This window comes from Aquabacter sp. DMC10 (assembly GCF_056314145.1).
On the sequence record NZ_JBQUYX010000005.1, the window covers coordinates 1 to 227,354 of the forward strand.

Annotated in this window: 206 protein-coding genes, 5 tRNA genes and 1 pseudogene (1 of these 212 running past the window's edge); 126 read left to right on the top strand and 86 right to left on the bottom strand. The window is 67.1% G+C overall.

Features of this window, described 5'->3' with window-relative positions:
• Positions 1–214 precede the first annotated feature (214 nt).
• On the bottom strand, positions 215–676 hold the full coding sequence (locus tag ACT54L_RS14550; RefSeq protein ID WP_476086357.1) for a DUF488 domain-containing protein: 462 nt from the start codon (positions 674–676) through the stop codon (positions 215–217).
• A gap of 243 nt (positions 677–919) precedes the next feature.
• Here ACT54L_RS14550 and ACT54L_RS14555 point away from each other — a divergent pair, with 243 nt between their 5' ends.
• The 5 genes from ACT54L_RS14555 to ACT54L_RS14575 all read left to right on the top strand — a co-directional run bounded on the left by ACT54L_RS14555 (position 920) and on the right by ACT54L_RS14575 (position 4,964).
• A complete protein-coding gene (locus ACT54L_RS14555) occupies positions 920–1,630 on the top strand; it encodes a glutathione S-transferase N-terminal domain-containing protein (RefSeq protein WP_476086358.1) in 711 nt (236 codons plus the stop codon).
• A gap of 100 nt (positions 1,631–1,730) precedes the next feature.
• The gene (locus ACT54L_RS14560) at positions 1,731–3,740 is read left to right on the top strand and encodes a tetratricopeptide repeat protein (RefSeq protein WP_476086359.1); all 2,010 of its coding nucleotides are present in this window, start codon (positions 1,731–1,733) and stop codon (positions 3,738–3,740) included.
• Positions 3,737–4,150 carry a DUF6165 family protein gene (locus ACT54L_RS14565; RefSeq protein ID WP_476086360.1) on the top strand — a complete coding sequence of 138 codons (414 nt, stop codon included), beginning with the start codon at positions 3,737–3,739 and terminating at the stop codon, positions 4,148–4,150. The genes ACT54L_RS14560 and ACT54L_RS14565 overlap by 4 nt, the downstream gene beginning before the upstream one ends.
• Before the next feature lie 65 nt (positions 4,151–4,215).
• A tRNA-Ser gene (locus ACT54L_RS14570) sits at positions 4,216–4,307 on the top strand.
• 99 nt (positions 4,308–4,406) lie between these two features.
• Positions 4,407–4,964 carry a dihydrofolate reductase family protein gene (locus ACT54L_RS14575; protein ID WP_476086361.1) on the top strand — a complete coding sequence of 186 codons (558 nt, stop codon included), beginning with the start codon at positions 4,407–4,409 and terminating at the stop codon, positions 4,962–4,964.
• 163 nt (positions 4,965–5,127) lie between these two features.
• Here the strand turns inward: ACT54L_RS14575 and ACT54L_RS14580 are convergent, their stop codons facing one another.
• The gene (locus tag ACT54L_RS14580; RefSeq protein WP_476086362.1) at positions 5,128–5,532 is read right to left on the bottom strand and encodes a hypothetical protein; all 405 of its coding nucleotides are present in this window, start codon (positions 5,530–5,532) and stop codon (positions 5,128–5,130) included.
• Here ACT54L_RS14580 and ACT54L_RS14585 point away from each other — a divergent pair.
• Positions 5,531–5,746, top strand: a complete 216-nt coding sequence (locus ACT54L_RS14585; protein ID WP_476086686.1) for a helix-turn-helix domain-containing protein — start codon at positions 5,531–5,533, stop codon at positions 5,744–5,746. The two genes, ACT54L_RS14580 and ACT54L_RS14585, sit on opposite strands and share 2 nt — an antisense overlap.
• 224 nt (positions 5,747–5,970) lie before the next feature.
• Here the strand turns inward: ACT54L_RS14585 and ACT54L_RS14590 are convergent, their stop codons facing one another.
• The 3 genes from ACT54L_RS14590 to ACT54L_RS14600 are packed head-to-tail and all read right to left on the bottom strand — an operon-like array spanning position 5,971 to position 9,192.
• On the bottom strand, positions 5,971–6,867 hold the full coding sequence (locus ACT54L_RS14590; RefSeq protein ID WP_476086363.1) for an efflux RND transporter periplasmic adaptor subunit: 897 nt from the start codon (positions 6,865–6,867) through the stop codon (positions 5,971–5,973).
• Positions 6,864–7,079, bottom strand: a complete 216-nt coding sequence (locus tag ACT54L_RS14595) for a DUF1656 domain-containing protein (RefSeq protein WP_476086364.1) — start codon at positions 7,077–7,079, stop codon at positions 6,864–6,866. Before ACT54L_RS14595 ends, ACT54L_RS14590 begins: the two co-directional genes overlap by 4 nt.
• A complete protein-coding gene (locus tag ACT54L_RS14600) occupies positions 7,069–9,192 on the bottom strand; it encodes an FUSC family protein (RefSeq protein ID WP_476086365.1) in 2,124 nt (707 codons plus the stop codon). Before ACT54L_RS14600 ends, ACT54L_RS14595 begins: the two co-directional genes overlap by 11 nt.
• Before the next feature lie 83 nt (positions 9,193–9,275).
• Between ACT54L_RS14600 and ACT54L_RS14605 the strand changes: the two genes are divergently transcribed.
• Positions 9,276–10,073 carry an AraC family transcriptional regulator gene (locus ACT54L_RS14605; protein WP_476086366.1) on the top strand — a complete coding sequence of 266 codons (798 nt, stop codon included), beginning with the start codon at positions 9,276–9,278 and terminating at the stop codon, positions 10,071–10,073.
• Positions 10,074–10,155: 82 nt separating this feature from the next.
• On the opposite strand, the gene ACT54L_RS14610 is transcribed toward ACT54L_RS14605, so the two are convergent.
• The gene (locus ACT54L_RS14610) at positions 10,156–11,064 is read right to left on the bottom strand and encodes a LysR family transcriptional regulator (RefSeq protein WP_476086367.1); all 909 of its coding nucleotides are present in this window, start codon (positions 11,062–11,064) and stop codon (positions 10,156–10,158) included.
• A 98-nt stretch (positions 11,065–11,162) separates the two neighbouring features.
• Between ACT54L_RS14610 and ACT54L_RS14615 the strand changes: the two genes are divergently transcribed.
• From ACT54L_RS14615 to ACT54L_RS14630, 4 genes are all read left to right on the top strand, one after another.
• On the top strand, positions 11,163–12,032 hold the full coding sequence (locus ACT54L_RS14615) for an amidohydrolase family protein (RefSeq protein WP_476086368.1): 870 nt from the start codon (positions 11,163–11,165) through the stop codon (positions 12,030–12,032).
• Positions 12,033–12,049: 17 nt separating this feature from the next.
• Entirely contained in the window at positions 12,050–13,033 is a 984-nt protein-coding gene (locus ACT54L_RS14620; RefSeq protein WP_476086369.1) for a Bug family tripartite tricarboxylate transporter substrate binding protein, read from the top strand.
• A gap of 8 nt (positions 13,034–13,041) precedes the next feature.
• The gene (locus ACT54L_RS14625; RefSeq protein ID WP_476086370.1) at positions 13,042–13,620 is read left to right on the top strand and encodes a cupin domain-containing protein; all 579 of its coding nucleotides are present in this window, start codon (positions 13,042–13,044) and stop codon (positions 13,618–13,620) included.
• Positions 13,621–14,162: 542 nt separating this feature from the next.
• The gene (locus tag ACT54L_RS14630) at positions 14,163–15,701 is read left to right on the top strand and encodes a FadR/GntR family transcriptional regulator (RefSeq protein WP_476086371.1); all 1,539 of its coding nucleotides are present in this window, start codon (positions 14,163–14,165) and stop codon (positions 15,699–15,701) included.
• A 37-nt stretch (positions 15,702–15,738) separates the two neighbouring features.
• Here the strand turns inward: ACT54L_RS14630 and ACT54L_RS14635 are convergent, their stop codons facing one another.
• From ACT54L_RS14635 to ACT54L_RS14650, 4 genes are read right to left on the bottom strand one after another with little or no spacing between them, the layout of a single operon-like run.
• Complete coding sequence (locus ACT54L_RS14635) at positions 15,739–16,545, bottom strand: enoyl-CoA hydratase/isomerase family protein (protein WP_476086372.1); 807 nt, start codon at positions 16,543–16,545, stop codon at positions 15,739–15,741.
• Positions 16,546–16,576: 31 nt separating this feature from the next.
• On the bottom strand, positions 16,577–17,641 hold the full coding sequence (locus ACT54L_RS14640; RefSeq protein ID WP_476086373.1) for an acyl-CoA dehydrogenase family protein: 1,065 nt from the start codon (positions 17,639–17,641) through the stop codon (positions 16,577–16,579).
• Between the two features lie 5 nt (positions 17,642–17,646).
• Positions 17,647–18,825, bottom strand: coding sequence for an acyl-CoA dehydrogenase family protein (locus ACT54L_RS14645; protein ID WP_476086374.1), 1,179 nt, complete (start codon positions 18,823–18,825; stop codon positions 17,647–17,649).
• A gap of 8 nt (positions 18,826–18,833) precedes the next feature.
• Positions 18,834–19,820, bottom strand: coding sequence for a quinone oxidoreductase family protein (locus ACT54L_RS14650; protein ID WP_476086375.1), 987 nt, complete (start codon positions 19,818–19,820; stop codon positions 18,834–18,836).
• Between the two features lie 198 nt (positions 19,821–20,018).
• Here ACT54L_RS14650 and ACT54L_RS14655 point away from each other — a divergent pair, with 198 nt between their 5' ends.
• The gene (locus ACT54L_RS14655) at positions 20,019–21,623 is read left to right on the top strand and encodes a class I adenylate-forming enzyme family protein (protein WP_476086376.1); all 1,605 of its coding nucleotides are present in this window, start codon (positions 20,019–20,021) and stop codon (positions 21,621–21,623) included.
• A 106-nt stretch (positions 21,624–21,729) separates the two neighbouring features.
• Here the strand turns inward: ACT54L_RS14655 and ACT54L_RS14660 are convergent, their stop codons facing one another.
• Together ACT54L_RS14660 and ACT54L_RS14665 are read right to left on the bottom strand one after the other, a co-directional pair.
• Positions 21,730–22,644, bottom strand: coding sequence for an alpha/beta fold hydrolase (locus ACT54L_RS14660; protein WP_476086377.1), 915 nt, complete (start codon positions 22,642–22,644; stop codon positions 21,730–21,732).
• A 4-nt stretch (positions 22,645–22,648) separates the two neighbouring features.
• Positions 22,649–22,861, bottom strand: a complete 213-nt coding sequence (locus tag ACT54L_RS14665; RefSeq protein ID WP_476086378.1) for a tautomerase family protein — start codon at positions 22,859–22,861, stop codon at positions 22,649–22,651.
• Between the two features lie 286 nt (positions 22,862–23,147).
• Here ACT54L_RS14665 and ACT54L_RS14670 point away from each other — a divergent pair, with 286 nt between their 5' ends.
• The 9 genes from ACT54L_RS14670 to ACT54L_RS14710 all read left to right on the top strand — a co-directional run bounded on the left by ACT54L_RS14670 (position 23,148) and on the right by ACT54L_RS14710 (position 31,571).
• On the top strand, positions 23,148–24,440 hold the full coding sequence (locus tag ACT54L_RS14670; protein WP_476086379.1) for an ABC transporter substrate-binding protein: 1,293 nt from the start codon (positions 23,148–23,150) through the stop codon (positions 24,438–24,440).
• 84 nt (positions 24,441–24,524) lie between these two features.
• Positions 24,525–25,409 carry a branched-chain amino acid ABC transporter permease gene (locus tag ACT54L_RS14675; RefSeq protein WP_476086380.1) on the top strand — a complete coding sequence of 295 codons (885 nt, stop codon included), beginning with the start codon at positions 24,525–24,527 and terminating at the stop codon, positions 25,407–25,409.
• The gene (locus tag ACT54L_RS14680; protein WP_476086381.1) at positions 25,406–26,443 is read left to right on the top strand and encodes a branched-chain amino acid ABC transporter permease; all 1,038 of its coding nucleotides are present in this window, start codon (positions 25,406–25,408) and stop codon (positions 26,441–26,443) included. Before ACT54L_RS14675 ends, ACT54L_RS14680 begins: the two co-directional genes overlap by 4 nt.
• Positions 26,440–27,177, top strand: a complete 738-nt coding sequence (locus tag ACT54L_RS14685; RefSeq protein ID WP_476086382.1) for an ABC transporter ATP-binding protein — start codon at positions 26,440–26,442, stop codon at positions 27,175–27,177. Before ACT54L_RS14680 ends, ACT54L_RS14685 begins: the two co-directional genes overlap by 4 nt.
• Positions 27,158–27,874, top strand: coding sequence for an ABC transporter ATP-binding protein (locus ACT54L_RS14690; RefSeq protein WP_476086383.1), 717 nt, complete (start codon positions 27,158–27,160; stop codon positions 27,872–27,874). The genes ACT54L_RS14685 and ACT54L_RS14690 overlap by 20 nt, the downstream gene beginning before the upstream one ends.
• A gap of 14 nt (positions 27,875–27,888) precedes the next feature.
• Entirely contained in the window at positions 27,889–28,620 is a 732-nt protein-coding gene (locus ACT54L_RS14695; RefSeq protein WP_476086384.1) for an SDR family NAD(P)-dependent oxidoreductase, read from the top strand.
• Positions 28,621–28,643: 23 nt separating this feature from the next.
• Positions 28,644–29,480, top strand: a complete 837-nt coding sequence (locus ACT54L_RS14700; RefSeq protein ID WP_476086385.1) for a transketolase — start codon at positions 28,644–28,646, stop codon at positions 29,478–29,480.
• Positions 29,473–30,471: a transketolase family protein gene (locus tag ACT54L_RS14705; RefSeq protein WP_476086386.1), complete on the top strand. Its 999-nt coding sequence runs from the start codon at positions 29,473–29,475 to the stop codon at positions 30,469–30,471. Before ACT54L_RS14700 ends, ACT54L_RS14705 begins: the two co-directional genes overlap by 8 nt.
• The gene (locus ACT54L_RS14710; RefSeq protein ID WP_476086387.1) at positions 30,468–31,571 is read left to right on the top strand and encodes a glycerol dehydrogenase; all 1,104 of its coding nucleotides are present in this window, start codon (positions 30,468–30,470) and stop codon (positions 31,569–31,571) included. Before ACT54L_RS14705 ends, ACT54L_RS14710 begins: the two co-directional genes overlap by 4 nt.
• Before the next feature lie 126 nt (positions 31,572–31,697).
• Here the strand turns inward: ACT54L_RS14710 and ACT54L_RS14715 are convergent, their stop codons facing one another.
• From ACT54L_RS14715 to ACT54L_RS14760, 10 genes are all read right to left on the bottom strand, one after another.
• Positions 31,698–33,191, bottom strand: coding sequence for a class I adenylate-forming enzyme family protein (locus ACT54L_RS14715; protein WP_476086388.1), 1,494 nt, complete (start codon positions 33,189–33,191; stop codon positions 31,698–31,700).
• A 12-nt stretch (positions 33,192–33,203) separates the two neighbouring features.
• The gene (locus ACT54L_RS14720) at positions 33,204–33,986 is read right to left on the bottom strand and encodes an enoyl-CoA hydratase/isomerase family protein (RefSeq protein WP_476086389.1); all 783 of its coding nucleotides are present in this window, start codon (positions 33,984–33,986) and stop codon (positions 33,204–33,206) included.
• Positions 33,973–34,620: a TetR-type transcription factor C-terminal domain-containing protein gene (locus tag ACT54L_RS14725; RefSeq protein ID WP_476086390.1), complete on the bottom strand. Its 648-nt coding sequence runs from the start codon at positions 34,618–34,620 to the stop codon at positions 33,973–33,975. The genes ACT54L_RS14720 and ACT54L_RS14725 overlap by 14 nt, the downstream gene beginning before the upstream one ends.
• Positions 34,621–34,650: 30 nt before the next feature.
• Positions 34,651–35,445 carry an enoyl-CoA hydratase-related protein gene (locus tag ACT54L_RS14730; RefSeq protein ID WP_476086391.1) on the bottom strand — a complete coding sequence of 265 codons (795 nt, stop codon included), beginning with the start codon at positions 35,443–35,445 and terminating at the stop codon, positions 34,651–34,653.
• Positions 35,446–35,449: 4 nt separating this feature from the next.
• On the bottom strand, positions 35,450–36,799 hold the full coding sequence (locus ACT54L_RS14735) for an MFS transporter (RefSeq protein WP_476086392.1): 1,350 nt from the start codon (positions 36,797–36,799) through the stop codon (positions 35,450–35,452).
• Between the two features lie 710 nt (positions 36,800–37,509).
• Positions 37,510–38,673 (bottom strand): FUSC family protein, encoded by a 1,164-nt coding sequence (locus tag ACT54L_RS14740; RefSeq protein ID WP_476086393.1) that lies wholly within the window; start codon positions 38,671–38,673, stop codon positions 37,510–37,512.
• On the bottom strand, positions 38,670–39,155 hold the full coding sequence (locus ACT54L_RS14745; RefSeq protein WP_476086394.1) for a MarR family winged helix-turn-helix transcriptional regulator: 486 nt from the start codon (positions 39,153–39,155) through the stop codon (positions 38,670–38,672). The genes ACT54L_RS14740 and ACT54L_RS14745 overlap by 4 nt, the downstream gene beginning before the upstream one ends.
• 77 nt (positions 39,156–39,232) lie before the next feature.
• Positions 39,233–40,585 (bottom strand): LLM class flavin-dependent oxidoreductase, encoded by a 1,353-nt coding sequence (locus tag ACT54L_RS14750; protein WP_476086395.1) that lies wholly within the window; start codon positions 40,583–40,585, stop codon positions 39,233–39,235.
• A gap of 299 nt (positions 40,586–40,884) precedes the next feature.
• Positions 40,885–41,937 (bottom strand): Ldh family oxidoreductase, encoded by a 1,053-nt coding sequence (locus ACT54L_RS14755; protein WP_476086687.1) that lies wholly within the window; start codon positions 41,935–41,937, stop codon positions 40,885–40,887.
• 131 nt (positions 41,938–42,068) lie between these two features.
• On the bottom strand, positions 42,069–42,824 hold the full coding sequence (locus ACT54L_RS14760; RefSeq protein ID WP_476086396.1) for a TrmB family transcriptional regulator: 756 nt from the start codon (positions 42,822–42,824) through the stop codon (positions 42,069–42,071).
• A 255-nt stretch (positions 42,825–43,079) separates the two neighbouring features.
• Here ACT54L_RS14760 and ACT54L_RS14765 point away from each other — a divergent pair, with 255 nt between their 5' ends.
• The 6 genes from ACT54L_RS14765 (at position 43,080) to ACT54L_RS14790 (ending at position 48,480) form a co-directional block, all read left to right on the top strand.
• The gene (locus ACT54L_RS14765; protein WP_476086397.1) at positions 43,080–43,925 is read left to right on the top strand and encodes an ABC transporter permease; all 846 of its coding nucleotides are present in this window, start codon (positions 43,080–43,082) and stop codon (positions 43,923–43,925) included.
• Between the two features lie 10 nt (positions 43,926–43,935).
• Positions 43,936–44,775, top strand: coding sequence for an ABC transporter ATP-binding protein (locus tag ACT54L_RS14770; protein ID WP_476086398.1), 840 nt, complete (start codon positions 43,936–43,938; stop codon positions 44,773–44,775).
• A gap of 3 nt (positions 44,776–44,778) precedes the next feature.
• Positions 44,779–45,834 (top strand): ABC transporter substrate-binding protein, encoded by a 1,056-nt coding sequence (locus ACT54L_RS14775; RefSeq protein WP_476086399.1) that lies wholly within the window; start codon positions 44,779–44,781, stop codon positions 45,832–45,834.
• 89 nt (positions 45,835–45,923) lie between these two features.
• A complete protein-coding gene (locus ACT54L_RS14780) occupies positions 45,924–46,691 on the top strand; it encodes a flavin reductase family protein (RefSeq protein ID WP_476086400.1) in 768 nt (255 codons plus the stop codon).
• A 5-nt stretch (positions 46,692–46,696) separates the two neighbouring features.
• Entirely contained in the window at positions 46,697–47,641 is a 945-nt protein-coding gene (locus ACT54L_RS14785) for a carbon-nitrogen hydrolase family protein (RefSeq protein WP_476086401.1), read from the top strand.
• A gap of 326 nt (positions 47,642–47,967) precedes the next feature.
• Positions 47,968–48,480, top strand: coding sequence for a ferritin-like domain-containing protein (locus ACT54L_RS14790; protein WP_476086402.1), 513 nt, complete (start codon positions 47,968–47,970; stop codon positions 48,478–48,480).
• A gap of 103 nt (positions 48,481–48,583) precedes the next feature.
• Here the strand turns inward: ACT54L_RS14790 and ACT54L_RS14795 are convergent, their stop codons facing one another.
• The gene (locus ACT54L_RS14795; protein WP_476086403.1) at positions 48,584–49,564 is read right to left on the bottom strand and encodes a helix-turn-helix domain-containing protein; all 981 of its coding nucleotides are present in this window, start codon (positions 49,562–49,564) and stop codon (positions 48,584–48,586) included.
• Positions 49,565–49,817: 253 nt separating this feature from the next.
• On the opposite strand from ACT54L_RS14795, the gene ACT54L_RS14800 reads away from it, so the two are divergent.
• Positions 49,818–52,706, top strand: a complete 2,889-nt coding sequence (locus ACT54L_RS14800) for an ATP-binding protein (protein ID WP_476086404.1) — start codon at positions 49,818–49,820, stop codon at positions 52,704–52,706.
• A gap of 9 nt (positions 52,707–52,715) precedes the next feature.
• Here ACT54L_RS14800 and ACT54L_RS14805 read toward each other — a convergent pair whose 3' ends face one another.
• The 5 genes from ACT54L_RS14805 to ACT54L_RS14825 form a co-directional block, all read right to left on the bottom strand.
• Positions 52,716–54,317: an MFS transporter gene (locus ACT54L_RS14805; protein ID WP_476086405.1), complete on the bottom strand. Its 1,602-nt coding sequence runs from the start codon at positions 54,315–54,317 to the stop codon at positions 52,716–52,718.
• A 23-nt stretch (positions 54,318–54,340) separates the two neighbouring features.
• Positions 54,341–56,206 (bottom strand): amidohydrolase, encoded by a 1,866-nt coding sequence (locus ACT54L_RS14810; RefSeq protein ID WP_476086406.1) that lies wholly within the window; start codon positions 56,204–56,206, stop codon positions 54,341–54,343.
• Positions 56,207–56,239: 33 nt separating this feature from the next.
• Positions 56,240–56,527, bottom strand: coding sequence for a XapX domain-containing protein (locus ACT54L_RS14815; protein WP_476086407.1), 288 nt, complete (start codon positions 56,525–56,527; stop codon positions 56,240–56,242).
• Between the two features lie 59 nt (positions 56,528–56,586).
• The gene (locus ACT54L_RS14820; RefSeq protein WP_476086408.1) at positions 56,587–57,417 is read right to left on the bottom strand and encodes an alpha/beta fold hydrolase; all 831 of its coding nucleotides are present in this window, start codon (positions 57,415–57,417) and stop codon (positions 56,587–56,589) included.
• A gap of 129 nt (positions 57,418–57,546) precedes the next feature.
• Entirely contained in the window at positions 57,547–58,200 is a 654-nt protein-coding gene (locus ACT54L_RS14825) for a hydrolase (RefSeq protein ID WP_476086409.1), read from the bottom strand.
• 406 nt (positions 58,201–58,606) lie between these two features.
• Between ACT54L_RS14825 and msuE the strand changes: the two genes are divergently transcribed.
• Genes msuE through ACT54L_RS14855 form a run of 6 tightly spaced genes read left to right on the top strand, consistent with a single transcriptional unit; the run spans position 58,607 to position 63,991 of the window.
• On the top strand, positions 58,607–59,206 hold the full coding sequence (msuE, locus tag ACT54L_RS14830; RefSeq protein ID WP_476086410.1) for an FMN reductase: 600 nt from the start codon (positions 58,607–58,609) through the stop codon (positions 59,204–59,206).
• Positions 59,207–59,225: 19 nt separating this feature from the next.
• Positions 59,226–60,188 (top strand): aliphatic sulfonate ABC transporter substrate-binding protein, encoded by a 963-nt coding sequence (locus tag ACT54L_RS14835; RefSeq protein ID WP_476086411.1) that lies wholly within the window; start codon positions 59,226–59,228, stop codon positions 60,186–60,188.
• Positions 60,189–60,209: 21 nt separating this feature from the next.
• Positions 60,210–61,166, top strand: a complete 957-nt coding sequence (locus ACT54L_RS14840; RefSeq protein WP_476086412.1) for a sulfonate ABC transporter substrate-binding protein — start codon at positions 60,210–60,212, stop codon at positions 61,164–61,166.
• A 29-nt stretch (positions 61,167–61,195) separates the two neighbouring features.
• Positions 61,196–62,347, top strand: coding sequence for an FMNH2-dependent alkanesulfonate monooxygenase (gene ssuD / locus ACT54L_RS14845; protein ID WP_476086413.1), 1,152 nt, complete (start codon positions 61,196–61,198; stop codon positions 62,345–62,347).
• Positions 62,344–63,123, top strand: coding sequence for an aliphatic sulfonate ABC transporter permease SsuC (gene ssuC, locus ACT54L_RS14850; RefSeq protein ID WP_476086414.1), 780 nt, complete (start codon positions 62,344–62,346; stop codon positions 63,121–63,123). Before ssuD ends, ssuC begins: the two co-directional genes overlap by 4 nt.
• A gap of 10 nt (positions 63,124–63,133) precedes the next feature.
• On the top strand, positions 63,134–63,991 hold the full coding sequence (locus ACT54L_RS14855) for an ATP-binding cassette domain-containing protein (RefSeq protein ID WP_476086415.1): 858 nt from the start codon (positions 63,134–63,136) through the stop codon (positions 63,989–63,991).
• Between the two features lie 7 nt (positions 63,992–63,998).
• Here ACT54L_RS14855 and ACT54L_RS14860 read toward each other — a convergent pair whose 3' ends face one another.
• The 7 genes from ACT54L_RS14860 to ACT54L_RS14890 all read right to left on the bottom strand — a co-directional run bounded on the left by ACT54L_RS14860 (position 63,999) and on the right by ACT54L_RS14890 (position 70,703).
• Positions 63,999–65,159, bottom strand: coding sequence for an iron-containing alcohol dehydrogenase (locus ACT54L_RS14860; protein WP_476086416.1), 1,161 nt, complete (start codon positions 65,157–65,159; stop codon positions 63,999–64,001).
• 17 nt (positions 65,160–65,176) lie between these two features.
• Positions 65,177–66,646, bottom strand: coding sequence for an aldehyde dehydrogenase (locus ACT54L_RS14865; RefSeq protein ID WP_476086688.1), 1,470 nt, complete (start codon positions 66,644–66,646; stop codon positions 65,177–65,179).
• Positions 66,647–66,651: 5 nt separating this feature from the next.
• The gene (locus ACT54L_RS14870) at positions 66,652–67,539 is read right to left on the bottom strand and encodes an alpha/beta fold hydrolase (protein ID WP_476086417.1); all 888 of its coding nucleotides are present in this window, start codon (positions 67,537–67,539) and stop codon (positions 66,652–66,654) included.
• Positions 67,532–68,116 (bottom strand): amino acid synthesis family protein, encoded by a 585-nt coding sequence (locus tag ACT54L_RS14875; RefSeq protein ID WP_476086418.1) that lies wholly within the window; start codon positions 68,114–68,116, stop codon positions 67,532–67,534. Before ACT54L_RS14875 ends, ACT54L_RS14870 begins: the two co-directional genes overlap by 8 nt.
• 97 nt (positions 68,117–68,213) lie before the next feature.
• Complete coding sequence (locus ACT54L_RS14880; RefSeq protein ID WP_476086689.1) at positions 68,214–68,942, bottom strand: amino acid ABC transporter ATP-binding protein; 729 nt, start codon at positions 68,940–68,942, stop codon at positions 68,214–68,216.
• 34 nt (positions 68,943–68,976) lie between these two features.
• The gene (locus tag ACT54L_RS14885; RefSeq protein WP_476086419.1) at positions 68,977–69,699 is read right to left on the bottom strand and encodes an amino acid ABC transporter permease; all 723 of its coding nucleotides are present in this window, start codon (positions 69,697–69,699) and stop codon (positions 68,977–68,979) included.
• 134 nt (positions 69,700–69,833) lie between these two features.
• Entirely contained in the window at positions 69,834–70,703 is an 870-nt protein-coding gene (locus ACT54L_RS14890; protein WP_476086420.1) for a transporter substrate-binding domain-containing protein, read from the bottom strand.
• Positions 70,704–70,877: 174 nt separating this feature from the next.
• On the opposite strand from ACT54L_RS14890, the gene ACT54L_RS14895 reads away from it, so the two are divergent.
• The gene (locus tag ACT54L_RS14895) at positions 70,878–71,567 is read left to right on the top strand and encodes a GntR family transcriptional regulator (protein ID WP_476086421.1); all 690 of its coding nucleotides are present in this window, start codon (positions 70,878–70,880) and stop codon (positions 71,565–71,567) included.
• A gap of 194 nt (positions 71,568–71,761) precedes the next feature.
• Here ACT54L_RS14895 and glnA read toward each other — a convergent pair whose 3' ends face one another.
• Together glnA and ACT54L_RS14905 are read right to left on the bottom strand one after the other, a co-directional pair.
• A complete protein-coding gene (gene glnA, locus ACT54L_RS14900) occupies positions 71,762–73,171 on the bottom strand; it encodes a type I glutamate--ammonia ligase (protein WP_476086422.1) in 1,410 nt (469 codons plus the stop codon).
• Between the two features lie 47 nt (positions 73,172–73,218).
• A complete protein-coding gene (locus tag ACT54L_RS14905) occupies positions 73,219–73,557 on the bottom strand; it encodes a P-II family nitrogen regulator (protein WP_209100254.1) in 339 nt (112 codons plus the stop codon).
• Between the two features lie 243 nt (positions 73,558–73,800).
• Between ACT54L_RS14905 and ACT54L_RS14910 the strand changes: the two genes are divergently transcribed.
• Positions 73,801–75,279, top strand: a complete 1,479-nt coding sequence (locus tag ACT54L_RS14910; RefSeq protein ID WP_476086423.1) for an NAD(P)H-hydrate dehydratase — start codon at positions 73,801–73,803, stop codon at positions 75,277–75,279.
• A gap of 110 nt (positions 75,280–75,389) precedes the next feature.
• Here ACT54L_RS14910 and ACT54L_RS14915 read toward each other — a convergent pair whose 3' ends face one another.
• Entirely contained in the window at positions 75,390–76,568 is a 1,179-nt protein-coding gene (locus ACT54L_RS14915) for a multicopper oxidase family protein (protein ID WP_476086424.1), read from the bottom strand.
• Between the two features lie 429 nt (positions 76,569–76,997).
• Here ACT54L_RS14915 and ACT54L_RS14920 point away from each other — a divergent pair.
• The 6 genes from ACT54L_RS14920 to ACT54L_RS14945 all read left to right on the top strand — a co-directional run bounded on the left by ACT54L_RS14920 (position 76,998) and on the right by ACT54L_RS14945 (position 84,345).
• Positions 76,998–77,082, top strand: a tRNA-Leu gene (locus ACT54L_RS14920).
• Positions 77,083–77,176: 94 nt separating this feature from the next.
• A complete protein-coding gene (gene tig, locus ACT54L_RS14925) occupies positions 77,177–78,526 on the top strand; it encodes a trigger factor (RefSeq protein ID WP_476086425.1) in 1,350 nt (449 codons plus the stop codon).
• Positions 78,527–78,599: 73 nt separating this feature from the next.
• Positions 78,600–79,232, top strand: coding sequence for an ATP-dependent Clp protease proteolytic subunit (locus ACT54L_RS14930; protein ID WP_476086426.1), 633 nt, complete (start codon positions 78,600–78,602; stop codon positions 79,230–79,232).
• A 529-nt stretch (positions 79,233–79,761) separates the two neighbouring features.
• Positions 79,762–81,030: an ATP-dependent Clp protease ATP-binding subunit ClpX gene (clpX, locus tag ACT54L_RS14935; RefSeq protein ID WP_209100264.1), complete on the top strand. Its 1,269-nt coding sequence runs from the start codon at positions 79,762–79,764 to the stop codon at positions 81,028–81,030.
• 297 nt (positions 81,031–81,327) lie between these two features.
• Positions 81,328–83,745: an endopeptidase La gene (lon, locus tag ACT54L_RS14940; protein WP_476086427.1), complete on the top strand. Its 2,418-nt coding sequence runs from the start codon at positions 81,328–81,330 to the stop codon at positions 83,743–83,745.
• Between the two features lie 321 nt (positions 83,746–84,066).
• Positions 84,067–84,345 carry an HU family DNA-binding protein gene (locus tag ACT54L_RS14945; protein WP_209100268.1) on the top strand — a complete coding sequence of 93 codons (279 nt, stop codon included), beginning with the start codon at positions 84,067–84,069 and terminating at the stop codon, positions 84,343–84,345.
• A gap of 419 nt (positions 84,346–84,764) precedes the next feature.
• On the opposite strand, the gene ACT54L_RS14950 is transcribed toward ACT54L_RS14945, so the two are convergent.
• A complete protein-coding gene (locus ACT54L_RS14950) occupies positions 84,765–86,156 on the bottom strand; it encodes a GntP family permease (protein ID WP_476086428.1) in 1,392 nt (463 codons plus the stop codon).
• 238 nt (positions 86,157–86,394) lie between these two features.
• Between ACT54L_RS14950 and ACT54L_RS14955 the strand changes: the two genes are divergently transcribed.
• The 3 genes from ACT54L_RS14955 (at position 86,395) to ACT54L_RS14965 (ending at position 90,478) form a co-directional block, all read left to right on the top strand.
• A complete protein-coding gene (locus tag ACT54L_RS14955; protein WP_476086429.1) occupies positions 86,395–88,332 on the top strand; it encodes a hypothetical protein in 1,938 nt (645 codons plus the stop codon).
• Between the two features lie 13 nt (positions 88,333–88,345).
• Positions 88,346–89,923 (top strand): PEP/pyruvate-binding domain-containing protein, encoded by a 1,578-nt coding sequence (locus ACT54L_RS14960; RefSeq protein WP_476086430.1) that lies wholly within the window; start codon positions 88,346–88,348, stop codon positions 89,921–89,923.
• Between the two features lie 156 nt (positions 89,924–90,079).
• Complete coding sequence (locus ACT54L_RS14965) at positions 90,080–90,478, top strand: DUF930 domain-containing protein (RefSeq protein ID WP_476086431.1); 399 nt, start codon at positions 90,080–90,082, stop codon at positions 90,476–90,478.
• 9 nt (positions 90,479–90,487) lie between these two features.
• Here the strand turns inward: ACT54L_RS14965 and phaC are convergent, their stop codons facing one another.
• On the bottom strand, positions 90,488–92,293 hold the full coding sequence (phaC, locus tag ACT54L_RS14970) for a class I poly(R)-hydroxyalkanoic acid synthase (RefSeq protein WP_476086432.1): 1,806 nt from the start codon (positions 92,291–92,293) through the stop codon (positions 90,488–90,490).
• A gap of 167 nt (positions 92,294–92,460) precedes the next feature.
• Between phaC and ACT54L_RS14975 the strand changes: the two genes are divergently transcribed.
• The 6 genes from ACT54L_RS14975 (at position 92,461) to recJ (ending at position 99,813) form a co-directional block, all read left to right on the top strand.
• The gene (locus tag ACT54L_RS14975) at positions 92,461–92,781 is read left to right on the top strand and encodes a hypothetical protein (protein WP_476086433.1); all 321 of its coding nucleotides are present in this window, start codon (positions 92,461–92,463) and stop codon (positions 92,779–92,781) included.
• Positions 92,782–92,847: 66 nt separating this feature from the next.
• Positions 92,848–93,879, top strand: coding sequence for a lipopolysaccharide heptosyltransferase II (waaF, locus tag ACT54L_RS14980; protein ID WP_476086434.1), 1,032 nt, complete (start codon positions 92,848–92,850; stop codon positions 93,877–93,879).
• Between the two features lie 58 nt (positions 93,880–93,937).
• A complete protein-coding gene (locus tag ACT54L_RS14985) occupies positions 93,938–95,155 on the top strand; it encodes an LL-diaminopimelate aminotransferase (protein ID WP_476086435.1) in 1,218 nt (405 codons plus the stop codon).
• 239 nt (positions 95,156–95,394) lie between these two features.
• Positions 95,395–96,690 carry a homoserine dehydrogenase gene (locus tag ACT54L_RS14990; protein WP_476086436.1) on the top strand — a complete coding sequence of 432 codons (1,296 nt, stop codon included), beginning with the start codon at positions 95,395–95,397 and terminating at the stop codon, positions 96,688–96,690.
• 3 nt (positions 96,691–96,693) lie between these two features.
• Positions 96,694–97,695, top strand: a complete 1,002-nt coding sequence (gene glpX, locus ACT54L_RS14995; RefSeq protein ID WP_476086437.1) for a class II fructose-bisphosphatase — start codon at positions 96,694–96,696, stop codon at positions 97,693–97,695.
• A gap of 324 nt (positions 97,696–98,019) precedes the next feature.
• The gene (recJ, locus tag ACT54L_RS15000) at positions 98,020–99,813 is read left to right on the top strand and encodes a single-stranded-DNA-specific exonuclease RecJ (RefSeq protein WP_476086438.1); all 1,794 of its coding nucleotides are present in this window, start codon (positions 98,020–98,022) and stop codon (positions 99,811–99,813) included.
• A 6-nt stretch (positions 99,814–99,819) separates the two neighbouring features.
• Here recJ and ACT54L_RS15005 read toward each other — a convergent pair whose 3' ends face one another.
• On the bottom strand, positions 99,820–101,124 hold the full coding sequence (locus ACT54L_RS15005; RefSeq protein ID WP_476086439.1) for a DNA polymerase IV: 1,305 nt from the start codon (positions 101,122–101,124) through the stop codon (positions 99,820–99,822).
• Complete coding sequence (locus tag ACT54L_RS15010; RefSeq protein WP_476086440.1) at positions 101,121–101,456, bottom strand: DUF3572 domain-containing protein; 336 nt, start codon at positions 101,454–101,456, stop codon at positions 101,121–101,123. Before ACT54L_RS15010 ends, ACT54L_RS15005 begins: the two co-directional genes overlap by 4 nt.
• A gap of 96 nt (positions 101,457–101,552) precedes the next feature.
• On the opposite strand from ACT54L_RS15010, the gene ACT54L_RS15015 reads away from it, so the two are divergent.
• From ACT54L_RS15015 to ACT54L_RS15050, 8 genes are all read left to right on the top strand, one after another.
• A complete protein-coding gene (locus ACT54L_RS15015) occupies positions 101,553–101,921 on the top strand; it encodes a response regulator (protein ID WP_209100294.1) in 369 nt (122 codons plus the stop codon).
• A gap of 277 nt (positions 101,922–102,198) precedes the next feature.
• Positions 102,199–103,212 carry a beta-N-acetylhexosaminidase gene (gene nagZ, locus ACT54L_RS15020; protein WP_476086441.1) on the top strand — a complete coding sequence of 338 codons (1,014 nt, stop codon included), beginning with the start codon at positions 102,199–102,201 and terminating at the stop codon, positions 103,210–103,212.
• Positions 103,213–103,216: 4 nt separating this feature from the next.
• Positions 103,217–104,029: a segregation and condensation protein A gene (locus ACT54L_RS15025; protein ID WP_476086442.1), complete on the top strand. Its 813-nt coding sequence runs from the start codon at positions 103,217–103,219 to the stop codon at positions 104,027–104,029.
• Entirely contained in the window at positions 104,026–104,754 is a 729-nt protein-coding gene (scpB, locus tag ACT54L_RS15030; protein ID WP_476086443.1) for an SMC-Scp complex subunit ScpB, read from the top strand. The genes ACT54L_RS15025 and scpB overlap by 4 nt, the downstream gene beginning before the upstream one ends.
• A gap of 60 nt (positions 104,755–104,814) precedes the next feature.
• Positions 104,815–106,677, top strand: coding sequence for a DNA helicase RecQ (gene recQ / locus ACT54L_RS15035; protein WP_476086444.1), 1,863 nt, complete (start codon positions 104,815–104,817; stop codon positions 106,675–106,677).
• 160 nt (positions 106,678–106,837) lie between these two features.
• Entirely contained in the window at positions 106,838–107,125 is a 288-nt protein-coding gene (gene gatC / locus ACT54L_RS15040; RefSeq protein ID WP_274773701.1) for an Asp-tRNA(Asn)/Glu-tRNA(Gln) amidotransferase subunit GatC, read from the top strand.
• On the top strand, positions 107,122–108,606 hold the full coding sequence (gene gatA, locus ACT54L_RS15045) for an Asp-tRNA(Asn)/Glu-tRNA(Gln) amidotransferase subunit GatA (RefSeq protein ID WP_476086445.1): 1,485 nt from the start codon (positions 107,122–107,124) through the stop codon (positions 108,604–108,606). Before gatC ends, gatA begins: the two co-directional genes overlap by 4 nt.
• Positions 108,603–108,914: a chorismate mutase gene (locus tag ACT54L_RS15050; RefSeq protein WP_476086446.1), complete on the top strand. Its 312-nt coding sequence runs from the start codon at positions 108,603–108,605 to the stop codon at positions 108,912–108,914. The genes gatA and ACT54L_RS15050 overlap by 4 nt, the downstream gene beginning before the upstream one ends.
• 13 nt (positions 108,915–108,927) lie before the next feature.
• On the opposite strand, the gene ACT54L_RS15055 is transcribed toward ACT54L_RS15050, so the two are convergent.
• A complete protein-coding gene (locus ACT54L_RS15055) occupies positions 108,928–109,953 on the bottom strand; it encodes a glycosyltransferase family 2 protein (protein WP_476086447.1) in 1,026 nt (341 codons plus the stop codon).
• Positions 109,954–110,104: 151 nt separating this feature from the next.
• Here ACT54L_RS15055 and gatB point away from each other — a divergent pair, with 151 nt between their 5' ends.
• Both gatB and ACT54L_RS15065 read left to right on the top strand, forming a co-directional pair.
• On the top strand, positions 110,105–111,601 hold the full coding sequence (gene gatB / locus ACT54L_RS15060) for an Asp-tRNA(Asn)/Glu-tRNA(Gln) amidotransferase subunit GatB (protein WP_476086448.1): 1,497 nt from the start codon (positions 110,105–110,107) through the stop codon (positions 111,599–111,601).
• A gap of 42 nt (positions 111,602–111,643) precedes the next feature.
• Positions 111,644–112,102, top strand: a complete 459-nt coding sequence (locus ACT54L_RS15065) for a hypothetical protein (protein ID WP_476086449.1) — start codon at positions 111,644–111,646, stop codon at positions 112,100–112,102.
• Between the two features lie 206 nt (positions 112,103–112,308).
• Here ACT54L_RS15065 and ACT54L_RS15070 read toward each other — a convergent pair whose 3' ends face one another.
• Both ACT54L_RS15070 and lipB read right to left on the bottom strand, forming a co-directional pair.
• Positions 112,309–112,905 (bottom strand): hypothetical protein, encoded by a 597-nt coding sequence (locus ACT54L_RS15070; protein WP_476086450.1) that lies wholly within the window; start codon positions 112,903–112,905, stop codon positions 112,309–112,311.
• A gap of 86 nt (positions 112,906–112,991) precedes the next feature.
• Positions 112,992–113,711 (bottom strand): lipoyl(octanoyl) transferase LipB, encoded by a 720-nt coding sequence (gene lipB, locus ACT54L_RS15075; protein ID WP_476086451.1) that lies wholly within the window; start codon positions 113,709–113,711, stop codon positions 112,992–112,994.
• A 168-nt stretch (positions 113,712–113,879) separates the two neighbouring features.
• On the opposite strand from lipB, the gene ACT54L_RS15080 reads away from it, so the two are divergent.
• A tRNA-Leu gene (locus ACT54L_RS15080) sits at positions 113,880–113,964 on the top strand.
• A 139-nt stretch (positions 113,965–114,103) separates the two neighbouring features.
• Here the strand turns inward: ACT54L_RS15080 and ACT54L_RS15085 are convergent.
• On the bottom strand, positions 114,104–115,228 hold the full coding sequence (locus tag ACT54L_RS15085; RefSeq protein ID WP_476086452.1) for a polysaccharide deacetylase family protein: 1,125 nt from the start codon (positions 115,226–115,228) through the stop codon (positions 114,104–114,106).
• An 88-nt stretch (positions 115,229–115,316) separates the two neighbouring features.
• Positions 115,317–116,126 (bottom strand): polysaccharide deacetylase family protein, encoded by an 810-nt coding sequence (locus ACT54L_RS15090; RefSeq protein WP_476086453.1) that lies wholly within the window; start codon positions 116,124–116,126, stop codon positions 115,317–115,319.
• Between the two features lie 257 nt (positions 116,127–116,383).
• Here ACT54L_RS15090 and mgtE point away from each other — a divergent pair, with 257 nt between their 5' ends.
• From mgtE to ACT54L_RS15110, 4 genes are all read left to right on the top strand, one after another.
• A complete protein-coding gene (gene mgtE / locus ACT54L_RS15095) occupies positions 116,384–117,790 on the top strand; it encodes a magnesium transporter (RefSeq protein WP_476086454.1) in 1,407 nt (468 codons plus the stop codon).
• Between the two features lie 173 nt (positions 117,791–117,963).
• The gene (locus ACT54L_RS15100) at positions 117,964–120,102 is read left to right on the top strand and encodes a putative bifunctional diguanylate cyclase/phosphodiesterase (protein WP_476086455.1); all 2,139 of its coding nucleotides are present in this window, start codon (positions 117,964–117,966) and stop codon (positions 120,100–120,102) included.
• A gap of 136 nt (positions 120,103–120,238) precedes the next feature.
• Positions 120,239–121,411: an isovaleryl-CoA dehydrogenase gene (locus ACT54L_RS15105; protein ID WP_476086456.1), complete on the top strand. Its 1,173-nt coding sequence runs from the start codon at positions 120,239–120,241 to the stop codon at positions 121,409–121,411.
• A 139-nt stretch (positions 121,412–121,550) separates the two neighbouring features.
• Positions 121,551–122,357, top strand: a complete 807-nt coding sequence (locus ACT54L_RS15110) for a YdcF family protein (protein ID WP_476086457.1) — start codon at positions 121,551–121,553, stop codon at positions 122,355–122,357.
• A 10-nt stretch (positions 122,358–122,367) separates the two neighbouring features.
• Here ACT54L_RS15110 and ACT54L_RS15115 read toward each other — a convergent pair whose 3' ends face one another.
• The gene (locus ACT54L_RS15115) at positions 122,368–122,661 is read right to left on the bottom strand and encodes a DUF3253 domain-containing protein (protein WP_476086458.1); all 294 of its coding nucleotides are present in this window, start codon (positions 122,659–122,661) and stop codon (positions 122,368–122,370) included.
• Between the two features lie 308 nt (positions 122,662–122,969).
• Here ACT54L_RS15115 and ACT54L_RS15120 point away from each other — a divergent pair, with 308 nt between their 5' ends.
• The 3 genes from ACT54L_RS15120 to ACT54L_RS15130 all read left to right on the top strand — a co-directional run bounded on the left by ACT54L_RS15120 (position 122,970) and on the right by ACT54L_RS15130 (position 124,389).
• Positions 122,970–123,095, top strand: a complete 126-nt coding sequence (locus tag ACT54L_RS15120; protein ID WP_476086459.1) for a hypothetical protein — start codon at positions 122,970–122,972, stop codon at positions 123,093–123,095.
• A gap of 158 nt (positions 123,096–123,253) precedes the next feature.
• A complete protein-coding gene (locus tag ACT54L_RS15125; protein WP_476086460.1) occupies positions 123,254–123,952 on the top strand; it encodes a glutathione S-transferase family protein in 699 nt (232 codons plus the stop codon).
• Positions 123,949–124,389, top strand: coding sequence for a DUF1489 family protein (locus ACT54L_RS15130; protein WP_476086461.1), 441 nt, complete (start codon positions 123,949–123,951; stop codon positions 124,387–124,389). Before ACT54L_RS15125 ends, ACT54L_RS15130 begins: the two co-directional genes overlap by 4 nt.
• A 45-nt stretch (positions 124,390–124,434) precedes the next feature.
• Here the strand turns inward: ACT54L_RS15130 and sseA are convergent, their stop codons facing one another.
• From sseA to ACT54L_RS15145, 3 genes are all read right to left on the bottom strand, one after another.
• Complete coding sequence (sseA, locus tag ACT54L_RS15135) at positions 124,435–125,265, bottom strand: 3-mercaptopyruvate sulfurtransferase (RefSeq protein WP_476086462.1); 831 nt, start codon at positions 125,263–125,265, stop codon at positions 124,435–124,437.
• A gap of 36 nt (positions 125,266–125,301) precedes the next feature.
• Entirely contained in the window at positions 125,302–126,333 is a 1,032-nt protein-coding gene (locus ACT54L_RS15140) for a cysteine synthase A (RefSeq protein WP_476086463.1), read from the bottom strand.
• Positions 126,334–126,503: 170 nt separating this feature from the next.
• Positions 126,504–127,952: a cryptochrome/photolyase family protein gene (locus ACT54L_RS15145; protein ID WP_476086464.1), complete on the bottom strand. Its 1,449-nt coding sequence runs from the start codon at positions 127,950–127,952 to the stop codon at positions 126,504–126,506.
• 151 nt (positions 127,953–128,103) lie between these two features.
• On the opposite strand from ACT54L_RS15145, the gene ACT54L_RS15150 reads away from it, so the two are divergent.
• The 4 genes from ACT54L_RS15150 (at position 128,104) to ACT54L_RS15165 (ending at position 132,558) form a co-directional block, all read left to right on the top strand.
• The gene (locus ACT54L_RS15150) at positions 128,104–129,033 is read left to right on the top strand and encodes a glutaminase (RefSeq protein ID WP_476086465.1); all 930 of its coding nucleotides are present in this window, start codon (positions 128,104–128,106) and stop codon (positions 129,031–129,033) included.
• A 99-nt stretch (positions 129,034–129,132) separates the two neighbouring features.
• Positions 129,133–130,545 (top strand): threonine synthase, encoded by a 1,413-nt coding sequence (thrC, locus tag ACT54L_RS15155; protein ID WP_476086466.1) that lies wholly within the window; start codon positions 129,133–129,135, stop codon positions 130,543–130,545.
• Positions 130,542–131,804: a M16 family metallopeptidase gene (locus tag ACT54L_RS15160; RefSeq protein WP_476086467.1), complete on the top strand. Its 1,263-nt coding sequence runs from the start codon at positions 130,542–130,544 to the stop codon at positions 131,802–131,804. Before thrC ends, ACT54L_RS15160 begins: the two co-directional genes overlap by 4 nt.
• Before the next feature lie 118 nt (positions 131,805–131,922).
• Positions 131,923–132,558, top strand: coding sequence for a GNAT family N-acetyltransferase (locus ACT54L_RS15165; protein ID WP_476086468.1), 636 nt, complete (start codon positions 131,923–131,925; stop codon positions 132,556–132,558).
• A 167-nt stretch (positions 132,559–132,725) separates the two neighbouring features.
• Here ACT54L_RS15165 and ACT54L_RS15170 read toward each other — a convergent pair whose 3' ends face one another.
• From ACT54L_RS15170 to ACT54L_RS15195, 6 genes are all read right to left on the bottom strand, one after another.
• Positions 132,726–134,642 (bottom strand): AsmA family protein, encoded by a 1,917-nt coding sequence (locus tag ACT54L_RS15170; RefSeq protein ID WP_476086469.1) that lies wholly within the window; start codon positions 134,640–134,642, stop codon positions 132,726–132,728.
• 147 nt (positions 134,643–134,789) lie between these two features.
• Positions 134,790–136,496, bottom strand: a complete 1,707-nt coding sequence (locus ACT54L_RS15175) for an ABC transporter permease (protein ID WP_476086690.1) — start codon at positions 136,494–136,496, stop codon at positions 134,790–134,792.
• A 20-nt stretch (positions 136,497–136,516) separates the two neighbouring features.
• Positions 136,517–137,548 (bottom strand): Fe(3+) ABC transporter substrate-binding protein, encoded by a 1,032-nt coding sequence (locus ACT54L_RS15180; protein ID WP_476086470.1) that lies wholly within the window; start codon positions 137,546–137,548, stop codon positions 136,517–136,519.
• 359 nt (positions 137,549–137,907) lie between these two features.
• Complete coding sequence (gene bfr, locus ACT54L_RS15185) at positions 137,908–138,390, bottom strand: bacterioferritin (RefSeq protein ID WP_476086471.1); 483 nt, start codon at positions 138,388–138,390, stop codon at positions 137,908–137,910.
• 113 nt (positions 138,391–138,503) lie between these two features.
• Positions 138,504–138,740, bottom strand: coding sequence for a (2Fe-2S)-binding protein (locus tag ACT54L_RS15190; protein ID WP_476086472.1), 237 nt, complete (start codon positions 138,738–138,740; stop codon positions 138,504–138,506).
• A 283-nt stretch (positions 138,741–139,023) separates the two neighbouring features.
• The gene (locus ACT54L_RS15195; protein WP_476086473.1) at positions 139,024–141,477 is read right to left on the bottom strand and encodes a PAS domain-containing sensor histidine kinase; all 2,454 of its coding nucleotides are present in this window, start codon (positions 141,475–141,477) and stop codon (positions 139,024–139,026) included.
• Between the two features lie 228 nt (positions 141,478–141,705).
• On the opposite strand from ACT54L_RS15195, the gene ACT54L_RS15200 reads away from it, so the two are divergent.
• From ACT54L_RS15200 to ACT54L_RS15235, 8 genes are all read left to right on the top strand, one after another.
• On the top strand, positions 141,706–142,251 hold the full coding sequence (locus tag ACT54L_RS15200; protein ID WP_476086474.1) for a phasin family protein: 546 nt from the start codon (positions 141,706–141,708) through the stop codon (positions 142,249–142,251).
• Between the two features lie 199 nt (positions 142,252–142,450).
• A complete protein-coding gene (locus tag ACT54L_RS15205) occupies positions 142,451–142,906 on the top strand; it encodes a phasin (protein WP_476086475.1) in 456 nt (151 codons plus the stop codon).
• A 314-nt stretch (positions 142,907–143,220) separates the two neighbouring features.
• Positions 143,221–144,243 (top strand): lipopolysaccharide heptosyltransferase II, encoded by a 1,023-nt coding sequence (waaF, locus tag ACT54L_RS15210; protein ID WP_476086476.1) that lies wholly within the window; start codon positions 143,221–143,223, stop codon positions 144,241–144,243.
• A gap of 5 nt (positions 144,244–144,248) precedes the next feature.
• On the top strand, positions 144,249–145,307 hold the full coding sequence (gene waaC / locus ACT54L_RS15215; protein WP_476086477.1) for a lipopolysaccharide heptosyltransferase I: 1,059 nt from the start codon (positions 144,249–144,251) through the stop codon (positions 145,305–145,307).
• A gap of 45 nt (positions 145,308–145,352) precedes the next feature.
• A complete protein-coding gene (gene rfaD, locus ACT54L_RS15220) occupies positions 145,353–146,354 on the top strand; it encodes an ADP-glyceromanno-heptose 6-epimerase (protein ID WP_476086478.1) in 1,002 nt (333 codons plus the stop codon).
• Between the two features lie 27 nt (positions 146,355–146,381).
• A complete protein-coding gene (rfaE1, locus tag ACT54L_RS15225) occupies positions 146,382–147,821 on the top strand; it encodes a D-glycero-beta-D-manno-heptose-7-phosphate kinase (protein WP_476086479.1) in 1,440 nt (479 codons plus the stop codon).
• A 148-nt stretch (positions 147,822–147,969) separates the two neighbouring features.
• Entirely contained in the window at positions 147,970–148,509 is a 540-nt protein-coding gene (cobU, locus tag ACT54L_RS15230) for a bifunctional adenosylcobinamide kinase/adenosylcobinamide-phosphate guanylyltransferase (RefSeq protein ID WP_476086480.1), read from the top strand.
• 174 nt (positions 148,510–148,683) lie between these two features.
• Complete coding sequence (locus ACT54L_RS15235) at positions 148,684–150,033, top strand: UDP-glucose dehydrogenase family protein (protein ID WP_476086481.1); 1,350 nt, start codon at positions 148,684–148,686, stop codon at positions 150,031–150,033.
• A gap of 745 nt (positions 150,034–150,778) precedes the next feature.
• Here ACT54L_RS15235 and ACT54L_RS15240 read toward each other — a convergent pair.
• Entirely contained in the window at positions 150,779–151,582 is an 804-nt protein-coding gene (locus tag ACT54L_RS15240) for an MBL fold metallo-hydrolase (protein WP_476086482.1), read from the bottom strand.
• Positions 151,583–151,909: 327 nt separating this feature from the next.
• Positions 151,910–151,987 (bottom strand) — tRNA-Pro (locus ACT54L_RS15245).
• Between the two features lie 174 nt (positions 151,988–152,161).
• Here ACT54L_RS15245 and ACT54L_RS15250 point away from each other — a divergent pair.
• On the top strand, positions 152,162–153,820 hold the full coding sequence (locus tag ACT54L_RS15250; protein ID WP_476086483.1) for a Na/Pi cotransporter family protein: 1,659 nt from the start codon (positions 152,162–152,164) through the stop codon (positions 153,818–153,820).
• 242 nt (positions 153,821–154,062) lie between these two features.
• Complete coding sequence (locus ACT54L_RS15255; RefSeq protein ID WP_476086484.1) at positions 154,063–154,497, top strand: septal ring lytic transglycosylase RlpA family protein; 435 nt, start codon at positions 154,063–154,065, stop codon at positions 154,495–154,497.
• A gap of 1,448 nt (positions 154,498–155,945) precedes the next feature.
• Here the strand turns inward: ACT54L_RS15255 and ACT54L_RS15260 are convergent.
• From ACT54L_RS15260 to ACT54L_RS15285, 6 genes and pseudogenes are all read right to left on the bottom strand, one after another.
• A pseudogene (locus tag ACT54L_RS15260) lies at positions 155,946–156,216 on the bottom strand (MerR family transcriptional regulator); the annotation flags it as partial.
• A gap of 17 nt (positions 156,217–156,233) precedes the next feature.
• Positions 156,234–156,551 carry an integration host factor subunit alpha gene (locus tag ACT54L_RS15265; RefSeq protein ID WP_476086485.1) on the bottom strand — a complete coding sequence of 106 codons (318 nt, stop codon included), beginning with the start codon at positions 156,549–156,551 and terminating at the stop codon, positions 156,234–156,236.
• Positions 156,552–156,647: 96 nt separating this feature from the next.
• A complete protein-coding gene (locus ACT54L_RS15270) occupies positions 156,648–157,622 on the bottom strand; it encodes a beta-ketoacyl-ACP synthase III (protein ID WP_476086486.1) in 975 nt (324 codons plus the stop codon).
• Positions 157,619–158,692, bottom strand: coding sequence for a phosphate acyltransferase PlsX (gene plsX, locus ACT54L_RS15275; protein ID WP_476086487.1), 1,074 nt, complete (start codon positions 158,690–158,692; stop codon positions 157,619–157,621). Before plsX ends, ACT54L_RS15270 begins: the two co-directional genes overlap by 4 nt.
• A gap of 124 nt (positions 158,693–158,816) precedes the next feature.
• Complete coding sequence (locus ACT54L_RS15280; protein WP_476086488.1) at positions 158,817–159,341, bottom strand: YceD family protein; 525 nt, start codon at positions 159,339–159,341, stop codon at positions 158,817–158,819.
• Entirely contained in the window at positions 159,334–159,882 is a 549-nt protein-coding gene (locus ACT54L_RS15285; RefSeq protein WP_476086489.1) for a ubiquinol-cytochrome C chaperone family protein, read from the bottom strand. Before ACT54L_RS15285 ends, ACT54L_RS15280 begins: the two co-directional genes overlap by 8 nt.
• A gap of 253 nt (positions 159,883–160,135) precedes the next feature.
• Here ACT54L_RS15285 and ACT54L_RS15290 point away from each other — a divergent pair, with 253 nt between their 5' ends.
• Positions 160,136–160,672: an outer membrane protein assembly factor BamE gene (locus tag ACT54L_RS15290; RefSeq protein WP_476086490.1), complete on the top strand. Its 537-nt coding sequence runs from the start codon at positions 160,136–160,138 to the stop codon at positions 160,670–160,672.
• A gap of 69 nt (positions 160,673–160,741) precedes the next feature.
• Here the strand turns inward: ACT54L_RS15290 and tpiA are convergent, their stop codons facing one another.
• Positions 160,742–161,506, bottom strand: coding sequence for a triose-phosphate isomerase (gene tpiA / locus ACT54L_RS15295; RefSeq protein WP_476086691.1), 765 nt, complete (start codon positions 161,504–161,506; stop codon positions 160,742–160,744).
• 160 nt (positions 161,507–161,666) lie between these two features.
• Between tpiA and ACT54L_RS15300 the strand changes: the two genes are divergently transcribed.
• The 12 genes from ACT54L_RS15300 to ACT54L_RS15355 all read left to right on the top strand — a co-directional run bounded on the left by ACT54L_RS15300 (position 161,667) and on the right by ACT54L_RS15355 (position 177,106).
• Positions 161,667–163,565 (top strand): SurA N-terminal domain-containing protein, encoded by a 1,899-nt coding sequence (locus tag ACT54L_RS15300; protein ID WP_476086491.1) that lies wholly within the window; start codon positions 161,667–161,669, stop codon positions 163,563–163,565.
• An 8-nt stretch (positions 163,566–163,573) separates the two neighbouring features.
• Positions 163,574–165,085: an anthranilate synthase component I gene (gene trpE / locus ACT54L_RS15305; protein ID WP_476086492.1), complete on the top strand. Its 1,512-nt coding sequence runs from the start codon at positions 163,574–163,576 to the stop codon at positions 165,083–165,085.
• A gap of 136 nt (positions 165,086–165,221) precedes the next feature.
• Positions 165,222–165,827: an anthranilate synthase component II gene (locus ACT54L_RS15310; protein ID WP_476086493.1), complete on the top strand. Its 606-nt coding sequence runs from the start codon at positions 165,222–165,224 to the stop codon at positions 165,825–165,827.
• 4 nt (positions 165,828–165,831) lie between these two features.
• On the top strand, positions 165,832–166,854 hold the full coding sequence (gene trpD, locus ACT54L_RS15315) for an anthranilate phosphoribosyltransferase (RefSeq protein ID WP_476086494.1): 1,023 nt from the start codon (positions 165,832–165,834) through the stop codon (positions 166,852–166,854).
• Complete coding sequence (trpC, locus tag ACT54L_RS15320) at positions 166,851–167,648, top strand: indole-3-glycerol phosphate synthase TrpC (protein ID WP_476086495.1); 798 nt, start codon at positions 166,851–166,853, stop codon at positions 167,646–167,648. The genes trpD and trpC overlap by 4 nt, the downstream gene beginning before the upstream one ends.
• A gap of 97 nt (positions 167,649–167,745) precedes the next feature.
• The gene (locus tag ACT54L_RS15325; RefSeq protein WP_476086496.1) at positions 167,746–168,177 is read left to right on the top strand and encodes a DUF2147 domain-containing protein; all 432 of its coding nucleotides are present in this window, start codon (positions 167,746–167,748) and stop codon (positions 168,175–168,177) included.
• Positions 168,178–168,334: 157 nt separating this feature from the next.
• On the top strand, positions 168,335–168,748 hold the full coding sequence (locus ACT54L_RS15330) for a DUF2147 domain-containing protein (RefSeq protein ID WP_476086497.1): 414 nt from the start codon (positions 168,335–168,337) through the stop codon (positions 168,746–168,748).
• Between the two features lie 10 nt (positions 168,749–168,758).
• Entirely contained in the window at positions 168,759–169,238 is a 480-nt protein-coding gene (gene moaC, locus ACT54L_RS15335) for a cyclic pyranopterin monophosphate synthase MoaC (protein WP_476086498.1), read from the top strand.
• A 22-nt stretch (positions 169,239–169,260) separates the two neighbouring features.
• Positions 169,261–170,472: a molybdopterin molybdotransferase MoeA gene (locus ACT54L_RS15340; RefSeq protein ID WP_476086499.1), complete on the top strand. Its 1,212-nt coding sequence runs from the start codon at positions 169,261–169,263 to the stop codon at positions 170,470–170,472.
• 301 nt (positions 170,473–170,773) lie between these two features.
• Positions 170,774–171,481, top strand: a complete 708-nt coding sequence (lexA, locus tag ACT54L_RS15345) for a transcriptional repressor LexA (protein ID WP_476086500.1) — start codon at positions 170,774–170,776, stop codon at positions 171,479–171,481.
• A gap of 194 nt (positions 171,482–171,675) precedes the next feature.
• A complete protein-coding gene (locus tag ACT54L_RS15350) occupies positions 171,676–174,618 on the top strand; it encodes a Hint domain-containing protein (RefSeq protein ID WP_476086501.1) in 2,943 nt (980 codons plus the stop codon).
• A 331-nt stretch (positions 174,619–174,949) separates the two neighbouring features.
• On the top strand, positions 174,950–177,106 hold the full coding sequence (locus ACT54L_RS15355) for a Hint domain-containing protein (RefSeq protein WP_476086502.1): 2,157 nt from the start codon (positions 174,950–174,952) through the stop codon (positions 177,104–177,106).
• Positions 177,107–177,250: 144 nt separating this feature from the next.
• On the opposite strand, the gene ACT54L_RS15360 is transcribed toward ACT54L_RS15355, so the two are convergent.
• Positions 177,251–179,536 (bottom strand): ComEC/Rec2 family competence protein, encoded by a 2,286-nt coding sequence (locus ACT54L_RS15360; RefSeq protein WP_476086503.1) that lies wholly within the window; start codon positions 179,534–179,536, stop codon positions 177,251–177,253.
• Between the two features lie 112 nt (positions 179,537–179,648).
• On the opposite strand from ACT54L_RS15360, the gene gltX reads away from it, so the two are divergent.
• From gltX to surE, 8 genes are all read left to right on the top strand, one after another.
• A complete protein-coding gene (gene gltX / locus ACT54L_RS15365; RefSeq protein ID WP_476086504.1) occupies positions 179,649–181,064 on the top strand; it encodes a glutamate--tRNA ligase in 1,416 nt (471 codons plus the stop codon).
• A 29-nt stretch (positions 181,065–181,093) separates the two neighbouring features.
• Positions 181,094–181,327 carry a sulfurtransferase TusA family protein gene (locus ACT54L_RS15370; protein ID WP_476086505.1) on the top strand — a complete coding sequence of 78 codons (234 nt, stop codon included), beginning with the start codon at positions 181,094–181,096 and terminating at the stop codon, positions 181,325–181,327.
• Positions 181,328–181,359: 32 nt separating this feature from the next.
• On the top strand, positions 181,360–182,433 hold the full coding sequence (locus ACT54L_RS15375) for an ABC transporter ATP-binding protein (protein WP_476086506.1): 1,074 nt from the start codon (positions 181,360–181,362) through the stop codon (positions 182,431–182,433).
• A gap of 70 nt (positions 182,434–182,503) precedes the next feature.
• The gene (locus ACT54L_RS15380) at positions 182,504–182,743 is read left to right on the top strand and encodes a twin-arginine translocase TatA/TatE family subunit (protein WP_476086507.1); all 240 of its coding nucleotides are present in this window, start codon (positions 182,504–182,506) and stop codon (positions 182,741–182,743) included.
• A 61-nt stretch (positions 182,744–182,804) separates the two neighbouring features.
• The gene (tatB, locus tag ACT54L_RS15385) at positions 182,805–183,494 is read left to right on the top strand and encodes a Sec-independent protein translocase protein TatB (protein WP_476086508.1); all 690 of its coding nucleotides are present in this window, start codon (positions 182,805–182,807) and stop codon (positions 183,492–183,494) included.
• On the top strand, positions 183,491–184,291 hold the full coding sequence (gene tatC, locus ACT54L_RS15390; RefSeq protein WP_476086509.1) for a twin-arginine translocase subunit TatC: 801 nt from the start codon (positions 183,491–183,493) through the stop codon (positions 184,289–184,291). The genes tatB and tatC overlap by 4 nt, the downstream gene beginning before the upstream one ends.
• A gap of 124 nt (positions 184,292–184,415) precedes the next feature.
• Positions 184,416–185,816 (top strand): serine--tRNA ligase, encoded by a 1,401-nt coding sequence (gene serS / locus ACT54L_RS15395; protein ID WP_476086510.1) that lies wholly within the window; start codon positions 184,416–184,418, stop codon positions 185,814–185,816.
• 39 nt (positions 185,817–185,855) lie between these two features.
• Complete coding sequence (gene surE, locus ACT54L_RS15400; protein ID WP_476086511.1) at positions 185,856–186,623, top strand: 5'/3'-nucleotidase SurE; 768 nt, start codon at positions 185,856–185,858, stop codon at positions 186,621–186,623.
• Positions 186,624–186,650: 27 nt separating this feature from the next.
• Here the strand turns inward: surE and ACT54L_RS15405 are convergent, their stop codons facing one another.
• Entirely contained in the window at positions 186,651–187,448 is a 798-nt protein-coding gene (locus tag ACT54L_RS15405; protein ID WP_476086512.1) for a gamma-glutamylcyclotransferase family protein, read from the bottom strand.
• A 320-nt stretch (positions 187,449–187,768) separates the two neighbouring features.
• Here ACT54L_RS15405 and ACT54L_RS15410 point away from each other — a divergent pair, with 320 nt between their 5' ends.
• The 6 genes from ACT54L_RS15410 to ACT54L_RS15435 all read left to right on the top strand — a co-directional run bounded on the left by ACT54L_RS15410 (position 187,769) and on the right by ACT54L_RS15435 (position 194,418).
• Positions 187,769–188,809, top strand: coding sequence for an HpcH/HpaI aldolase/citrate lyase family protein (locus tag ACT54L_RS15410; RefSeq protein ID WP_476086513.1), 1,041 nt, complete (start codon positions 187,769–187,771; stop codon positions 188,807–188,809).
• A gap of 159 nt (positions 188,810–188,968) precedes the next feature.
• Positions 188,969–189,292: a heat shock protein HspQ gene (gene hspQ, locus ACT54L_RS15415; protein WP_209105436.1), complete on the top strand. Its 324-nt coding sequence runs from the start codon at positions 188,969–188,971 to the stop codon at positions 189,290–189,292.
• A 227-nt stretch (positions 189,293–189,519) separates the two neighbouring features.
• On the top strand, positions 189,520–190,428 hold the full coding sequence (locus ACT54L_RS15420) for a LysR family transcriptional regulator (RefSeq protein WP_476086514.1): 909 nt from the start codon (positions 189,520–189,522) through the stop codon (positions 190,426–190,428).
• A 103-nt stretch (positions 190,429–190,531) separates the two neighbouring features.
• Positions 190,532–191,413 carry an NAD(P)-dependent oxidoreductase gene (locus tag ACT54L_RS15425; protein ID WP_476086515.1) on the top strand — a complete coding sequence of 294 codons (882 nt, stop codon included), beginning with the start codon at positions 190,532–190,534 and terminating at the stop codon, positions 191,411–191,413.
• Complete coding sequence (locus ACT54L_RS15430; protein ID WP_476086516.1) at positions 191,413–192,951, top strand: aldehyde dehydrogenase family protein; 1,539 nt, start codon at positions 191,413–191,415, stop codon at positions 192,949–192,951. The genes ACT54L_RS15425 and ACT54L_RS15430 overlap by 1 nt, the downstream gene beginning before the upstream one ends.
• A gap of 87 nt (positions 192,952–193,038) precedes the next feature.
• Positions 193,039–194,418 (top strand): DUF3100 domain-containing protein, encoded by a 1,380-nt coding sequence (locus ACT54L_RS15435; RefSeq protein WP_476086517.1) that lies wholly within the window; start codon positions 193,039–193,041, stop codon positions 194,416–194,418.
• Between the two features lie 144 nt (positions 194,419–194,562).
• Here the strand turns inward: ACT54L_RS15435 and ACT54L_RS15440 are convergent, their stop codons facing one another.
• From ACT54L_RS15440 to ACT54L_RS15455, 4 genes are all read right to left on the bottom strand, one after another.
• Positions 194,563–196,104 carry a tripartite tricarboxylate transporter permease gene (locus ACT54L_RS15440; RefSeq protein WP_476086518.1) on the bottom strand — a complete coding sequence of 514 codons (1,542 nt, stop codon included), beginning with the start codon at positions 196,102–196,104 and terminating at the stop codon, positions 194,563–194,565.
• 9 nt (positions 196,105–196,113) lie between these two features.
• Positions 196,114–196,659 (bottom strand): tripartite tricarboxylate transporter TctB family protein, encoded by a 546-nt coding sequence (locus ACT54L_RS15445; RefSeq protein WP_476086519.1) that lies wholly within the window; start codon positions 196,657–196,659, stop codon positions 196,114–196,116.
• A gap of 453 nt (positions 196,660–197,112) precedes the next feature.
• Positions 197,113–197,430 (bottom strand): AzlD domain-containing protein, encoded by a 318-nt coding sequence (locus ACT54L_RS15450; RefSeq protein ID WP_476086692.1) that lies wholly within the window; start codon positions 197,428–197,430, stop codon positions 197,113–197,115.
• 38 nt (positions 197,431–197,468) lie between these two features.
• On the bottom strand, positions 197,469–198,266 hold the full coding sequence (locus ACT54L_RS15455; protein ID WP_476086520.1) for an AzlC family ABC transporter permease: 798 nt from the start codon (positions 198,264–198,266) through the stop codon (positions 197,469–197,471).
• Between the two features lie 171 nt (positions 198,267–198,437).
• On the opposite strand from ACT54L_RS15455, the gene pabB reads away from it, so the two are divergent.
• Both pabB and ACT54L_RS15465 read left to right on the top strand, forming a co-directional pair.
• Positions 198,438–199,838: an aminodeoxychorismate synthase component I gene (gene pabB / locus ACT54L_RS15460; RefSeq protein WP_476086521.1), complete on the top strand. Its 1,401-nt coding sequence runs from the start codon at positions 198,438–198,440 to the stop codon at positions 199,836–199,838.
• A 3-nt stretch (positions 199,839–199,841) separates the two neighbouring features.
• Positions 199,842–200,627, top strand: coding sequence for an aminotransferase class IV (locus tag ACT54L_RS15465; protein ID WP_476086522.1), 786 nt, complete (start codon positions 199,842–199,844; stop codon positions 200,625–200,627).
• A 39-nt stretch (positions 200,628–200,666) separates the two neighbouring features.
• Here the strand turns inward: ACT54L_RS15465 and ACT54L_RS15470 are convergent, their stop codons facing one another.
• Complete coding sequence (locus tag ACT54L_RS15470) at positions 200,667–201,377, bottom strand: metal-dependent hydrolase (RefSeq protein ID WP_476086523.1); 711 nt, start codon at positions 201,375–201,377, stop codon at positions 200,667–200,669.
• Between the two features lie 110 nt (positions 201,378–201,487).
• On the opposite strand from ACT54L_RS15470, the gene ruvX reads away from it, so the two are divergent.
• The 5 genes from ruvX to ACT54L_RS15495 all read left to right on the top strand — a co-directional run bounded on the left by ruvX (position 201,488) and on the right by ACT54L_RS15495 (position 209,061).
• Positions 201,488–202,012, top strand: coding sequence for a Holliday junction resolvase RuvX (ruvX, locus tag ACT54L_RS15475; RefSeq protein ID WP_476086524.1), 525 nt, complete (start codon positions 201,488–201,490; stop codon positions 202,010–202,012).
• Positions 202,013–202,112: 100 nt separating this feature from the next.
• On the top strand, positions 202,113–203,204 hold the full coding sequence (locus ACT54L_RS15480; RefSeq protein WP_476086525.1) for an alpha-hydroxy acid oxidase: 1,092 nt from the start codon (positions 202,113–202,115) through the stop codon (positions 203,202–203,204).
• Positions 203,205–203,281: 77 nt separating this feature from the next.
• Positions 203,282–203,437 (top strand): hypothetical protein, encoded by a 156-nt coding sequence (locus ACT54L_RS15485; RefSeq protein WP_476086526.1) that lies wholly within the window; start codon positions 203,282–203,284, stop codon positions 203,435–203,437.
• Positions 203,438–203,907: 470 nt separating this feature from the next.
• Positions 203,908–206,241: a DUF3141 domain-containing protein gene (locus ACT54L_RS15490; RefSeq protein ID WP_476086527.1), complete on the top strand. Its 2,334-nt coding sequence runs from the start codon at positions 203,908–203,910 to the stop codon at positions 206,239–206,241.
• Between the two features lie 213 nt (positions 206,242–206,454).
• A complete protein-coding gene (locus tag ACT54L_RS15495) occupies positions 206,455–209,061 on the top strand; it encodes a plasma-membrane proton-efflux P-type ATPase (RefSeq protein ID WP_476086528.1) in 2,607 nt (868 codons plus the stop codon).
• Between the two features lie 46 nt (positions 209,062–209,107).
• Here the strand turns inward: ACT54L_RS15495 and ACT54L_RS15500 are convergent, their stop codons facing one another.
• The 5 genes from ACT54L_RS15500 to ACT54L_RS15520 form a co-directional block, all read right to left on the bottom strand.
• On the bottom strand, positions 209,108–209,797 hold the full coding sequence (locus ACT54L_RS15500; protein ID WP_476086529.1) for a molybdate ABC transporter substrate-binding protein: 690 nt from the start codon (positions 209,795–209,797) through the stop codon (positions 209,108–209,110).
• A 4-nt stretch (positions 209,798–209,801) separates the two neighbouring features.
• Positions 209,802–211,910 (bottom strand): xanthine dehydrogenase family protein molybdopterin-binding subunit, encoded by a 2,109-nt coding sequence (locus ACT54L_RS15505; RefSeq protein ID WP_476086530.1) that lies wholly within the window; start codon positions 211,908–211,910, stop codon positions 209,802–209,804.
• Complete coding sequence (locus ACT54L_RS15510; RefSeq protein WP_476086531.1) at positions 211,907–212,374, bottom strand: (2Fe-2S)-binding protein; 468 nt, start codon at positions 212,372–212,374, stop codon at positions 211,907–211,909. Before ACT54L_RS15510 ends, ACT54L_RS15505 begins: the two co-directional genes overlap by 4 nt.
• 5 nt (positions 212,375–212,379) lie before the next feature.
• Entirely contained in the window at positions 212,380–213,360 is a 981-nt protein-coding gene (locus tag ACT54L_RS15515) for a Bug family tripartite tricarboxylate transporter substrate binding protein (protein ID WP_476086532.1), read from the bottom strand.
• 99 nt (positions 213,361–213,459) lie between these two features.
• Positions 213,460–214,320, bottom strand: coding sequence for a fumarylacetoacetate hydrolase family protein (locus tag ACT54L_RS15520; RefSeq protein WP_476086533.1), 861 nt, complete (start codon positions 214,318–214,320; stop codon positions 213,460–213,462).
• 117 nt (positions 214,321–214,437) lie between these two features.
• Between ACT54L_RS15520 and ACT54L_RS15525 the strand changes: the two genes are divergently transcribed.
• Positions 214,438–215,145, top strand: coding sequence for a FadR/GntR family transcriptional regulator (locus tag ACT54L_RS15525; RefSeq protein WP_476086534.1), 708 nt, complete (start codon positions 214,438–214,440; stop codon positions 215,143–215,145).
• Between the two features lie 152 nt (positions 215,146–215,297).
• Complete coding sequence (locus ACT54L_RS15530; protein WP_476086535.1) at positions 215,298–215,822, top strand: carboxymuconolactone decarboxylase family protein; 525 nt, start codon at positions 215,298–215,300, stop codon at positions 215,820–215,822.
• A 12-nt stretch (positions 215,823–215,834) separates the two neighbouring features.
• On the opposite strand, the gene ACT54L_RS15535 is transcribed toward ACT54L_RS15530, so the two are convergent.
• Positions 215,835–217,160, bottom strand: a complete 1,326-nt coding sequence (locus tag ACT54L_RS15535) for a GGDEF domain-containing protein (RefSeq protein WP_476086536.1) — start codon at positions 217,158–217,160, stop codon at positions 215,835–215,837.
• Between the two features lie 159 nt (positions 217,161–217,319).
• Positions 217,320–217,396: transfer RNA gene (locus ACT54L_RS15540), tRNA-Asp, on the bottom strand.
• A 281-nt stretch (positions 217,397–217,677) separates the two neighbouring features.
• On the opposite strand from ACT54L_RS15540, the gene ACT54L_RS15545 reads away from it, so the two are divergent.
• From ACT54L_RS15545 to ACT54L_RS15575, 7 genes are all read left to right on the top strand, one after another.
• On the top strand, positions 217,678–218,007 hold the full coding sequence (locus ACT54L_RS15545; RefSeq protein ID WP_476086537.1) for a hypothetical protein: 330 nt from the start codon (positions 217,678–217,680) through the stop codon (positions 218,005–218,007).
• A gap of 69 nt (positions 218,008–218,076) precedes the next feature.
• Positions 218,077–218,664, top strand: a complete 588-nt coding sequence (locus ACT54L_RS15550; RefSeq protein WP_476086538.1) for a copper chaperone PCu(A)C — start codon at positions 218,077–218,079, stop codon at positions 218,662–218,664.
• A 4-nt stretch (positions 218,665–218,668) separates the two neighbouring features.
• Positions 218,669–219,307: an SCO family protein gene (locus tag ACT54L_RS15555; protein WP_476086539.1), complete on the top strand. Its 639-nt coding sequence runs from the start codon at positions 218,669–218,671 to the stop codon at positions 219,305–219,307.
• Positions 219,304–219,540, top strand: a complete 237-nt coding sequence (locus ACT54L_RS15560) for a hypothetical protein (protein WP_476086540.1) — start codon at positions 219,304–219,306, stop codon at positions 219,538–219,540. Before ACT54L_RS15555 ends, ACT54L_RS15560 begins: the two co-directional genes overlap by 4 nt.
• Before the next feature lie 88 nt (positions 219,541–219,628).
• Positions 219,629–219,814, top strand: coding sequence for a hemin uptake protein HemP (locus ACT54L_RS15565; protein WP_476086541.1), 186 nt, complete (start codon positions 219,629–219,631; stop codon positions 219,812–219,814).
• A 205-nt stretch (positions 219,815–220,019) separates the two neighbouring features.
• Positions 220,020–220,445 (top strand): DUF2946 family protein, encoded by a 426-nt coding sequence (locus ACT54L_RS15570; RefSeq protein ID WP_476086542.1) that lies wholly within the window; start codon positions 220,020–220,022, stop codon positions 220,443–220,445.
• 200 nt (positions 220,446–220,645) lie between these two features.
• Positions 220,646–222,913 (top strand): TonB-dependent receptor, encoded by a 2,268-nt coding sequence (locus ACT54L_RS15575; protein WP_476086543.1) that lies wholly within the window; start codon positions 220,646–220,648, stop codon positions 222,911–222,913.
• Between the two features lie 36 nt (positions 222,914–222,949).
• On the opposite strand, the gene ACT54L_RS15580 is transcribed toward ACT54L_RS15575, so the two are convergent.
• The 6 genes from ACT54L_RS15580 to cyoB form a co-directional block, all read right to left on the bottom strand.
• Positions 222,950–223,483 (bottom strand): response regulator transcription factor, encoded by a 534-nt coding sequence (locus ACT54L_RS15580; RefSeq protein WP_476086544.1) that lies wholly within the window; start codon positions 223,481–223,483, stop codon positions 222,950–222,952.
• Positions 223,473–224,756, bottom strand: a complete 1,284-nt coding sequence (locus ACT54L_RS15585) for an ATP-binding protein (RefSeq protein WP_476086545.1) — start codon at positions 224,754–224,756, stop codon at positions 223,473–223,475. The genes ACT54L_RS15580 and ACT54L_RS15585 overlap by 11 nt, the downstream gene beginning before the upstream one ends.
• Before the next feature lie 105 nt (positions 224,757–224,861).
• Positions 224,862–225,623: an SURF1 family protein gene (locus ACT54L_RS15590; RefSeq protein ID WP_476086546.1), complete on the bottom strand. Its 762-nt coding sequence runs from the start codon at positions 225,621–225,623 to the stop codon at positions 224,862–224,864.
• Positions 225,620–226,006: a cytochrome o ubiquinol oxidase subunit IV gene (cyoD, locus tag ACT54L_RS15595; protein WP_476086547.1), complete on the bottom strand. Its 387-nt coding sequence runs from the start codon at positions 226,004–226,006 to the stop codon at positions 225,620–225,622. The genes ACT54L_RS15590 and cyoD overlap by 4 nt, the downstream gene beginning before the upstream one ends.
• Complete coding sequence (gene cyoC / locus ACT54L_RS15600; protein WP_476086548.1) at positions 226,003–226,632, bottom strand: cytochrome o ubiquinol oxidase subunit III; 630 nt, start codon at positions 226,630–226,632, stop codon at positions 226,003–226,005. Before cyoC ends, cyoD begins: the two co-directional genes overlap by 4 nt.
• A protein-coding gene (cyoB, locus tag ACT54L_RS15605) for a cytochrome o ubiquinol oxidase subunit I (protein ID WP_476086549.1) crosses the window boundary here: on the bottom strand, positions 226,629–227,354 show its final stretch. It continues 1,284 nt past the right edge of the window; 726 of the gene's 2,010 nt are visible here — the last part of the coding sequence; its start codon lies off the right edge, out of view; it ends in the stop codon at positions 226,629–226,631. Before cyoB ends, cyoC begins: the two co-directional genes overlap by 4 nt.

The following is a 227,354-nucleotide window of genomic DNA, read 5'->3' on the forward strand; positions in this document are numbered from 1 at the left end:
ACCCAAACTCCTTCGGTTAGAAGGTTGAATCACGACAGGAATTCCAGATCAAGGGCTTGATTGGGTTTTAGCCCTAGAGCATTTCCGAGCGAAGTGGGAACCGGTTCGCGTGAAGGAAATGCGTGAAAACAAAGAGATAGAGCGTTTCAGTGTTTCCATGAAACTCTGAGACGCTCCAGTTCCTCCCCCGGCGAAGGGGGAGAACGCTGCCGGCTCAGAACGGATCGGCCACAAGATGGTCCACCGGCAGATCGAGACGCTCGCGGAGCCATTGAGCGAGCCGCAGCCGATGACAGCCCTCCACATGCCGCTCATAGCACAGCAGGCACAGCCTCCGGCGAGGCGTGAGCTCCGCCAGCTCCTGAAGGGCCGCCTGGGCGGCCGGGGTTTCAAGATGGCTGTCGTAGATGCGCATCAGGGCCGCGTGGTCGCCCGTGCGCGCGGCCAGTCGCCCCTCCTTGGGCGTCCCCAGTGCCTTGAGGTGAACATAGGAAATGCCGTGCGTGGCGATGCCCGCCGCCAGGGCGGACTTGGAAAATCCGGGTCGGCGGGAGGCTGCCACGGCGCGCACATCCACCACCAGATCGACGCCGGCGCGCAGGAGGGTGTCCTGGAATGCGGTGGGAGTCGTCTGCTCATAGCCGATGGTGAACAGGCCGGTCGAATTGAAAGCCATGGCATGCCCCTCCTCGTCGCCCTCACGATGCCACGGTCCGCCCGGGCATGCCTACAACCGCCGGCGGACCTTGAGGGTTCAAGGTCCATGGACCCCGGTGCGCCCCCGCAGGGTTGTGTCCGGGTCGGGCCTTCTTTGGCGGGTGCCGGACGGCCCTAATGCTGCCACCTTGCCGTTCAGCACCGGGGCGGCTAGGTCTATCCGCCTTCGTCGGCCCCGCGCCGTTGGAAGAGGAGGATGCGCATGTCTGCCGCCCAGGAGCCGATCGAGCTTTTTTACTGGCCGACCCCGAACGGATGGAAGATCTCCATCATGCTCGAGGAGTGCGGGCTTCCCTATGAGGTGAAGCTCGTCAACATCGGCAAGGGCGACCAGTTCAAGCCGGATTTCCTCGCCATCTCTCCCAACAACAAGATGCCCGCCATCGTCGATCCGCAGGGCCCCGATGGCGCGCCCATCTCGGTGTTCGAGTCGGGCGCCATCCTGCAATATCTCGGCCGCAAGACCGGGCTCTTCTATCCCCAGGATGAGCGCGGCCGCGTCGAGGTGGACCAGTGGCTGTTCTGGCAGATGGGCGGCCTTGGCCCCATGGCCGGCCAGGCGCACCATTTCCGCATCTATGCGCCGGAGAAGATCCCCTATGCCATCGACCGCTACACCAACGAGGTGCACCGGCTTTATGGGGTGATGAACACCCGCCTGGCGGACCGTGAATTCCTGGCGGGTGCCTATTCCATCGCCGACATCGCCTGCGTCGGCTGGGCCAAGCTCTGGGAGCGCCAGGGTCAGAAGATCGAGGAATTTCCTCATCTCAAGCGCTGGCTCGAGGCCGTGCTGGCCCGCCCCGCCGTGCAGCGGGGCCTCGCCGTCAATGCGGAGGAGCGCCAGAAGGTGGACCTCGCCAAGGACAAGGACGCCCAGCGCGTCCTGTTCGGCCAGCGCGCCCGCCCCTGATTGGAGGGGCGGCGGCCATCCCCGCCCTGACCTGGCAGCTGCGGCCCCGCACATGCGCGGCGTCGCGGCAGCCTGAGACTTTTCTGGAGATCTGTTCCTGATGCAGCCCGATCCGCGTCTCGTCCTGGCCCAGGCGGCCGCCCTTCACCGTTCCGGGCAAGTGGACGCGGCCATCGAAGGCTTCCGTCAGGCGGCGCGGCTTCAACCCTCCTGGCCCGATCCCCACCGCATGCTAGCCATGGCCCTGTTGCAGAGCGGGCGGGCGAAGGAAGCCGTGCAGAGCGCCCGGACCGTCAGCACGCTGACCCCCAATGATCCCCACGCCCACCTGCTGCTGGGCGTCGGCCTCATGACGGCGGGCCAGCCGGACAAGGCCGTGTCCGCCTTCGAGCGGGCGATCCGCATCGCCCCACGCCTCGGCGAAGCCCAGTTCCAGGCCGGCAACGCCCTGGCGGCCACCGGTCGCTTCAAGGACGCGGTCGCCCGCTACGACAAGGCGCTGGAGATCGACCCGCTGGGTGTCGAGGCGCTGGTGAATCGTGCCGTGGCCCTCGCCCGCCTGAAGCGCCGCGACGAGGCCCTGGCCGACCTCGACAAGCTCATCGGCCTCCAGCCCTGGGCCGCCATGCATCTGGTCAACAAGGCCGCGCTCTTGCTGGAAGGCGGAGATACCGCCGTGGCCGACGCCATCGCGACCGTCGAGCAGGCCATCCAGATCGCGCCCAAGGACCCCGACGCCTGGTCGCTGCTGGGGCAGGCCCGCCTTGCCGGCGGCGACATTCCCGGCGCGCGGGCAGCGCACGAGCAGGCCGTGGCCGCTGCTCCCGAGCGGCCCGACCTGCGCGTGCCCTTGGTCCAGGTGCTGCGCTACCAGGAGGATTTCGCCGCCGCCCGGACGCATGCGGACGCCGCCCTCAAGCTCGCGCCGCGCTTCGTGGGCGCGCTCTATGAGCGGGCCGAGGTTCTGCGGGCGCTGGACGAGCCCGCCGCCGCCCTCGCCGATATCGACGCCCTTCTGGCCCTCGAACCGCGCCATGCCCGGGCCCTGGTGGCCAAGGCCATCATCCTGCAGGACCTGAACCGCGCCGAGGATGCGCGCCTTGCGCTCGACAAGGCCGCGCGGCTCGCCCCCGAAGAGGCGGACGTGCGCCTGCAATTGGGTCAGGACGACCTTGCCCGTGGGCGCTGGGAAAAGGGCTGGATCGGCTATGAGGCCCGCGGTGCCATTCTGCCGCCCACCTATGCGCCGCTACCCTTCACCCGCTGGGACGGCAAGGAAACGCCGCAGCGCCTCGTTGTGCTGGTGGAACAGGGCTATGGCGACGCCATTCAGTTCGCCCGCCTGGTGCCCCTGCTGGCGGATCGGGGCATTGCGGTGCGCTTCCTCACCCGCGCCCCGCTGGTGGCCTTGTTCTCCACCCTGGACCCCCGCATTGCCGTGACCGCGAACCTGGAGGACCTGGACCTGACGGAACCGGGCCTGCGCTGGGTGCCGCTCGGTAGCTTGCCGCGCCTGCTCGCGCGCGATCCCGCCACCTGGCCCGCCGCGCCTTACCTGAAGGCGGAGGCGGAGCGCATCGGCCAGTGGCGGCACGTTCGGGAGGAGGGCGATTTCCTGGTGGGCATCACCTGGCAGGGCTCCACCCGCCGGGTGCTGGACATCGGCCGCTCGGCGCCGCTGGCCAAGTTCGCGCCCCTCGCCGACCTGGAGGGCGTGCGGCTCGTCGCCATCCAGCGCGGCGCCGGCTCGGAGCAACTCGACCAGGTGCCGTTCCGGGGCAAGGTGTTGAAGCTGGACGAGGATTTCGATGCCGACGGCGCCTTCCTGGACACCGCCGCCTTGCTGCAGAATCTGGACCTTGTGGTGACCACGGATACGTCCATGGCCCATCTGTGCGGCGCGCTCGCCGTTCCTGCTCTGGTGGCGCTGCGCGCCGTGCCGGACTGGCGCTGGGGGCGGGCAGGGGAGAAGAGCCTCTTCTATCCCTCCCTCGAACTGGTGCGGCAGAAGACCCCCGGCGATTGGGACGATGTGTTCGCCCGCATTGCTGAAGCGGTTCGGGCCCGTCGCGCGGCGCGCCGGGCTGCCGGGAATGGAGACGTGGCATGAGCGGGTCGTCCGGCGCGTCGTCCCAGACGCTGGAAATTCTCGCCCCCATTTCGGCGGGCGAACTGATCGACAAGATCACCATTCTGGAGATCAAGGCCGAGCGCATCTCCGATCCAGGCAAGCTGGCCAACGTCCGGCACGAACTGGCCGCGCTCGACGCCCTGCGCGTTCTCCACCGCCTGGAAGGCCTCGACGTGCTGACGGCGGATTTGCGCACCGTCAACGAGACGCTGTGGGAGGTCGAAGACGAGTTGCGCCTCCTGGAGGTGGCCCAGCGCTTCGATGATCGCTTCGTGGCCCTGGCGCGGGCCGTCTACCAGACCAATGACCGCCGGGCAGCGCTGAAGAAGGAGATCAACCTGCTGGTGGGCTCGACCATCGTCGAGGAAAAATCCTACGCCGGCACCTGATTTCCGGGGGAATGCGCCCGCCCCTCCTTGCCAATCGCGCCCGCGTTGGGCATAGGAGGCGCTATGGAGACGTGGCCGAGAGGCTGAAGGCACTCGTTTGCTAAATGAGCAGACCCCTAAAAGGGTCTCGAGGGTTCGAATCCCTCCGTCTCCGCCAATTACCCTTCCTAACCACTTGTCCTGACGGTCGAAACAGTGCGTCAGCCCTGCTGGCCTGCACGTGTCTGCGCGCTCCAAGCCTGCTAGGCTGGGCGCCATGGGACACTTGACCTTCAGCATCAACGTCACCCTGGATGGCTGCATCGACCATCGGGAAGGCATTGCCGACGAGGAGACGCATGCCTTCTTCACCCGCCTGATGGACGCGGCCGGGGCGATGCTGTGGGGGCGCGTCACCTACGAAATGATGGAGCACTACTGGCCCGCGGTCGCCTGCGGTCGCCTCGATGCGCCTCCCGCGATCCGGGCATGGGCGGTCAAGCTGGAGGCTAAGCCGAAATATGTGGTGTCGGCGACGCGAACAGACTTCCCCTGGACCCACAGCCATCACATTGCTGGCGACCTGCGCACGGGCGTGGAACGGCTGAAGGACGCAACGCCGGGCGGTGTGCTGCTGGGGAGTGGCAGGCTCGCGACAGCGCTGGACCGGCTGGATCTGATCGATGACTATATGTTCCTCGTCCATCCCAGGATCGTCGGCCACGGCCCGACGCTCCATCAGAGCGGGCTGCCCGGCACGCGACGGCTTGCGCTGATTTCAGCAACCCCGCTGCAGAACGGCGCGGTCGCCATGCACTATCGGCGAGCCGTCTGATATATCGGTTCCGGGCGGGTCATTCAGGCCGCGACGCGGTGCGTCGCGCCCACGGTGACGGCAACCGCCCCACCTTCCGGTCCCGCGTCCCACCGCAGCACCACGAGCCCGTGAGGTCCCACGCGGCACCGCGGGCTTAGAGCAAAACGGGCACCGAAATTCGTCACGCAATCGCGGGCCCGGCGCGTTCGGACAGCAACGCCTCGGCCATCTCGACGCCCTCTTGCCGCGAAGCGGCGAGGCGCATCGGATAGCCCCAGAACTTGGCGAAGGCCACGCCGAAAGGCTTGAATGCCAGGCGCTTGGCGGCATTCGGCTCAATCACGATCATGGCCAGAACGCGCATCCGCAGTTCGGCCTTGTGCTTCTTCATCCACAGCGCGGTGCGCCTCTTTTCTTCCTGGCTGTGCGCGTGATCTTCGGCCGGAGCGGAATCGGTCAAGATCACGAACGGCACGCCGCGCTTCAGATTGGCCTCCAGTGCCGCGAAGTCCTCGTCATGGTCATGGTTGGGGCCGTGGTCATAACTCATCCACACGAGGGGGAAGGTCGAGCTATCCAAAGGCATCTCTCGTCTCGGCCGCTGGCGCCGGCAGCTGCACGTGGTCCTCGCCTTGCGGCGTCTGAGTGCCGGCCAGACGGTTCAGGCCGTCGCGATGGATCTCGGCTATGAAAGCGCCAGCAGCTTCGTGACCATGTTCCGAAAGATGGTCGGCAAGCCGCCAAGCCGGTACCTGCTGGATCGCCGGAGGCCTATGGCTCGCCAAGACGGCGAGCCATAGAGCGGGGGGCGCTCCATCGGGACCGTGGCGCCGTCACCAAACTGCGCACGCCCAGACCTGTGGCAGCACGGCGAAGACCCTTTGCAGATGAAGTTAAAACACGCACGGTCGCCCCTGCGGCCCGATGGCCGCTCGGGCATGTCGAGGCACCACGCCAACAATGCGCACGCCGCGGCATCGTAGCTCTGGACCCAAGTCGGACAGGAGGCGGGTGGCCCCCTTATTCAAGGCCCCGCGCTTGTGGCTGCCTCCGCATTCGAGGCGAGGATTTCCACCGTCGCTGTCATTCCCGCCGCCAGTTCGACACCGGGAGGCACCTGGTTGATATGGATGCGAACCGGAATGCGCTGGGCCAGACGCACCCAGGAAAATGTGGCGGCCACATTGGGCAGGCCAAGATGACCGGGCGTGTCGTTGCTGTTCTCGATGCCGCGACCGAGACTTTCCACATGGCCAGACACCGGCGCATCAAAGCCCATCAGCTTGATCCGGGCCGGATCGCCAATGCGGATATGCCGGATCTTCGTCTCTTCAAAATAGCCGGTAATCCAAAAGCTCGCGGCGTCGAGGATCGCGACCTTAGTAACGCCCGCCGCTGCATAGTCGCCAGGCTGCAACCTTAAATTGGTGACGAATCCATCGACTGGCGAGCGTATGGTGGAGCGGTCGAGGTTCAGTTTGGCCAGATCGAGAGTTGCCAGGGCCGACTGATAGGCGGCGCTTGCAACCGCCGCTGCGCCACTGGATTGCTGCGCGGCCTCCTGTGAAACGACATTCTTCAATTGGCTGTGTCGCCACGCCGTTGCTTGCCGAACGATCATCTCCTGACGCTTGGCTTCGACATCGGCCTCCGCCAAAGCAACGGCCAGCCGAAGCCGCTCGGGATCGATCTCATAGAGAACGTCGCCCTGTTTCACATATTGATTGTCAATGACGGACACCGAACGGATCGTGCCGGATACTTCGGGTGCGGTCTGCACCACATCCACGCCGACGCGCCCATCGCGGGTCCAAGGCGTTCGCTCATAATGGCTCCAGGCTTTCACAGCAAAAAAGCCCGATCCGGCAACAACGCAGATGGTCAGGGCATAACGGCTGAGCAGGGATAGAGCAGGCTTCACGGCAATAGTCCCATCGATGGTGCGTAACGCACGAGCAGACCGTAGATCATGACGAATGTGGCGAGCTCTATCAGTGGCGGATACGCGAACAGGCGGTGAATGCCGACCGCGGAAAACAGGCGGATCACACCAACGCTGAGACCAAGCGCGATGACCGCGAGCACCACCAGACCAGGGATGAAGACGCCTCCAATGTTGAGATCAACGATCATGGGGTGCCTCTCTCCCGTCTGGCGTTCCACCGGAGCCGAGCGCGAACCGGAGATCGATGAGCAGGTCGATGATCCGCGAGCGGTTTTTCACCGCGCTACCGTCGATCGTCTTCATCCCTGTCTCGATCAGAGCTTGGAGGTCCATCTGGCCCACGGGCGCCCTTGATCCTTCGACACTGAAACAAGCGGCGATCGCGGACAGAAGTTCGCGAAGTCTGACGCCGGGCTCGCCTTTGATCTGGGGGATCGTCTTGCGAAGCTGTCCGGCCACATGACCAACGCGAAGATGTCGAAGCATATCGTCCAGGACATTCGCATCGGCTGTTCCGGCCTGCCGCAACCTTGGCAGCAGCAAGGCAAGTCGATCGACCATCAAGCCCATCCAGCGCGCCTCATGGGGCGCGCCGCCGAGGGCGCGCCGGGCAACATCCCGCCGGCTCAAGCGGCGCAACCGGCCGACTGCCGCAGCGGCTGGAACGGTTTGGAAGAAGGACATGCTGACCGCCCCGAAACCGACCGCCGCAAAGAGCGCAATCACGGTGTTGAGCGAGGCGGCGAAGTCGCCGGTGTAAGTGGTGCTCAGACCGGACAGGATCGGAACGGTGAGGGTGATGCCAAGCGCCATGAACGTCATCGGCGGGCGAGCCTGGAGCGAGCCGGCAAGCAGAAAAGCGGGCGCGAGCACGGCCACCAGAACGACGAAGTCCGTGACCTGCGGGAAAATGAGGAAGCTGTAGACGAAGCTGATGGCCGCCCCATAGAGGGAGCCGACCATATATTTGACCAGGAATGGCACCGGCGCATCGAAATTGCCGAACAAGGTGCAGCAGACGCCCAGGATCGAGACGGCGGTTCCACCTTCCGGCCAGGACGACCAGATCCAGAAGGCGCAGCCGGCGAGGATGCCCACCATGGCGCCCAGCGCCGCGCGGCCCGCCATCCAGGGGTCGCGGTGATAGACATAACCCTTCGCCCGCCTTGCTCCGTGAAGCGGTGCTGCATCTTGCAGTCGCCCGTTGGCCGCGATGCTCCGGCCTAGCCGGTCACAGTCGTGAAGCAAGCCGATCATCTCGGCCACGTGGCCCGCCAGATTTGCGGCAAGCCTGTCGCCGAGCGGCGCGGCGTCAACGCCGAGGCGCTTCTGGACGGATCGGGCGCGCGCGATCAGATGGGCTGTGGGAACCTCTCTTTCCTCCGCCACAACAGCTGCGATCCAGGCAACGGCGTCGCCAACCAGCTGGGTCAGTTCATCGGGCGCGGTGCCATCGCCCGTCCGGAGGGCATGGATCCGGTCTTCAATCTCTGGCGCGAGCAGCAGAAGGCGGACGAGCCGGTCATGAATCAGCTGCAGCGTCTCGCGTCGTGGCGTCACGGGGGCCGGATCGTAGGGCAGGTGCGTCGCCAGCCCCTGAAGCGCGAGCAGATCCTCTGCAAGTCGATAACGGTCGCGGCGGCTTTCTCCCGGCTTTGCCTTCAGCGCGTCGCCGGCCAATCGACGTGCGTCCAAAAGCGTTGCTGAGAGCATGCCGGTGAAACGGCCTGTCATGGGTTTCGGCAGCACGTAGCGATGGATCAGAGCCGCGCAGACAATCCCGATGGAAATCTCCTGAACCCGCACCGACGCCGTTTCGAAAACCGCACCCGGATCAAGCACGCTCGGGAAACCGATGAGGCTGGCGGTGTAACCCGCAAGAACGCATGCATAGGCTCTTGGTGTGCGGTCCAGCAGCGAGAGGAACATGCACAAGCCGATCCAAGCGGCGAGGACCAAGCTGCACAGAAGGGGATCGTTTACGAAATTCGGAACGATCGCGACTGTCGCGATCGCGCCCGCCAGGGTCCCGGCAAAGCGATAGACACCACGGCTGAGAGAGGCTCCGGCGGAGGTCTGCGAGACGATGTAGACGGTAACGATGGCCCAGAACGGCTTGGGGAGCCCGATCCGGAGCGCGATGTAATAGGCGAGCATCGCCGCAGCGAAGCTCTTCAAGGAAAAGAGCATTGCCTCCCCATCCGCCCTGATGGCGGCGGAACGGCCAACGCGCGCCACGGCCTGGAAGAGGGCCGCAGCGGCTTTGCCGAAGAGGAGGGCGAGGGGGCGCACGTTGTCCATGCCGCCGGTTGTGCGCGATTTGCCGAGGCAAGGAAATTAAGTATCCTGACAAAAAATCACTGAATTCGGCCAGCATTCTGCCCATGCCCCGATCTGCTGTCTCCGTCCTCGATCCCGACCTGACGACCCTACCGGCGGTCGCATACCACCTCGACTTCGCCGACCATGAGGCGGAAATCCCCTTGCATGTGCATCGCAAGGGCCAGTTGATCCTGGCCTTGCACGGCGCCGTCACATCTATCGTGGGCAAAGACATCTGGATCGTGCCCCCCAATTGCGGAGCCTGGATACCCGGCGGGGTGCCGCATAGCGCCCGGGCAACGGCCAATGCGCGGCTCAATTATCTGTTCGTGGAACCTGGCGCTGCAAACCTGCCCGAGAACAGTTGCACGCTCTCGGTTTCCCCGATGATCCGGGCGATGGTCGACCGGCTCGCGCGCGAGGCAACAGAATATCCTCCCGACAGCCATGCCGCTAGGATTGCGCGTGTGTTGCTGGACGAACTAGCGGACATGCCGCGAGAAGGGCTTAATCTACCCATCTCCAATAACATAAAGATCCGCGCAATCGCCGATGCCTTAATCGTCGACCCTGCAGACCGGAGCACCTTGGCCGACTGGGCGAAACGGGTCGCCATGAGTGAAAGATCTTTGGCGCGTCTGTTGATCCGAGAGACGGGACTGACCTTCGGACGCTGGCGACAGCAACTCCACCTGGTGGTCGCACTTCGTGAACTGGCCAGCGGCAAGACGGTGCAGACGGTTGCGGCCGAACTGGGTTACGAGTCGGTCAACGCGTTCATCACCATGTTCAAAAAGGCCCTCGGGAGCACGCCCGCTCAGTATTTCGCCACACGGCGCGCCTTGCCGCGGTCGACGTGAGGCCGGTTGATCGAGGCGCACGCGGATTGGTGGATGGCGGCACTGTTTGAAAACGCCACCATGCGGAAGCAACAGGGCCTGCCTAATCTGACGAGCTTTCTCGCAAATACGGTTTGAAAATCCCTCTTACAAAGTCGATGAAGACTTTGGCCCGCGGGACGGCGTGGCGATTGGGTGGATATATGACATACAAATCTTCACTGGGGACCGACGTCTGAGGAAGCAGCTCTTCGAGCTTTCCGGCCCGCAGTTCGGGCGCCACCAAGATCGAGTTGCATTGCGCAACCCCCAGCCCGCACAAGGCGGCCTCCCGCAAGGCCAGCCCGCTGCTGACGGTGAGGCCGCCGCGTGGGGTGTAGGCGATTTGCTCCCCGTTGTGCGCGAACGTCCAACTCCGGATCCGGCCGTCCACCAGCAGCGCGATGCAGGAGTGATCCTGCAGGTCTTTCAGGTCGCCGAGTGGGGCGTGGCTTGTCACATAGTGGGGGGTGGCGCACGTCACGCGGCGAGACCGGGCCAGGCGTCGGGCGACGCATCCACCATCCTTCGGCTTTCCGATGCGGATGGCCACATCCAGCCGGTTCTCCAGAAGATCGGGCGGGGTGTCGCTATAGTCCAGGCTCAACCGGAGCGACCTGTGGGCCGATAGAAACCGGTCGAGCTGAGGAATGACATAGATCTGCCCCATGGCGGCAGGCATCGAGACACGCAGCTGGCCGGACGCCTCCTGCCGCCGGCTCGCCAGTTGCTGCTCGATGTCATCCACGTCATCCAGCACCCGCTGGATCCTCTCAAGGCAAAGCGCCCCCTCATCCGTCAGGACGACACCGTGCGTGGTGCGGTGCAGGAGCTTGGCGCCCAGAGACTTCTCCAATTCGGAAATCCGCTTGGTGATGGCCGAGGGGACCGTGGACAGCTTTGCCGCCGCAGCCGTGAAGCTGCCCGTCTCTGCGACCAGAACCAGGGTCCTGAAGGCGGTAAGGCGATCCATAGCGCTGTTCCAAATTGGAAAAACCGTTCTGAGAAGACGGTGGTGGGATTCAACCAATCGAAATTTTAGCATGGGGAAACAAAGAAAGATGAGGAAACATGACCCGCCCCTGCCTGCCTCCGGACCCCGATACACGCGTCCCACGGTTCAAGGCGCCGCCGCTCTCCTGTGATGCGCACGCGCACATTTTCGGTAACTTCTCGACATTTCCCCTCTCGCCGAACCGTTCTTTCACCCCGCCCGAGGCTCCGGTGGAAAACCTGTTCGGGATGCTTGAGGTGCTCGGCATCGCCCGCGCCGTCATCGTGCATTCCAGCGCCTATGGAACGGATACCCGCGTGTCCGAAGCCGCGCTTGCGGCAGCTCCGGACCGGCTGCGAGGCGTGGCGGTCACCGGGCCGGACACGCCCTTCGCCGACCTGGAGCGCCTCGACGCGCTGGGCTTCAGCGGCAGCCGCCTGAGCACCGTGGTGAAGGGCACCGCGAGCTTCGACCACTTGGAGGCGATCGCAGCGCGCGTCCATCCGTTCGGCTGGCACATCGCGGTGCACGTCAATCGCTCGGACGAACTGGCGGACCTGGCGCCGCGCCTCCTGGCACTGCCCAACCCGATCGTGGTGGATCACGTGGCGCGGGTGAGGGGAGAGGAGGGCGTTCGCTGCCGGGGCTACCAGGCGCTTCTGGAACTGCTTCGGACGGACCGCTGCTGGGTGAAGCTGTCAGCGCTCCACCGGACATCGGCCGAGACCTATCCCTGGAGCGACATGAGGCCCCTGGTGGAGGGGCTGCTCGAGGCACGTCCCGATCGCGTGGTCTGGGGCACCGATTGGCCCCACGTGAACCAGTATGACGAAATGCAGAATGACGGCGATCTCTTGGACGCCTGCGCCGAATGGGTCGGCGATGACGATCTGATGCGGAAGATCTTGGTCGAAAATCCGAAAAAGCTTTACCGCTTCTCAGAATAACAAAAAGGAAATAGGAAATGCTCAACATGATCAGCCGCCTCCTGGCGGCGGCCATTTGCCTTGGCGCGGTCGCGTCGGGGGCTGTGGGCTCCAGCGCCGTCGCCGCGCCCTATCCCACGCGCCCCGTGACCATCGTGGTCGGCTTTTCCGCCGGCGGAAACGCGGATCTGGTGGCGCGCCTGATGGCCCAGCGCCTCAGCGAGGCCCTGGGCCAGCCCTTCATCGTCGAGAACAAGGGCGGCGCGGGCGGCCTGCTGGCCAGCGAGGCCGTGGCGAAGTCCGCGCCAGACGGCTACCGCCTGCTTCTGGTCACCGGCGCCTTCCCGGCCCAAGCGGCAGCGCTGCCCCACCTGCCGTTCGACCCGGTTCGGGACTTCACGCCCATCTCGGTGGTGGTGTCCTATCCCGCGGTCATCGTCGTTCCGGCGACCTCGCCCATCACCACCCTCAAGGACCTCATCGCATACGCGAAGTCCCATCCGGGACAGCTCAATTATCCCAGCCCCGGGTCCGGGTCCCTCTTCCACCTGGCGGTGGAGCTGTTCGCGGACAAGGCCGGCATCCAAATGACGCACATTCCCTTCAAGGGCGGCGGCCAGCAGGTCACCGAGCTGATCGCGGGGCGGCTGGACGTGATGTTCGACACGCTCTCGGTGGTGCAGAGCCAGATCAAGTCGGGCAAACTCCGGGCGCTCGCCGTGACCTCTCCCCAGCGCCTGCCGCAATTGCCGAACGTGCCCACGGTTGACGAGGTGGTGGGCGATTACGAGGTCTCCTCGTTTGTCGGCCTTGCCGGCCCCGCAAACCTGCCCCCGGACATCGTCAATCGCCTCAATACGGCGATCCATGAGGCGGTGAACACGCCGGACATCAGAGCCCGCTTCATCGAGCTTGGCGGAACGCCGCTCGGGGGCACGCCACAGCAGGCGGCCGAAACCATGAACGAGGCGCTCGGCGTCTGGCAGAAAATCGCGCGTTCCAAGAACATCAAGGCGGAATGAGAATGTCCATGTCGCAGAAGGTGCGCCGCGTGGTCACCGGCCACAATGAAGCCGGCGAGGCCGTGGTGCTGATGGATGGGCCCGCGCCCTTCCTGTACCAATCCGCACATCGTCCAGGGTTCTGGTCCAACGACATCTGGCGCACCACGCAAATGCCGGTGGTGATCGGGTCCCAGCCGGAAGAACCCACCCTCGGGCCCCGGCGCCAACTGCCGGGCGTCCGCGGCAGCGTCCTGCGCATCAATCATATCCCACCGGAAGGGGGGACGCTGACCTCCGACGACATCGCGGCTGAGTTTGCGCGGATGGGGAACAGCAGCGCCTCCACGCACGCGGTGTCCGGGCGGCATCCGATGATGCACCGGACCGAGACGCTGGACTATGCGATCATATTGTCCGGCGAGATCTATCTTGTGCTGGACAAGGTCGAAACGCTGCTCCGCGCTGGCGATGTGGTGGTCCAATGCGGCACCAACCATGCGTGGAGCAATCGCTCCTCCGCGCCCTGCATCCTCGCCTTCATCCTGCTGGACGGGGAATATGAGGAGAGTCTCGCCGAAAAGCTGGATGGGCCGGGCGCCACTTGACCTGTCCCGCGTGGGAAAGCGTTCTCCGGCGGCGCCTCAATCGGGCGGGGCCGGGGGCGCCCCCGACGCGCCCCGACACACAACCGCGGATGCAACATCTGCATGGGGTTCGTTCGCCCGCCGTCGGACCTGGCATGCCGCTCGTCAAGCAGCAGCGGGTGGCGGTGGCCGTGCCCTCCCCACTGCACCCACGGATCCAGGCCGACGCGCCGACGGCCGCGCGCGCCGTTGCGGGAAAAATCGTTTCAACCATCGGGCGCCCCGAGGCGGAGATCGCCCGGATAGTCGGGATTGCGCCAGCCTCTCCGCCATCCGGCAGTTCCGCGGCCTGAACATGAGCGCGCCGGCCCATGACGAGCGGGCGGCGCTTTGCCCCCCCAGTAGCGCCGGCTGACCTCAGCGCACCGCATTGCAGCGATATTGTGAAGCAATATCTTGCGGATGGCCCGCGTAGACCGATCAAAACACGCCTTGCCCCGATGGATATTAATCGCCTAATCTTTCCCGCAGCGGGCCGATACGAGCCCGGCGGGAGGGAAACAATGCCCAATCCAGCTTTGGATCTGAAGCTGTCGCTTCTCCGCGGCGAGACACCGAGCCCTCTGGATCTGGACAGCTTCGCCGGCGCCGATCGCATCCGTCTGCGAGCGCAGACGAAGTCCGCCTTCTCCGATCGCCTGGCTGTGCGGCTGCTGTCCCTGATGGCCTCCGGCCGGCTTCCACCCGGCGCCCGCCTGCCACCGGAGCGACAGATTGCGGAGACGGTGGCGGTCAGCCGCGTGTGCGTGCGCACCGCGCTGGAGCGGTTGAAAAACCATGGCTACCTCAGTTCCATCCAAGGCTCAGGCACCCGCGTGGCGGAATGCCGGGATGGCGGCAGCCTGGCCCTTTTGATCGGCGCGAACGCCACCAACCTGCGGGACCTTGTGGAGGTCTGCGGTCATCTTGAATCCTGGGCGCTCGTGCGTGCCATGCGCCGGGGGCCGAGCGAGGCCCGGCACAGGCTCGTTGCTCTGCTGACGCGGCCCACCTCCGTTCATTTCGCCCAGCGCGAGGCGGAGATTCGCTTCGCCCTTGCCGAGGCGACCCAGAGCGAAGTCTTCCTGTGGCTCATGCGGCATTTGTCGGGTGGACTCGAACGGGCACAGGCCAGCCCGTCGGCGGAGACCGAGCGGGCGCTGCAGCGGGCCTCGCTCCAATGGGCCGAAGCCCTGCAACAGGACGATGTGCCTGCGGCGCGGCGCGCCCTGGACCTGCGTTCGGCCCTTCTGTTGCAAGCCACCGTCCATGAGGGTGGCATCCTGAGGCCCGGCGCAGCCGACCTGCTGGAAGGCGATGCTCTACTCGCGGCCCTGGCCGTCACCCAGCCGGACCAGCTGAGCGCGCGCCTCGTGTCCCAGATCGGCGCGCTGATCTCGCAGGCCGACCTGGGCAATGGGGCCAAGCTGCCCAGTGAGCGGCAGCTTGCCGATCTGTTCGGGGTGAGCCGCATGTCCGTCCGCGAAGCCCTGGGTGCGCTCAAGGAGCAGGGTCTGGTGCGCGCCAGTGCCCGCTCAGGCACTCATGTCTCACAGGCGCCGTTCGCGGACATGCGGCAGGACCTTGGGGCCATCGTTCAGCGCAGCGAAGCCAATCTCATGGATGTCTGTGCCCTCCGGCACTATCTGGAAGCCTGGTCGGCCCGCCGGGCTGCGGCCTGCGCCCGGCCGGAGGACCTGGCGGACATGCGGCGCATCATTGGGGAAATGCGGCGGCCGATCCCCGTGCTGCGCCGGAAGATCGACCTGGACTTCCGCCTTCACCTGACCATCACCCGCGCCACCGGCAGCGCGGTGGCTCTCTATATTACGGAAGTGCTGCGTGAGGTCTATTCGTCTTACTTCGACTACACGCTCACCGAGATGTTCTCGCCCCAGCGCGACCATCTGCTGCTGGAACAGCACATGGCCATTGTCGACGCCATCACCGCCGCAGACCCCGAGCGCGCCGGCGCGGCCATGGAGGCGCACTGCCACATCTTCCGCAATCTCTATGGTGTCCTGAACAACGGCGACCCGCCGAAGGCGCAGGCCCTGCATTGAGGCGCGCGGCCGCAGGCTCCTGCGGCCGCGCCCGCGTCTACATGCCGGAAAAGCTCGGCTTGCGCTTGTCGCGGAAGGCGTTCACTGCTTCCTGGTGGTCCGCGGTGACGTTGGAGAGCGCCTCATAGGCAAGGCTCGCGTCCATCACCCCATGGACGATCCGCTTCAGCTCGATGTTGGTGGCCACTTTCGACCAGCGGATGGCCTTGGTGGCGCCTGCCAGGAGCTTGCCCACATAGGCGTCCACCGCCGCATCCAGGTCGGCCGGCGGCACGGCGTGGTTGATGAGGCCGATCTCGGCCGCGCGCGGCGCGGTCAGCAGGTCGCCGCTCATCAGGAATTCCTTGGCGCGGGCGTAGCCGATCAGCTGCGGCCAGATTGCGGCGCCGCCATCGCCCGCGACGAAGCCCACCGCCACATGGGGATCACCGATCTTCGCTTCGGCGGAAGCGAACACCACGTCGCACATCAGGGCCAGCGTCGCGCCAAGGCCGGTGGCGTGACCATTGACCTTGGCAATCAGCGGCTTTTCCAGATCGAGCATGGAAAAAACGACGCGCTTGGCCTCCCGCGCCGTCTGCTCGAATGTGTGCGGGTGGTTGATCATCTCCTGCATCCAATTGATGTCGCCCCCGGACGAGAAGGCTCGACCCGCCCCGGTGAAAACAACCACGTCGCTCTCGGCGTCACTGGCGATGTCGTAGAAGACCTCCGACAATTCTTCATGCATCACCTTGTCGGCGGCGTTGAGGAAGTCGGGCCGGTTCATGGTCAGCGTCAGCAGGCGGCCCTTGCGCTCGATCTTCAAGGTCTCGTAGCGCTCTTCCAGGGGAATCCGTTTCATGGGCGGTGTTCTTTCTTCAGGCTGGATAAAGTCAGGCTGCCGCGCCGTAGCGGGCGAGATGGTCATGGGTTGAACCGAACAGGGCGGCGTGGGTCTGGAGGCGCTTGTAGACATGGCCGATGCGGTATTCGCGCGTGACGCCGATCCCGCCACTGGCCTGGATGCAGCGGGCCGCCGCCGTCACGCCGTGGAGGCCGCAATAGGCCTTCAGGGCCGAGGTCGCCTGCCGGCGTTCGTCGGCGTCGCCGTCGAGCGCACCGACCGCCCAGTCGAGCAGCGCGCGCATTTGTGCGATCTCGCAGAAGCTGTCCGCCATCATGTGCTGGACCGCCTGGAACGAGGACAGTGGCGCGCCGAACTGCGTGCGCTGGCGCAGATAGTCCACGGTGAGGGAAAGCCCCGCATCGGCCGCGCCGAGCGCTTCAGCGGATGCCGCCACCGCCGCCGCATCCGCCAGCCAGGCGGACAGATGAAACGCCTGATCGCCCCGTGCCACCACGGCCGTGACGGGCACCGGCGTGTCGGCAAAGTGGAGGATGCCCGCCATGCGCCCATCCATCAGCTCGGTCTCGTCGCGCAGGGCGGTGTCCAAGGCTGGCAGGAGCAGCACCGCCGCGCCATTGGGCGAGGCCGTCCCCGCCGGCACGATCCAGTGCGTGGCCTGGTCGATGCCGAGCGCCAGGCGGCTACGGCCGGACAGGTGCGCGCCGGCGGCGTCCAGCCTCAGAGTGCCGTCGGGCACATAGGCAAAGCGGACTTTGCCCGCCTGGAGGCCGTCCGCCAACGGCTGTGCGGCTTCAGCGGGCAGGGCGGCGAGCACCGGTGCCGCCAGCAGCAGGCTGGCGGACAGCGGCGTCGTGTCGAGAACGCGGCCAGCCTCCTCCAGGATGACCATGCACTGCGCGGCATCCCCGCCGATCCCGCCCAGCGCCTCAGGCAGGGCGAGGGCAAACCAACCGAGACCCGCCATCGCCTGCCAATGGGCCGTGTCGTCGCCGTTCCGGTCTGGGGCCCAGGCGCGGGTCTGCTCCATAAATCGGCGGGCGCTGTCGCGCAGCAGGGCCTCTTCCTCGCGTGTTGATTGGGTCTTGCGCATGGCGGTCACATCCCCAGAACGGTTCGGGCAATGATGGTTTTCTGGATCTCGTTGGCGCCGGCATAGATCGTCACCACGCGGCGGAAGAGATGGCGCTCCGCCCATCCCGGCGCGTCTTCAGCGATGGGCCCCATCTCGCCGTGGTGCCGCCGGATGCCATCCTCTCCCAGCACGTCCATGGCCAACGCGCTGATGCGCTGCTGCAGTTCGGAGCCGATCACCTTGAGGATCGAAGCCTCCGGTCCCGGCTCGCGCCCGTTCGTCTGATCGGCGAGCACCCGCAGGACGGTGGCCTCCAGCGCCCGCAATTCCACGTCAAGGGTATCGAAGCGGCGGGCAAACACCGGGTCCGCCATCACCTGCTCGCCCGTCGGCCCGCGGATCTGGCGGGCCAACGCCTTCAGGCGGGTGAATTCCCGGCGCGAGCGGTGCACCTGCGCATTGTTGGTGCGCTCGTGACTGAGAAGAAACTTGGCGTAGGTCCACCCCTTGTCCGCCTCGCCGATGAGTGCGTCGTCCGGCACGAAAACGCCATCGAGGAACGTGGTGTTCACCGAATGCGCATCGTCGAGCGTGATCACCGGCTGGAGCGAAACCCCCTTGGCGCGCATGTCGACGATGAACAGGGACAGGCCCGCCTGGGGCTTTGCCTGCGCGTTGGTGCGTGCGAGGCAGATCATGTAGTCGGCAAAGTGCCCTTCGGTCGTCCAGGCCTTCGCGCCGTCGATGACATAGCCGCCATCCACCTTGCGGGCGGTGGTTTTCAGGCTGGCGAGGTCCGAGCCCGCATTGGGCTCGCTGTAGCCCTGGCACCAGAAGGCGGTGCCGGCGCGGATGCCGGGAAGGTAGGCGGCCTTCTGTGCCTCCGAGCCAAAGGTGTAGAGGGTGGGACCCACAAGATAGATGCCAAACACGCTCAGGGGCGGGGCATCGGCGTCGGCGCATTCGGCCTCGAACAGGTAGCGCTGGATGGGTGACCATCCCGGCCCACCATACGCCTGCGGCCAATGGTGTGCGGCCCATCCCCGTGCGTCCAGGATGGCATTCCACCGCGCCATGTCGGCGCGGGACAAGTGGAGGCCGGCGCGGGTCTTCCGGGCGAGGTCGTCCGGCAAGTTGTCCCGGATGAAGGCGCGCACCTCCTCCCGGAAGGCCTTTTCCTCTTCGGTGAAGAACGAATCCATGATGCCTCTCAAGGGATCAGCACGAGCGAGCCGGTGGTGGTGCCGGCCTCCAGGCGCCGGTGGGCCTCAGCCGCATCCGCCAGAGGCAGGCGCAGGCCGATGAAGGGGGTGAGGGCGCCGGAGGTCACCATGGCGAACAGCGCATCGGCGCCGGCCTGCAGGTCGGGGAGGGTCCGCAGATGGGCGAAGACGCCGGGCACCGCCACCGAGAGCGATCGCTGCGGGCCCAGGCGGGCCAATTCCACGGCGCCCAAGGGCTCGCCAACTTGTCCCAGATTGACCGCAAGCCCGAACGGCTTGAGGCAATCCAGGGATTTCAGGAGAATGTCGCCGCCCAGCCCCTCATAGACCACATCCACGCCCGCCCCGTCCGTGAGCCGGCGGGTCTCGGCGACAAAATCTTGCGTCTTGTAGAAGATCACGTCTGAGCAGCCGGCCTTCAGAGCAAGATCCGCCTTTTCCGGCGCGCCGACGGTGCCGATCACCCGCGCGCCCAAGGCCCGGGCCCATTGCACCAGGAGAAGGCCAAGGCCGCCGGCCGCTGCATGCACCAGCACCGTGTCGCCCGCCGAAACGGCGCGCACCCGGGTGAACAGCATGTGGGCGGTCATGCCCTGCAGCATCAAGGCGGCCGCGACCTCGAAGGAAATGGCGTCCGGCAATTTCACCAGGACCTTTTCCGGCATCACGCGGGCGCTGGCATAGGAGCCAACCGGCGGACCCGCATAGGCCACGCGATCCCCGACCTTGAGCCGGGCGACGGACGGGCCCACAGCCTCCACCACGCCCGCCGCCTCCACGCCAACAGCCCCCGGCAGGCGGGGAATGGGGAAGACGCCCTTGCGATGGTAGACATCGATGAAATTGATGCCCACCGCATGCTGGCGCACGAGAACCTCCCCTGGGCCGGGGGCGGGCAGGTCAACCTCCTGGAGAACGAGGGCGTCGGCGGCCCCATAGGCGGCAATACGGACCTCGTGGGCACGGATACTCACGCTTCTGCTTCCTTCTGGCTGAGCCGCGCCGGTTCTTCCGGCCGGCCTCAGGGAAAGGGAGAAGGCGCTGGCGAACAATGCACTCATTGGTCCGGCCGGAAGACCAAAGCGGGTTTTGACGGCGGCCCGGCGGCACGGCGAAATCGGGGGCGATCCGCGCCTCCTGACGGCGCAACAGCCTGCCCAGCGAGCATTCCCATGTCCCCTGACACCGCTTTTGAGCCCGCGCCGACGTGCACCGGCGCCCCCGCCGGCGTGCTGGACCTGACCGTGCCGGACCTGCTGCGCCGGCGCGCCCGGCAAGCACCCAACCGCATGGCACTCTCGGCCCATGCGGCGGCCGGCCATCGCGACCGGCTCACCTATGCCCAGCTGGTGCAGCGGATGGAGGCCATGGCGCGGGGCCTGGCGCGATGTGGCCTCGGGCGCGACGATCGCATCGCCGTCCTGCTGGGCAATGAGGCGGGACGGGAGTGCATCCTCACTGCGCTCGGGGCGCTGCGGCTCGGCGCTGCCGTCGTGCCGCTGAACACCCGTTATGCCGACGAAGAACTGGCCCATGCCCTGGCTTTGGTGGAGCCTGCAGCGGTGGTGACCCACGGCGCGGGTGCCGTCCGCGTCGCCCGCCTCTCACCGGGCATGCGCACCCTGGTGGTGGATGGGGCGGGGGGCGAGGCCGAGGCGGCCTGGCCGGAGCCGGAGCGCGAGCCGGACGGCGAAACCCCGGCCGATCCTGGCGACGGAAGCCGGCTCGCCTGCCTGCTTTTCACCTCGGGCACCACCGCCCGCGCCAAGGCGGTGATGCACGACCATCGCTCCATGATCGGCGCGGGCCTGTGTTGCAGCGCGGCCCTCGGACTTACCGCCGACGACCTTTATCAGGGGGGCTGGCCCTTCTTCACCTCGTCGGGCCTCAATCTGGGCTGCATGTCCAGCTGGGTGGCCGGCGGCGGCTTCGTGTTCGAGGAGCCCCTGGATAACGGGGGCCGTCTGCGTCTGGTGGCGCGCGAACGCTCCACCTTTCTCCATGGCGTTCCGTCGGTGATCCATTTCATGATCGAGGAATATGCGCGGGGGTCCTACGATGTTTCGAGCCTGCGCCGGGTGGGCTATGGCGGCGCGGCCATGCCGGCGGAAATCATCGGCCGGATTGCGTCGTCCTGGCCGGGGGTGGAACAGGTGCAGATCTACGGCATGACCGAGAGCGGTCCGGCCGGCACCCGGCTGGAACCGGCCGACATGTGGCGCAAGCACGGTTCCATCGGCACGGCCATGCCCCATTGCAAGATCGCCATCGTGGACGAGACGGGGGCCCCCATGCCAGCGGGAACCACGGGTGAAATCCTCATCCGCGGGCCGGGCGTCGGCAGGGGCTATTTCCGCAATCCCGAGGCAACGCAGGCCGCCTTTCGCGACGGCGGCATTCTCACCGGGGACATGGGCCACCTGGATGCCGAGGGTTTTCTCTATTTCACTGACCGCAAGAAGGACGTGATCAATCGAGGCGGGCTGAAGATCGCGTCGGTGGCGGTGGAACAGGTCCTCTATCGCTTTCCGGGGGTCTTGGAAGCGGCGGTGGTGGCCATTTCCCATCCCCATCTGGGGGAGGACGTCGCCGCCTGCCTGGTGCCACAGCCCGGCGCGCGGCTCGATCCCGAGGAGATCGGCCGCTTCTGCACAGACAAGATTGCGGACTATGAGCGCCCGCGACGCTGGCTCATTCTCGACGCCTTGCCCAAGAACCCCATGGGAAAGGTGCTGAAGACCGAATTGCGGCGCATGCTGGAGGTGCCAGAGGCATAGATCGCTTCAAAGGCTCAAAGACTCTTTGAAGCGATCTCACGCTTTCTTTGGCCTATTTCCTTCCGGTCAAGCGGGCCCCCAAACTCGGGAATGCGTCCGGTTGGCGTCAGCCGCCACGGGACTGCAGGTGCTGAAAGAAGGCCCGCACCTCGGCGGCGGCCCGGTCGGGGTCCTCGTAATGGACGAAATGGCCGAGGCCCTCGGCGACGTCGGCGTCGAGGTCCAGGAAATAGTCCGGCAGCTTGTCCATCCAGGCGGTCTTGAGCACCGGGTCGCGATCACCCCAGAAAATGCGGGTGGGCACAGATATGGGTGCCACTGGAGGTGCTTCGCCCTTCATCAGGGCCAGGCGCCCGGCACGCATGCTCAGGTACCAGTTGAAGCCCCCCTGCAGGTTTCCCGGCTTAAGGAAATTGTCCACCCAACGCTCCAGGACGGCGTCGAACGTGTGGGGATCCGCCGACCAGTGACGCAGGAAATGGGCGATATAGTCCCGGCACGCCGCCCGCGATGATCCCACCATCGCCGCTGCCCACGGCAGGCAATGAAAGCTGTGGTACCAGATCTCGCGGATATGGTCGGGGGCTGCCCAGCGTCGGCCGATGCCCGGATATGGACAATTGAAGAAGAACAGGCCGTTGACCCGGTCCGCATGGTTGCGTCCCATGGCCTGGGCAACAGAGGCCCCCACGTCGTGGGACACAAAGCCGACCGGCCCGGTCAGGTCGAGGGCGTCCAGCAGGGCCAGCAGATCGGCCGCGAGCAGATCGGCGCTCACCTGATCGTTGGGGCCGTCATCCGGCTTCTGCGTGTCGCCGAAGCCGCGCAGGTCGGGCGCGATGACATCGAACTCGGGGGCCAGCCGCGCCATCAGCGGCTCCCAAGCGCCGCAGAACTCGGGCCAGCCGTGCAGCAGCACCAGCGGGCGCCCGGCTCCGGCGCGCAGATAATGAATGTCGAGCCCTCCGGCCGTGATGCGGTTGGACGTGAGCTCGGGCGAGGGGAAGGGCAGGGGCGGCATCGGTTCAGCCGGTCTGTTGAGCACGTTGGGTCAAGACGGCAGCCACCGATGTTCCGGCGACGGCGAAATCGCCATTGGCTGTCTCCTGCACGATGATGCGGACCTGGTCCGGCCTGCAGTCCAGGGAACGGCACAGAGCGTCCGTCACCTCGCGGTACATGCTGTCCTTCTGGGCCTGGGTGCGACCTTCCAGAAGGACGACGTTGACGATGGGCATGGTTCACCTCCGTCGCCAACTTCACTTCCTCTGCAGCGCTGCGAACAAGGACCGTTCTGGTCTGGTGCCAAGACATCTTGTCTCTTGAAAGCGTGCATTTGCGCCGCGTGCGGCGCCGGCCGGCCCAAGTGGTCTTGTCTGTGACCCAGCCATTCTCTTGTTCCCCGCAGACCACATGAGATGGTGGTCGAAACACAAGCGATGCCTGCCGCGCCAACGGCCGGAACCGCTCCCAAGAAGACGCTCAAGAACACGCTGCGGAATTTCATCGTTCGGGAGGAACGCCATGACTTGCGAGGGACTTTCCCGCCCACCATCCTGTTCGCGCCGGGGCCTGCTGGCCCTTGCCGCCCTTCTGTTCAGCGCCGGCACCGCCCTGGCGCAGGCGCCCGCGCCGGCCACGGTCTCCATTGGCTGCGTGCTGCCGCTGTCCGGCGGCTCGGCCTCGGTCGGCAACCAGACCAAGGTCGGCACCCAGATCGCGGTGGACCAGATCAATCGCGCCGGCGGCATCAAGTCCATGGGTGGGGCGAAGCTGGCGGTGCTGTTCGGGGACAGCCAGTCCAAGGCCGACATCGGGGTGACCGAGACGGAGCGCCTGATTACCCGCGAGAACGTGGCGGCGCTGTGCGGTGCCTTCAATTCCGCCGTGACCTTCCCGGCCACAGAGGTGGCGGAGCGCTACAAAACGCCCTGGGTGGTGCTGGGCGCGGTGAAGGACGAAATCACCGAGCGGAATTTCAAATATGTCTTCCGCATCAACAACAAGGCCAATTACGACGCGCGCGAGCAGATCGACGCCATCGACCTGCTGTCGCAGGAGACCGGAAAGAAGCCGAAGACCATCGCCCTCATCTATGAAGGCTCCGACTGGGGCCGCTCCCACGCCGCCAACGTGAAGAAGTTCGCGGCTGAGCGTGGCTATAGCGTGGTGCTCGACGAGGCCGCCCCGCCCAACCAGGTGGACTTCTCCAACCAGTTGCTGAAGGTCCGGGCCAGCCGTCCAGACCTGCTCATCGTCGCCTTCTACACGCCCGATCACCTGATCCTGTCCCGCCAGTTGATGGAACAGCGGCTGGATATTCCCTATGGCGTCCATTCGGTGGGTGGGGGAACGGAGGATCCGGCCTTCTACAAGGCCATTCCCGCCCGCGCCGTGGACTATTACTTCGTCCAGGAAGACTTCCAGATCGACATTGTCGAAGCCACCAAGGATCCCGCCATCATCGAGGCGGACAAGCGGTCGCAGGAATTGCTGGGCTATGGCCTGACCGCCTATTCGGCCCAGGGCCTTGCCGCCATCTACGTCATCAAGGACGCCCTGGAGCGGGCCGGCAGTGCCGATCGCGACAAGCTGCGCGACGCGCTTGCCGCCACCGACATTACCTCAGGCCCCGCCCTGGCTGCCGGCTACCAGAGGATCCAGTTCGACGCGCAGGGGCAGAACACCTTCGCCCACGGCGTCATCTCGGAAAACCTGGGTGGCAAGCGCCGCACGGTCTGGCCCAAGGAGAACCGTCTCCCCGACACCAAGCCGGTGTGGCCCGTGCCGGAATGGTCCAAGCGCCCCAATTCCTGACCCTCTCGGCCCCGGCGGCGCAGCCCCAGTGCAACTGAAAGACGCTGCGCCGCCCCCTTTCCGTACCCGGAGCGTCTCACGTTCATGGATCCCCTCATCCTTTCCTTCGCCGTGGTCAACGGCCTGCTTCAGGGCGGCATCTACGGCGGCATCGCGCTGGGGCTCAGCCTCATCTTCGGTGTCCTGCGGGTGGTGAATTTCGCCCACGGGTCCTTCCTGATGCTGTCGCTGTACCTGTCCTTCTGGTGCTGGTCGCTGCTCGGGATGGATCCGTACCTGAGCGCTTTCATCACCGTGCCGAGCATATTCATGCTCGGCTATTTCGTGCAGCGTCTCATCATCTCTCCGCTGATCGTGCGGGAGCGGGCGCTTGTGGTGGAACCGCTGTCGGCCCTGCTGCTGACGTGCGGCGTGTTCCTGGTGGCGGACAATTTGGCGCTGATGGCGTTCGGACCCGACGTGCGGTCGGTGCAATTGTCCTATTACCTGCCCTCGCTCATGCTTGGCCCGATCCCGGTGGATACCCCGCGCCTGATCGCGGCCGCCTCCGCCATCGGGGTGGCGGTGGCAGTGTCGGCCTGGCTGCGCTACTCGCATCTGGGACGGGCCATCCGGGCCACCGCCCAGAACCGGGACGCAGCGGCCCTGTCCGGCATCGACGTGGCACAGGTCTATGCGGTCACCTTCGGCCTGGGCTGCGCCATCCTTGGCCTGTTTGGCGCACTGATCTCGCCCTTCATCCCGGTCAATCCGCAGATCGGCGTCGCCTTCGGCATCAAGAGCTTCATCGTCGTGGTGCTGGGCGGGATGGGGTCCCTGCCGGGATCCATCATCGGCGGTCTGCTGATCGGCGTCTTCGAGGCGGTCGCCTCGCAATTCGTGACGGCAACGTCCGCCGCCATCTTCTCCCTTGGCCTCTTCATTCTCGTCCTGCTGGTACGCCCGGCGGGCATCATGGGCAGAGCATGAGCGTCACCCCCCTTCCCCTCACCCGGACCCGATCCCCCATGGGCCTTCCGCGCAGTGGCATTGCCCTCGCCGTGCTGTTTGCCGCCGCAGCCCTCCTGCCGCTGGCAACCCGCGACAGCTTCCTCATCCATTCGGCCATCATGGTCCTGTTCTTCGCCTATATGGCAACGTCCTGGAACTTCCTGTGCGGCTATGTGGGGCAGCTGTCTCTGGGCCATGCCATGTTCAGTGGGGTCGGCGGCTATGTCTCCGTGCTCCTGTTCACCACCTTCGGGCTGTCGCCCTGGCTGGGCATGCTGGTCGGCGGCCTGGTGGCGGCGGGGCTCTCGGTGCTCATCGGCTATCCCACCTTCCGCCTGAAGGGGCCTTACTTCGCGCTGACCACCATCGCCTTTGCCGAGATTGTTCGCATCTGGGTCGAGAATACCGACACGTTCCTGGGCTTCCGCATCAAGGGGGCAGAGGGCCTTGTGGTCCCCGCCGTCGGTGGGGGCGACAGCTTCTGGGCGTTCCAATTCTCGGGCAAGGTGTCCTATTACTACATCATCCTGGCCATGCTTGTGGTCGCGATCCTCGCGACCGTCATCATGGAGCGCTCAAAGCTCGGCTATTGCCTGAAGGCCATCCGCGGCGACCGGGATGCGGCCGAGGCGCTGGGCATCTCGCCCACCCGCTATACCCTGGCCGCCTTTGCCATCAGCGCCTTCATGACAGCGCTTGGCGGCAGCTTCTATGCCCAGTTCTTCCGCTACATCAATCCCGAGCGGAACATGGGCTTGGAACTGTCCATCGACATGGCGCTCATGAGCATCATCGGCGGGCAGGGAACCCCATTCGGGCCGCTCCTCGGCGCCCTCCTGCTCATGCCCCTCGGCGAAGTGACCCGCAGCCACTTGGGCGGCCATTTCCTGGGTCTTCACCTCGTCATCTACGGCATCGTGCTGATGATTACAGTTCTGTACTTTCCGAAGGGGCTCATCGTTCCGCTCACCAACCTGGTGGACCGTCTGCTGCGCCGGGGGACCCGCCCATGAGCACCAGCCTGCTCTCGGTCCAAGGCATCTCAAAGCGCTTCGGTGGTCTTCAGGCGGTCAAGGACCTGTCCTTCCGGCTGGAGGAGGGCGAGATCCTCGGCCTCCTTGGCCCCAACGGCGCCGGCAAGACCACCGCCTTCAACATGATCGCCGGCTTCTTCCGGCCGGATGAAGGGCAGGTGCTGCTCGGTGGGCGCAACGTGGCGGGCCTCAAGCCCTGGGAAATCTGCAAGGCGGGCATCGGCCGCACCTTCCAGCTCTCCAAGCCCTTTGGTGACCTGAACGTGGTGGAGAACCTTATGGTCGGCGGCTTCTGCCGCTCGTCCGACCGCCGGCGCATCCGCGCCAAGGCCGAGGAGATCGCCGCTTTCCTCGGGCTCGAGGGCAAGGCGGAAACGGAGGCCCACAACCTCACGGCCTTCGACCGCCGCAAGCTGGAACTGGGGCGGGCGCTGTCGACGGAACCCCGCCTCCTGCTGATGGACGAGGTGGTGGCCGGCGCCACGCCCAGCGAGGCGGTGGAGATGGTCGCCCTGGTCCGGCGGGTGCGCGAGCGGGGGGTGAGCGTGCTCATCGTCGAGCATGTGATGAAAGTCATCATGTCTCTGTCCGACCGCGTCCTGGTGATGGATCGCGGCAGCCTCATTGCCGACGGACGCCCGCAGGAGGTGGTCACCTCCCCGGATGTGCTGAAGGCCTATTTCGGAGAACGCTATGTCGTCCCCGGCGCTTAAGGTCGCGGGCCTGCATTCGGGCTATGGCGATATCCGCGTGCTGCGGGGCGTGGACATCGAGCTCCCGCCGCGCACGGTGGTCGCGCTCATCGGCGCCAATGGCGCGGGCAAGACCACCCTCCTGCGCACCATTTCTGGCCTGGTTCCGGTCGCCGCCGGCAGCGTGGAAATCTGTGGCACGCCCATCACCGCCCTGCCGTCCCACCGGGTGGTGGAGGCCGGCTTCGTGCAGTCCCCGGAAGGCAAGCAATTGTTCGCCGGCATGAGCGTGATGGAGAACCTCCTTGTGGGCGCCCATGGCCGGCGCGCCTATGCCCGGCGTCACGAGACGCTCGAGGAGGTCTTCGACCTCTTCCCGATCCTGGCCGAACGGCGCAACCAGATTGCCTCCACCCTGTCGGGCGGGCAGCAGCAGATGGTGGCGGTGGGCCGGGCCCTGATGGCGCTGCCCCGCGTGCTGGCGCTGGACGAGCCCTCGCTCGGCCTGGCCCCGATCATGGTGGATCGGCTCTTTGAGAGCATCGCCCGCATCAAGGCGCGGGACCTCTCCATCCTCATCATCGAGCAGAACGTGTTCCAGGTGCTGGAGATGGCCGACTACGGCTATGTGCTGGAAAACGGTCAGATTTCCCTGTCCGGCACCGGTCCCGCCCTGCTCGCCGACGCGCATCTGCGCGCCACCTATCTCGGACTGTAAGCGAGGCGTTTTCCATGAATGTTCAAAACGGCCATCCGACCGGGGTGGCGGTGGTGACCGGCGGCGGATCGGGGCTTGGGCTCGCCTGTGCGCTGCGTCTCGCCCGCCAGGGCTTCCGCGTGCATGCCCTCGGCAAGGACCTGGAGGCGGATGAAGCCACGCTGGCCAGCGCCAGCGGCTACAGCTTCCTGGATTTCGACGTCACCGACGAGGCGGGCGTGCGGGCCTTCGCGGCCTCTCTCGCAGGCGTGGATGTACTGGTCAACGCCGCCGGCATCATCCTGCACGACAAAGCCGAATATGATCCCGCCGGGTTCCGGCGCGTGCTGGATGTGAATGTCAACGGCAGCCAGCTCATGGCCTGCGCGCTCCACCCCCAGCTGAAGGCCAGCGGGGGGTGCGTGGTGAACTTTGCGTCCATGTGGTCGATCTTCGGCTCGGGGCGCAATCCCGCCTATTCGGCCAGCAAGGGCGCCGTGCTCCAGCTGACCCGGTCCCTGGCCGTGGGCTGGGCCTCGGATGGGATCCGCGTCAATGCCGTGGCGCCCGGCTGGATCCGCACGCGCATGTCCGCGACCGCCATGAACGACCCGGCCCGCGCAGAACCCATCCTGCGGCGCATCCCGCTTGGCCATTGGGGAGATCCCGAGGACATCGCGGCCGCCGTCGGCTTCCTCGTCTCGCCGGAGGCTCGCTACATCACCGGCGCCATGCTGCCCGTGGACGGTGGCTACTCCATTTCGTGACCTCACCCGAAGCAGGGGCTGCCATGTCTACGCCCAATGAAACGCCATCCTTCGCTCATCTGCGGGAAAGGGCTCTGCAACTGCGCCGGAACATGCTGGTTCAGGCGAGCGGAAAAGGGCAGGGCTATCTCGGCCAGGGCCTGGGTCTCGCCGAGTTTTTCGCCGCCCTCTATTTCCACGAGATGAGATTCGATCCGCGCCATCCCCACGCGCCGGATCGGGACCGCTTCTACATGTCCACCGGGCATTATTCGATCGCCCTGTGGGCCGTGTTTGCGGAAATCGGCTGGGTCTCCCACGACATGTTGCCCACCTACGGCGCCGATGAGAGCCCGCTGGAGATGAGCACCATCGAAGGGCGGGTCCCAGGCGTGGAGATGACCGGCGGTTCGCTCGGGCACGGGCTCGGCATCGCGGTCGGCGCGGCGCTCGGTCTGCGGATCCAGAACAATCCCGCCCGCGTCTTCGTGGAGATCTCCGACGGCGAGCTGCAGGAAGGGTCCACCTGGGAGGCCGCCACAGCGGCCAATGCCTTCGGCCTCGATAACCTCGTCTGTTTCAACGACTGCAACGGCATCCAGGCGGACGGCACGATGGTGGTGCCGCTCGAACCGGTGGCTGACAAATGGCGTGCCTTCGGCTGGGACGTGCAGGAAGTGGACGGCAATGCGCTGGAGGAACTGGTCGGTGCCATGCATTGGGCGCGCGCCCGCAAGGGGCGCCCCAAGGTGATCGTCCTGCGGACCCGGCCCGGCCGGGGGATTGCGCGCCTGGAGGCGCGCGAGCAGGCCCATTTCATCCGGGTGGACGGCCATGAATGGGATGTGCTCAGGCACGAACTGGAGCTTGAAAATGCTTAAGGGCCGCACTTTGGGCATGGGGGAGTTGGAGACGGTGGAGAACCGTGCCTCCCAGCTCGCCCCCTTCGCCACGGGCTCCATCGCCGCGCAGGACGCCCATGGTGATGTGGTGATGCTGACCGCTGATCTCGGCAAGTACACCGACACCTATCCGTTCCGGGACCGCTTCCCGGACCGCTTCTACAATGTGGGAATGGCCGAGCAGGCGCTGGTGATGGTGGCCGCCGGCCTCGCTCGCACGGGTCTTTCCGCCTATTGCACCACCTATGGGGCTTTCGCGACCCGGCGCGCCCACGACTTCCTCGCCATTGCCTGCGCCCATGGCCGGGCGAACGTGAAGATGTTTGCCGGCAATCCCGGCCTGACCACCGGCTATGGTGGCACGCACCAGGCCATTGAGGACCTCGCGCTCATGCGTGCGGTGCCGGACATGACGGTGATCGATCCCTGCGACGCCACCGAGATGCAGCAGATCGCCCAGCAGGCCCGGGACATGGAGGGGACGGTCTATTGCCGCCTGCTGCGCGGCAATGTGCCTGTGGTGTTTGATCCGGCAACGCACCGCTTCGAGCTGGGCAAGGCCAAGCGCATCGGCACCGGCACCGACGTGGGGTTCATCTCCACCGGCTTTATGACCGAGCGGTGCATCGATGCCATGGCGGCCCTGGCGGCCCTGGGCATCAAGGCCTCCGTCCTCCATTGCGCCACCATCAAGCCGTTCGACGGCGAGGCGGTGGCCGCGTTCGCCGCCTCTGTCGATCGTCTGGTGACCGCGGAAAACCATATCCTGGTGGGGGGATTGGCATCGCTGGTGCTGGATACTCTCTATGCGGAAGGCGTGATGAAGCCGCTCATGAAGATCGGCATTCCCGATCGCTTCATCGAATGCGGCTCGATACCCTACCTCCAGACGCGCTACGGCCTCACCGCCGCGCGGGTCCGGGATCAGGTGGCGCACTGGCTCGGGCTTACAGCGGAGGCGGCAGAGTGAATATCCGCGATTTCAAAGCCTTCGGTGCGCCGAGCTTCTACGTCCAGGGGCCGGGCGCCCTCAGCACCCTCGGTCCGCTTGTGGCCACGGTCGGTACACGGGCGCTGCTGGTCTCGGATCGGCAGATGTCAGCGACGCTGGCGCCCCGTATCGCCCCGCTACTGGCGGCAGAAGGCATCGCCTTCGCCGCCACCGGCTTCGAGGGCGACGTCACCCATGCCAATGTGGATCGCATGGTGCAGGAGGGCGCCGCTCTCGCGCCTGACGTGGTCATTGCCGCCGGCGGGGGGAAGGGGATGGATGCGGGGAAGGCCGTGTGCCGCGCCCTGGGGGCCCGCCTCGTGAGCCTGCCCACCGCCGCCTCCAATGATGGTCCCACGAGCCGCAACTTCGTGTTCTACGACGAGAACCACAAGCTGTTGTCCGTGGAAAAGCTGGCGCGGAATCCCGATGTGGTGGTTGTGGACACGGACCTCATCATCAAGGCCCCGGCGGCCCTGCTCGTCTCCGGCATCGGCGATGCGCTGGTCAAGCGGTTCGAGGCGGAGCAGGTGGTGGGCGTTGATGGCCCCAACATGTTCGGTGGCCGGGCGACCCTGGCGTCCCTCAGCCTCGCCCGCCACTGCCACGAGGTCTTGCGGGCGGATGCCGTGGATGCCCTGGCAGCCGTGCGCGCCGGCCGTCCCGATGCGGCCTTTGAACGGGTGATCGAGGCCTGCTTCCTGCTCGCCGGCCTCGGTTTTGAGGGCTCTGGGCTCTCCATCGCCCATGCCATGACGCGCGGCCTCTCCGCCATCCCGTCGACCGCGTCCGCCTTGCACGGCTACCAGGTGGCCTATGCCCTTTTGGTACAGTTCATGCTGGAGCGGCGGTCGTCCGCCTTCATGGCGGAACAGTTCGCCTTCTACCGCACGGTCGGCCTGCCCATCAGCCTGCGGGACTTCGGGCTGACCTCTGCCTGCTCGGCGGACCTTGAGCTCGTAGCCCAGTTGAGTCACCGGGCCCCCCACACGCGCAATTTCGAGCGTGTCCTGCTGCCGGCCGACTTCGTCCAGGGCATGCAGGATCTGGAGGCGGCAACGGTCGGCATCGCCGCGTAACAGGTCCGGCGTCTCACCTGCCGCGCCCGTGGCAGCGCCGGGGGCTAGAAGCCTCGCGCTCCCGGCATCGTCGGGCGCTTCTGGATCGTCCGGCCATCCTTGAGAGACCCCTCCGAGGGTCTCTCCTCAGGCGGACTGCGTCCTCAGCCGAACCTTGTCGATCTTGCCGCTCGCGAGGAGCGGCATTTCGGGGAGCACGCGGACCTCTTGCGGCAGCTTGTATTTGGCAAGCCTCGCGCGGCAGTGCTCGATCACCTCGCCGGGGGTGAGGGCCTGGCCCTTCTTCAGGACCACATAGGCCCGGCCCACCTCGCCCCATTTGGCGTGGGGCATTGCGACCACCGCGGCCTGAGCGATGGCGCCGTGGCTGCACAGCGCCTGTTCCACCTCGGCGCAATAGACATTCTCCCCGCCGGAAATGTAGAAGTCCTTGGCGCGCCCCACCAAGTACAGATAGCCATCGGAGTCGCGATAGGCGATGTCGCCGGTGCCGAACCATTGGCCTGGAGCACGGGGCGCGGCGCCCCAATAGCCGGGGGTGATGGTCGGACCACGCACCTCGATCTCGCCCTGCACGCCCGCCTCGGTGACGGCCTGGCCGCCATTTGCCAGGCGCAGGTCCACGTGAAGCAGCGCCCGCCCGCAGGAGCCCAACCGCGAGAGGCTGGCAGCCTTGGAGAGGGCGGTCGCGGCGGTGGTGGTCTCCGTCATGCCCCAGACATTCTGAAGCGTGATGCCGCGCCGTCCATAGGTCTCCAGCAGCGACGGCGAGGTCGGGGCGCCGCCCACCGCGCAGACTTTCACATGGGGCAGTTCCAGATGCTCGAAGCCCGGCTGCTCGGACATCATGAGATAATTGGTGGGCACGCCCAGGACATGGGAGATGCCAAGCTCGGGATCGGCCAGGAGCGACACCGTCTGCTGCGCATCGAACGTGCGCATCACATAGACCGTGCCACCCCAATGGAACGCCACGTTGCCGTAGGCATTGAGCCCGCTGATGTGAAACATGGGCAGGAAGGTGAGGGTATTGGAACGGCTGTCGAAGTCGAAATGCACGCCCGCATGGATGCAATTGTGCAGCGCCATGCCATAGGTGATGCACGCGCCCTTTGGCACGCCGGAGGAGCCAGACGTATAGACGAGCGCCCAGGTCTCGCAGCTGTCGAGTATCGCCCGCTCGGCGGGCGGCCCCTCGTGCCGCCACGCCTCATAGCAGCTCGGGCCGCCATCGTTCAGGGTGAGAAGCGGGGCGCCGCCAGTGTCCAGCCCGGTGAGGTTTTTAGCGAACTCCACATGCGCCAGGATCACGGACGGAGAACAATCGGCCAGGAGCCGCTGCAGCTCGACCGGGGTGAGGCGCCAGTTCAAGGGCACATAGACGGCGCCGATGCGCTGACAGGCAAACTGAAGCTCAAAGAGATCGGTGGAATTGTAGCAGAGGGTGGCCACCCGATCCCGCGCCCGCGCGCCGTGCGCGCGCAGGAGCGCCGCCGCCCGGTCCACGCGCCCATGGACGTCGGCATAGGTGAAGCGGCGCTGCGAGAAGCAGTCGACCGCCGCGAGCTTCTCCGGCTGGCACATCGCGTGATGCGCGATCCAGTCGATGACCATATTCATGGCAAGTCCGATCTATTGGGTTTTGGCCGCGCGCCGGGCGACAAAGGCATCGATGCCCGCCTTCCCGTCGGGGCTCTCGAACAGCATCCGGTAGAGGTCCCGCTCGCGCCTCTTGGACGCGTCATAATTCCCGCGCAGGCACCCGCTCAGCACCTGCTTGGTGAGGGTGACGGCCGCCGGGCGGAACGCGGCGAGGCGTTCCGCGAGGGCGAGGGCCTCATCCTCAAGAGCTTCGGGCGCGTGGAACGCATGGATAAGGCCGAGGGCGTGGCAGCGCTCCGCATCCATAAGATCTCCGGTGATGCACATGGCGCGCGCCACCACGGGGCCAGCCAGATGCTCGATCAGGACGGTGCCGGCATTTCCGGGAAAAAAGCCCAGCTTGATCTCCGGGAAGCCCAGCTTCGCATCGCGCGCGGCGATCAACACATCCGCCGACAGGGCGATCAGCAAGCCGCCCCCGAGGGCATAGCCATGGATGGCGGCGATTACCGCCTGGGGGAGCGCCTGAATGCGCTCATAGACGGCGCAGCCGCTGGCCCATTGCCGGTCGATTTCATCGACGGTCATCCGTTGCAGCTCGGTGATGTCCGCTCCCGCGGCAAAAGACTTGCCGTTGCCGGAGATGATGACCGCCCGCACCTCCTGGGCCCGCTCCAGAATGGCGCAGGCGGCGTCCAGGTCCCGCAGCATCTGGCGGTTAAGCGCGTTATAGCGCTCGGGCCGGTTCAGGTGCAGGCGGGCGACGGGGCCGGCGCGGTCAAGCTGCAAGGTCTCGAAATCACCGGGCGGCATCGGCGGCCTTTCCCTGGATCATTTGAAGGCCCAGATCGGCCATGCACTCGACCACCTCGTCCTCGGACAGGCGGCCCTTCGGCTTGTACCAAAGGAACATCCAGGTCATGAGGCCGCCGATGCCCAGTGTGGCAAGGCTGGTGTCCTTCACCGAGAATTCGCCGGTCCGGACACCCTCCTGGATCACCTCGGTGACGATGGCATCGAATTCGGCCCGCAGGAGAGACTGGGCTTCCACGGACTCTTCCGGCAACTGCATCTCTTCGCGGAAATAGATGGCCAGCGACGCGCGGTTCTGAATCACGGACCGTGCGAAGTCGCGCAGGAACACCTGCATGCGTTGCGTGGGCGTCCCGCTGCGGGCCTTGAGGGCGCTGGCACACTCGAAGGCGCCGCACAGGCCGCGCCGGGCGACGGTGGCCAGAAGGTCGGCCTTGTTGCCGAAATGATTGTAGATGACGGGCTTATGGACACCCGCCAGTTGCGCGATGGCGTCCAGCGAGGTGCCCACATAGCCGTGCGACAGGAAGAGCGTGGTCGCCGCTTCGAGCACCCGGGCGCGCTTGAGGTCTTCGATCTCATCCTTGAGTGATCGCTGGGCCTGCCCAGCGATCGGATTGCTGTCATCGGTCATGTTACACGGGTCCTCTTGGAGCGGTCTGTCTCAGGCGATGGCGGCTTTCGGGGCCCGGCGCTCGAAGAAGGCGCTCGCGGCACGCTTGGCCTCCTCGCTTCGGCAGCATTCCGCATGGCGGTGGGCCTCCCGATCCAAGTGTTCGGCGAAGCTGAGATCGAACGTCTCCGCCAGATTGAGCTTGCCATAACGCAAGGACAGCGTCGTGCGGGACAGGAGGCGCCCCACGAGCGCGTCCACCGCGCCGGGAAGCTCGCCTGCCGGGTGAACCTCCCCCACCAGCCCGATGACCCGCGCCTGTTCGGCGTTGAGCGTCTTCGGATCGAGCATGAGCTGGCGCGCATGGGCCGGGCCGACGAGACGTGGCAGCAGCCAGGAAATGCCGAAATCGCCGGACACCCCCACATTCTGGAAGGCGGTGGCGAACTTGGCGTTCTCCGCTGCCAGCCGGAAATCGCAGGCACAGGCCACCGAAAGCCCGGCGCCGGCGCAGGCACCGTTGATGGCAGCGACGGTGATCTTATCGGTCGTATAGAGGAGTTCGCTGACACGCATGAAGCGCCGCAGGCGCGCCGTCTGCTGGTCCAGCGTGCCCGCTCCATTCACCGTCTCAAGCCCCGTGGAAATGTCGCCGCCGGAGCAGAAAGCCCGTCCGACACCGGTCACAACAATGACGCGGCAGTCAGGATCCCCCACGGCGGCCTCGGTCGCCGCCAGCAGGTCTTCCAGCAACTGGGCGTCCATGGCGTTCATCACGTCCGGCCGGTTCATCGCCAAGGTCGTGACGGCGCCCGCCACGGTCACGTTCACATAGGTCATGGGCATGGCGTCACTTCTCGAGTCTGGAAGACAGGGTCTGCTTGGGGATCACCAGCACCAGGACGCCCCCCAGCAACATCAGGGCCGCCAGCACATAGGTGCCGTTGTTGATGTCCCCAGTGAGGTCCTTGGCGAGGCTGGCGGCATAGGAACCGACAAAGCCGGAGGTGGAGCCGATGGACGTAATCAGCGCGATGCCGGCCGCCGCCGCGGTCCCGGAGAGGACAGAGGCCGGGAAGGTCCAGAACACCGGCGCATGGGCCATGACGCCGGCCGCCGACACCGACAGGAAGAAGAGCGCCACCGGGAGATGGTTCGCGGTGAGCGCGGCAAGGATGAAGCTCAGGCCCGCAATGAAGGAGGGGATGGCCGCATGCCAGCGCCGCTCATTCACCTTCCGGGAATGGACGGCATTGGCGATCATCGCCACGGCGGACACCAGCCACGGGATGGCGGACAGCAGGCCGATGTCGAACGCGCTCTTCACGCCGGCATTCTTGATGATGGTCGGCAGCCAAAAGGACAGTCCATAGATGCCGGTGCTGTAGCAGATCATGATGCCGGCCATCACCCAGACCCTGAAGTCTCCGATCACCGCCGAGAAATTGTGCCGCTTGTGGCGGTCATCGATCTGAAGATTGGAGAGGATCGTGGTCTTCTCGGCAGCGTTCAGCCACTTGGCGTCAGCCACGGAACTGTCCAGGTAGGTGAAGACGACCGTGCCCAGGATCACCGCCGGCAGACCTTCCAGCACCAGCATCCACTGCCAGCCGGCAAGGCCATTCACATTGTGGAAGTTGTCCATGAGGGCCCCCGAGATGGGACCGCCCACGATGAGGCTGATGGGAATGGCAACGATGAAGCCGGCCATCACCTTGGCCTGACGCTCTGCCGGGAACCAATAGCTGATGTAGAGCACGATGCCGGCAAAGAAGCCCGCCTCGCTTACCCCAAGCAGAAAGCGCAGGATGTAGAAGGTCATCTCCTTGCCGAGCCCGGTCCATGCGGCGATGGGGTCGACGAAGGCGATGGCAGCGGAAACGATGCCCCAGGTGACCATGATCCGGGAGATCCAGACCCGGGCTCCGATCTTGTGCAGGACGATGTTGCTGGGGATCTCGAAGGCCACATAGCCCACGAAAAAGATGCTCGCGCCGAAGGCGTAGACCGCATCGGAAAAACCGAGGTCCGCCAGCATCTGCAGCTTGGCGAATCCGATATTCACCCGATCAAGGTAAGCCACTGCATAGCATAGGAACAGCAACGGCACGAACCGCCATGTGATTTTCTTGTAAAGCGCTTCGTCATCGCCGCTCTCGTAGGCAAGAGTGGCGTGTTTATCCAATTGATTGATCGTCATCCTGTGTCCTCCCGGCATTTCTGTTTTTTGTATTTGTGTCGTCCCGCTAAATGCATGGCGCGTCGCAGCAACCGCGGCCCGCTCACGCGACCGCGTCCCCTCCGTCCGCCCTTGAAGGTGCCTCTGCTGAACGGCCGACGCAGGACTTTGATGCCCTTTCCGACGGCCGACGCAGGACTTTGATGCCCTTTCCGACGGCCGAAGATACTCGCTGGGAATTTATGATACCAATCAGTACTGACTGTCAATGCACGGAATTCCGCCCCCCACATCGGGTCGGGGGCTGGGTCAGTTGGCGGGGATCGGAAGGAGTCTTGAGGGGAGCGCCGGCCGCCTCAACAACCCGGATGTAGACACGTCACGAAACGCAACGTCTCGAGAGCGGAGCAGTTCGCCGATGTGCTCGGAGCGCCCGCAACCTTCGATCACCGCTTTCAAGACGGGCTGAAGGAGACCGTGGCTTTTAAGATGCTGGGCGCCATCATGCCCGCCCCCCTCGAACTTGATGCACCGAACGGGATTGCGGGCATTCTGCAGGATGAGTTCGGTATGGTGCGGAGCCTTGGTCCGCCCCGGCGGAGAAGGCGACTACGCACGAATTTACCTCACCAGGCGGGGCATATCACATGTTCAACGCCTGATTGAAAGTCCTGACCTGGGCCGGAAACGGGACCCCGGCACGCTGGAGGACCGTTCCCTCGCGCCCTCGTTCAGGAGGATGCCTGGCGGGGGCGCCCGGCGCGCGCGGCGTGGTGGTGGGCGAGGTGGAGCCTGTCGTCCAAGGTGGAACAGACCACGGCCAGGATGATGCCGATGCTGGCGCCCACCAGCGTGTCCAGCACCCGTTCCGGCGCCATGGCGCTGCCCGCCGCCCCCGGTGCGGCCAGGTAGCTCATCAGCAGGGCCATGGGCGTAACCAGGATCTGGCCGAGGGCATAATTGGCGCCGATGATGATTTCAGTGCTGATCTGCAACAGCACCAACAGCGCGATTACGGTCCAGACCGACGGCTCTGCCGCCAGAATGAGCCAGACCAGGCCCGCGCCGACCACCGTCCCCAGCATGCGTTGCAAGGCGCGGTTCATGCTGATGTGCAGGTGGGTGCCCTGCATCACGGCCACGGCGCCAAGAGCCGCCCAGGACGGATGGGCGGCACCGAGGGCATAGGCCGTCACCGCTGCAATGCCAGAGCCAAGGGCGATGCGCGCGGCGGCCACCAGGCGGTGATTGACTGGCCGAAGCGGCTCCACGGGAAACGGGGCCTCGGGCGTTGCGTGTTGGCGGAAGCCCTCGGTGGCGGTGCAGATGAGCCAGGCGAGCCCGCCCGCCAGCCCCGTGGCGGCGGCGCGCTCCAGGACCTCCTGCCAGGAGCCCACATGTCCCATGGCTGCGCCAGCCGCGAACACGAAGATGAGCGCCCCCGGCGGGCCATATTGCGCGGTGGTGGCGACGAAGAAGAAGAACCCGCATGCCAGCGCCAGGAGGCCAAGCTGAAGGGTGAACGGAGCGCCGAGGCATGCGGCCGACGACATGGCCGCCACCGCAAAGGTCAGCCAAAGCGCGCACATCAAGATCATGCGGCTGCGTCCCGCCGGCGGGGCGAAGCGGCCGAACAGGGCCGCCAACGTGCCAAGCGAAGCAAAGCCCACCAGATGCGGCCAGGGCGAGACGAGCGTGAGGGGAAGAGCGATCGCGGCCGCCAGGGAGGCCTGGACACCGGCCAGAGCGCCGTTGCGCAGCCAGGGCTGCGGCGCCAGGGCGAGGCTTTCGCGAACCTGATGCGGCTTCAGCAGATGTCGGGCGGCATCCACGCGCCGTGTGGCGTGAGGTGCTTCGGCGGCGGGGGAGGAGGGCACATGCTCGGAGCAGCTCACGATGCCACCTTTTCCGCCGGCTGTGCCTGGAGCGCCTGGAGACGCTGTTCGATGCGCGCGAAATGGTCGAGCATGCCCGAAATGTCGGTGTCCGACAGGTCTTCAAGCATGAGCGCTTCCGCCCGGATCAGTTCCCGACGGATCTCCGCCACCCGCACCGTCCCGGCCTCGGTGAGATAAACGAGGCGTGCCCGGCCGTCAGAGGCATCCACCCGCCGCTCGACAAGGCCTTGACGACAAAGGATGTCCAGCAGGCGCACCAGGCTCGACCCGTCAATCCCCACCAGAGCGGCCAATTCCTTCTGGGTGATGCCGCCGCCGGATTCCTGCAGATGGACGAGCGGGACCCAGGTGGCGTCGGACAAGCCCGCTTCAGCCAGATGGGCATCCAGCGCCCGCCGCCAGCGGCGGGCGAGAAGGGAGAAGCGCACGCCGAAGCGCGCGCGGGGTGAGGCAGCAGGTGAGCCGAGGGAGGATGTCATGGGGCATCCAAACCAGAAATTAATTTGCATTGCAATGCAAATTATATCGCCCAGCTTGGATGTGTCCCCAATACCCCTCAGGCGACGTGGCCGAGACGGCCCTCCGCTCCCTCGGATCGGATGCCGGCCGGGCGTTCCAGGCCATAATGCGCGCGCAGGGTCGTTCCTTCATAATCCTCTCGGAACAGCCCACGCTTGCGCAGGATCGGCACGACTTCGGCGGCGAAGACATCGAAGCCGCCGGTGTACCAGGGCGGCATCACGTTGAAGCCGTCGGCCGCGCCGGTCTCGAACCAGAGCTGAATGGCATCGGCCACCTGTTCCGGCGTCCCCACCTTCACCCAATGGCCGCGCGCGCCGGCGAGCCGCCGGATGAGCTGCCGCAAGGTGGGGCTCTCGCGCTCGATGATGTCCACCACCACCTTGAACCGGCTCGCGACGGAACTGTCGGGATCGATCAAATGGCGCGGAAACGGCGCGTCGAGATCATGCCCACGCAGATCCAGCCCGGTCATGGCCTTCAGCTGGGCCAGCGAGTAGGCAGGCTGGATCAAGGCGTCGAACTCGTCCGAAAGCCGCTGCGCCTCCTCTTCGGTCGAGCCGATGAAGGGGCTGATGCCGGGCAGGATGCGGATGGCCTGAGGCCCCCGCCCATGGGCCAAGGCGCGGGTCTTCACGTCGGAATAAAAGGCCCGGGCGCTCTCGACCGTCTGGTGCGCCGTGAAGATGGCTTCGGCATAACGGGCTGCAAACGCCCGTCCGTCGGTGGAGGAGCCGGCCTGCACATAGACCGGCCGCCCCTGCGGCGAGCGGGGAATGTTGAGCGGGCCGCGCACCGCGAAATGCGGGCCCTTGTGATCGATGGCGTGGATCTTCGTGGTATCGGCAAACACCCCGGATGCCTTGTCGATGACAAGGGCATCGTCCTCCCAGCTGTCCCAGAGGGCCGAGACCACATCCAGGAATTCTGTGGCCCGCGCATAGCGCTCGGCGTGGCTGGGATGGCCGTCCAGGCCGAAATTGGCCGCAGCGGCCGGGGCGGTGGTGGTGACGATGTTCCAGCCCGCGCGGCCATTGCTGATATGGTCGAGGGTGCCGAACAGGCGCGCCAGATTATAGGGCTCGTAATAGGTGGTGGACGCGGTCCCGATGAGGCCGATGCGCTTGGTCACCGCCGCGATGGCCGTCAGCCAGGTGATGGGCTCGAAGCGAAAGCGCGAGCCATAGCGCAGGTCATCGGACAAGGCCGGACCATCGGCGAAGAAGACAGCATCGAACTTGGCCGCTTCGGCCCGCTGGGCGAGGTCCTGGTAATAGGTGATGTCGAAAGCCCGTTGTGGGTCGGACTCCTTGTACCGCCAGCCGGCCTCATGATGCCCGCCCGGATAGAGGAAGAGATTGAGGGTGAGCTGGCGAGGCTGGTCGGTCATCACAAAGTCTCCGCGGTCTTCACGCCGCCCCGCCCGGGCTACTCTTGGCGGCCCGTCGGCGCCGGGGACACACCCTCTGCCTTCAGGGCTGGCTCGCCCTTCAGGCTTGGCATTGTCCCGCAACGGCGCGTGGCGTGTTCGGCGGCAACAGGAGAAACATGGCGCGCCAAAAACTATTTGTCTATCGAATTTATCGAATTAATATCTTGAGAGGGAGGGCGCACCACTGGTGCCGCCCGCCTGTGAAGCGAGAGAGGGCCAGTGAGCGCCAGTCATCTCGTTGCGATGCCACCCAGGACTTATTTAGGCAGGGCAATGCCATAGCGGGCTGAAATGGCCTTGAAGGCCGCCGCGGTCTGGGGGTCGATGGGAATACCGAGGTCGCTGCGTCGATCCGCCTCCCGCCACTCGCGATCCCCCGGCGCGAGCACCTCGCCGCCGTCACTGGCGCGGCTGGAGCGCAGGGTCGAGAGGTATCGAGTTATGCCCGCCGCATAGGCGTCGGCGTCCAGGAAGGCGTCGGGCTTCAGGGCGAGCACGAAGGCGCCCACGTTGCGCGGCGTGGCCATCTCCGGGCTCACCATGGGCGGAAGGTCGAAGCTCAGCCGGGCGCCGGACAGAAGCGAACTGAACAGCTCCACCAGTCCGGCAAGGCCCGCGCCCTTGAACCCGAAGACGCCGCCGAGCGGCGCCAGCATCTCCACCAGATGGGGATCCGTCGTGTTCTGGCCCTCCTCGTCGGAGGCCACGTCGGCCGGCAGAGGCAGATCGAGGCTGCGATAGAGCAGGACACGGTTGAACGGGATGGAACTGGTGGCCATGTCCAGGAGCCAGGGCCGAGCTCCGGGCACCGGCGCGGCTGCCGCGATGGGATTGGTGCCGTGGAAGCGCTCGGCGCCGTCATGAAGCCGCATGAGGGCGTCGGAATTGCAGAAGGCGAGGCCCACATAGCCCCGCTCCGCTGCGGCGAGGGCATAGGCCCCGGCCGCACCGAAGTGGGAGGAGTTGCGGATGGCCACCGCCCCGATGCCGAACCGGTCCGCCTTGCCGATGGCGTGGTCCATGGCGGCATAGGCGGCGCGGGCCCCGTGGGCGGCACCCGCATCCAGGGCCGCCACCGCGCCGCTGTCCCGCACAAATGCGAGGTTGGGCCGCCCCGACACCCGGCCACCCTCCAGAACCGCCACATAATGGGCCAAGAGGCGAATGCCGTGGCTGTCCACCCCCAGGCGAGACCCGTGCATCATGGCGCGGGTGGCGGCTTCGGCCGTTGCCTCGTCCGCCCCGGCCGCGCTTAAGGCCTGCAGGGCGAACGTGGCAAGCGCGGCCTCCGAAAGGCGGGCCGCGAACATGGGCTGGGGGGCGCTTTCCCGGGACGACATGGGAGGGCTCGCAGGTCATGCGGCCGCGCACCTTTTGCACGCGGCTTCTGTGCGCCAGCTAAAAGGCGGCCTCCTTCGCCGTCAACAAGGGGCCGGCCCGCTCACGGTAGAGCCGGGGAGGGGGTGCTCAGGCTCCACATGGCATCGAACATGGAGGCCTGGAAGGCGGCAAACTCGGCGCTGTCGATAATCATGCCGTAGCTTTCCCGCGCCGAAGAAATCAGCGCCACCTTGTGCCCATAGATGAAGCACGTCATCGCGAGGGTATGCTCGGCCGGGGCATAGCGCAGCTCGCGGCAGTGCTCCCGGCTGGAGGGCCAGATGGGCACGATGTCCCGCTCCGCCGAGCGGATCACATGCAGCCAGATGCCCCGGCGCGCGCGCTCGTTGAGATAGCGCTCCATCTCCTCCAGCCCCGGTTCGGCCATCAGCTCCTTCATGGATAAGGTGGCCCGCAGGACTTTGTGGCCGCTGTTCAGCGTGTCCCACAAGGTGGTGCGGATGCCCTCCGGACCGGGATGAAAGCGCACGTTCGGCTGGCCGCTCTCATGGTGATACATGGAGCGCAGCACCGGCATCACGTCCTCGATCATCTGGCGGCGCGCCTCGATGCGCTCCAGCAGCACGCCGGGATCCTGCGCCACCACGAAGCGCCTTTTGCCGTGGTCCACGAAGCGGATGAGGCCCTCGGCCTCCAGCTTGGCGAGGGCGTCATGGGCGGTGGTGCGGGCAAGGCCTGCCTTGGCGGCGACCTCCGTGACCGATGCGCCTCCAAGGCCAACGGCCGTGAGATAGAGCTTGTAGAGCGTCCCGGTGATGCCGATCCGGGCCAGCTTTTCTTCAATGTCGGTCGTCACGCCACATCCCCCAATGCGGGGAGAATGTCCGATCTTCCCCGCGCCGTCTATCGTCGGTTTTAGCCGATAGAAAAATATGGCGACGCCCAAATAGTGGGCGATAAATTGCTGCATTGCGTGAAAAAACGCCTCTGAATGCGCGATAACTGCTCAATTCAAAGCCTGAATCGAATTGACGGAATTTGCCGACAATAATAGCGTCTGGGTCACCCGGTCGCTGAGGTGCGCCGGGCCATCACGCAAAGGAGGTTGCCGATGGAAGCAGAAGCCAATGCGGGCGCACTGGCCGCCCAGCCTGCCGCGAGCAGGCCGGCGCGACGCTTCCCGCCCTTGTCCCGGCTCCTCGCCAACCGTTCGGTGCGCGCCGGGCTCGGCCTCGCTGCCTTCTTCGGCTTCTGGCAGGCGGTGTGCGGGCTGGGGCTGGTGGACGGCTTCCTTCTGCCCTCGCCGGTGGCCGTGGCGCAGGCCCTGTGGGAGATGGCGATGGATGGCTCGCTTTGGGTCCACCTGGCGGCCAGCCTCCAGCGCGTGGCGGTGGGCTTCTTCCTCGCCTGCATTGTCGGCCTCGCCCTTGGCCTCATCTGCGGCTGGTGGCGGCCGGTGTCGGACTTCGTGCGCCCGGTCATCGAGGCGCTCCGCCCCATCCCGCCGCTCGCCTGGATCCCCATCACCATTCTGTGGTTCGGCCTCGGCGACGCGGCGTCCTACTTCCTGGTGTTCCTGGGCGCCGTCTTCCCGGCCTTCGTCGCCACCTATACGGCGGTGCGCGGGCTCGACCGCAACCAGATGAATGCCGCCCTCTGCCTCGGCGCCAAGCCCTGGCAATTGTTCTGGGACGTGCTGATCCCCGCCTCGTTGCCCATCATCCTGCCGGGCCTTCGCATCGCGCTCGGCGTCGGCTGGATGTGCGTGGTCACCGCCGAGCTGATCGCCGCCCAGACGGGCCTTGGCTACCTGATCCAGCAGTCCCGCATGCTGTTCCAGATCAACAATGTGGTGGCCGGCATGGTCACGATTGGCCTCGTGGGCTTCGCCATGTCCGTCATTCTCGAACGGATCGAGCGGCGTGTGAACGCCTGGGCTCCCTCCGAGCGCAATTGAGGAGAACGCCATGGTCGCCCTCGCTCGCCTGCCCGCCGACGTCTCCTCCCTCGCACCTCAGCCCGCGCCGGCCGATATCCAGATCGACATCCGCAATGTGGGAAAGGTCTATGGCGGCACCGCCTCCGACCATGCGGTGGTCGCGCTTGACGGTGTAAACCTGCGCATCCGGCGCGGCGAATTCATCTCGCTGCTCGGCCCCTCCGGCTGCGGCAAGTCCACACTGCTTGGCATCATCGCCGGCTTCCAGTCGGCCAGCAGCGGGCAATTGCTCCAGGATGGCCGGCCCATCACCCGCCCCGGCCCCTCGCGCACGGTGGTGTTCCAGGACTATGCCCTGTTCGGCTGGATGACGGTGCAGCAGAACGTGGAATTCGGCCTGAAGGCCAAGGGCATGCCGAAGGCTCAGCGGGCCGAGATCGCCCGCGCCCTCATCGCCATGGTGCGGCTGAACGGCTTCGAGGACAAATATCCCCACCAGATGTCCGGTGGCATGAAGCAGCGCGCCGCCATCGCCCGGGCGCTGGCCCCCGATCCGGACATCCTGCTCATGGACGAGCCGTTCGGCGCGCTCGATGCCCAGACCCGCGTGCTGTTGCAGGAGGAGATCGCCCGCATCTCCTCCGAGGCCGGCAAGACGGTGATTTTCGTGACCCACGGCATCGATGAGGCGGTCTTCCTGGCCGACCGCGTGGTGGTGATGAGCCCGCGCCCGGGCCGGGTGCGCGAGGAGGTGCTGGTGCCGCTCCCGCGGCCGCGGACGGCCGAGATGCGGTCCGACCCATGGTTCGTCTCCACGGTCAATGACCTGTGGGAGACGCTCAAGCCGGAATGGCAGAAAGGGGAATAGACCGTGACCTCAGGAATTTCGCGCCGCCGCTTCGGCCAGCTCGCCGCTGGCCTTGCCGCCTCCCTCCCGCTGGCGATGCCCTCGGTTCTGCGCGCCCAGGAGGGCGATGTGGTCCGCATGTGCTGGTTCAACACGACCACCGTGTCGGCCCAGATCGCCCATGTCCTGATGCGCACGGACATTGCGGCCCGCAACGGCCTGAAGATGGAGATGATCCAGCTGGCCGCCTCTCCCGCCATCACCGAGGCCCTGGTCTCGGGTGCCGGCGATGTGGGCACGCTCTCGGACTTTGCCGCCGTGACCACCATGGCCATCGGCGCTCCGGTGACCACGGTTGCCTCGCAGGCCCGCTTCCGCTCGGCGGTGCTGGCCACCAAGAAGTCGGGCATCACGAGCCTTGCGGACCTCAAGGGCAAGCAGGTCTACGGCACCTTTGGCATCACCGCCTTCCAGAATGCCCAGGACGCGGTGCTCAAAGCCGGCCTCGTGCCCGGCAAGGACGTGACCTTCGTCAATGTGGGGCCGGCCGAACTGGCGGACGCGGTGGGTGCCCAGCGCATCGACGCCTTCTTCTCCTATGATCCGTTCGTCAGCTATTTCGAAAGCACCGGCGCCGCGCAGGTCATCTCGCAGAACGTGACGCCGGTCATCGTGCTCGCCGCCAACAACCGCTTCCTCCAGCAGAAGCCGGATGTGCTGAAGCGCCTGCTCATCGCCAATTCCGAGGCGCTGTTCTTCGCCGCACAGAACAATGACCTGGTGAATGGCTGGTTCCGCACCTTGGAGCCCGCCAAGAACATCCCCGAGCCGGTGCTTCAGAAGGCGTCCAGCTACGACCCGGCCTGGAGCGCCAAGTCCTTCTCCGACATCCGCGCCACCCTCTCGCCCGAGCAGATCGCGCAAATGGAGGCGCTGGCCAAGTGGGGCGTGGACGCCAAGCTCCTGCCCCGCCTGCCCGACGTGCCGAAATTCATCAACACCGCCATCGCAACGGCTGCGGACAAGGAAGCGGCGGCGCTGAATTTCGACGTCAAGAGCGTGAAGATCCTGCGCGCCTGACCGGCGCGCCATCCTCCCCCGACCAGCGGCGCGTTCCGGCGCGCCGCCCCAGCCGCGCCGCCGCCCGGCGGTCGCGCAGCAGGACCATCATGACCAGCATTCCGGCACATGCCGACGGGGCGCTTTTGGAGAGGCCCTCAGCCGTCCCAGAACCCGCCGGTGCGGCGTGGGGCCTCGCCCCCGAAACCGGCCCGCAGAGCGCCACCCGGCATTTCGATTTTTCCATCCTGCCGCCGGAGGCGCGCTATCGTTTGCTCGCCTCCACCATCATGCCCCGCCCCGTGGCCTGGGTGGTCACCTGCAGCGCGGATGGCGCGGTGAATGCCGCGCCCTATTCCTTCTTCAACCTGTTCGGTGCCGACCGGCCGGTGGTGGCGCTGGGCATCCTGGCTCGTCCGGGGCAGCCCAAGGATACGGCGGCCAACATTTCCGCAACCGGCGAATTCGTCGTGAACCTGGTGCCCTACGCGCTGGTGGAGGCCATGAACGCCACCTGCGTGGAAGCTCCGCCGGAGGTGGACGAGACGGTTCTGGCCGGCCTTGCCACGGTGCCGAGCCTCGCCATACGCCCGCCGCGGATCGCCGCCTCGCCCGTGGCGCTGGAATGCCGGCTGCTGCACATGCTGGAGACGGGGCCAGGGCAATGGCTGGCGGTGGGCGAGGTGCTCCATGCGCACTATGTCCAATCCGTCCTCACCGGCGATCCCGAGCGCCCCCGCGTGGATGCCGGCGCCCTCGATCTGGTGGGGCGCATGCACGGCCCCTCCGCCTATGCCCGCACGCGGGATCTCTTCGACCTGCCGCGTCCGCTCTGGCCCGTTCCGGGCGGCGAAAGCCAGGCACAACCCAAGGGATGAAGTCCATGTCCAAGGTCAAGGTCGCCGCGGTCCAGGCCGCAACCATTCCCTTTGACGGTCCCGCCGCCACCGCTCGCACGGTGGCGCTGATCGCCGAGGCCGCAGCCACCGGCGCCAAGATCGCCGTGTTCCCGGAAGCCTTCATCGGCGGCTATCCCAAGGGCCTCGACTTCGGCTGCAGCATCGGCCGCCGCACGGGGGAGGGGCGGGCGGACTTTGCCCGCTATGTGCGCGGCGCCATCACCGTGCCCGGTCCTGAGGTGGATCAGTTGGTGGCGGCTTGTGCCGCCCACGACATTCATGCGGTGGTCGGCGTAATGGAGCGGGATGGCGGCACGCTTTATTGCACGGCGCTCTATCTCGGCCCGCAGGGCCTTCTGGGCAAGCATCGCAAGGTGATGCCCACCGGCTCCGAGCGTCTGGTGTGGGGTTTTGGTGATGGCTCGACCCTCACCGTGGTGGACACCCCCTATGGCCGTATGGGCGGCGCCATCTGCTGGGAGCACTACATGCCCCTGATGCGCGCGGCCTATTATGCCAAGGGCGTCCAGATCTGGGCCGCGCCCACCGCGGATGACCGCGAGAGCTGGATCTCCACCATGCGCCATGTGGCCATGGAGGGCCGCTGCTTCGTCATCGGCGCCTGCCAGGTGATGCGCCGCTCCGACTTCCCGGACGATTATGCCAGCCGCATCGAGGCCGCGCCCGACGAATGGATGATGCATGGCCGCTCGATAATTGTCGGTCCCTTGGGCGAGATCCTCGCGGGGCCGCTTGTGGACGAGGAAGGCATCCTCACCGCCGAGATCGACCTCGACCACATTCTGGGCGCCAAGCTCGATTTCGATCCGGTCGGCCATTACGCCCGGCCCGACCTGTTCAGCCTCCATGTGGACGAGACGCCTCAGGTGCCCGTCGTCGCCCGCAACCACGCGCCCGCGACGGCCTGATCCGCATCTCCGCCCGGCGGAAACCTGCCGGGCGGAGATGCGCGGGGGGGAGAGGGGGCGACGCGCTCAGGGGGCGACGCGCTCCGAGTGCGCCCGAAAATACTATACCCTTTCAAGCATAGCCGTATCGGGAGTACGTGTATCTGAAAGGACTACAGCGCAGCTTTCCGGCGCCGCAATACTCCGTTCCGCGCATGAAGAAATACCCGAAAGGAATTCGAATAATACGAACCAAGGTGTGTCCTGGACGTTGATAAGTCGAGGCAGGAGGGTCAGGCACCCTTCGTGCCGGCGCTAAGACAAATGCCAGCGAACAGGAGCGACCCTTGGGAGACGATACCATCCGCGACATTTTCGCTGTCGGGCTGCGCAATGCGCATGCCGTCGAGACCGAAGCTTTGTCCATCATGAACCGCCAGCTGGATCGGCTGGAGAGCTACCCCGATCTGGCCGCTCGCTTGCGCACACATGTCTCGGAGACCGAGGTGCAGGCGCGCCGGCTTCAGGACATTCTGGAGGGGCTTGGAGAAAGCCAGTCCACGCTGAAGGACACAGCTGCCTCCTTCATGGGCAATATGGCGGCGCTCGGCCACACCATGGCCGACGACGAGATCCTGAAGAACGCCTTCGCGGATTTCGCCTTCGAGAATTATGAAATCGCGGCCTACCGCTCCCTCATCACCATCGCCGAGACCGGCGGCTTTGCGGCGGCGGTGCCGTTGCTGCAGCAGAGCCTTGCGGAAGAAGAGGAAATGGCGGCCTGGCTGGAGCAGCATCTGCCCGAGGTCACCCGCCAATATCTGGCTCTGGAAGCAGCCGGCCTAAAGGCCAACCGATAAAGCCCAAGCCCATGGCGCCCTCCCGCGCCATGGGCTCCTCCCAAGCTTTGGGGCCTGGGCGGTCAGGTTGAAATCCCATCGAGACGCGTGCTCGCTGGGCGCCCTACGCCACCTCGAGAATGCGAGCCTCCGACCCGGCAACCGCGTCCATCCCCTCCGGCGGCTCGCCGCTTTGCCTTTGCCAGAGGCGCGGCGAGAGGCCAACGAGGCGCGTGAAGGTGCGCGTGAAATGGCTCTGATCTGAAAACCCGCACAGACCCGCGATCTCCGCCAGCGGAAGATCCGTGCCCCGGATCAGGGACTTGGCGCGGGCCAACCGACGCCCGGTCAAGAAATGGTGCGGTCCCTCCCCCAGGGTCTGCCGAAACGCCCGAGTGAAGTGGCTACGCGAGAGGCGGCAGGCGCTCGCCAGGTCGGCGATGCTGATGCCCTCCGCAAGGCGCTCTTCGATCAACTCCCGCGCGCGGCGCTCCTGCCAGGGAGCAAGGCCGCCGGTGGCTGCATCGCGCTTGCGAATTCCCGCATAGCGATGGGCAAAGTGGGCGAGCAGTCCGAGGCTGATCTGGTCCGTCACCAGACGGTCGGTGGAGGCCGCATAAGGCGCGCAAGCGATCAGCAGATTGGTCAGGTGACTCATAACCGGATCAGACGATTCACGCTCCACCACCACCTGCTCGAACCGGGAATGGCCCTGGGCATCGGCAAAGCCATCGAGCATGGTGCGGGTCACATAGAGTTGCATTGCATCAATGGGACCTTGGACCGTTGTCTGCGCGGACTGCGTGAGGTCGAGGACAGTGACGGCCCCGGCGGGGCAGGGCCCCTCAAAGGCCCGACGGCCGGCTAGAGTGCGGGTGTAGAGCGCCAAGGGCCGTCTCAGGCATATAATGCTAAACCCGTCCTCGTGGGGCGTTGGCTTAAAGGGATCGCGATGGATGTGGGGGCACGTCACATGGGTGGCTGCAAGAACCAGACGTCCATCTCGCTCGCTCTCCCAGATGAGCCGGCTCAAAGGGAGGGCACATTTTTGCGCAAAGCGATCACCGTAAAACCGGGCGTCGGCAAAAGTGTTTTCTGCATTCATCCGCGAAAGCCCCGTCGTTCCGGTCCGCATTGGGCAAAAAGCTGTCAAAACCGAAGTGGCACCTCATGTTTTGGAAGAGTTTCATGGAGATGGTGGGAAGGTAAAAACAAACCCAACCACCCCTTCAACGATGTCTGTTCAGTCATGATGGACGCGGACCCGGCGCGGGCGGAATCAATTTTTGTCAATTGTGAACCGGCGTGCGACCATGTCCCGGCAGCCAAGCTTCGGCGGGCCTGATGCGGAGGCGCGCATGATCCATCAGGCAGGGAAACCATCGGCCGAGCGGCCGTCCGCCGACGCCCTCACATTCGGTCCGTTCGAGCTGAAGATGGGGCAGCGGCTCCTCTTGCGGGACGGCCAGCCGGTGGGTGTGGGTGATCGGGCCCTCGACCTTCTCATCGCACTGGCAGATGCGGATGGGGCGGTTCTCGACAAGCGCTACCTGATCGCCACGGTCTGGAACGGCATGGCGGTCAGCGAAGGCAATCTGCGCACCCAGATCGGGCTTTTGCGCAAATGGCTGGGCGAGACCCAGACCGGCCCCAGGTACATCGCCAATGTTGCCGGGCAGGGCTACAGCTTCGTCGCCCCCGTCAAGCGCATCGCTGCGCCACCACCTCGGCTGGGGACCCCGGCTGTCGCACTTTCCAAGCCACCGCCCGTCTCGGATCACGGCGTCTTCGGCCGCGCCGACGCGGTAAAGACGGTGCTGGAGGCGCTGCAGACCGAGCGGGTTGTCGCGCTGGTCGGCAGCGGAGGCATTGGCAAGACGACGGTGGCGAAGGCCGTGGTTCAATCCGCCGTCGCCGCATTTCCCGACGGTATAGCCTGGATCGACCTTGCCTATGTGGGCGACCCCTTGCTGGTGCCCCGCGCCATCGCTACGGCGCTCGGTTCCGGTGGCAATGCAGGCGATCCGGTCCCCTCCATTCTCATGAGTCTTCGGGACCGGCGTGCCCTGCTGGTTCTGGATTGCTGCGAGCGGGTGCTTGATGGGGCCGCGCGCATGGCCGAGCGCATCACCGAGGCCTTGCCCGGCATCACCATTCTGGCCACCAGCCGCGAGCGGTTGCGCACCCGGCGGGAATGCGTGGTGCGGCTTGCGCCCCTGCCGACACCGGCGGATGGCGCGGACCTCTCCCTGGACGCAGCCGCGGACTCTCCGGCGGTCCAGCTGTTCCTGGCCCGCGCCCATTCTGCGGGCGCTCCTCTGGTGCTTGGGCCCGACAATGCGCGGGTGATCGCCGATCTGTGCCGACGCCTTGACGGCATTCCGCTCGCGCTCGAACTGGCGGCCTCCCAGATGCTCGCCTTCTCCCCGGCTGATCTCCTCGCGCTGATCGACCATGGAGAGGAAGGATGGGGACTGGGACCGCGCACGGCCGAGCCGCGACACCTCACCATGCGGGCGACACTGGACTGGAGCCACGACCTCTTGGCGGAGGAGGACCGGACGGTGTTCCGCCGGCTCGCCATCTTCGAGGGCGGGGTCGCCTTGCCCGCCGCCATGGACATGGTGGCCTTCGCGGACCTGCCACGTGAAGCGGTGGCGCGCGCCCTGTCATCCCTGGTGGAGAAGTCCCTCGTTAGCCTCGAGACCGGCCGTGGCCATGCCCTCTATCGCATGGCCGACACGACCCGCCATTACGCGCTCCTGCAGTTGGCCGCGCATGATGAACACAGCATTGTGGCCGCCCGGCACGCCGCGGACCTGATGCGTCGCCTCGCCGGCGCGGGGATCGAGGGCGCGCCGGAGGAGGCGGCCGCCTGGTTCGGGCCGCAATATCCCAACCTCGACAATCTTCGCGCGGCCTTGCGCTGGACCCTTTCCGAAGAAGCGCACGCGCCCCTAGCGGTTGAACTGGCGCAGGCGGCCGCGCCCGTCTTCATGCAATTGTCCCTGCTCCAGGATTGCGAAGATTGGTGCACCCGCATTCAGCCGCTCGCCGCGCGAGGCGTCGGCCCGCAGGCCCGGCTCGCGGAGATGCGCCTGCTCGCCTATCAGGGCGCCGCCATGCTGGGCACGCGGGGGCCGGTGGACGCGAGCCTCCACGCTTTGATCCGGGCGCGGACGCTCGCAGAGGGGGCAAGCGCCGGGGGCTATCTCTTTCTCGTCTTGTCAGCCCTGTTCTGGTTCTGGATCTATCGCGGCGACATCAATCAGGCCATTGCCTGCGCGGAGCTGATGCGGTGGGGCGATCACGAGGCTCCCGACACCGGCGGGTGGCAAGTGGCAGACCAGTCCATCGCCATCGCCTCCACCTTGCATGGGGACCAGACACAGGCGGAGCGACATCTGAAAAAGGTGTTGTCCGCGGAAGCACGGCTCCGCTTGGGCCGCTACATGCGCATTGGCAGCTGCCCCGGCAGCTTCTCGAACGTCTTTCTCATGCAATGCTATTGGCTCCAGGGACGGTTCTCTGAGGCCCACGCGCTGTTCGACCTGAGCGCGCCGGAACTGCGGGCGCCGGAGCACGGCCTTTATTATTGCTGGGCCCTGAACGAGGTGATGATCCCGCTCCTCTGCTTCCAGGGACGCCTGGAGGAGGCGGCGGAGCAGGCTCGGGAACTCCAACGTGCGGCCGATCTGTTGGGCCTCTCCGCCCGGCGCAAGGCCGCCGCCTGCATCAGTCTGGCCATCGCCGTCCTCGGCGGCAGCGGTGACCCGCGCGCCTTCGCGCGCATGCTGGACGGCCTGCGCCAGGACCACTTGATGCTGCAGCTGCCCTGGTTCGAGACGGTGTTGGCGGAGGCCTTGGGCCGGAACGGGGATGCGGCGGATGGCATCCCACGGATCGATGCGGCCATCGCCGACTGCAATCGCACCGGCAACGGCTGGTGGTTGCCGGAGCTGCATCGCGTGCGCGGTCAGCTGTACCTCTGCCGTTCCGACCGCCAGCTGCGCCAGCAAGGCCTCCACGACCTGGATCGGGCCTACGGGCTGGCCGGGGGCCAGGGGGCCCTGGCCCTCCAGGCGTCCGCCTTGGGTGCCCTGGCGCAGGCACCGGAGACCCACGGGGAATTCCTCGCGCTCCGGCAGGAAGAACTGCTGCACCGCATCGCATGCATTCCCGCGGCGGATGACCGGCGTTGGCTCTCGGGGTGCATCCGCGTCGGCTCGGGTGGAACAGCGGCCTGAACCGCCGCCTCAGAGGCGCGCGCCGGACAAGGCGAGGAAATGGCGCACTTTTGGACCGCCCTCCGACCGGTCGAAGGCGCGGGCGGCCTCCTGCACATCCGCATCGGCGTGGGAGACCCGGCGATGCTGGCGCAGATGCTCGGCCCAGGATTCCACCAGGAACCATTCCACGATGGTTTCGGGATCGGCTGCATCCTCGGTGACACCCCAGGCATAGGCGCCATCGCGCCTGCGGGCGGCCGACAGGCGGTGCAGCGCGCGCAAGAAGGCGTGACGGTCTTCCGGCCGGATCCGGTATTCGATCAGGATGAGCACCGGCCCCCGGTCGTTCGCCACCGGCTCCGCCAGTGCGGGCTCGGGCCAGTGGAGCGAGGGGGTGAGGTCCGCTTCCCCTTTCGGCAGCGCGACCCGATGCAGGACGACGCCCACGATGGCCAGACCCACGGCGGCGAGGCCGAGCGCCACCTGCAGGCCCGTGACCTGCGCCACCAGACCCCAGCCCAGGCTGCCGCCGGCCATGGCGCCATTGAACACCGTAAGATAGATGGCCAGCGCCCGGCCACGCACCCAGTTGGGCAGGATGGCCTGCGCGGTGGCGTTCAACGTCGTCAGGGCGATAATCCATGCACCGCCCATCACCAGCAGAATGGGCACCGCCAGCCACTGGGGCGGCGCGAGTGCGAGGCTCGCGCTGGCGGCCGCCGTGAGGAGGGAGGCGGCCAGCACCAGCCCGTCCGCGCTGAGCCGATCGCGCAGGCGCGGCAGAACCAGCGCGCCGCCGATAGCGCCCGCCCCCACCGAGCCGAGCAGCAGGCCGTAGAAGGCCGCATCCCCCTTCAGCAATTCACGGGCAACCAGCGGCAGGAGGGCCCAGACGGCACTTGCGAAAGCGAAGAAGAAAAATGCCCGCAGCCGCACCACATGCAACTCGCGGCTTGAACGGGCATAGCGCAGGCCCGCCCGGAAGGCGCCGGTGAAGCGCTCATCCAGCGCGTCCTCGGCACTGGCCGGCCGACGCCACCAGCACAGGGCGAGAATGACGACTATGTAGCTGGCGACATCGACGCCATAGGTGGCGGCGGCGCCGAACACGGCCAGCAGAACGCCCCCTGCCGCCGGCCCGATGGCGCGGGCAATGTTGATGCCAAGGGAATTGAGCGCAACGGCGCTCTTCAATTCGCTTCGGGGCACCAGTTCGGGCACGATGGACTGCCAGCTGGGCGCGGTGAGCGCCGCCCCGACGCCGCCGAGGAAGGTCAGGGCAATCAGGGAAGATATGGTCATCAGTCCGGTGTAGGCCAGCACCAGCAGGGTTCCGCTGACGCAGGCGAGCCCGAACTGGATGGCAATCAGCAGGCGCCGGCGGTCCAGAATGTCGGACAGCACCCCGGCCGGCATGGCCAGGATGAAGACGGGGAGCAGGGCGGCCGCCTGCACGGCGGCGACCGCCGCGGGCGAGGCCGACATGTCCGTGACAAGCCATGCGCTCGCCACATCGCGCATGAAGCTGCCCACATTGCCGAGGACGGTGGCGATCCAAAGCACCGCAAAGACGCGGCGGCGCAGGGGTGCGAACGCACTCCCCGTCGGGGCTGGAGCCGGATCCGTCATGGGGCGCCCTCCTATCGGCTCGTTTAGACGGCCCAGCAAGCGCACCCGAGCGCGCCGAAAAAGCCCCTGAGGTCGCCCACCGGAAGCGATGATGTCCAGGCCCCGGCATGGGCGTGGCCGTGCACGCCGCAGGGGCTGGCGCAGCCGCAGGCGGCCGCGAAGCGATAGGCCCCCTCGCGCTTTTCAGGCCGGGCTTGATAGCCCCCGAAAGTGCGCACGGGAGACCAATCGGGCATGGCGGGGGGAAGGGGAGGGGCGAGCGGCCCGAAGTCGCCCGCGCCATGGACCGGAACCCCGCCGAGCAAAGTCAGGACGGAGGTGATGTCCTGGATGGCATCTTCCGGGACGCTGAAATAATCATCCGACAGCACCACCAGATCCGCCAGCTGGCCCACCTTCACCTGCCCCTTCTTGCCGGGCTCGCTGGAGAACCAGGTATTGGCCTCCGTCCAGAGGCGCAACGCCGCCTCGCGATCGAGCCGGTTGGACGGCGGGTAGAGGGCAAGGCCGCCCAACGTGCGCCCGGTCACCAGCCAGGAGAGCGACACCCAGGGATTGTAGGAGGCGACACGGGTGGCATCCGTGCCCGCGCCCACCGGCAGGCCCGCCTCCAGCATGCGGCGGATGGGCGGGGTGTGCTCCGCCGCGCGGGCGCCGTAGCGATCCACGAAATATTCGCCCTGATAGGCCATGCGGTGCTGCACGGCGATGCCGCCGCCCAGCGCCGCGATGCGGTCGATGTTGCGGTCGGTGATGGTTTCCGCGTGATCGAAGAACCAGTTGAGGCCCGCGAGGGGCACGTCGCGATTGACGGCCTCGAACACGTCCAGCGCCCGGGAGATGGTCTCGTCATAGGTCGCGTGCAGGCGGAAGGGCCAGCGGTTCTCGGCGAGCAGCCGCACCACCGGCTCCAACTCGCCTTCCATGGCAGCGGGCAGGTCCGGCCGCTCCACCTGGAAATCCTCGAAGTCGGCGGCCGAATAGACCAGCATCTCGCCCGCGCCGTTGTGGCGATAGACATCGTCGCCCTGGCCGGGCGTCACGGTCTTGGACCAGCCGGCAAAGTCCGCCAGTTCCGCCTTGGGCTTCTGGGTGAAGAGATTGTAGGCGATACGGACGGTGAGGTGACCCTCCCGGTGCAGTTCCTCGATGATAGCATAGTCATCGGGATAGTTTTGGAAGCCGCCCCCCGCATCGATCACCGACGTCACGCCCAGGCGGTTCACCTCGCGCATGAAATGGCGGGTGGAGTTCTTCTGATAATCGGGCGGCAGTTTCGGCCCGCGGGCGAGCGTCGCATAGAGAATGGTGGCGTTGGGCTTGGCGAGGAGCAGGCCGGTGGGATTGCCGGCGGCATCGCGCATGATCTCGCCGCCGGGCGGGTTGGGCGTGTCCTTCGTATAGCCCACCACCCGCAAGGCCGCGGCATTCAGGAGCGCCCGGTCATAAAGGTGAAGGATGAAGACCGGCGTGTCGGGCGCCACGGCGTTCAGTTCGTCGATGGTGGGAAGGCGCTTCTCGGCGAACTGATGCTCGGTGAACCCGCCCACCACGCGCACCCATTGGGGCGGTGGGGTCACTGCCACCTGGCGCTTGAGCATTTCCATGCCGTCGGCAAGCGAGCGCACCCCGTCCCACCGCAACTCCATATTATAGTTCAACCCGCCGCGAATGATGTGCATGTGGCTATCGATAAGGCCCGGAATGATCCGGCGGCCGCCCGCATCGATCACCTGCGTATGGGCATCGGCGAACCGCATGGCGTCTTGCGCCGGCCCGGCGAAGCGGATCCGGCCGTCGGAAACGGCCACGGCTTCCACCTCGGGATTTGTGCGGTCGAGGGTGGTGATCTTCCCGTTGATGAGAATGAGGTCGGCCGTGGCGCTCATGGACCATCCTTCCGCAGTGTCTTCGATCAGGGTTCAGGACGCCGGAGGCAATGGGCCGTCCGGCGCCTTGGCATCGGTGCGATCCGCGCGGCCCGGCAATTGGCCCAGCACGTGGCGGGAGCAATCCGCCAGACCGATGGCGGTGCGCAGGCTGTCACCGTTCAGCAGGTGTCGCGCGACCGGGATGATCTGCTCGCCCACCAATATGCCGAACAGGCCCAGGAGCGCCACGACAGGGGGCGCCGGGGACCGCACATGCAAAAGAGAATAGATCACCCCCACCAGCAAGCCGGCCCCGAGCGATGCAAGATAAAGCTTCATGGCGTCACGTCCCGCCAGAGCGCCGCCGAATGCCCCTGGGACGCCCGGCGGCCGCTGCGTCAGGCCTTGATGAAGGCCAGGAGGTCGGCGTTGATCACATCGGGATTGGTGGTGCACATGCCGTGGGGATAGCCCTCATACACCTTGAGCGTGCCGTGCTTGAGCAGCTTGGCCGAGAGAAGGGCGCTGTCGGCGATCGGAACGATCTGATCGTCGTCGCCATGCATCACCAGGGTGGGCACGTCGCAGGCCTTCAGGTCCTCGGTGAAGTCGGTCTCGGAGAAGGCCTTGATGCCGTCGTAATGGGCCTTGGCTCCGCCCATCATGCCCTGCCGCCACCAGTTCCAGATGGCGCCCTGGGACACCGTCGCGCCGGGCCGGTTGAAGCCGAAGAAGGGACCGGTGGGCACGTCCAGAAAGAACTGGGCGCGGTTCGCGGCAAGGGCGCTGCGAAAGCCGTCGAACACTTCCATGGGCAGGCCGCCGGGATTGGCTTCAGTCTTCAGCATGATCGGCGGCACCGCGCCGATCAGGACCAGCTTGGCCACCCGGCCCTGGCCATGTTTCACCGTGTAATGCAGCGCCTCGCCGCCGCCGGTGGAATGGCCGATGTGGACAGCATTGCGCAGGTCCAGAAGCTCGGTCACGGCAGCCGCGTCGGCGGCGTAATGGTCCATGTCGTGGCCGTCGCTGACCTGCGAGGAGCGGCCATGGCCGCGCCGGTCATGGGCCACCACACGGAAGCCGTGGTTCACGAAAAACATAACCTGCGCGTCCCAGTCATCCGCCGAGAGCGGCCAGCCATGGTGGAACATGATGGGCTGGGCGTCCTTGGGACCCCAGTCCTTGAAGAAGATGTCGACGCCGTCCTTTGTGGTCACGGTGGGCATGGGGAACTCCATCTTCAAGCAGGGAGGGAAAGGCGAGGGGGGAGCGTCCGGCCGTCGTCCATGCCGTGCGCGCCGGCGCATGGCCGAGGCAGAAAGGCGCAGACGCCGCCGGAACGCCCCTAAGAGGGGTCAGTGGCCTTCGGAAACGCCAAACATGGTCTTGGCGTAGATGATGCCGAGCCCGTAAGCGCCGCCATAAGTCTTGGCGATGCCGGTGGTCAGATCGTAAGTCTCTCCCCTCGCCCAATCGCGCTGCAGTTCCAGCAGGTATTGGAGAGAGGTCATGGGGCGGGCGCCGGCCTGGACCATGCGGTCCATGGCCCGGTCATGGGCCTCGTCCGACACGTCGCCGCAGGCATCGGCGATCACATAGACCTCGAAGCCCTGGTCGATGGCCGAGAGGGCCGGGCCAACGATGCAAACGCCGGTCCAAAGGCCCGACAGAACCACGCGGCCCCGGCCGATGCGATTGATCTCGGCGATGACGGCAGCATCCTCCCAGGTGTTCATGGAGGTGCGGTCGAGCAGGGCCTGTCCGGGGAAGGCCTCCGTGATTGCGGAGAACATGGGGCCGGAGAAGCTCTTCTCGGCAACCGTGGTCAGAATGGTCGGGACCTTGAAGCCGGCCGCGGCGCGGGCCACGAGCGCGGCGTTGTTGCGCAGGTTCACCGCGTCGATGGACTTGGTCGCGAACGACATCTGCGACTGGAAGTCGATCATGATGAGCAGATGGTTGTCGGGGGCGATCAAGGACTTGCCTGGCGTGGCGGTGGCGGTGGGCATGGGGTCCTCCGGCTGCGTCAATGACGCGCGGACCATGCCGGTGTTGCTGGCGCCGTTCTTGTCGCATTGCGCGACACTTTGCCCATTTGTGCCGCGATCTGCGGCGGATGGGCGAAGGAGCCAGGTCCCGCGCGGCGCCATCATATTCTTTTTGTCGATAGATTTAATCATCAAACCATTGACAGCGCACGGGCACGCTGCAATCGTCCGGGGAGAGGTGCTGGCCTAGTGACGGGCCGCCCGATGCTCATCGGAACGGAAGCGCAGCCAGATGACCAAGATCGCTCCGCAGCGGCGGGCCTGTAGGAAGGGCAGTGCAGCCCGGCGCTGACCGCCGCGCACTGCCCACCCCCTCAGCTTTCTCAGGTTTGCGATCAGCGCCGGTGCTCCCGGCGGAGGAGACTTCATGTCCATTTCGTTTGTTCAACCCGCTTCCAAGGGCAGCGAGCCCCTGCGGATCGTCGGTTTCTCCGGCAACACGCACCGTCCCTCCCGCACCCGCGCGCTGGTGGAAACGGTGGGCTCTGCCTTGGCAAACCTTCGGCCCCATCGGTTGGAGATCTATGACCTGGTGGATGCCGGCCCCGGGCTCGGCGCATCTCGCCGCGCGGATCTGCCGCCGGAAGCGCGCGCCATCATCGAGGCGATCGAGCAGGCGGACGCGCTCATCATCGGCTCCCCGGTCTACAAGGGTTCCTATGCGGGCCTGTTCAAGCATGTGATCGACTTCGTCGAGCCGGCGGCCCTGGCGGGCAAGCCCGTGGTCATCACCGCCACCGGCGGGGGACACCGCCATGCCCTGGTGGTCGAGCATCAGCTGCGGCCCCTGTTCGCCTTCTTCGCCGCGCTCACGCTGCCCACGGCCATCTATGCCGGCGAGCGGGATTTCTCCGACGGCGCCCTGGCCGACCCCGACCTCAAGGCGCGGGTGCTCCAGGCCGCCCAGGAACTGGAAGCAGCGTTGGAACGCCCTGCGCGCGCGACCGTCGCCCGCCGCGTGGCATGAGCGGAAAGGAGACGCAGCCATGATGAACAAGCGGACATTCCTGAAAGGCGCGCTTGGCGCCTCGGCCCTCACGCTCGCCGCCCCGCGCGCATTCTCGCAGTCGACGGCGGTGCCGCGGGAATTCAATGTGGGCTACCAGAAATCCAGCGGCATCCTGGTGGCCGCCCGCCGGCAGCAGGTGCTGGAAACCCGGCTGAAGGCGCTGGGTGTCGAAAATGTGCGCTGGGTGGAATTCCAGTTCGGCCCGCCCCTCCTGGAAGCCCTGGGCGCTGGTTCCGTGGACATCGGCACCGTAGGCGACACGCCGCCCATTTTCGCCCAGGCGGCCGGGGCCAACCTGCTCTATGTGGCCGCCGCCCCGGCCACCCAGAACGCGCTGCTGGTGCCCAAGGGCTCCCCCTTGCAGTCCGTGGCGGAGTTGAAGGGCAAGAAGGTCGCCATCGCGAAAGGCTCGTCGGCGCAGAACTTCACCGTGCAGGCACTGAAGCGCTTCGGCCTGTCCTTCTCGGACATCACCCCGGTCTATCTTACCCCGGCCGATGCGGTGGCCGCCTTCTCGTCCGGCCGGGTCGATGGCTGGACCGTGTGGGACCCCTATTACGCCATTGCCGAGGTGCGCCACGGCGCCCGCCCGCTCATCAGCACGCCCGACGGGCTGGAGAGCCACACCTTCTACCTGGCCAACCGCACCACGGCCACCCGCTCTCCCCAGGTGCTTAAGGCGGTCCTTGAGGAATTGCGCAAGGTGACCGCCTGGGCCGCCTCGAACCGGGATGCCCTCGCCGAGCTGACCGCCGAAGTCACCGGCGTGGAGCTGCCCGTGCAGAAGATCGCCACCAGCCGCTATCCCATCGAACTGAATCCCATCTCCCCGAAGATCGTGCGCCAGCAGCAGGACATCGCCGACACCTTCTTCGACCTGAACCTGATCCCCAAGCGGATCGATGTGGCCGACATCGTCTGGCCTGCCGCCCGCTCCTGACCTTTAGACCGAGGTTCTCCCATGCTTGGCTTGTCTCGTCTCGCGGCCATCGCCGCCCTCGCCCTTGGCGCCCTGACCCTCCAGCCCGCCGCCGCGGAGGAGGCACCCCCCAAGGAATTCCGCATCGGGTTCCAGAAGGCCGGCCTTCCCGTCATCACGCGCCAGCAGCAGCTCATCGAAAAGGCGCTGGCCCCGCAGGGCATTGCCGTACGCTGGGTCGAGTTTCCCTCTGGCCCGCCACTGCTTGAGGCGCTGAATGCCGGAGCCGTGGATGTGGGCTGGACGGGGGATGCGCCCCCCATTTTCGCGCAGGCCGCAGGCGCCAACCTGGTCTATGTGGCGGCCCTGCCGTCCAACGGAGCCGGCGAGGGCATCCTCGTGCCGGCGGACTCGCCCATCACCTCCGTGGCGGAGCTGAAAGGCAAAAAGGTCGGCGTCACCAAGGGATCGAGTGCGCACAACCTCCTGGTGGCCGCGCTGGAGCGGGCGGGGGTGCCCTTCTCCGACATCACGCCCGTCTATCTCAGCCCGGCGGACGCCGCCGCCGCCTTCTCAAGCGGCAAGATCGACGCCTGGTCCATCTGGGACCCGTTCTTCGCCATTGCCGAGCTGCGCCATTCTCCCCGGGTGCTCACGACCACCAAGGACGAGCTGAAGGTCAACACCTACTTCCTTGCCAACAAGACCTTCGCCAATGCCCACCCGAGCATTGTCCTCAAGGCGGAGGAGGCCCTGAAGCAGAGTGCGGCCTGGGCGGATGCCAATCGCCAGGACGTGGCCAAGGTGCTCTCCGAAGTGACCGGCGTCGACATTGCCGCCCAGACCCGCGCCGCGGCCCGCGCGGAATTCGGCATCTTTCCTCTTTCCGAGGCGGTGATCGCCGGCCAGCAGCAGACCGCCGATCGTTTCTACAAGCTCGGCCTGATCCCGCGCGCCATTGTCGTGAAGGACGCCGTCTGGGTCCGCCCCCAAAGCTGATCCCGCACATTCGCACCCTGGAGGCTGACATGGCCTGCGATCCCATCAATTTCTTCTGGTTCATTCCCACCCATGGCGATGGCTCCTATCTGGGGTCCGAAGCCCAGCAGCGGCCGCCGGAATTCGGCTATTTCAAGCAGGTGGCTCAGGCCGTTGACCGGCTTGGGTATCAAGGCGTGCTGCTGCCCACCGGTCAGGCCTGCGAGGACAGCTGGATCACCGCCGCCGGCCTTGCCACGGTGACGGAGCGGCTGCGCTTCCTGGTCGCGCTGAGGCCGGGCGTGACCACGCCTGCCTTCGCCGCCCGCCAGACGGCAGCTCTCGATCGCCTCAGCAATGGCCGGCTCCTGCTCAACGTGGTGGTGGGCGGCAACCCGACGGAGCTCGCCGGCGACGGCCTCTTCCTGTCCCACGACGAGCGCTATGCCCAGGCTTCCGAGTTCCTGAAGATCTGGGAGCGCCTCGTGTCCGGCGAGACGGTCAATTTCGAGGGCGCCTATTATCGCATCGAGGGAGGGCGTCTGGACTTCGCCCCGGTGCAGCGGCCGCGCCCGCCGCTGTATTTCGGCGGCTCTTCCGAGGCGGGGCAGGATCTGGCCGTGGATCTTACCGATCTCTATCTCACCTGGGGCGAGCCTCCCGCCCAAGTGCGGGAGAAGATCGCCCAGGTGCGGGCGAAGGCGGCCGCGCGTGGTCGCTCGGTCCGCTTCGGCATCCGCCTCCACTTCATCGTGCGCGAGACCGAGGACGAGGCGTGGGCGGCGGCGGACCGGCTCATCAGCCGCATCTGCGATGACCAGATCACCCGCGCCCAGGCGCGCTTCGAGAAGGAAATGGACTCGGTCGGCCAGCGCCGCATGAGCGCCCTTCACGGCGGGCGGCGGGATCGCCTGGTGGTGTCGCCCAATCTTTGGGCGGGCATCGGCCTTGTCCGCACCGGCGCGGGGACGGCGCTGGTGGGCACGCCGGAACAAGTGGCCGAACGGCTGCTGGAATACCAGGACCTGGGCATCGATACGGTGATCGGCTCCGGCTATCCCCACCTGGAAGAGGCTTACCGCGTGGCCGAGCTCCTGTTCCCGGCCCTGAGCCTTGGCCAAAATGGCACGTTCAACCGGCAAGTTGCCAATGAATTTGCTGTTGGCGCCCATGGCGGCTCGCGCCTGAAGGTGGCCTCGTGAGCGCGGCCCTGAAACGGGCGGCGCGGGACGGCATCGGCTGGCTCCTGCCGCTTCTGCTCCTCGCCGGCTGGGAGGCGGCGGCGCGGCTCGGCGAGATCCCTGCCAATGTGCTCCCGGCTCCGTCCAATGTGGCTGCTGCGCTTTGGAAGATGGTCCGCACGGGTGAGATCTTCGGCCACATCTATGTGTCAGCCTGGCGGGCGCTGGTCGGTTTCGCCATTGGCGGGTCCATCGGCTTTGTCCTTGGGCTCGGCAACGGCCTCTCGGACCTCAGCCGGCGGCTGTCCGACACCACGCTCCAGATGGTGCGCAACATCCCCCATCTCGCGCTCATCCCGCTGGTAATCCTGTGGTTCGGGATTGACGAGGAAGCCAAGCTGTTCCTGGTCGCGCTCGGTGTATTCTTTCCCATCTACATCAATACCTTGCACGGCATCCGCACGGTCGACCCCCAGCTCATAGAGATGGGCCGCACCTATGGCATGTCCAATGCGGAGCTGTTCTGGCGGGTCATCCTGCCGGGTGCACTGCCCTCGATTTTCGTGGGACTGCGCTATGCGCTTGGCATCATGTGGCTGACGCTGATCGTTGCGGAGACCATCTCGGCGACCTCAGGCCTTGGCTACATGGCCATGCAGGCCAGGGAATTCCTGCTGATCGACGTGGTCGTGCTCTCCATCCTCATCTACGCGCTCTTGGGCAAGCTGGCGGACAGCGCCGCCCGCCTGTTGGAGCGGACTTTCCTGCAATGGCATCCCGCGTTCCAGCCCCAATGAGGAGACCTGCATGACCATCGCCCTGCGCGGCGCCGGTGCCGCCTCCGACACCACGGTCCGCTTCGACGACGCACCGGCCCTTGCCAGCCCGGCCCTGGTGCAGCGCGGGGTCCTGGAACCGCCAGCCAGTGCCCAGCGGACCGGTGTCGCCTTCACCCTTGAGGGGGTGCGCAAATCCTTTGGGCAGAAGGAGGTTCTCCACGGGATCGACCTTTACGTCCCAGCCGGCCAGTTCGTGGCGGTGATCGGCAAAAGCGGCTGCGGCAAGAGCACGCTGCTGCGCCTCCTGACCGGCCTTGATGCTCCAACCTCCGGCCGCCTCGCCATTGCCGGCGGGCACGAACGGTCGGACATCGTGCGGGTGATGTTCCAGGAACCTCGCCTGCTGCCCTGGGCGCGGGTGGAGGCCAACGTGGCGGTTGGCCTGTCCCATATCCGCGACCGACGCAAGAAGCGCGAGGCGGCACTTCGGCTTCTGGCAGAGGTCGGCCTGTCCGATCGGGCAGGGGAATGGCCCGCGGTGCTCTCCGGTGGGCAGCGCCAGCGGGTGGCGCTCGCCCGGGCGCTCGCCAGCCGGCCCCGCATCCTGGCCTTCGACGAACCCCTGGGCGCGCTTGATGCGCTCACCCGCATCGAGATGCAGCGGCTGCTGGAGCGGATCTGGCTCCAGCAGGGCTTCACGGCGGTGCTGGTCACGCACGACGTCTCAGAGGCGGTGGCCCTGGCCGACCGGGTGGTTCTGATCGAAGACGGTCGCATCGCCCTCGACCTCGCCGTCCCCTTGGAGCGACCGCGCCGCAAGGGCAGCCCCGAGCTGGCGCAGTTGGAAGGCCAGATCCTGGAACGCCTGCTGGGCGGGGCCGCCTGAGAGCCTCTCATTCCCAGGCGGATTCGTAGAGGGCAATGGTCTGCTCCATGCTCGGCACCCTCGGGTTGTTGCCGGGGGTACCAGAGGCAAGAGCCTGGCGGGCCATTTCGGGAATCAAGGCCCGGTAACGGGTTTCGTCGATCCCAAAGGCCTTTGGTGTCGGGACTTTCAAGCGGTCATTGAGGCCGCGGAAGCCTTCCACCAGGAGACGGCAGGCCTCCTCATCCTCGGTTCCCGAGGCTGCCCAGCCCAGGGCCCGGGCGGCGGCAGCGTAAGCATCGGGGGCGGCGGAGAGGGAGAAGTCCGTGACCAGCGGCAGCAGCATGGCGTTGGACAGGCCATGGGGCACATGGAAGAGGGCGCCGATGGGCCGGCTGAGGCCATGGATGAGGGCGGTGGATGTGTTGGACACCGCAAGCCCCGCGTGGGTTGCGCCTAACATCATGGCTTCACGGGCTTTTCTGTCGCCGGGCGTGGTCGCCGCAATCTCCAGGTTCGCGCCGATCAGCTTCAGCGCCGAGAGGGCAAGGGCGTCCGCATGGGGATTGCGGTTGCGGTTGATGAGGGCTTCCAGGGCGTGGGTGAGGGCATCGAGGCCGGTGTCCACGGTCACCCGGAAGGGGCAGGTGAGGGTCAGTTCATAGTCGACAATGGCAGCAGCCGGCAGCGCAGATGTGCCTAGAATCAACATCTTCTCGTGACGCTCCGTGTCGGTGATGACACAGGCGCGGGTCACTTCGCTGCCCGTCCCGGCGGTGGTAGGGATGGCCACAAGGGGCAGGGTGGGCAGGTCGACGATGCGGGGGACCTTCAGGCCGCGGATGTCCTCGCCCGTGCTTGCGACGATGGCGGCACCCTTGGCGGTGTCGATGGCGCTGCCGCCGCCGAAGCCAATGACGCCGTCACACCTCTGAGATTTCAAGAGGTTGACGGCATCGAGCACGCTCACGTCGGTGGGGTCCTCCACCACCTGCGAGAACACCACCGCCGGGTTCCCCGCCGCCTCCAGGGCCGCGATTGCGGCGTCCGCAAGTCCGAGGCGCAGGATGGTGGGATCGACCACCAGAAGCGGTTTGCGGACGCCGAGGCGAGCGAGAAGTTCCGGCAGGAACTTCAGGCTTCCGCCGCCGATCAAGAGTTCGCGGGGGGTGAGGACGCGGTTCATCATGGCTCGGCTCCCGGCGCTCAGCGCATCACGAAGGGGTCGGGGATGGGGGCGTCGGAGGTGTTGATCCAGACCGTCTTGGTGCGGGTGTAGTCGCGGATGGAATCCGCCCCCGCCTCCCGGCCCAAACCGGACAGGCCATAGCCGCCGAACGGGGCCATGGGGGAGACCGCGCGATAGGTGTTCACCCAGACAATTCCCGCGCGAATGGAAGCGCTTAGCCGATGGGCGCGGGCCAGATTCGTGGTGAAGACGCCGCTTGCGAGGCCAAAGGGGGTGTCGTTGGCCTTGGCCAGGGCCTCCTCCTCGGTGTCGAAGGTGGTGGCGCTCAGGACCGGGCCGAAGAATTCGGAGCGGAAACAGGGGATCTGCGTGTCTTCAGACCGGAGGATGGTCGGAGCAACGTAGAATCCGCGCGAGAACCCCTCTGCTCTGCCGCCTCCGGTGACGAGTTCCGCCCCCGCCGAGAGGCTGGCGGCGATGGTTGATTCCAGATGGGCCACCTGCCGGGCGGTGGCGAGCGGGCCCATCTCGGTGGCGGGGTCCTGCGGATCGCCGATGCGGATGGCTTTCGCTTTTTCCGCCAATAGCTTGAGGAAGGGTTCGGCGATCTTGCGTTCCACCAGCAGGAGGGAGCCTGCGGTGCAGCTCTGGCCGGAGGCGGCGAAGATGCCGGCCACCACGGCGTTCGCGGCACTCTCGAAATGGGCGTCTGAAAACACCAGAACAGGCGACTTTCCGCCCAGTTCTAGGCTGGTATAGGCCAGATTCTCCGCGCTGTTCCTCACGATCTGCCGCGCGGTCTCCGGTCCCCCGGTAAAGGCGATTCGAGCGACCAGGGGATGGGTGGTCAGCGCCGCCCCGCAATCGGCTCCGAAGCCGGTCAGGATGTTCACCACCCCCGGCGGGAAGCCGGCCTCTTCCACCAGGCGGGCGAAGGCCAGGAGGGGGGCAGGGCCGTCCTCGGAGGCCTTCAGCACCACCGCGCAGCCGGCGGCGAGCGCCGGACCCAGCTTCACGGCGGACAGGAAGAGTTGGGAGTTCCACGGCACGATGGCGGCGACCACCCCGATGGGCTCGGGGCGCAAGGTCACGTCCATGTCCGGCTTGTCGATGGGCAGGACCATGCCGTGATGCTTGTCGGCGAGGCCGCCGAAATAGCGATAGTAGGAACCCACATAGCCGATCTGGGCGCGGGTCTCGCGGATGATCTTGCCGGTGTCGCGGGTCTCCAGCTCCGCCAGCTCGCCAGCATGGGCGGTGACGAGGTCGCCCAGGCGATAGAGCAGGCGGCCGCGCTCGGTGGCGGTCATGCGCGCCCAGGGGCCGTCCCGCATGGCGCGGTGGGCGGCGCGGACCGCGCGGTCCACGTCCTCGGCGCCGGCGCGGGGCATGCGGGCCCAGACCTCCTCGCGGGAGGGGTCGATGCTGTCGAAGGTCGCGGCCGGGGTCTCGAAGGCGCCGTCAATATAGTGGGCGAAGGTCGTGATCTCGGTCATGGGCCGACCTCGGCGGGCAGGGGGTGGGCAGCGTCGGCGAGCGCCTCGTCCAGGAAGGTCCGGAGCCGGCTATTGATCTCGTCGGGATGGGTGAGCGCCATCATGTGCCGCACGCCGGGCACGATCTCGGCACGGGCGCCGGGCGCGATCCGCGCCATCTCGCGGGACATGGCGGGCGAGGAATTGGCGTCGAACTCGCCGGTGATGAAGAGGGCCGGCACCTTCAGGCCGGGCAAGGCCGGGGCGAGCGCCTCGTCCGAGGTGGCGAACAGCCAATAGGTGCGGCGATAGCCTTCCACATTCACGGTGCGCAGGGCGGCGCTGGAGAGGGTGGCGGCAAGTTCCAGCCCGGGAGGCACAGGATCGCCGAACCAGCGGGCCAATGTCGGCGCGATGGAGGCGGAAAAGCCCTTTTCCTCCAGCTCCACGGCTCGCGCCTGCACCGCCTGCTTCAGCTCGGGCGAGCGGCGGAAGACGGCGTTCATGGCGATGAGCCGGCTCACCCGCTCGGGGTTGCGCAGCGCCGTGTGGGTCGCCACCAGCGCGCCCATGGAATGGCCCACCAAAGCCGCCATTTCGATGCCGAGGGCATCGAGCAACCCGATGACCGCATCGGCGTAATCGTCGAGGGTCGGCGGGTTGGGCGGCAGGAGGGAGCCGCCATGGCCGGGCATGTCGAGGGCGATCACGTCATGGCCGGCGGAAAGCGCGGCCATCTGGGGCTGCCAGATGGCGGCATTCATGCCCACCCCATGGATGAGCACCACCACGGGTCCCGCGCCCTGGCGCAGATAGGTGATGTCCCCGGACACGCCGCCGCCGCGCAGATGCACCGGGGCGGTACCTTGGGCCGCGCCATGCGCGGGGGAAGGCCGCTCAGCCATGGAGGTCCTTCAGGCTTTCGAGGTCCTTGTAGCGGTCGCCGATGCGGTGATGTGGCCGCCCGCCAATGGAGGCGCCCAGCGCCACCACCAGTTCGTCGGGGGCGGGGGCATCGGGAATGGAGAAGTGGACGGTGAGGTAATGGGAGCGCCGGCCCTCGTCATGCTTGTCCATGAGCGGGATCATGATGGGCGTGTCCGGCCCGCCGCGTACATTGGTGAAGGCGAGATAGGTCTTGGCCCCCACGGCGCGGCGATAATGATTGCCGAAATGCAGGGTGTGGATGAGGGCGGAGGCATGCTCCACCTCTCCGGCGGTGCCGCACAAAGCCGCCTTGCCATAGCCTTCCACCACCTCGCCGGAGCCGGCGCGGCGCAGGATTTCCTCGGTCAGCAGCGCGCCGAGGACGGGGGCGATGGCCATGATTTCCGGCTGGAGATCCTCCACGAAGCCGCGTCCGGCCCAGGGATTGGCCAGCACCGCCGCCGCGCCGAACAGATGAAGCGGGCGAGGGGCTTCCTTGCCGCCCTCGATGAGGACCTTCTCGTCGTAATTGACCACCTTGCGAAGCTTGAGCATGGGACGCTTTCCGTAACGATATTATGGCATGCCAAAGTGCGAGGCCTGATGCGGCCCGCGTGGCGTCGCACCCGGCGTGGCGCCGGATGCGGGTCTGTCAGTGCGACAGGATCTTGGAGAGGAAGAGCTTGGCCCGGTCGCTGGCGGGATCGGCGAAGAAGCGCTCCTTGGCCGTGTCCTCGACGATCTCGCCCCGGTCCATGAACACCACCCGGTCCGCGACCTTGCGGGCGAAGCCCATTTCGTGGGTCACCACCATCATGGTCATGCCCTCCTGGGCGAGCGCGACCATCACATCCAGCACCTCGGTAATCATTTCCGGATCGAGGGCGGAGGTGGGCTCGTCGAAGAGCATGGCGATGGGGTCCATGGCCAAGGCGCGGGCGATGGCGATGCGCTGCTGCTGGCCGCCGGAAAGCTGGAGGGGATATTTCCCCGCATGGCTCGCCATGCCCACGCGCTCCAGCAGGGCCTTCGCCTTGCGCTCGGCCTCGGCCCTATCGCGCTTTAGAACCTTCTCCTGGCCGATGCAGAGATTGTCGAGCACGCTCATGTGGGGGAACAGCTCGAAATGCTGGAACACCATGCCCACGCGCGAGCGCAGCTTGGGCAAATTGGCCTTGCCGTCGGTGACCGACTTGCCTTCCAGGCGGATCTCGCCGCCATCGACGCCCTCCAGCGCATTCACGCACTTGATGAGGGTGGACTTGCCGGAGCCCGACGGCCCGCACACCACCACCACCTCGCCGCGCGCCACATTGAGCGTGCAGTTCTTGAGCACCTGGAAGGTGCCGTACCACTTGTTGATGCCCTTGATCTCGAGCATGGGGGAAGTCTCGCCAGATACCTTGCTCATGATCTCACCGCTGCTCTGCAAGGCCTGCCGGCTCAGCCGACCCCGCTTGGCCCGCCTGGGGGTCGAAGGCACGGCCGAACCGGCGCTCGATCCAGCGCTGCACGAACTCCCAGGCGGTGGTCATGATGAGATAGTAGATGGCCGCCACGACGAAGAGCTCCAGCACCAGGAAGCGTTCCTGGATCAGGACCTGGGTGCGGCGGAGCAGTTCCTCCATGGAGATGATCGAGGCGATGGAGGTGGTCTTGAGCACCCCGTTCACCGAATTGCCCAGCGGGGGAATGATGATGCGGAAGGCCTGCGGGGCCACCACGTAGCGCATCACCTGGAAGGGCGTCATGCCGATGGCCCGCGCCGCATTCACCTGGCCGCGCGGCACGGCGGCGATGCCGGCGCGTACGATCTCGGAGAGATAGGCCGCCTCGTTCAGGGTCAGGCCGATGAGGGTCGACTCGATCACCGAGAACTTGATGCCGATCTGCGGCAGGCCCGTATAGATGATGATGAGCTGCACCAAGAGCGGGGTGCCCCGCATGATCCAGGTATAGAAATAGGCCGGTCCAGACAGGAACTTGTACTTCGACATGCGCATGACGGCGATGACGAAGCCCAGCATCAGGCCGAACAGGATCGAGAAGACGGTCAGCCCCAGCGTCACGAAGGCGCCCTCGATGAGGTAGCCATTGGTGAGATATTCAAAGAAGCCGTCCCAGTGCCAACCCTTCACGGAAGCCTCGCAAGCAGCAGGAGCCCGGCGGCGTCCGGGAGGCCCGGCGCCGTGCGGATGGGGAGAGGCGGAGCGGGGCGCTCCGCCGGTTCAGGCCGGATGGCCGGTCAGGAAAAAGGGCGCGTGCCCGCCCCTCAGTTGGGGCCGAGAACCTTGATGCCGCCCTCGGCGCGGCCGACGCCATATTCGGCGAGGAGCTTCGGCAGATAGCCGTCGGTCTCCATCTCCTGCATCACGCCCGCCACCGCCTCGGCCACCGCCTTGTCGCCAAAGGCCAGCGAGCCGGGGGTGGCATACATGCCGCTCAGCGCATGGGTGAACTCGCCCCGGTCCTGATACTGCTTGGCCACGGGGTCGATGGAGACCGCCGCATCCACCTGCCCCGCGCGCAGCGCCTGGTAGACGGTGGCGTAATTGTCGAACAGATTGATGGTCATGGGCTTCAGGCCGCGGGCCTGGAAGTCCTTGTTCAGGTCGCGCATCTTGCGCTCGGCATAGCCGCCGATGTCGGTGCTGATGGTCTTGCCGGCCAGATCGTCCACCTTGGTGATGGGCGCGCCCCCCTTCACCGCCGTGGAGATGGAGATGGCCAGATTCTCATAGGGGATCATGTAGAGCATCTTCAGCCGCTCGGGCGTCACGAACAGGCCCGCATCGATCATGTCCCAGCGCTTGCCCTGGAGGCCGGGAATCATGGCCGCATATTCGGTGCTGATGAATTCCGGCTTCAGGCACAGCCGCTTGGCGATCTCATAGCCAAGGTCGATGCGCAGGCCCTTCAGCACGCCCTTCTGGTCCGCATAGGCCATGGGCGGCAAGGTGGGGCTGGTGGCCATGACGAAGAAGCCGGGCTTCACGAGGAGGGCGTCTGCGATCTTCGGCTTGCAGTCTTGCGCCTGCGCGCCCGCGCCGAGCATCACCAGGCCGGCGACAAAACCAGACAGTTTCAAAGCCGCGCGCGTCAGCACGGGAGAGGCGGATCGTGCGGAAAAGAGGAAGGTCATTGCGTCGCCCGCTGGAATATTTATGGCGTGCCGTAATATGGCATGCCAAAATTGGACCCACAACGGCGCATTTGCGTGACGGGTGAATTTCTTGAAACAGCCCTCCCCTGGGATGGCATGGATTGAAGAATCCCCCGGCCTGCGTCAGGTGTCGTCAAACAGGACCTTGCACCCATGAACGCTGCGCTCGAACCCCTGCGGGTGGACCGCCCGGCCAAGACCCTTCGGGAGCTGACGCTGGATAAGATGCGCGAGGCCATCTACGCCCAGCGCTTCAAGCCCGGGGAACGGCTGGTGGAGCGGGACCTGTGCGAGCAATTGGGGGTCAGCCGCACCATCGTGCGGGAGGTGCTGCGCCATTTGGAGACCGAAGGGCTGGTGGCCACCCTCCAGGCGCGCGGGCCCATCGTGGCGCGCACCACGGCCGCGGATGCGCTGCAGATCTATGAGATCCGCGGGGCGCTGGAAGGCATCGCCGCCCGCGCCTGCGCCGAGCGGCGCACGCCGGACATGATCGCGGCGCTGGAGACCTGCCTCGCCGGCATCCAGGCCGGCTATGCCGGGCGCGACATGCCCGGCGTGCTCGCCGCCACCACGGAATTCTACCGCACCCTGTTCCACCATGCGGACAAGGAGATCGCCTGGGGCATCGTCTCCTCGCTCACCGTGCGCATCAACCATCTGCGGTCCATGACCATCAAGACGGAGGGGCGCGACACGGACGGGCCGATCCAGATGCAGCGCATCGTGGCCGCCATCAAGGCGGGGGACGGGGAGGGCGCCCATGCCGCCGCCCTCCAGCATGTGATGAGCGCCTCCGCCATCGCCCAGCGCCTGCTCCGGGCGCAGGAGGAGGCGGTCTAGAGCGTCTCAGAGTTTCATGGAAACACGGAGACGCTCTATTTCTTTGTTTTCACGCATTTCCTTCACGCGAGCCGGTTCCCACTTCGCTCGGAAATGCTCTAGGACCGGCAACCGGCCGGCGGCCAAAAAGAAACCCCGCCGATCGCTCGGCGGGGTCTCGCAGGCCATGGACGCCCCCGCGAAGAGGCGCCGGATCAGACCGAGTAGTACATCTCGAACTCGACCGGGTGGGGCGTCATCTCGAAACGCATCACTTCGGTCATCTTGAGGTCGATATAGGCGCTGATGAAGTCCTCGGTGAACACGCCGCCCTTGGTCAGGTAGGCATTGTCGTCCTCGAGGGCCTTCAGGGCCTCGCGCAGCGAGCCGCAGACGGTGGGGATCTGCTTCAGCTCGGCGGGGGGCAGGTCGTACAGGTCCTTGTCCATGGCCGCGCCGGGATCGATGCGGTTCAGGATGCCGTCCATGCCGGCCATGAACAGGGCCGCGAAGGCGAGGTAGGGGTTCGCGCCGGGATCGGGGAAGCGAACCTCGACGCGCTTGGCCTTCGGATTGTTGGTGTAGGGGATGCGGCAGGAGGCCGAGCGGTTGCGCGCCGAATAGGCGAGCAGCACGGGGGCCTCATAGCCGGGCACCAGCCGCTTGTAGGAATTGGTCAGCGGGTTGGTGAAGGCGTTCAGCGACTTGGCATGCTTGATGATGCCGCCGATGTACCACAGGCACTCCTGCGACAGGTCGGCATACTTGTCGCCGGCGAACAGGGGCTTGCCGTCCTTCCAGATGGACTGGTGGACGTGCATGCCCGAGCCGTTGTCGCCATAGACCGGCTTCGGCATGAAGGTGGCGGTCTTGCCGTAGATGTTGGCCACCTGGTGGATGCAGTACTTGTAGATCTGCAGGTGGTCGGCCATGGTCACGAGCGGGCCGAACTTCAGGCCAAGCTCATGCTGGGCGGACGCCACTTCATGATGGTGCTTTTCCACCTTGGCGCCCATCTTGGCCATGGCGCCGAGCATCTCGGAGCGCATGTCCTGCGCGCTGTCGATCGGGGGCACGGGGAAGTAGCCGCCCTTGGTCCGCACCCGGTGGCCGAGATTGCCGCCTTCATAATCGGTGTCGGAATTGGTGGGCAGTTCCACCGAGTCGAGCTTGAAGCCGGTGTTGTACGGGTCGGCCTTGAAGCGGACGTCGTCGAAGATGAAGAACTCGGCCTCGGGGCCGAAATAGACGGTGTCGCCGATGCCGGTGGACTTGGCATAGGCCTCGGCCTTGCGGGCGATCGAACGGGGATCGCGGGCGTAGGGCTCGCCGGTGGTGGGCTCCAGGATGTCGCAGACGATGGACATCGTGGTTTCGGAGAAGAAGGGGTCGATGCAGGCGGTGCCGAGGTCGGGCATCAGCTGCATGTCGGATTCGTTGATGGCCTTCCAGCCGGCGATGGACGAACCGTCGAAGGCGGTACCCTCGGCGAAGAATTCCTCGTCGATCATGGAGATGTCGAAGGTGACATGCTGCCACTTGCCGCGGGGATCGGTGAAGCGCAGGTCGACGTAACGCACGTCGTTGGCCTTGATGGACTCAAGGACATCCTTGGCGGTGGTCATTTGGATCTGAGCCTTTCCTACAGATACATCTTATTGCTTGCAGAACCTCAGATGGCGTCGAGGCCCGACTCTCCGGTTCTGATCCGGATCGCCTCCTCGATGCTGGACACGAAGATCTTGCCGTCGCCGATGCGCCCGGTCTGGGCGGCGCGGCGGATCGCGTCCACGGCCTTTTCTACCATATCGTCGGGCAAAACGACCTCGATCTTCACCTTAGGCAGGAAATCCACCACATACTCGGCGCCGCGATACAGCTCCGTGTGGCCCTTCTGCCGACCGAATCCCTTCGCCTCGGTGACGGTGATGCCCTGCAGGCCGACTTCCTGCAGCGCCTCCTTCACCTCGTCCAGCTTGAAGGGCTTGATGATGGCCTCGATCTTCTTCATGCGCTCCGTCTCCCCGTGGCCCGGCCCCACCGCCGGCCGGCCGCGCCGCCATCCGGTTAAGCAGGATGCGTGCCATGGGCGTCAATACAGGATGAGGAACGGCGTCCGGGACCAACTCTGCCCGGTTATACGCCAAATGTTTATGGATTGGGCGAAATTTTCGCCGCGCGGGCGGGCGTTCTTGTGCGCGATTTAGGCACATGCGGGGGTATGGGGATGAACGAGCTTTTGGACCCAAGGGAAATGGCAAGGGCGGACGCCCTGACCATTGCCGGCGGTATTCCCGGAACGCAGCTCATGGAGCAGGCCGGGCGGGCGGTGGCCGATGTGGTGGCCCGTCGTGACCTGTCCAGCCGCATCCTGATCCTCTGCGGACCGGGCAATAATGGCGGCGACGGCTTCGTGGCCGCCCGCATCCTGGCGCAGCGGGGCTATCGGGTGAAGGTGGCCCTCCTCGGCCCGCGCGCGGCCCTGAAAGGCGACGCGGCCTGGGCGGCCGAGGGCTGGAAGGGGCCTGTGGAGGCGGCGGAGGCGGTGGACCCCTCTGGCTGCGACCTCATCGTCGACGCCCTGTTCGGGGCGGGCCTTGCCCGCGACCTGGACGGGACGGCACGCCAGGTGGTGGAGAGAATGGCCGCCAGCGGGCGCCCCATCGTCGCGGTGGACCTGCCCTCCGGGCTCGACGGCGCCACCGGGCAGATCCGGGGAGCGGCGGCGCAGGCGGTGGAAACCGTCACCTTCTTCCGCCGCAAGCCCGGCCACCTCTTGATGCCCGGCCGCCTCCTGTGCGGGCGGGTGCGGGTGGCGGACATCGGCATTTCCGACACCGTGCTGGGCCCCATTGCGCCGCGCACCTTCGCCAATCGCCCCGAAATCTGGTCGCACCACTTCCCGGTGCCCCGGCCGGAGGGCCACAAATATGGGCGCGGCCACGGGGTGGTGGTGAGCGGCGGGGCCTGGACCGCGGGCGCCGCGCGGCTCGCCGCCCGGGGCACCCTGCGCGCCGGGGCGGGCCTGGTGACGGTCGCCTGCCCCCGCGACGCGCGGGAGGTCCATGCCGCCTCTTATGCCGCCTTGATGGCACGCCCGGTGGACACGGCGGACGAGCTGCGCGCGATGCTCGCCGATTCGCGCTTCGGCGCGGTGCTGCTTGGCCCGGGCCTAGGGGTGGGGGAGGCGACGCGGGAAAAGCTCGCCGTGGCCGCCGCGCCCCATCGGGCGCTGGTGGTGGATGCGGACGCCATCACGAGCTTTGCGGGCGCCTCCGCGACTCTCGCGGGCTTGATTGGCCAGGCGCGGGAGACGGTCCTTACCCCCCATGACGGCGAGTTTTCCCGCCTGTTCTCAGGGGAAGCGGACATCATCGCGCCTGGCGCCTCAAAGCTCGCCCATGCCCGCGCCGCCGCGCATCACCTCGGCGCGGTGATCATCCTGAAGGGTCCCGACACGGTGGTGGCGTCCCCCGACGGCCGGGCCGCCATTGCCGAGAATGCGCCCCCCTATCTGGCCACGGCAGGCGCCGGCGACGTGCTGGCCGGCTTCATCTGCGGCCTGCTGAGCCAGGGCATGCCGGCCTTCGAGGCAGCCGCCGCGGCGGTGTGGCTCCACGGCGAGGCCGCGCGGGAGGCCGGCCCCGGCCTGATCGCGGACGATCTGCCGGAAGCCCTGCCGAAAATCTATGCCCGCCTGTTCGCCGAGCTGACCCCGCCGGGCGGACGGTGACGGGCGGACGGTGACGGCAGCCCACGCCTGGGCGCCGCCCGACCACACAAGCCATTTATCGCATCAGAACAAAGGCATGGCCCGCGATTCTCGCGCGCCATGCGAGGGCGTCACTTGACCTCGAACGAGCGCGCCGCCACCAACACGCCGTCGCCCGCACGCTGGGCGAGGATCGGCCATTTGCCGGGCAGGGTAGCGGCGAGGGCCGCGCGCACCGTGGACTTGGGCGGCACCGCGATGGCGTCGTGCCACCAGGGCTTCCAGCCGTCATCCACCCCGTCGAGAATGCGGGCGGGGGCGCCGAACAGCTGCACGGCCACCGGCACGTCGTGGGGATTATCCAGGGCCAGCACCACGGTGGAGCCCTTTTCCACCGTGCCGAGGCTCGGCAGGGACTGCAATTGGGCGGGGCCGCCCAGGTCCACCTGATAGCGCGTGGCATTGTCCAGCGGGATGGTGGCCGGCAGACCATTGGAGGGCAGGGCCGTGGGCGCGGGCAAGCTGGCCTGGGCGCCCGTGGCGGTGCCGGGGCCCACCGGGACGAGAATGGCGAGCTGCACCGGCAACTGGCTGGTTTCCACCTCCAGCACCACCGGATTGGCGGTGCCCATGTCCACGGTGATGTCGAGCCGGCCGCCGGGCGTGATCTGGGCGCGGCCGTCCTTCATCACGAAGGGCTCGGTGGGCTGGCCGTCCACCGCCAGCACGTAGCAGGGCGCGGCCGCCGTCACATGGACGCGCAGGAAATGGGGCGAGGCATTCAGGAGCCGCACCCGCGAGCGCCCGCCCGCCGGCGCCTCCAGGGTGGGCGACACCGCGCCATTCACCGTGAGCAGCGGCACCTTCATGGTGGGATCGGGCGAGAAGGACTGGATCACCAGCGCCTGGTCGCTGGCGAAGGGGGAGGGGTCGGCCTCTTCCACGATCAGCGCCCCCACCAGGCCGCGCAGGGCCTGCTCCGGCGCGAAGGCGCGGTAGAAATAGGAGCCGGCGTCCGGCGGAATGAAGCTGATGTCGCGGCTGCCGGTGGGCGCCACGGCCTCGCCCGTCAGACCCTGGATGCCGGCGGCGGCCTCGACCGACCGCACGCCGGGAAATACCACCGACAGCGGCGCCGAGAGGGCATTGTCCACAAGGGCGGCGAGGGTGGCGCCCCGCTTCACGCGCAGCACCGGGCCGGGCAGGAGGTTCTGGAACAGTTCGAGGGGCTTGGAGCCGCCAAGCTCAATGCGCTCCACGCTGGCGGCCTTCAGGCGCACCGGTCCGCCCGAGGTCTGGGCCCTCGCCAAGCGCGGCAGGGCTCCGCTCACGGCGAGCGCCGCGGCGCCCGCCAGGACCGAACGGCGAGAAGGACCATGATACCGCAACATGAACAAACCCCCGGGGATGCGATGCCCACGCGCGGACCATCTCTTTTCGCCGCCCAAAGGGCAAGATGCAATTGCCCCACCCCGCCAGAACGGCCGAGCTTGCGCTGGCGGCCCGGAGACCGGGGCACGATGGCAAAAGCACGGGACGGCCGGGGACGGGCGCTTTTTCTTGCTGCACGCCGATTTCCCCATGATATAAGCGCCCGCTCGGTCGGTGCGCGATTCAAGGGATCACGCACCCGCTGAGCCGTGCCGGAAGCGTGGACCCGAGCGACAGCAGGCGTTCCCGCGGCATGCGCCGGAAATGACATTCCCCGGCGGTGTCGCAGGGTCGGTTTCGTGGAGGCCGCGGGCGTGGCGGAACTGGTAGACGCGCGGGATTTAGGTTCCCGTGACGAAAGTCGTGGGGGTTCGAAACCCTCCGCCCGCACCATGCCGTCGCAGCGGAACGATGCCCCTTCCGGTGGACGCGACCCTTTTTAAGAGAAGAGCCGCCCCGCAGGCGGACAGTGAACGAAGGCAAGACGATGCAGGTGACCGAAACCCAGGCCGACGGCCTCAAGCGCGCGTTCCGCGTGGTCCTCCCCGCCGCGGATCTGGACGCGAAGGCCAGCACCCGGCTTTCCGAGCTGAAAGACCGCGTGCGCATCAACGGATTCCGCCCCGGCAAGGTGCCGGTCGCGCATCTGAAGAAGGTGTATGGCAAGTCCGTGATGGCCGAAGTGATCGAGGCCGCCGTGACCGAAGCCAATGGCAAGATCGTCGAGGAGCACGGCTTCCGCCTGGCGCTGCAGCCGCGCGTCGAGCTGCCGAGCGACGAGGCCGAGGTGAAGGGCGTCATCGAGGGCGGGCAGGACCTGTCCTACACGGTGGAGCTGGAGATCCTGCCGAAGATCGAGCTCGGCAATTTCAAGGACATCTCCATCGAGAAGCCGGTGGTGTCGGTGTCCGACGCCGAGGTGGACGAGACCATCAACCGCCTCGCCGACGCCAACCGCCCCTATGAGGCCAAGGACGGCCCGGCTGCGTCAGGCGACCGCGTGACCGTGGACTTCGTAGGCTCCATCGACGGCGTGCCGTTCGAGGGCGGCGCGGGCCAGGACATCCAGGTGGTGCTGGGCTCCAAGAGCTTCATCCCCGGCTTCGAAGAGCAGATCGAAGGCATTTCCGCCGGCGAGAACCGCACCATCTCCGTGACCTTCCCCGAGGCCTATGCGGCCCGCGAGCTGGCCGGCAAGGCCGCCTCGTTCGAGGTCACCGCCAAGGCCGTGGAAGCCCCGGGCGCCCTGACCATCGACGACGAGTTCGCCAAGTCGCTGGGCCTTGAGGGCCTCGACGCCCTGAAGACCCAGGTGCGCGAGCGCATCGCCCGCGAGCATGCCGGCGTCGCCCGCCAGAAGGTGAAGCGCGCCCTGCTCGACGCCCTTGACGGCCTGCACAAGTTCGACGTGCCGCCGACCCTGGTGTCGCAGGAGTTCGACGGCGTGTGGGCCCAGGTCCAGCAGGACCTCACCGCCCAGGGCCGCACCTTCGCCGACGAAGGCACCTCCGAGGACGAGGCCAAGGCCGACTATCAGCGCATCGCCGAGCGGCGCGTGCGTCTCGGCCTGGTGCTTGCGGAAATCGGCGAGCGTAACAATATTCAGGTCAGCGACGACGAAGTGACGCGCGCGGTGGTGGAGCGTGCGCGCCAATTCCCCGGTCAGGAGCAGCAAGTGTGGGACTATTATCGCCGCAATCCGCAGGCGATGGCGTCCGTGCGTGCGCCCCTGTTCGAGGAAAAGGTCGTCGACTTCCTCCTGGAGCTTGCAAACGTGACCGAAAAGGAAGTCACGCGCGAGGAGCTCTACAAGGAGGATGAGGAAAAGGCGGCCTGACGGGGCGCTGTTTCTCCACTGCGACGATAGCGCGCGGCCGGCCCATCCGGGCGGCCGCGCCCGAGGATCTCAGATGCGCGACCCCATTGATACTTACATGAATTACCTCGTTCCCATGGTGGTCGAGCAGACCAACCGTGGCGAGCGGGCCTATGACATTTATTCGCGCCTCCTGAAGGAGCGCATCATCTTCCTCACCGGCCCCGTGGAAGACGGCATGTCGACCCTGGCGGTGGCGCAGCTGCTGTTCCTGGAAGCCGAGAATCCGAAGAAGGAAATCTCGATGTACATCAACTCCCCCGGGGGAGTGGTGACGTCGGGCCTCGCCATCTACGACACCATGCAGTTCATCCGCCCGCCCGTCTCCACGCTGTGCATCGGCCAGGCCGCCTCCATGGGCTCCCTGCTGCTGACCGCCGGCGAGAAGGGCCTGCGCTTTGCCCTGCCGAATGCCCGAATCATGGTCCACCAGCCGTCCGGCGGCTTCCAGGGCCAGGTGACGGACATCATGCTGCACGCCCAGGAAATCCTCAGCCTCAAGAAGCGGCTGAATGAAATCTACGTGAAGCACACGGGCCGCACCTTTGAGGAAATCGAGAACGCCCTCGAGCGCGACAACTTCATGACGGCCGGCGCCGCCAAGGACTTCGGCCTCATCGATTCCGTGATCGAGCAGCGCCCCGCGGACGAGCCGGCCAAGGCCTGATGCCGTTCTGACGTGGTGGCCCGCGGCACGCTCCGCGGGTCGCCCGCCGCCCGTCCGACAGGTTCGGCGCGCGGCCTTGGCGCTCGGTTTCGGGCATCGGCGCCGTTCATTTTCGGGTATGGGTGGTTTCCGGCACTTGCGTGCAGTGCAAGATCGCGCTTGCATGCGGTGGTGAGCCGGCTCCTGCCCGCCCGTGTCATGGCGCCCGCCCGGGAACCCTTGAAGGTCCTCCGGCGCGGACATCCTGACCACAAGCGGGGGCTCGACCTGCAGTCTGTCTCTGTCAGGCCGAGTGGGGGGCGGACCACCGCCGGCGCCACGTGCGTCGGTGACGGTGCAACCCTCGGGCATGCCGGCTTAGGCATAATCTGTGCATATGCCTTGAACGTATCGCTCGAGGATGATTGGCTGAGGTCTGGCCCGGCGGCTGGACCCGGGAGCGGAGGCGGGACATCCGTCTGTGCTCCTGAACACGGTCTCTGATCCGGGCACGTCGGGTGCGCGGAAAGGGGGCCAGACGGAGATGAAGATGAGCAAGACCGGCGGCAGCGACAGCAAGAACACGCTCTACTGCTCGTTCTGCGGCAAAAGCCAGCACGAGGTCCGCAAGCTCATCGCAGGGCCTACGGTCTTCATTTGCGACGAGTGTGTCGAACTGTGCATGGACATCATTCGCGAGGAATCCAAGTCCTCGCTGGTGAAGTCGCGGGACGGTATCCCCACCCCGAAGGAGATCCGCAAGGTTCTCGATGACTATGTCATCGGCCAGGACCATGCGAAGAAGGTCCTCTCGGTGGCGGTGCACAACCACTACAAGCGCCTCAACCACGCCACCAAGCATGGCGACGTTGAACTGGCCAAGTCCAACATCATGCTCATCGGCCCCACGGGCTCGGGCAAGACGTTGCTGGCCCAGACGCTCGCGCGCATCCTGGACGTGCCCTTCACCATGGCCGACGCCACCACGCTCACGGAAGCGGGCTATGTGGGCGAGGACGTGGAGAACATCATCCTCAAGCTGCTCCAGGCGGCCGACTACAATGTCGAGCGGGCGCAGCGCGGAATCGTCTACATCGACGAAATCGACAAGATCAGTCGCAAGTCCGACAATCCCTCCATCACCCGCGACGTGTCGGGCGAGGGCGTCCAGCAGGCGCTGCTGAAGATCATGGAAGGCACGGTCGCCTCCGTGCCGCCCCAGGGCGGGCGCAAGCATCCCCAGCAGGAATTCCTGCAGGTGGACACCACCAACATCCTGTTCATCTGCGGCGGCGCCTTCGCCGGGCTGGACAAGATCATCTCGGGCCGTTCCAAGGGCGGCACCTCCATCGGCTTCGGCGCCAAGGTCGCTCCGGTGGAGGAGCGTCGTCCCGGCGAGCTGTTCCGCGAGGTGGAGCCCGAGGACCTGCTGAAGTACGGCCTCATCCCCGAGTTCATCGGCCGCCTGCCCGTGCTGGCGACGCTCGGTGACCTGGACGAGGCGGCGCTCAAGCAGATCCTGGCCGAGCCCAAGAACGCCCTGGTGAAGCAGTACCAGCGCCTGTTCGAGATGGAGAATGTGGACCTGACCATCCATGAGGAGGCCCTGGGCGCCATCGCCCGGCGCGCCATCGAGCGCAAGACTGGCGCCCGTGGCCTGCGCTCCATCATGGAAGGCATCCTGCTGGACACCATGTTCGATCTTCCGGGTCTGGAAGGGGTCGAAGAGGTGGTCATCAGCAAGGAAGTGGTCGAGCAGAATGCCCGTCCGCTCTACATCTACGCCGACCGCGTCGGCGATGCCGGCGCCAGTGCGTGAGGCCTTCCACTCCGGCTTTATCCCCCGCGCCTTGCGCGCGGGGGCGTTGATTGAACGTGTCTGTGCCTCGCGAGCGGCGGTCGTCCGGCGAACCCTTCGGCCCTTGTCGCGCCCCATCTTGAAACTCCGGGCGCCGCTCTCCATTTCAGTTGGGAAAAATCCGGTCCCCGGGCTCGGTTATCGTGCCTCTCGCGGCCCTCTTGCCGCTCCTGCATTGAAATCCCGCTCCCGTCCCGGCTGCGCTGCGCAGGCGGACACGCGTCCGCTTGCGTTGGCGCCACAAGAAAGGATTGGGTCATGACGAGCCAGAAGCCGCGCCCCCCGCTTGTTCCCGGCGTCAGCCAGACGTATCCGGTGCTGCCGCTCCGGGACATCGTGGTGTTCCCGCATATGATTGTTCCCCTGTTCGTGGGTCGCGAGAAGTCCATCCGCGCCCTCGAGGAGGTGATGCGCGGCGATACCTACATCCTGCTGGCCACGCAGGAGAACGCCTCGGACGATGATCCGGCGGCGGACGCCATTTACAAGGTCGGCACCCTCGCCACCGTCCTGCAGCTGCTGAAGCTGCCCGACGGCACGGTGAAGGTGCTGGTGGAGGGCGTCACCCGCGCCCAGGTGAAGCGCTATACCGACCGCGCCGACCTCTATGAGGCCGAGGCCGTCGCCATCGCCGACGAAGACGGCGATCGCGTCGAGGCGGAGGCGCTTGCCCGCTCGGTGATCAACGAGTTCGAGAATTATGTGAAGCTCAACAAGAAGGTCTCGCCGGAAGTGGTGGGCGTTGTCGGGCAGATCGAGGACCACTCGAAGCTCGCCGACACCATCGCCTCGCACCTGGCGGTCAAGATCCCCGAGAAGCAGGGGGTGCTTGAGACCTTGAAGGTCGCCGAGCGGCTGGAAAAGGTGCTGGGCCTCATGGAGAGCGAAATCTCCGTGCTCCAGGTGGAGAAGCGCATCCGCACGCGGGTGAAGCGCCAGATGGAGAAGACCCAGCGCGAGTATTATCTCAACGAGCAGATGAAGGCGATCCAGAAGGAGCTCGGCGACGAAGAGGGCCGGGACGACCTTCAGGAGCTGGAAGACCGCATCAAGCGCACCAGGCTGACCAAGGAAGCGCGCGAGAAGGCCACGCACGAGTTGAAGAAGCTGCGCCAGATGTCGCCCATGTCGGCGGAAGCCACCGTGGTGCGCAATTATCTGGACTGGCTCCTGTCCATCCCGTGGGGCGTGAAGAGCCGCGTGAAGAAGGACCTCGGCTTTGCCCAGTCCATCCTCGACAGCGACCATTACGGCCTCGACAAGGTCAAGGAGCGCATCGTCGAGTATCTGGCCGTGCAGAGCCGCGCCAACAAGCTGACCGGGCCGATCCTGTGCCTTGTCGGTCCTCCCGGCGTCGGCAAGACCTCGCTCGGCAAGTCCATCGCCAAGGCGACGGGCCGTGAGTTCGTGCGCGTGGCGCTCGGCGGCGTGCGTGACGAGGCGGAGATCCGTGGCCACCGGCGGACCTATATCGGCTCCATGCCGGGCAAGGTCATCCAGTCCATGCGCAAGGCCAAGAAGTCGAACCCGCTCTTCCTCCTGGACGAGATCGACAAGATGGGCGCCGATTTCCGCGGCGATCCGTCGGCGGCCTTGCTGGAGGTGCTGGACCCCGAGCAGAACGGGACGTTCAACGACCATTACCTGGAGGTCGATTATGACCTGTCCAACGTGATGTTCGTGACCACGGCCAACACGCTCAACATCCCGCCGGCGCTGCTCGACCGCATGGAAGTGATCCGCATCGCCGGATACACCGAGGACGAGAAGGCGGAGATCGCGCGCAAGCACCTCATCCCCAATGCGGTGCAAAAGCACGGCCTCAAGGGCAAGGAGTGGGCGATCGACGACGCGGCCCTCCTGACCGTCATCCGGCGCTATACCCGGGAAGCGGGCGTCCGCAACCTGGAGCGCGAGATCTCCAACCTCGTCCGCAAGGCGGTGAAGGAACTCGTCATCTCCAAGAAGAAGTCGGTGAAGGTGACCGAGAAGAATCTCGAGACCTTCCTCGGCGCGCCCCGCTTCCGCTATGGCGAGATCGATGCGGAAGATCAGGTGGGCGTCGTCACCGGCCTGGCGTGGACGGAAGTGGGCGGCGAGCTGCTGACCATCGAAGGCGTCATGATGCCCGGCAAGGGCAAGATGACCGTCACCGGCAACCTGCGCGACGTGATGAAGGAAAGCATCTCGGCCGCCGCCTCCTATGTGCGCTCGCGCGCCGTGGACTTCGGCATCGAGCCGCCGCTGTTCGAGAAGCGGGACATCCATGTCCACGTCCCTGAGGGCGCGACCCCCAAGGACGGCCCCTCGGCCGGCACGGCCATGGCCACCACCATTGTCTCGGTGCTCACCGGCATTCCGGTGCGCCGCGACGTGGCGATGACCGGCGAGATCACGCTGCGCGGTCGGGTGCTGCCCATTGGCGGCCTCAAGGAGAAGCTCCTGGCGGCCCTGCGGGGCGGCATCAAGAAGGTGCTGATCCCCGAGGAGAATGCCAAGGACTTGGCGGACATCCCCTCCAACGTGAAGAACGCGCTGGAGATCGTCCCGGTGTCCCGGATGGACGAGGTGCTGGCCCACGCTTTGGTGCGGGCGCCCGTGCCGATCGAGTGGACCGAGCGTCCGGTCGAGTCCGTGATGCCCGAGGAAGAGGGAACGGGCGTCGTCGCCCACTGAAAAATCCCGCCCGGATCAAGCGTCCGGGCGGGTTTTCCCCTGTTTGGACAAGGTCCTCGCCCCTTCCCGTCTGACGCGGGGAAATGCCGGGTCCGCCAGACAGAATATCTTATCTTTTCAATGCGTTAGATCGTGAGGCGGGCGGCATGCGAGAGCGTGCCGCCCGTTTTCATGTGGCCTTGCGGCATGAGAAATCGTGCATTGATGCGGGTTTGACGCGGATGACGCTTGCAAAAGCCGCATTTTCCGTAAATTTTCCGCCCCATCGTCGTGGGCGCCTGCGCCGGACGAGTCGAAGACCAACATGGAAGGAACGGTCACATGACCACCAAGAACGAACTGATCGCCGCGGTGGCCGACGAGGCCAAGCTGACGAAGGCGGCTGCGGCGGCCGCGGTGGACGCGACGTTCGACATCATCACCAAGGCCCTGCAGAAGGGTGAGGAAGTCAAGCTGATCGGCTTCGGCAGCTTCTCCGTGGTGACCCGCGCTGCGCGCGAAGGCCGTAACCCGCGCACCGGCAAGCCCGTGAAGATCGACGCCTCCAAGGCTCCGAAGTTCACGCCCGGCAAGGGCTTGAAGGAAGCCGTCAACGGCTGATCCCCATTTCCCGGTTGGGCGCCGCCGGCCTGTGCCGGCGCAGCGCCCCCGGGGTGGTGATCTGAAGGGGTTCCGGCAGGGGGACCGGACCCTGGCCCCGCGCAAAGCGTCGTCTGCGGCGCCTTCGGTCAAACCCTCGTTTCTTTGACCCGGCCGCGCGATCCGCGCCTTGCCCAGTCAGCCTGCGGCCCCGTCCCGCCCGGCCCCTCCCAGCTTCAAAAAAACCAACGCTTCGACCGAATGCATGCGGGACGCGCCTGCCTGCGCTCCGGTGCATCTGGCGCCCGCATTTCTCATATCCAACACTGGCGCGCAGAAGCCTGGGCCGTCTGGCCCCCGCGCCGCGCGCGGTTCCACGGCCGTGGCCGTCTCCCCGTGAGGGTTGGCGGCGGAGCCGTCTGAGGCCCCGCCGCCCGGTCTCAGACGATGCCCGTGAGCAGATAGACCGCGATCACGAAGAACACCGCCGCCGTCTTCACCAGCGTGATGGCGAAAATGTCGCCATAGGACTGGCGATGGGTCAGGCCGCACACCGCCAGCAGCGTGATGACCGCGCCATTATGGGGCAAGGTGTCCATGCCGCCGGAGGCCATGGCGGCCACGCGGTGCATCACCTCCAGGGGAATGCCGGCCGCATTGGCGGAGGCGATGAACTGATCGGACATGGCGGCGAGCGCGATGGACAGGCCGCCGGAGGCCGAGCCCGTGATACCCGCCAGCGTGGTGATGGAGATGGCCTCGTTCACCAGCGGGTTCGGGATGGCCATGAGGGCCGCCTTGATGGCCAGGAAGCCGGGCAAGGCGGCGATGACGGCGCCGAAGCCATATTCGGAGGCGGTGTTGAGGCCCGCCAGCAGCGCGCCGCCCACCGCCGACTTGGAGCCCTCGGCGAACTTTGCCGCCACTTGGCGGAACGCGAACAGGAACACGGTGAGGATGCCCAGCAGCAGGGCGCCCGCCACCGCCCAGATGGCGGTCACCGAGGAGGTGGCCATGCTGACCGTCGCGCCGCCCTGGGTCAGGGTCGCGGCGGCGGTGGGGCCATAGAAGTCGGGGATCAGGCGGCCCAGGATGAGATTGCCGACGCCCACCACGATCAGCGGCAGGATGGCCACCAGCGGGTGCACGGTGGCACCGCCTTCGGCCGCGGCCGGCTCATTGGTGTGGCCGGTGCCATAGGTCTCGCCCGCGCGCGCCGCCTGGCGGCGCCGGAACTCCAGATAGCCGATGCCCACCACCAGGATGAAGGCGGTGCCGATGAAGCCCAGCAGGGGCGCGGCATAGGCCGTGGTCTTGAAGAAGGTGGTGGGGATGATGTTCTGGATCTGCGGCGTGCCCGGCAGCGTGTCCATGGTGAAGGAGAAGGCCCCGAGCGCGATGGCGGCCGGCAGCAGGCGCTTGGGGATGCCCACCTGGCGGAACAGCTCCGCGCCGAACGGATAGACCGCGAACACCACCACGAACAGCGAGACGCCGCCATAGGTGAGCACCGCGCCCACCAGAACGATGGCCAGGATCGCCTGGCTCGGGCCGAGGATGCGGATCATGGCCGAGACGATGGAGCGTGAGAAGCCCGACAGCTCGATCACCTTCCCGAACACCGCCCCCAGGAGGAACAGCGGGAAGTAGAGCTTCACGAAGCCCACCATTTTGTCCATGAACAGGCCCGAATAGATCACGGGCACCGCGGCGGGATCGGTCAGCAGCACGGCGCCGAGGGCGGCCACCGGCGCGAACAGGATGACGGAAAAGCCGCGATACGCGACGAACATCAGGAAGGCGAGCGCCCCGATACAAATGAGTAGGCTCATGGGAATTCCGTGCCTGAGATGAGGGACGCGGGCCACCCCTCCCGCGTCGCGAAAAGAATCTTCGCGAGCGCACAATAAAGGCGCGGCTATGACAACGGAATGCAGCCTTTGGAATGACTTGCGGCCAAGCTTGAGGCGGCCGCATGTGACGGCTTGATGACTGATCCTGCGCAATCCGGCCGTCGTGCCGGCATGCTTACATCCGCCCCGTCGCGCAATGGCCGTGAGGGGAAAGCCCATGAAGTCCGACATCGTCGCCCATCTGGGCCAGACCGGCGTGCTCCTGCCGGCCCTCATCGGCGAGGGCCTGCGCGCCAATGACCGGGTGAAGGTGCGGTTCGGCGTGCTCCAGGCCGCGGTCCGCCACGCCCATGATCCGCTGAACGCCCCCTTCGACCTGCGCGAGGAATGCAAGGCCGCCGGCCTTGACCCCCTGCCGCTGGAAGATCTGGTGCGCCAAGCCACCGCCGGCGGCGGGGAGGACGAGGCCCGCCGGGAAATCGCCGCGCCCGGCCTTGCTGCCCTCGGCGCCGGGGTGTGGGAGGATCTCGACGCCATGGCGAAGGCGGTGGAGGCGGGGCAGGACCCGGCCGGCGCCGCGGCCCGCGCCCGCATCGATGCCATCCGCGCCGAAAGCACGCTCGGCCGTGCCGATGCGCTGCGCGAGGCCGAGATCAAGCGCCACACCGGCATCGGGGAGGGCGACGGACCGAGCCTGCACCAATTGGTGATGGAACTGCACAAGGCGCTGAACCGCCTGTCCGCCACCCATGCGGAAGAGCAGATCGCCGGCGCCCATGCCTTCGGCCTCCTGCCGCAGGACCGGCCGGCGGTGGAAGCCTTCATGCGCGGGCTGAATGCCACGGCGGGGCTGAAGTTCGACCATCCCGGCCTGTCCACCACCGCCGCCCGCACGCCCGCCGGGCTGAGCATCCAGAACGACATTGGCGAGACCGATGCCCATGTGGTGGTCATCGGCGTCACCGACACCACGGTCACCGTGACCTATACGGACGTGCACCGGGCCCGGGCGCGCTTCTTCACCGGCCTGTTCCGCGACCTGCCGGTGCGCTGGAGCGGCCTTGACCAGCACACGGCCAAGGGGCTGGCGGAGGATGGCGCCTTCTACCTGGTCACCGGAACGTGCGAGGCGGATCTCGCCACCCGGCTCGCCGTGCTGGAGGCGCTCGGCCGCAACCTTGTCTTCCTTATCGACTGGAACAAGGCCCGCAAGCTGCTGCGGACCTGGGTCTCCAAGGCCGATGCCCTGATGCTGCTGGACTTTGCCGCCCGCAATGCCATCGGCCAGCGGGGCTTCCTGGAATTGGGCGGGGCGGAGCTTTTGGCCGCCGCCGTGCAGCATGCGGCCGGCGGGCGCATCGGCTTCGGCGAGCGCCTCGACACCGCGCTGGGCCGGGAGGGCGCCTGCGACTTCCTGCGGGCCGTGCTGCGGATCTCCACCGAGGCCCTCAAGGAGGGCCATTCGCTGCGCCTCGCCCGCGACCGCATCGAGGCGGAACTGATGCGCCATCTCCAGCGCGTGGATGATGACCTGCTGGCGGTGGTGGTGCGTCAGGCGGGCCTGGCCCGCGAGGTGGCGGCTGGGATCGCCGGCGCCTTGTCGGAGCCGGGGGACACCGCCGCCGAAACCGAGCGTCTGGCCGCCCAGTCCCGGCGCATCGAACAGAAGGCGGACCGCATGGCGGTGGCGGCCCGCGAGCGGGGCGCCCGCGCCGGCACGGATGGGGTTCTGGTGGCCCTGGTGAACCAGATGGAAGACGCCATCGACGAATTGGAGCAGGCGGCCTTTGTCGCCTCCCTCGCCCCCGGGGCCCTCTCGCCCGATCTGGCCGAACCCATCGGCCGGCTGTGCCGCGCGGCCGTGGACGGCGCCGAGGCGGCCGCCTGCGGCGCGGTGGCTGCCATCGAAGTGCCCGCCGGGCACAAGCTGGACTTCGAGGACGCGCTGCGGGCCTGCGGCCGCCTCGCCGAGATCGAGCATGCGGCCGATGAGGCCGAGCGGGCGGTCACCGCCGCCGTGCTCACCGGGCCGGTGGACCTGCGGGCGGGCATTGCCGCCCTCGAATTTGCCCGGGCCCTGGAGCGGGCCACCGACCGCCTGGCCGGCTTCGGCCATCTTCTGCGCGGGCATGTGCTCGCCGACCTGTCCACCTGAGAGGAGGCCGCGCATGCGCCCCGTCACCATCGGCTCCGGCAGCACCCAGACCCCGCCCGCCGACGAAATCGGCGCCAAGGCCGCCAATCTCGCCCGCATGGCCGCGCTCGGCCTGCCGGTGCCGCCCGCCTTCGTCCTGCCCATCGCCCTGTGCGGCGCCGTCACCCGCGGCGAGCCCGGTGCCGAGCGCAAGGTCGCCGCCGCGCTGGAAGAAGGCATGGCGTTCCTGGAACAGGCCACCGGCCGCGCCTTCGGCGATGCCCGCCGCCCGCTCCTGGTCTCCGTGCGCTCCGGCGCCGCGCGCTCTATGCCCGGCATGCTGGAGACGGTGCTGGATGTGGGCTGCACCCCGGCCGCCGTCCGCGGCCTCGTGCGCCTCAGCGGTAATCCGCGCTTCGCCTGGGACTGCCGCCGTCGCTTCCTGGAGAGCTTCGGCGCGGTGGTGCTGGGCATCGATGCAGCCGCCTTCGCCGATGTGGCCGCGTCCCTGGCCCGTTCCGAGGGGGTGGCGGATGCCGCCGCCCTCGACGGCGAGGCCCTGGAGCGACTGTGCGCCCTCTATCAGGAAGTCATCGACGAGGCGGACGACCTGGTGCCGGAGGCCCCCCGCGCGCAATTGGAGGCCGCCGCCGCCGCCGTCTACCGCTCCTGGGACAGCCCGCGCGCCCGCACCTATCGCAAGCTGGAAAAGCTGGAGCACCTGGCCGGGACTGCCGTGACGGTGCAGGCCATGGTGTTTGGCAACCGCAGCCTCACCTCCGGCTCGGGCGTGGCCTTCTCCCGTGATCCGTCCACCGGCGCCAACCGGCCCGTCATCGACGTGCTGTTCGAGGCCCAGGGCGAGGACGTGGTGTCCGGCGTGCGCAATCCGGTGGGGGAGGCGGCGCTCGACCGCCGGGTGCCGGACGCCGCCGACGGGCTGCGCGCCATCCTGCGCCAGCTGGAGCAGGGCTTTGCCGACGTGCAGGACGTGGAATTCACCATCGAGGACGGGCGCCTGTTCATCCTCCAGACCCGCTCCGCCAAGCGCACGCCGCAGGCGGCCCTGCGCATCGCCATCGATCTGGTGAATGAAAAGCTGATTGCCCCCTCCGAAGGCCTGCGTCGCCTGGAGGGCATGGACCTTCAAGGCCTCAGCCGGCGCACCCTGGCCGACGTGGGTCCCGTGGTGGGCTCCGGCACGCCCGCCTCCGCCGGCGTGGCGGTGGGCCGTGTGGCCTTCGACACCGAGGCGGCCCGCCGCCTCGCGGCCACCGGCGCCGCGGTCATCCTGGTGCGCCCCGACACCAATACGGCGGACGTGGAGGGCTTCGCGCTCTCCGATGGCATTGTGACGGCGGCGGGCGGGCGCACCGCCCATGCGGCCCTGGTGGCCCGCCAGATGGGCAAGCCCTGCATTGTCGGCTGCGCCGCACTCCATGTGGACCCCGCCGCCCGGCGCGCTCGCCTCGGCGAGACGGATCTGGCGGAAGGCGACCTCCTTGCCCTCGACGGCGCCACGGGCACGCTGCACCTGGGGGCGGCGCGCATCATCGAGGAGCATTTCGCGGCCGAGCGGGCGGAAGTGGAGCGCTGGCGGGTGCCGGCCTGAGCGGTTCCGCGCGCCTTCGCCTTCCCCTGCGGATCTTGTCAGGCGGTCCGCTCGGGTCCATGGGTGAGGCCACGCGCGCCGGTGCCGGCGCGCGTCCCGTCATGCCGTGAGCCCAAGGACCGGATGATTCGCCTGCGATCCCATAGACGCCGACGCATGGACGGCGTCGTTCTTCTGCCGTGCCTCGCCAGCCTTATGGCCAGCTTTCTGGCCACCGGCCCGGCGCTCGCCTCCAGCCCCGACAAGGCCATGCTGCTGCTGGAGCCCACCGAGCGGATGGAACAGCGCTGCAACGCCCGCGCCATGGGGGAGGTGGGCCGCCAGCATCCCGGCCTGCATCCCGACGAACTGGTGGCCTATGCCTTCGCCGAGACCCGCATCGTTGACGAGCAGGTGACGGCCCCCGGCGCGGCGGTGCGCAGCGGCGGGCACTGGTATCACCTGTCCTATCACTGCGTGACCAAGAACGAAGGCCTCGGCATCGAAGCCCTCACCTATGTGCTCGGCGACGTGATCCCGCGCGACCAATGGGACGCCCACGGCCTGGTGCCGTGAGTTCCCCCCTCAGGACCGGGCCCGGACATAGGAGCCGGGCGCATCCTCGATCGGATTGAAGGCCTCGCCGCCCACCGGGCGGGCGGGCACTTCGCCGGGGTGAAGGGCGGTGAGCCATTCCGCCCAATCCGGCCACCAGGACCCGGCATGCTCCTGGGTGTGCTGCAACCAGTCGGAATAGTCCCCGCTCACCGGCCCACCGGTCCAATACTGATACTTCTTCTTGGCCGGCGGATTGACCACGCCGGCAATGTGCCCAGACCCCGCCAGCACATAGCGCACCGGCCCGTTCAGGAGGCCCATGCCGATATAGGCGGACTTGGCCGGGGCGATGTGGTCTTCCTTGGTGGCCAGGCAATAGACGGGAATGGTCACCTTGCCCATGTCGATGCGCACGCCGGCCAGCTCCGCCTTGCCCTTGGCGATGTTGTTCTCCAGGTAGCAATTGCGCAGGTAATAGGAGTGGTTGGCCGCCGGCATGCGGGTGGAATCGGCGTTCCAATACAGCAGGTCGAAGGGGAAGGGCGCCTTGCCCTTCATGTAATTGTTCACCACGTAGGGCCAGATCAGGTCGTTGGAGCGCAGCATGTTGAAGGCGCTGGCCATCTTGGACCCCTCCAGATAGCCCAGCTCCTTCATGCGGCGCTCCAGCACCGCCAGCTGCTCCTCGTCCACGAACACCTTCAGGTCGCCCGCATGGGTGAAGTCGATCTGGGTGGTCAGGAAGGTGGCGCTGGCCACCCGGTTGTCGCCGGTGGCCGCCATATAGGCCAGGGTCACCGCCAAAAGGGTGCCGCCGACGCAATAGCCGATGGTATGGGCCTGCGGCTCGCCGGTGACCTTCTGCACCGCCTCCAGCGCTGCGAAAATGCCTTCGCGCATATAGTCGTCAAACCCCTTGGCCGCGAGGCGGGCATCGGGATTGACCCAGGAGATCACGAACACGGTGAAGCCCTGGTCCACCATCCACTTGATGTAGGACTTCTCGGGCGTCAGATCGAGAATGTAGAACTTGTTGATCCAGGGCGGCACCACCAGGACCGGCATCTTCTTCACGCTGGGCGTCGACGGCTCATACTGGATGAGCTGCATCAGGTCGGTCTGGTAGATGACCTTGCCGGGGGTGAGCGCCAGATTGCGGCCCACCTCGAAGGCGGACATGTCGGTCTGGCGGATGCGCAGGTCGCCCTTGCCCTCGATCAGGTCCTCGGTCAGGTGGCGCATGCCGCGCACCAGATTCTCGCCGGAGGAGTTGAATGTCTCGCGCAGCAATTCCGGGTTGGTGAGGATGAAGTTGGACGGCGAGATGGCGTTGGAGATCTGGCGGACCAGGAACTCGGCCTTGTGCTTGAGATGCGGGTCGAGGGTCTCGGCCTCGGTCACCATCGATTCGGCCCAGGTGCTGGTGACCAGATAGGTCTGCTTCAAGGCATCGAAGAAGGGGTTGGCCTGCCATTCGGGATCGCGGAAGCGGGCATCGCGCGGATCGGGCGCGACCACCGGCTCGGCCGGCTCGCCGGACATTTTCTTGAGCGCTGCGGTCCAGACCGACAGATAGCCGGACATGAGGCGGCTCTGCGCCTCCACCGTCCGCTGCGGATCGGCCATCCAATATTCGGCGACATTGCCGATGGTTTTCACCGCATCGGCCACTTCGTCCGCCAGTTCGTCCTTCTTGCCGTCCTCGCGCGGGCGGATATAGGCGGCGAGGGCCTTCCCGCCCTCTTCCACCAGCCGGGCGAGATTGTTGGCGAAGGCGTCCATGTCCAGCTTGGGCTGGAACTGGGCTTGCGTGACGTCCCTCTTTTCCGACATTTGGCGTTCCCTGACCGCGGCCTTTCTTTGCAGGATAGGCTCCCGCAGCGACAGGCACGCAACCCCTGTTTCACAATTTTAGCTTCAGGCATACTAACGGTGCATTGCGCAGTGGGCGAGGGGCGCGACCTGCGGCGGAAGGAACGGTTCACATAAACAGGAATCTCATGAGCCAGAAGCACGCTTCCCGTCCCCGCCCGGCCAAGGCCGTGCCGCGCGTGGCCGCTTTCGTCGTGTTGATGGGCCTGTCAGGGGCGGTCGGCGGCTGCGCCGGGGACGGCGGCCCCTTCGCTTGGTTCGGCAAGGACCCGGATGTGCCCAAGGTGGCCCCCACCAACGACTTCCCCGGATTCGCCGTCAAGCCCGTGGCCCGGCCTCCGGTTCTCGACGCGGGCGGACAGGCCGCCAAGGAGACCGAATTGGAGTCCCTGGCCAAGCAGACCCGTCAGCGCGGCGATGAAGCCGCGAAGGACGACACCCAGCAGTAACATCATCCCGCTTGACGACGGGTCTTCCCCGGAGAGATGAAGGCCCGTCAAGCGGGATTGAAGGTCATGTCGTTCGTCGCCCCGGAAGCGGGGGAGAAATCGGATCGCGAAGGCGCGATCCTGGTGGCCGGCTATGGCGGCATCGGCGACCATGTGCGGTGCTTCGCGCTGGTGCGGCATGTGGCGGCGGCCCATCCCGGCGCGCCCATCGATTTTCTGTGCCGCAGCCCCACGGACCGAATCGTCCGCTTCGTGCCGGAACTGCGCAAGGCCTTCGTGGACGACACGCCCCACGGCCGGTTCGGGCTGAAGGAAAAGCTGCGCCTCGCCGCCCGCCTGCGGCGCGAGAATTATCGCCGGGTCTATGTGGTCAGCCGCACCATGAAGGCGGCGGTGGTGCCTTTCCTGGCCGGCATTCCCGAGCGGGTGGGCTGGTTCGGGGAAGGGCGCGCCTTTCTCATCAACCGCATCCGCACTGGCGAGCGCACCTATCCCGGCGAGACCGAGAAGATTTGCGGCCTGGCCGGCTTCAAGACCGGCACCTGCCTGACCCCGCGCCTGGTGGTGACGCCCGGCGAATTGCAGGACTGGCAGCAGCGGGTGCTGGGCGGCGCCCCCCGCGCGCCGGTGCTGGCGCTTGCGCCGGGGGCCTATAATCCCCATCGCCTGTGGCCCGCCGGCCATTTCGCCGATCTTGCCAAGCGCTTTGCCGCCCAGGGCTGGGATGTGTGGGTGCTGGGCGGCCCGCAGGAGCGGGAGGCGGCGCGGGACATCGCGGCCGAGGCCCCGGTGCGCGACTTCACCGGCACGCCGCTGGAAGAAGCGGTACTCCAGATCCGCTCCGCCGCCCTGTTCGTGGGCAATGATTCCGGCATGCTGCATCTGGCCGGGGCCATCGGCACCCCCAGCGTCGGGCTGTTCGGGCCCACGACGGCGGAGGTCTCCGGCCCGCGCAATGAAAATGTGCTGCCCTTGCGCCCCCCCGCCGGCCAGATCAGCGTGGACCAGATCGCGGTGGAGAAGGTGGAGGAGGCGCTGGCGGCGCGCATCTCGCAACCGCAGCATTCAATCGGTGCTTTTTCCTTCAGCGAACAGTGATAGAAAGCTCGTTCGCCGCGCCCATGGAGCTTTGCGCGGCCTTTGGAGCTTGAGTGAGATGACCGATTTTCACCGTATTCGCCGGCTGCCGCCCTATGTGTTCGAGCAGGTGAACCGCGTGAAGGCCGCCGCCCGAAACAACGGCGTCGACATCATCGATCTCGGCATGGGCAACCCGGACCTCGACGCGCCCGCCCATGTGCTGGAAAAGCTGAAGGAAACCATCGGCAAGCCGCGCACGGACCGCTATTCCGCCTCCAAGGGCATTCCCGGCCTGCGGCGCGCGCAGGCGGCCTATTATGAGCGCCGGTTCGGCGTGAAGGTGAACCCCGACACCCAGGTGGTGGCGACGCTGGGCTCGAAGGAAGGCTTCGCCAATATGGCGCAGGCCATCACCGCGCCGGGCGATGTGATCCTCACCCCCAACCCGTCCTATCCCATCCACGCCTTCGGCTTCCTGATGGCGGGCGGCGTCATCCGCTCGGTGCCGGTGGAGCCCGGTCCGGGCTTCTTCCATGCCATGGAGCGGGCGGTCCAGCACTCCATCCCCAAGCCCATCGCGGTGGTGCTGTGCTATCCCTCCAACCCCACCGCCACGGTGGCGAGCCTGGATTTCTACAAGGACGTGGTGGCGTTCGCGAAGAAGAACGACCTCATCATCCTGTCCGACCTTGCCTATGCGGAGCTCTATTTCGACGGCAATCCGCCGCCCTCCGTGCTGCAGGTGCCCGGCGCCGTGGACGTGACGGTGGAATTCACCTCCATGTCCAAGACCTATTCCATGGCCGGCTGGCGCATGGGCTTTGCGGTGGGCAATGAGCGCCTCATCGCGGCCCTCTCGCGCGTGAAGTCCTACCTGGACTATGGCGCCTACACCCCCATCCAGGTGGCGGCCACCGCGGCGCTAAACGGCCCGCAGGACTATATCGGCGAGATGCGCGAGACCTATAAGCGCCGCCGCGACGCCATGGTGGACAGCTTCGGCCGCGCCGGCTGGACCATTCCGGTGCCGTCCGCCTCCATGTTCGCCTGGGCGCCCATTCCCGAGCCCTTCCGCGCCATGGGCAGCGTGGAATTCTCCAAGCTGCTCATCGAGAAGGCAGAGGTGGCGGTGGCCCCCGGCGTCGGCTTCGGCGAGCATGGCGATGACTATGTGCGCATCGCCGTGGTGGAGAACGAGCAGCGCATCCGCCAGGCCGCGCGCAACATTCGCCGCTTCTTCGACACCGCCGGCGTCACGCTCCACAATGTGGTGCCGCTCACCGCCGCGCGCTGAGCGGAACGGCCCTGCGGCCGCTTGAGACGAGCGGAAGCGATGCGCCGGCCGGATCTTCAGGGATCCAGCCGGCGCGGCTTCCAGGACCGGGAGCCTGATGCGGCCGGGTGAACCAGCCTGGCCGGGGAATCAGTCTCCGCAGCATTGATGGAAGGCGTTTTGCCACCTACACCGAAGCCCATTGGTGCGGCGGTGTCGGTGGATCGCACTCCAGGACACAGGGACATTCGGTTCGATCCATGAGCCAGTTGAGAGTGGGGCTTGCGGGCCTCGGCACCGTCGGCGCGGCGGTCATCCGCATGCTCGAAGCCCGCAAGGCGGATCTCGCCGCCCGCACGGGCCGCCAGATTGAGGTGGTGGCGGTCAGCGCCCGCAATCGCGGCAAGGATCGCGGGCTGGACCTTGCCGGCGTACGCTGGTTCGACGATCCGGTGGCGCTGGCGCGCGACCCGGACATCGACGTGTTCGTGGAATTGATGGGCGGGGAGGGCGATCCGGCCAAGGCGGCGGTGACCGCGGCGCTGGAAGCCGGCACCCCGGTGGTCACCGCCAACAAGGCGCTGCTGGCCAAATGCGGTCTGGACCTTGCCCGGACATCGGAAGCCGCTGGCGCTGGACTGCATTTCGAGGCCGCGGTGGCCGGCGGCATCCCCATCGTGAAGACGCTCCGCGAGGCGCTGGCCGGCAACCGCATCGCCCGCGTGTCCGGCATTCTCAACGGCACCTGCAACTACATCCTCACCCGCATGGCGGACGAGAAGCTCTCCTTCGAGACCTGCCTCGCGGAGGCCCAGCGCCTGGGCTATGCGGAAGCCGACCCCACCTTTGACATTGACGGGCACGACACCGCCCACAAGCTGTCGATCCTGACCTCGCTGGCCTTCGGCACGCAGGTGGATGCGGACGCCATCTATCTGGAAGGCATCCGCTCCCTGACCCTGGCCGATCTCGAGGCCGCCGATGACCTCGGCTACAAGGTCAAGCTGCTGGGCGTCGCCGTGCGCACCGACCAGGGCATCGAGCAGCGCGTCCATCCCACCATGGTGCCCAAGCACTGGCCCATCGCCCAGGTTTCCGGCGTCACCAATGCGGTGGCCGTGGATGGCGACGCTGTGGCGCTCACTCTGGTTGGCCCCGGCGCGGGCGGCGCGGCCACGGCCTCCGCGGTGGTGGGCGACCTCGCCGACGTGGCGCAAGGCAAAGGCGGCTTTGCCTTCGGCATTCCCGCCGCCGCCCTGGTCCGGGCCGAGCGCGCGCCCATGCAGCATCATGAGGGCGGCTATTATATCCGCCTTGCCGCCGTGAACCGTCCCGGCACGGCCGCTACCATTGCCCGGCGCATGGCCGACGAGGGCATCTCCCTCGAATCCATCGTCCAGCGTCGCCCCAGCTCCACCAGTGCAAATGATCCCGCAACGGTGATCCTGATTACCTACGCGACGACAGAGGAGGCCGTGCGGCGCGCGGTCGCCTCCATCGACGCGGACGGTGTCCTGGCCTCGCGGCCGCAGGTGATCCGCATCGAGAAGGATTGAGGCATGCCCCACACCCGCGTTCCCCAGGTGCTCGACCGCCGTCTCGCTTTGGAGCTTGCGCGGGTCACGGAACGCGCGGCGGTGGTCGCCGCCCGCTTTCGCGGCCGCGGCGACGAGCAGGCCGCCGACGAGGCCGCGCTCCAGGCGGCCCACGTCGTGCTCGCGGGCATGGCCATCAAGGGCCGCGTGGTGATCGGCGAAGGCCTGGAGGGCGAGGTGCCCCATCTCTTCCTCGGCGAGGAAGTGGGCGCCGGTGGCGACGCGGTGGACCTGGCGGTGGACCCGCTGGAGGGCGCCACCTTGTGCGCCAAGGACATGGCCGGCTCCATCTCGGTGGTGGTGCTGGCGGCCCCCGGCTCGCTGCTGAACGCGCCGCCGGTCTATATGGAGAAGGTGGCCATCGGCCCCGGCTATCCCGACGGCATCGTGTCCCTGGCGGCCAGCCCGCAGGACAATATCACCGCCCTTGCCGAGGCGCGGGGCGTGCCCACCTCCCAGATCACCGCCCTGGTGCTGGATCGCCCGCGCCATGCCAAGCTCATCGAAGCGGTGCGCTCCACTGGCGCGGCCGTGAAGCTCATCACGGACGGCGACGTGGCGGGCGTCATCCACACCACCAATCCCACCGAGAGCGGCGTCGACATCTATCTCGGCATTGGTGGCGCGGCGGAAGGGGTGCTGGCAGCGGCGGCCCTGCGCTGCATCGGCGGCCAGATGGAGGGCCGGCTGGTGCTGGACAGCGAGAAGAAGCGCGAGCAGGCGAAAGCCCTGGGCATCCGCGACTTCGGACGCGTCTACAAGCTGGACGACATGGTGCGCGGCGACTGCCTGGTGGCCGTCACCGGCGTCACCGACGGGCCGCTGCTCCAGGGCGTGCGGTTCTCGGGCGATGTGATCGGCACCGACACCTTGCTCATGCGGGCCGCTACCGGCACGGTGCGCCGCATCGCCACCGACCATCGCGACCTCCGAAAGTTCAGCCTGCCGGAAGAGGCCGTATCCTGACGCCTTGCCGCGCCGTCAGGGGCGCGGGACGGGGCGGCCGACCACCCGACTCACCCTGGCCCTGACAGCGGACGCCCCCGGCCCTGCGCGCCTGGCGTCCGGGGAAACTGGCGAGGGGGTGTCGCCTGCGCAGAATTGCCGGCAAACTTTTTCTGCGACGCCAAGTTGAAGATTTAACGCTTTATTAATGAGTTGCGCTGTCAGGAGGCGGCTAATGACATCCGGTACCACTGCCGGCCGGGCGTTGCGCTTATCCCGCGCACAAGCCATGTGCCGCCTGTCATGGACGGCGCGCACCACCTCTGGCTTCATGCACGCGTGAACATGCAGCTGACGAATCGCCCGTTCCTGAACGTCTCGGCCTCGGTGACCGGGCGGTCCTGGCGTGACCGGCTGGATGTGCGGGCCTCGCAGGCGGCGCTCGCCATTGCCCAGCGCCATCGGGTACCGGACATCCTCGCCCGCGTGCTGGCCGGGCGCGGGGTGGAAATTGAAGATGTCCCCGGCCATCTCGACCCCACCATCCGGGCCCTGCTGCCTGATCCCAGCATCCTCACCGACATGGATGCGGCAGTGGAGCGGCTCGCCGAGGCGGTGTGCACGCAGGAGAGTGTCGCGGTCTTCGGCGATTATGACGTGGACGGCGCCACGGCCACCGCTTTGCTGGTGAGCACGCTGCGGGCCGGCGGGCTTGATCCGCTGTTCCACATTCCCGACCGCATCTTCGAGGGCTATGGCCCCAATGTGGGCGCCATTGAGCAATTGGCGGCGCGTGGGGTCACGCTTCTGGTGACGGTGGATTGCGGCACCACCTCCATGGAACCGCTCGCCGCCGCCCAGCGGCTTGGCCTTGATGTGATCGTGCTCGACCACCATCAGGCGGGCGAGCGCTTGCCCACGGCCACCGCCATCGTCAATCCCAACCGGGAAGACGACCTGTCGGGCCTCGGTCATCTGTGCGCGGCGGGCGTCGTCTTCCTGACCTGCGTCGGCCTCGTCCGCCGGCTGCGGGAGGAGGGGCACTGGACCACGGAGCGCCCCGCGCCGGACCTGCTTTCAAGCCTCGACCTGGTGGCGCTGGGCACGGTGGCCGACGTGGTGCCGCTCATCGGCCTCAACCGCGCCTTCGTCACCAAGGGGCTCGTCGCCCTGCGGCGCCGGGAGCGGGCGGGGCTGACCGCCCTGATGGATGCGGCGCGCCTGGATGGCCCCCCGCGCCCCTGGCACCTGGGCTTCCTCCTCGGCCCCCGCATCAATGCGGGCGGGCGCATCGGCGATGCCACGCTGGGCACGCGCCTGCTGCTCACGCAGGACGGCATGGAGGCTCGCGCCATCGCGGCCGAGCTGGATCGCCTGAACACCGAGCGCCAGGAGGTGGAGAGGGCCATCCTCGCCGCCGCCGAGGCGGAGGCCTTCGCCGCCCATGGGCTGGATGATGCCGGGGCGGCGGTGGTGGTGAGCGGCGATGGCTGGCACCCGGGCGTGGTCGGCCTTGTGGCCTCGCGCCTCAAGGAGAAGTTTAATAAGCCGGCCTTTGCCATTGCTTTCAATGGCGAAACCGGCACCGGCTCGGCCCGTTCCATTCCCGGCGTGGACCTCGGCAAGGCGGTGCGCGCGGCGGTGGAGGCGGGGCTTCTGGTGAAGGGCGGCGGGCACGCCATGGCGGCGGGGCTGACGGTGGAACGGCATCGGCTGGGTGACCTGCGGCTCTTCATCGAGCAGGCCCTGGCCGCCTCTGTGCTCAAGGCGCGGGGCCAGGACGCCCTTTCCATTGATGGTGCCCTGACCGCCTCGGGCGCCACCCCGAACCTGGTGGAGATGATCTCCCGCGCCGGCCCGTTCGGCGCCGGCTGCTCGGAGCCGGTCTTCGCCTTCCCCAATCACAAGGTCACCTATGCGGAAGCCTTCGGCGCCGGCCATGTGCGCGCCCGCCTGACCGCCGCCGACGGCACCAGCGTGAAGGCCGTGGCCTTTCGCGTCGCCGAGGAGCCCATCGGCCGCGCCTTGCTGGGGGGCCGGGGCCGCATCCTCCATGTGGCGGGAACGCTGGATGTGGAGCACTGGCAGGGCGAAGCCCGGGTCAGCCTGCGGGTGCGGGACGTGGCCGAGCCTGCCTGAGGCGCCTTACCCGTCCCGCTGCCGCTTGCCGCGCTTGCCGGTGCCCAGAAGGATGCCGCGCTCGACCGCCGCGTCCCCGAACTTGGCTTTCAGCTTGTCCATGGCCGCTTCCGCCGCCTTGATGCGGGGCGTGCGGGTGTCGATGAGATCGGTGGGGTCCGCCTCGTCGGCCGGCCCGAGATCGGAGAGGCCGACGCCCACGAGGCGAAAGCGCGTGCCGTCCACTTCCTTCACCAGGAGGTCATGCGCCGCCTCGTACAGGCGTGCGGCCAGGATCGTTGGGCTTTCCAGTGTCCGCGAGCGGGTGCGCAGACGGAAGTCGGCGGTCTTCAGCTTCACCGTGACGGTGCGCCCGGCGATCGCCTTGCGTTTCAGGCGGCCGCACACCTCCTCGCACAAGGCGTAGAGGGTCTGCTCCAGCGGGCGCAGGTCGGCGATGTCGTTGTCGAAGGTGGTTTCGGCCGAGACGCTCTTTGCCTCGCGGGAGGGCTCGACGGTGCGTGCATCGAGCCCCCGCGCCAGCCGCCAGAGGCGCAAGCCCTCGGCGCCATAGAGCCGCCCGAGCTTTGAGTCCTCCGCCCGCTGAATGTCCCCGATGCGGGAAAAGCCATCCTTGGCGAGCCGCGCGCCAAACGCCGGCCCGACGCCCCAGATGAAGGTGACCGGCCGACCGGCGAGAAATTCCGCTGCTTCCTCAAGGCCCAGCACGGAGAAGCCGCGCGGCTTGTCGAGGTCCGAGGCGGTCTTGGCCAGGAACTTGTTGGCAGCCAGGCCCACGGAGACGGTAATCCCGATCTCCCGCTCCACCTGCCCGGCAAATCGCGCCAGGGTGCGGGCGGGGGAGAGGCCATGCAGCTTCTCGGTGCCCGAAAGGTCCAGGAAGGCTTCGTCGATGGAGAGCGGCTCCACCAGCGGCGTCAGCTCCTGCATCATCGTCCGCACCTGCCGGCCCACGGCGGCATACTTGCGCATGTCCGGCTTCACGATCACCGCCTGCGGGCAGAGCGCCTTGGCCTTGAACATGGGCATGGCGGAGCGCACCCCATGGATGCGGGCGATATAGCAGGCCGTGGACACCACGCCGCGCACGCCGCCGCCGATGATGACGGGCACGTCGCGCAGGGCGGGATTGTCCCGCTTCTCCACGGCCGCATAGAAGGCGTCACAATCCACATGGGCGATGGAGAGCGTGTGGATCTTGGGATGCCGCACCAGCCTCGGACTGCCGCAGGCCCGGCAGCGCGGCCCATCCCCCGCCTCCGCCAGGCAGTCGCGGCAGAAGCCGGGGGCAGGGCGGGTCCCTTCGCTCATCCCCGGCGGACCGGGGAATCGGGGTCGAAGGGGGGATCGAGCACCGCATGGGCGCGAATCACATCCTCCGGCCGGAAGCCCGCATCGGCGCAGAAGGCCAGCAAGAGGGGCTCGTCGGACAGGATGAAGCCGAGCACGCCAGCACCGAATTCCGGTTGGGAGGCGGCGGCGCGCAGGTCCGCCGGCCCCATGCCGGTGGCGGCGAGGAAGCCGCCGATGCGCTCCACATCCTTGGCCAGGAAGGACAAAGCGGTCACCGCCAGCTCCTGGGCGGCGGCGCGGACCTCCTTGGGCGAGCGCGAGGTGAAACCGGGGCGATCCTTGATGGGCATTTGCGCTTCCGCAACGATTGGTCTCTAGCTATGCCCATGATGGACGATCCGCACGCCCCTGCGAAGCGGATCGACAGCTGGCGGGGAAGATCGGGTATGCCGAAGACCGTGATGATCGTGGAAGACAACGAGCTCAACATGAAGCTCTTCCACGATTTGCTGGAGGCGCACGGCTACCGCACGGTGCAGACGCGCAACGGTATCGAGGCCATGGGTCTGGCCCGCCAGCACATGCCCGACCTCATCCTCATGGACATTCAATTGCCGGAGGTCTCCGGTCTTGAAGTGACAAAGTGGTTGAAGGCCGACCCCGAGCTGAAATCCATTCCCGTGGTCGCGGTGACCGCCTTCGCCATGAAGGGCGACGAGGAGCGCATCCGCTCGGGGGGCTGCGAGGCCTATCTCTCCAAGCCCATTTCGGTGGCTAAGTTCCTGGAAACGGTCAAACAGTATTCAGGCGGCTAAGACGCGGGCGATTCTCCCGCGTTGATTTCCTGCTGCTTTCCGCTACCTTTTAAGATGAAGGCACTGCCTCTCGGGCAACCGCCACAAGCGATGTCCGATGCCATAGCCCTGCGGGGTGCTCAGGTCCGCCGCATCTCCTGGGTCCGTGGGGTTCGGCCGGCGTGCGGGCGACATCGGGTGGCCTCCCCGACCGTCCGCCGCCGGCCACCTTCCTTTCAGCGCCCCCCCGGGCCCGGCCCCGCTTGACGGCCCCGCCCGCCCCGGATACGCCCGATCCATGACGTCAAAAGCCTTCATCGTCGGCCTTTCGGGGCCGGTTCTCACAGCGTCCGAACGGGCGTTCCTCGCGGCACAATCGCCCTGGGGCCTCATCCTGTTCGCGCGCAATGTGGAGACGCCGGATCAGGTCCGTAGGCTAGTGGATGAAGCACGATCGGCCCTTGGCTGGCGGGCGCCGGTTCTGATCGACCAGGAGGGCGGACGGGTGCAGCGCCTGCGGCCGCCTCATTGGCCAGAATATCCCGCCGGCGCGGCCTTCGGCGCCCTCTATCGCCACGATCCGGCCGCCGGCCTTGAGGCGGTGCGGCTGAACTCCCGCCTCCTTGCGGCCGACCTTCATGCCCTCGGCATCGATGTGGACTGCTTGCCAGTGGCAGACCTGCGCCTGCCCGAGGGCCACGGCATCATCGGCAATCGCGCCTATGGGGAGGAGCCGGTGTCCGTCGCCGCGCTCGCCCGCGCCGCCGCCGAGGGGCTGCTTGAGGGGGGCGTCCTGCCCGTGGTGAAGCATATTCCCGGCCATGGCCGCGCGCCCGTGGACAGCCATGAGCGCCTGCCGGTGGTCCATGCCGCCCGCGCCGAACTTGAGCGCACGGATTTTGCGGCCTTCCGCCCGCTCGCCGACCTGCCGCTCGGCATGACCGCCCATGTGGTCTATGCGGACCTCGACGCGGATCGCCCTGCCACCACCTCGCCCGTGGTGATGGAAGAGGTGGTGCGCGGCTTCATCGGCTTTTCCGGCCTCGTGATGAGCGATGACCTGTCCATGGGCGCGCTCTCCGGCACGGTTGCGACGCGGGCCGAGGCCGCGCTCGCCGCCGGATGCGACATGCTGCTCCATTGCAATGGCCGCCTGGACGAAATGGAGCCCATCGCCGCCGTCACACCGGCGCTCTCGGGCGTCGCGCTGGAGCGGGCGGAGCGGGCGCTGGCCGCGCGGGTTGCGCCTGCGCCCTTCGATGCGGATGCCGCCCGCGCCGAGCGCGACCGGCTCCTGCGCCTGACCGATTGAGGCCATGACCACCGCGCCCGTCTCCCCCGATTTTGCCGAGGACGTGCTGCCCTCGGAGGCGGCGGACGGGGCCTTCGTCGTGGATATTGACGGGTTCGAGGGGCCGCTCGACCTGCTGCTCGCCTTGGCGCGCACCCAGAAGGTGGACCTCACCCGCCTGTCCATCCTGGCTTTGGCCAACCAGTATCTCGCCTTCATCGAGGCGGCGCGGAAGGTGCGCCTGGAACTGGCGGCCGACTATCTGGTGATGGCGGCGTGGCTTGCCTACCTGAAATCCCGCCTGCTCCTGCCGCCCCCACCCCGCGAGGACGGGCCGAGCGCGGAAGAGCTGGCGGACGCCTTCGCCCGGCGCCTGCGGCATCTGGAGCGCATCCGGCAGGCCGCGGAGAAGCTGATGGCGCGCAAGCGTCTCGGCATCGACGTCTTCCCCCGCGCCCAGGTGGAGGCGCCGGAGGTGGAGGGCAAGGTCACCTATACCGCCACCCTCTATGACCTCCTTTCCGCCTATGCCGCCCAGCGCCAGAAGAAGGCGCTGTCCTATGTGACGTTGAAGACCCGGGCGGTCTGGTCGCTGGCCGATGCCCGCGCGCGGCTGGAACGGCTGGTGGGCATGACGGGAGATTGGATCCGGCTCGACCAGTTCCTGATCGAATATCTCACCGAGCCCGACCAGCGGGCCACCGCCATCGCCTCCAGCTTCACCGCCAGCCTGGAATTGGTGAAGGAGGGCTTGCTCGACATCCGCCAGGACGCCCATTTCGCCCCGCTCTGGCTGCGGCCGCGTGCGGACGACAAAGGCGGGGAGGGCGGTTCATGAGCCCGCCCAAAACGCCGGCGAGCCGTTCTGCGCCTCGCATTGACCTGTTCGACGAGCGTCCCCTCGATGCGCGCGAAGAGGCGCTCGCCCGCGACATTCGGGTCATCGAAGCCTTGCTGTTCACCGCTACCACCCCGGTGACGGCGCGTGAGATGGCGCCTCATCTGACCCGAGAGGCGGACATCGGCGCGCTCATGGACGTTTTGACCGCCGACTATGCCCGAAGGGGCGTCAACATCATCAAGGTCGCCGGCGGCTGGATGCTGCGCACCGCGCCGGACCTTGCCCATCTGCGCGCCGGTGCCGGGCCTGAGCCGCGCAAGCTCTCGCGCGCCGCCACCGAGGTCCTGGCCATCATTGCCTATCACCAGCCGGTCACCCGGGCCGAGATCGAGGAAATCCGCGGGGTCACCACCTCCAAGGGCACGTTGGACGTGCTGCTGGAAAGCGGCTGGATCCGCCTGCGGGGTCGGCGCAAGGCGCCCGGGCGACCGGTGACCTATGGCACCACGTCCGCCTTCCTCATCCATTTCGGCCTGGATGCGGTGCAGGATTTGCCGGGCCTCGACGAACTGAAGGGCGCCGGCCTGCTTGACGGCCGTATCCCGCCCGGTTTCGCCATTCCGCTCCCCAGCGACGACGATGCCTTGCGCGACGACGAGGAGCCGCTGGAAGACACTCCGCTGGACTTCACGCTCACCTCTGGCGCGAAGGACGAGGATTGAGGCGCCTTTCCTGTGGGAGGGCGCGCCGGATTTGCGGCGGGACGCGCTATATAGGGTCCCATGATGGCCCCTTCTTCCGCCGAGTCGTTCTCCCCCTCAACGCCCGTCCCGTCGCGCGAGCCCAGGGACATCCTGCGCCACGTCTTCGGCTATGAGGCGTTCCGGGGACGGCAGGCGGAGATCGTCGACCATGTGGTGAACGGCGGCGATGCCCTGGTGCTGATGCCCACCGGTGGCGGCAAGTCGCTGTGCTACCAGGTGCCGGCTCTGGCGCGGGCGGGCACGGGTATCGTCATCTCCCCCCTCATCGCCTTGATGCACGACCAGGTGCAGGCGCTGCGCCAATTGGGCGTGAAGGCGGCCATGCTCAATTCCTCCCTTTCCCCGGCCGAGGCCCGGCAGGTGGAGCGGGACCTGGCCATGGGCGAGCTGGACCTCCTCTATGTGGCGCCCGAGCGGCTGCTGACCGACGGCTTCCTGACCCTGCTCCAGGGCGCGCGCATCGCGCTCTTCGCCATCGACGAGGCGCACTGCGTCTCCCAGTGGGGGCACGATTTTCGCCCCGAATATCGCCAGCTGACCATTCTGCACGAGCGCTTCCCCTCGGTGCCGCGCATCGCGTTGACCGCCACGGCGGACGGCCCGACCCGGCGGGAGATCGTGGAACGCCTCGGGCTGGAGGACGGGGAGGTGTTCCTCTCCTCCTTCGACCGGCCCAATATCCGCTATCGCATCCAGCCCAAGAACAATCCCAAGGCCCAGCTCCGGGCGCTGCTGGATGCCCATGAGGGCGAAGCGGGCATCATCTATTGCATGAGCCGGGCGAAGGTGGAGGCCACCGCCGAGGCGCTGGCCGACGAGGGGCGGGTGGCGCTGCCCTATCATGCGGGCCTTGATCCCCAGGTGCGCGCCCGCAACCAGGACCGCTTCCTGAAGGAGGAAGGGGTGGTGATGGTGGCCACCATCGCCTTCGGCATGGGCATCGACAAGCCGGACGTGCGCTTCGTCGTCCATCTCGATCTGCCCAAGAGCATCGAGGCCTATTACCAGGAGACCGGCCGCGCCGGCCGCGACGGCCTGCCCTCCGAGGCGCTGCTCCTCTATGGCATGGAGGACGTGGCCAAGCTCATCCAGTTCGTGGATGCCTCCGACGCCTCCGAGGCGCGCAAAAGGGTGGAGCGGCAGAAGCTCGATGCGCTGCTGGGCCTGTGCGAAACGGCCAGTTGTCGCCGCCAGGTGCTGCTCGCCTATTTCGAGGAAGAGCTGCACGAGCCGTGCGGCAATTGCGACACCTGCCTTGAGCCGGTGCGCACCTATGACGGCACCGAGGCGGTGCAGAAGCTGCTCTCCTGCATCTATCGCACCAAGGAAATGTTCGGAGCGGGCCACGTGATCGACGTGCTCACCGGCACCGCCACCGACAAGGTGCACAAGTTCGGCCATGAGACCTTGAGCACGTTCGGCATCGGCAAGGATGTGAGCCGGGACGAGTGGCGGGCCATCCTGCGGCAGGTGGTGGCGCTGGGGCTCGTGGCGGTGGATGTGGAAGGCCATGGGGGCTTGTCCCTCACCGCCGCCTGCCGGCCGGTGCTGCGCGGCGAGCGGCGCGTCGAGCTGAAAGTGGAAAAGCGCACCCGCCCGGCCCGCACCCAAGGCGGCGCCCGCGTGCCGCGCGCCGGCCCCACCGATCCGCGCGACGAGGCGCTCTACCAGAAGCTGAGGGCGTTGCGCCTGGAGCTGGCGCGCGCCCAGGGCGTGCCGCCTTATGTGATTTTCCACGACACCACGCTGTTGGACATCGCGCACGCCCGGCCCCGGTCGCTGGCGGCCTTCGGCGATATTTCCGGGGTGGGCGAGGCCAAGCTCGAGCGCTATGGCGCCCAGTTCCTGGCCGTGGTGCGGGAGGCGGGGGAGGGGCGTTGAACGGGGACGGGTGGTGAGCGCCATTGCCTCCCCAATTCCCCCCTTGCTATAGGCCAACGAGGACTTTTCCGGTGGCGCGCCCGAGGCGCGCCGTCCATGGATCAGGTAGAGGACCAAGCCGCCGGTGCCGTGCGGATCGGGGCGGTCCAGGGAGCAAGACATGTCCGTCGATCAGGCGACCGTACGGAGGGTGGCGCATCTGGCGCGCATCGCCGTGCGCGAAGAGGAACTTTCCGCGCTCCAGGGCGAGCTGAACGCCATCCTCCAGTTCGTGGAGCAGCTCTCCGCCCTCGACGTGTCGGGCGTCGAGCCCATGACCGGCGTGGTGCCGCAGAACCTGCCCATGCGCGAGGATGTGGTCTCCGACGGCCATTATCCCGAAAAGATCCTCGCCAATGCCCCCGAGGCCGAGGGCGGCTTCTTCACGGTTCCGAAGGTGGTGGAATGACCGCGCTCAACCAGCTCACCCTGACCCAGGCCCGCGAAGGCCTCGCTCAGCGCGAATTCACCGCCGTCGAACTGACCGACGCCTATCTCTCCGCCATGGAGCAGGGGCGCGATCTCAACGCCTATGTGCTGGAGACCGCCGACAAGGCGCGCGACATGGCCAAGGCCAGCGACGAACGGATCGCCTCCGGCGATGCCGGCCCGCTGGAGGGCCTGCCCATCGGCGTCAAGGACATGTTCTGCACCGAGGGAGTGGAGACCACCGCCTGCTCGAACATCCTGAAGGGGTTCGTGCCGCAGTATGAGTCCACCGTGACGAGCCAGCTCTGGAAGGCCGGCGCGGTGATGCTGGGCAAGCTCAACAATGACGAGTTCGCCATGGGTTCGTCCAACGAGACCTCGGCCTTCGGCCCCACCGTCTCGCCCTGGCGGCGGGATGGGTCCAGCGCGCCGCTGGTGCCCGGCGGCTCGTCCGGCGGTTCGGCGGCGGCGGTGGCCGGCTTCCTGTGCGCCGGTGCCACCGGCACCGATACGGGCGGCTCCATCCGCCAGCCGGCGGCCTTCACCGGCACGGTCGGCATCAAGCCCACCTATGGCCGCTGCTCGCGCTGGGGCATCGTGGCCTATGCCTCCTCGCTCGACCAGGCCGGCCCCTTCGCCCGCACGGTGAACGACGCCGCTATCCTGCTGAAGTCCATGGCCGGCTATGACCCGAAGGATTCCACCTCGGTGAATCTGCGGGTGCCGGACTATGAGGATGCGGTGGGCCAGTCCGTGCGCGGCAAGCGCATCGGCATTCCCCGCGAATATCGCGTGGACGGCATGTCGCAGGAGATCGTCGAGCTCTGGGACCAGGGCACGGCCATGCTGCGCGACGCCGGCGCCGAGATCGTCGACATCTCCCTGCCGCACACCAAATACGCCCTCCCGGCCTATTATATCGTGGCGCTGGCGGAGGCCTCCTCCAACCTCGCCCGCTATGACGGCGTGCGCTATGGCCTGCGGGAGCCCGGCCGCGACGTGGTGGAGATGTATGAGCGCACCCGCGCCGCCGGCTTCGGCGCCGAGGTGCGCCGGCGCATCATGATCGGCACCTATGTGCTCTCCGCCGGCTATTACGACGCCTATTATGTGAAGGCGCAGAAGGTCCGCACCCTCATCAAGCGCGACTTCGACGACGTATTCGCGCAGGGCGTGGACGCCGTTCTCACCCCCGCGACCCCCTCGCCCGCCTTCGGCATCGCCGAAAAGGTGAGCGCCGATCCGGTGGAGATGTATCTCAACGACGTCTTCACCGTGACGGTGAATCTCGCCGGCCTGCCGGGCCTGTCCCTGCCGGCGGGCTTTTCCGCTGACGGCTTGCCGCTGGGCCTCCAGCTCATCGGCCGCCCGTTCGAGGAAGAGACCCTGTTCTCGCTGGGCCAGGTGATCGAGGAATCGGCCGGCCGCTTCCCGGTGGAAGACCTCTGGTGGGCAGATTGAGCCCCGTCCCCGAAGGCCTTCGCGCCGCGCGGGTGGAGATCGACGCCATCGACGATGCGATGGTCGATCTGCTCGTGCGGCGGCTGAAGGTGGTGGAGCAGGTGGTGGCCATCAAGGCGGGGGCAGGCATCCCCGCCTTGCTGCCGGACCGGGTGGAAGAGGTGGTGGAGCGCGTCTGCGCCCGCGCCCGCGCCCTGGGTCTGCCGGAGGACCTGCCGGAGACCCTGTGGCGGGAAATCATCGCCTGGACCATCCGCTACGAAAATGCCCATCTCCCCGAGACGGGAGCTCCCGGCGCCTCCACCTGAGGCGCCGTTTTTTTTATCCTGGCATGCGCTTCATGAAGGAGCGCTTGAGCTTGCGCAGGCGCGCGGCGAGCGCCTCGCGGAAAGGCGCGTTGCGTTTTTCGAGCGTCCGCCGCGCCACTTCCAGCTCCCGCGCGCCCGCCCGTCCTGTCTCCACCAGCGTGTCCAGCGCCGACATGATGCGGCGATAGGGGAAAGCCTGCGCCAGGTGCGGATAGCGCACGGCGCCGCGCCGCTCATGGAAAGGCTGACAGCGGAGCGGGCCGACGGATTCAGGGATATAGGCGGCCAGCAGGGCCGCCGGATCGCTCACCGCAAGCGCCGGCTCGGCGGCGAGCAGCCGGGCGCCGTCCATGTGGCGGATGGCGGTGGTGGCCTGATAATCCGGTCGCGCCCGCCAGCGCACGTAGCTCGCGAGGCATTTCGCCACCAATTGGTCGGTGGAGCGCACGGGGAAATGGGCGAGGTCCGCATTGGGCAGGAGCACCGGCGCCACATCCTTGTGCCAGTGGCTCACCCCGTGATTGCCGTCCGAGATCAGCGTCTCCGGGTGGGCGGCCAGCGCCCGGGGCACCACCACCTTGTTCACCTGCCGGGGAATGTCGAGCACATAAGTGAGCCGCGCCAGCGGATCGGCCTCGGTGAGGTCATCGCGCGGCTGCGGAATGTAATGCGTCATGGAAAAGGCACCGACCGCCCCGGCGGGGAGGGCGGACAGCTCCGCCTCCAGTGCGGCGCGGTCGGGGAGGGCGATGAATTCGTCCGCATCCAGCGGCAGGATGAAGTCGAACGCCTCATCCGCCATGGCCCGGTGCATGAGGGCGGTGGTGCGCACGCCCTGGTGATAGGCGCCATGGACGCCGTCGGTGACCACCACGAGCGGGACGCCTTCCGCCGCAAGGAGGCGCAGGATTTCCGGCGTCGCATCGGTGCTGCCGTCATCCACCACATAGAGGCGGTCCACGAAATGCAGGTTGTGGCGGACGAAGCGTTCGATAATGTCCGCTTCGTCCCGCGCCAGGGTCACTGTGGCAAGCCGCATATCCCGTCCCGTTTCTCACCGCCTCCGGCCGGCCGAAAGCGTCGCAGCCTATAGCACAGGTGGGCGAGGCGGTTGCCAGAGAGCCAAGCCTTCGAGTAGGGACAGAGTTTGATAAACGCGGCCCCGCCGCGCGCCAGTTGCAGGGACAGACATGACCGCTCATACGCGACCCGCCGACGCCAAGAAGCTCATCCGCGGAGCCACCGGCGACTGGGAGGTGGTGATCGGCATGGAGGTGCACGCCCAGGTCTCCTCCAACGCGAAGCTGTTTTCCGGCGCCTCCACCGCCTTTGGCGGCCCGCCCAACGACCATGTGTCGCTGGTGGATGCGGCCATGCCGGGCATGCTGCCGGTCATCAACGGGGAATGCGTCGCCCAGGCGGTGCGCACGGGCCTTGGGCTCAAGGCGCAGATCAACCTGCGCTCGGTGTTCGACCGGAAGAACTATTTCTACCCGGACCTGCCCCAGGGCTACCAGATCAGCCAGTACAAAAGCCCCATCGTGGGCGAGGGCGAGGTGATCGTCGACCTCGCCGACGGCGAGAGCATCGTGGTCGGCATCGAGCGGCTGCACCTGGAGCAGGACGCGGGCAAGTCCATCCACGACCTCTCCCCCTCCCTGAGCTTCGTCGATCTCAACCGCTCCGGCGTGGCGCTGATGGAGATCGTGTCCCGCCCCGATCTGCGCTCGGCGGACGAGGCCCGCGCCTATGTGACCAAGCTGCGCTCCATCCTGCGCTATCTCGGCACCTGCGACGGCGACATGGAGAAGGGCAACCTGCGCGCCGACGTGAACGTTTCCGTGCGCCGCCCCGGCGAGCCCTTCGGCACCCGCTGCGAGATCAAGAACGTCAATTCCATCCGCTTCATCGGCCAGGCGGTGGAGACCGAGGCGCGGCGCCAGATCGAGATCATCGAGGATGGTGGCGTGATCGACCAGGAGACGCGCCTGTTCGACCCCGTGCGGGGCGAGACGCGCTCCATGCGCTCCAAGGAAGAGGCGCACGACTACCGCTACTTCCCCGATCCTGACCTGCTGCCCCTGGTGCTGGAGCCGGGCTTTGTCACCGAGCTTGAGGCGGACCTGCCGGAATTGCCCGACGCCAAGAAGGCCCGCTTCATCGCCGATTACGGGCTCACCCCCTATGACGCCTCCATCCTGGTGGCCGAGAAGGAGACCGCCGATTATTTCGAGGCGGCGGTGCAGGCGGGCGGCGTCGCCCGCAATGCCAAGCTGGTGGCCAACTGGGTCATGGGCGACGTGGCCGCCGCCGCCAATGCGGCGGGCCTGTCCATCCCGCGTGGTGTCGTCTCGGCCGAGCAGGTGGCCGGTATTGTCGACCTCATCTCGGACGGCACCATTTCCGGCAAGATCGCCAAGGATGTGCTGGTCATCATCCTGGAAGAGAAGTCCACCGCCCATCCGCGCGAGCTGGTGGAGGCGCGCGGGCTGAAGCAGGTGACAGACCTCTCCGCCATCGAGAAGGTGGTGGACGAGATCATCGCCGGCAATCCCGACAAGGTGGCCCAGGTGCAGGCCAAGCCCACCATGCTCGGCTGGTTCGTGGGCCAGGTGATGAAGGCATCGGGCGGCAAGGCCAATCCGCAGGCGGTCAACGACCTCCTGAAGAGCAAGCTGGGCATCTGATCGGTCCATCCGGCCGGGAGCGGCCGGGGCCGTGGGGAGGGGATGATGGTGAAGGGTATCCTGGCGGGCCTTCTGGCCGCGGTGAACCTCGTGGCGGTCGCGCCAGCGGTTGCGGCGGAGGCGCCCAATCTGGTGGGGCGCTGGGTGGCGATGGAGACGTCGGGCTCATCGGTCGTCGTCACGCCCATGGACCAGATGAGCAAGCCGGTGGAGCCCTCTGCCCTCGCCAGCCGACCGAGCGGCGAATCATGGGACGTGCGCATCGACGCCCAGGACGGCCGCGCCATGGCCGGTGCGCTGATCTCCAAGGGCGGCAAGGAGCAGACTTTGCTTGGCACCTTGCGCCTGGATGGCAAGCGCCTGGTCATCGCCACCGATTTCAGCGCCGGCTCGGGCGAATTGAACGGCGACAGCATGGAATTGTGCTGGGTCGACCTGATCCCCAACTACATCGCCACGTCCTGCACGGTGTACAAGCGCGCGCCAGCTGCGGCGAAATAGGCGGAAGATCGCCCCCCCCTGCGCACCACACCGTGCTGGCGTCACGGGAGGGGCGTGGGCACCGCAGAGCGCGGAAGCTCCCGCACGTCAGGGGCGCTGTTGCCCTGGGCAGATCGCCGCGCCTTGCTTGCTCTCCCTTTTCCGCCGATGTCGCCTTGGCGGCCTCCTCACGCCTCCCCATCAGGCGAATGACGGGAACGAATAGCCTAGAACCTGGGAGCTCCCATCCACTCGGTTATGCCGTTATGGAACCACATATAGACGGGCTGTGCCGTTTCGTTCACCTTCCGCTCGATGGTTTCCGTGATCTTACAATCTGCATTCATGCTGTAGGCATCCATCACCACTTCGGACACCTGAAGGAGAAGGACCGGCGTTGTGGTCCCGCCGGTGGGAGCCGTCGCCAGAAGCGTGCCGGTGGCCTTCACGATGCTCACGGCAAGCACCGCCACCGAGATGCCGCACGTCAGCTTGTCGTCAACATTTCCCATCCGCGCGATGGCGATCCCCTTCTTCAGCAGGAAGGCGGTGAGATCCCGCCCTGTGAGCGACGCGTTCTTTTTCAGAAGCTCGTAAGCAATTGTGTAATGATCTGCTATGCCTTGGGCCAAGTGGTCCTGCAGACCGACTTTCACCAATCCCCCGCGCAGGGCGTGGGCGGTGCCTGACTTAACCAGGTTATGGAAGAAGTCGCGACGATCCGAATTTTTTATGATGTCCTTCGCGCTTTCCTTCAGGAACAGCTTCCCGAAATCCTGGGCCGAGTAGTCGTGACCCTTTGATGCTTCCGATTTCGCAGTCACTGCTGCCACCTTAAAAACCCGCTCCGGTGAAGTGGGGCGCAGTTGCACATTGCAATCAAGTTCAAACTGTTTTGTTTAGTGACAACTTATTTGACGGCCAGCGTCTCCGCCCGCACGGTGGGCCCGAAAATCTCCTCGAACGCCACTTTCAGCACCGCATCCACCTCGGCCATGCCCACCAGATGGCCGAGGGCCACGAGGCTCGTCACCCCGTGCTCGCGCACCCCGCAGGGCACGATGCCGGAGAAATGGTCGAGGTCCGGGTCCACGTTCAAAGAAATGCCGTGGAACGTCACCCAGTGGCGCACGCGGATGCCGATGGCGGCGATCTTGTCCTCTCCACCGGCGCGGGGCACCCAGACGCCCACACGGTCCTCGCGGCGCTCTCCGGTCACGTTGAAGGCGGAGAGCGTGCCGATCAGCCAGTCCTCCAGCCCCGCCACATAGCGGCGCAGGTCCGGCGCCCGGCGCTTCAGGTCCACCATCACATAGGCCACCCGCTGGCCGGGCCCGTGATAGGTGAACTGACCGCCGCGCCCGGTCTCGAACACCGGGAATCGCTCATCCAGCAGATCCTCCCGCCGGGCGCTGGTGCCGGCGGTATAGAGAGGCGGATGTTCCACCAGCCATACCGCCTCGGCGGCCTGCCCCGCGGCAATGTCGGCGACGCGGGCCTCCATGAGTCGCACCGCCTCGGGATAAGGCACGAGGGAATCGGCCACGATCCACTCCACGGGCGGGGCGGCGGCATCGGCCGGCAGGAGGCGGCCATCAAGGGAGGAACGGCTGGAAACAGATGCGATCATTGGGCTGCCAAGGTTTCGACGCGGCGGCGGGCCGCACTCGTCCACAGGCTTCATATAGATGTTGCGATCGTCGCTGTTGAGGCCTTGTAGCGCCGGAGTCGATCTGTTAGACGATGGCCCCCGGCGGACGGGACCCTAACGGGAAACGGCGCCGAGCCTGATCTGAATGCGGTCGTGGCGGAATTGGTAGACGCGCTAGCTTGAGGTGCTAGTGGGGAGACCCGTGGAGGTTCGAGTCCTCTCGTCCGCACCAGATTGGCAGGGCCTTCCCGCCCGGTGCAAAGGGAAACGAAAAGGGCGCCTCTCGGGGCGCCCTTTTCGTTTCTGCACGGGCTTTCGACCCCCAAGGCCCCGGTGGGACGGCCACCCGGCGCCGCCGGATGGCCGCTTCTTCATTCCTGCGGCGTTCCCGATCCGGCGGCATGGCCCTCGGCCTTGGGCGTCAGATCGGGCAGGATGCGCGGCCAGAGCTGGTTGAAGAAGGTCTCCACCGGATTCTTCGCCGGCGCGTCCGATTCGGCCGGGGCCGCCGCCACCGGCTGCGGCTGCGCCTGGGGCACGGGCGAGGGCACCGGACGGGGCACGCTGGCCGGCTTGGCCGGGCTCACGGTCACGGCGGTCACCGTCCCCGCTGCGGCGGCCGGAGTGCCGCTCGCAGCCGGCGCGGTCACCGCAGTGCCCGCCGGAGCGGAGGCGGGATGCACCGGGGCGGTCGTGGCCGCGCTGGCGGGCAAGGCGGGCTTGCCGGGCGAAAGCGCCACCGGAGTGGTGGTCGCCGGCTCCACATGCACCACCTTGAAGCCGCGCGCCTTCAGCTCCTTCAGCAGGGTCGGCAGCATGACCGCCGTGGAGGGCTGGATGTCGTGCAGCAGCAGGATGCCCGAGCCCCGCGCCTCCAGGCGGTCGAGGGCGCGCTTCATCACCTCGTCGGGCTTCAGGTGCATCCAGTCATCGGCCACCAGGTCGACGCTGAAGACGGCGACGCCGTTCTGCTGGAGATAGGCGTCGTAGAATTTGGTCCGGCCCAGCCCGGGAAAGCGGAAGAAGGGGCCCGCATGGGCACCGATGGGGGCCAGCGCCGCGTCCGTGGAGGCAAAGCCCTTCTGGATTTCCTGGAGGCCCGCCTCTTGGGTGAGCTTGGGGAAGATCAGGGGGTGGGTCTGGCTGTGGGTGCCGATGGAATGGCCCTCCTGCACCTCGCGCTGAAGCAAGGCGGGATGGGCGTGGGCCATGGTGCCCACGATGAAGAAGGTGGCCTTCACGCACTCCGCCTTCAGCGTGTCCAGCACCCGCGTGGTGTAGGGCGGCAGCGGGCCGTCGTCGAAGGTGAGGATCACCTCGCCCTTCTGGAGCGGAATGGTCTGCTTATATTGCAGCGAGCCCAGGAACGGCATGGCCTTGGGATCGACGGTGACCACCCGGGACGTGCCGAGGGCATCGGGGTTGGGGCAGCTTTCCGCCGCCAGCGCGCCACCGGCCGCCAGCGCCATGACGCTGGCCAGAAGAAGGGAACGCATGCCCGTCACTCCATTTCGCCCCCTGAAGGGCCCTTCCATGAAGGCCCCGAGCCGCAGGCGCCCGGCGGCGGCTCAAAGAGAGGCGAACTCAGTGACCGGCGGATGTCTGTCCGACTGGGACCACATGGACAATGTGATAACCAAGCTTTCGTAAAGCCCTCAAGAACGACGGAATCATGGCTGCGGTATAGGTCTTGGTGTCGTGGAAGAGCACGATCCCGCCTTGCGCGGCTTCCAGGCGCTTCAGCACCAGGTCCAATTCCTGCTCGGGCGTCATGACATTCCAGTCGCTGGCCCACAGGTCCGCTCCGAACACCGAGATGCCCCGTTTTTCCAGATAGGCCAGCAATTGCGGGGTGGAGGCGAAGCCGGGAAAGCGGAAGAAGGGTACGCGGGGCGTCGCGCCCGCCGCGCCATAGGCGGCCTTCTCGTCGGCGGCGATGCCCTTCTCGATCTCCGCCACCGCCGCCTCATAGGGGATATGGGCCAGCGTCGCCGCCGGATGGGTCATGGTGTGGTGGGCGAGGGTGTGGCCCTCGGCGACGATCCGTCGCGCCAGGGCAGGCCGGGCCTGCGCATTCTCGCCGATCAGAAAGAAGGTGGCGCGCACGCACTCCGCCTTCAGCGCGTCGAGGACGGCGGCGGTGGTGCCCGGCCAGGGACCGTCATCGAAGGTGAGCACCACCTCCTTGGGCGCCAGCGGTAATGTCTGGGGGAAGGACTTGGTGCCCACCCGCACCCCCGCCGGCACCTCGAGGACATGGGACGTGCCCAGTGCGTCGGGACCGCATTCGGCGGCGGCAGCGGCACCGGCCATGACGGCCAGGCAGAATGCGGCCAGCGCCGGCACGTAAAGGCGGCGTCGAGAGAGGAGGGTGAGCGGGGGCGTCTGAGACATGGCCCTTCTTAGAACCTGTGAGCAGGGCCGAAAAGCGGCCGGCGTGGCCGGCGATGAGCCATCGCACACGGGGCGCCCCGTCGGCGGGAACCTTGGACGGGGCGGGATCGTTTGCGGCCCAGCCCATGCGCCCGCGCCACGGTCCTTGTGGGGCGTCGCCACGGCCTGCGCTTGGCGCTTCCCTCGGGGAGCGTGGCGCACTACTAAGGCGGTTCAATTGCGAAGCGTTCCGAGTTCCAGCGCGGAAAGGGGAGGGGATGCGCGAGCACGATCCCGCCATCGACGACAAGGTCGCCCCCGCCGTCCGCGATGAGGAGGGGATGCTCCTGCCCGATTTCATCGAGAAGGTCTCCACCGCCATCGCCGAGATGGATGTGGGCACCCTCCGGCAGGACCTCGCCGGACTCCACGAGGCCGATCTCGGCGACCTGATCGAGGCGCTCGATGCCGAGGAGCGTCCCCAGCTCATCGAGCTCCTTGGCCGGGATTTCGACTTCACCGCGCTGACCGAACTCGACGAGACCATGCGCGTGCAGATCCTCCAGGCGCTGAAGCCCTGGACGGTGGCGCAAGGCATCCGCGACCTGGATTCGGACGATGCGGTCTATATCCTCGAAGACCTCGAGGAAGACGAAAAGGCCGACATCCTCCAGCACATCCCCGCGCCGGAGCGGGTGGCCCTCCAGCGCTCCCTCGACTATCCCGAGGAAAGCGCCGGCCGGCGCATGCAGACCGAGTTCATCGCCGTCCCGCCCTTCTGGACGGTGGGGCGCACCATCGACTATCTGCGCGATACCACCGATCTGCCGGAGACCTTCTACGAAGTGTTTGTGGTGGACCCGGCCTATCGCCTCGTCGGGGCGGTCTCGCTGGACCGCCTGCTGCGCACCCGCCGGCCGACCTTGCTCACGGCGGTGAAGAACGAACAGCGTCATGTGGTGAAGGCGAACGACGACCAGGAAGACGTCGCGCGCATGTTCGAGCACTACAATCTGGTCTCGGCCCCCGTGGTGGATGATGCCGGGCGCCTGGTGGGCGTCATAACCATCGACGACGTGGTGGACGTGATCCAGGAAGAGGCGGACGAGGACCTGCGCGCCATGGCCGGCGTCGGCAGCGACGAGGAATTGTCCGACACGGTGCCCTATACCGCCCGCGGCCGCCTGCCCTGGCTGGTCATCAACCTCGGCACCGCCTTCCTGTCGGCCTTCATCATCGGTCTGTTCTCCGACACCATCGAGAAGATGGTGGCCCTCGCCATTCTCATGCCCATCGTCGCCTCCATGGGCGGCAATGCGGCCAACCAGACCATGACGGTGGCCGTGCGCGCGCTCGCCACCAAGGACCTCGGCAGCCACAATGCCCGCCGCGTCGTCACCCGCGAGGTCCTGGTGGGCCTGCTGAACGGCGCGCTCCTTGCCGTGCTCCTGGGGCTGATCGCGGCGGCCTGGTTCGGCAATCTCCAGCTCGGCGGCGTCATCGGGGCGGCGCTGGTGGTGAACATGCTGGCCGCAGGCCTGTTCGGCATCCTGGTGCCCCTCACCATCCAGCGCCTGAAGCTCGATCCTGCGGTTGCATCCGGCGTATTCGTCACAACCGTAACGGACAGCGTTGGTTTCTTTACCTTTCTCGGCTTTGCTTCGCTCTGGTTCGCAAAAGGTTAATATTCGCAAGCTGGATCAAGTTGCCCTTGCGCATTCGCTGCAGGTCCTCCAAATAAGGGCCCGCCGTCAGACAAGAATTCCAGGCTCAAGCCTGCGACGGCGCTACGGAGGCTGAAATTCGCAGGCGTTCGGGCGCCGTAGCCCAGACCTTTACCTTCGCCACAGCGGCGGCCGTGTCGGTCGTGCTGGTCTGCATCCTGGCGCTGGTCGTCCTGGTGATGGTGGAACGCGACCGTCATGCCAGCCGCATCGAACAGCGGGAGGTGCGGGCGGCGCTTCATCAGCATGCGGAGGTGATGAACCGCACCCTGGCCTTGCTGGCGGAAGAGGCCGGCCCCTTCGCGGTGGGCCGGCGCGAGGCTTGGCGCGAGCTCCAGGAACGCCTGGCGGCCCCGCTCTTCCACCGCTTTTCCTATGAGCGCACCTATCTGGTGGATGGCGACGGCACGGTGCTCTACGCCGCCTCGGACGGCGATTCCGTCTCCGACCCGGAGAGTTTCAACGCCCTGCGCGGCACCTTTCGGCGCCTGATTTCCCAGCCGTCCACCCTCTCGGAAGGGGGGAGCGAAGGGATTTTGGTGGATGGCAACGTGGTGGGCCTGGCCTCCGTGCGGCGCATGGCGCCGGAGAGCGAGGCAAACCCGCGCGGCGTCTATCTGGTGGCGGTGGACCTGCTGGACCGGGACCTGCTGGGCCAGATCGAAGATCGCACCGGTGTGCACAATCTGCGCCTGACCGCCGCCTCGGCCGCCGCGAGCCACGACAATGGCATCGCCCTGGCGCCGGTGCGCACCGATGCAACCGCCGACCTGCTTCTGGCCTGGAAATCGGAGCGGTCCGACTGGATGTCGCTGGAGCGCGTCACCCCGGTGGTGGCGCTCCTGTCCTCCCTGCTCCTAGCCATCTGCGTCAACCTGCTGATGCGCGCTCGCCGCGACGGCCGAGCGCTGGCCGCGAGCGAAGCCCGCGCCCGCGCCCTTGCCTCGCGGGACTATCTCACCGGCCTCTATAATCGCGGCCATTTCATCGGCGAACTCTCCCGCACCGTGGATGGTCTCAAGGCCGGAGAGAGCCTCGCCCTGCTGTTCATCGACCTTGATGGCTTCAAGGACATCAACGACACCCTGGGTCACGGGGTGGGCGACGACCTGCTGCGCCATGTGGCCGAGCGGATCAGCGATCGACTGGGCACGGCGGGCCTTGCGGCGCGGTTCGGCGGCGACGAGTTCGTGATCTATCTTTATCCCGACGGCGTGCGCATGGCCCATGAACTGGCGCCCAAGCTGCTGGAGGCGGTGCAGATTCCCTTTGATACGGAAGGCCATGGCCTGACCGTGGGCGCCTCCATCGGCATGGCGTTTGCGCCCGAACATGCCAGTGAGGCACGGGAATTGATGCGCCTCGCCGACATCGCTCTCTACCGGGCCAAGGAAGAAGGGCGCGGCATTTCCCGCGTGTTCGAGGCGCAGTTGGACGTGGAGGTCCGCGCCCGCCGGAGCGTCGAGCAGGAACTGGAAAGTGCGATTGCGCACAACCAGTTGTTCCTGATGTTTCAGCCGCTGGTGGATGTGGAGAGCGAGCGCATTGTCGGCTTCGAGGCGCTGGTGCGCTGGCAGCATCCGGTACGCGGCCTGCTGCTGCCGGGCGCCTTCGTGCCCATCGCCGAGCGCTCCCGACTAATGCCCAGCCTCGACCGCTGGGTGCTGCGGGAAGCCTGCCGCCTGGGCCGGGACCTCGGCCATGTCTCCATTTCGGTCAACATGTCCGCCGTCAGCCTGCGTCAGGCGGACCTCGCCGAGCGCATCCTCGACATCCTTCAGGAAGAGGCGTTCGATCCGACACGGCTGGAGGTCGAGATCACCGAAAGCGCGCTGTTCCACGCCACGGGCCATGCGGGCGCGGCGCTGCAGCGGTTGCGCGATGCCGGCGTGCGGATCGCCCTCGACGATTTCGGCACCGGACATGGGTCGCTCATTCACGTGCGCCACCTGCCGGTCACCAAGATCAAGATCGACCGCTCCTTCATCGCCAATCTGGGTGTCGACCGGGATGCGGCGTCCATCGTGGAATATGTGGTCCGTCTCGGCCGTGCGCTGGGCATTGTGTTGACCGCCGAGGGGGTGGAGACGCGCGAGCAGCTGCGCTTCCTGCGGGCGTTCGGCGCCCAGCAGGCCCAGGGCTATCTGTTCGCGCCCGCGCTGGCGATCGGCGTCGCCCGTGCCATGCTGGCGGCGCAGGATGCCAAGCTGCGGCCCAGGGACAGCCAACGCCGGCTGCCCGATCCCTCCGTCGAGGATGACATTTCCTTCTAAGAGCCCCAGGCTGGCCTGCGTCGCACATTCAGGTTGAATAAACGGCCATTCGTTTTATTTTTGTCCGGCCCCGGGCAGTGGAACCCGCCGCAGGCGTCGCCGCGCAAAATGGTCGAGGGGCTGGAGGAGATCGCTCATGTTGTCCAACTCCCATCGTGGCTTCGACTTCGATCTCGGCGAAACCGCCGACATGCTGCGCGACACGGTGCGCGCCTTCGCCGACGACAAGATCGCCCCGCGGGCCGACGAGATCGACAAGACCAACCAGTTCCCGCGCGACCTGTGGCCGCAGCTGGGCGAGCTGGGGCTCCTGGGCATCACGGTGGAAGAGGAATATGGCGGCTCGGGCCTCGGCTATCTCGAGCATGTCATCGCCATGGAGGAGATCAGCCGCGCCTCCGCCTCGGTGGGCCTGTCCTATGGCGCCCATTCCAACCTGTGCGTGAACCAGATCCGCCGCAACGGCTCGGCCGACCAGAAGGCCCGCTACCTGCCCAAGCTGATTACCGGCGAGCATGTGGGCGCGCTTGCCATGTCGGAGCCGGGCGCCGGGTCCGACGTGGTGTCCATGCGCACCCGCGCCGAGAAGAAGGGCGACCGCTACATCCTCAACGGCTCCAAGATGTGGATCACCAACGGTCCCATCGCCGAGACCCTGGTGGTCTATGCCAAGACCGATCCCAATGCCGGCCCGCGCGGCATGACCGCCTTCCTGATCGAGAAGGGCTTTAAGGGCTTCTCCACGGCGCAGAAGCTGGACAAGCTCGGCATGCGCGGCTCCGACACCGGCGAACTGGTGTTCGAGGATTGCGAGGTGCCGGAGGAGAACGTGCTCGGCGAGGTGGGCCGGGGCGTCAACGTGCTCATGTCCGGCCTCGATTATGAGCGGGCCGTGCTCGCCGCGGGCCCGGTGGGCATCATGCAGGCCTGCATGGATGTGGTGCTGCCCTATGTTCATGAGCGCAAGCAGTTCGGCCAGCCCATCGGCACCTTTCAGCTGATGCAGGGCAAGATCGCCGACATGTATGTGACCATGAACGCGGTGCGCGCCTATGTGTATGCGGTGGCGCGCGCCTGCGACCGGGGCGCCACCACCCGAGAGGACGCCGCTGGCGCCATCCTGTTCGCGGCCGAAAAGGCCACCTGGATGGCCCTGGAGGCCATCCAGACCCTGGGCGGCAACGGCTATATCAACGACTATCCCACCGGCCGCCTGCTGCGCGACGCCAAGCTCTATGAGATCGGCGCGGGCACCAGCGAGATTCGCCGCATGCTCATCGGCCGAGAACTCTTCGACAAGACTGCCTGACCACTATACCACTCTTGCGCGGCGGCCATGGATGACGGCCGCCGCGGCCAAAATGTAGCAGGGCGACACCTTCGCAAGCCTGCGTCTTCCTCTTCCCCATCCTCTCTCCAATGTCTATCGAAGGCGCGGGGCAGGGGAGATGCGCGTGGACGATTTCTTCACGTTATCGAAGATTTTTTGGACGCTGGTTGTCCCTTCAAACCTCCTCATCCTCCTCGCGACCCTCGGCGTTACCATGGTGCTGGTGGGGGTGTGGCGCCCGGCGATCCTGGCCCTGCTGTTGGGAATTGGGGGCCTCGTCATTGCCGGCTTCTCGCCGCTCGCCAATTACCTCGTCTCGCCCCTTGAGGAGCGCTTTCCCCCGTTCGTTCCCGACTCCCGGCCCGTCGACGGCATCATCCTGCTGGGCGGCTCGGAGGTCCCCGACATCGCCATCACGCGCAATGTGCCCGCGATCAATGATGCCGGCGAGCGGGTGATCGTGTTCAGCGCTTTGGCCCGGACCTATCCCGAGGCGCAGCTCGTCTTTTCCGGCGGGTCGGGCAGCCTGGGCGATGACGCGCCCATGGAAGGGCGGGCGGTGCGTGAGGTGTTCAAGGACGTGGGCATCGATCCCGAGCGGGTCCTCTATGAGGACCGCTCGCGCAACACCGCCGAGAATGCACGCTTCGTGCGGGCCAAGATCGACCCCAAGCCCGGGGCGCGCTGGCTCCTGGTGACGTCGGCCTTCCACATGCCGCGGGCGATGGGCGCCTTTCGCGCGGCGGGATTTCCCGTCATCGCCGTGCCTGTGGACTATCGGACCACTGGCCCCGAGGGCCTCGCCACGCCGTTCCTGCGGGCGTCCGAGGGGCTGGACCTCACCGACATCGCGGCGAAGGAATGGGTGGGGCTGACGGCCTATTACCTCACCGGGCGGATCAACGTGCTGTTTCCCGCGCCGTGAGGCGCCGCGCTCAATCGTTGCGGGGAAGGCCGAGCCGATAGACGCCGCGAAACGCCTCGGGGTCCACGGGCTTGCCCTTTCGGAAGATCATGAGCCGGCCTTCCCGGGCGAGGCCCACCGCCACCCGGCGCACCAGAGGCAAGGCGCGCTGCCACTGGTCGGGCGGCAGCAGGGCCTGGGCGACCTGGGTGGGCGATATGGTGCCCGTCTCCCCGCTTTCCGCGGCAAGTGCGAGCAGGGTGCGGCTCACCTCATCCTCGGCGGGAAGGGCGGCGCGGGCGCTTTCGGCATCAGGCTGGCTCATGCTCCCCCTCTGGCATCGCCCGCGGCGGCGCGCAAGCCCCTGGCCGGGTGAGGCGAGCCACCGGCTGGACAAGACAAGCAAGGCGCACGCCGGCGAAACCGGGCGAGAGGCGGCCCCAACGAATGGCACGAATCGGATGTGGCGCGGGTGAGGCTTGCAAGAGGCTGTGCATCGCACACCGATCCCCATTGCGGTTTTATGAACGATTCATTAACTAACACGGTTACGCAGCGCATCATGCGCCTTGCGATGCGGGAGCCGGACCATGGCCCCGCACCCAGACCAAGACCCAGGGTATTCTTGTCATCATGACAGTCTCGACCGATCGCTCCTGCTGGTGCTTCGCACGTCGGATGATCGCCGTTTTCCTCGTGGCCATCTGCCTCGTCTATCTGTTCGGCGGCTTCGAGCCGACCCTCGTCGCAGGCCGGTAAGGCCTGCGCGGCGCCCCATTTTCCTGATACCGCACCCTGGGTGCTGACCGGCCGGCGGATCGCCTGTGGGCGGCGCGCCGATCGTATGAGTCGCACGCGCACCCTGCTGTAAGGTGGGGGTGCGCGAGCGGCGCGCGAGGGATCGTGGGGAGGGCCATGTGACGCTCACTTTGATCATCGGCAGCAAGAACTACTCCTCCTGGTCCATGCGGCCCTGGCTGGCCATGAAGGCCGTGGACCTGGACTTCGAGGAGACGCTCCTGCCGCTGGACAGCGACCTGTTTCGCGAGACCGTGCCCGGCCTCGGCGCGGCCGGGCGCGTGCCGGTGCTGATCGACGGCGAAGACAGGGTCTGGGAATCGATCGCCATCATCGAGCATCTGGCCGAACGCTATCCCGACCGCACCTTCTGGCCCACGGACCGTTCAGCCCGCGCCATGGCCCGGTCGATCGCCGCCGAGATGCATGCGGGCTTCACGCACCTGCGCGGCCATCTGCCCATGAATCTGTGGCGTCCGCCGGAGCCGCGTGCCCTGACCGAAGGCGTCGAGAAGGATCTCGCCCGCATCACGGCCATCTGGACCACGGCGCGGGCGCGATTCGGGCAGGACGGGCCGTTCCTTTTCGGCCGCTTCAGCGCCGCCGATGCCATGTTCGCCCCGCTCGCCACGCGCTTGCGCACCTATGACGTACCCATGGCGCCGGAGGTGGCGGACTATGTGGCCGCCATCCACGCCTATCCCCACTTCGTCGCCTGGCGGGATGCCGCGCTGGCGGAGACCTGGTCCGTGCCGGCGGACGAGGTGGACTGGCCTCTCGTCAAGCGCTTCCCGGCGCCGCAGGTACCCCAGGCATGAGCGGTCCGCTCCATCTCATCAAATTGTGCGTGGGCGCCGAATCCGTGGAGGACCTCACGGACTGGATCGCCGAGCGCCTCGCCGAGAAGGCGGCGCGGGGCGAGCCGGTGGAGCAGTATCACACCACGCGCATGGTGCCGTCCCGGCCCGATGAGCTGAAGGCAGGCGGTTCGCTTTATTGGGTCATCAAGGGCGAGGTGCTGTGCCGGCAGGCGCTCCTGGACATCCGTCCATTCGTGGACGGGGAGGGCATCCGCCGCTGCCGGCTGGTCCTGGACCCGGAGGTGGTGCGCGTGGTGCCCCGGCCGTCCCGGCCGTTCCAGGGCTGGCGCTATCTGAAAGCGGCCGACGCGCCGGCCGATCTGGATGACGCCCGCAGCGCGCCGGACCTGCCAGAGGCGCTGCAGAAGGAATTGCGGTCGCTCGGCCTGTTGTGAGGAAGGCCGGGGCGGCGCGTGGCGCCACCCCTTCTCCTGCCGCCGTCAGGCGCTCTTTTCGATCGGCTTGCCGCTGGAAGCCCATTCGGTCCAGGAGCCGTCATAGAGCGCCTGCGGACGCTTGCCGACGCTCTCCAGGGCGATCCAGAGGATTGCCGCCGACACGCCCGAACCGCACGAGGTGATGACCGGGCGGGACAGGTCGACGCCCGCCGCTTCCAGTTCCTTGCGCACCACGTCCGGCGAAACCAGCTTGCCATCCTGCACGAGGTTGGAGGAGGGCAGATTGAGGCTGCCGGGAATGTGGCCGGAGGACAGGTTCGGCCGCGGCTCCGGCGCCTCGCCGGTGAAGCGGCCGGCGGCGCGGGCATCCAGGATCTGGGTGGAGGTACCGATGGCCTTCTCGATATGGGCGATATCGGCCACCACCGAGCGGTCGAGCCGCGAGGTGAAGACCGCCGGCTTGCGGGTGGCGGGGCCGTGGTCAAGGGGGCGATCCTCGGCGATCCACTTGGTGAGGCCGCCTTCCAGGATTTTCACATCCTGCGCGCCGAAGGCCCGGAAGGTCCACCACACGCGGGGCGCGGAGAACAGGCCCACGGTGTCATAGACCACGATGCGCACGCCGTCGCCGATGCCCAGCGCGCCCACCGCCGTGGCGAAGTCGCGCGGCTCGGGCAGCATGTGGGGCAGATCGGTGCTGTGGTCGGAAATGCCATCCAGGTCGAAGAAGACGGCGCCGGGAATGTGACGCTCCAGGAACTCGGCCTTGCCGTCGCGCTGCGCGTTGGGCAGGTACCAGGACGCATCCACGATGACGAGATCGGGGGCGTTCAGATTGTCCGCGAGCCATTCGGTGGTGACGAAGATCGACATGATGGGCCTTCTCAATCGGGCGTTTGGACGCGTCCTTCAGACGAGGACGTTGGGGACTTCAGCCTTGCGCTCCAGCCAGCCGGGCACCGGCAAAGCCTTGGACCGCAGGAAGTCCGGGTTGAACAGCTTCGATTGATAGCGCGTGCCGAAGTCACAGAGAATGGTGACGATAGTATGCCCCGGCCCCAGTTCCCGCGCGAGGCGGATGGCTCCGGCCACATTGATGCCGGACGAACCGCCGAGGCACAGGCCCTCATGCTCCAACAGGTCGAAAACGATCGGAACGGCCTCCTCGTCTGGGATCTGGTAGGCGAAATCCACCGGCGCGCCTTCGAGGTTGGCGGTGATGCGGCCCTGGCCGATGCCTTCCGTGATGGAGGAGCCCTCGGCCTTCAGTTCGCCCGTCGTGTAATAGGAATAAAGCGCCGCGCCCATGGGGTCGGCGAGGGCGATCTTCACATTGGCGTTGCGCGCCTTCAGAGCCATGCCGATGCCGGCAAAGGTACCGCCCGTGCCGACGGCGCAGACGAAGCCGTCCACCTTGCCGTCAGTCTGCTCCCAGATTTCCGGGCCGGTGGTGTCGATATGGGCCTGCCGGTTGGCCACATTGTCGAACTGGTTGGCCCAGATGGCGCCGTGGGGCTCGGTCTTGGCCAGCGCCTCGGCGAGGCGGCCGGAGACCTTCACATAATTGTTCGGGTTGGCATAGGCGACGGCCGGCACCTCCACCAGCGTGGCGCCGGCGAGCTTCAGCATGTCCTTCTTTTCCTGGGACTGGGTCTCGGGAATGACGATGACGGTCTTGAAGCCGAAGGGCGCCGCCACCAGGGCAAGGCCGATGCCCGTATTGCCGGCCGTGCCTTCCACGATGACGCCGCCGGGCTCCAGCGTGCCCTTGGCGATGGCGTCGCGGATGATGCCCAGCGCCGCGCGATCCTTCACCGACTGCCCGGGATTGAGGAATTCCGCCTTGCCTAGGATCTCGCAGCCGGTCTCCTCGGAGGCCCGCTTGAGGCGGATCAGGGGGGTGTTGCCAATGGACTCCACCAGACCGTTGCGAATGCTCATGGGACCAACCTCTCGCACACCGGACGTCATTGCCATGCCGCGCCGACCTGCCGGCCGGGTAAGGGCATCTGCCGTCCTTGCTCATTAGCCCCATGATGCGCGTGAAGAAAGGTGTAATCCAACAGATTCGACCGGCGCATTTTAATTAATAACAACTTTCGTCTGTGATTTCAGCTGGAGCCACGCTTGATGCGCTCAAAGGCCGCGAGCGCCCGGTCCCGGGCGGCCGTATGGTCCACCATCGGCTGGGGATAGGTGAGGCCCAGCTTCACCCCGGCCCGCTCCAGGGTGGCGCAATCCGCCGTCCAGGGCTTGTGGAGGACGGCCGCGGGCAGGCGGGCCAGTTCCGGCACATAGGTGCGCACATAGGTGCCGTCGGGGTCGAACTTCTCGCCCTGGAGCACCGGGTTGAAGACCCGGAAATAGGGCGCGGCATCGACGCCGGAGCCCGCCACCCATTGCCAGCTGGCGGGATTGTTGGCGGGGCAGGCATCCACCAGCGTGTCCCAGAACCATTCTTCGCCGTGCCGCCAGTGGATGAGCAGGTGCTTCGACAGGAAGGAGGCCACCACCATGCGCACGCGGTTGTGCATCCAGCCCGTCTGCCAGAGTTGGCGCATGCCGGCGTCCACGATGGGATAGCCGGTCAGCCCCTTCTGCCAGGCGACGAGATCCTCAAGGCCATCGCGCCAGGGGAAATCATCGAAGGCAGCCTGGAGGTTGCGGTGGGCCATGTCGGGCTCGGCCGCGAGCAGATGATGGGCGAATTCGCGCCAATAGAGTTCCGATTCGAATTTGTCGCCGTCCCGCACGGACACTGCCCCCAGCTCCGCCGCATGGCGCGCCACTGCGCGAACCTGGCGGGGCGAGATCTCCCCGAAGCGCAGGGCGGGCGAGAGGCGGGACACATGGGCGGCCGAGGGCACGTCGCGGCCGTCCGCATAGCCTTTCAGCCCGTCCAAGACGAAGGCGTTGAGGCGCGCTTGCGCGGCCGCTTCTCCGCAGGTCCAGGCGCCGCGAAGTCCCCCGGCCCAATCCGGCTTGCCGGGTTCAAGCCCCCACTCCTCCAATGCGTCGCCCTTGATCTCCCCGGCCCACCCCGTCAGCGGCGCGGGAATGGGAAGCGGCTCCCGCAGCCGCCGCTCTTTCAAGGCCGCCCGTTGGAACGCGGAAAAGGTGCGCGGCAAGGTGCCGGCCTGAGTCGTCACCGTGCCCGGCGGATGAAGCAGGTGGGCATTGAACACCTTCACCTCGGCGCCATGGGCTCGAACCACCTCGGCCACCCTGGTGTCGATGGCATGCTCCGCCGCGCCGGGACGGGCGTTGAAGGTGAGCGCCTCGGCCTGCAGTTCCGCCATCACCGCTGGCACCACTTCGCCCGCCCGCCCCCGGCGCAGCACCAGGGGGACACCGCGCGCGGCAAGGTCCGCCGCCAGCGCCCGCAGCGATCGGGCGAGCCACCAGCGGGCGGCGCCCCCAAGCGGCCGAAGGCCGGCGCTGTCCTCATCCAGCACGAACAGCCCCACCATTGGCCGTCCCGCGCGGGCGGCCTCGGTCAAGGCGGGATTGTCGGAGAGGCGGAGATCCGTGCGGAACCAATGCAAAGCGGGAGACGGCATGACACCTCGCAGGCCGGGACCGCCAGGCGCGGTCGCGGTGGGCGATTAACGCATATGCAAGGCGGGCGGATCAGTGCTGCGCCATTGGGCTCGTGCGGGACGCTAATCCGGCTATGATCCCGTCTTCCGCGCCAACTTTCCGAGGATTGCTTTGCCCGACATCGGAACCGTCGTCCAGGACATCGCCGCCCGCATGTCGCTCCGCAAGGAGCGCGGCAAGGTGGCGAGCTATATCCCCGAGCTGGCCAAGGTCTCCCCGGACCAGTTCGGCATCGCGGTGGTGACGGCGGAAGGCGAGATGCATGTGGGCGGGGATGCCGACACCCATTTCTCCATCCAGTCCATCTCCAAGGTCTTCACCCTGACCCTGGCGCTGGGCAAGGTGGGCGACGCGCTGTGGAACAAGGTGGGGCGGGAGCCCTCGGGCCATCCGTTCAACTCCATCGTCCAGCTGGAATATGAGAAGGGCAAGCCGCGCAATCCCTTCATCAATGCAGGCGCCATCGCGGTCACCGACGTGCTTTTGGCCGGCCACCAGCCGCGCGAGGTGCTGGGCGAGATCCTGCGCTTCATCCGCTTCGTCTCCGAGGACGACAGCATCGCCATGGACCAGCATGTGGCGCGCTCGGAGAAGCAGACCGGCTTTCTCAACACGGCGCTTGCCAATTACATGCGGGCATTCGGGGTGCTGGAAAACCCGGTGGACCATGCACTGGGCGTCTATTTCCACCATTGCTCCATCGCCATGTCCTGCCGCCAGATGGCCATGGCGGGTCGCTACCTCGCCTTTTCCGGCCGCCTGCCGGGCTCGGGCATCCGTGTCATTTCCGCCGAGCGGGCGCGTCGCATCAATGCGCTGATGCTCACCTGCGGCCATTATGACGGCTCCGGCGACTTCGCCTTCCGCGTCGGCCTGCCGGGCAAGAGCGGGGTGGGCGGCGGCATTCTCCTGGTGGCGCCCAATAAGGCGTCCATCTGCGTGTGGTCGCCAGGCCTCGACGCCCAGGGCAATTCGGTGCTGGGCACCCAGGCGCTGGAGGAATTGGCCAAGGCCATGCGCTGGTCGGTGTTCGGCGAGTAAGCCGCCGCTTTCCCCGACGCCCCAACTTGTCTAGTTTGCCGCAGGTTCGCGACGCGCGGTCGCGCGTTGGTCTTCGTGCATCGTTCGGAGTTCGAGGTCTTGCTTTACGTCTCCACCCGCGGCGAGGCGCCGCCTTTGTCATTCGCCGATGCCCTGCTCGCCGGGCTTGCGCGCGATGGTGGACTTTATGTGCCGCAGGACTGGCCGACGCTGAAACCGGACGAGATCGCGGCGTTGGCCGGCAAGTCCTATGCGGAGGTGGCGCGCCGCATCATCACCCCGTTCGTGGATGGGGCCATTCCCTCCGCCGCGCTCGACGTGATGATCGCGGACGCCTATCGCACCTTCCGCCACACGGCCACGACGCCTCTGGTCCAGATCGCGCCCAACCGCTTCATTCTGGAGCTGTTCCACGGCCCGACCCTGGCGTTCAAGGATGTGGCCATGCAATTGCTGGCGCGCATGATGGATCATGTGCTGGCCCAGCGGGGCGGGCGGGCCACCATCGTGGGCGCCACCTCGGGCGACACGGGCAGCGCTGCCATCGAGGCCTTCCGCCAGTCTGACGCGGTGGATGTGTTCATCCTCTACCCGCACAAGCGCGTGTCGGAGGTGCAGCGGCGCCAGATGACCACGGTGGGCGGGGCCAATGTCCATGCCATCGCGGTGGAAGGCACGTTTGACGATTGCCAGGCCCATGTGAAGGCCATGTTCAACCACCACGCCTTCCGCGACCGGATGGCGCTGGCGGGGGTCAATTCCATCAACTGGGCGCGCATCGTCGCCCAGGTGGTCTATTATTTCTATGCCGCGACCGCGCTCGGCGCGCCCAGCCGGGAGGTCTCCTTCGTGGTGCCCACCGGCAATTTCGGCGACATCCTCGCCGGCTGGGTGGCCAAGCGCATGGGCCTGCCGGTGCGCGACCTGACCATCGCCACCAATGTGAACGACATCCTCGCCCGCACCCTGGAAACCGGGCGCTATGAGGTGAAGGGCGTGCAGCCCTCCACCTCGCCATCCATGGACATCCAGGTCTCGTCCAATTTCGAGCGGCTGATCTTCGAGGCGGTGGACCGGGATGCGGCCACCGTGCGCACGCTGATGGCCCAGCTCAGCCAGTCCGGCAGCTTCACCCTGCCGCGCCCAGCGCTGGAGGCCATCGCCGGCGACTTCTCCGCCGACCGGGCCGACGAGCCGGAGACCGCCGCCACCATTCGCAAGGTCTATCAGGACACCGGCTATATTCTCGATCCCCACACGGCCGTGGCCATGGCGGTGGCGGGGAAAGTGGAGCATGCCGCCCGCGTGCCGCAGGTGGTGCTCTCCACCGCCCATCCGGCCAAGTTCCCCGACGCGGTGGAAGCCGCCACCGGCAAGCGCCCGGCGCTGCCGCCCCATATGGCGGACCTGATGACGCGCAAGGAGCGCACCACCGTGCTCCCCAACGACATCGGTGCCATCGAAGCCTTCATCACCGCCCATGCCCGCATCTCGGCGAGGGCGCACGCATGAGCGTGAAGCGCACCACGCTGGAGAACGGCATCACCGTCATTTCCGACGCCATGCCGCACCTGGGCACGGCCTCGCTCGGCATCTGGGTGGGGGCTGGGGCCCGCGACGAGGAGGAGGGGGAGCACGGCATCTCCCACCTGCTGGAGCACATGGCCTTCAAGGGCACCCGCCGCCGCTCCGCCCGCCGCATCGCGGAGGAGATCGAGCAGGTGGGCGGCGACATCAATGCCGCCACCTCGGTGGAGCAGACCTCCTACAATGTGCGGGTGCTGGGCGAGGATGTGGGGCTCGGCCTCGACATTCTCTCCGACATCCTCACCGAGCCGGCGTTTGCTCCCGACGAGCTGGCGCGGGAGAAGAATGTCATCGTCCAGGAGATCGGCGCCGTCCAGGACACGCCTGACGACCTGGTGTTTGACCTGTTCCAGGAGACCGCCTTTCCCGGCCAGGCGGTGGGCCGCTCCATTCTCGGCACGCCCGAGACGGTGCGCTCGTTCGACCCGCAGGCGCTGGGCGCCTATCTCGGGCGCACCTATCGGGGGCCGCGCATGGTGGTGTCCGCCGCGGGCGCGGTGGACCATGACCATCTGGTGGAAGAGGCGACGCATCGCCTGAAATCCGTTGCGTCCGCCCAGAAGCCGATCACGCCCGATGCCCGCTATGGCGGCGGCACCTTGCTCACCCCGCGCGACCTGGAACAGGTGCATGTGGTGCTGGGCCTGGAGGGGCGGACCTACAAGGACCCCGGCTATCACGCCCTGCAGGTGCTCACCAATGTGCTGGGCGGCGGCATGTCCTCGCGTCTCTTCCAGGAGGTCCGCGAGGAACGGGGCCTGTGCTATTCCATCTATGCCTTCCACTGGTCCTATGCGGACACCGGCCTGTTCGGCGTCTATGCGGGCACCGACGTAGGAGATGTGGGCGAACTGACCAATGTGGTCATCGACCAGATCATTGCTGCCGGCGAGACCGTCACGGAGACGGAGGTCGCCCGCGCCAAGGCGCAGATGAAGGTGGGCCTGCTCGCGGCACTGGAAAGCTCCGGCGCGCGGGCCGAGCAGCTGGCCCGCCAGATCCTCGGCTTCGACCGGGTGATCCCTCTGGAGGAGATCGTCGCCAAGGTGGAGGCGGTCACCGTGGAGGGTGTGCGGCAGGCGGCGCGCGATCTGGTGGCCTCCGGCCGGCCCACCCTCGCGGCGATTGGTCCGGGCGAGGGGCTTGAACCGGCGGCCCGCGTGGTGGAACGTCTGAGAGCATAGCCGGCACCGGAGCGCCCGAGGCCGGCCCGGTTCATGAGTGAGACGCTACGGTCAGGCGTGTCCTTCGGGGCGCGTCCGGCGGGCGCCTCGCTCAAAGTCGCTGGCACGAGCCCCGTCCATGTGGTTCCTGAGAACCGTCTTCGGCAATGAAGTGCTCCCCGTGATCCCCGGTCGCGGGGTCTATCTGCGGGTGCCGCAGATTCAGGACTATCCGGCCTGGCGGGACCTGCGGGAAGAAAGCCGCGCCTTCCTCACCCCGTGGGAGCCGCTGTGGCCGGCGGATGACCTCACCCGCACCGCCTTCCGCCACCGCCTGCGCCGCTATGCGCGGGACATGATGTCCGACGAGGCCTATCCGCTCTTCATCTTCCATGAGCGGGAACATGTGCTACTCGGTGGCCTCACCTTGTCCAATGTGCGCCGGGGCGTGTGCCAGGCGGCGAGTCTTGGCTATTGGATGGGCGCGCCTTATGCCGGCAAGGGCTATATGCGGGCGGCGGTGAGCGCGGTCCTGCCGGTGGCCTATGAGGCGCTGCGTCTGCGGCGGATCGAGGCGGCCTGCATGGTCAATAACGCCGCCTCCATCCACCTGCTGCAACGCCTCGGCTTCAGCCGCGAGGGCTATGCGCGGCAATATCTGTGCATCAACGGCACCTGGGAGGATCACTTGCTGTTCGCGCGCTTGGCCACCGACCCCATCCCGGAGGCGCTGCCTCAGGCGACCCGCGCGCGGCGCTCTCAGCCCGCCCAGTGAGGGGCGCACGCCTCTCCGAACGGATGAGACCGATGCCTCGAAAGCGGATCAGGAACACCACTCAAGTCCTTGGAATATCAAAAGAATTTCACGTGGCCGTCCGCTGAAATGCTCTTCAGTCTCCATCTCACCTGAACTGGCAAGACCGGTGGCGGGGGCGGTGACCGTCAGTTGCCGTTGGCCTTGGCGGGCACGGGGGGCAAGGCGGAGGGCTTGGCCAGCTGCTCAATGACGGAGCGTACCGCCGCTTCCCCATTGGTGCGGTTACGCACCGCCTCCAGCAAGGGCTGGGCCGCCCCGGACCGGCGGATCAGGATCTGCGGGTCCAGCACCACGAAAGCGCCGCTCCAGGGACCCTGGACCATGAAGGGCAGGTCAAAGTCCGGCTTGGGCCGCTCCGCCCCCGGCGTGGCCGGGGAGAGCAGGACAGCTTCGCCCTTCAGGTCGATCTCGCGACGGGCCACGGAGACATTCCCGGTCAAGGACAGGCTGACCTGCTTGCCCTGGATGCTGGCCTCCTCGATGGTGGCCGTGCCGCCGTCGATCAGAACCTTGGCGGCCAGCGTGTCATAGGCGGTCTTCCCGCCGCGCAGGTCGCCGCCGCCGGAGAGGGGGCGGCGCTCGATGCGGTTGAGCACCTGCGCCACGTCCACCCCGAGTACGGCGCCGTCGGTGCCGCTCACTTCGATATGGCCGGTCAGGGACTGGGCAATATCGAGAATGCTCGCGCCCGAGCCTTCCAATTGCACCTCCAGGTCACCGGTGCCGTCGAGACGACGCACCCCCAGCAGGTCGTCGAGGGCCGGCAGCAGAGCCACCTTATTGCCTTCCGCCTCGGCGCGAATGGTGGCGCCCTGGCCCCCTGGGGCAGGCCCCACCGACAGGGAGGCGCGCACGTCGCCTCCCCACGCATGGGCTGTGCCCACCGCCACCGTGAGGCGGCCCGAGCGGACCATGGCGCTGGTGGCCACCCGCTCGAACGTGCTCTCCTCCGCGCTCACCGCGGCCGCCGAGAAGCGCAGATCCAGATCGAGGCGGGACAGGGCCTTCAGGTTGAGCGGCGTGCGGTCCCAGACATTGGTCGCGCTGTCCGTGAGGTTCATCCGCCCATAGGGCGTCACGTCCAGCTTGTCCGAGGCGAAGGTGCCCTGGATGGTGGGGCGCCCCCCATCCAGCTTGGCGCTGAGGGCGCCCTCGCTCTGGTTGGCGTCCAGCTTCAGAGTCACGGCTGTGAAAGCGGCCTGGTCGCCGCTGGCCTGCACCTTGCCGTTGAAGGCGAAATGCTTGAGGCCGCCGGCGGTGGGCGGCTCGATGCCGATCCAGGTCAGCAGGCCGCGCAGGGATGGCGTATCCCCCGACACATCGCCTGTGGCGCCCGGCTTGCGGCCGCCGGAGGCGGTGCCACGGAAGCGCGCCCAGGAGCCGCCGGTGGCCAGTTCCACCCGCGTGTCCACGGCCTTTCCGGTGAGAAAGTCCAGGACATTGGCAATGGAAACGCGCGCCTCGCACTCCACGTCGCGCCAGGTGAAGACGCCCGTGAACGAGGCCCCGGCGCCACCGGCAGTGCGCACCAGGCGGGCATCGATGCCATTGATGATTTCCCGCGTCAGGCCGTCCTGGGAGCGGAGCACCACGGTGCCCTTCTCAACGCGCAGTTCGGGGGCGTCGGGCGCCACCACCAGCGCGGCCACGGCCACGGGAGGGGCGGATGCGGTGGAGGTCAAGATGAAGGTGGGGCGCTCCAGCGCCACGTCCGCCACCTCGATGCGGCCCACCAGCAGCGGCATGAGCCGCAGGTTGGCCACCGCCCCTTCGGCATCCAGCGTGCCGCCGCCGGGCAATGGGAATTCCACCCGGGTGAGATGCACCTGGGGCAGGGGGAAGAGCTTGAACTCGGCCTCTCCGTCGATCGCCGCCAACTGCCCGGTGGCCTGCATGATGGCGTCCGTGGAGAGGCGACGCAGGTCGCTCTTGGACACCAGCATGGGCACGAAGGCCATGGCAGCAAGGACAGCGAGCGCGAGGCCGCCGATCACCGCAGCCGAAAGGGCCAGGGCGCGGCGAGCCGTGTCATGGAATGTCACCACCAGATCTTCCGGTCTTCGGTCAAACGGGACCACGCTCAGCCAACGACTCGCCCCCGTTTGCCTGAGTGGTTTCCCGCGTTAGGCCTGAACTTCCCGGCGGTCTGTGTCGGTTTCAAGGCTGGCATGCCGTGAGCGGGCGCATCCTCATACGCTGCCGGCGCTCTGTTGCATGGAAGCCTCACCTGGCTCGGGGCGCCGGGAGAGCCGCGCGAGCAGCAGGACGGGCCCGAGCCCCACCAGAATGATGGCAAGGGCGGCCAGCGCCCCATCCTCATAGGTCCCGCGCGCGGCCTCCCCATAGATGTGGGTCGCCAGCGTCTCCACCCCCAGGGGACGCAGCAGCAGCGTCGCCGGCAATTCCTTCATGCCGTCCACGAACACGATCAGCGCGGCGGTGGCCGCGGCGGGGCGCAGAAGCGGCAGATGGATGCGCTCGATGACGCGGGTGCGGGTGGAGCCGAGGCTGCGCGCCGCCATGTCCAGATGCACCGACATCTTGGCATAGCCGGCTTCAAGCCCGCCGATGGGAATCGATAGGAAGCGGATGGCATAGGCAATCACCAGCGCCGCTCCGGAGCCAGACAGCAGGAGGCCGGTGCCGGTGCCGGTCATCTGCACCATCAGGCCGTTGACGAGATTATCGAAGCCGGCCAGGGGGGTGAGCAGGCCGATGGCCAGCACCGTGCCGGGGATCGCATAACCCGTCCCTGCCAGGCGCGCCAGGGCGGGAACCAGCGGCCCCCGCGACAGGCGCAGCGCCACCGCCACAACCGCGCCGAGGCCCAGGGCGACCAGCGTGCCCCCTCCAGCCAGGAGCGCGCTGTTGCGCGCCTCCGCAAACAGGGTGGGCGGAATGCCGTTGGTACCGATCCGCTGGGCCACAGCAAGCCCCAGATGAACAACGGGCACCAGGAAACCGAGTGTCAGAGGCACCAGGCAGGCCAGCACCGCCGCCGCGGCGCGCCAGCCCGACAGGAGGAGGGCCGGACGGCTGCGGGTGGACCCCGAGCCCACGTAGCGGGCGCGCTTGCGTGCCACCCGCTCGGCGGCGATGAGGGCCAGCACCACCGCCAGCATCACCAGGGCGATCTGCGCGGCACCGGGCAGGTTGGAGCGGTTCACCCAGGTGGCATAGATGGACACGGTGAGGGTGCGCATGCCCAGGAATTCGGAGGCGCCGATGTCGCCCAGCACTTCCAGCAGCGCCAGGGTCACCCCCGCCACGATGGCCGGCCGCGCCAGGGGCAGGGCGACGCGCAAGGCGGTGCGCCACGGGCCCGCACCCAGGGTGCGCGCCACTTCCAGCACCGCCGCCGACTGCACCATGAAGCTCGCGCGGGCAGACAGATAGACATAGGGATAAAGGACGCAGGACAGCACGAAGATGCAGCCCCCCGCCGACCGCAAGTCCGGCAGGCGCAACCCCCGGGGGCTGGAAATGCCGAGCAACCAACGGATTGCACCCTGGACCGGACCCAGGGGATGAAGAATGTCCAGGTAGGAATAGGCGACGATATAGCCGGGCACAGCCAGCGGCAGCAGCAGCGCCCAGTCGAACACCCGCCGTCCGGGAAAGTCGCAGGCGGACACCAGCCAGGCACACGGCACCGCCACCAGGACCGTCAGCAGCCCGACCCCCACCAGAAGGACGCCGGTCTGGAGCAAGGCCTCCGGCAGCACATTGGTGATGAGATGGGGCCACAGATCGCCGGACCCGCGGGCGGCGATGGCCACCAGGGCGGCCACCGGCAGAACCACCACGGCCGCCACCCCCCCCGCCGCGAGGACGAGCCCATTGGGCCGCCCCGGGCGGGATCTGGCGAACCGGCTGCGACCGGAGGTGGTCGTGATGCTCACCGTGCGCGCACGTGTCAGCTGTCGAAGCCGACCTTGTCGATCAGCTCGCTGGCCTTCTTGCGCGCCTTGGCGATGTCCACCAGGGAGATGGGGTCCACCTTGAGGGGGCCAAGGTCGGCGATCAGCGGGTCAAGCTCGGCCCCCTGCAGCACCGGATATTCGTAATTCTGCTTGGCATAGAGCGCCTGCATCTGGGGCGAAACGGCGAACTCCAGCAGCTTGACGGCATTGGCCTTGTTGGGCGCGTGAGCGGCAACGGCGGCGCCGGACACGTTCACATGGGTGCCGCCGCCCTCGAAGGTGGGCATGACCACGGTGATGGCATCGCCCCACTTCTTCTGGTCCGAGCCGCCCTTACCGGAGCGCATCAGCGCCACATAATAGGAATTGCCCACGGCCAGGTCGCAGATGCCGCCGAGAATGTCGCGGGCTCCTTCGCGGTCGCCGCCGGTGGCCTTGCGGGCCAGATTGGCCTTGAGGCCGCGCAACCAGGCCTCGGTCTTCGCCTCGCCGTAATGGACCAGATAGGCGGCGGTCAGCGCCACATTATAAGGATGCTGGCCGGAGCGGATGCAGATCTTGCCCTTCCACTTCGGGTCGGCCAGATCTTCATAATGGAAGTCCACCAGCTTCGGCTCATCCTTGGTCTCATAGATGAGGCGCGCGCGCATGGAGAGGGCATACCACTGGCCCTGCGGGTCCCGCAGATTGGCGGGCACGGCGGCGGTCAGCACGGGGGTGGTGACCGGCTGGGTGACACCGGCTTCCACCACGTCGAGCAGATTGCCCACGTCCACGGTCATCAGCACGTCGGCGGGCGAGGCCGCGCCTTCCGCCTTCACGCGCTCAGCGAGACCGTCCTTCACGAAGACGCTGTTGACCTTGATGCCGGTTTCCTTGGTGAAGGCCTCGAACAGCGGCGCGGCGAGCGCGGGTTCGCGGGTGGTGTAGACATTCACCACATCTTCCGCAAAGGAAGGAGCGACAAAGGCGCCGAGGGAAACGCCGGCGGCAAGAACAGAGCTCAGCAGGAGCGGCTTCAGCATAAGGTCCTCCGCGACCCGCGTGTTTCTACACATTGCGGGATTTTAGCTGGGAGGATCGGCTAACCCGCCGAGACGCCGGCCGTCAAATAAAATGCGAAGACGCTCAATATCTTAGAGCATCTCTAAAACACTGTATCCTGATCGCGGCGGCAACCCGCGCCGCTGGCGGGGCAGGATGGCGAACCGCACGTCGGGCCGGTTGGGCGCCTCCGTTGGCGGGGCAGGGGCTCGCCGCCCCGTCAACGGTGTCCCATCGAGACGAGGCAGAACCGAAAGGCAGCGGCAACGAAAAAGCCCGGGCCTTTCGGCCCGGGCTCAAGGGATCGGCTGTTCTGACAGGCGCGGCAAGCGCCCGGGGATCAATCCTCGTCCAGCTCACCAATGTGGTGCTGGGCATAAAGCTGCACGCCGAGCTTGGCCACCAGGTCGAGCTGGGTCTCGAGGAAGTCGATGTGACCTTCCTCGTCCGTCATCAGCTCCTCGAACAGGTCGCGGCTGGGGAAGTCCTTCACCGTCTGGCAATAGGCGGCGGCCTCCTGATAGAGGGCGCGGGCGCCTTCCTCGGCGGCGAGGTCGGCTTCCAGGATTTCCTTGATGTCCTGGCCGATGCGCAGCGGGTCCAGAACCTGCATGTTGGGGAAACCGTCGAGGAACAGGATGCGGTCGACGAACTTGTCGGCGTGCACCATCTCCTCAATGGACTCGGCGCGCCACTTCTTGGCGAGCGCCTTGTAGCCCCAATTGTCGAGCATGCGGTAGTGCAGCCAATACTGGTTGATCGCGGTCAGCTCGGAACGCAGGCCCCGATTGAGATATTCGATGACCTTCGCATCACCCTTCATGATCGCCGACTCCTTTTACGGACCCTCAAGGCCCCCGGCTTGTCTGGAAACAGAGTTAGAGCAATTCTAATGTAAATGCAAGACGATGAGCTGTCTCCCGCCGGCGCTTCCCCTCACTCGGCTGCGAGCATGCGGGTGGACAGATTGGCGGCGGGGCATTCCACGGGGCAGGCGGCGCAGGAACCCTGGACCTGATCCAGGATGGCGCGAATGGTGCGCGCGCAGCGCCCGCATTGGGGCGCGCAGCCCAGGCAGCGATAGACCTCTCCGGGGGAACGCACGCCTTCCGTGGTCGCGAGCGCGTCGCGGACCTGATGGTCGGAGAATACGTTGCACGAACAGACGATCATCGCAGTCCAGGCTCACCGATGTTTAGATGTCTTCTAAACAACATCTTCGACGATCATTTACGCAGAAACTGCGGCGCATCGTCAATGGCACGCCATGCCACATGGGGATGAAACGGAGGCATTTCGAGGCGGAAACCGCTACATTCTAATTGTTCTACTCTAGACCCCTCGTAGGAATACGTAGAGGGGAGGGCGCGGTCCCCGCCCATACGGCGTCCCCAATGCGCGCGGCAACGCCCGGCCGCTTTCACGCTCGGCGCGCGGCGGCTCAGCGGTGGGTGAATCAGGCGGGAAAGCTGAGTTCCGCCAACAGGCCCCCGCCCACGCCGCGCCGAAGGGCAAGGCTTCCCCCTTCCGCGCGCACCAAGGCGGACAGCCGTGCGAAGCGGAACGGACGGCCGGCGGCGGAAAACCGGTCGCTGACGGGCGCAGTGGCAAGGGCGTCGAGCGCCTGGGCGATCTCCACCTCCGAGAGGGCAGGGCCCTCGTCCCGCACCCGCAGCACCACCTGGTCCTCCTCCTGGCGGAGGGACACCACCACCTGTCCGCCGACCGGGGTGGCACGCAGCGCCTCTTCCAGGAGCAGGCGCACCACATGTTCCGCCGCAGCCGGACGGACGCGGCCGGCCATGGTCTCCTGCATGTCCCGCCGCACCAGGATGCGGCGACGCTTGACCATGTCGTCCAGGTGGCCGATGGCCGACGCAACCGTGAGCGAAAGGTCCACCCGGTCGGGTTCGGTGGCCGGCGCGGGTGGGAAGAGGTGTTCCACGTCCTCCAGCAGCGCGAGCAGATTCTGCCCGGCCATCTGGGCGGCTTCCGCATGCTTGGCATAGCGGGCATTGCCCACCGGGCCGAAGGTGGCGGAGCGCACCGCATCCACAAAGCCGAGGATGGACGTCAAGGGCGTGCGGACGGCATGGGACATGCGGCGCGCCAAGGCATCCACGGCGGCACGGGCCTGCGGCATGTCCAGGGCGTCAGCGCGCGGCCCTCCGGCGGCGCGAACGGCGGCGGCACGGGCGCTCTCGCTCTCGTCCGCAGGTCGGAGCACCAGGCAGAAGCGCTGGGCATCGCTCTCCACCCGGGCAAGGCTGCCGACCATTTCCACGTCCGCCCCCTTGCGTCCGCGCACCGTGAGCAACGTGGTGGACGGCCCTGGGGCCGCCTGAAGGGCGGCTTCATCGAGCAGAAGCACCGCGCGACTCTTGCTGTGGGGCGCGAACAGGGCCGTGAACGGCTCGCCCCGCAGGTCGCCCCGCGCAAACCCGGAATAGCGCACCAGGGTTTCGTTGCTCTCTTCAATGGCCCCGGCGCGATCGAGGAGCACGACGCCGACGGGGATGAGGTCCAGGGTTTTCTGAAGGGCGGAAAGGCCGGCCGCCGCCTCGCCGCCCGGGCCCGCGGCCTCGTCGAGCCGGCGCACCACATGCACCAAGGCCGGGCGTCCGCCCCAGGTGGCGGACACCACCCGCACTTCCACAGGTACCTCCGCCCCGCTTTCCATCCGCAGCGACAGGGGCTTGAGGGAATCGGGGCGGGACAGGCGGGCAGGGAGGCCGCCCGCGGCAAGGAAGGCCTCCATATCCCCATCGCCGCACCAGGACAGCAAGGTGCGGTTGACCCGAACCAATTCCCCATGCTGCTGGACCATGACCCCGAGCGGCAGCCGATCCAGCACCCCATCCTCGGCTTCGGCCTCGGGAGAATGGGGGGGGAATGCGCCCTCGCGGTCGGATCGGTCGGCATCCTCCGTCTCGGCGGGCGCCGCATCCTCTCCGGGCTTCTGCCAGGAATCGATGGCGTCGTGCAGAGTGCGGGCGATCTCATGAAACGCCGTGCGCTCCCGTGGGGTAAGAGTCCCCCCGCGCAGCGGCACCACATTGCCGGAATGGGGGACGTCCGTCCCGCCCCCTTGGGCCGGAATGGGCGCTGGGCGGTCGACCTGCGGCGGGCTGCTGGGTGCCTCCGCCGCCCTTGGCGCCCCGGCTGGCGCGACGGTGGCCTGGAGCCAGATCTGGCCGAAGCCGCGCGCGCCCACGCAGCCTTGCGCACCCAAGTTGCCCTGCGTGGCCAAGCCGTGCCCCGGCGGGGCAGGGCGGGTCACACCGCCCATGACGATCCGCCCGCGCTCGCCCTCCAGGGCAATGCCCGAGAAACTGCCGACGGCAGCGAGGGCGGAAGCGAGCCCCTCACCGCCGGAAAAGCCCAAGTCCGCCAGGACATCGAGCAGAGGACGGCCGAGCCATCCCTCGGCGGGCAGGGAGGTGGCAAAGGCCTCCGAAAGCTGCGTCAAACGCCCCGCCGCATCCACCTCCCAGGTGAAGCGCACCGGACGGGCGGACGGGCCTCCTGCATCCAGCCGTGAGGACGCCGCGGCACCGCCATCGGCGGCCGCAGAGGAACTCAGGCTGCGAGGATCTGCAAACATCACGAACTGGCCGGCCGGTGTGAGAATCGCGCGACATGAGAATAGCTGCGGCTGCGCCGCAAAGGGGAGGAGAATCCGCGCCTCGGTAGCCGCCTCAGCGTCCAGTGCGGCGATACGGCGCGCCACATCCTCCGCCGCCTCGGGCAGGGGGGCGCCGGGCGGGAGCCCCAGCCGAGCAGCAGCAAGGGTTGCCGCCACCACTTCGGCAGCGGGAAAAGCGGCCACGAAGGACGGCAAATCCTCCCGGCGCAGGGGGGCAAACACCGGATCGTTCAGCGGCAGCGTGCGGGCGGAAGGATCGTTCATCACCTCGTCTATTGCACGTTCCGTGCCCCTCAAGCCATTTCCCCTTGCGCGACGGGAGCTTTTCAGCATCCCAGCTTCAGGTTGTGACAGCCATTTCTTAACATCGCGGCAAATGTGGCGAGCGCCGATGCAATCTTTCTCATTGCGAGCGCCCCGTGTGGCATGACTAAAATTGCGCCGGAGTGGCCCTTCCCCGCTGGCTGCCCCAATGCCCGAGGAGTGACGACGATGACTGCGAAATTCGGTCCCGACCTCGAACTGCCGCCCGAGTTGCGGGCCCTTGCCGAAAAGAATGTGGCCCAGGCCCGCCAGGCCTTCGACACGCTGTTCGACACCGCGCGCACGGCGGTGGGAGAATCGGAGGGCCGTCTGGAAGAAGTGCGCACCGGCGTGAAGGAACTGCGCCAGAAGACGCTCGGCCTTGTGGAGGCCAATGTCACCGCCTCCTTCGATTTCCTGGGCAAGCTCGTCCAGGCCAAGAGCCCGCAGGAGGTATTCACCCTCCAGGCCGAATTCCTGAAGAAGCAGGTTGAAGCGGTGGCCACCCAGGCCGCCTCGCTGGGCAATGACGCCCGCTCGCTGGGCGAATCCACCGCCCGCACCCTCGACGAGCATGCCCGTGCGCTGGCCGAACGGGTTCAGGCGCTCGGCACCGCCGCGGCCCAGCAGGCCAAGAGCGCCGCCGAGGAGTTCCAGGCCGCCGCCTTCAAGACCGCCAAGGACGCGGCCGAAAAGGCCACCACGCCGCCGTCCGGGTCCGACCAGACCTACTGAGTGCGGCCGCGCGCGGCATCTTTTGCCGCAGGTGCGATCAAAACGATTGTGCGACGCAAAAATCATTTTGTGCCGCACACTTGGTGCGATATGATGCCATAGAGGTTGTCGATCGGGTTCCGCTCGCCCGGGATGCGTCCCGCCGGCGAGTTCGGACATGCGGATCGCAGTCAGGGTTTGTTACCGCACCGAGGAAGCCATGAACGAATTCACCAAAGCGTTCCAGGATCAGCTTGCGGCCGCCAGCGGCGCCTTCAGCAAGTTCGAGGTTCCCGCGCCCTTCCGTGATTTCGCGGAAAAGAGCGTGGTCGCCGCCCGCGGCAATTACGAAAAGTTCAAGTCCGCCGCCGAGCAGACCACCGAGGCCCTCGAGGGCACGTATTCCAGCGCCACCAAGGGCGTGGCGGAATATAATGTGAAGTCGCTCGAGATCCTGCGCACGAATGTGAATTCGGCGTTCGACTTCTTTGCCTCCGTGCTGGGTGCCAAGTCCACCGCCGAAGCGGTTGAGCTGTCCACCACGCACCTGCGCACCCAGTATGAGAGCCTCCAGGCCCAGGCCAAGGAACTCTCCACCCTGGCCCAGAAGATCGCCACGGAAAGCTCCGAGCCGATCAAGGCCACCGTGGAAAAGACCTTCAACAAGGCTGCCTGACGCCTTCGCTTCTCGGCGCTGTTTTCTGAAGGGCACTGGCGCAGGCCGGTGCCCTTCTTCGTTTGGGGGCCGCCTTCCGTTGAGGTTGCCGTGCCGCGTCCGGCCCCCGGATGCTCCGCCGCCGGCCGCGTCAACCGCCGCCCCTGCCTTACTCCTCTCGTCCTTCATGCTCCATCATTCGCGCATGGCTGGCCCGGCCGGGCCGCGGGCGTGCCTTGACGGCGGGCCGTCCCCTTGCCAAGAGGGCGAGGAAGGGGCCTGAAGGGGGTGGCGTCGCGCCGCGGCGGCCTCCGGGAATTCGGGTCAAGATCCCCATGCGCGCATTCGGTTCCGTATCGCCCATCCTGCTCGTCGGCCCGTCCTGGGTTGGCGACATGGTGATGGCCGCGAGCCTGATCGAGAGCCTGCGGACCCGCGAGCCCGGGCGCCCCATCGATGTCATCGCCCCGCCCGCGGCCCTACCCATCGCCCGCCTCATCCGGGGCGTGCGCCGCACCATTCCTCTGGGCCTTGGCCATGGGGAGCTGGGCCTCATGGCCCGCTGGCGCGCCGGAAAGGCGCTGCGCGGCGAGGGTTATGGCACCGCCATCATCCTGCCGCGGGCCTTCAAGGCCGCCATCGTGCCCTTTGCCGCCCGCATTCCCGAGCGCATCGGCTATGCCGCCGAAGGGCGCAGCCTGCTTTTGACCGAGGCGCGGGACGACAGCGCCCGCAAGACCGCGCGCACCATTGACCGTTTCGTGGCCCTTGGCGCCCCCCGTGGCGACCAGATGACCGCGCCGCGGCCCCGCCTCATGCTGCCCGATGGGGCCCGCGAGGCGGCGGAGGGGCGGTTTCCCCTGGCAGGGCAGGGACCGATCCTGGCGCTTTGTCCCGGCGCCGAATATGGCCCGGCCAAGCGCTGGCCGGCGGAAAAGTTCGGCCGGCTTGCCGCCACCGCAGTCGCGGCCGGCTATCGGGTGCGCCTGTTCGGCGGCCCCAAGGATGCGGCCATCGCGGACGAGATTGCCCGCGTCGCGAACGTGCCGGTGGACAATCTGGTGGGCCGCACGAGCCTGATCGAGGTCGCCGCGCTCTTGGCCGGCGCCGATGTGGTGGTCTCCAACGATTCCGGGCTCATGCATGTGGCTGGTGCCCTCGACCGCCCGCTGGTGGTGCTCTACGGCTCCAGCTCCGAGAAGATGACGCCCCCCACCGCCCCCAAGGCGCTGGTGGTCTCCCATGATCTGCCGTGCCGGCCCTGCTTCAAGCGCGAATGCCCCCTCGGTACGCTGGCCTGTTTCGAGGCCATCACGCCGGCCGAGGTCATGGCCGCCGCCGAGCGCGTGCAGGGCTGAGGCCGATGAAAATCCTGGTGGTGAAGCTGTCCTCCCTCGGGGACGTGGTGCACACCTTCCCGGCGCTCACCGATGCCCGCCGCCGCATCCCCGACCTGGTGGTGGACTGGGCAGTGGAAGAGGCGTTCGTCCCCCTGGTCAAGCTGCACCCGGCCGTGCGCCGCGCCATTCCCGTGCCGCTCCGCCGCCTGCGCAAGGCGCCCCTTACGGCGTGGAAGACCGGTGAGTGGGCGCGCCTTGGCGCCGCCCTTTCGGACGAGCCCTATGACGCGGTCATCGATGCCCAGGGGCTGGTGAAGAGCGTGCTGGTGGCCCGCCGGGCGCGCGGTCCGCGCCACGGGTTCGACCGCGCCAGCGCCCGGGAGGGCATCGCCAGCCTGCTCTATGACCGGACCTATGGGATTCCCGAGGTGGAGCACATGGCGCTGCGCATCCGCCGCCTGTTCGCCGCCGCCCTGTCCTATGATCTTGATGGCCTGCCCATTGATGCTGGCCTCGCAGTGCCCCCTTTGGCCGCCCCGCGTCCCTATGTGATGCTGCTCCACGGCACCACCTGGCCCACCAAGACCTGGACGGTCGCCCACTGGCGCGCCCTGGCCGTCTTCGCGGACAAGGCCGGGTTTGATTGCCGGCTCTTCGCCCAGGGCGAGGCGGAGAGCCGCCGTGCCGCCGCCATCGCCGAGGGCCTATCCACCGTCCAGATCGTGCCGCCCGGCTCCCTCGACCAGCTGGTGCCCGTGCTTGCCGGCGCGGCGGGGGTGGTGAGCGTGGATTCGGGCCTCGGCCATATGTCGGCGGCGCTCGGCCTGCCCACCGTGGGGCTTTATGGTCCGACCGACACGCGCCTGACCGGACTTTACGGCCCCAAAGTCCTGGAATTGCGCTCCTTCCGATCCTGCGCCCCGTGTGAGAAGGCGCGCTGCCGCATCGCGCCGGAAACGGTGGAAGGCCCGCCCTGCCTGGCCGACCACACGGCCCAGGATGCCTGGCGGGCGCTCAATGTGCTGCGGCTCGGCCACGCGGACCGCAGCGCGCCGCATCCCTCCCGCTCTGGACAAGCCTAGCCGCCGCGTGGCACAGGGTCCGCCTTCGTTTCCGGGAGCCACCTCATGTCCCGTCCCCTCGTCCGCGACACCGTCCTCGTCACCGGCGGGGCGGGGTTCATCGGCGCCAACATCGCCCGCGCCTTCGCCGGCGAAGGCTGGCGCGTGGTGGTGGCGGACTGGCTGGAGGACGGCCCCAAATGGCGCAACATCGCCGACATCCTGCTGGATGACGTGATCCGCCCCGAGGCCACGCTGGACTTTCTGGAGCGGGAAGCGGGCCGGGTGGCCCTTGTGGTCCATATGGGCGCCATCTCCGCCACCACCGAGCGGGACGGGGACCGCATCGTCGCCCGCAATATCCGTCCGACGCTGGATCTGTGGGACATGTGCGCGCGCAAGGGCCTGCGCTTCATCTATGCCTCCTCCGCCGCCACTTATGGCGACGGCGCGGGCGGCTTCACCGACGACCAGAGCCCGGCCGCCCTCGCCGCCCAGGCCCCGCTCAACGCCTATGGCTGGAGCAAGCTGATGGCGGACCGCCGCTTCGTGGCGGATGCAGAAGCGGGCCGGCCGACGCCGCCCCAATGGGCGGGCCTGCGCTTCTTCAATGTCTATGGTCCCCGCGAGGATCATAAGGGCGACATGCGCTCGGTCATCAACAAGATCTATCCCACCGCGCGGGACGGCGGGGCGGTGACGCTCTTCAAGTCCCATGTGCCCCAATATGAGGATGGCGGGCAGCTGCGCGACTTCGTCTATGTGGGCGACTGCGTGGACGTGGTGCGCTGGCTGTTCGAGACGCCCTCCGTCTCCGGCATCTTCAATGTTGGCACGGGCGCCGCGCGCAGCTTCGCCGACTTGGCGCGGGCGGTGTTCTCAGCCGTGGGCCAGACGGCGCGCATTGACTATGTGGACATGCCGGAGAGCATTCGGAACGCCTACCAGTATTTTACGGAGGCGGACATGACCAAGCTGCGTGCCGCCGGCTACGATCGGCCCTTCACCTCGCTGGAGGAAGGGGTCCGGCGCTATGTCACCGAATATCTGCGCGGCCGCAACGCCTGACGGCGCGATCCATCTGAAGGCTCGCTCATGCTGACGCAAAACCCGCCGGGACCCGTCGCCATCATCGGCGATGTCATGGTGGACCATTATATTTCCGGCTCGGTCTCCCGCATCTCGCCGGAGGCTCCCGTGCCGGTGCTGGTGCACGGCGTCGAGCGCATCGTGCCTGGCGGGGCCGCCAATGTGGCGGCGAACGCGGCGGCCTTGGGCGCGCCGGTGCATCTGGTGGGCCTCGTGGGCGCGGACAGCCGGGCAGGGGACCTGCGCACCGCCCTCGCCCGTCATCCGACCATCGATCTGTCCGGCCTCGTCGCCGATGCCGCCCGTCCCACCATCACCAAGACCCGCGTGATGAGTGGCCGCCAGCAGATCGTGCGCATCGACGCCGAGGACACCCGCACCCCCGATGCGAGCGTGGTGGCCACCCTGATCGCGGCGGCGGAGGCGGCCATTGCGAAGGCCGCCGTGGTGATCCTCTCCGACTATGCCAAGGGCGTCTTGAGCGATACGGTGATTGCAGCCGCCATGGCGGCGGCGCAGGCGCGCGGCGTTCCGGTGATCGTCGATCCGAAGCGCCGGACCTTCGAGGCCTATCGCGGCGCCCATCTCGTCACGCCCAATCGGCGCGAATTAAGCGAAGCGACCGGCCTTGCTGACGACACCGATGCCCAGGCGGCGCAGGCCGCAGCGGCGGCGGCGGCGCAATTTGGCGGCGACGTGCTGGTGACCCGCGCGGAAAAGGGCATGACGCTGTGGCGCCGGTCGGGCACCGTGCTCCACATTCCCGCCCAGGCGCGGGAGGTGTTCGATGTCTCCGGCGCCGGCGATACGGTGCTGGCGGCGCTGGGCATGTCGCTGGCCTGCGGCCAGCCGCTGGAGGTGGCGGTGCGCATCGCCAACGCCGCCGCCGCCCTTGCGGTGGCCAAGCTCGGCACGGCTGTCGTGACCCGCGCCGAGTTGGCGCAGGCGCTGGAGCAATCCCTGGAAACCGCCGTGACGCCCGGCGCCTGCGTGACCCGCGCCGAGGCCAGGGAAATCGTCGCGCGCTGGAAGGCGAGCGGGGCCAGCGTCGTCTTTACCAATGGCTGCTTCGACCTTTTGCACCCCGGCCATGTGGCGCTGCTCGAGGCGGCGGCACGGGAGGGCGACCGCCTGGTGGTGGGGCTGAATTCCGATGCGTCGGTGCAGCGCCTGAAGGGGCCCACCCGCCCCGTCCAGGACGAGGCCGCACGGGCTCGGGTCATGGGCGCCATGCGGTGCGTCGACCTGGTGGTGGTCTTCGAGGAGGACACCCCCCTGGAGACCATCCTCGCCTTGATGCCCGATGTCCTGGTGAAAGGCGCGGATTATCGCCCGGAGGATGTGGTTGGCGCCAAGGACGTGATCGCCGCGGGCGGACGGCTGGTGCTGGCGGATCTGGTGGCGGGACGCTCCACCTCTGCCCTGGTGGCGAAGGCCCGCAGCTGACCCCGGGCGGGTCCTGCGGAAACGAGCGGCGCGCCGCTTGCGACCACGCGCGAGTCCTCGCGCCCATGTCTTTGGGCCGCCTGCCTTTTTTGTGGACGTGGGACGCCGTTCCCGTCCCTAAGGTGAATGTTCAAGACGTGAGGGACGCATGACGGAGCGCGAGAACCCGCATCTGATCTTCGTGCTGGGCGGAGCCCGGTCGGGCAAGAGCGCCTTTGCCCAAGGCCTGATCGAGCGCCTGCCCGGCCCCTACGCCTTCCTGGCCACCGCCGAGGCCTATGACGCCGAGATGGAAGAGCGCATCGCCCGGCACCGCGCGGACCGTTCGGACGCCTGGACGACCTATGATGCCCCCCTCGACCTCGCCGGCGCGCTGGATCGCCTCCCCGTCGGCCAGCCGGCGCTCGTCGATTGCCTGACCTTGTGGCTTTCCAATCACTTGCTGGCAGATCATGATCTGGAACATCAGGGGAGGGGCCTGCTGCGCGCTCTCGCGGCCAGAGCGGCCCCGACCGTGGTGGTGGCCAATGAAGTGGGGCTGGGCATCGTTCCCGACAACGCGCTCGCACGCCGCTTCCGCGATGCCGCCGGACGGTTGAACCAGCAGGTCGCGCGGCAGGCGAGGGCCGTGGCCTTCATAGTCGCCGGTCTGCCCCTCTTCCCCAAAGGGCGGATTGAAGGGTTCTGACACCCACGTCTGCCGCAGGGGAATGGAACGCCAGGTCATGCGGGTCCGTTGACGGCCTGAAATCTTCGGCCAGATATTTTCATCTTGCACTGCATCAAGACGTTGGTGCCCAGGCGACCAAAACGAGTATAAGGTGTCCCACACCTGACAGCGATCAAGGACGATGGATCTACCATGCGCGTTGCGATGATTGGGACGGGGTACGTGGGACTGGTTTCCGGCGCGTGCTTTGCCGATTTCGGCCACCATGTTACCTGCATCGACAAGGATGCCCGCAAGATCGCCATGCTCGAAGAGGGCAAGATCCCGATTTTCGAGCCCGGCCTTGATGAGCTTGTGCACCGCAATGTGGCCGCCGGCCGCCTCAAGTTCGCCATCGACCTGACCGAGGCGGTGAAGGAAGCCGACGCGGTCTTTATCGCCGTCGGCACCCCGTCGCGCCGCGGCGACGGCCATGCGGACCTGTCCTATGTCTATGCCGCCGCCCGCGAGATCGCGAGCGTGGCCGAGGGCTATACGGTGGTCGTCACCAAGTCGACCGTGCCCGTCGGGACCGGCGACGAAGTGGAGCGCATCATCCGCGAGACGCGGCCGGACGCTGATATCTCGGTGGTCTCCAACCCCGAATTCCTGCGCGAAGGTGCCGCCATCGAGGACTTCAAGCGCCCCGACCGCGTGGTGGTGGGCACCGAGGAGCCTCGGGCGAAGGAAGTGATGGCCGGCCTCTATCGCCCGCTGTCGCTGAACAATCTGCCGATCCTCTTCACCAGCCGCCGCACCTCCGAGCTCATCAAGTATGCCGGCAATGCCTTCCTGGCGATGAAGATCACCTTCATCAACGAAATGGCTGACCTTTGCGAGCAGGTGGGCGCCAATGTCCAGGAAGTGGCGCGCGGCATCGGCCTCGACAATCGAATCGGCTCCAAGTTCCTGCATGCGGGCCCCGGCTATGGCGGCTCGTGCTTCCCGAAGGACACGCTGGCGCTTACCCGCACCGCGCAGCAGGCCGGTACCCCGCTGCGGATCATCGAGACGGTGGTGACCGTCAATGAAGTCCGCAAAATGGCCATGAGCCGGAAGGTGGTGTCCGCTCTGGGTGGCGACGTGCGCGGCAAGACCGCCGCCATCCTGGGCCTGACCTTCAAGCCCAACACGGATGACATGCGCGACAGCCCGGCCATCTCCATCATCAATGCGCTGATGGACCGGGGCATGAAGGTACGCGCCTACGACCCGGAAGGCATGGACGAGGCCCGCAAGGTGCTCCCCGCGGGCGTTGAGTATGGCACCGGTCCCTACGAAATCGCGGATGGCGCCGACTGCCTGGTCATCGTCACCGAATGGGATGCGTTCCGCGCCCTCGACCTGGACATTCTGAAGTCCACCTTGAACCACCCGATCATCATCGACCTGCGCAACATCTATCGCCCGGACGAAATGGAAAAGGCCGGCTTCATCTATGAAAGCGTCGGCCGTCCCACCGGCGACAAGAATGCGACCTCCGCGTTGACCGCTGCGGAGTAAGCCGGGCAGGGCGCTATCGCCCGCCCCTTAGCCCTCAGGCTCCCGTCTCATGGACGGGAGCCTTTTTTTGCGCCTCACGCGCAAACGCACCCCCGTGGCCGCATATGCGCCCGACGCCGGGCCTGAAAACCGCAAAAATCTCACCCCCGTCCGCGCCCGTGCTTCAGCCGCCCGCAGACCCGCCCGACGGCGCGCCAGGCGCCCTGGAAGCCGTCCGGCGACGAAGCGCATAACCGGCCTGGACGCCAGCGCGTCCGCTCCTTTGGCGCGCCAGAGCCATCCTGGCCGCAAGCGCGTGTCGTTGCCACCAAACGGAGCCTCGCACGAATGTTCCGGCCGCCGCGAGGGGCGGCTTGGCGGCAGGTGGCGGCCAGAGCTGCGGCCACATCGAAATGCCCCCCATCCCCTCTGGAGGAGGTGGAGAAATGTGTTCCATAATATCTCTTCTGCGCATCTTCGATACGGAAAGCCCAGCAACGTGAGGAGTGAGGCCGCTGCCCTGTCCTATCGGTCGTGGCAGATGGCCCTGCCCCCGCCGGCTCTCAGGCTGTCGCCGGGAGGCGGTTCGTCGCCAATTGGACACAGCTTCCCAGAGTGCCCCGCGCGCTCCGTGAGCGGCGGTGCTACAGGTCTTGCCGGGCGGCGGCGTCCGGGGCTGCCCGGCTTGTGACGTCGGGCGGATGGGCAGGTCCTGCACGGTGCAGGCCGTGCGGCCGCAGCCGTTGCCGGATTCTCTCCCGGCCCCTCAGGGAGCCGGCGACGAGAAGGTCATCATGTCGTAGGCCGGCTCCACGTGGCCGGGCACCGCTGTGGCGACGGCCGTGTAATCCAGATCGGTATGGAGATTGGTCAGGATGGCACGCCGCGGCTTCAACCGCGCCACGTGGTCCAGCGCCTCGCCCAAGGTGAAGTGGCTGGGGTGGGGCTGCTCGCGCAGGGCATCGATGATCCACACATCAAGGCCGGCGAGATGCGGCAGGCTGTTGTCGGGAAAGGCGTTCACATCGCTGGAATAGGCGACGTCCCCGAAGCGGAACCCGAAGGAATCGATTTCGCCGTGCCGCTGGCGGAACGGCAGGGCGGTGATCGGTCCCCCTGCCCCATCCACCTGGATGGGCCGTCCTTCGTGAAACCGGTGTTCGGCGAGAATGGGCGGGTAGACCCCGCCGGGCGGCGTCTCGAAGCAATAGCCAAACCTGTGGTGCAAGGCCTTCGAGGTTTCCTCGTCCACATACACGTCGAGGCGGCGGCGATGCATGATGGCCAGCGGGCGCAGGTCGTCGATGCCGTGGGTGTGGTCCGCGTGCTCGTGGGTGAAGAGCACGCCGTCGAGCTGGGTCACGCCCGCATCCAACAATTGCTCGCGCAGGTCCGGCGAAGTGTCGACCAGGACCGTGGTGACGCCCCCTGCGCCGCGGCGGCGAACCAGGAGGGAGCAGCGGCGCCGGCGATTACGCGGATTGGTGGGGTCGCATGCCCCCCATCCCTGCCCTACCCGCGGCACACCGCCCGAGGACCCGCAGCCGAGAATCGTAAAATCCAACGTCATGCCTGCGCTCGCTCACCTCTAGGTCAAGCCGGCGGTCCCCGCGCGGGACGACGCGCTGCCGGCGGCCGGGGTCCTTTTTTTTGCGGTTCCCAACCTGCCTGGCGTTCGCAGGCGCGATCACCGAGCGGACCCAGCCGATACCCGCCGCCGGGTCTCCCGCCTGCCCCCCTGCCGGACGCCACTCTAGGGTGACTCAGCCCGAAGACAAACCAGTCGCTGCGAACAGTCTCGGGGATAAATGGGGCATCGCCCTCCCCCAGAAACACGAAAAGCGCCTTGCGGCGCTTCGTTGCTCTTCAGCTCGTATCTCTGCAGAGAAGATTTGAATGGTCGGAGCGAGAGGATTTGAACCTCCGACCCCTAGTCCCCCAGACTAGTGCGCTAACCGGGCTGCGCTACGCTCCGACGTGGAGGCGGGTATTAGACCATGATCGGGGACACGACAAGCCCCTCGGCCCACTTCGTCCCAATCACCTGTGCACAACCGCCACCCGCTGGAGCCGTCGCCCCGCCTTCGCGGCTTGACCTTGCTGCGGCGCATGCAATTGTCCCTGCTCACGCGGAGCACCGAGCGAGGCCATGCCTTTTCCCGTCACCCTCCTCGATCTGGCCGGCTGCATCGCGCTGCTCCTGTGGGGCACCCACATGGTGCAGAGCGGCGTCATGCGTGCCTTTGGTCCGCGCCTGCGCACCGTGCTCGCGGGAGCGCTGAAGACCCGCGTCCACGCCTTCATGGCCGGGCTCGGAGTGACCGCCATCCTCCAGAGCAGCACCGCCACCGGCCTGATGGTGGCGGGATTTGCGGCCACCGGCATGGTGGACCTCGTTCCCGCCCTGGCCGTCATGCTGGGCGCCAATGTGGGCACGACCCTGGTGGTGCAGGTGCTCTCCTTCGACGTGGCGGCGGTGGCTCCGGCGCTCATCCTGGCCGGCGTGGTGCTCTATCGTCGCGCCGCGTCGGGCACACCGCGCGACGTGGGCAAGGTCCTGGTGGGCCTCGGCTTGATGCTGATGTCTCTGCATCGACTCATCGAACTCATCACCCCCTATGAGGATGCGCCGAGCCTGCGGCTGCTGATGGGCGCCATCTCCACCCAGCCCTTCGTGGCCATGCTGGCGGCGGCCCTGCTCACCTGGGTGGCGCATTCGTCGGTGGCCATCGTGCTCCTGGCCATGTCGCTGGCCTCCAAGGGCGTGGTGCCGCCCGAGGCGGCCTTCGCCATGGTGCTCGGGGCCAATCTGGGCAGCGCGCTCAATCCGGTCCTGGAGGCCTCCAGCGGCCTCGACCCTTCGTCGCGGCGCATGCCCATGGGCAATCTGATCAATCGCCTCGTGGGCGTCGCCCTGGTCCTGGCGTTGCTTGATCCCATATCGCGGGCGTTCGTGATCTATCAGGCGGACACCGCCCGTGGCGTGGCCGATTTCCACACCTTGTTCAATCTGGTGCTGGCGGTGGCCTTCCTGCCCTTCCTGAAGCCGTTCGCGCGGCTCCTGAAGCAATTGTTCCCCAACAAGGGCGCGGAAGCGGACCCCTCCCAGCCGCTCTATCTCAACCCGGCGGCAATCGAGACGCCGGTGGTGGCCCTGGGCAATGCGGCGCGCGAGGCCCTACGGCTGGCCGACATTCTGGAAACCATGATCCAGTGCGCCCGCCTGGCCTTGGAAAAGGACAATGGCAGCCGCCTGGAGGAGGCACGGCGACTGGATGACGTGCTGGACAATTTGACGAGCGCCATCCGCACCTATCTGGTCTCGCTGGACCCGGAGACCCTGAGCGACGCCGACCAGCGCCGGGTGGAGGAGATCCTGGCTTTCGTCACCAATATGGAACAGGCGGGCGATGTGATTGACACCAGCCTGCTCACCCTCGCCTCCAAGCGGCTGAAGCGCGGCCTTGCCTTTTCCGCCGAAGCCCGCAGCGATCTCACCCAGGTCTTCGATCGGTTAACCGGCAACCTGCGCACGGCTGCCGCCTTGTTCGTGACCGACGACCCCCGCGCGGCCCGTTTGTTGGCCGCGGAAAAGACCATCTTCCGGGACCTGGAAAGCAAGGCAAATCAAGAGCATCTGGCGCGTTTGCGGGCCGGGCACACCGACACGGCCGAAGCCATGGGCATGCAGCTTGACGTGGTTCGGGACCTGAAGCGAATCAATGCGCACCTGGTCTCTGGCACTGCTTATCCCGTTCTTGAGCGCGGGGGCGAATTGCTGACCACGCGAGTACAAAATTCGTCATGAGAAGTATAAGCAAAGAAAAAATAAGCTTCCTAAAATGTAATCGCGACCCCCGTTAACTTATCGTGTGATATTGCGGCAACAGACCTATCGTAAGCCCAGAAGAATGGCTTCACTTCGGGTCAAACGAACAATATGCCATTATTTTGCTTCACCCGCGTGACAATGCTGCCGCATTGGACGGCCATTCGACGATCTCCTGCAACAACACGGAGGTCGAGGGTATGGAGTTACGGAAGGGGTTTTTGCTCGGATCGTTCGCCATTGCCGTGAGCGCCGTTGCCCACCCTGCCAAGGCCGATTCCGAACAAACGGGAATCGCGTCTTACTACTCGGAAGGGCGGGCCACCGCGAGCGGAGAGCGGTTCAATTCGGGTGCCCTGACTGCAGCCCACCGTTCCCTGCCATTCAACACAAAGGTCCGTGTCACCAATCTGAAAAACGGGAAGTCGGTCGTCGTTCGCATCAATGACCGAGGTCCCTTCGTCCGAGGCCGCATCATCGACGTGACGCGTGCCGCGGCGAGTGAACTGGGCTTCACCGGCCACGGCCTGACCAAGGTCAAGGTTGCCGTGGTGCGGGACGAAGCGCCCGCCTTCAATTTCTTCGGCGGGGCAGCGACCTCGCAGAAGGACAGCAAGGCGCAGCGGACCGCTTCGGCGGATGCCCGCCCCGATTGATCCTTCGATCGTCCAGCGCCGGGTGAGCCTGCCGGTCAAGGGGCCTTTACTCCCCTCCCGCCGGCCCCTCCGTCCCTGACCTCCCCGACCGTCTCCCCTCCTGTGGGGCGGTCCATCTTCCAGAGGGCGACCGGAACCCCTGTTTCGGTCGCCCCTCTCTTTTCAGCCGCGAGAGCGGCAGCTGGACGCCCCCTCCCAGTCGCCGATAGAGCGTACATGGTGGCGTCAAGAGCGGCGCGTTGTCTCCGGGTCCAGAACCTGGTCGAGCAGCCGGCGGCATTCCCCCAGTTCGTGCAGAGCGCCCTGAAGCCGCGTCACATCCTCCCGGGAGAGCACCGGCACCGCCCCCGCCGCGGAAAGGCGGGGATCGGAACGCAGATGCGGCGGCAGATACTGCTCGGGCGGCCCCCGGCGCGGATCTGCCCGCGAAACGCGCGTGCCATCGGGCGCGTAGGTGTCGCGGGTTTCCTCATACTCCGCCATGCGGTCGTCCTGCACCTCTTCCGGCGGCGCCCGCAGCGGCCCCCGATGCACCGGGCGCGCGGCCTCCGCCCCTCCCCAGCCTTCGCCCTGGCGGGGCTCATGCACCGGATATTCGGCGGGATAGGACGGGCTTACCGGGGGCGGCGGCGCGAAGACCGGTTCCTCGCGCTCCTTCATGCGCCGGATCCGCGCCTCCAGGGGCTCGGAAATCTGCTCGGCGGGAGGCGCCAGTGGCTCGTCGTCGAAGAAGGGCAGGAGCGGGTCCTCCAACTCCGGAGCGGGCGGGGCCTCGGGGATGCGGGCGGCGGGCCCGCGACTGGGGCGGCGGGGAGTGGGGATGCTGGTCTCGCGAAGCGGGGGCGCGGTCGGCGCCGGCGGAAGGGGCGTGAAGTCCGGCTCGTCATAGGTTGCATCCTCCCCCATGTCGGGGAGGTCGGTATGGCCATACTCAGCATGGCCATACTCGGCGTGGCCATACGGGGCCTCGTCCTGGGGCCGGGTAAAGCGAAACTGTTCGGGCGGGTCCGGCTCGAACCGGGGTTCGACGCGGGGCGCCGCCGAAACGGGAGCCGCGCGATGCGCCATGCGCGCCCCTGCCCCGCCGTCCCTGGGCGCCGGGGGTGCAGGTGGGTCATAGGCCTCGTGCGCCCGATAATAGGTCTCCTCGCCCTCCTCCGCGCCATAGGGCGCCCCATGGCCGGGGCCGGTCCGGGACGGGGAGCGATCCTCCGCCCGAGAGGCTTCAAGGCCCGGCTCCCTTCGGGGCGCGGCGCGAAAGCCGTCCTCCATGAACGGGAGCGGCGGCTCTTCCAGGGGATCGTAATCCGGCTGCGGGGCCGGGGCCTTGCGGCCGGGGATAAGGCCCAGGAGACCGCCCACCATGCTGCCGCGCGGCTTGCGGGGCGCAGAATCCTCGGGCTCAGATGAATGAATGGGCGCGCCGTCGGCCTCGACCCCGATGCCCTGGACGTGGCGAACGCCCTGGTCTTTCAGAATCTTCTGCACACCTTTAATGGTGTAACCTTCGCCATACAGCAGATGCTGGATGCCGCGCAGCAGAACGATATCGTCGGGGCGGTAGAAACGGCGGCCGCCGGCCCGCTTGACCGGACGGATCTGGGTGAACTTGGTTTCCCAGAAGCGCAGCACGTGCTGGGGAAGGCCAAGCTCCTCCGCCACTTCGCTGATGGTGCGGAAGGCGTCAGGCGATTTGTCGGCTGTCCTTGCGTCCGGCACGTCGCGCCCGTTCCCGATCAGTCGATGTCCTTATCGTCCGATGTGCGCCCGTTTATGCGATTCTTCAAGATACTGGACGGCTTGAAGACCATGACCCGGCGCGGCTCGATGGGCACTTCCTCGCCGGTCTTCGGGTTGCGGCCGATCCGCTGCCCCTTGGAGCGGACGACAAAGGAGCCGAAGGATGACAGTTTTACCGTCTCGCCGCGCGCAAGGCAGTCGGCGATCTCCTTGAGGACGGACTCCACGAGTGCCGCAGACTCGGTTCGGGACAACCCAACCTGCTGGTACACGGCCTCGCAAAGATCAGCACGCGTGACGGTCCGACCAGCCATGTGTCTCCCCGGCCCCAAGAGAGTTATGTTGGAACGACCCTATCGACTTTCTGCAAGCGCGGTCAACGGGCTTAATGGCGCATTTACCACGCCTTTTCACCAGCGTACCAGCACCGAGCCCCAGGTGAAGCCCCCGCCCATCGCCTCCAGAAGGACGAGATCGCCCCTTTGGATGCGTCCATCCTTGCAGGCGGTGTCCAGCGCCAGCGGAATGGATGCCGCAGAGGTATTACCATGCCGATCAACCGTCGTCACCACCTTTTCAGGGGCAATGCCGAGCTTCTGGGCGCTGGCGTCAATGATGCGTCGATTGGCCTGATGGGGCACGAACCAGTCGATGCTCTCCGCGCTCTCGCCGGTGGCGGCGAAGGCGTCTACGATCACGTCGGTAATCATGCCCACCGCATGCTTGAAGACCTCACGGCCTTCCATGCGCAGATGACCCACGGTCCCGGTGGTGGAAGGACCGCCGTCCACATAGAGCTTGGACCGATGACGGCCGTCACAGCGCAGGTGGGAGGTCAGGATCCCCCTGCCCTCGCTCTTGTCCGCGTCCACCGCTTCCAGGACCACCGCGCCGGCGCCATCGCCGAATAGGACGCAAGTGCCGCGGTCTTCCCAGTCCAGAATGCGCGAGAAGGTCTCGGCGCCGATCACCAGCGCGCGGCGGAAGGCACCGGTGCGCAGATGCGCATCGGCGGTGGCGAGCGCGAACACGAAGCCGGAGCACACCGCCTGAAGGTCGAAGGCGGCGCCGTTGAGGATGCCGAGCTGGGCCTGCACCGTGGCGGCGGTGGCGGGAAAGGTCTGGTCCGGCGTGGAGGTGGCCAGGATCACCAGATCGATATCGGCGGCGGTCACGCCGGCATCGGCCATGGCACGCTCGGCCGCCTTGCGGGCGAGGTCGGACGTGTATTCCCCCTCGGCGGCCACGTAACGCTGGCGGATGCCCGTGCGCTGGACGATCCACTCGTCAGACGTGTCCACCCGCTGCGCCAGATCCGCATTGGTCAGGACCGTCTCGGGCAAGTAGGAACCGACGCCCTGCACCAAGGAAGTCTTCAAGGTCACGATTGTTCTTCCGTTTCGGCCGTCTCGACACACACCGCGCCCGATGCGGGCGGGCGGCGGCTAAGCAGGCTCGTTTCGATCCGGGTCAGCAATTGGTGGCGGATCATGTCGTAGCCCACATCCACCGCGGCGGCGAAGCCTTCCGCATCGGTGCCACCGTGGCTCTTGATGACGACGCCGTTCAATCCCAGGAACACGCCGCCATTGGAGCGGCGGGGGTCCATCTTCTCGCGCAGGGCCCGGAAGGCATCGCGGGCCAGCAGATAACCGATGCGAGCGCGCCAGGTGCGGCTCATGGCCGAGCGCAGATAGGAGGCCAATTGCTTGGCCGTGCCCTCGGCGGTCTTCAGCGCGATGTTGCCCGAGAAGCCCTCGGTGACCACCACGTCCACCGTGCCGGCGCCGATGTCGTTGCCTTCGACGAAGCCGTGATAGGCCATGTCCGGCTGGGTGTCCTCCTTGAGGATCCGGCCAGCTTCCTTGACTTCCTCGACGCCCTTGATCTCCTCGACGCCCACGTTGAGCAGGCCCACGGTCGGCCGGGCGATGTTGAGCACGGTGCGCGCCATGGCCGAGCCCATGATGGCCATTTCCACCAGGCTCTGGGCGGTGGCGCCGATGGAGGCGCCCATGTCGAGCACGATGCTCTCGCCCTTCAGCGTCGGCCAGATGGCCGCGATGGCAGGCCGGCCAATGCCGGGCATGGTGCGCAGGTTGACCTTGGCCATGGCCATGAGGGCGCCGGTGTTGCCGGCCGAGACGGCGGCATCCGCGTCCCCGGTCTTCACCGCATCAATGGCGCGCCACATGGACGAGCGATAGCGGCCGGCCCGCAGGGCCTGGCTCGGCTTGTCGTCCATGCCCACCACCACCTCGGTGTGGACCACCTGGGCCACCGCCGCGAGCGCCGGATAGCGCGCCAGAACCGCCTTCACCCGCGCCTCGTTCCCGAACAGGATGAGTCGCATGTCCGGGTGCCGGCTCTGGGCGATGGCAACGCCCGGGATCACGACCTCAGGGCCGTGATCGCCGCCCATGGCGTCGATGGCTATGCGAACCGGGGCAGTCATTTCGTCGAGGGTTCCAGTCGATCCTGCGCGGCGCGGGCATGCCGCATGGCGGGCGGACAATAACGTGTGAAATTCGGGCCGCAACTGCCGCCGCGCGGGTGCTCGCAGAGAGCCACGCCGAGGGTCACGTTTTCCCCTTCAACTGGGCGAGCGCGGCGAAAGGCGATTCGACCGCCGGCCCCTCCTCATGGGTCTCGAACACCTCTCCCGGACGGCGGGGATAGGGGTCAAGGCCAAGCGACAGAAATTCCGCAGCCAGGGCGCCAATGTCCACCGCGCCATCCACCAGTGCGTCCGGCGGATCGCGCAGAACCTCGGCCTCGGGGTCTTCCTCCTGCGCCGCCTCAAGCGCCGCCACCTCCTCCGGCGGAGCGAACTCCACCTCGAACGTCTCGTCCACCGTGTCGTCGAACGGCTCCAGGGAGACCACGGAGGTCACCCGCACGGTCGCCCTCAGCCGCCCCGTCACCACCGCCCCCTCGCGGCGGGGCACGATATTGGCCTCCAGGGTGAAATCGGACACGTCCAGCACGTCCACATAGCGGGCCAGGGCGGCGCGCTCCTGCGCGTTCGGCACGAGGCGCACGGTCGTGCCCGTGGGCGAGAGTTCGGCGATGCGAACTTTATGGGTCAAAGGCTGGTCAGACATGGACTTCAACTTTATCCGGCGAGAATGGCGGGAAGGCGGCCTCGCCGCTGGAAAAACGGTCGAGCGGCTGGGCGGCCAGCGCGTCGCGCGCCGCGCTGACATAAGCGGCAAGGGCGCCGGCGGGGGCATGTGACGCATCGGCCTCGAACACGTTCCGTGCCAGGGCCTCGTGCAGCGCCTGCGGGCCGCTGGCCAGCGCCACGTCATAGGCGGCCGTGCGGCCATAGAAGGCCTGGCCGATCTTCTTCATGCGCTTGGGCACGGACAGGTCGCCGATTCCCATCTCGCGCAAGGTGCGATCCATGTCGTCCAGGAAGGCGTCGAACACCTTCTGGGACATGTCCTGCCCAACCTCCCCCTCGCCCTTCAGGCGATGGCAGACCAGGAAGGTGTGCAGAAGGAGAAGCTCGAACCGCCCTTCCACCGTATCGGGGACGCCCAACTCCATATAGAAGGCTGGCTGCCGCGCCTGTGCCACGATCGCGCCATACAGCCGCTCGATGGTGTCTTGGGTCTTGTTTCGGCGGAACAGCTTGAGCATTACGTCCTGCGGGGGATCTTGGCGTGGGGCGAGGCGCACGGTAATGCGCCTGCTCGAACCCTTTTTTCGGGCGTAGCGCGCCCGGTCCCGCGTGGCAAGGGCGGGAATGGCTGCGGGGTGGGGGCACCCGGGCTGGTGACGGATCGGCGGCGGCGCGTCGAACGCGCGGGGCCGGATGGGAAACAATGGGAGCGCGGAAGGCGCGGCCGGCGGCCGGGCTTTCGCCTCGAACGAGGGACATGGCGTGGCGTCAATGCAGTTGAAGATCGGTGCACCCGACACTTCGTCCTCCCGCAGGCGTAGCCTTCTGCGCACCGGAGCCCTCATCGGCGCCGCCGCTGCCTCCACCTTCCTGACCGCCTGCAGCGGCGCGCCAGGACTGACCACCGGCTCCGGGACCACGCTGTCCGGCGTGGTGCGCACCTATCACCGCGGCTATGTGCTCTCGGAGGGCGCGCTGGAACAGGTCCCCGTGGGATCGAGCCAGGAGCAGGTGCTGCTGGTGCTGGGATCGCCGTCCACCGTCTCGGTGGTGAATGGCGACGTGTTCTACTACATCTCCCAGGTGCAGCAGAAAGTGGCATTCCTGAAGCCCGAGATCATCGAGCAGAAGGTGCTGGCGGTGTATTTCGACAAGAACCGCCGGGTCACCCGCATCGCCAATTACGGCCTGCAGGACGGCAAGGTCTTCGACTTCGTCAGCCAGACCACGCCCACCTCCGGCGCCGAGCTGTCGATCCTGAAGCAGCTGCTCCAGGCGACGAATTTCAGCCCCATGGCCACCCAGTAACAGCCGGAACGACGGCCGGGGGAACCCGGCCGTCCCACGCCCCGCCCGACACCCGCCGAGGCCGGGCTTTCAGACTGAGGCGTAAGCCTTTGCGATGGCGAGGAAATCACTCGCCTTCAGGCTGGCACCTCCCACCAGAGCGCCATCCACGTCCGCGGCATGAAGCAAAGCGACGGCGTTCTCCGGCTTGACCGAGCCGCCATAAAGAATGCGCACCTTGCCGGCCTCCGCGCCCAGCGCCTCGGCAAGCACCGTGCGAATCGCCCCGTGCATTTCCTCCACATCCGCAACGGTCGGGACGAGGCCGGTGCCGATGGCCCAGACGGGCTCGTAGGCCACCACCATGTTTTGCCCGGTGGCGCCCGCCGGCACGGAGCCGCGCACCTGCCCGGCCACCACCGACAGCGCCGATCCGGCCTCGCGCTCCTGGCGCGTCTCGCCGACGCATATGATGGCCGTCAGGCCCGCACGCCAGGCCGCCTCGGCCTTGGCGCGCACGGCCGCATCGCTCTCCCCGTGGTCGGTGCGGCGCTCGCTATGGCCCACGATGACGAAGCTCGCGCCCGCATCCTTCAGCATTTCCGCCGCGATGTCCCCGGTATGGGCACCGGAGGCCTTGGCATGGCAATCCTGGCCGCCAATGGCGATGCCGGAGCCCGCCGCTTCCCCCGCCAGGAGCGCCACGAGCGTGGCGGGCGGGCAGATGAGCAGGTCGACCTTGTCCTTCAGGGCCGCATCATAGCCGTCCGCCATGGCGAGCAGTTCGGCGCCGGAATGCTTCAAACCGTTCATCTTCCAGTTTCCGGCAACGAGCGGGCGGCGGGCGGCGGGCATCGGCATCTCCGGTTTCATGTCGTCTTTCCGTGCGGTTAGCAGAGGTCGAAAGGCACTGCAAACACGCCGTTCTGCGCCGTTGCGGGGAGGAAGCCCCCTCCCTATGATGCGCGCCTTCCGCGCCGGGCCTCCGGTCGCCCATCTCAAGTCAGTCGGGACGATGGTACTTCAGACACTCCGCAAAGGCGCCTCGGGCTTCATCGCCAAGGGATTTCTCGCCATCCTCACCCTGAGCTTCGTGGTCTGGGGCGTCGCCGACGTCTTCCGCACCTATGGTGCCAATGCGGTGGCCAAGGTGGGCGGCACCGAGATTTCCATGGATGCCTTCCGGCAGCAGTATCTGAACCAATTGCAGCGGATCAGCCGCCAGGCCGGCCGGGTCATCACCCCCGAGCAGGCCCGCGCCTTCGGGCTCGACCGGCAGATCCTCGACCAGATGATCGCCGAGACCGCCCTCGACGACCAGGCCAAGCGCCTCGGCCTTGCCCTCTCCGACGACGAGATCGCCCGCGAGATCCGCGACAATCCCGCCTTCCGGCCCCAGGGCGCCACGGCCTTCGATCCGGCCTATTTCGGCCAGCTCCTGCGCGCCAACGGTCTGACCGAGGAACGCTTCATCGGCATGGAGCGCCAGCGCAAGATCCGCGAGCAGCTGGTGGAATCCTTCGGCGGCAATGTCACTGCCCCCGCCGTGCTGCGGGACCTGATCCATCGCTACGAGACCCAGCAACGGGACGTGTCCTACGTGGCCGTGGGACCTGCCGCCGCCGGCGCCCTGCACGAGCCGACCGAAGACCAGCTCAAGGCCTTCTATGACGCGCACAAGATCACCTTCCGCGCGCCGGAATACCGGGCCATCTCCTACCTGGCCCTGACCCCCGCGACGCTGGCCCCCTGGATCCAGGTGTCGGACGCCGACGTCAAGGCGGCCTATGACGCCAATCCCGGCCGATTCGGCACGCCGGAAAAGCGCACGCTCCAGCAGATCGTCTTCCCCTCCGCCGAGGATGCGGACTCGGCATCGCAGAAGGTGAAGGCCGGCGCCTCGTTTGCCGACATCGCGGAGGCCCGCAAGCTCAGCGACAAGGACATCAGCCTCGGCACGGTGGCGAAGGCGGACCTCATCGACCCCAAAGTGGCGGACGCCGCATTCAACCTGCCGGAAGGCGGCACCAGCGCGCCCATTCAAGGCGCGTTCGGCACCGCCCTCGTGCATGTGGTGAAGGTGGAGCCCGGTGCCCAGCAGCCCCTGGAGCAGGTCGCCGGGCAGATCCACCAGGAGATCGCCCTCGACCGCGCCCGCAAGGAACTGCTCGACAAGCACGATGCCATTGAGGACGAGCGCGCGTCCGGCTCGACGCTCGCGGAAGTCTCGCAGAAGCTCGGCCTTCCCCTGGAGACGGTGGATGGCGTGGACCGCTCGGGCCGCGATCCGTCCGGCGCTGAGATCAATGACATTCCCGGCCGCGCGGATGTGGTGTCCGGTGCCTTCTCGGCCCAGCCGGGGGTCGAGACCGATGCGGTGCAGCTGCCCCAGAACGGCGGCTATGTCTGGTACGAGGTCAAAGAGGTGACGCCCGCCCGCGAACGCCCATTCGACGAGGTGAAAGACCAGGTGAAGGCCCGCTGGACCGAGGACGAGACCGTAAAGGCCGTCAACGCCAAGGCGGACGCCTTGCTGGCCGAGGTCAAAGGCGGCAAGTCGTTGGCGGACGTGGCGTCCACCGCGGGCCTCGACCTCAAGACCCAGGACGGCCTCCAGCGCGGCCGCACGGCCGGGGACTTCGGCGCCGCGGCCGTGCAGGCGGTGTTCAACGCCAAGGTGAACGAGGCCGGGGTTACCTCCGGCACCGTGCCGGCGGAGCGCATCCTGTTCCAGGTGACCAAGGAAACCGTGCCGGCCGACACCGCCCTCGACGCCCGGCTTGAGGCTCAGCTTGGCCAGCAATTGGAGGGCGACATCCTTAATCAGTATGTGGTCCAGCTGCGCAAGGAGATCGGCGTGTCGATCAACGAGCGCTCCTACATGCTGGCCATCGGCGGCGGCAGCGCGAATTGAGCCCAGCCATGAATGCTCCCACCGATTTCGAGGCCTTTTCCCGGCGCTATGCCCGGGGCGAGGCGCAGGTCGTCTCCACCACGCTGGTGGCGGACCTGGAGACCCCCGTCTCGGCCTTCCTGAAGATCGCCGGCGACCTGCCCAACGCCTTCCTCCTGGAATCGGTGGAGGGCGGGGAGACGCGCGGGCGCTATTCCATGATCGGTTATGCGCCCGACGTGATCTGGCGCGCCAATGGGGAAAAGGCGGAGATCAACCGCACCGCCCTCACCGACCCCGACGCCTTCGCGCCCTGCGCCGAGCCGCCGCTCAAGGCGCTGCGCGCCCTGCTGGCCGAATCGGCCATCGCCTTGCCCGAGGGCGCCCCGCCCATGGCGGCGGGCGTGTTCGGCTATCTCGGCTATGACATGGTGCGGCAGATGGAGCGGCTCGCTCCCGCCAAGCCCGATCCCATCGGCGTGCCCGAGGCGCTCCTCATCCGCCCCACCTTGATGGTGGTGTTCGACGCGGTGAAGGACGAGCTGACCGCCGTCACCCCCGTGCGTCCGGTGGACGGCGTCTCCGCCAAGGCGGCGTTCGAGGCGGCGCTGGAGCGGCTCGACCAGGTGGTGGCGGCCCTGGAACGCTCCATCTCCCATCCCGCGCCCGAACCCTTCCATGGCCATGTGGACCAGGTCTCCAACACTTCGGAGGCCGAGTTCTGCGCCATGGTGGAGAAGGCGAAGGAATTCATCCGCGCCGGCGACATCTTTCAGGTGGTGCTGTCCCAGCGCTTCGAGAGCCCCTTCACCTTGCCGCCCTTCGCCCTCTACCGAGCGCTGCGGCGGGTCAATCCGGCGCCCTTCCTGGTCTATCTGAACTTCGCCGGCTTCTCGGTGGTGTGCTCCAGCCCGGAAATCCTGGTGCGGCTGCGGGACGGCAAGGTCACTATCCGCCCCATCGCCGGCACCCGTAAGCGCGGCGCCACCCACGGCGAGGACGAGGCCCTGGCCACCGAGCTTCTGGCCGACCCCAAGGAGCGGGCCGAGCATCTCATGCTCCTGGACCTCGGCCGCAACGATGTGGGCCGTGTCTCCAAGATCGGCACGGTTGAGGTCACCGACAGCTTCTTCATCGAGCGCTACAGCCAGGTGATGCACATCGTCTCCAACGTGGAAGGCACGGTGGACCCTAGGTTCGACGCCCTCGACGCCTTGGCGGCGGGCTTTCCCGCCGGCACGGTCTCCGGCGCGCCCAAGGTGCGCGCCATGGAGATCATCGACGGGCTGGAGAAGGACAAGCGCGGCATCTATGCCGGCGCCATCGGCTATTTCGGCGCCAATGGCGAGATGGACACCTGCATCGTGCTGCGCACCGCCATCGTGAAGGACGGGCGCATGTATGTGCAGGCGGGCGCCGGCCTCGTCTATGATTCCGTGCCGCTGAGCGAGCACCAGGAATGCATCAACAAGGCCAAGGCCCTGTTCCGGGCGGGCGAGGAGGCTGTGCGCTTCGCCGCGCGTGCGGGGCGCGGGCAATGACCGGCCGGCGGCTCTTCCTGAAGGAACGATGGCGCGGCGCTTGACCCTGCCGCCACCCCACGCATTAACTCGGGGCGGGCTTGCTGCCATCAGGAGCGCGAGCCGCCTGCCCGGATCCGCCGGGCCTGGAGTTCCGATGACCGCCGTTACGCTGATCGATAATTACGACAGCTTCACCTACAATCTCTGGCACTATCTCGGAGAGCTGGGGGCCACCGTCACCGTCCATCGCAACGATGCGAAGGACGTGGAGGCGGTGCTGGCCGAGAAGCCGGACGCCATCGTCATCTCTCCCGGGCCGTGCACGCCGAGCGAGGCGGGCATCTGCCTCGACCTCATCGCCCGCGCCGCCGGCGAGGTGCCGCTGTTCGGCGTCTGCCTCGGGCACCAGGCCATCGGCCAGGTGTTCGGCGGCGACGTGATCCGCGCGCCCATCCCCATGCACGGCAAGATGTCCGAGATCCATCACGACGGGCGCTCGGTGTTCCGCGGCCTCAACCGGGCGTTCCAGGCAACGCGCTATCATTCGCTGATCGTGGATCGCGGCACCTTGCCCGCGGCCCTGGAAGTCACCGCCCACACGGAAGACGGCCTCATCATGGGCCTCGCCCATCGCACCCATCCGGTGCATGGGGTGCAGTTCCATCCCGAGAGCATCGCCTCGGAAAATGGCCATGCCCTCATCCGCAACTTCCTGGAGATCGCCACCGCCTTCAATGCGGGCAAGAGGCAGGGGAGCTGACGCCATGGAATTGTTCCGCCCCCTCCTGGCGAAGGTCGCCAGCGGCGCCGCGCTCACGCGCGAAGAATCGGCCTATGTGTTCGACAAGATGATGTCGGGCGAGGCCACCCCCTCCCAGATGGGCGCGCTGCTCATGGGCCTGCGCGTGCGCGGCGAGACGGTGGAGGAGATTGCCGGCGCCGTCTCCGTCATGCGCGAGAAGATGCTGCCCGTCACTGCCCCCTCGGGCGCTGTGGACGTGGTGGGCACCGGGGGCGATGCCTCCGGCTCCTACAACATCTCCACCTGCGCCTCCTTCATCGTGGCGGGCGCCGGCGTGCCGGTGGCCAAGCACGGCAACCGGGCGCTCTCCTCCAAGTCGGGCGCCGCCGACGTGCTGATGGCACTGGGCATCAAGATCGACCTGCCGCCCGCCGGCATTTCCCGCTGTATCGCCGAGACAGGCATCGGCTTCATGTTCGCGCCGAGCCACCACCCGGCCATGAAGCATGTGGGCCCCACCCGCGTGGAGCTGGGTACGCGCACCATCTTCAACCTGCTGGGCCCGCTCTCCAATCCGGCGGGGGTGAAGCGCCAGATGGTGGGCGTGTTCGCCAAGTCCTGGATTGCCCCGCTCGCGGAAGTGCTCCGCACGCTCGACTCCGAGCGCGCCTTCGTGGTGCACGGCTCGGACGGGCTGGACGAGATCACCATTTGCGGCCCCACTGACATTGCCGAGCTTGCCGACGGGCGCATCCGCACCTTCGAGATCTGGCCCGAGCAGTTCGGCCTCGAACGCGCCGCCCCCGAGGCGGTGAAGGGGGGCGATGCCGCCCATAACGCGACCGCCCTGCGGGCGGTGCTGGAAGGCGCCCGCAATGCCTATCGCGATGTGGCCGTCCTCAACGCCGCCGCCGCGCTCCATGTGGCCGGCCGGGCCGAAACCCTTGAAGAGGGCGTCGCCCTCGCGCAACAGAGCCTCGATAGCGGCGCCGCCAAGGCGCGGCTCGACGCCCTGATCGAGACGTCCAACAAGGCGGCGGCATGACCAAGCCCAACATCCTGCGCAAGATCGAGACCTACAAGCTCGAAGAGATCGCCGCCGCCAAGGCTGTTCGTCCGCTGGCCGAGGTGGAAGCGGCCGCGAAGGCCGCCCCGACCGTGCGCCCCTTCGGCGGCGCGCTGAGCTCCGCCATCGCCGCCAACCGCACGGCGCTGATCGCCGAGATCAAGAAGGCAAGCCCGTCCAAGGGCCTCATCCGCCCGGATTTCGATCCGCCTTCGCTGGCCGCCGCCTATGAGGCCGGCGGGGCGTCCTGCCTCTCCGTGCTCACCGACACGCCCTCCTTTCAGGGGGCACCGGAATTCCTGGTGGCCGCCCGCGCCGCCTGTTCCCTGCCGGTGCTGCGCAAGGACTTCATGCACGACACCTATCAGGTGGCGGAGGCCCGCTCCTGGGGGGCGGACTGCATCCTCATCATCATGGCCTCGGTGGACGACGCGCTCGCCGCCGACCTCTACGCCGCCGCCCTGCATTACGGCATGGACGCCATCATCGAGGTCCATGACGACGCCGAGCTCGACCGCGCCTTGGCGCTGGGCGCGCCGCTGGTGGGCATCAACAATCGCGACCTGCGCACCTTCGATGTGACGCTGGCCAACTCCCAGCACCTCGCCCCCCGCGTGCCGGCGGACCGGGTCTGCATCGGCGAGAGCGGCATCTTCACGCCCGCCGACGTGGCCCTGCTGCGCGAAGTGGGCATCCGCTCCATCCTGGTGGGCGAGAGCCTGATGCGGCAGGACGATGTCGCTTCAGCCACACGGGCGCTCCTTGCGGACTAGACTTGCCGTATAGGTCAACCTGAACGATCATGCCCCCAGCTCCGCCCGGGCGGCCATGCACGGCCGCCTTCAATGAGGCGGAGCATGGAGGATGCCCATGGTTCGTCTGTCTCCCGGCGCGCTGGCGCTGTCCGTTGCCCTCTCTCCGCTGTTCGCCTTCGGCGCCCTCGCCGCCGACGTGACCGGCACGTGGCTCACGCCCAGCCGCAACGGCGTGGTGGAAATCTACAAATGCGGCGCCTCTGTCTGCGGGCGCCTGGTCTCGTCCGACGGCCTGAAGGCCGATCCGACGCTGAAGGACGTGAACAACACCGATCCCGCCCAGCGCGGCCGCGCGCTGAAGAGCCTCGTCATCCTCCAGGGCTTCAAGGGTTCGGGCGGCAATTGGAGCGACGGCACCATCTATAATGCCGAGGACGGCAAGACCTATTCGGCCACCCTCACCCTCGATGGCGATGACACGCTGAAGGTGAAGGGCTGCGTGTTCGTGCCGCTGTGCAAGACGCAAAGCTGGACGCGCGCGCGCTGAGCCCAAGGACCCGGGCACAGCGTGGGTACCGCGCGACGGGTGACGCCTGCCGCCCGCTCTGCAATAGTCGCCGCCGACGTGCGGGAGATTCTCCCGTGCATGGAACGGCATCACCGGGGCGGCGCGCCTGCCGCCTCCGGCATGAGGAGAAGCGACAATGCGCGCGCGGCTTCTGGCCCTTGCGATCCTGACCGGCTTGGCCGGCCCGGCCCTTGCGGCCGACGTGACCGGAACCTGGCAGACCCCCACCGACGACGGCGTCGTGGAGATCACCGCCTGCGGCAGTTCGGTGTGCGGGCGCCTCGTGTCGTCCTCGGACATCAAGGCCAATCCCAACCTCACCGATTCCAAGAACACGGATGCCGCGCAGCGCAGCCGCCCGCTCAAGGGGCTCCTGATGCTCCAGGGCTTCACCGGCAAGGGCGGCTCCTGGACCGGTGGCAAGATCTATAATCCCGACGACGGCAAGACCTATTCTTCCACGCTCGAACTGAAGGGCGACAACACCCTCCAGGTGAAGGGCTGCGTCATGGTCTTCTGCGAGACCCAGACCTGGACCCGCCTGAAATAGGACGCCCCTCATGTCCGGCCTGACCCATCTGGATTCCTCCGGCGCCGCGCGTATGGTCGACGTCTCCGAAAAGGCGGCGACCGCGCGCGAGGCGGTTGCCGTGGGAGAGGTGGCCATGGCGGCGGAGACGCTGGCCCTCATCCGCTCCGGCAATGCCAAGAAGGGCGACGTGCTGGGCATCGCGCGCATTGCGGGAATCATGGCCGCCAAGCGCACGCATGAGCTCATTCCGCTCTGCCACCCCCTCATGCTCGCCAAGGTGGAGCTGGAGGTGGAGCCGGACGATGCCCTCCCCGGCCTGCGGGTGACCGCGCGGGTGAAGACCACGGGCCAGACCGGCGTGGAGATGGAGGCGCTCACCGCCGTCTCCGTCGCCTGCCTGACCATCTATGACATGGCCAAGGCGGCAGACCGGGGCATGCGCATCGGCGGCATCCGCCTGATGGAAAAGGCCGGCGGCCGTTCCGGCCACTGGCGGGCCGAACCCTGACCGGCCGCGCGAGGATCATCCCATGTCCCTGATGCCGGTCGACGCCGCCCTCTCCCTCGTCCTGTCCGACCTCGTCCCGCTTCCGGCGGAGACCGTGCCGGTGGGCGAGGCCGTGGGCCGCGTGCTGGCCGAAGATCTTGTGGCCCGTCGGAGCCAGCCGGTGGCCGATATGTCGGCCATGGATGGCTATGCGGTGCGCGCCGCCGACATTGCCGCCCTCCCCGTCCGCCTGCCCGTGCGGGGCGAATCGGCCGCTGGCCGCCCCCTCGGCGCGCCGCTCGCGCCCGGCACCGCCGCGCGCATCTTCACCGGCGCGCTGGTGCCGGAGGGCGCCGACACGGTGGTGATCCAGGAAAACACGCGCCGCGATGGCGATGACGTGGTGGTGGAGAAAGAGACGGCGCCCGGCCGCAACATCCGCCGCAAGGGCTTTGATTTTGCCGAAGGCACGGTGATTCTGAAGGCCGGCCAGCGGCTCAATGCCCGCGACGTCATGCTCGCCGCCGCCGCCAACCATTCCACCCTGATGGTCCGCCGCCGGCCGCGCGTCGGCATCCTTCAGACGGGGGATGAATTGGTGCGCCCCGGCGAAGCCCGGGCTGCCTCGGATGTGGTCATGTCCAACGTGTTTGGCCTCACCGCCCTCGCGCGGGCGGCAGGCGCCGAGGTGAGCGACCTTGGCAAGGTGGAAGACACGCTGGAGGGGACCCGCGCCGCCATCGCCCGCGCCCGCGCGGAGGGCTTCGACGTGCTGGTGACATCCGGCGGCGCCTCGGTGGGTGAGCACGACCTTATGGCGCCGGCCCTGCGCGCCGAGGGGATCGCCCTCACCGTCCATAAGATCGCGCTGCGGCCCGGCAAGCCGCTCATGTATGGCCGCGGCGGCGACATGCGCGTTCTGGGCCTGCCCGGCAATCCCGTCTCGTCCTATGTCTGCGCCTTCCTCTTCCTGGCGCCGCTTGTGAAAGCGCTCCAAGGCATGGCGGAATTGGAGACACCCCGGGTGCCCGCCCGCCTGGCGGCGCCCGTGAAGGCCAATGACATTCGGCTCGACTTCATGCGCTGCACCAGCCGGCCCGGAGTGGACGGCGTGCCGGAGGTCACCCCCCTGCCCCTCCAGGACAGCGGCATGATCTCCGCCCTGGCGCTGGCCGATTGCCTGCTGGTGCGCCCCGCCTTCGCCCCGGAGGGCGCGCCGGGCGAGGCGTGCGAGATCATCCGCCTGGCGGACTGATCTGCGTCCGCGACAAAGCTCACCCTCTCATCCGCGCTTTTACCTCATGTTCACTCTTGTGGAACACAAAAGGAACATGTAGAGAATTGTTCTCGATTTGTTTCGCTTTCCTTCGCCTTTTTACGGAGGGTCGAAGGCGAGCGGACGGATCGGCGCCGGATAAGGACCGGGTGCGCCGCGGCCTGAGCCGGGTGTGTCCCGGCGCCGTTGGACCCATCCGTGCGAGAGGGGCCGCAATTGGGTGGACTGGCCTGTCCGGGGCACGGACGCGTCGGGGCTGCCGGCTGGGACGGGATCTGCGATGCTGACACGCAAGCAATATGACCTGCTGCGCTTCATTCATGAACGCCTGAAGGAGACGGGGGTGCCTCCCTCCTTCGACGAGATGAAGGAGGCGCTGGACCTGCGGTCGAAGTCGGGCATCCATCGCCTCATCACGGCGCTGGAAGAACGCGGCTTCATTCGTCGCCTGCCCAACCGGGCCCGCGCGCTGGAGGTGGTGCGCCTGCCGGACAGCGTTGCGCCGGCCCTGGGCACGAGCCGCGCCAAGGGCTTCTCGCCCTCCGTGATCGAGGGCAGCCTCGGCCGGGTGCGGCCGCCGGTGGATGACGAAGAGGATGTGGCCACCACTGTCGCCGTGCCGGTGATGGGCCGCATCGCGGCCGGCACGCCCATTTCGGCCATCCAGAGCCGCAGCCACACCCTCAACCTGCCGCCCGACATGCTGGGCGTGGGGGAGCATTTTGCCCTGGAAGTGCGCGGCGACAGCATGATCGAGGCCGGCATCCTGGATGGCGACACCGTGCTGATCCGCAAGTGCGACACCGCCGATACCGGGGACATCGTGGTCGCCCTGGTGGATGACGAGGAAGCCACCTTAAAGCGCCTGCGCAAGAAGGGCGCCTCCATTGCCCTCGAGGCGGCCAATCCCTCTTATGAGACCCGAATCTTCGGGCCGGACCGGGTTCGGATCCAGGGGCGGCTTGTGGGCTTGATGCGTCGTTACTGAGTGGGGGCCGCAAGCTTGCAACCAGTGATACATTCGTTCGAGTGAACACGCCTGCCGGGAAATTCTCCCTGTCGGTTCGTGAAACTTTTTGACCACATTGCCCGCCGCGCCAGATTCCTTTCTGGAACGCCTTGAATGTAAGGCGGTAAGCTAGACAGTAGAGCCATCTATACGCCGCATGTGGGGAGGCGGGGGTGGCGACTACAGTTGTCTATGCGACGGGGGACGGTGCTATCGTTCAGGGCGATAGCGGGTTTAATATTCTCTATGGCACCAATGAAGCTCAGACGGCGCAATATAGCGGCCTGACGATTAAAGGGGCGGGTGCCGAGGACACCATCTACGGCGTCAATATGATCGCCTCCACCGCCTATGGGAATGCGGGGGACGACGTCCTTTACGCCGGGACATCCAGCAATTCCTCGTTTTACGGTGGCATTGGCGAGGACATCCTCTACGGCGACTCCTCGCAGAATAATACGTTCTACGGCGACGCCGGCATCGACAGCTTCTATGGCGGGAGCTCTGTAAATGCCACCGTCTATGGCGGCGGCGGGGCCAATACCTATTTCGGCGACAACGCGTCAGGCACCATCACCTATACGGCCGGCAATGATGGCGACACGGTCTATGCCGGTGCGCTTGAGGCTGGCTCCACGCTGCATGCCAATGGCGGGACGGGAGCGGATACCTTCTTGGGCAACACCGCCCAGGGCGAAGTGACCTTCGCGGGTGGCGGGGGAGACGACGTCTATTACGTCAATAACGCCGCCAATGTGGTCATCACCGATAGTTCCGGGTCCGATAGCGTCTTTTTTGACGGGACACCCAACCAATACACGACGTCCGCCTCTGGTGACACGCTGACCATATCAACGGCAGGCCAGACTGTGACGATGCAGGGAGTAGAGAATATCTACTTCAGCGACGGCAACGGCGGCTACATCGGCTATACCGATGAGGAACTCTCGACCCACGTGTTCTATGCGTCCGCAGATGGCGAAACGGTCCAGGGCACCAGCGCCACCGAGACCCTCTACGGCACCAATGAGGATGGGACCGCACAGTATTCGAACCTGATCATCAACGCCGCCGGTGGCAACGACACCATCTATGGCGGCAACATGACCGCCTCCAGTGCCTACGGCAATGCGAACAACGACGTTCTCTATGCGGGAACGTCCAGTCACTCCAGCTATTATGGCGGGGTAGGTAACGACGAATTTCACGCCGATTCTTCAACTTATGCCAGTTTCTACGGTGACGGCGTCACCGACACCTTCCATGCCGAAACATCCAATAACGGCGCCTTTTATGGCGGTGCCGGCATCAGCACGTTCTACGGCGACAGCGCCACGGGTTCCGTTCAATTCTATGGTGGCAATGCCGGCAATACGGTCCATGCCGATGAGATCGCCCGCGGCGCGACGCTGAATGCCTATGGCGGCACTGGCGCGGATGAGTTCCACGGCGACAGTGCGCAGGGCTTTATCAATTTCTACGGCGGGTCGGGCAACGACACTTATTATGTGGAGAGCGCCGCCAATGTGACCGTCAGCGACAGTGGCGGCACGGACAGCCTCTATCTCAGCAGCGGCGAAGGCACCTACACGTTCGAGTTCGACGCCTCCAACAACAATGCCGTGTCCCTCAATACGGCGGGCGATACACAGGTCGTCTACGCACAGGGGGTTGAGAATTTCTACTTCAGCGACGGCCATGGCGGTTACGTTCAATACACCTACGAGGAATTGTCCTCCCACGAATTCTATGCATCAGGCAACAACGAGACCATCATCGGCACGTCCGATCCCGACGAGATCCATGGCACCAACCAGGACTATAGCGGCCAATATACCGGCCTGACCCTTTATGGGCAGGGCGACAATGACAGCATCTATGGCGGCCTGATGGGCAACTCCACCGCCTATGGTGGGGCGGGCGACGACTATATGAGCGGAGCCTCTTCCTACCAGTCCGTCTTCTATGGCGGCACAGGCGACGACGTGCTCGTCGGCGGGGGCGTCAACAACACCTTCTATGGAGGTGATGGCCTCGACCAGATTTATGCGAGCTCCTCGGAAAACGGCTCCTTCTATGGCGACGCGGGAAGCAACACCTTCGACGCCGGCATGGCTGTGGGCTCCGTCACCTATTATGGCGGCGACCAGGGCGACATCATCAATGCCAGCCAGATCGGAGCCGACACCACGCTGAACGCCTATGGCGGCAGCGGCTCCGACCTGTTCAATGCCCAGGGCGCATTGGGCAGTGTCAACTTCTATGGCGGCGAGGGGTCCGACATCTACCACGCCGACGGCGCCAACAATGTGAGCATCGTCGACAGCGGGGGAACGGACACCCTCTATCTCGACTACAGCTACAGCCGCTACGACTTCACTTTCGACAAGGATATTCAGGCGGTCAACATGGACGACTCTGGTGGAAACCAGAACGTCTATGCGCAAGGCGTCGAGGACTTCTATTTCAGCAACGGCGACGGCACGTACACGCACTACACCTATGATGAACTCGCCTGCTTCCTCGAGGGCACGCGCATCCGCACGCCGGACGGAGCAGTGCCGGTGGAAGCGCTGAAGGCCGGCGACCTGGTGCTGACCACCACGGGCGAGGCCCGCCCCGTGCTGTGGCTCGGGCGGCGCGCGGTTGAGACCCGCCTCGCCCATCCCCTCACCGCTCTGCCCATCCATATCCGGCCGGATGCGCTGGGCCGTGGCCTGCCGGCGCGCGACCTCTTCGTCTCGCCGGACCATGCCTTCTTCATCGGCGGCATGCTGATCCAGGCGGGCGCGCTGGTGAATGGCGTCACAGTCACGCGCCATCGCGACTTGCCGGAGACCTTCACTTACTACCACGTGGAACTTCAGGACCACGATCTGATCTATGCGGAAGGCCTCCCGGCCGAGACCTTCATCGACAATCTCGAGCGCGAGACTTTCGACAATGCGGCCGACTTCCCCGGCCGCACGCGCCCCGCCGTTGAACTGGACCTCCCGCGCGTAAAATCCCGCCGCCAGATGCCCAAGGTGCTGGCGCGGGCGCTAGCGGTGCGAAGCGCACGCATGGCCGAGGGCATGCGTGCGCTCGGCGGACAAGATCGCGCCCTGGCGGGATAAGGCGCAGCCAGAAAGCAGCCTCTCCCCGTCACAAGGGAGAGGCGCAGGGGTGCCCCGCAAGTGCCCTGTACACGCCCGGATCACGCGACCCGGGCGTTCTGCCGAACCCATGCCCGCCGCGTCGCGGGTGCGGGCATGCGAGGCTCGCAAGACATCGAACACCGGCTGTGGATGCCGATGTGGCGTCCCGAAGAGGGCGCCAATGCCTGCGTCGAAGATGGGGGCCTTCATCCTTGGGCGCCGCTGATGCGGCGGCGCGCCCAAGCGCCATCGGGCTCCAGTTTTCCAAAAATCATGAGGGGCGAAATCGTTCGCCGAGTGGGGGATGGGGATGGCTGATATCTATACGTCGGAAAACAACCAAGTCGTCACTGGAACCGAAGAGGACGACAACATCACCGCGACCAACAGGTCGCTGGAGAGCTTCAACAATCTGACGATTAACGGTAACGGCGGAGACGACCAGATCGACGCCGCCCAGACATCCCTCTCCACCATTTATGGTGATGCGGGTGACGATACGCTCCATGCCGCCTCGTCCTATAAGACGGACTTTTACGGGGGCGATGGAAACGACATTCTGCATGCCGACAATTCGGACGAAGGAACATTCTACGGCGGCAGCGGGCATAACAGCTTCTACGGAGACAACGGCCAAGGAAACATCTCCGTTTATGGCGAGGGCGAGGACGATACGTTCTACGCCGGGACGGGATCGGGCAATTTCTCGTTCTATGGTGGCGATGGCGCCAATGCCTTCTTCGCGGGTGGGGCACCGGACACCTCGACAAGCGTCTATGCCTATGGTGGTGGCGATGGCGACACCTTCTACGGTGGCAGCCATCAAGGTACGCTGGAATTCTATGGCGGAGGCAGTGATGACCTGTTTGTTGCCCGCACAGCCGACCACATGGTGGCGGATGGAGGAGAGGGTGAAGATGTCGTGGTCTTTGACTCTCTGCTTGGCGCCTATGCCATAACCTTTGATACATCAACGCACTCTGTGACGCTCACGATCGAGGGGCAGCAAAGCGTCACGGCAGTGGATGTGGAAACGTTTTACTTTAAGAATAGCATTGGCCGTTACGAAGAATACACGTATGACCAGCTCGCCATTGCGGCGCATGGAACGTCCAACTATTTTGCGTCCTATAACGGTGAAACCGTCCAAGGCTCTTCAGGGGCCGACAATATCAACGCGACCTACTCGCAATCGATCAATTTCAACGATCTGACGCTCCATGGCAATGGCGGCAATGACGAGATGTGGGCCGCGGGCACGTCATCCTCCACGGTCTATGGCGACGCCGGTCAGGATGTGCTGCATGCCGAACAGTCCCAGGGCACTGTGTTTTACGGCGGCGATGGCGATGACGAGTTGTACGCCGAGGAGTCGAAAGACGCGACCTTCTACGGCGACGACGGGAACAACGCCTTTTTTGGTGGCAGCGCTACGGGGACGGTGAATTTCTTCGGCGGTGACGGGGACGAATATTTCTCCGGCGATTTCGCCACCGGTAACGTCAATTTCTACGGCGGAGAGGGGTACAACGCTTTCCTCGCGGGCGAGGGAGGAAGCGGCGCCTCAACCCTGGCCGCATATGGCGGGACAGCAGACGACAGCTTTTACGGGGGCAGCTACCAAGGGACCCTGAACTTCTCGGGCGGCGGAGGTGAGGACAATTTTTTTGCCGAAAATGCAAATAAAATGTACGTTGAAGGAGATACGGGAACAGACTCTGTCTATTTCGAGAATGCTCTCAGCTCATACACCGTAGATTTCTATTCATCCGGCCATGTCATGACCTTCTACATGGAGGGTAAGCAGGATGTCATAACGACCAATGTCGAGTATTTTTATTTCAAGAATAGCGAAGGCAGGTATGATAAATACACCTATGACGAATTGGCGTGCTTCCTCCAGGGCACACTGATCCGCACGCCCTCGGGCGAAGTGCCGGTGGAGACGCTGAAGGCCGGCGACCTTGTTCTGACCACGACGGGGGAGGCCAAGCCCGTGCTGTGGCTTGGACGGCGCGCGGTTGAGACCCGCCTCGCCCATCCCCTCACCGCCCTGCCCATCCACATCCGGCCGGACGCCTTGGGCCGTGGCCTGCCGGCGCGCGACCTCTTCGTCTCCCCCGACCACGCCTTCTTCATCGGCGGCATGCTGATCCAGGCGGGCGCGCTGGTGAATGGCGTCACCATCACCCGGCACCGGGACCTGCCGGAGACCTTCACCTATTACCATGTGGAGCTTCAGGACCACGACCTGATCTATGCCGAAGCCCTTCCCGCCGAGACCTTCATCGACAATCTCGAGCGCGAGACCTTCGACAATGCGGCCGACTTCCCCGGCAGAACCCGTCCCGCGGTGGAACTGGACTTGCCGCGCGTGAAATCCCGCCGGCAATTGCCCAAAGTGCTCGCGCGCGCCTTGACCGAGCGCGCCGCCCGCGCCGCGGAGCGCGTGGCCCGCTCGGCCTGACCGCCGGGATCGCGCGCGATCGTTTGGGGAGAGCAGGTTCGCCCAAGGCGGTGCATGTCCGAGGTTCAAGGGACCGCTGAGATGCACCGGCTGCGGTGCCGCGCCTGCCCTTGACGACAGCGGGCTTGAACGGCGCCCGGGGGCCTAACGGCCGGCGCTGGCGGCATCCTCCTGGGCGGCCACCGAACTGTCGGCGGGCGCCTCTGATGGCGTTGCCTCCCCCTCCGGGCGCCGGGGCATCCAGGGCCTTTGGGTGCGCGCGGGGCGGCTCGAAACCTCGCGCCAGCTCCCGTTCGGAGCACGCACGAGGCCGAGCGTTCCGCCCGCCGCGAGGTTCTGCGGCGTGAAGAGGCGCGCTGCGCATGGGCTGGCGGGGCGCACCGGGGTCACCACCATCTCGGCCGTGGCGCAGGCGGAGGCCAACGCCTCGCCCCGTCGCACCAGGGCGATGGTCCCCCCGCCCGGCATAAGCGCCGTACACACGGCCCGGGTGCAACGGAAGGCTGCAGCGAGGCCCTTGTCACTGGCTTTTCGGGCATCCCCCTCCCTGTTCAACCATTGTTCGGCGAGGAACCGATTGCTGCCCGCACCGGCGATGGAGAGCAGTCCATCCGACGTCCGCACGGCCAGGGTCCGGGCGTCTGGCGCCACCAGCACATCGAACCGTTGCGGCGGCCCCGCAAGCAGAAGGGCACACCCCGCCGGCAGCAGGGCGAACCAGGTGAGGCTGCCCCGCAGGAGGCAGGCCGTGGCGAGCGCAAGGGCGGCCAGCCCTGCCGACCCCGCCCCCACCACCTGGGTGTGGAGGGAAGCGCCCGGCAACGCCGCCACATGGTCTGAGACGGACAGCATCACCTCGATGCCGAGCCCCATGGCGGGCCAGGCGAGGCTGTCCCATCCGAAGGGCAACAGCAGCACACCCAGCAGGCCGAACGGCATGACGAGGACCGACACTGCGGGCATGGCGATCAGATTGGCGAGCAGCCCATAGGGGGCCAGCCGCTGGAAATGCATGGCGCCGAACGGCGCGGTGGCCAGGCCCGCCACCAGGGAGGTGAAGGCGAGCGCGCCGAAAAAGGCCAGCGCCTTCATCGCCAGTCGGGCCGGCAGCCCCTCCACCGGGCGCCGGGCGAAGAGGGGGCGTCCCCGCTCATAGGCCGCCACCAGGGCCAGGGTTGCGGCAAACGACATCTGGGTACCGGGATCGAGCACGGACACTGGCGAGACCGCCAGCACCAGGACGCCGGCCACCGCGACGGTCCGCAGGTTCAAGGCCGCCCGGCCCACCAGAATGCCCAGCAGCACCACTGCCGCCATGATGAAGGAGCGCTGTGCCGGCTCGTCATTGCCCGACAAAGCCAGATAGCCCGCGCTTCCCAGCAGCGCCGCGCCCGCGGCCACGGACTTCACCGGGAAGGACAAGGCCAAAGGGGGAAACAGGGCAAGGCCGGCCCGCACCAGGGCGAAGAGCGTGCCGGCCACCATGGCCATATGCAGCCCGGAGATGGACAGCACATGGGTGAGGCCGGACTGGCGCATGCTTTCCTCCACCTCCGGCGCGATGGAGGCGCGTTCGCCCGTGACCAGGGCGACGGCAATGTCGGCCGGCGGGCCGGTGAGGACGGCGCGGATGCGCGTCGCGAGTGCGCGCCGCACGTCAGCCAGCGCCGCCGCTCCCTTCACGGAAAGGGGCGGGGGCGTGTCGATGCGCGCAACCCGAGGCCGCCCGAGGCCGAACCCCACGGCGCCGATGCCGTCGAACCAGGGCATGCGGCCGAAGTCGTGCGCGCCCGGCATGGCCGGGCCGAAAGGCGGCAGAAGGCGCGCCAATTGGCTGATGGGACTCCCCTCCGGCGGGGCCGACCCACGTAGAAGAGAGAGGCGCACCCGTTGGGGCACCTCGGCAAGCCCACGCCCCTCCGCACGGACCACATAAAGCACGACCCGGTCCGCCGTGGCACGGCGCTCGCGGGCTTCCACATAGCCCGTGAAGCGCACGGGACCCTCGGGCGGAGCGATGACCGGATGGGCGATGCGGGCCGTCTGGGCGGTCGCGATGAAGAAGCCGCAGAAAAAGGCGGCGGTGCCACAAAGGAGGGCAAAGGAGAGCGGGCGGGCGCGGGCAAGAGCCGCGAAGCTCATCGCGGCGAGAAGCGCCCCGCCCGCCGCCCAAAGGGAGGGCTCGCGGTCGGCGCCGAAATAGGCCAGGATCCCGCACACAAAGGCCACGGGCAGCCACAAGATCAGGCGCCCGGACCCGACCTCAGCCCACAGATCGGCCAGAAGGCGCGCCCGCAGGCGCTCCAGAAGGGTGGCGCCGGGCAAGGCGAGGCTGAGCTCGGGCGCAAGGACCCCCACGGCGGCGCCGGCGCGCGGCGGCGCCCGGCCCGTCCGGTTCCTGTCCCTGCCCTCGTCCGCCCCCCGATCCATGCGGCGCGTTCCTTCGGGTGTGCGCCTATGCTACATGGGCGCCGATCCTGCGCCAGCCGTCCCTGACCGACGGCGGTCGGCGCGCCCTGGAACCCTCCCGCGGCCGAGCCTGATGTCCGATATCGTCACCCGTTTTGCCCCCTCCCCCACCGGCTTCCTGCATATCGGCGGCGCCCGCACGGCGCTGTTCAACTGGCTCTATGCCAAGGCCAAGGGCGGCCGGATGCTGCTGCGCATCGAGGATACGGACCGCCAGCGCTCCACCACGGAAGCCATCGACGCCATCATCGACGGCCTGCGCTGGATGGGCATCGATTGGGACGGCGAGGTCATCTACCAGTTCGCGCGGGCCGAGCGGCACCAGGCGGCGGTGGCGGAGATGCTGGCGCGCGGCAATGCCTATCCCTGCTTCGCCACCCCGGAAGAGCTGGACGAGATGCGCGAGACCGCCCGAAAGGAGGGCCGTCCGCCGCGCTATGACGGCCGCTGGCGCGATCGTGATCCCTCCGAATTCCCGACCGACCGCAAGCCCGTGATCCGCCTCAAGCCCCCCCGCGAGGGCGAGACGGTGATCGAGGACATGGTGCAGGGCACCGTCACCTTCCCCAACAAGGACCTGGACGACTTGGTCCTGCTGCGCTCCGATGGCACCCCCACTTATATGCTGGCGGTGGTGGTTGATGACCATGACATGGGCGTCACCCACATCATCCGGGGCGACGATCACCTCACCAATGCGGCCCGCCAGACCCAGATCTATCGCGCGCTCGGCTGGGACGTGCCGGCCATGGCGCACATTCCCCTGATCCACGGGCCGGACGGCGCCAAGCTTTCCAAGCGCCATGGGGCGCTGGGCGTCGATGCCTATCGCGACATGGGCTATCTGCCGGCGGCGCTGCGCAACTATCTGGTGCGCCTGGGCTGGAGCCATGGCGACCAGGAGGTCTTCTCGACCGCCGAGATGGTGGAGCATTTTGATCTCGACAAGGTCGGCCGCTCGGCCGCCCGCTTCGACTTCGCCAAGCTCGAAAACCTCAACGGCCAGTATATGCGCGCCACCCCGGACGCGGAATTGCTGGAGGCGGTGGAGGCCCTGCTGCCCCATCTGCCGGACGCGAAGGTGCGCCTGGCCCGCATGACGCCGGAGCGCCGGGCGCAGTTGCTGGCGGCCATGCCGGGCTTGAAGGAGCGGGCCAAGACCCTGGTGGAACTTCTGGACAGCGCGGAATTCCTGTTCGCCGAGCGGCCCTTGCCCATCGAGGAGAAGGCCGCCGCGCTCCTCACCGACGAGGCGCGCGGGCATCTCGCCAAGCTGCTCCCGGCGCTGGAGGCGTCCGAATGGACCGCCGCCGCGACCGAAGGCGTGGTGCGTGCCTATGCCCAGGAGGCCGGCGTCAAGCTCGGCGCCGTCGCCCAGCCGCTGCGAGCCGCCCTCACGGGACGCACCACCTCGCCGCCCATCTTCGACGTGCTCACCGTGCTCGGCCGCGAAGAGAGCCTCGGCCGGCTGAAGGACCAGGCGGCGTGAGCGGGAGCGGGGCAGCGGAACCGGCCGACTTGGCCGAACCGGCCCCGGTGCTCGACCTTCGGGGGCTGAAATGCCCCCTGCCCGTCCTGCGCACCCGCAAGGCCTTTGCGGGCCTTCCCGCCGGCGCGCGGCTGACCGTGCTGTGCACCGACCCCATGTCGGCCATCGACATACCCCACCTCATGCACGAGACCGGAAATCGGGTCGAAGGCCGGGAGGTGACCGAGGGCGTGCTGACCTTCCACCTGCGCAAGGTAGGCTAGAGCGGGACGGACCGAATTTGGGAGCCCATGCCATGGCCCTGCGCCAGCGTACGCCCGCCTCCATCGCCAAGGACCTCGCCTTCGAGGCGGTGCGCCTGTCCTATGGCGCGAAGGAAGCCGTGCGCGGAGTGAGCCTGCATTTGCTGCCGGGCGAGGTCATGTGCCTGCTCGGGCAATCGGGCTGCGGCAAGACTTCGCTGCTGCGCCTGGCCGCCGGCATCGAGCGGCCGCAATCGGGCAGCGTGCGCATTGATGGGCAGGAAATGGCCGGCCCCTCCGTCTTCGTGCCGCCGGAGCAGCGGGGCGTCGGGCTGGTGTTCCAGGACTATGCCCTCTTCCCGCACATGACCAATCTCCAGAATGTGATGTTCGGCCTTGCCCGCCTCGGCCGCGCGGAGGCAGAAGGCGAGGCGCGCCGGGCGCTGGAGCGTGTGGGGCTGGCCGATGCGGCCGCGGCCTATCCCCATGAATTGTCCGGCGGCCAGCAGCAACGCATCGCGCTCGCCCGCGCCCTTGCCCCCCGCCCGGGCATCCTGTTGCTGGACGAGCCCTTTTCCGGCCTCGATCGGCGCCTGCGCGATCAGGTGCGGGCGCAGACGCTGGGGGTGCTGCGGGAGGCGCGCGCCACCTGCATGATCGTCACCCACGATCCCGAGGAAGCCATGCGCCTCGCCGACCGCATCGCCTTGGTGCGGGACGGCGAACTGGTGCAGATGGACCGGCCGGAGGCGCTTTACCGCACGCCGGCGGACCTTGGGGTTGCCCGTTTCTTTTGCGAGCTCAACGAGGTGCCGGGGGTGGTGCGCGGTGGCCGGGTGGAAAGCCCGCTCGGCGTGTTCGCGGCGCCCGATCTCGCCGATGGGCGGGCGGTGGTGGCCGTGCGCCCGCAAGGGCTTTCGCTGCGCCCGGCGGGAGAGGGGCCGACGGGACGGGTGCGCGACCGGCGGTTCCTGGGCGAGCTGGAACTGGTGGAGGTATCTTTCGCCGATCTGGACCGCCCCCTGGTGATCCGCCTGCGCCAGGCGGGTGACGCAAGGCCAGGCCAGGATGTGGGCATCGCGGTGGATCCGGGGGAAGTCCTTGTTTTCGCCTCTTCCGGGTCCTAGTGTCGCCGTTCGAAACGGGAGAGCCGGCGCCGCCGCCTCCAATCATAAGAGTTCTCACGGAGGGTGAGTGATGGGTTCGATGAGCATCTGGCACTGGATCGTGGTGCTGGTCGTGGTGCTCCTGCTGTTCGGGCGCGGCAAGATTTCCGACCTCATGGGCGACGTGGCCAAGGGCATCAAGTCGTTCAAGAAGGGCATGGCGGAGGACGACACCACGCCGCCCAGCCAGACCCCGGCCGCCCCCGAGGCGCCGCGGAACATTCCGCACCAGACCACCACTGCGCCCGAGGGTGAGAAGAAGCCGGTCTGATCGCGGTTTGCGTCACCAAGGCAGGGAGGGCGGCCTGAGCGCCGCCGGCGGGTAGCCTCCTATGTTCGACATCGGCTGGTCTGAGCTGATGCTGATTGGCGTTGTTGCGCTGATCGTCATCGGCCCCAAGGAGCTGCCCTCCGTGCTGCGCACGGTGGGGCGGACGGTTACCAAGGTCCGCCGCATGGCGGGCGAGTTCCAGGGCCAATTCCAGGATGCCCTTAGGGAAGCAGAGCTGTCCGAAGTCCGGAAGGAAATCGGCGACATCGCGGAAGGCGCCCGCAAGACCTTCCCCGGCACCGAGGTGTTCGATCCCCTGCGCTCCATTCGCGAGGAAATCCGCTCGACGGTGACCGGCATCGCCGCTCCCGCCGCGACGGCAACTCCCGCAACCGTGGAGGCCGCGCCCACCCTTCCCGTGGAGCCGGCGCCCCTGCCCGATCCGCTCCAGGCGGTGCGCGACGAGATTCGCGCCGCCGTCGAGAAGGGCGTGAACCCCGCCATCGCCCGCGCCGCGCCGGTCGCTGCGCCGTTGACGGACCTTATCCTGCCCCTGCCCGAGCCGCCGGCCGAGCCGGTGTTCGATTTCCCCGAGGCGGTGCCCGCAGAGCCGGCGCCCCTCTCGACCGCTGCCCTTGAGGCGCCGGCAGAGGGCGCAACGGTGCCCGTGGATCCGTCTCTTCCGTCCGACCCGGCGTCCACGCCCGAGGCGGATGATCCTCTCTCTCAAAGACCCGGACACTCCGCATGAGCGAGGAGGATGACATCGACGCCTCGAAGGCGCCGCTGATCGAGCATTTGATTGAACTGCGTTCGCGGCTCATCAAGTCGATCATAGCCTTCCTGGTGGCCTTCTTCGCCTGCTTCATGTTCGCCAAGCAGATCTACAACATCCTGCTGTGGCCCTATGAGTTCGCCTCGGGCTTCGCGCCGGGCGTGAAGCTGATCTACACCGCGCCCCAGGAATTCCTGTTCACCCAGATCAAGCTGGGCATGTTCGGCGCCGCCTTCATCTCCTTCCCGGTGGTGGCGACGCAGGTCTACATGTTCATGGCGCCGGGGCTCTACAAGCATGAGAAAGCGGCCTTCCGGCCCTATCTGATCGCGACCCCCATCTGCTTCCTGCTGGGCGCGATGTTCGTCTATTTCGTCGCCATGCCGCTGGCCATGACCTACTTCCTGTCCATGCAGCAGGCGGGGGGAGACGGGCGCGCGGAAATCTCGCTGCTGCCCAAGGTGAGCGAATATCTCTCGCTCATCACCACGCTGATCCTGGCCTTCGGCGTGTGCTTCCAGCTGCCGGTGATTCTCACCCTTCTGGCGCGCATCGGCATTCTCACGTCCGACCAGCTCAAGAAGGCGCGGCGCTATGCCATCGTCGGCGTGTTCATCCTCGCCGCCGTGCTGACCCCGCCGGACGTGGTCTCGCAGCTCGCCCTTGCGATCCCGACGCTGCTTCTCTACGAGGTCTCCGTCTATCTGGTGCGCTTGGTCGAGAAGCGCCGGGCGGCGGAAGAGGCGGCACGCGAGGCCTCCTCGGCCAGCTGACGGCACGCGGCCTTCGCCCTTTTCGTCCTCGGGCGACGGCCCCCTCCCCGGCCGCGCGGCTTTGCGCGCGCGGCCTTGCCAGTTGAGGGCCGGCGCCCGGCTTTCGGTCCCGGAGTTCGGTCCCATGCACGACATCAAGTGGATTCGCGAGGCGCCCGAGGGCCTGGTTGAGGCGCTGGTGCGCCGGCAGGTGCCGCAGGCGGAAGCGGTGGCGCTGCGCGACCGGCTCATCGGCCTCGACGAGGACCGCCGCGCCCGCCTGACCACGCTGGAGGGCCTGCTCGCCCGCCGCAACGCCGCCTCCAAGGAGATCGGCGCCGCCAAGGCCGCCAAGGACGAGGCCAAGGCCGCATCCCTCATGGCCGAGGTGGCCAGGATCAAGGAAGACGTGCCGGCGCTGGAGGCCGAGGTGAAGGCCATTGAGGCGAGCCTCACCGCCGAGCTTGCCGCCATCCCCAACGTGCCGCTCGCCAGCGTGCCGGAGGGCAAGGACGAGCACGACAATGTGGAATTGCGCGTGGTGGGCGAAAAGCGCGCCTATGCCTTCACGCCCAAGCAGCATTTCGAGGTGGGTGAAGGCCTCGGGCTGATGGATTTCGAGACCGCCTCCAAGCTCTCCGGCGCGCGGTTCGTGGTCAATAAGGGGTCGCTGGCGCGCCTGGAGCGGGCGCTCGGCCAGTTCTTCCTGGACGTGCACACCGGCGAGCATGGCTATACCGAGGTCAACCCGCCGCTGCTGGTGCGCGACGAGGTGATGTTCGGCACGGCACAGTTGCCCAAGTTCAAGGACGATCAGTTCTTCGCTACCCGGTGGCTCTCCAATGAGGGGTCCGCGGAGATCATGTCCTCTGTCCTTCGCGGCACAGACGAACAGCTCGAAAATGCTCTCGAAAAGGAGCGTCTCTCCACCGAAGGGCTCTGGCTCATCCCCACCGCCGAAGTCCCGCTCACCAATCTCGTCCGCGAGGCCATCCTCTCCGAGGACGAGCTGCCGATGCGCCTGACCGCCTGCACCCCGTGCTTCCGGGCGGAAGCGGGCGCGGCGGGGCGCGACACGCGTGGCATGATCCGCCAGCACCAGTTCACCAAGGTGGAGCTGGTCTCCATCACCACGCCGGAAAAGTCGCAGGAAGAGCATGAGCGCATGCTGGCCTGCGCCGAGGCGGTGCTGAAGAAGCTGGACCTGCATTATCGCGTGGTGACGCTCTGCACCGGCGACATGGGCTTTGCCTCCCAGAAGACCTACGACATCGAGGTCTGGCTGCCCGGCCAGAACGCCTTCCGGGAAATCTCGTCCTGCTCCGTCTGCGGCGATTTCCAGGCCCGGCGCATGAATGCCCGCTTTCGGGCCAAGGACGGCAAGGCCCCGCGCTTCGTCCACACGCTCAACGGCTCGGGCGTGGCGGTGGGCCGGGCGCTGGTGGCGGTGCTGGAAACCTACCAGCAGGAGGACGGCTCGGTCGCCGTTCCCGACGCGCTGCTGCCCTATATGGGCGGCGTGACCAAGCTGGAAAAGGTGAAGTAAGGCGCCTCCCCCGAAGGCGGCACAGACAAGGAAGAGGCCATGCGGATCCTGGTGACCAATGACGACGGCATCCATGCGCCGGGGCTCGATGCCTGCGCCCGCATCGCCGCCGCCTTGTCCGACGACGTATGGGTGGTGGCGCCCGAATTCGACCAGTCGGGCGTCGCCCATTCCCTCTCCCTGAGCGACCCGCTGCGCCTGCGGCAGGTGGCCGAGCGGCGCTTTGCCGTGAAGGGCACGCCCACCGACTGCGTCATCATGGCCGTGCGGCATCTGCTCGCCGACCAGCCGCCTGACCTGGTGCTCTCGGGCGTCAACCGGGGCCAGAACATCGCCGAGGATGTGAGCTATTCCGGCACGGTGGCGGGCGCCATCGAGGGCACCATCCTCGGCATCCCGTCCATCGCTTTGTCCCAGGCCTTCGGCCTGAAGACGCGGGAAAACCCCAGCTACGGCACCGCCGAGGCCCATGCCCCCAAGGTCATCCGCACCCTGCTGGAGGAGGGCATCCCCGCCGGCATCGTGATGAATGTGAACTTCCCCGACCGCCCGGTGGACGAGGTGACCGGCATTGCCGTCACCGCCCAGGGCAAGCGCGACCAGAAGCTCATGCGCATCGACGAGCGGCGCGACGGGCGGGGCAATCCCTATTTCTGGATCGCCTTCGAGCGGCGGGTGTTCGACACCGTGCCTGGCTCGGACCTGCGGGCGCTGGATGAGGGCCGCATCTCCGTCACCCCGCTGCGCATCGACCAGACCGACGAGCCCTTCATGACCCGCCTCGCGCAGGTTTTTGAAGAGAGCTGAGGGTTCGTGGAAAGCTGAGTCCCGGGGCTATTTGACGCCCTCGGCCGCCGGCGCGCGCAGGATGCGGGCGGCATAGTCCTCGCTATAGAGGCGGTTCGGGAAGGCCGCCGCGGCGGGCTGGGTACGGGCCAAGATCTCGTCAATGCGCCCGGCCTCCGGCAGGGCGATCCAGGGCCGGCGGGCCGTGGTTCGGTCGTTCAACCAGAAGCGCCCCCAATCAAAAGTGGTGGCCACCAGTTCGCGCGCGAACTCGGCGCCATATTCCAGCGCCCCCTCCAGCACCAGGTCCACATAGGACTGGACGATGGGATGGTCGGCGTCGGGCAAGAGCGGTGGCGCGCTGGCGGCGGTGATGGATTTGGGCACATAGGCCCAGATGACGCCGTCGGGCGGCAGGCCCTGCCAGGAGACGCCCTCGATCACCTCGCGCGGCACCGCCACCCGGTCATAGCCGCTTTCGCGCCGGTCGAAGCGCGGCAGGCTCTCGGCATCCACGGGGAAGACCACGCCATTGATGCTGCTCGGTTCTTCACCGGACTTGGCGGGGCGCAGGCCCAGCGCCGTGAAGCCGGAGGAGGAGCGCGCCACCCAGGAGCGCACATAGCCGAAATCAGGCGAGACCCGCGCCGACACCGCATCGATGCGCCCGCGCCCGGTGGCCTCGCGGGAGGGCGTGTTGATGAGCGAGCCATAGCCGAAGATGAAGTCCTTGGGTCCGTCCGACGGGCGCCGGCCCCAGAAATTCTCGGCCCATGCCGGCGAACGGCCGACCAAGGCCAGCCCCGCTGTGGCGCCCAGCAAAGCGCGGCGTGTCAGGCGTGTCATGCTCCCTCCCTGCCGCCTCCACCGGCGATGCGGCTTCCCTCTCCCACGGGCATCCGCGCCCGCATCGGGCTCCGGTCCACGTCAGGAACATACGCAAAAACAGCGGGCTGGCGAACGCCCGTTGAACCGGGCTCGATCCCGCGCGCGCCGGATGGCTGGGCATCCCCGCGCCGGCCAAGAGAGGGGGCGGAAGCGGCCCCGGAAGGCTGCGACATCTCGTCCGACCGGGAAGGGAGGATGCGCGAATGTTGCACTGCAACTAACCTCTTGCCGGAAGCCGGTGCCTGTCCCATTCTGGCCTCAGTCTAGAGGGGATCCCAATGAAATTGCCGCGTAACTTCTTCAAGCCGCTCGCCATCGGGGCGCCCGCGCCCTATCGCGAGCTTCCGGTGCGGCTGGAGCGCATGATTCATTTCGTGCCCCCGCACCTGGAGAAGCTGCGCGCCAAGGTGCCGGACCTGGCCAAGCAGGTGGACGTGGTGCTGGGCAATCTGGAAGACGCGATCCCGATCGACGCCAAGGGCGCGGCCCGCGCCGGCTTCATCGAAATGGCCAAGAGCACGGATTTCGGCTCCACCGGCCTGTGGACCCGTATCAACGCGCTCAACAGCCCCTGGGCGCTGGATGATGTGATCGACATCGTGGGCGCCATCGGCGCCAAGCTCGACGTCATCATGCTGCCCAAGGTGGATGGCCCGTGGGACATCGCCTATCTCGACCAGCTTCTGGCCCAGCTTGAGGCCCGGCATTCCGTGGGCAAGCCCATCCTCATCCACGCCATCCTGGAGACCGCCGAGGGCGTGAAGAATGTGGAGGAGATCGCCGCCGCCTCCCCGCGCATGCACGGCATGAGCCTTGGTCCTGCCGACCTTGCGGCCTCCCGCGCCATGAAGACCACGCGCGTGGGCGGCGGCCATCCCGATTACATGGTTCTGGCCGATCCCGATGGCGACAAGCCCCGCACAGGCTTCCAGCAGGATCTTTGGCACTATACGGTGGGCAAGATGGTGGACGCCTGCGCCGCCAACGGCATCAAGCCCTTCTACGGGCCGTTCGGCGACTTCTCCGATTCCGCCGCCTGCGAGAGCCAGTTCCGCAACGCCTTCCTTCAGGGCTGCGTGGGCGCGTGGTCGCTGCACCCGAGCCAGATCGAGATCGCCAAGCGCGTCTTCAGTCCCGATCCGGCGGAAGTGGCCTTCGCGGTCAAGATCCTGGAGGCCATGCCCGACGGCACGGGCGCGGTGATGATCGACGGCAAGATGCAGGATGACGCCACCTGGAAGCAGGCGAAAGTGATCGTCGACCTGGCGCGGATCGTAGCTGCCAAGGACGCCGAGCTCGCGAAGGTGTACGGTTTATGAACGGCGGGACGTGAGTCCCGCCCAAGGTCAAGGAGGTGGAACATGCCGCAGGACGATAAGGCCCGGAGCACCGGCCGCGCTGCTGTGCGCATAAGCAACGCCTCGTGGACGGGCGAGCCGGCGTTCGCGCCGGCATCTCCCGACGAACGGGATCGAGAAATGCGCCAGGCGAAGTTCAGGATTGGCGAGGTGGTGCGTCACAAGCACTTCCCCTTCCGGGGCGTGGTGTTCGACGTGGACCCGGTCTTCGACAATACCGAGGAATGGTACCAGGCCATTCCCGAGGAGATCCGGCCGCACAAGGACCAGCCTTTCTACCACCTGCTGGCCGAGAATGCGGACAGCGAATATGTGGCCTATGTCTCCGAGCAGAATCTGGAGCGCGACACCTCCGACGAGCCGGTGCGCCACCCAAAGGTGGCGGAGGCGCTGAGCGAGGATGGCGAAGGCGGCTGGCGCATGCGGCGCGATATGCTGAACTGACCACCGCGCGTTATTGATTTCGCAAAAGGCGCCCCTTCGGGCGCCTTTTTCAGTTCGGCCCCTGGCCCGCCCCCGCACGGACGATGCTTGCACAGGGATTTAAGATGCCCCGTTAAGGCGTTGAGGGCGCATGGCATTTCGAGGCAGCACGGCGCGCCCTATACTTCCCGCGCGATCCGGCCCAGTCTCACCTCATCTTCACCTTGGCCACTCGCCCCAGCCACTCCATGCATGATCGCGCCCTGAAATATCTCCTCGCAGTGGTGCGCACCGGCTCCGTCCGCGCGGCGGCGGAGGTGCTGAATGTGGCGGCGTCGGCGGTGAGCCGGCAGATCATCGACCTGGAAATCGAGGTGGGCCAGCCACTGCTGGAGCGGCTGCCGCGGGGCGTCGTGCCGACGGAGGCGGGCCGCATCGTGGCTGAGCATGCCCAGCGGGAGGCCGACGAGCGGGGCCTCCTGGAAGACCGGCTGCGCCGCCTCCAGGGCGTCGAGCAGGGCACGGTCCGCCTGTGTTGCGGCGGCGGCTTCCTGGTGGATTTCATGGAGCAGGGCCTCGCCCGCTTCGCCCAGACCTATGGCGGGGTGAGCTTCAAGGTGACGCTCAGCACCACCGACGGCATCCTCGCCGCCATCGCGCAGGGGGATGCGGACATCGGCATGGCCTATAATCCGCCCGGCCATGGGGATGTGCGCAGCATCGTCACCGCCCGCCAGCCGCTGTTCGCCGTGGTGCCGCACGACCATCCCCTGAAGAGCAGCGCCGGCCCGGTGCCCCTGAGCACCTTCGCGGCTGAGCCCGCCGCCCTCTGCCCGCCGGACCACGGCATCCGCCAGATGCTCGGCCGTGTGGAGGCGGACCATGGATTTCGCCTCATCAGCCGGCTGGAGACCACCTCCTTTGAACTGCACCGGCGCTTCATTGCCGGCGGGCTCGGCGTGGGCTTCCTGCCGCGCTTCGTGGTGGAGGAGGATGTGAGGGCGGGCGCCATGCGGCTCATAGCCTTGCGCGATCCGCTGCTCGCCGAGGCGCGCACGCACCTCTTGCTGCGCGCCGGCCGCCGCCTGCCAGAAGCGGCCCGGCGCCTGGCCAACCATCTGGCGGAACACATGATTGCGTTCCAGGGCGTGGTCTGAGCCAAGCGTGTTGCCAAAATCCGCACAACGAGTGCGAAAAGTCATTCTTGTTGCAACGGTTGATTCTTGAGATCCGTCGATCAGGCAAACGACGGACCTTCTCATGAACATGGAACAGATCGGGGTCATCGGCCTCGGCAATATGGGCCTCGGCATGGCCGCCACCCTGGCGGGCAAGGGCTTCACGGTCATCGGCTTCGACATCAGCGAGACCCGGCGGGCGCCCGCCGAGGCGGCCGGCATTCGCTTCACGACCACCCTTTCCGACATCCTGTCGTCCGCCGACGCCATCGTCTGCTCCCTCCCCCTCGCCCGCGACGTGGAGCAGGTGCTCACCACCGACGGCGATCTTCTGGAACGCCGCGACCGGAAGGTTGTGGTCATCGACACCTCCACCTCCGATCCCGCCACCACCCGCCGTCTTGCGGCCCGCCTCGCTACGGCCGGCCATGCGCTCCTCGACGCCCCGGTCAGCGGCGGCCCCTCCGGCGCGGCGCAGGGCACCCTCACCATGATGGTGGGCGGCGCGGCTGAGGATTTCGCGCTGGCCGAGCCGGTGCTCTCCGCTCTGTCCGCCAAGGCCATCCATGTGGGCCCCTCGGGCGCGGGCAATGTGGCCAAGCTCGTCAACAACATGCTGGTGGCCGCCCATCTGGTGGCCATGGGCGAGGCCATGCGCCTGTCGGAGGCAGCCGGCCTCTCCGCCCAGGAGGCCATTGCGGTGGTGAACACGGCCAGCGGCCGCAGCGCGGTCAGCGAGGTCATGTTCCCCCGCTGGGTGCTGCCCAACACCTTCGACAGCGGCTTTTCCGCCGGCCTCATGCGCAAGGATGTGCGCCTGGCCCTTGAGTTGGCCGCCGAGACCGGCGTGAGCCTGCCCCTGTGCGCCCATGCGGGCGAAATCTGGGGCGCCACCCGCACCTCCATTCCCGACACCGCCGATTTCACCCGCATGGCCGATTATCGCGCCAAGGATGCCGCCTGATGCTTGAGGTTCATCACTCCGAAGGGGCGCGCCGCGCCCTCGCCATCCTCGCCGGCTTCCTTCCCGAAGGGCGCATCGGCTCGGTGGTGGCGGGCGAGGTGCTCGCCGGTACCGGCGCCGCCCTCGACCTGACCAACCCCGCCGATGGCCGCGTCTTCGCCGGCTTCGCCGATGCCGGCGCCCCGGTGGTCGACGCCGCCATGGACGCTGCCCGCAAGGGCCAGGCCGCCTGGTGGGGCATGACCGCCGCCGCGCGGGGCCGGGCCATGTGGGAGATCGCCCGACTGGTCCGCCAGAATGCCGAGGCGCTGGCCGAGCTTGAGACGCTCTCCGCCGGCAAGCCCATCCGCGACACCCGCGGCGAGGTGGCCAAGGTGGCGGAGATGTTCGAATATTATGCCGGCTGGTGCGACAAGCTCCACGGCGAGGTCATTCCCGTCCCCACCTCGCACCTGAATTACACCCGCGCCGAGCCCTTCGGCACGGTGGTGCAGATCACCCCCTGGAACGCCCCCATCTTCACCGCCGGCTGGCAGATCGCGCCCGCCATCTGCGCCGGCAATGCGGTGGTGCTGAAGCCCTCCGAGCTGACTCCCCTCACCTCTCTGGCGCTGGGCATGCTCTGCGCCCGTGCCGAGGGCGTCCCGGCCGGCCTCGTCAATGTGCTGGCCGGCGCCGGCCCCACCACGGGCGCCGCTGCCGTCGCCCACCCCGAGACCCGCCTCGTGGTGTTCGTGGGCTCGGCCGAGGCGGGGGCGCAGATTGCCGCTGCCGCCGCGCGGGCCATCGTGCCCTCGGTGCTGGAGCTGGGCGGCAAGTCGGCCAATATCGTGTTTGCCGATGCCGACCTCTCCCGCGCCATCCTCGGCGCGCAAGCGGCCATTTTCGGCGGCGCCGGCCAGAGCTGCGTCGCCGGCTCGCGCCTCCTGGTGCACGCCTCCATCCATGGCGAGTTCGTGGGGCGGCTCGCCGCCGCCGCCAAGCGCATCCCCACCGGCCTTCCCACCGATCCGGCCACCCAGATCGGCCCCATCAACAACCGCCGGCAGCTCGACAAGATCTCGGGCATGGTGGACGCGGCGGTGGCGGCCGGCGGGCATCTGGCGGCGGGCGGCGCCTGCCCGGATGAGCTGAAGGCGACGGGGGGCTTCTTCTACGCCCCCACGATCGTCGACGGCGTCACCCGCGAGGCCGCCATCGCCCGCGAGGAAGTGTTTGGCCCGGTGCTGACCGTGCTGCCGTTCGAGGACGAGGCGGAAGCCGTCGCGCTCGCCAATGCCACGCCCTATGGCCTTGCCGGCGCGGTGTGGACGCAGGATGTGGGCCGCGCCCACCGGGTGGCCGCGCAGGTGCGCGCCGGCACCTTCTGGATCAATGGCTACAAGACCATCAACGTCGCCTCCCCCTTCGGCGGCTTTGGCCGCTCGGGCTTTGGCCGCTCGTCGGGCCGCGAGGCGCTCATGGCCTACACCCAGACCAAGAGCGTGTGGGTGGAGACCGCCGAAAAGCCCGGCGTCGCCTTCGGATACGTGGGCTGACGTCGGGACGCCTTCAAAAAACAGCCCCGGGGTGCACCGGGGCTTCGCCTTCCAGCATGGACACTCGATCTTCAGGGGAGCAGCATCATGAGCGGAGCATCGGTCGAGGCACGAAACGTGTCGCCACCAGGACTGGCATTGGATGACATGGAGGCGCCCGCGGGCATGAGCGGGCGCGTGCGCCTGTTCCTGTTCGCGCTGGCGGCAGTGCTGATTGCCGAGGGCATCGGCAATGTCACCATCCCGCTCGGCTCCAGCAAGATCGTGCTGCTGCCGCTGCTCTGGGCGCTGCTGGCGGGCGCCGCCATCGGCCTTGCCGCCCCGCGCCTGCCGGGTGCGCTGAAGGTGTCGCTGGCGGAGCAGCGCCTCGCCTCGGCCTTCCTCCAGCCGGCCCTGATGCTCTTCATCGCCAAGCTGGGCCTGCTTGTGGGCGGCTCTGTTCCCAAGATCCTGTCGGCGGGCTGGTCCCTCGTGTTCCAGGAATTCGGCCATTTCTTCGGCACCATGGTGTTCGGCCTGCCGGTGGCGCTGCTTCTGGGCATCAAGCGGGAAGCCATCGGCGCCACCTTCTCGGTGGGCCGCGAGCCGAGCCTCGCCATCATCGGCGAGCGCTTCGGCATGGACAGCCCGGAAGGGCGCGGGGTGCTGGCGGAATACATCACCGGCACCGTGTTCGGCGCGGTCTTCATCGCCATCCTGGCGAGCCTGGTGGCCAGCCTGAACATCTTCAATCCCCTGGCGCTGGCCATGGGTGCGGGCGTCGGCTCGGGCAGCATGATGGCCGCGGCGGCCGGCGCCATCGCCGCTCAGCAGACCCCGGAAATGGCCAAGGATGTCGCCACCTTCGCGGCGGCGAGCAACCTCATCACCACCACCATCGGCACCTATTTCACCCTGTTCCTTTCGCTGCCCTTCACCATCTGGGCCTATGGCAAGCTGGAACCGATCCTCGGGCGCGGCCGCAGCATCGCCTCGGCGCCGGAGGCGGCAGCCCCCACCGAGGCCCCGCATGGCGAGGTGCGCCTGGGTCTCCTCGCCATCCTGGCCGGCTGGGTGCTGATCGGCGCCTATGGCCTCATCGGCAACTGGATCACCTACAAGACGCCGGTGGACGGGCAGGTGATTGCCGGCATGGCCATCATTCTGGGGGTCGTGCTGGCGGGCTGGGGGCTTTATCTGGCGACCGCCCGCAAGCTGCCGGCGGTGGTGTGGGTGTCGGTGATCGGCATGGCGCTGACCTATCCGGCCAATCCATGGGCGGCCGACATCGCCGCGCTCACCGGCAAGATCAACTTCCTGGCGCTGGCCACCCCCATACTGGCCTTTGCGGGCCTGTCCATCGCCAAGGATGTGCCGCTGTTCCGGCGCCTGGGCTGGCGGATCGTGGTGGTGTCCCTGATGGCCAATGCGGGCACCTTCATCGGCGCGGCCCTGATTGCCCAATTCTTCATGCACACCCCGATCTGAGACAGATCGGCATCGCGGAAGGCATAGGCCCGCGCCCTCAGGCGCGGGCCTTTTTCTTTCCACGGGCTGTTCTCGGCCCGAAAGCAAACGGCCCCGCCTCGTTGTCGAAGCGGGGCCGCGCAGGCGTCCGGGGATGGGACGGGATTATTCCAGCATCTCGCCATAGGGCCGCGGCTGCGGCGAGGTCAGCAGCGGCCGTTCCGTCTTGCGCAGGCGGAAATAGACCTGGGCACCGATCAGGATCACCGCCAGCAGCAGGAAGGCGGCGCTGATGGGACGCTCCACGAAGGTCATGAGATCGCCGCGCGAGATCAGCATGGCCCGACGGAAGGTCTCCTCGAAGCGCGGCCCCAGCACGAAGCCGAGCATGATCGGCGCGGGATGGAAGCCGAGCTGGAGCAGCACATAGCCGCCAAGGCCGATCGCCAGCGTCTCCACCACCGCGAACAGATCGTTCTGGGCGCTGTAGACACCGATGCAGATGAAGAACAGCGCGCTGGGATAGAGATACTTGTAGGGGATGGACAGCAGCTTCACCCAGATGCCGATCATGGGCACGTTGAGGATCACCAGCAGGATGTTGCCGATCCAGAAGCTGGCGACGAGGCCCCAGAAAATGTCCGGGTGATCGGAGATGAGCTGCGGCCCCGGCGTGATGCCCTGGATGATGAGCGCCCCGAGGATCAGCGCCATGACAGCATCGCCGGGAATGCCCAGGCTCATGGTGGGGATGAAGTCGCCCTGCACGGAAGAGTGGGTGGACGCCTCCGGGCAGGCCACGCCCTCGATGGCCCCGTGGCCGAAGCGGTGCGGGGTCTTCGAGATCTTCTTTTCCGTGGAATAGGACACGAAGGAGGCGATGGTCGGCCCGGTGCCGGGGATGAGAGAGCACAAGGCACCGATCAGCGTGCCGCGAATCATGGCCGGGAAGGCCAGCTTCATGTCCTCCTTGGTGGGGCGCATATCGGACAGGCTGATCTTGCTGTCCTTGGTGGAGACCTTGGCGACGCGATTGACGCTCTTCAGGAATTCGGCGACGCCAAAGATGCCCAGCGCCAGCGCCACGATCTCGATGCCGTCCATCATTTCGGTGATGCCGAAGGTGAAGCGGGGCTCGCCCGTATTCACGTCCGTGCCGGCAATGCCCAGCAGCAGGCCGAGCACCGTCATGGCCACGCCCTTCAGGGGCGAGCTCTTGGCCAGGGTCGCCCCCGCCAGCAAGCCGAGCAGCATCAGGGAGCAGATGTCCGCCGGCCCGAACTTCAACGCCACCCCCACCAGGAAGGGCGCGAAGAAGATCATCTCGATGATGCCGAAGGAGGCCCCCACGAAGGACGAGATCATGGTCACGCCCAGCGCCACGCCGCCCCGGCCCTGCTTGGTCAACGGATAGCCGTCGAGACAGGTGACCGCATGCGGGGGATGGCACGGCAGGTTCAAAAGGATGGAGCAGATGGCGCCGCCATATTGGGCGCCGTAATAGATGCCGGCCAGCATGAGGATGGCCGCAACCGGCTTCATGGCGAAGGTGAGCGGAAGCAGCACCGAGATGGCCGCCATGACGCCCATGCCCGGCAGCACGCCGACCACGTTGCCAAACAGCACGCCAACAAAGCACCAGAGCAGGTTTTCCGGCTGAAGCGCGACGCCGAAGCCGTGGTAGAGATCAGTCAGAGCCGTGAACATGGTCCGCCCTCACCACAGCTTGAGGGGGATCTGAAGGGCGTACCAGAACAGCCCGATCAGCACGCCCGTCATGATGCTTGCCAGGACCAGGGCGGCCTTGACCGTCATGGTGCGGTCGCCCATGGCCGAGATGAACACCAAGGCGAAGGTCGCCGGCGCAAATCCCACGAATTCGGCAAAGCCGATGAAGGCCAGGATGCCGCCGACGATGGCCACGAACCCCCGGACATCCGGCAAGTGGAAATGCTCGCCCGGCTCCATCTCCGTGGAGCCGCCGCCCTTCAGCACGGTGCCGATGGCGATGGCCGCCCCAATGGCGGCGAGGGCGACGCCCAGGATGATGGGGAAATAGCCCGTTCCCATGCGGAAGAGGTTGCCCACCGGGTGGGAGAATCCCTCAACCACGGCGCCGATCCCCATCAACAGCAGCAGCACGCCGCCATAAAGATCCCGCCAGGTGAGAAAATGCCGGATGACGGCATCGGCACGAGGATCGGTCTGCTCTGCATGCGCAGACCCCTTCCCGTCCTTAGGCCCAATGATTGGGGTCGACATGGATTACGCTTCCTTCCCGAATTGCCGTTTTTTCTTATTTTTGGCGACCTGAAACGGCCCATCGCAACAACACTACCCCAAACATTAGCTTACCAAGCGTATTCCGCAGGGTAATAACGTCAGGTCAACATCAGGTATGTTTTTAATAGATTCGCGCGACGGCCAATACATGACGCAGCGGCATATTTAATACCGCTTATGTCTGCGATTACATGATTTTTATTGCCACCAGATGTCAAGCACGATCATGGCGCGTGCGCTGCACCAATCAATACTGCGGCACTGCAGCATAGGCCGAAGCCAGCACGTCGCGGGCGCGGTTCGGCCAGGGACGGAATGTCCATCCGCCCGTTTCAGGTGATGGAGGTCAGTTTGGGGTGGGGGGCGCCATCATTGCGCCCCACGCGGCATGGGCGCCTGTGCGGCCACGGGCAATCTGGAGTGCCGGGCCGCTCACACGCCCTGGTGGGTGAGCCAGACCGCCCCGCCGATCAGCACGGCCTCCCCTGCCACCACCCCCGCCAGAATGGACCGGCGAAAGACCAGGAAGCAGGCGATTCCAGCCAGGACACAGCCCAGGCGCAGAGCCAGCGGAATATCCGCCAGGGCGCCTGTCGGTATCAAAATAAGGCGGGCGATCACCGCCGCCAGCAGGGCCGTCGCAACGGCCTTCACCCAGATGAAGATTTCGCTGCCTTCCTGCACCCGACGGCCGGCGATGACCGCCAGGGAACGCCAGATCTCGGTGGGCAGGAACCCAACCAGGAGCATCACCAGAATGGCGGTCCATTCGTTGCTAAAGGGATAGCTCACCGCCGCCCCCTCCACCACCGGCCCACCAGATAGGCAAGGGTGCCGCCGCCGAAGCCGGTAATCATCAGGTCCGCCCCGCCACTCATGCCCACCACGAAGGGCGCTGTAAGCGTGCCTAGCCCCAGGGCCAGCCAGTCGGTGGTGTCGCGTGCGCCGCGAATCAGCATCAGCGTGAACGACATGGGGGTCATGAAGAGAAGCGCCGCCGCCATCGGCGCCGGCAGCTCACCGGCCAGCACAAAGCCGCTTGCCGTGCCGGTCATGCTCACGGCGAGAAGCAAGGAGCCAAAGCCCAGCACGAAGGGCGTCCGTCCCGTCACCGGAACATGGGGCAGGAGCCGCTGGCCTTCCACCCAGAGCGTCATCGCGACGAAATGGGCGCACAGGAGGTCCTTCCACACGCTCCGCCGGGGTCCGCGCATCAGGGGCGCGATGGAAACCACCATGGGCAGCAGACGGATGGAGGACAGCCCGACGGCGAGCGCCACCGCCGGCAAGGCGGTGGCGGTGACAAGGCCGCCGATCATGATGACCTGGCCGGGCAAGGCCCAGATGAAGAAGGTGGACAGCACCCCGGCGAAGAGCGGAAAGCCGACCCCATGGAGCAGGCCGCCATAGCCCACATAGCCGGCGAACAGGACGATGCCCGGCACGGAAATGGCTTGGCGCGCGCCGTGCACGAACCACCAGAAGGCCCCGCGCGTTGCCGGCATCACGGATCCGGCCGGGTCGCCGGATACCGGCGGCTGGGCAATGGTCACGGTCGAGGTCTCGAAATGACGTTTCGCGCGCAAGCTAGCATCGTCCGCACCGGGGCTGAACCTCCGGGAGGCGCAGGGCTTTACCCGACCTCATGCCGACATCGCAGGCCCGCGCTTGGCGCCCCGGCCGATGCCGAAAGCGCTTCCCCCGCGCCGTCCGGCATTTTAGAACCAAGTCTCCTTCTCGGGAAAAAGTTTTGACACGTGCGCGTCGTTCCCATCGCCTACATGGATCCTGCCGCGGCCTTTGAGGCCTTCGCGGATGAGCCGGTCGCGGCCCTGCTGCAGAGCTGCGCGCCGGACGGGCCGCGCGGGCGCTATTCCTACATCGCCGCCGAGCCCTACCGCCTGATCGTCGCCGGCGCCCGCGGGGTGGTGGTGGATGGCCAGCCGGTAAAGGGGGACCCGTTCACCGTGCTGGAACGGGAGCTGGCTGCCGTGCCCGCCCCGGAGGGGCCTTGCCCCGTGCCCTTCCGAACCGGGGCGGTGGGCTTCCTCGGCTATGAACTGGGCCGCCACTTGGAGCGCTTGCCGGTTCCGCGCCTTCTCGGGCCCGGCCAGCCGGAAATGGTCATGGGGCTCTATGACACCGTGATCGCCTTCGACCATCTGGACGAGAAGGCCTATGTGATTTCCAGCGGAGCGCCGGAAACCGACCCCATGGCCCGCGCCCGCCGTGCCGCCATGCGTGCCCACGGCTTCCTGCACCGCATGTCGGGCGCCAGCGAGACCCCCTCGCCGCCGGACTGGGGTCCGCAAAGCATCTGGCAGGCGGACCTGGACCGGGCCGCCATGGAAGAGCGGATCGCCCGCACCATCGCCTATATCCGCGCTGGCGACATCTTCCAGGCCAATATCACCCAGCGCTTCACCGCGCCCATGCCCGGTGGCCTGTCCGATCGCGGCCTCTACGCCCGCCTGCGGGCGCTCTCGCCGGCCCCGTTTGCCGCCCTGCTCACCTGCGGGCGCACCATGGCGGTGGCAAGCGCATCGCCGGAGCGCTTCCTGTCCCTGTCCGCCGACCGCTGGGTGGAGACACGGCCCATCAAGGGGACGCGGCCTCGCCATGCCGATCCAGAGCAGGACGCCGCCCTGGCGGCGGACCTGTTCGCCAGCCCAAAGGATCGGGCGGAAAACCTGATGATTGTTGATCTCATGCGCAATGATCTGGGGCGGGTGGCGGAATTGGGCAGCGTGGACGTGCCCGTGCTCAACGGGCTGGAAACCTTCGCCTCCGTCCATCATCTGGTGTCTGTGGTGCGGGCGCGCCTCAGGCCCGGGCTGGGGCCCGTTGACCTGCTGCGGGCAACATTCCCGGGCGGGTCCATCACCGGCGCGCCCAAGATCCGGGCCATGGAAATCATCCACGAACTGGAGCCGGCGCCGCGCGGCACCTATTGCGGTGCCATCGGCTGGATCGGGTTTGACGGGGCCATGGATTCGTCCATCGTCATCCGCACCCTCGTGCGCCTCGGCGACACGGTGATCGCCCAGGCCGGCGGCGGCATCGTCGCCGATTCCGATCCGGCGGCCGAATATGAGGAGAGCATGGTCAAGATCGCCCCTCTCCTGCGCGCCGTCGCCGGCCCCGCCCCTGGAGGGTGATCCATGAAGATCTGGCTGAACGGGACACTGGCGGACGCTAGCGCCGCTGCCATCTCGCCCCAGGATCGCGGCTTCACCTTGGGCGACGGGCTGTTCGAGACCATGAAGGTGAGCGGAGGAAGCGTGCTGCGCCTGGACGGGCATCTCGCCCGGCTCAGGGAGGGCGCGCGGGTGCTGAGGCTGCACTTGCCGGACCTGGACATGGGCGCCGCCATCGCGGCCCTGTTGGACGCCAACGGCCTGTCGGAGGCGGTGGTGCGCCTGACGGTCAGCCGGGGAACGGGCCCTCGGGGCATCCTGCCCCCCGCGGATGTCCATCCCACCCTGGTCATAACCGCCGCGCCGCGCCCCGCGCCCTTGCCGCCCGCAAGGCTGTGCGTGTGCCAGGGCACGCGCCGCAACGAGCTGTCTCCGCTGTCGCGGATCAAGTCTTTGAACTATCTGGATAACATCCTGGCGCGCCAGGAGGCGGCGGAGCGCGGCTATGACGATGCTCTGCTGCTGAACACGCAGCAGCGCGTGGCGGAAGGCACCTATGCCAATCTGTTCGTCATGCTTGACGGCCATCTGGTGACGCCCCCCGTGGTGGAGGGCGCCCTGCCCGGCATCCTCCGGCAAGAGGTGCTGGCGGCGGGCGGGCGCGAACGGCCCTTGACCCCGGCGGACCTGATGAAGGCCGAGGAGGCCTTCCTCACCTCCAGCCTCGGCATCCGGTCGGTGCAGGCCATTGACGACCGCACGCTGCCCTCGCAGGCCTTGGCCGAGCGGCTGCGGGAAGCCCTGCGGTGAGGGCCGGCGCATGCGCCGGCCGGCCGTGGTCCGCCGCCGTCAGGCGGTGAAGGCTTCGCCTTTTGGCGGGATCACCACCTTGACCGGACTGTCCTTGAGCGCCTCCACGAAGGGGGCGGGGTCCTGGATCAGCAAGCCGAAGGTCGCATAATGGCAGGGGACCACCGTCTTGGCGGTGATGAAGCGCTTCACCGCCAGGGCCGCAGTGGCCGGCCCCATGGTGAAGCGATCGCCGATGGGCACGAAGGCCACGTCAGGGGCATGGATTTCGCTGATGAGCGCCATGTCGGAGAAGAGATCGGTATCGCCCAGGTGCCAGACGGTGGGCTCCCCCGGCGCCTTGACGAGGATGCCGTTGGGATTGCCGAGATAGGTGGGATTGGCGCCGCCGCCGCCCGAGGAATGATCCGCGCGTACGAACGTCGCGGTGAAGCCGCCCATATCCACCGTGCCGCCGGTGTTCATCATCTCGAACGCGCTGAGGCCTTCCCCGCCCAGATGGGCGCACACTTCGGGATTGGCCACCACCTTCACCTTGCGTCCTTCCGCCTCGGCCGCCTTCACGATGGCCACCGTGTCGCCGATATGGTCGCCATGGCCGTGGGTGAGCAGGATGTGGGTCACGCCCTCGGCGGCCTTGGCCTTGTCGCTCACGAAGGCCGGATTGCCGGTGAAGAAGGGGTCGAAGAGCACCACCTTGTCCGCGAAATCCAGGCGGAACGCGGCGTGGCCGAACCAGGTAATTTTCATGAGGTGCCTCTTTCGGTGGTGAACGGCGGCCGGAGCATGCCGAAAGGTTGGCGGCGGCGCAACGGATCTCGCCCGGTGGCGGGTGTGCGCCATCCATGCTAGCCAAGGCTATGTCCGATCAGAATGTTCCGCCGCCCTCCGCGCCACCGGCCCCCGTCGTCCCGCTCGCGGACCTCGCGCCCCTTCTTGACCCGCGCGGCAGCCTGATCGGCCTTGATCTCGGCACCAAGACCATTGGCGTCGCCGCGTGCGATCCCGATCGGCGCCTGGCCACCGTGGTGGAAACGGTCAAGCGCACCAAGTTCACGGCCGATGCCCAGCGCCTCCTCGCCCTGGCTGCGGATCGTAAAGTCGTCGCCTTCGTGCTGGGCCTGCCGCTCAACATGGACGGCACGGAAGGCCCCCGCGCCCAGGCGAGCCGCGCCTTTGCCCGCAACTTCGCCCGCCTCACCTCTTGCCCCATCGCGCTGTGGGACGAGCGGCTGTCCACCGCCGCGGTGGAGCGAGTGCTGATCCAGGCCGACGTGAGCCGGGCGAAGCGGGCGGCGGTGATCGATCAGCACGCCGCGGCCTTCATCCTGCAGGGCGCTCTGGATTTCCTGGCGCAGCAGGCGGTGCGCCGGACCGAAGCATGAACCGCGCAGCGCCTGCGATTCGCCCTCCCTTTGTGCCCCCGATGTTCCAGGTGGCACCGGTCCCGTCCCGATCCGGGACAGGCGACATCCGGCCTTAGCCATGGCCGGCGCGCCCGTCCTTCCCGTCAGCCTTGCGGACTATGAGCGCCTCGCCCACGAGCGCTTTGATGCCCCGACGCGCGCCTATGTGGAAGGCGGGGCCGCCGATGAGATCACCCTGCGGGAAAACCGCGCCGCCTTCAACCGGCTGCGCCTTACCCCCCGCATTCTGCCGGATGTGAAGGGGGCAAATACCCGCCTCTCCCTGCTGGGGCTCGATCTGCCCCACCCGATCCTGGTGGCGCCCACCGCCTATCATCGCCTTGCTCATCCCGAGGGGGAGCGCGCCACGGTGCAGGGCGCAGCCGCGGTGGGAGCCGTCATGGTGGTGAGCACCCAGGCCAGCGTGACGGTGGAGGAGATCGCCGCCGCTGCGACCGCCCCGCTCTGGTTCCAGCTCTACATGCATCCCGACCGGAGGGTCACGCGGCATCTGGTGGAGCGGGCCGTGGCGGCCGGCTGCCGCGCATTGGTGGTGACGGTGGATGCCCCGGTAAGCCTGCGCAATCGCGAGCAAAGGGCCGGATTTCGTCTGCCCGCCGGCGTGGAAGCGGTGCATCTGAGGGGCCTGCCCCCCTTGCCCACGCCGGCCCCCGCCGCCATGGGCGAGGTGCCCGTCTTCAATGGCCCGCTGGACGCCCTGCCGGGCTGGGCCGATCTTCAGTGGCTGCGGGACGTCTGCCGGCTGCCGATTGTGCTGAAGGGCATTCTTCATCCCGCCGATGCCCGCCGGTCGGTGGACATGGGGATGGATGGCGTCATCGTCTCCAATCATGGCGGCCGGATCCTGGACACGGTGCCCGCGGCCATCGACGCCCTGCCCTATGTGGCCGAGGCCGTGGCGGGGGCGGTGCCCGTTCTCATGGATGGCGGCATCCGCCGGGGCACCGACATTCTCAAGGCCCTCGCGCTCGGGGCGCGGGCGGTGCTTATCGGCCGTCCCTGCCTGCACGGGTTGGCAGCGGCCGGCGCACCGGGCGTGGCCCATGTGCTTCACCTCCTGCGCGCGGAACTGGAAGTGGCGATGGCCCTGACCGGACGCACCACGCTGGCGCAGGTGGATCGCGGCATCTTATGGCCGCCTTCACCATGATGTTTAGCTTGGCCATTTTCCGCGGAACCGGATGCTTGGCCGTGCGTTGCTAAGGCGAAACAAACGGAGACTCCGCCATGAGCCGCAACGGTCTTTATGCCATCATCGCCGTCCTGGTGGTTGCTGGCGGATATTTTGCTTACCAGACCTACCAGGAGCACGAGAAGGATGAGCGCTCGCTCCAGATCGAAGTGGGGCCGAACGGCGTGAAGGTGGACCCGCCCTCCCGCTGAGCCGCCATTTGACGGGCGCGGGCCCATCGCCCCGCCCCTTTTCCCGACGCGCCATCCCCTCAGGCGGGGCGCCGGACGCACCGGCCGAGTGCGACGGCCGAGTCTTGGTGCAACGCATCGTCGGCAAACCGTCACGGAGCCGACATTCGTCTTTCGATGCAAATGGATGAGCAGGTCTGGTGTTTCCGGCCTGCGGCGACAATGTCCATGCCGGACACCACCTGTATTCGATGGCAATGCATTGCAGCATGGCGGTTGCCGTATTTCTGCGTAATTGCAGCCAAGTTCCAGCACACCTAATGTCCGCCCGTCGAGCGGCCGATGGAGGCTTGTAGCCGACGGGAGCATGGAGCCGTTTCTTCGCCCCGTCAGGCGCGGAAAGGCTTGATGCATCGCGGACGCTGCCCCGCGGTCGCCCTCTTGGAACCTGGCCTGCGCCTCAGGTGCAGCCGGCCAGCAAGGAGCGATCCATGGGCGAGCAGCACACCCCTTCGGCCCCCACCTCTCCCTTTGATCCGGCCGCATGGTTCCCAACCGCGAAGGCCCTGCCCGCCTTCAAGTCGTTCGTCGAGGCCTGGACCAAGCCCCAAGGGGCGGCACCGACCTTCGCGCTTCCGGCCGCCGCTCTGCCGCGCGTGCCCGGCGATCAATTCACCGACTATCTCCAGGACGCTTGGCAGCGCAGCATTCTGTTTGCCGATCTCATGCGCCAGCGGGGCAACCAGCAGGAGGAAATCACCTCCCGCCCCACCGCGACCGTGCTCAGCTTCGATCATGAGGTAATCGCCAGCGGGCATGCTTTGCCGCGCCCCATCAATTACTCCCTCACCCGCATCATCCCCCCGCCCGGCGTGGCGGTGGACCCTACCCGGCGCCCGGTGGTGGTGGTGGACCCGCGCGCGGGGCAAGGCCCCGGCATCGGCGGCTTCAAGACCGAGAGCGAGATCGGTGAGGCGCTCGCCAACGGGCATCCGGTCTATTTCATCGCCTTTTCCGCCGAGCCCGAGCCGGGCCAGACGTTTCTCGACGTGGTGGAAGGCCAGGTCGCCTTCTTCGAGAAGGTGGCGGCTCTCCACCCGGACGTTCCCCCGCCCTTTGCCATCGGCAATTGCCAGGCGGGCTACCAGACGCTCATGGTCGCCATGCTGCGGCCGGACCTCTTCGGTCCCTGCATGGTGGCCGGCTCGCCCATCTCCTACTGGCAGGGCGAGCATGGCAAGAATCCCATGCGCTATTCCGGCGGCCTACTCGGCGGCAGCTGGCTGACGGCGCTCACCAGCGACGTGGGCAAGGGCCTGTTCGACGGCACCTGGCTGATCCTGAACTTCGACAATCTGAACCCGGCCAACTGGCTCTGGGGCAAGCAATATGACGTGTACGCGGCCATCGACACGGAGGGGCCGCGCTATCTGTCGTTCGAGAAATGGTGGGGCGACTTCATCATCCTGAACGGCGAGGAGATCCAGTTCCTGGTGGACGAGATGTTCATCGGCGACAAGCTGACCCGCGGCACGCTCCGCGCCACCGACGGGTCTTCCTTCGACCTGCGCCACATATCCTCGCCGATCATTGTCTTCACGTCCCTGGGCGACAACATCAGCCCGCCGCCACAGACACTCGGCTGGATCCTGGACCTCTACAAGGACGTGGACGACATCCGGGCCGAGGGCCGCACCATCGTCTATTGCATGAACCAGAAGGTCGGCCATCTCGCCATCTTCGTGTCCTCTAAGGTGGGGGCCAAGGAAGACGCGGAGATGGTGCGGCTCGTGGACCTGATCGATTGCCTGCCCCCCGGCCTCTATGAGCTGGTCATTTCGCCGGCCAGTGCCGAGGAGGTGGCGGCGGGCGGCCATGTCTGGCAGAGCCGCTTCGAGACCCGTTCGCTGGACGACATCCGCGCCTACGGCCGCAACAGCGCTGAGGATGACCGCGCGTTCGAGGCCGTGCGGCGCCTGTCGCAGATCAATCTGTCCCTCTACCGCACCTTCCTGCAGCCGGCCGTGCGGGCGCTGGCCACCCCGCAAATGTCGGACCTTCTGTTCAATTCCAATCCGCTGCGCATGAGCTACCGGATGTTCGCCGACAGCAACCCCTTCATGAAGCCGCTGGGTCCGGCGGCGGAAGAGGTGCGGGCGAACCGCAAGGCGGTGGCCGACGACAGCCCCTTCCGGGCGGCCGAGCGGCACGTGTCGGGGCAGATCATCGCCACATTGGACACCTGGCGGGACCTGCGCGACCGCTGGGTGGAGGCGGCCTTCTTCTCCATCTATGGCTCGCCGGTGGTGCAAGCGGCGCTGGGGATCGATCCCCGCGAGAAGCTGCGCGAATATCCTGCCCTGTCGCCGGAAAAGAAGGCCTTCCGGGAGCGCAAGATCGCCGAGTTCCGGGCGCGCGTGCCGGTGGGGGGCTTCAACGAAGCGCTCGTGCGGGCCGCCCTGTTCGTCATGTCCGCCGAACAGTCGCTGGATGATCGCAGCGCTTGGGTGGTCAATGAGGTGCGCGAAGACCTGATGCAGATGCCCCTCGCCGACTTCAAGCAACTGGTGCGGGAACAATTCTATATTCTGCTGCTGGAATATGATGCGGCCATCAAGGCAATCACCATCCTGGTTCCGGACCAGGCCAACCGCGCGCTGCTCCTGGAAAAGACCCAGGTCATCGCCGAGGCCGCCGGACCGCTGACCGTGGCGGAGCGCCAGCACATCAAGGCCCTCGCGGACCTCCTCGGCGTCCCCGTCCCCGCCGAGAGGTCCGCTCCCACGCCCGCCCGGACGCCGGCGCTGACCAGCGCGGCGGAATAGGCCGCCCCCCAATACCGTCCGCTCACCCCAGCCGGCGGCCATGCCTGACGGCAGGCCCGCCGCGCGCGGACGTGGCGAGGGCGTGCGCCTCGGCGCGGCGGAAGCCGGGTGTCGCGTCGGGCAAAGAGGGTTGCGCGACGTCAATTCAACCGCATGCGGCATGGGCGAGCATGCCCGAGCTTGGCCGTGCGGCGGCGGGAAAGAGAGGCGGACATGTCACAGACACTGACGGCGCCAGGCGACCAGGCAAGCGGGGGAGCCGCTCAAGGTCCAAAGCCCGCGGCCACCTCCCACGATGCCAGCCGGCTCGACGCGGCCGCCATCGCGGCCAAGTTCCGGGAGCTTGAAAGCGCGCCCGCCGGACTGTCCGGCGCGCAGGTGAAGACCCGGCAGGAGAAATACGGTCCCAACGCCATCGCGGCCAAGGAAGAGAGCCGGTGGGAGAAGCTGGTCGGCTATTTCTGGGGGCCGATCCCCTGGATGATCGAGGCCGCCGCCCTGCTCTCCCTCATCCGCTTCGACTGGCCCGACTTCGCGGTGGTGATGGGCCTCCTCCTCTACAACGCCGTGGTCGGCTTCTGGCAGGACAGCAAGGCCGCCAGCGCGCTCGCCGCGCTCAAGCAGAGCCTCGCCCTGAAGGCGCGGGCGCTGCGCGACGGGGCGTGGGTGACCATCGACACGGCAGACCTCGTGCCCGGCGACGTGGTGAGCGTGGCGGGCGGCGAGACGCTGCCGGCGGACCTCCTGCTGGTGGAAGGCAAGTATCTCTCCGTCGACCAGGCGGCCCTGACGGGCGAATCCCTCCCCGTCTCCAAGGCGGTGGGCGACAGCGCCTATTCGGGCTCCATCGTGCGCCAGGGCACGATGACGGGCCTTGTCACCGCCACTGGCAACGCCACCTTCTTCGGCCGCACCGCCCGCCTCGTGGCGAGCGCGGGGGCCAAGTCCCATGCGGAGAAGGCGGTCATCCAGATGGGGGACTTCCTCATCATCCTGTCCGCTGCGCTGGCCCTGGTGCTGGTGTTCGCGCAGGTGTGGCGGGACATCGGGACGGACGGCCATTGGGAGTGGAGCCATGCGGGCTCCATCGTGCAATTGGTGCTGGTGCTGCTGGTGGCCTCGGTGCCGGTGGCCACCCCCGCCGTTATGTCGGTGACCATGGCGCTGGGCGCGCTCGCCTTGTCCAAGCAGAAGGCCATCGTCTCACGCCTGTCCGCCATCGAGGAACTGGCGGGCGTGGACATCCTGTGCTCGGACAAAACGGGCACGCTGACGCTGAACCAATTGACGCTCCAGCCGGCCGTTCCCTTCGGCGACGCCAAGCCGGAGGATCTGGTGCTCGCCGCCGCCCTTGCCTCCCAGCGCCAGAGCGAGGACGCCATCGACAAGGCGGTGCTTGCGGTGGTGGATGCCAAGGCGCTGGCGGGCTACGCGCCGGTGGATTTCACCCCCTTCGACCCGGTCAATAAGAAGACCACCGCCACCCACAAGGGGCCCGACGGCCAGTTGATCCATGTGGCCAAGGGCGCCCCTCAGGCCATCGCCGTCTTGTGCGGCCTCGCCGAGGGCGACACGGCCGGCGACTATTTCGGCACGGTGGAGCGCCTCGCGCGGGCGGGAACCCGCGCGCTCGGTGTCGCGCGTTCCAGCGACGGCACCCATTGGACCTTGCTCGGCCTCCTGCCCATGCTGGACCCGCCCCGTCCCGATGCGGCCGCCACCATCGCGCGGGCGAAGGAACTGGGCGTGACCGTAAAGATGGTCACCGGCGACGACGTGGCCATTGGTGGCGAGATTTCCAGGCAATTGGGGCTTGGCGACCGGCTTCTGGTGGCCAGCGACGTATTCGGGCGGGACGAGAGCCCCGAGCATATCGCCATCGACACCGCCCGCGCGGTGGAGGTGGCCGATGGCTTCGGCCGCGTCTTCCCCGAGCACAAGTTCGCCATCGTGAAGGCCTTGCAGGAGCGTGGCCACATCGTCGCCATGACCGGCGACGGCGTGAACGATGCGCCCGCCCTCAAGCAGGCCGATTGCGGCGTGGCGGTGAGCGGGGCCACCGACGCGGCGCGCGGAGCCGCGGCGCTGATCCTCACCGCCCCCGGCCTGTCCACCATCATCCATGCCATCATGGAAGCGCGCGCGATCTTCGAGCGCATCACCAGCTATATCTATTACCGCATCGCCATGACCATCAACATCATGCTGGTGGTGGTGCTGGTCTATCTCGTCTACGACTTCATGCCGCTCACCGCGATCATGATCGTGTTCCAGGCTCTGCTGGACGACATCCCGATCATGACCATCGCCTATGACAATGTGAAGGTTCAGGACCGGCCGGTGCGCTGGAACATGCACCGGATCATCTCCTTCTCCTCCATCATGGGGCTGATGGCGCTGGTGCAGAGCTTCGGCATCGTCATGCTCGGCATGTTCTGGATGCGCAGCCCGGAGCTGACCGCCATCCTGCCCATGGACCTGCCCCATGTGCAGACCATGCTGTTCCTTCAGTTGGCCGCCGGGGGGCATCTCCTCTTCTTCGTGTCGCGGGTGCAAGGCACGCTGTTCAAGCCGCCGTATCCCAGCTGGCCGGTGCTGGCGGCGATCTTCGGCACGCAGGTCTTCGCCATCCTCATGTGCGCCTACGGCCTCTTCATGCCGGCCCTGCCCTGGCTGCTCATCGGCGTGGTGTGGGTCTATTGCCTCGCCTGGACGCTCATCATGGACGTGGTGAAGCTGGCCTACTTCCAGGTCGTGGAGCGGCGCGAGCGCACCCGCAGCCTCATCGACGCCCCCCTCGGTCCCGTCGGGCCGGGCTGACCGGCGAAAACGGGCCGGTGCGCCCCGCACGCACCGGCCCGGCCGCTCACACCGAGAAGCCCAAGTCTTCCCGGATGGAGGCGCTGGCCAAAGTGGCGATGAAGTCGGCCGCCTCGGCGCCGCGGGGGCTCGCGAGCGCCACCGCCGCCGTATACATGGAGGTCAGCGCCAGCGGCCCGGGCAGTTCGCCGATCACGTCGAGGCCGTCGGTGGCGAGGATTTCGGTGGCCTGGGTGCAGCCGAAGGCGCCCGGTGTCCCGGCGGCCGCTAGGGCGGCCATGGCGGTGGCGCCATTGGGGAACTCGCGGATGCGGGGCGCCATCTCCTCGGCCAGACCCAGCAGGGACAGCACCTTGGCCACGTGCTGGCCGGCGGTGGACTTCACCATGTCCGGCACATAGAGGCTTTCCGCGCCCTGCCAGGCGGCCTTCAGGGCCTCGGGCGTGTGGACATCGGGGTGGGACTGGCCAGCGGGCACGGCGACGCAGGTGGCGACGCGCCCCACATCGGTGATGCTGGCGGCCACGACACGGCCCTCGGCGGCGAGCGCCTCGATGAGGGCGCGGGTGAGGATCAGGAAGTCGGCCGGATCGCCCTCGCGGAAGCGCGTGGCCATGCCTCCCACGGCGCCGAATTCCCCATCCACGGACAGCCCGGTCTTTTCCTGGAAGGCAGGGGCGAGGCGCTTCACCAACCCATGGGCGGCACCGCCGCTCAAAACGCGCAAACTCGACACGGGATCACTCCATGGCTGAAAGGATGGCATCGCGCGTGATGGGCATGTGTCGCACTCGCACGCCGATGGCATCGAACACGGCATTGGCGATGGCGGCCGCCGTCGGCCCCTGCGAGGCCTCGCCCGCCCCGAGGGACGGCGTGCCGGCTGTGGCGCAGATCTCAATGTCGACCGCCGGAACCTCGGCAAAGGTGAGGATGGGATAGCTCGCCCAGGCGCGGGAGGTGATCGCCTCGCGATCGAACCGCACCGCTTCCTTCAAGGCCCAGCTGGTGGCCTGGACCGCGCCGCCCTCGATCTGGTTGAGGACGCCGTCGCGGCTGACGACCTCGCCCACGTCCACCGCGATGGTCAGGCGCCGCACGCGCACCTCCTCCTCGCACTGGACATCCGCCACCACGGCGCAATAGGCGCCCGTATTTTTGTAGCGGGCAAAGGCCAGGCCGCGCCCCGTGCCGTCTCCCGCGCCCTGGCCCGTAGGCCAGCCCGAGCGACGCGCCACCGCGTGCAGCACGGCGCGGGCGCGGGGGTCCTTCAGGTGGCGCAAGCGGAAGGCCAGCGGGTCTTCGCCGCGCGCGCCGGCCAGTTCATCCATCACCTGCTCGATGGCAAAGACATTGGCGAACGCCCCCAGCGCCCGCAGCGCCGAAGTGCGCACCGGCATGGTCAAGAGCCGATGATTGGTGATGCGCCAATCGGGGAAATCATAGAGCGGCACGGCGTTGCGGTCGGCGCCGCCGCCGGTGGACAGCGGCATGTTGATGGAGACCAGCCGGGGAAAGCCTGCCGCCATCTCGCTCGCCGCCAGCAAGGTGGGCGTCGCCGCCCGGCCCGGCCGCAAGCTGTGGCCATTGCTCCAGACATCATGGCGCCAGGAGACGACCTCGCCGTCCGCATCAAGGTCGACGCCGATCTCAACCGCCATCGCCGCACCGAACGGGGCGTTGGCCAGTTCGTCCTCCCGCGCCCACTGCACGCGCACCGGAGCGCCAGGGCAGGCCCGCGCGAGAAGCGCGGCGTCGAGCGCCACGTCGTCGGCACCGTTATGGCCGTAGCAACCCGCGCCCTCCGCATGGTTCACTACGACTTGGTCCGGCGCCAATGAAAAAGTGCGGGCGAGATCGGCGCGGAGCATGAAGATGCCCTGACTGTGGCTCCACACCTCCAGCCGGTCCCCGTCCCAGCGCGCCAGCGCGCAACAGGGCGCGATGGAGGCATGGGCGATGAAGGGGCGGGAAAAGCGGCGCGTCAGCGTCCGCGCCACATCAGCTCCGGGGGGACCTTCCCGCTGGTCCACCAGCAGGGTCTCGCAGGGGGCGGAACGCAGCCAGCCGTCCAGGTCGTTCTCGTCGGGAAGGTCGATGCCCCCTTCCCAGACGGCCCGCGCCTTCAGCCGAGCGGCGGCGCGATCGACGCGCTCCTCGGTGCCCCCCACAACACCCAGGAAATTGCCATCGCGGACGATCTGAACGTCCGACGAAAGATTGCCGAGGTCTGGCACGTCCAGCAGCCGGGCGCCGGACCGCAAAGGGCGAACCACACGGCCATGGCGCATGCCGGGCAGGCGGAGGTCGTGGATGAAGCGGGCGTGGCCGAAGACTTTGTCGGGGATGTCGAGGCGCGGCAGGTCCCCGTTTGCGTGCGCAGTCTCGGGCGAAGGACCACCGCCGTCGGGGGTCGCCGGCCGGTCGAGGGAAAGATCGGCAGCCAGCTCGAAATAGCTCACATGGGCATTGCCCGGCCCCCGGACGATGCCGTCCTCCACCCGGCATGCCTCGGGCGGCACGCCCATGCGCGCGGCCGCCTTCTCCACCAGAAGATGGCGCACCTCACGGCCCACATGACGCAAGGCGCGGCCACTGTCCTGCACCGACAGGCTGCCGGAGGTCACGCCTTCGTCGGGACTGTGGGCAGTGCTCGGCGGCACCATGCGGATGCGGGCGCGATCCACCTCCAGCGCATCGGCGGCGATGGTGGCGAGCGCGGTCAGGATGCCCTGGCCAATCTCCACCTTGCCGGGGCTCACGTGCACTTCGCCCTTTTCGGTCAGGCGCAGCCAGCGGCCAAGGGTGGGATTGGTGCGCAGGCTTCCGGGCAGCGTCGGGCCGGTCATGGACGCATCTCCACCGCCGCCGTCAGGATCGCCCGCACCATGCGGTTATGGGCCCCGCACCGACACAGATTGCGGGCGAGGGCCTGGCGCACCTCGTCTTCGGTGGGATCGGGATTGGACGACAGCAGCGCCGCGGCCGTCATGATGATACCAGAGACGCAATAGCCGCATTGCATGGCCTGCCCGGCCAGAAAGGCGGATTGGAGCGGATGGGGGGTCCGTTCATCGCCCAGCCCTTCCAGGGTGGTGATCGCCTTGCGCTCCACCGCCCAGAGCGGGGTGTCGCAGGAGGTGACGCACGCGCCGTCCACCAGCACGCGGCAGGCTCCGCACTCCCCCTCACCGCAGCCGAAGCGGGGACCGGACAGCCCCAGCGCGCCCCGCAGCACGCTGAGCAAGGTGGCCTGCGGATCGGCCTCCACGGGCCGATCCGCGCCATTCACATGGAGGACGTGCGCGGCCATCGGTTTCATTCGGCCGTGATGTTGAACTTCTCGACCACGCCCCGCCACCGGGCGATGTCCGCCTTCAGATAGTCGTCGAACTGGGTGGGCGTCATAATCATCGGCACGGCGCCCGACTTGCCCCAGTCGATCTTGAGGTCGGGATTGCTGAGATATTTGACGATCTCGGCATTCAGCTTGTCCACGATCTCGCGGGGCGTGCCGGCGGGGGCCATGAACCCGAGCCAGATGGACGCCTGGTAGCCGGGCAGGCCGGCCTCCTCGGCGGTGGGCACGTTGGGCAGCACGGTGGACCTCGTGGGGCCGGTGGTGGCAAGGGCGATCACCTTCCCCGCCTGCACCATGGGCGCCATGGTGGTCACCGCGTCCATCATCATCTGCACGTGCCCGCCGATGACATTGTTGCGGGCATCGCCGCTGTTCTTGTGGGCGATGTGGATCATGTCCGTGCCGCTCATGGCGCGGAACAGCTCGGTGGCCATGTGGTAGGGCGTGCCCTGGCCGGAGGACGCATAATTGATCTTGCCGGGATTGGCCTTGGCGTAGGCGATGAAGTCCTTGAGCGTGCGCGCCTCCACCTGCGGATTCACCACGATCACAAGGTCGGAATAATTCACCGGCGAGACGCCCACGAAGTCGCGCATCAGCTCATAGGGCTTCTTGCGGATGAGCGATTCATTGGCCGTCTGGGTGTTGGACATCATCAGCAGCGTGTAGCCGTCCGAGGGCGACTTGGCGGCTTCCGCCGTGCCGATCACCGAGCCGGCGCCGGGGCGGTTTTCCACCACGAAGGGCTGGTTGAACACCTCCTGGAGACGCTGGCCCACAAGACGGGCATAAAGGTCGGCCGGGCCGCCGGGGCCGAAGGGCACGATGATCTTCACCGCGCGAGACGGATAGGACGCCGCCGCATTCTGCGCCGAGGCGGGCGTGGCGAGGGCGAAGGCGGACAGGACAGCAATGCTGCAAGCAAGGCGTCTCAACATGGGGACCTCCCTGAGGGATCGCAGCCTTTGCGGCCGCATGTTCTTGAAGCGTTGGATGCAGAGGCGGGCACGGCGGGGAGACCGCCGCGCCCGCTCCTGTCAGTGGAAGGGATTTTCCAGCGTGCCGAGGCCGGTGATGGCAAGGCGCACCACGTCGCCCGACTTCAGGAATTTCGGCGGCTTGAAGCCGATCCCGACGCCCTGGGGGGTGCCGGTGGCGATGATGTCGCCGGGCTCCAGGGTGGAACCCCCGGAGATGAATGCGATCAGGGTCGGGATGTCGAAGATGAGATCGGACGTGTTGGCGTCCTGGCGCAATTCGCCGTTCACCCAGGACTGGACCTGGAGATTGGTGGCGTCCACCTCGTCGGCCGTGGTGATCCAGGGGCCCATGGGGCAGAAGGTGTCGAGCGCCTTGCCCAGGTACCACTGCTTGTGATTCTTCTGGCGGTCGCGGGCGGTCACATCGTTGACGATGGTGTAGCCGAAGATGTGGTCGAAGGCGTTCTCCTTGGCGATGTTGCGCCCGCCCTTGCCGATGATGAGCGCCAGTTCGACCTCGTAATCGATGGCATCGGTGACGCCGGGATGGGTCTCCACCGTCGCGCCAGGGCCCACGACCGTCGCCGGCGGCTTGCTGAAGACGGCCGGATAGGGATCGATCTCGGCCCCCGCCACCGCGCCCGCCTCGAAGCCGGACTGGGCAAACTCCTTGGCATGCTCGCGGTAATTCTTGCCGACGCAGATGATGTTGCGGCTCGGGCGCGGAATCGGGGCGAGCAGGTGGACCTGCGAGAGGGCGACGGGCGCGCCGGCGGTGGCGAGCGCCTCCTGGTGCACCTCCCAGCCGGCGATCAGCTCCAGCATGCCGCCGGCCTTTACCGGGCGAACGGTGCCGGCCTGCGCATCCACGACGCCCACCTGGGTGCGTCCCTCATATTCAAAAGTGGCCAGTTTCATGGATCGGCTTCTTTGGTCAACCAATTTATGGACATTGATGGATTGGTTGACTATATGAAGACAGAACTGCTTGTACAGAGCTAAAATCGAGCAACCATTCCCCAGAGGGTCGCGATATTGGTTGACCATTCACGGATAAGCCCGCCCCAGGGCGCCGCCAAGCAGTCGGCGCGGGTGCATGACTTTCTGGCCGCGGCCATTCGCGGCGGAAATTTCGCCCCGGGCGCGAAGCTGCCCACGGAACGTGCCTTGTCCGAGCAACTGGGCGTGCCCCGCAGTGCGGTGCGCGACGGCCTGTCGGTGCTCGAAGCGCGCGGCCAGGTGGTGCGCATTGTCGGTAGCGGCACCTATGTGGCGGATTTAGCCAAGGCCGCGCCTGCACCCATAAACCCTCAGGCCGGCCAGGATGTGAGCCCGGCGGACATCATGGCGGCCCGCCTGGTGGTGGAGCCCCGGCTTGCGGCGCTGGTGGTCACCAACGCCACCGGCGCGGACCTGGAGAAGATCGACCAATGCAACCGCGCTGCCGACCAGGCGGAGGATTTCGAGACGTTCGAGCATTGGGATGCCGCGCTGCACGAGGCCATCGCCCAGGCCACCCGCAACCCGCTCATCATCGACATCTACGGCACCATCACCCAGGCGCGCGACCGAACCGAATGGGGCGACCTGAAGCGGCGCACCATCACGGCGGAACGGCGCGCGGTCTATTCTGTGGAACACGGCGCCATGGTCGCGGCCCTGCGCGCCAGGGACGTTGCGGCGGCGGAAGCGGCCATTTCCGCGCATCTGCTCACGGTGCGCCGCAATCTGCTGGGCGTGTGAGCCCGGCCCGGCTTTTCTTCAGCGCCGGTGCCCTTTAGAGACGCGCGGCATGGCTGCGTTCCGCTGATCGCGGCGGCGCCCATGCCCCCGCCCCCTGCCCGTCGGCCGTGCCGCATCAAGGCCCCCGACAGCCACGCCCAAGGACCCGCATCATGGCCCGCATACCCTATGGCGACCCGCAAGCCCCCGAGGTCAAGCCGCTGGTGGACCGGATCGTCGCCGAACGCGGCAATCTGCTTCACCTCTACCAGATGCTGATTCATAGCGGACCGGTGGCGGAGGGCTGGCTCAATCTCCTCACCGCCATCCGGCAGAAGGGCGTCCTGCCCGGGGGACTGCGCGAGATCATCATCATCCGCATCGCCCAGCTCAACAATGCGCCCTATGAGGCGGACCAGCATGTACCCATCGCGCTGAAGGAAGGCGTGCCCCAGGCACAGCTCGACGCCCTCGCGGGCTGGCGGGACAGCCCCCTCTTCTCGCCCAAGGAGCGGGCGGTTCTGGCCTATGTGGAGGCCATGACCCGGCAGATCCAGGTGCCGCAGGACGTGTTCGCCGCGGTGCGGGCCCATTTCGGCGACCGGGAGATGGTGGAACTGACCGCCACCATCGGCGCCTACAACATGGTGTCGCGCTTCCTGGAAGCCCTGGAGATCCACTCCCACGACAAGCGCTGAGCCCGCGTCCGGTCAGGGGGCGAGGACCGACCGGTTGCGTCCCGCCTCCTTGGCCGCATAAAGGGCGCGGTCTGCCGCGTCCACCAGCACCGCATAGTCGGGGTGACCGCCATAGACGGCAATGCCCACGGAGACGGTGACCCGCGCTTCGCTCTGGTCGGGCAGGCGCAGGGACGCCTCTTCGAGCGTGGTGCGGATGCGCTCGGCCGCGCTGAAGGCCTCCTCGGCCCCGGTCTCCACAAGGGCGATCAGAAACTCCTCGCCGCCGTAGCGGAACACGAAGTCACTGGCCCGCACGCAATAAAGCACATGCTCGGCCACATGCCGCAGCACCAGATCGCCCACCCCATGGCCGTAGCGATCATTGATGGCCTTGAAATTGTCCACGTCCAGCATCAGCACGGAAAAGGGATGGCTGGACTTGGCGGCAATCGAGATTTCCCGCCCCAGAATGGTCGGCATGAACCGGCGATTGAGCGCACGCGTCAGCGGATCGCGTCCTGATTCCACGGCCGCGATGGACTGGAACATCTCGTTCAGCAGGAACTTCAACTCCTCCACAATGCGCTGGAGCTGCGCCACCAGGGGCTGGAGGTCGCCCTTGCCCTGCGTCTTGGCGGCCTCGATGCGGGGCAGCATCTGAAGATCGATCTTGCGCAGGCCCGCCACCAGATCGTCGAGCCCCTTGCGGCCGTCGAACAGCAGGCCCGCACGATGCACCACCCACAGCCCGAAGGGCGCCGCCGAGATGCGGCGCAGCGGCGCCCGCAGGGTCGGCTCCAAAAGCGCGAACAGCAGGCCCTGGCTCCACTCCATCAGTTCCGCCCGCTGGCGCTCGTGCTCCAGCGTGATGTCCTGGCCAAGCTCGAACAGGCGATAGGCTTCGTCCATCTGCGCGCGTTGCACGGAGCGGGCCATATAGGCGTCGGTCATCACCGCGATGGCGGCGTCCACCCGCTGATTCAGCGCATGAATGAGGGCCACGAACCGGGGCAGGTCCACCGGCTCGGCCTCCAGGCGCCGCAGCAGCTCGGCCTTGATGAGGCTCGCTCCCCGCACCACCAGCGAGGGCGGAATCTTGATGCGGGCATGGACCTCGCCGATCTGGCGCTGGGCCGCCACATCCAGTTCAGGCTCGGCAAACAGGGTGGAGATCCAGTGATGGAGCGAATGCTTGAGCCGGCTCTCCACCATGTCCGAGCTGAGGAAAACCTGCGCCTGCGAATCGTCGAGAAACAGATCGTAGAATTGCGCGGAGATATCGGTCGCGCCGGCGGCGGCAAGCTGCGACAACGTATGGAAAAGCTCCGCCCGCGAGGGCGCGGCACTCTTGTTCATGACAAAGGGTCAACTCGGCAATGGGGGCGAGGCCGTGAACCTATCGGCTGGGTCGCCCATCATCAATGCCGGCGCCCGCAGCGCTTGAGACCAGGCAAATGCGCAAGAGCCGAACAGGCCGGCTGTTCGATGCGAGGATGATGAGATCGGGAGAGGAAGTGGCGGGAGTGACGGGGCTCGAACCCGCGACCTCCGGCGTGACAGGCCGGCGCTCTAACCAACTGAGCTACACCCCCGAAGCGACGGTGCGTTTGCGGCGCCGCGTCGGTGTGGCGCTTCGATAAGGCCGCCTAAGGAGCAAGTCAAGCCGCGCCGCTCGCGGAGGTTTCCCTCCCTGTGCAAAACTTTCGCGACAGCAGGGGGCCGCCGGCCGCAGCGACGGCATGCGAGGCACCGTGACGCATCGGGCGGGACCTTTACGGAAGCCGGGCTTTCCGTGTCATACTCGCGTTGCGCATGGTGCGCGGGACATTCGGCCTTGAAGACGATGCATCCAGCCTGGAGAGCATGGACCGCTGTGGCAGCGGCCTATCTGCTTGTCCTGCAGATGCTCGTGGTCGGGCTGGCGACGCCCGCTTTCGCGCTCGAATCGGCCGGCATCCTCTGCCAGAGCGCCGCGACCGCCGATTCGGACGGGTCCCAATCCCCCTCGGGCACCGCCTCGGCCGATTGCTGCGTCCTCGGCTGTCCCATGTTCGGTCCGTCGGTGGCGCCGCCACCGCATCTGGCCGTCGTGCTGCCCGGCCGGGTCTGGGGCGTCGCCCCGCTCCGGGGCACCGCCCTGATCCTGGGCGAGGGCCTTGGCTCCTCCGCCTCCCGCGCCCGGGCCCCTCCGTCCCTGGTCTGACCGCTTTCGCCATTCCAGACCTTAAGGACGTGCCGCCCGCCCTCTGCCCGGCGGCCAAGGAGATGTCCCATGAGCCTTGTTGCTCGCGCGCGCCGCGCCGCGCCTTTGTCCCACCTGCCCGCCCCGCTCGCGCGCCTTCTGAAGCGCCTTTATGTGGAAGAGGTGGTGGCCGCCCTCGCTTTCGCCGCCTTCCTGGTGACCTTCTCGGCCCAGGCTTTGCTGGCGCACGAGTTCAAGATCGGCGCCATCGAGATCGACCATCCCTGGACCCGCGCCACGCCCGACGGCGCCAATGTGGCCGCCGGCTACATGGTGCTGAAGAATTCGGGCACGACGCCCGATCGCCTGGTGTCGGGCACGCTCGACGGGGTGCAGAAGGTGGAAATCCACGAAATGGCCATGACCGACGGCGTCATGACCATGCGCCCCGTGCCCGGCGGGCTGGAGATTCCCGCCGCCGGCACCGCCGCTTTGAAGCCCGGCTCCTACCATGTGATGTTCATCGGCCTGGCCCAGCCCCTGAAGCAGGGGACCAAGGTCAACGGCACCCTCACCTTCGAGAAGGCGGGCACCGTCCAGGTGCAATATGTGGTGGAGGCCGTCGCCACCCAGAACAGCGGGCACGATCACGGCAGCATGCCGGCCACGGGCAAGTAGCACCATGGCCAAGCTCAAAGCCCCGGGGCTGGCTCTCGCCGCCTCGGTGGGTGCCCTCCTCATGCTGGGCGCCGGCTTTGCCGTGCCGCGCCTCGCCTCCGGCTTCGGACCCCTGTCCCCCTCGGGGACGGCGGTCGCGGCCCCGGCCGCCATTGGCGGTCCCTTCAAGCTCGCCTCCTCCAAGGGGGGCGTGCTGACGGACCAGGACATGAAGGGCGCGCCCTTCGCCATCTTCTTCGGCTTCACCCACTGCCCGGAAATCTGTCCCACCAGCCTGTGGGAAATGTCCGAATCGCTCAAGCGACTGGGACCGGAGGCGGACAAGCTGAAGGTCCTGTTCGTGACCGTGGACCCCGAGCGCGACACGCCGGAAATGCTGGCGCGCTATCTGCAGTCCTTCGATCCGCGCATCATCGGCCTGTCCGGCTCCCAGAAGGAGATGGAGGCGGTGGCGAAAGCCTATCGCGTCTATTGGCGCAAGGTGCCCACGTCCGATGGCGACTACACCATGGACCATACGGCGCTTATCTATCTGATGGACGCCAACGGGGCCTATTCCGGCTTCATCGCCTACAAGGACGACGAGGCCACCCGCGATCGCAAGCTGCGGGACCTTTTGGCCAAGCCCGGAGGCCCCTCATGAAGGCTGCCGCGCGCGCCGCCTTGACAGACCTCGCCTTCACCTTCGTGTCGGGAGCGGCCGCGGGACTGCTGTTTGCAGCCGGCGCGCAGGGCCTGGGGCTGGCGCCAGCCCTGTCTGTCCTGGACCTGAAGGGCGATGGGCTGGACCTGCGCGACCTTGCCGCCACGGCCTTCATTTTCGGGCAGCTGGCGGTGCTCGGGCGGTTCATCCTGCCCGCCATGATCCGCGCATAACGGCGCGCGCCGGGGGCACGGAACTGCCGTGCCCCGCGACACCGGCCCTGCCCTGGGCCGAACCCTTTCACCACGTGGGGGAGACTGCATGCGTGTCATTCGCCTGGACCCCATCCCAGCGCAGCCGCGCCCCATCCGGGCTGTCCCGGTGGTGAGTGGCTGCATCGAGAGCACGGATCTTTTTCAAGGCGATCGGCGCGTCCGCATCGCCCATGGAGATCAGATTTATACGCTGACGCTGACGAGCAAGAATACACTCATCCTCACCAAGTAACGGCTTCGACGCCTTTGCAACACACTCTGAATCAGTCGATTCAGAGAACGCCCGATCGTGCCCGATATATTTTATGAAATCATATTTTTGTTGAGATTTGAAAATAGAATCGATGCCCTTTAGTCAATCTTCTGCCATTATATCTGCGGGATGACGCTTCCTTTTTGTTCGCTCCGTCGAAGGAGAGGATGGCGTCCGGGGGCGGATGATGGCTGACAGCGGCACGAGGACGGCAAGGACGGCGGGCGGGTGCGCCCGCGCCGTCGCGCGCGCCGTCACCGTTTTTCTGCCACTGCTCCTGGCCTATGCGCTGGTGTTCCAGGTGGTCCTGGCCAGCGGCCTGATGGCCGCGCGGGCGGCTGGCACCTTCGATCCGTCGAGCCTCTGCCTCAACGCTCCAGGTGACACCGATGGTGGCGCCGACCGGCACGGACCGGACGCCAGCATCGTCCATTGCCCCCTCTGCCTCTCCCGTACGGACGCGGTCATTTTGCCTCCGCCCCCGCCCTCGCCCGTGGTCGAACGGCTGGCGGTCATACTTTTCTTCGAGGTCGGCGCGCCCCGTCCCATCCAACGCCCGGCGGATCGCCCACCCTATCGGCCCCGCGATCCCCCCGCGCACGCGGCCTGACATTGCCCATCTGAAGGCTGGCCGGATTGAGGCCGCGCCTGGCATGGGCGGCCGAGCGGACCGCCAGACCCTTCCCCATCGCACCCTCCCGCGCGCGGACCGGATCTGCGCGCCCTCCCTTCCCTTCGCGCCGGTGCGCGGACGCGGCGGCCCCGAGCCGTCCGGCCCGCCGACGCCGCGCCTAGACTTTGTGGTTTGCCATGACTGCTTTCTCCCTCCCCGCCCTGCGGCGCGGCTTGTGCCGAAGCACGGCCCTCGTCTCGCCCGCGCTCGTGGCCTCCGTCGCGGCGCTGGCGCTGCTGCACCTGGCCTCCGGCGCCGCCCATGCCCAGACGGCGGGCGGAACCGCGGCGCAGCCCGAGCTGCCGACGGTCACCGTTACCGCCGTCAGCACGGGCGGTAGCGGCGCGCGCGGCGCCGGCCTTCCGGCCTTCACACCGGCGGATACGGCAACCATCACCGCCGACGAGGCGGCCCGCGCCACCCTGTTCACCAGCGATTCCGGTTCTCTCATCACTATGATCCCGGGCGGGGCGGCCTGGGGCGCGGGCGGGGTTTCCAGCCTGCCCATGGTCAATGGCATGGGCGCGGACCGGGTCCAGATCGCCATCAACAGCATGATCTTTTCGCCGGCCTGCCCGAACGAGATGAACCCGCCGCTGTCCTTTGTGAACCCGGCCATGATCTCGAAGGTGAAGGTCTATACCGCCACGGCGCCGGTGAGCGCGGGCGGCGACTATACGGGCGCGCGGGTGGACGTCTCGCTCGCCCCGCCCACCTTCACACCCGGACAAGCGGTGAAGGTGTCCGGCAGCGTCTCCGGCTTCTATCGGGGGAATGGCAATTCCTACGGCGTCGACGTGACCGCCACAGCCTCCAACGAAGACACCAGCGTCACCTATACGGGCGGCTGGGTGCGGGCCAGCGACTATACGTCGGGCAACGGCACCGTCATCAAGTCCACCATGTATGAGACGCAGAACCATGCGCTCAGCATCTCCAAGAAGCTGGCGGACAACGGCATCCTGACCGTCCAGGTGGGCGGACAGTTCATCCCCTACCAGGGCTATGTGAACCAATACATGGACATGGTGGACAACAAGTCCATGTTCGTGAATGGCGCCTATGAGGGCTATTTCGACTGGGGCCGGCTGGATGTCACCGCCTTCGCCAACAATGTCCGCCACACCATGGGCTTCATCCAGCCGGACAAGACCGGCGACATGCCCATGGACACCCGCAGCACCGACATGGGCTATACGGTGAAGGGCACCATCGCGGCCAGCGCCATCGACGTGGTGCGTGTGGGCAACGACCTCTTCTACAACACGCTCGACGACTGGTGGCCGCCGGTCGACGGCTCCATGATGATGGGGCCCAACACCTTCATGAACATCAATAATGGCCAGCGGCTGCGGTTCGGCTATTATGCCGAATGGCAGCGGCAGGTGAACGCGCAATGGTCCACCATCATCGGTGTGCGCAACGACATCGTCTGGATGAATACGGGCGATGTCCAGGGCTACAATGAGATGATGTACGGCGCCAATGCCGCCGCCTTCAATGCCCAGAACCACCAGCGCACCGACTTCAACATCGATGGCTCCGCCATCGTCCGCTACGAGGCCAATGCCTTCTCGCTCTACGAGTTCGGCCTTGCCCGCAAGACGCGCTCGCCCAATCTGTACGAACGCTATGCCTGGTCCACCAATGCCATGGCCATGGACATGATCGGCTGGTTCGGCGACGGCAACGGCTATGTGGGCAATATCGACCTCGTGCCGGAAAAGGCCCACACGGTGAGCTTCACCGCCGACTGGCACGACCCCGCCAACAAGGTGTGGCAGTTGCGCGTCTCGCCCTATTACAGCTATGTGCAGGACTATATCGACGTGCAGCGCTGCGCCCTGCCCGGCTGCCTCTCCAGCCTGCCGAACAATCTGACGGCGCAGAACACCTTCGTGTTCCTGCAATTCGCCAATTTCGACGCCTGGCTTTATGGCGTGAACATCGATGGAAAGCTCGCCCTGTGGGACGACCGCACCTATGGCCAGGGCACCTTCCGGGGCGCCTTGAACTTCGTGCGCGGGCAGCGCACCGACGGGGTGAACCTCTATCACATGATGCCGGTCAACGCGACGCTGGCGCTCGATCATACCCTCGGCAACTGGAGCTCGAGCTTCGAGGTGCAATTGGTGGCGTCTAAGACCCAAGTCAGCCAAGTGCGCAACGAGGTGGAAACCTCGTCCTATGCCCTGCTCAACTTCCGCACCAGCTATCAGTGGAACCAGGTGAACATCGCCTTTGGCATCGATAACATCCTCGATACCCAATACGATCTACCGCTCGGCGGCGCCAACCTGGTGAACTACCAGGTCACGTCCATGATGGGCGCCTCGGCCGCCTGGGGCTATCCCGTGGCCGGTCCCGGCCGGTCCATCAACACGCGGGTCACCGTCAACTTCTGAGCGACGCGCCGGCCGGGTCACGCCCGGCCGGCGCCCTCACGGCACGCGCTTCTTTTCCAGTTTTCGCGCCAGGGTGCGCCGGTGCATGCCGAGGCGCCGTGCGGTCTCGGAAATGTTGAAGTCGGTCTCCGCCAGCGTCTGGTGGATGCGCTCCCATTCCAGATTCTTCAGCGACGTGGGCCGGGCCGTCACCGCAATGGTCTCGTCGCCGTCTCCCCGCCCGAAGGCGGCTTCGATGTCGTCCGTGTTGGCGGGCTTGGCGAGGTAATGGCAGGCGCCGAGCTTGATCGCCTCCACCGCCGTTGCGATGCTGGCAAAGCCAGTGAGCACCACGATGCGGCAGGCGGGATTGCGCCCGTGCAGCAATTTAACGCATTCCAGGCCCGAGCCGTTGGCCAACTTCAGGTCCACCACGGCAAAGTCGGGGCTGACGGTCTCCACGAGATCGCGCACCCCTTCAAGGGTATCGCAAGCCCTCACCTCATAGTCCCGCCGCTCGAACGAGCGCCGCAGGGCCTTGGCGAGGGTTTCGTCGTCCTCCACGATCAGGAGCAGGCCGTTAGTGTCCATGGGCACCTCGGGGCGACAAGGCGGAGAGGGGGAAGGCGAGCGAGACGCAGGCCCCGTTTAGCTCATTCCGTACGGTAACGCGCCCCCCGAGCTTGCGGATCACATTCACCACCAGGAACAGTCCCAGACCACCTCCGGTTCGATTCTTGGTGGACCGATAGGGCTTGCCGATCTCTTCCAGCATGTCCGGCGCAAAGCCGGGGCCGGCATCGCGCACCGTCACCACCAGATTGCCGCCATCCTCCTCCGCCGTCACGCTCACCCAATCGGGAGAGGCCTCCAGGGCATTGTCGAACACGTTGAAGATGACCTGCTTCAACGCGGTGTCGGAGATGATGGGCTCGGCGTTGCGCACCCGGTTCTGGAAATCCAGCAGCGGGGGAGAGCGGCTGTCGCGCCATTCCGCCACCACCTCGTCGATGAAGCCGGATGCGGTGGTGCGCTGGGTGCCCTCCCCGCGCGCCTCGCCGGAGGACAGGAGGATGCCGGAGACGATGGCCTTGCAGCGGCCGATCTGGCTCTGCATCTCGGCAATTTCCTCGGCAAGGTCCGGGTTCCTGGCAATCACCGGCATCCGCCGCCAATCATTGAGAATGACGGAGATGGTGGAGAGCGGCGTGCCCAGCTCGTGGGCGGCCCCGGAGGCCAGAAGGCCGAGCCGGACGATATGGTCCTCCTCGGAGGAGCGCTGCCGCAGGTCCGCCAGATGCGCGTCGCGGTCGCGCAGGTTGCGGCTGATCTGGTTCAGAAACAGCACCAGCAAGGCCGCCGTGAGCACGAAGCACACGAACATGCCCTGCACCTGGAGCTGCAGAAGGCTCTCCCCGAGCCCCTCCGGTATCACCAGCGGCATGAAGGCCCGCGTGAGCCACACGAAGCAGCCCGCCGCAACCGTCGCCAGCAGCCAGGCCGACCAGGCCTCCAGCAGAACCGCGCCGAGCCCCACCTGGAGCAGGAAAAGGGAAATGAACGGGTTGGTGATCCCGCCGCTGAGATAAAGCTGGATGGTCAGCGCGGTCACATCCAGGAGCAGCTCCACCAGAAGCTCCATGTTCGTCACCACGCCCTGGCGCTGGTGGCGCCACACGCTCACCAGGTTGAGCGCCGCCAGGAACCCCAGCACGGAGGCCATTTCCAGGAGCGGCAGGTGAATGCGGAACCACAGTTCCGCCACCAGGATGGTCACCACCTGCCCGGCCGCCGCGATCCAGCGCAATTGGATCAGCAGCAGCAGGTTCTTCTTGCCCTCCATGTCGGGATTGGAAAGGGGCATTGGGCGGACACGCGGCGTTGCGGGGAAGGATCAGGCGGGAGGCGTCAGCCCTTATAGACCGGATGCGGCGGTTTGGGGCGCCGCTGGAAGAACGTGTTGGCCGGCTCAGATCCGCCGCCGCCACAAGGCGGCGGCCGCGCCGGCGGACAGGACGGCCATGGCGAACCAGGTCAGGGCATAGACCAGGTGGTTGTCGGGGAAGGACACCACCGTCAACCCGCCCACCGGATAGCGCCCTGCGGGAGCGGAGGCGTCGGCATCAATAAAATAGGGCGCGACCGTGCCAAGGCCGCGCGCGGCGGCGATGGCGGCCACGTCGCGGGAGAACCAGCGGTCGCCGGCCGGATCGTTGGAGCGCAGGAAACCGCCGCCGGGCTCGGTGAGGCGCAACAGGCCGGTTACCGTCCCCGCGCTTGGGGGCGCGGAATCGGTGCGGGCGGCCGGATCCTTCCAATCCCCGGGCACATAGCCGCGATTGACGAGAAGGGTGAAGCCCTGGTCGGTCTCGAACGGCGCCACATACCAGAAGCCTGGGCCGAGCGCCGTCACCGCCTGCACCAGGGCCGCCTTGCCCGGCACGAAGTGGCCAGAGGCGGTCACGCGCAGATATTCGGAGGTGTCGGGCGAAATGTCCGGCCAGGCCTGCGGCCCGGGCGCGGGGATCGCGGGGGCATGGATGCGGGCATCCACCCGGGCGATGAGATCATGCTTCCAGGTCCGCCGCTCCACCTGCCACAGGCCGAGGGCGGTGAAGAGGGCCGCCGCCACCAGCAGGAAGACACAGAATGCGACGGGCCGGCGCTTGGGAGAGAGATGGACGGGGGCAGGCTCGCCCGCCCCCGGTCCTGACGAAGCTGGTCCGCTCAACGCGGCTGGCTCATCTCGTGCGTCGGCATCATGTTCGTGTTGAGGTGATACATGACCCAAAGCGAACCGCTGAGGGCGATCACCACCACGATCACCGTGAAGATCAGGGCCGTGAAGGACCAGCCGCCTTCTGCCTTCGGGGTCATATGGAGGAAGAACACCATATGAACCACGATCTGCACCACGGCGAAGCCCATGATGACGATGGCGGTCAGGGTCTTGTCGGACAGGACCTCGCCCATCACCAGCCAGAACGGAATGGCGGTGAGGATGACCGACAGGACAAAGCCGGTCATGTAGCTGCCGAACGTTCCGTGCGCGTGATCCTCGTGGCCGTGGGCGTCGTGCCCGTGGGCATCGTGGCTGTGCGTGTCGGCGCTCATCTCAGCACCCCCATGAGATAGACAAAGGTGAAGACGCCGATCCAGATCACGTCCAGGAAGTGCCAGAACATGCTGAGGCAGCTCAGGCGGCGCTTGTTGGCCGTAATCAGGCCCTTGCGCGACACCTGCACCATCAGCGTCACCAGCCAGATGATGCCGAAGGTGACGTGAAGGCCGTGGGTGCCCACCAGGGTGAAGAAGGCCGAGAGGAAGGCGCTGCGCTGGGGCGTGGCGCCTTCATGGATCATGTGGTGGAACTCGAACAGCTCGATGCCGAGGAAGGCGAGGCCGAACAGGCCCGTCACCAGCAGCCAGAACTGCACCTCCTTCACCTTGTCTTTGGCCATGGCGAGCATGGCAAAGCCGTAGGTGATGGACGACAGCAGCAGCATTGTGGTGTTCAGCGCCACCAGCTTGAGGTCGAACAGATCCTTCGGGGAGGGCCCGGCGGCATAATTGCCGCCGAGCACCGCGTAGGTGGCAAAGAGCATCGCGAAGATGAGGCAGTCGCTCATCAGATAGATCCAGAAGCCCAGCGCGGTGCTGTGGCCTTCGGGATGGGCGTGCTCGTCGACTTCGTAGAAGACCGGGGCTTCGGCCGTGGTCGCGGTCGAGGTCTGGCTCATGGGGTCACCTGCCCGGCAAGCTCGCGGGTCCGCTGCTCTTCGGTCCGCGTCACCTGTTCCGCCGGAATGTAGAAATCACGGTGGTAGTTGAAGGTATGGCCGATGGCGATGGCCAGCAGAGCAACGAAGCTCAGCGCGGCCAGCCACCACATGTACCAGATGAGGCCGAAGCCGAGGGCCACGCTGCACGCGGCGAGCAGGATGCCGGCGGGCGTGTTGGAGGGCATGTGGATGGGCTTGAAGCCCGTGAGCGGCCGCTTGTACCCCCTCGCCTTCATGTCCCACCAGGCATCGCTGTCATGGATGACCGGGGTGAACGCGAAGTTGTAGTCCGGGGGCGGAGACGAGGTCGCCCATTCCAGGGTGCGCCCGTTCCAGGGATCACCCGTCAGGTCGCGCAGCTGCTCGCGCTTCAGGATCGAGACGCCGATCTGGATCAGGAAGCACAGGATGCCGAGCGCGATCAGGAAGGCGCCGAAGGCGGCGATGATGAACCAGATGTGCAGCGAGGGGTCGTCGAACACCCGCAGGCGGCGCGTCACGCCCATCAGGCCGAGCACGTAGAGCGGCATGAAAGCGAAGTAGAAGCCCACCACCCAGAACCAGAACGACATCTTGCCCCAGAACGGATCGAGCTTGAAGCCGAAGGCCTTGGGGAACCAGAAGTAGATGCCGGCGAACATGCCGAACACCACGCCGCCGATGATGACGTTGTGGAAGTG

Coding starts and splice junctions, on each gene's coding strand:
- ACT54L_RS14550 (WP_476086357.1), bottom strand. CDS start 676: ATGGCTTTCAATTCGACCGGCCTGTTCACCATCGGCTATGAGCAGACG.
- ACT54L_RS14555 (WP_476086358.1), top strand. CDS start 920: ATGTCTGCCGCCCAGGAGCCGATCGAGCTTTTTTACTGGCCGACCCCG.
- ACT54L_RS14560 (WP_476086359.1), top strand. CDS start 1,731: ATGCAGCCCGATCCGCGTCTCGTCCTGGCCCAGGCGGCCGCCCTTCAC.
- ACT54L_RS14565 (WP_476086360.1), top strand. CDS start 3,737: ATGAGCGGGTCGTCCGGCGCGTCGTCCCAGACGCTGGAAATTCTCGCC.
- ACT54L_RS14575 (WP_476086361.1), top strand. CDS start 4,407: ATGGGACACTTGACCTTCAGCATCAACGTCACCCTGGATGGCTGCATC.
- ACT54L_RS14580 (WP_476086362.1), bottom strand. CDS start 5,532: ATGCCTTTGGATAGCTCGACCTTCCCCCTCGTGTGGATGAGTTATGAC.
- ACT54L_RS14595 (WP_476086364.1), bottom strand. CDS start 7,079: ATGATCGTTGATCTCAACATTGGAGGCGTCTTCATCCCTGGTCTGGTG.
- ACT54L_RS14600 (WP_476086365.1), bottom strand. CDS start 9,192: ATGGACAACGTGCGCCCCCTCGCCCTCCTCTTCGGCAAAGCCGCTGCG.
- ACT54L_RS14605 (WP_476086366.1), top strand. CDS start 9,276: ATGCCCCGATCTGCTGTCTCCGTCCTCGATCCCGACCTGACGACCCTA.
- ACT54L_RS14610 (WP_476086367.1), bottom strand. CDS start 11,064: ATGGATCGCCTTACCGCCTTCAGGACCCTGGTTCTGGTCGCAGAGACG.
- ACT54L_RS14615 (WP_476086368.1), top strand. CDS start 11,163: ATGACCCGCCCCTGCCTGCCTCCGGACCCCGATACACGCGTCCCACGG.
- ACT54L_RS14620 (WP_476086369.1), top strand. CDS start 12,050: ATGCTCAACATGATCAGCCGCCTCCTGGCGGCGGCCATTTGCCTTGGC.
- ACT54L_RS14625 (WP_476086370.1), top strand. CDS start 13,042: ATGTCGCAGAAGGTGCGCCGCGTGGTCACCGGCCACAATGAAGCCGGC.
- ACT54L_RS14630 (WP_476086371.1), top strand. CDS start 14,163: ATGCCCAATCCAGCTTTGGATCTGAAGCTGTCGCTTCTCCGCGGCGAG.
- ACT54L_RS14635 (WP_476086372.1), bottom strand. CDS start 16,545: ATGAAACGGATTCCCCTGGAAGAGCGCTACGAGACCTTGAAGATCGAG.
- ACT54L_RS14640 (WP_476086373.1), bottom strand. CDS start 17,641: ATGCGCAAGACCCAATCAACACGCGAGGAAGAGGCCCTGCTGCGCGAC.
- ACT54L_RS14645 (WP_476086374.1), bottom strand. CDS start 18,825: ATGGATTCGTTCTTCACCGAAGAGGAAAAGGCCTTCCGGGAGGAGGTG.
- ACT54L_RS14655 (WP_476086376.1), top strand. CDS start 20,019: ATGTCCCCTGACACCGCTTTTGAGCCCGCGCCGACGTGCACCGGCGCC.
- ACT54L_RS14660 (WP_476086377.1), bottom strand. CDS start 22,644: ATGCCGCCCCTGCCCTTCCCCTCGCCCGAGCTCACGTCCAACCGCATC.
- ACT54L_RS14665 (WP_476086378.1), bottom strand. CDS start 22,861: ATGCCCATCGTCAACGTCGTCCTTCTGGAAGGTCGCACCCAGGCCCAG.
- ACT54L_RS14670 (WP_476086379.1), top strand. CDS start 23,148: ATGACTTGCGAGGGACTTTCCCGCCCACCATCCTGTTCGCGCCGGGGC.
- ACT54L_RS14675 (WP_476086380.1), top strand. CDS start 24,525: ATGGATCCCCTCATCCTTTCCTTCGCCGTGGTCAACGGCCTGCTTCAG.
- ACT54L_RS14680 (WP_476086381.1), top strand. CDS start 25,406: ATGAGCGTCACCCCCCTTCCCCTCACCCGGACCCGATCCCCCATGGGC.
- ACT54L_RS14685 (WP_476086382.1), top strand. CDS start 26,440: ATGAGCACCAGCCTGCTCTCGGTCCAAGGCATCTCAAAGCGCTTCGGT.
- ACT54L_RS14690 (WP_476086383.1), top strand. CDS start 27,158: ATGTCGTCCCCGGCGCTTAAGGTCGCGGGCCTGCATTCGGGCTATGGC.
- ACT54L_RS14695 (WP_476086384.1), top strand. CDS start 27,889: ATGAATGTTCAAAACGGCCATCCGACCGGGGTGGCGGTGGTGACCGGC.
- ACT54L_RS14700 (WP_476086385.1), top strand. CDS start 28,644: ATGTCTACGCCCAATGAAACGCCATCCTTCGCTCATCTGCGGGAAAGG.
- ACT54L_RS14705 (WP_476086386.1), top strand. CDS start 29,473: ATGCTTAAGGGCCGCACTTTGGGCATGGGGGAGTTGGAGACGGTGGAG.
- ACT54L_RS14715 (WP_476086388.1), bottom strand. CDS start 33,191: ATGAATATGGTCATCGACTGGATCGCGCATCACGCGATGTGCCAGCCG.
- ACT54L_RS14720 (WP_476086389.1), bottom strand. CDS start 33,986: ATGCCGCCCGGTGATTTCGAGACCTTGCAGCTTGACCGCGCCGGCCCC.
- ACT54L_RS14725 (WP_476086390.1), bottom strand. CDS start 34,620: ATGACCGATGACAGCAATCCGATCGCTGGGCAGGCCCAGCGATCACTC.
- ACT54L_RS14730 (WP_476086391.1), bottom strand. CDS start 35,445: ATGCCCATGACCTATGTGAACGTGACCGTGGCGGGCGCCGTCACGACC.
- ACT54L_RS14735 (WP_476086392.1), bottom strand. CDS start 36,799: ATGACGATCAATCAATTGGATAAACACGCCACTCTTGCCTACGAGAGC.
- ACT54L_RS14745 (WP_476086394.1), bottom strand. CDS start 39,155: ATGACATCCTCCCTCGGCTCACCTGCTGCCTCACCCCGCGCGCGCTTC.
- ACT54L_RS14750 (WP_476086395.1), bottom strand. CDS start 40,585: ATGACCGACCAGCCTCGCCAGCTCACCCTCAATCTCTTCCTCTATCCG.
- ACT54L_RS14755 (WP_476086687.1), bottom strand. CDS start 41,937: ATGTTCGCGGCCCGCCTTTCGGAGGCCGCGCTTGCCACGTTCGCCCTG.
- ACT54L_RS14765 (WP_476086397.1), top strand. CDS start 43,080: ATGGAAGCAGAAGCCAATGCGGGCGCACTGGCCGCCCAGCCTGCCGCG.
- ACT54L_RS14770 (WP_476086398.1), top strand. CDS start 43,936: ATGGTCGCCCTCGCTCGCCTGCCCGCCGACGTCTCCTCCCTCGCACCT.
- ACT54L_RS14780 (WP_476086400.1), top strand. CDS start 45,924: ATGACCAGCATTCCGGCACATGCCGACGGGGCGCTTTTGGAGAGGCCC.
- ACT54L_RS14785 (WP_476086401.1), top strand. CDS start 46,697: ATGTCCAAGGTCAAGGTCGCCGCGGTCCAGGCCGCAACCATTCCCTTT.
- ACT54L_RS14795 (WP_476086403.1), bottom strand. CDS start 49,564: ATGAATGCAGAAAACACTTTTGCCGACGCCCGGTTTTACGGTGATCGC.
- ACT54L_RS14800 (WP_476086404.1), top strand. CDS start 49,818: ATGATCCATCAGGCAGGGAAACCATCGGCCGAGCGGCCGTCCGCCGAC.
- ACT54L_RS14805 (WP_476086405.1), bottom strand. CDS start 54,317: ATGACGGATCCGGCTCCAGCCCCGACGGGGAGTGCGTTCGCACCCCTG.
- ACT54L_RS14810 (WP_476086406.1), bottom strand. CDS start 56,206: ATGAGCGCCACGGCCGACCTCATTCTCATCAACGGGAAGATCACCACC.
- ACT54L_RS14815 (WP_476086407.1), bottom strand. CDS start 56,527: ATGAAGCTTTATCTTGCATCGCTCGGGGCCGGCTTGCTGGTGGGGGTG.
- ACT54L_RS14820 (WP_476086408.1), bottom strand. CDS start 57,417: ATGCCCACCGTGACCACAAAGGACGGCGTCGACATCTTCTTCAAGGAC.
- ACT54L_RS14825 (WP_476086409.1), bottom strand. CDS start 58,200: ATGCCCACCGCCACCGCCACGCCAGGCAAGTCCTTGATCGCCCCCGAC.
- msuE (WP_476086410.1), top strand. CDS start 58,607: ATGTCCATTTCGTTTGTTCAACCCGCTTCCAAGGGCAGCGAGCCCCTG.
- ACT54L_RS14835 (WP_476086411.1), top strand. CDS start 59,226: ATGATGAACAAGCGGACATTCCTGAAAGGCGCGCTTGGCGCCTCGGCC.
- ACT54L_RS14840 (WP_476086412.1), top strand. CDS start 60,210: ATGCTTGGCTTGTCTCGTCTCGCGGCCATCGCCGCCCTCGCCCTTGGC.
- ssuD (WP_476086413.1), top strand. CDS start 61,196: ATGGCCTGCGATCCCATCAATTTCTTCTGGTTCATTCCCACCCATGGC.
- ACT54L_RS14855 (WP_476086415.1), top strand. CDS start 63,134: ATGACCATCGCCCTGCGCGGCGCCGGTGCCGCCTCCGACACCACGGTC.
- ACT54L_RS14860 (WP_476086416.1), bottom strand. CDS start 65,159: ATGATGAACCGCGTCCTCACCCCCCGCGAACTCTTGATCGGCGGCGGA.
- ACT54L_RS14870 (WP_476086417.1), bottom strand. CDS start 67,539: ATGGCTGAGCGGCCTTCCCCCGCGCATGGCGCGGCCCAAGGTACCGCC.
- ACT54L_RS14875 (WP_476086418.1), bottom strand. CDS start 68,116: ATGCTCAAGCTTCGCAAGGTGGTCAATTACGACGAGAAGGTCCTCATC.
- ACT54L_RS14880 (WP_476086689.1), bottom strand. CDS start 68,942: ATGCTCGAGATCAAGGGCATCAACAAGTGGTACGGCACCTTCCAGGTG.
- ACT54L_RS14890 (WP_476086420.1), bottom strand. CDS start 70,703: ATGACCTTCCTCTTTTCCGCACGATCCGCCTCTCCCGTGCTGACGCGC.
- ACT54L_RS14895 (WP_476086421.1), top strand. CDS start 70,878: ATGAACGCTGCGCTCGAACCCCTGCGGGTGGACCGCCCGGCCAAGACC.
- glnA (WP_476086422.1), bottom strand. CDS start 73,171: ATGACCACCGCCAAGGATGTCCTTGAGTCCATCAAGGCCAACGACGTG.
- ACT54L_RS14905 (WP_209100254.1), bottom strand. CDS start 73,557: ATGAAGAAGATCGAGGCCATCATCAAGCCCTTCAAGCTGGACGAGGTG.
- ACT54L_RS14910 (WP_476086423.1), top strand. CDS start 73,801: ATGGCAAGGGCGGACGCCCTGACCATTGCCGGCGGTATTCCCGGAACG.
- tig (WP_476086425.1), top strand. CDS start 77,177: ATGCAGGTGACCGAAACCCAGGCCGACGGCCTCAAGCGCGCGTTCCGC.
- ACT54L_RS14930 (WP_476086426.1), top strand. CDS start 78,600: ATGCGCGACCCCATTGATACTTACATGAATTACCTCGTTCCCATGGTG.
- clpX (WP_209100264.1), top strand. CDS start 79,762: ATGAGCAAGACCGGCGGCAGCGACAGCAAGAACACGCTCTACTGCTCG.
- lon (WP_476086427.1), top strand. CDS start 81,328: ATGACGAGCCAGAAGCCGCGCCCCCCGCTTGTTCCCGGCGTCAGCCAG.
- ACT54L_RS14945 (WP_209100268.1), top strand. CDS start 84,067: ATGACCACCAAGAACGAACTGATCGCCGCGGTGGCCGACGAGGCCAAG.
- ACT54L_RS14950 (WP_476086428.1), bottom strand. CDS start 86,156: ATGAGCCTACTCATTTGTATCGGGGCGCTCGCCTTCCTGATGTTCGTC.
- ACT54L_RS14955 (WP_476086429.1), top strand. CDS start 86,395: ATGAAGTCCGACATCGTCGCCCATCTGGGCCAGACCGGCGTGCTCCTG.
- ACT54L_RS14960 (WP_476086430.1), top strand. CDS start 88,346: ATGCGCCCCGTCACCATCGGCTCCGGCAGCACCCAGACCCCGCCCGCC.
- ACT54L_RS14965 (WP_476086431.1), top strand. CDS start 90,080: ATGGACGGCGTCGTTCTTCTGCCGTGCCTCGCCAGCCTTATGGCCAGC.
- phaC (WP_476086432.1), bottom strand. CDS start 92,293: ATGTCGGAAAAGAGGGACGTCACGCAAGCCCAGTTCCAGCCCAAGCTG.
- ACT54L_RS14975 (WP_476086433.1), top strand. CDS start 92,461: ATGAGCCAGAAGCACGCTTCCCGTCCCCGCCCGGCCAAGGCCGTGCCG.
- waaF (WP_476086434.1), top strand. CDS start 92,848: ATGTCGTTCGTCGCCCCGGAAGCGGGGGAGAAATCGGATCGCGAAGGC.
- ACT54L_RS14985 (WP_476086435.1), top strand. CDS start 93,938: ATGACCGATTTTCACCGTATTCGCCGGCTGCCGCCCTATGTGTTCGAG.
- ACT54L_RS14990 (WP_476086436.1), top strand. CDS start 95,395: ATGAGCCAGTTGAGAGTGGGGCTTGCGGGCCTCGGCACCGTCGGCGCG.
- glpX (WP_476086437.1), top strand. CDS start 96,694: ATGCCCCACACCCGCGTTCCCCAGGTGCTCGACCGCCGTCTCGCTTTG.
- recJ (WP_476086438.1), top strand. CDS start 98,020: ATGCAGCTGACGAATCGCCCGTTCCTGAACGTCTCGGCCTCGGTGACC.
- ACT54L_RS15005 (WP_476086439.1), bottom strand. CDS start 101,124: ATGAGCGAAGGGACCCGCCCTGCCCCCGGCTTCTGCCGCGACTGCCTG.
- ACT54L_RS15010 (WP_476086440.1), bottom strand. CDS start 101,456: ATGCCCATCAAGGATCGCCCCGGTTTCACCTCGCGCTCGCCCAAGGAG.
- ACT54L_RS15015 (WP_209100294.1), top strand. CDS start 101,553: ATGCCGAAGACCGTGATGATCGTGGAAGACAACGAGCTCAACATGAAG.
- nagZ (WP_476086441.1), top strand. CDS start 102,199: ATGACGTCAAAAGCCTTCATCGTCGGCCTTTCGGGGCCGGTTCTCACA.
- ACT54L_RS15025 (WP_476086442.1), top strand. CDS start 103,217: ATGACCACCGCGCCCGTCTCCCCCGATTTTGCCGAGGACGTGCTGCCC.
- scpB (WP_476086443.1), top strand. CDS start 104,026: ATGAGCCCGCCCAAAACGCCGGCGAGCCGTTCTGCGCCTCGCATTGAC.
- recQ (WP_476086444.1), top strand. CDS start 104,815: ATGATGGCCCCTTCTTCCGCCGAGTCGTTCTCCCCCTCAACGCCCGTC.
- gatC (WP_274773701.1), top strand. CDS start 106,838: ATGTCCGTCGATCAGGCGACCGTACGGAGGGTGGCGCATCTGGCGCGC.
- gatA (WP_476086445.1), top strand. CDS start 107,122: ATGACCGCGCTCAACCAGCTCACCCTGACCCAGGCCCGCGAAGGCCTC.
- ACT54L_RS15055 (WP_476086447.1), bottom strand. CDS start 109,953: ATGCGGCTTGCCACAGTGACCCTGGCGCGGGACGAAGCGGACATTATC.
- gatB (WP_476086448.1), top strand. CDS start 110,105: ATGACCGCTCATACGCGACCCGCCGACGCCAAGAAGCTCATCCGCGGA.
- ACT54L_RS15065 (WP_476086449.1), top strand. CDS start 111,644: ATGATGGTGAAGGGTATCCTGGCGGGCCTTCTGGCCGCGGTGAACCTC.
- lipB (WP_476086451.1), bottom strand. CDS start 113,711: ATGATCGCATCTGTTTCCAGCCGTTCCTCCCTTGATGGCCGCCTCCTG.
- ACT54L_RS15085 (WP_476086452.1), bottom strand. CDS start 115,228: ATGCGTTCCCTTCTTCTGGCCAGCGTCATGGCGCTGGCGGCCGGTGGC.
- ACT54L_RS15090 (WP_476086453.1), bottom strand. CDS start 116,126: ATGTCTCAGACGCCCCCGCTCACCCTCCTCTCTCGACGCCGCCTTTAC.
- mgtE (WP_476086454.1), top strand. CDS start 116,384: ATGCGCGAGCACGATCCCGCCATCGACGACAAGGTCGCCCCCGCCGTC.
- ACT54L_RS15105 (WP_476086456.1), top strand. CDS start 120,239: ATGTTGTCCAACTCCCATCGTGGCTTCGACTTCGATCTCGGCGAAACC.
- ACT54L_RS15110 (WP_476086457.1), top strand. CDS start 121,551: ATGCGCGTGGACGATTTCTTCACGTTATCGAAGATTTTTTGGACGCTG.
- ACT54L_RS15115 (WP_476086458.1), bottom strand. CDS start 122,661: ATGAGCCAGCCTGATGCCGAAAGCGCCCGCGCCGCCCTTCCCGCCGAG.
- ACT54L_RS15120 (WP_476086459.1), top strand. CDS start 122,970: ATGACAGTCTCGACCGATCGCTCCTGCTGGTGCTTCGCACGTCGGATG.
- ACT54L_RS15130 (WP_476086461.1), top strand. CDS start 123,949: ATGAGCGGTCCGCTCCATCTCATCAAATTGTGCGTGGGCGCCGAATCC.
- sseA (WP_476086462.1), bottom strand. CDS start 125,265: ATGTCGATCTTCGTCACCACCGAATGGCTCGCGGACAATCTGAACGCC.
- ACT54L_RS15140 (WP_476086463.1), bottom strand. CDS start 126,333: ATGAGCATTCGCAACGGTCTGGTGGAGTCCATTGGCAACACCCCCCTG.
- ACT54L_RS15145 (WP_476086464.1), bottom strand. CDS start 127,952: ATGCCGTCTCCCGCTTTGCATTGGTTCCGCACGGATCTCCGCCTCTCC.
- ACT54L_RS15160 (WP_476086467.1), top strand. CDS start 130,542: ATGAGCGTGAAGCGCACCACGCTGGAGAACGGCATCACCGTCATTTCC.
- ACT54L_RS15165 (WP_476086468.1), top strand. CDS start 131,923: ATGTGGTTCCTGAGAACCGTCTTCGGCAATGAAGTGCTCCCCGTGATC.
- ACT54L_RS15180 (WP_476086470.1), bottom strand. CDS start 137,548: ATGCTGAAGCCGCTCCTGCTGAGCTCTGTTCTTGCCGCCGGCGTTTCC.
- bfr (WP_476086471.1), bottom strand. CDS start 138,390: ATGAAGGGTGATGCGAAGGTCATCGAATATCTCAATCGGGGCCTGCGT.
- ACT54L_RS15190 (WP_476086472.1), bottom strand. CDS start 138,740: ATGATCGTCTGTTCGTGCAACGTATTCTCCGACCATCAGGTCCGCGAC.
- ACT54L_RS15195 (WP_476086473.1), bottom strand. CDS start 141,477: ATGAACGATCCTTCCGCCCGCACGCTGCCGCTGAACGATCCGGTGTTT.
- ACT54L_RS15200 (WP_476086474.1), top strand. CDS start 141,706: ATGACTGCGAAATTCGGTCCCGACCTCGAACTGCCGCCCGAGTTGCGG.
- ACT54L_RS15205 (WP_476086475.1), top strand. CDS start 142,451: ATGAACGAATTCACCAAAGCGTTCCAGGATCAGCTTGCGGCCGCCAGC.
- waaF (WP_476086476.1), top strand. CDS start 143,221: ATGCGCGCATTCGGTTCCGTATCGCCCATCCTGCTCGTCGGCCCGTCC.
- waaC (WP_476086477.1), top strand. CDS start 144,249: ATGAAAATCCTGGTGGTGAAGCTGTCCTCCCTCGGGGACGTGGTGCAC.
- rfaD (WP_476086478.1), top strand. CDS start 145,353: ATGTCCCGTCCCCTCGTCCGCGACACCGTCCTCGTCACCGGCGGGGCG.
- rfaE1 (WP_476086479.1), top strand. CDS start 146,382: ATGCTGACGCAAAACCCGCCGGGACCCGTCGCCATCATCGGCGATGTC.
- cobU (WP_476086480.1), top strand. CDS start 147,970: ATGACGGAGCGCGAGAACCCGCATCTGATCTTCGTGCTGGGCGGAGCC.
- ACT54L_RS15235 (WP_476086481.1), top strand. CDS start 148,684: ATGCGCGTTGCGATGATTGGGACGGGGTACGTGGGACTGGTTTCCGGC.
- ACT54L_RS15240 (WP_476086482.1), bottom strand. CDS start 151,582: ATGACGTTGGATTTTACGATTCTCGGCTGCGGGTCCTCGGGCGGTGTG.
- ACT54L_RS15250 (WP_476086483.1), top strand. CDS start 152,162: ATGCCTTTTCCCGTCACCCTCCTCGATCTGGCCGGCTGCATCGCGCTG.
- ACT54L_RS15265 (WP_476086485.1), bottom strand. CDS start 156,551: ATGGCTGGTCGGACCGTCACGCGTGCTGATCTTTGCGAGGCCGTGTAC.
- plsX (WP_476086487.1), bottom strand. CDS start 158,692: ATGACTGCCCCGGTTCGCATAGCCATCGACGCCATGGGCGGCGATCAC.
- ACT54L_RS15280 (WP_476086488.1), bottom strand. CDS start 159,341: ATGTCTGACCAGCCTTTGACCCATAAAGTTCGCATCGCCGAACTCTCG.
- ACT54L_RS15285 (WP_476086489.1), bottom strand. CDS start 159,882: ATGCTCAAGCTGTTCCGCCGAAACAAGACCCAAGACACCATCGAGCGG.
- ACT54L_RS15290 (WP_476086490.1), top strand. CDS start 160,136: ATGCAGTTGAAGATCGGTGCACCCGACACTTCGTCCTCCCGCAGGCGT.
- tpiA (WP_476086691.1), bottom strand. CDS start 161,506: ATGCCCGCCGCCCGCCGCCCGCTCGTTGCCGGAAACTGGAAGATGAAC.
- ACT54L_RS15300 (WP_476086491.1), top strand. CDS start 161,667: ATGGTACTTCAGACACTCCGCAAAGGCGCCTCGGGCTTCATCGCCAAG.
- trpE (WP_476086492.1), top strand. CDS start 163,574: ATGAATGCTCCCACCGATTTCGAGGCCTTTTCCCGGCGCTATGCCCGG.
- ACT54L_RS15310 (WP_476086493.1), top strand. CDS start 165,222: ATGACCGCCGTTACGCTGATCGATAATTACGACAGCTTCACCTACAAT.
- trpD (WP_476086494.1), top strand. CDS start 165,832: ATGGAATTGTTCCGCCCCCTCCTGGCGAAGGTCGCCAGCGGCGCCGCG.
- trpC (WP_476086495.1), top strand. CDS start 166,851: ATGACCAAGCCCAACATCCTGCGCAAGATCGAGACCTACAAGCTCGAA.
- ACT54L_RS15325 (WP_476086496.1), top strand. CDS start 167,746: ATGGTTCGTCTGTCTCCCGGCGCGCTGGCGCTGTCCGTTGCCCTCTCT.
- ACT54L_RS15330 (WP_476086497.1), top strand. CDS start 168,335: ATGCGCGCGCGGCTTCTGGCCCTTGCGATCCTGACCGGCTTGGCCGGC.
- moaC (WP_476086498.1), top strand. CDS start 168,759: ATGTCCGGCCTGACCCATCTGGATTCCTCCGGCGCCGCGCGTATGGTC.
- ACT54L_RS15340 (WP_476086499.1), top strand. CDS start 169,261: ATGTCCCTGATGCCGGTCGACGCCGCCCTCTCCCTCGTCCTGTCCGAC.
- lexA (WP_476086500.1), top strand. CDS start 170,774: ATGCTGACACGCAAGCAATATGACCTGCTGCGCTTCATTCATGAACGC.
- ACT54L_RS15355 (WP_476086502.1), top strand. CDS start 174,950: ATGGCTGATATCTATACGTCGGAAAACAACCAAGTCGTCACTGGAACC.
- ACT54L_RS15360 (WP_476086503.1), bottom strand. CDS start 179,536: ATGGATCGGGGGGCGGACGAGGGCAGGGACAGGAACCGGACGGGCCGG.
- gltX (WP_476086504.1), top strand. CDS start 179,649: ATGTCCGATATCGTCACCCGTTTTGCCCCCTCCCCCACCGGCTTCCTG.
- ACT54L_RS15375 (WP_476086506.1), top strand. CDS start 181,360: ATGGCCCTGCGCCAGCGTACGCCCGCCTCCATCGCCAAGGACCTCGCC.
- ACT54L_RS15380 (WP_476086507.1), top strand. CDS start 182,504: ATGGGTTCGATGAGCATCTGGCACTGGATCGTGGTGCTGGTCGTGGTG.
- tatB (WP_476086508.1), top strand. CDS start 182,805: ATGTTCGACATCGGCTGGTCTGAGCTGATGCTGATTGGCGTTGTTGCG.
- tatC (WP_476086509.1), top strand. CDS start 183,491: ATGAGCGAGGAGGATGACATCGACGCCTCGAAGGCGCCGCTGATCGAG.
- serS (WP_476086510.1), top strand. CDS start 184,416: ATGCACGACATCAAGTGGATTCGCGAGGCGCCCGAGGGCCTGGTTGAG.
- surE (WP_476086511.1), top strand. CDS start 185,856: ATGCGGATCCTGGTGACCAATGACGACGGCATCCATGCGCCGGGGCTC.
- ACT54L_RS15405 (WP_476086512.1), bottom strand. CDS start 187,448: ATGACACGCCTGACACGCCGCGCTTTGCTGGGCGCCACAGCGGGGCTG.
- ACT54L_RS15410 (WP_476086513.1), top strand. CDS start 187,769: ATGAAATTGCCGCGTAACTTCTTCAAGCCGCTCGCCATCGGGGCGCCC.
- hspQ (WP_209105436.1), top strand. CDS start 188,969: ATGCGCCAGGCGAAGTTCAGGATTGGCGAGGTGGTGCGTCACAAGCAC.
- ACT54L_RS15420 (WP_476086514.1), top strand. CDS start 189,520: ATGCATGATCGCGCCCTGAAATATCTCCTCGCAGTGGTGCGCACCGGC.
- ACT54L_RS15425 (WP_476086515.1), top strand. CDS start 190,532: ATGAACATGGAACAGATCGGGGTCATCGGCCTCGGCAATATGGGCCTC.
- ACT54L_RS15430 (WP_476086516.1), top strand. CDS start 191,413: ATGCTTGAGGTTCATCACTCCGAAGGGGCGCGCCGCGCCCTCGCCATC.
- ACT54L_RS15435 (WP_476086517.1), top strand. CDS start 193,039: ATGAGCGGAGCATCGGTCGAGGCACGAAACGTGTCGCCACCAGGACTG.
- ACT54L_RS15440 (WP_476086518.1), bottom strand. CDS start 196,104: ATGTTCACGGCTCTGACTGATCTCTACCACGGCTTCGGCGTCGCGCTT.
- ACT54L_RS15445 (WP_476086519.1), bottom strand. CDS start 196,659: ATGTCGACCCCAATCATTGGGCCTAAGGACGGGAAGGGGTCTGCGCAT.
- ACT54L_RS15450 (WP_476086692.1), bottom strand. CDS start 197,430: ATGCTCCTGGTTGGGTTCCTGCCCACCGAGATCTGGCGTTCCCTGGCG.
- ACT54L_RS15465 (WP_476086522.1), top strand. CDS start 199,842: ATGAAGATCTGGCTGAACGGGACACTGGCGGACGCTAGCGCCGCTGCC.
- ACT54L_RS15470 (WP_476086523.1), bottom strand. CDS start 201,377: ATGAAAATTACCTGGTTCGGCCACGCCGCGTTCCGCCTGGATTTCGCG.
- ruvX (WP_476086524.1), top strand. CDS start 201,488: ATGTCCGATCAGAATGTTCCGCCGCCCTCCGCGCCACCGGCCCCCGTC.
- ACT54L_RS15480 (WP_476086525.1), top strand. CDS start 202,113: ATGGCCGGCGCGCCCGTCCTTCCCGTCAGCCTTGCGGACTATGAGCGC.
- ACT54L_RS15485 (WP_476086526.1), top strand. CDS start 203,282: ATGAGCCGCAACGGTCTTTATGCCATCATCGCCGTCCTGGTGGTTGCT.
- ACT54L_RS15490 (WP_476086527.1), top strand. CDS start 203,908: ATGGGCGAGCAGCACACCCCTTCGGCCCCCACCTCTCCCTTTGATCCG.
- ACT54L_RS15495 (WP_476086528.1), top strand. CDS start 206,455: ATGTCACAGACACTGACGGCGCCAGGCGACCAGGCAAGCGGGGGAGCC.
- ACT54L_RS15505 (WP_476086530.1), bottom strand. CDS start 211,910: ATGACCGGCCCGACGCTGCCCGGAAGCCTGCGCACCAATCCCACCCTT.
- ACT54L_RS15510 (WP_476086531.1), bottom strand. CDS start 212,374: ATGGCCGCGCACGTCCTCCATGTGAATGGCGCGGATCGGCCCGTGGAG.
- ACT54L_RS15515 (WP_476086532.1), bottom strand. CDS start 213,360: ATGTTGAGACGCCTTGCTTGCAGCATTGCTGTCCTGTCCGCCTTCGCC.
- ACT54L_RS15520 (WP_476086533.1), bottom strand. CDS start 214,320: ATGAAACTGGCCACTTTTGAATATGAGGGACGCACCCAGGTGGGCGTC.
- ACT54L_RS15530 (WP_476086535.1), top strand. CDS start 215,298: ATGGCCCGCATACCCTATGGCGACCCGCAAGCCCCCGAGGTCAAGCCG.
- ACT54L_RS15535 (WP_476086536.1), bottom strand. CDS start 217,160: ATGAACAAGAGTGCCGCGCCCTCGCGGGCGGAGCTTTTCCATACGTTG.
- ACT54L_RS15550 (WP_476086538.1), top strand. CDS start 218,077: ATGAGCCTTGTTGCTCGCGCGCGCCGCGCCGCGCCTTTGTCCCACCTG.
- ACT54L_RS15555 (WP_476086539.1), top strand. CDS start 218,669: ATGGCCAAGCTCAAAGCCCCGGGGCTGGCTCTCGCCGCCTCGGTGGGT.
- ACT54L_RS15560 (WP_476086540.1), top strand. CDS start 219,304: ATGAAGGCTGCCGCGCGCGCCGCCTTGACAGACCTCGCCTTCACCTTC.
- ACT54L_RS15565 (WP_476086541.1), top strand. CDS start 219,629: ATGCGTGTCATTCGCCTGGACCCCATCCCAGCGCAGCCGCGCCCCATC.
- ACT54L_RS15570 (WP_476086542.1), top strand. CDS start 220,020: ATGATGGCTGACAGCGGCACGAGGACGGCAAGGACGGCGGGCGGGTGC.
- ACT54L_RS15575 (WP_476086543.1), top strand. CDS start 220,646: ATGACTGCTTTCTCCCTCCCCGCCCTGCGGCGCGGCTTGTGCCGAAGC.
- ACT54L_RS15580 (WP_476086544.1), bottom strand. CDS start 223,483: ATGGACACTAACGGCCTGCTCCTGATCGTGGAGGACGACGAAACCCTC.
- ACT54L_RS15585 (WP_476086545.1), bottom strand. CDS start 224,756: ATGCCCCTTTCCAATCCCGACATGGAGGGCAAGAAGAACCTGCTGCTG.
- cyoD (WP_476086547.1), bottom strand. CDS start 226,006: ATGAGCGCCGACACGCACAGCCACGATGCCCACGGGCACGACGCCCAC.
- cyoC (WP_476086548.1), bottom strand. CDS start 226,632: ATGAGCCAGACCTCGACCGCGACCACGGCCGAAGCCCCGGTCTTCTAC.